This is a genomic window from Arthrobacter sp. Y3221160, assembly GCF_059092585.1.
Map to the genome: position 1 here is coordinate 857,146 of NZ_JBNHHU010000001.1, position 230,686 is coordinate 1,087,831.

Consider the following 230,686-nt stretch of genomic DNA (forward strand, 5'->3'; position numbering starts at 1 on the left):
GGACGGGTCAAGGCTTGGTCAGGGGGTGGCCCGGCGGAGGGTCAGGTAGGATCCGGCCGCCAGGGCCGCGCAGAACAGCGCCGTCCAGCCGGAGGTGCTCAGCGGGGTCTGGGTTACCAGCCACCCGCCGACGGCCGGCCACCAGCCCTGCCAGGCGATCAGGCCCAGCAGCCCGATCAGGACCACGGCGATCGCGATCCATGTGACCAACATCCCGGTCGCCTGCCAGCGTTTGTAGATGGTGGCGAACCAGAAACCGATCATGAACAACGCCACCATGGCGATGAAGTAGAACAGGATCTGCACCATCGGGCTGCTGTCGGCGATCCAGCCCAGGGCATACATCCTGCCGTTGAAGCCCCAGCCGCCGGTGGCAACTTCCAGCAGGCCCAGCAGGTAGTAAAGGACACTGACGGCAAGAGCAACGACGGCGAACAGTCCGACGGTGCCGAGGTAAAGGTACGGCGGCTCACGCTCATCGCCTGCGAGAACGGGAACGTCAGTGTCAGCGACTGGATGCCCAGCGCCAGGAAGTACCACATCACCGCCTGCGCGGTTCCGGAATACAGCGTCCCGCCGTCGGCAGGAATCATCGCCCAGATGGCCAGGGTCACCAGAAAGGAGGCCAGCAGGATTACGGCGGGGATGCCCAGGAAGGTCCACTTATTGATCAACTGCATGCGCGCTACGTTGACGACGCGGTTCATTTCAGGACCTCCAGCTCGGAGTCGGCATCGGCGACGGCATCGGTTGCAGCAGTGGTCTTCCGCACGACCAGTAGTTGGAGCGACACCGGCGCCAACTCCACACCGAGTTCCGCAGCCTCGTCGCGTTCGCTATCCGACAGCCTGCCGTCGATGGTCCACGAGGCCAGTGAGCCCAGCGATTCGCGGTGCAACACTTCCCGCCCCGCCGCGAAGGACCTGACCGCTGCGGCGCCGCCGGCCACGGTGAAGGCCGTCCCGCGGATCGCTTCGGCGTCGTCGTCCATGATGATCCGGCCGCGGTCGATCAGCACGACGTGCTCCAGCAGGTTCGCCACCTCGTCGATCAAGTGCGAGGAAAGGATGATGGTGCGCTGATGGTGGGCGAAGTCCTCGACCAGCCGGTCATAGAAGATCTGGCGGGCCACGGCGTCGAGCCCCAGATAAGGTTCGTCGAAGAATGTTATCTCCGCGCGGGATGCCAGCCCGATGATCACGCCGACGGCGGAGAGCTGGCCGCGGGAAAGCTTCTTGATCCGCCGTTTGGGCGGGAGCTGAAAATCCTCGACCAACCGGTCTGCGTAGGCCTGGTCCCAATTCCGGAAGAACAGGGCGGCGGACTTGAACGCCTGCCGGGGAGTGAAATCGTCCGGGTACTTCTGTGATTCCCGGATGAAGCAGATCCGGGACAGCACGGCGTCGTTTTCATACGGGTGCTGCCCGAAGACCAAGGCTTCACCGCTGCTCTGGAAGCCTTGGCCAGTGAGCACCGACATCAGGGTGGTCTTGCCGGCGCCGTTTCGACCCAGCAGACCGTAGATCCGGTTGCCCTCCAGACGCAGGCTGACGTTGTCCAGTGCCTTGGCATCGCGGTAGGACTTGCTCACCTGCCTCAGTTCGATGGCGGGTGTGTTCTGGTAGCTCATGGGGACACGCTTCCCTCTGTCATGTCGCTGGTGGACTCGGTGCGGTGGAGCATTGCGGTCAGCTGTTCGGTGCTGATACCCAGTTTTCGTGCTTCCCGGGCCATCGGCTGAACGTACTCGCGGTAGAAGTCGTCACGCCGGCGGGCCAGTAAGCGGGAGCGGGCTCCGGCGGCTACGAACATGCCGATCCCCCGCTTCTTGTAGAGAATCCCGTCATCGACCAAGCGGTTGACGCCTTTGGCCGCGGTGGCGGGATTGATCCGGTAGAAGGCGGCGAACTCATTGGTGGACGGCACCTGGCCTTCCTCGGCCAGCGCCCCGTCCACGATGTCGTTCTCAACTCGTTCGGCGATCTGGAGGAAGATCGGCTTTGAGTCATCGATCACTGCCGCCTCCCTTTCCCGGCCCATTGCACCCCTTTCGGTGCAGGGGTTCATTACTTGTGTAGCTAACCATACAACAGGTGGAGCTGTTGTCAACTGGAGGAGGATGGGGCGACTGAACGCCTAGGCCGAGCCGGCCCGGAGCTCGTACGCGGGCTCCGGGGTGCGGACGCCAGGCAGTTCCCGTCAATACGGCGGCGGCGCACTTGGGCCAGCGGGCATCACGGTGGCGGCGCAGGCCCCGTCAAGGATGTGAGGGATCACGGTGGCGGCGGACTGCCGTCAAGGGGTGTGAGGGCGATGCCTGGCGGCCGGCGGCCCGTCAACGGCGTGAGGGCAGCACGGTGGCGGCCGGGGGCCCGTCAAGGTGTAAAGGCAGCGGGGTGTCAGCGGCGTGGCGTCCGTCGCCGTAAGGGCCGGTGGGGGCTAGAGCAGGATTCGGGGTGCGGAGGAACTGGCGGCGGAACGGAAGGTCTACAGGGCCGGCGGCAAAGCTGACCGATGGGAGGATCAGCCCTTAGCAGCTACCTACGCCCGCCGGTTCCTGATCTTGCGGATCCTGGTGGTCAACCAGTACAGACCCGCAACAACGACAACGACAATGACGATCTTCTGGAAGACGCCGGCGTACTCCTCCACGATGTGCCAGTTCTCCCCCAAGTAGAAGCCGGCCAGCACAAAGATGCTGTTCCAGATCAGGCTCCCGGCTGCGGTCAGCGAGAGGAACTTGCCCATCGGCATGCGCTCGATGCCGGCGGGGATGGAAATCAGGCTGCGGAAGATCGGGATCATGCGGCCAAAGAAGACTGCCTTGTAGCCGTGGCGGTTGAACCAGGCTTCCACCCTGTCCACATCTTCCAGGTCGATCAGCGGAAGCTTGTCGGCAATGGCGCGCATGCGCCGTCGGCCCAGCCAAGCGCCCAACCCGTAAAGCGCCCACGCGCCGATAATCGAGCCCAGCGTGGTCCATACCAGTGCCTCGATAAGGCTGAAGCTGCCGCGGCTGGCCGTGAAGCCTGCCAGCGGGAGCACCACTTCACTGGGCAGCGGCGGGAAAAGATTCTCCAGCGCGATCGCCAGACCCGCGCCTGGTGCCCCGATGCCTTCCATCAGCCCTACGGCCCACTCGGCCACCCCGGTGAGGGCAGAGGTATCATCTGCGGACTGGGCAGGGCGGGGACCGGACATCAGGTAAGGGATCAGCATGCTCATCGTGTACAAGTCTGCCTTACCGCCCCCGTCATGACCGAACCGGGCGTCGGGTCTAGACGGTGCGGACAGCCGAAGAGGTGCAGTTCGCTCGCAATCCGCGCAGCTATAACTTAATTGCCCTCATTGCTGGATGTGGGGAACTGCGCCTACACATCAGTCGAAAGCGCCAGCGACGCCGTGTTCGCCCTGTCGACTCCCCTAGAGCCGCTTGGACGGCGAACGCGGACCTGAAGGCGCCACCTGCAGCGAGAGTGCCTGGTAGTGGTGGCGGGGTGGAGGTGTAGGTGTGTCCGGTGGGGGTGATGGTTTCCACCGTGTGGTGGGGTCCGTCAAGGGTGCGGCTGGACCAGCCTTCGGCTTCCTTTGACTGGTTGCATTGTTCGCACAGTCCCTGGCCGTTGGCCATGGTCGTTTCACCGCCTTGCGTCCAGGGCACGATGTGGTCGATGTGCCGGATCGGGGCGTCGCACCAGGGCCTTGCGCAGACGGCGTCGCGGGCGTGGATCATCCGGCGCATCCCGGCGGGGAATTTTCGTGCGGCCGAGTCCATCCCCAGCAGCTGCCCGGTTGCAGGGGCGGTGTAGAGGCGGCGGACCCAGATGTCTTCCACGGTGGCCTGTTTCAACACCTTGTTGCGTTGGGCCTGCTCGCGGGCGGTCTTCCACCCCGGTTCGGTCCCGGCCGGCGGCGCCTGCTGCCCCGCCCCGCCCGGCGGGCTGCCATCGGCTGCCGGCGGTTGCGGCGGGCGGGTGAGGTTGCGGGCGTAACCGGCAGCGACGATGCCGTGCCCGGTCAGCCAGGCAGGTTCGGCCTCGCCCCGGAGCAGGGCACGGTCGGTCATCACCAGCTGGATTTCCAGCCGGGCCGGGTCGGCGGTGCTGCGGCCGGTGACGCGTTCGAACACGGTATCGGCCATCATCTGGCCCCGCGACCGGGCGTCCCCGCTGCTGCGCAGCCGGTCCGCTTCCTTGTGCAGGGCGGCCATCACCGCCACCCCCTGGACGACCGGCAGCAGGGTCCGGACCGAGACCATCGTGTCCGGTTCGGGCCGGGAGGACACATGCCGGTCCGCTTCGGCCTTCGCCGCCCGGCCCACCACCGAGCGGGGATCGAGCCGGTAGGCCAGGCGCTTGGCTTCGGCCCGCAGCGCCCGGTTCCCGAGCCCGTGCAACCGCTCCCGGTTCCCGGCAAGTTCCCGGTCCACCCGGGCCCGGTGCTCCGGGGACAGGCAGCCGGTTTCCTGGGCCAGGATCTCGGCCCGGTATTCGTTCAGGCTCCCCGCCGCGAGGGCGGCCAGGGTGTGCGGCATCTGTGTGACCAGAGTCCGGGACAGGTTCAGCAGGACCGCGGCACGGTGCGGGGACTCGCGCCGGGCCAACCCGATCTGGCCGGCCACCCCGGCGCCCTGCCGGTCTTTCGGGACCCCGGCGCAGGCACGGCGGGCACGCACCGATTCCTCCAACGCGACCTGCACCCTGGCCTGCGCGGCCGCCGCGGCAGCCTTCAGGTCCTCCAACGCCGTAAGCTCTTCCACCAACTCCCGCTCCGACGCACCCACGTCGATGCCCTCAAGGGCAACGGCCGCAGCGCGAACAGCGGCAGAATCCAGCGGAGCCGCCACCGGCCCGGCGCCCCGCAACAAACCTTCGCCGGCAGGTGATACCGGGGCGGCCAGGTCTGTGACCGACGGGGCTGCGGCAGGCGGTCCTGCAACAGGCGATGCTGCGGCGTCCGCGGCTGCGGCAGACGACGTTACGGCAGACCGGGCTGGGGCAGACGGGTCTCCGACAGGTCCTGCAGCAGGCGATGCTGCGGCGGGAGGATCGGGTACGGCCGGATCAAACATCTCAGCGTCTCAATCTTCAGCATGCGTACTGCATGGCCTCGACTACGAGCGGTCACGAACCCTGCACGGATCCGCAGACGCCGCCGGCAAACCCACAACCCGGCGGTCAACGATGGTGCTGAACTGCTACTGAAAACAGGCTATTCGCCGCCACTGACAGTTTCGGAGGATGCAGAAATCCTCCGCAGAAAGCGGTCAGTCCGCAGGTGTGGGGGCGCCGCAAGCCGCCGACAGTGGCCCCTCCGCTGCGGCGGGTCCACCGCTGCGGCGGGTCCCCGGCTGCGCTGCGGCACGGCCTCTCCGATTCCTAGCCGAGTGCCGCCACTATGTGAGGCAGCAGCGCGCGGAACGCCTGGCCGCGGTGGCTGATGGCGTTCTTTTCCTCCGGCCGCAGTTCGGCACAGCTGCGGTCCATCCCCGCTGGCTGCAGGATGGGGTCGTAGCCAAATCCGCCGGAGCCACGCGGCTCTGTCAGCAGGGTGCCCGCCAGCCGACCCTCCTCGACGGCTTCGAGACGCGGCGATACAACGCTTGCTGCGCAGACGAACGCGGCCCCGCGGTGCTCGGGCGCGATATCGGACAATTGGTTCAAGAGCAGGCGCAGGTTCGCTTCGTCGTCGCCGTGTTTCCCGGCCCAGCGGGCCGAGAAGATGCCGGGCGCCCCGCCGAGTACGTCAACGGCCAGGCCCGAGTCGTCGGCCACCGCCACCAGTCCGGTGGCTTCGGCCACGGCGCGTGCCTTCAACAGGGAGTTCTCTGCGAAGGTGAGACCGGTTTCGACAACGTCCGGGACCCCTGCCGTGGCAGCGTCGATCACCTGGGTGTCCACGTCCAGCCCCGGTATCTGGCCGCGCAGCAGGTCACGCAATTCACGCAGCTTTCCCTGGTTGCGGGTGGCCAAGACCAGCCGGGGCTTGATTTCCTGCCCGGCGTCCGGCGCTCCGCCGGGCCCGGCGCCTGCGGCCGCGGTGTCAGCCACGGATGACTTCACCCAGCGTCTCCGCCAGCGTGTCCCGCTGGATCTGGGCCAACTGGGCGGTGCCGGCAAGAGCCAGGTCCAGCAGCGCGTCGAGTTCCGCACGGTCGAACGGCGCGCCCTCAGCGGTGCCCTGGACTTCCACGAACTGGCCGGATCCGGTGACCACCACGTTCATGTCCGTTTCGGCGCGCACGTCTTCGACGTAGGGCAGGTCCAGCATCGGCACGCCGTCGATAATGCCGACGCTCACGGCCGCGACGGTATCGGTGAGCGGGCGGGCCGAACGGGCGATCAGCTTCTGTTCTTTAGCCCAGTGCAAGGCGTCGGCAAGGGCCACGAAAGCGCCGGTGATGGCCGCCGTGCGCGTGCCGCCGTCGGCCTGGAGCACGTCGCAGTCCAAGACGATGGTGTTCTCCCCCAGCGCCTTGGTGTCGATGACCGAGCGGAGCGAGCGACCGATCAGCCGGGAAATTTCGTGCGTGCGGCCGCCGATCTTGCCTTTGACGGATTCGCGGTCGGAACGGGTGTTGGTGGCACGGGGAAGCATCGCGTATTCGGCCGTCACCCAGCCGCGTCCTTCGCCCTTCAGCCAGCGGGGCACGCCCGCAGTCACCGATGCGGTGCAGAGCACGCGGGTGTTGCCGAACTCGATCAGCGCCGATCCTTCGGCCTGGTTGGACCAGCCGCGCGTGATGCTGATCGGACGCAACTGCTCGGGCGTCCGGCCGTCGGCGCGGGCGGCGGCAGCGGGCATGGCGGAACCTGGATCAACATCAATCATGAGTCCACCCTATCGGCTCGCAGCGGCCGCGGTCGCTCGGGGGCCGGAGCTCGCAGCCGCCGCAGCCCGGAAGACGTAGCCGCCACCGGGCCGTGGCCGCCTAGACGCCGGCGCCCGACTCGTCCAAGGGTCGCGCCGAAGACGTCGCCGCCACCGCCCCGCTGCCGCTTAAACGACGTAGCTGACGCCGGCTACCGCGACCGCGAGATCGCCGACGTAGGTTTCGCGGGCCTCCTCGACGGTACGCACGGAGTCGTTCCAGACGGGCAGGTGGGTCAGCAGCAGCCGCCGGACCTGCGCCTCGGTGGCAGCGGCACCGGCCCGCTTTCCGGTGAGGTGCACGCCGTCGACGGCGTCGTCGCGTCCCTCGTGGAAGGCCGCCTCGCACAGGAACATGTCCGCGCCGAACGCCGCTTCGACCAGTGCGGGACAGCTGTCGGTGTCACCGGAGTAGGCCAGCACCCGCGTGACCGGCCCCTCGGACGTGGGCTCCGTAGCCTCGACCCGGATCGCGTAGGCCTCATCGACGGGGTGGCGCACCGGATACGGCGTGATGGTGAACGGGCCCAGCTTCACCGGTTCCCGTTCCGCCCAAACGTGGAAGTCGAACTCCTCTTTCATGCCCGGATCCAATTCCAGCCCGTAGGCGGTGGCCATGCGGTCCGCCGTGGCGGCCGGCCCCCACACGGGGATGCGGCCCTTGGTCCAGCCGTCGGGATTCCAGCGCACCGCCACATGCAGGCCGCACAGGTCCATGCAATGGTCCGGGTGCAGGTGGCTCAGGAAGACGGCGTCGATATCCTCCAACGCCATGTAGCGCTGGGCGGTGCCCAGGGCGCCGTTGCCCAGGTCGAGCAGGATGCGCCAGGTTCGCTCGCCGTCGTGGGCGCTGACCAGATAGCACGACGCCGGGGACTGCGGTCCGGGAAACGAGCCGCTGCAGCCGATGATGGTCAGGTTCATGCCCGCTCCCCCGGGTTGTACTGCCCCGATGCACCGGCAAACGGCGAAACCTTCGGGCCCGCCTGCGCCCCGGCGCGCGCGGCGGCAACCATCTCCGGGGTGATCCTGGCCATGCTCCCGGTGGGATACTGCGCCGCCACGTGCTCCACATGCTCCACGGCGATCACTTCCGGCCCCAGGAACCGGCGCGCCAGCACCTCGAAGGATGCGGCGTCGCCCGTGGCAATGAAGTGGTGCCGGCCCGGCGTCCCTTCCGGACGCAGCAGATCGTGGGACACCAAAGACCGGTAAACATCCTTGGCGGTCTCTTCCGCGCTGGAAACCAGCGTCACGCCGTCGCCCATGACGTAGGAGATCACGCCGGTCAGCAGCGGATAGTGCGTGCAGCCGAGCACCAGCGTGTCCACGTCGGCACGCTTGAGCGGCTCCAGGTACTCCTCGGCGGTGGACAGCAGCTCCTGGCCGGCCGTCACGCCGGCCTCAACGTATTCCACGAACCGGGGGCAGGCCACGGAGGTCACGTCGAGGTGCGGCGCGGCGGCGAAGGTGTCCTCGTAGGCGCGGGAACCGACCGTGGCCGAGGTGCCGATCACGCCGATCCTGCCGCTCCGCGTGGAGGCGACCGCGCGGCGGACGGCCGGCTGGATCACCTCGATCACCGGGATGCCGTAGCGGGCAGTGTAGCGCTCCCGGGCGTCGCGCAGGACGGCGGCCGAGGCGGAGTTGCAGGCGATCACGAGGAGCTTCACGCCGGCGTCCACGAGTTCATCCATCACGCCCAGCGCGTTCGCGCGCACCTCGGCGATCGGCAGCGGCCCGTAGGGACCGTTTGCGGTGTCGCCAACATACAAGATGGATTCGTTGGGCAGCTGGTCTATCACTGCGCGGGCCACGGTCAGCCCACCCACCCCGGAATCAAAGATGCCGATCGGAGCTGCAGGTTGGATCAACATCTTCAGTTTCACTGCCTTTCCGGGCTCATGTTCACTAGAGGATAAGACGTTGGCAGCCGGTTGAGCGAACTTCTGCGCGGCTTCTGTTAGCCATCTCACAGTGTTTCCCCGCCGACGGCGGCCTCCCGACCGGGGCGCAGCAGGGCGTGGGTTCGGGAAGGGTGTGGCCCGTCCCCGCGGTCCGCGGCCCGGCCGCCGCAGGGCTTGGCCCCGCGATCTCGGGGCCTCGGGTTCACGTGTCTACGGACGCGCCGGGGCATGGCTCAGCGGTGCCGACCCGACGCGGCGCTGGCTCAGCGTGGCTCAGCGGTGCCGGCCCGACGGGTGGTCCAGCCCGTCCAGCAACGCCTGCATCAGGGTCTCCTGAAGCCACGTCATGAAGTTGTAGACCAGCGCCAGATAGGTCTCGAGGTCCTCGGCCTGGGACCAGTCGTCGATCTCGTGCAGGGCCTGGGCGTCCTCGTCGGTGCGGAGCTCCAGCCGCTCGGCCAGCACCAGACGGACGTCGTTCACGGCCCGGGCGAACAGCCGGGCCTGCTCGTCGGTCAGGTGCAGCGGCGTCTGTTCGAGCAGCAGCGCACTGGCGCGCAACGCTCCGAGCTTGTCCTCCCGCAGCGAGCGTTCGGTGAGCTTGCGGAACTCCAGGGCCTCGCCGTCGTCGTGCTCCACAGCATCCGGCAGCAACCGGAGCAGCGCGGGGTCCCGGGGCTTGGCGGCATCCATGTCCAGGCCGACGATCGCCGCGAGCGGATCCTCGTCCTGCCGGTCGACTTCCAGCATGGCGACGACGTCCGCGAACAGCTTTCGGATCAGGTCCCGCTCGGCGGGTTCCAGGAACCCGGTGATTCCCTTGCGCGTGTGCTTGAATGCCTTGGCCATCTACGCCTGGTCCGCCTTCTGGTACGTGGCCCACAGGCCGAACGAATGCATCGCCACGGTGTCCCGCTCGGCCTGCTCGCGGCTGCCCGTGGCCACCACCGACTTCCCCTGCTGGTGGACCTCGAGCATCAGCTTGCGGGCCTTGGTTTCCGAATAGCCGAAGTAGCTTTGGAAGACATAGCTGACGTAGCTCATCAGGTTGACCGGATCGTTCCACACGATCACGACCCACGGGGTGTCCTTGGCCGTAAGTTCGGCGGATTCCGCGCGGCGGGACGTCTCGATATCCGAGTCCAGCACGGTTGTGCAGGAGGGAAGGATGCTCACGGTCATGGCTTCCATTGTAGGCAGGGCGCGCCCTTCCGGCCCGACGGCGGCGCGGAACTGCCTTCCGGCCCGACGGCGGCAGGGAACTGCGCGGACGGCGACGGCGGCGCGGAACTGCCCGGAGGGCGAAACAGGATTAGAGTCGGGGATGTGAACATCGCAGCCGGCTGGGCGCACCCCAGCACCTCCCTGTACACCGACCATTACGAGCTGACCATGCTCCAGGCCGCCCTGCACTCCGGCGCGGCGCACCGGCGTTCGGTCTTCGAGGCGTTCGCCCGGCGGCTGCCGGAAGGCCGCCGGTACGGCGTGGTGGCCGGAACCGGCCGGATCCTCGAAGGCCTGGAACACTTCACGTTCTCCGAGCACCAGCTGGACTTCCTGGCCCGCACCGGCGTGGTCGACGCGCGCACCATCGACTGGCTGGCCGATTTCCGGTTCTCCGGCGACATCTACGGCTATGCCGAGGGCGAGGCCTACTTCCCGTATTCGCCGATCCTGGTGGTGGAGTCGAGCTTCGCCGAGGCCTGCGTGCTGGAGACCTTCGTCCTGTCCGTGCTGAACCACGACAGCGCCATCGCCTCGGCCGCCTCGCGGATGACCGGGGCCGCCGGCAGCCGGCCCTGCATCGAGATGGGGTCCCGCCGCACGCACGAGGAGTCGGCGGTGGCTGCAGCCCGGGCCGCGGTGATCGGCGGCTTCTCCAGCACCTCCAACCTGGAAGCCGGCTACCGGTACGGCGTCAAGACGGTGGGCACCGCCGCCCATTCCTTCACCCTGCTGCACGACACCGAGCAGCAGGCCTTCGAGGCGCAGCTGGCCTCGCTGGGCGTGGGTACCACCCTGCTGGCGGACACGTACGACGTCGAAACCGCCGTCCGTACGGCGGTGGACCTGGCGGGTCCGGAGCTGGGCGGCGTGCGGCTGGATTCCGGCGACCTGATCGCCCAAGCCCAGTGGGTGCGCCAGCTGCTGGACGACCTGGGCAACCACCACACCCGCATCACCGTCACCTCGGACCTGGACGAATACGCGATCGCGGCGCTCGCCTCGGCTCCGGTGGATTCCTACGGCGTCGGCACTGCACTGGTCACCGGATCCGGCGCCCCGACCGCGAGCATGGTCTACAAACTGGTCAGCCGCGAGGGCAGCAACGGCGAGCAGGTGTCGGTGGCGAAGGCGTCGAAGAACAAGATTTCCGTCGGCGGACGCAAATACGCGCTGCGCCGGCTGGACGAGCACGGGTCGGCCACGGCCGAGGTGGTCGGCATCGGCCATCCGCCCTTCGACGACGGCAACGACCGCCCGCTGCTGCAGCAGTTCGTCACGAACGGCAAGCTGGCGGACGGCTGGACCGGCGCCGAGGGCGTCCGCCGCGCCGCCGAACGCCACACCGCTTCCATGGCCGAGCTGCCCGGCGCCGTGAACCGGCTGCAGCGCGGCGAGGCCGCCATTCCCACCGAATTCGAGGAGCAGCCATGACACGCGCACTGATCATCGTCGACGTCCAGAACGACTTCTGCGAGGGAGGCGCCCTGGCCGTCGACGGCGGAGCGAAAACTGCCGCCGACATCAGCGAACATTTGGAGACCCGGCCGGACGAATACGACGTCGTGGTCGCGACCCAGGACTGGCACGTGGATCCGGGCAGCCACTTCTCCGACGAGCCGGACTTCGTGGACAGCTGGCCGCGGCACTGCGTCGCCGGTACCCGCGGGTCTGACCTGCATCCCGACCTGGACACCGACCGGATCGACGCCTACTTCCGCAAGGGCCAGTACGACGCCGGCTACTCCGGCTTCGACGGACTGCTGGCACCGGCGGACGAGGTGGCCACCGGGGAGCGCGAGGGCGACGAGGAGGAAGAGCTGGTCGAGATGCCCAGCCTGGACGACTGGCTGCAGGAGCACGGGGTGGACGAGGTGGTGGTGGCCGGGCTGGCGACCGACTACTGCGTCCGCCAGACCGCCCTCGATGCCGCCCAGGCCGGCTATGCCACCGCCGTGAACCTGGCGCTGTCGGCGGGAATCAACGCCGGGCGCGTCGAGAAGACGTTGGCCGAATTCAGCGACTACGGCATCGACGTCATCGAGTAGCCGGCCGGCCGCCGGCTACTTCCGGCCGATGAACCAGTCCTGGAGCTTCTTCAGGCGCCGGTTCAGCTGCTCCTCGTTGGCCTGGGCCACCGGCGGACCGCCGCAGACCCGGCGCAGCTCGGAGTGGACCACGCCGTGCGGCATGCCGGAGCGCGCCGACCAGGCGGACACGTTCTTGGCCAGCTGGTTGCGGAGTTCGGTCAGCTGCCGGTGGTCAACCACGGCCGGGGCCGGCTCGGGATCCGCGGCCCCGCCCGAACGCTTGCGTTTGCGCGACTGCTGTTCCTGCTGACGCTGGCGCAGCAGCATGCCCACCTGCTCCGCGTCCAGCAGCCCCGGAATGCCCAGGAAGTCCAGTTCCTCTTCGCTGCCGAGCTCTCCCCCGGTGCCGAACTCGGCGCCGTCGAACAGCACGCGGTCGAAGGACGCCTGGGAGTCCAGCGCTTCGAACTTCTGCTTGGTCAGCGCATCCGAGGCCGACTCTTCCCGGTTGGCCTGCTCCATCAGGGCCTCTTCGGGAATGAAGCCCTCGTCGTTGTCCTTGTCCGGCCGGTCCAGCGCGTGGTCGCGCTCCAGCTCCATCTGGTTGGCCAGTTCCATTAGGTTCGGCACCGACGGAAGGAACACCGACGCCGTTTCGCCGCGCTTCCGGGCGCGCACGAAGCGGCCCACGGCCTGCGCGAAGAACAGCGGGGTGGCCGTCGAGGTGGCGTAGACCCCGACCGAGAGGCGGGGCACGTCCACGCCTTCGGAGACCATGCGGACGGCGACCATCCAGCGGCTGTCGCCGGCGGAAAAGGCCTCGATCTTTTCGGAGGCGCCGGCGTCGTCGGAAAGGATGACGGTGGCGGATTCCCCGGTGATCTTCTTCAGCTGGCCGGCGTACGCCCGCGCGTCCTCGTGGTCGGTGGCGATCACCAGGCCGCCGGCGTCGGGCACCGCCCGGCGGACCTCGGTCAGCCGCTTGTCGGCGGCCGCCAGCACCGACGGGATCCATTGCCCCTGCGGGTTCAGCGCCGTGCGCCAGGCCTGCGCGGTGATGTCCTTGGTGACCGCGGCCTCGCCGAGCGACGCGGCGTACTCCTCCCCCGCACTGGTGCGCCAGCGCATCTGCCCTGAGTACGCCATGAACATGACCGGGCGCACCACGTGGTCGCGCAGGGCGCTGCCGTAGCCGTAGGTGTAGTCGGCCCGCGAGCGGCGGATGCCGTCCTTGTCCTCGGCATACTCCACGAACGGGATCGCCGCCGTATCCGAGCGGAACGGGGTGCCGGTCAGCGCCAGGCGCCGGGCGGCGGGTTCAAACGCCTCTCGGATGCCGTCGCCCCAGCTGAGGGCGTCGCCGCCGTGGTGGATCTCGTCGAGGATCACCAGCGTCTTGGCGGCCTCGGTCTTGGCCCGGTGCAACAGCGGCTTCATGGCCACCTGCGCGTAGGTAACGGCGACGCCGATGAAATCGCGGCCGTGCGAACCGTCCGAGTTCTTGAAGTTCGGATCGATCGCCAGCCCAACGCGCGCCGCGGCGTCCGCCCACTGGCGCTTGAGGTGGTCGGTCGGGGCGACGACGGTGATCCGGTTGACGATCCCCCGGTCCACCAGTTCGGTAGCCACGCGCAGCGCGAAGGTGGTCTTGCCCGCGCCGGGGGTAGCCACGGCCAGGAAATCCTGCGGGGCCATCTCGAAGTACTTCTGCAGGGCCTCGGCCTGCCATTGGCGCAGTTTGGGGGCGGTGCCCCAGGCGGCCCGTTCCGGGTAAGCCGGCGGCAGCACCGGTCCGGCGCCGAATAGTGTGTCGTTGCTCATGTGCTGGCCTCCTCCCGTTGTTCCTGTCCGTTTCCAATCCGTTCCGCGCTGCGCCAGCCGGTGGCGATCCCGCCCGCCGCCACCACGGCCAGCACCAGCCAAATGACCACGTAGACGCCCACCGAGCCCGGGTTGTCCGGATCCCGCAGCAGCGCGAACAATCCGCCAGCCCCGGCGGTACCCACCACGCCGCCCAGCTGGTCGGCCAGCTGCAGCGACGCGGAGTTCCGTCCGCGCTCCTGGGGGGCGGACAGCTTCAGCACCATCACGGACGTGGTGGACAAGGCCATGCCCATCGAGAACCCGGCCAGCGCCCAGACGACGATGAGCGCCGCGAGCGGCACCGACGGCGCGGACACCAGCGCCATCAGCCCCATGCAGGCGGTCAGGATGCCGGATCCAATCACCAGCATCCGGTGCCGGGCGGTCTCGACGCGTGCCTGCAGCCACGAGCCGATGCTCCAGCCGACCGCGCCGGCCGTCAGGGCCAGGCCCGCGGTGGCCGGCGAGATGCCGTGCGCCGCCACCAGCATCAGCGGGATGAACGCCTCGGCGCCGAAGAATGCCAGGTTGATCAGTCCGCGGGTGGCAATCACGCTGGGCAGCCCGCGACGCAGCCGCAAGGTGCCCGGCGGCATCAGCTTGGGCAGCGCCGCCAGCGCCAGCACCACGCCGCCGGCCGCCAGCGCGTACATCAGCACCAGCTTCCCGGCGGACCCGCCGGCGACCGCCTCGAACAGGGCCCACTGGGCCAGGAACACGCCGCCGGCCAGCAGCAGACCCCGCATCGCCTGCAGACGCCCGCCGCGCTTGTCCGTGGTCGGGTTCTCCGGGGCTCCCACGCTGCCGGTCTGCGGCCAGATGACCAGCACGGCCAGCAGGAAGATCGGCGCCACGCCGTAGAACACCAGGCGCCAGGAAAGGTACTGGGCGACGACGCCGGCGGCCAGCGGCCCCACCAGCGACGGCACCACCCAGGCCGCCGCCAGCCAGCCAAAGACCACCGGCTGCAGCCGCTGCGGATAGACCTGTCCGATGATCACGTAGACGGCCACGATTGCGAACCCGCCGCCCAGCCCGGCCACGGCGCGGCCCGCGGTGAAGATCCAGAACTCCCCGGCCACCCCGGACAGGACCAGCCCGGCGACCATCAGCACCAGCCCCGCGGCGAGGGCCGGGCGCGGGCCCTTCGCGTCGCACCAGACTCCGGCCACCACGCTGGCCAGCAGCGAAGCGGTCAGGAACATGGAGAACGCCAGCCCGTAGGCGGACTTGCCCTCCAGGTCGGCCGCCACCACCGGCATCGCCGTCGCCACCGCCACGGCCTCGAACGCCGCCAGCGTGATCACCGTCAGCAGGCCGATGGTCAGCGGCCGGTAGGCAGCAGACATGGCGCCGGGCGCGCGGATGGCGGTGGATTCGGGCATCAAAAAACCAGGGCTGACTTTCTTGGCAGGCAGGGGGAAGCGCGGCGGGCACCGGACGCGCCCGCGCTCGTGGGGTGGGGAAGGTTACTACTTCTTCTTGCCGGAATCGTCGCCGCCGGGGCGCAGGCCCTCGTAGATGGCCTTGCAGTCCGGGCATACCGGGAACTTGTTCGGGTCGCGGCCGGGCACCCACACCTTGCCGCACAGGGCGATCACCGGTTCGCCGGACAGCGCCGACTCCATGATCTTTTCCTTGCGGACGTAGTGCGCAAAGCGTTCGCGGTCGCCGGGCTCAAGCTCTTCGCGGAGTTCTTCACGCTCGATCGTCGCGGTGGACCCGCCCGGGGTCTGCGGCGCGCGGGGGTCGTTTTCGAAAGGATCCGGGGGAAGACTCATGCCACCCATCTTAACCCCTGAAACGGGAACGACGACGGCGGAGCCCGGCTCCCCCGTCGTCGTCGCCCGCCGCCGCGGCTGGGTTTGTGTGCTATTTGTTTTTGGCCACGGCCTGGAGGAGTTCCGGCGTCCGGCGGTCATACCAGCGGCCGCCCAGCTCGATGCCGACCACTAGCAGGACCGCACCGAGCACGAGGCCGACCGCCAGCGCCAGCCATCCCCACAGCGCGTCGCCGGTGAAGACACCGATCAGCGCCAGCACCAGTTCCGGCAGCGAGAGCAGCACCAGCACGCCGAGCCCGCCGAGCTGGACCAGCATCATCCGGGCTGTCGAGCCGGGCGGGGTCTTGAACGGGCTCTCCCCCGGCAGCGGCACGTTGTAGGTGTAACGGGCCGAGACCACGCTGGACAGGCCCAGGCCGGTCAGCAGCACGCCGAGGGCCACCCCGGCAACGGGCGGGAGCAGGTGCCACCCGCCGATGAACACGAACGGCAGGACGGTCAGCACGACGGTGGCCGGCAGCGCGATCACCGCGCAGGCCGCGGCCCGGCCGATCCGGTCGGCGCGTCCGCTCACGCCGGTGGTGACGTGCAGCGCGAACGCCGTGTTGTCGTAGGCGATGTCCGCGGAAATGCCGAAGGACAGCAGGAAGGCGATCATCGGGCCCATCCACAGCATGAAGGTGAAGTCGCCGGTCTGCGAGAGGCCGAAGAAGACCGCCACCGGTATGAGCGGAATGGAAACCAGGGACGCCCCGTAGCGGGGATCCTTGAACCAGTAGATGAGCGCGCGCGCCGCCACGGCTCCGGCAGGGGTTCCGGGCATCCGGGAGAACCAGCCCAGCCTGCCGCCGGCCTTCCGGGACACGGCGTTGTACGGCGGGGTGACCAGCGCACGGGCCAGGCTGAGCTTCCAGAGCCAGGCCAGCACGGCCAGGAAGGCCACCGCGATGAGCAGCCGGGCGCCAGCCGGGCCCCAGTTGCCAAGGGCCAGGTCGCCGGGGACGGCCCAGACCGCTCCCAGCGGCGACCAGGCCAGGCCCTCGGCCAGGGCCGGCAGGAAGTCCTGCGAGCTGCGGAACCCCTCGACGATGCCGACCATGATCGGTCCCAGCAGCACCAGCGGGATGATGCCGATGACGCCGCTGAGGTCCTTGAACCGGCGCGAGCTGGCCAGCGTCGTGGACGCCGACGTCGTCACGCGGGAGAGCACCACGCACGTCAGCGTTGCGATCAGGGCGCACAGGACGGCGGCCACGAGCGCGGCCGGGTGCTGCCACCAGGCGGCCGCATGCCCGAGCGCGGCGACCAGCGTCACCACGCCCGGGATGCCGACCAGCCCGCCGATGGCGAGCCCGAGCAGCAGCTGGCGCATGGGCACGGCGTAGGTCACGAACCGGGCCGGGTCCAGCGTCATGTCCACGCCGGTGGCCATCATGGGGATCAGCGCCCAGCCCAGGAAGGCCGCGGAGCCGCCCAGCACCACCACCATGCGGGCCATGTCCGGCTCGGTGTAGCTGAGGAAGAACAGTCCGGAAATCAGCAGGGCCAGCATGCCGATCGCGTACAGGCCCCCGAGGATCACCCCCACCAGCTGCCACGGGCTGCGTTTGAAGCCGTTGCGCAGCAGCGCCAGCTTCAGCCTTACGAGGTGCGCAACCACTCGAGCCCCTCCGCCTGGGTCCGTCCGCCGACCAGCTGGACGAAGCGCTCTTCCAGGCTCGCGCCGGCGCGGACCTCGTCCACGGTGCCGGCGGCCAGCACGTTGCCGCCGGCGATCACCGCCACGTGGTCGCACATGCGCTGGACCAGGTCCATGACGTGGCTGGAGACGATCACCGTGCCCCCGGAGTCCACGTAGTCGTGGAGGATGTCGCGGATGTTCGCCGCGGAGACCGGGTCTACCGCCTCGAACGGTTCATCCAGCACCAACAGCTTCGGCGCATGGATCAGTGCGGTGGCCAGGGCGATCTTCTTGGTCATGCCGGCGGAATAGTCCACCACCAGGGTGCCGGCGTCGTTGGTCAGGTCCATGGCCCGCAGCAGGTCCGGGACGCGGGCGGCCACGGTCTCCCGGTCCATGCCCCGCAGCAGCCCGGCATAGGTGACCAGCTGTTCGCCGGTCAGCCGGTCGAACAGCCGGACGCCGTCGGGCAGCACGCCCATCAGGCGCTTGGCCGTCAGCGGCTCGGCCCAGACGTCCACGCCGTGCACCCACACCTGGCCGTAATCCGGCCGCAGCAGCCCGGTGGCCATGGAGAGCGAGGTGGTCTTGCCCGCCCCGTTCGGCCCGACCAGCCCGTAGAAGGACCCGGCGGGCACGTCCAGGTTGATGCCGTTGACGGCGATCTTGTCGCCGAACCGCTTGGCCATGCCGCGCACCGCGAGGGCGGGAACGGGAGCCTGGGCGGGAACGGGGGCCTGGGTGGGAACGGGTGCCTGGGCGGGAACGGGGGCCTGGGCGGGCGCGGCAGCCGGCGCAGCGTCCGAAGGGCCGGGCGCCGGGTACCCCTGCGGGGCGGCGCCGCCCGGCACCGGTACCGCGCTGCTGTTCTGCTCGTCCGGCTGCTGGACCGGAGGTTGTGATGGGTGCGAAGTCATGTGTCCACGCTAACAACCGGGGGTTCACCGGGACGTCATCCGCAAGGACTAATATTTCTCCGCCACCGCGGCACGCTCGTATTGCGGCGCCCACGCCAGTTCGTGGCCCAGTTCGACGGCGGCGCGCTGCCACCAGTGCGGGTCCCGCAGCGCCGCCCGGGCGAGCAGTACCGCGTCCGCCGAGCCTTCCCTAATGATCGAGTCGGCCTGCGCGGCCGTGGTGATGAGTCCGACGGCGCCGGTCGGGATGCCCGCCTGGCGCCGGATGGCGGCCGCGAAGGGCACCTGGTATCCCGGCCGCAACGGGATGTTCGCCCCGTGCACCGCGCCGCCGCTCGAGACGTCCACCAGGTCCACGCCGCGGGCGGCGGCCTGTTCCACCACGTCGGCCACGGCCTCCGGTTCCAGCCCGCCGTCCGACCAGTCGGAGGCGGAGACGCGGAGCAGCAGCGGCATGGCGTCCGGGATGACGCCGCGGACCGCCTCCACCACCTCCAGCAGCAGCCGGGCACGCCCGGCCGCGGTACCGCCCCAGCCGTCGGTGCGGGTATTGACCAGCGGCGAGAGGAACTGGTGCAGCAGGTAGCCGTGGGCGCCGTGGATCTCCACGGTGTCGAAGCCGGCCCAGACGGCACGGGCCGCCGCGTCGCGGAAGTCCGCGATGGCCCGCCGGATGCCGGCCTCGTCCAGGGCGTCCGGCGCCGCGTAGCGGCCAAAGGCGGCAGCCGTCGGGCCCACGGTCCGCCAGCCCCCCTCGGCGGGCGGCACCGAGCCGGACTTCGGGGCGAAGGGCGCGTAGGTCGACGCCTTGCGCCCGGCGTGGGCCAACTGGATCCCGATCTTGGTGTCCGCCGAGCCATAGCGGTGCACGAACTCCGTGATCCTGCCCCACGCCTGGGCCTGGTCGTCGGTCCAGATGCCGGTGTCCTCGGGACTGATCCGGCCGGCCGCGTCAACCGCTGTCGCCTCGGTGAGGATCAGCGCAGCCCCGCCGGCGGCGAACTGGCCCAGATGCATCAGGTGCCAGTCGTTCGGCGTCCCGGGCGCGTCCTCCCGCCGCACCGAGTACTGGCACATCGGCGCCACCCAGCCGCGGTGCAGGAGCTGCAGACCGCGCAGTTTCAGCGTCTCGAACAGGCCGCCGGCCACAGCCTGCGCCATTTAGAAGAGCGCCCTGGCCAAAGCCTGGCGTGCCTTGGACACCCGCGGGTCGGTGCTGCCCACCACGTCGAACAGTTCCACGAGGCGGGCCCGGGCGGCCTCCCGTTCATCCCCGGCGTGGCGGCTGATGAAACCCACCAAGCGGGCGAAGGCGTCCTCGACATGGCCGCCCGAGACGTCCAGGTCGGCAACGGCCAGCTGGGCCTGCAGGTCGTCGGGCCGGTCGGCGGCAGCGGCCCGCAGCCCGGCCGCGTCGGCCCCCTGCAGCCGCTGCAGCAGCTGGACCTGGTACAGGCCGGTGCGCGCCTCGTCGTCCGCCGGCTGCTCGGCCAGCGCCTTCCGGTATGCCGCGGCGGCGCGATCAAAGTCGCCGGCCTCGATGGCCTCGAACGCTTCCTGGTGCAGCGGCGGCAGCGGCTTCTCTTCCTCGGCCGGGGTCTCCCCCGCACCGGGCGCGGTGCCGGTGACGCCGTTGGCCTGTGCCACCTTGAGCAGCTCGTTGACGAATTGCCGCAGCTCGTCGGCCGTCGCCGCCCCCTGGAACAGCGGGATCGGCTGCCCCTTCAGGAGCGCCACGGCGGCCGGCACGCTCTGCAGCTGGAAGGCCTGGGCGATGCCGGGACTGGCATCGACGTCAACCCGGGCCAGCACAAAGCGGCCGGCGAACTCGTTCGCCACCTCCGCCATGGCGGAGGCCAGCTGCTGCGCCAGGTCGCTCCATGACGCGGTCAGTTCCACGATCACGGGGACCTGTGCGGACAGCTGGACGAGCGGCTGGAAGCTCTGCTCGTTGACCTCGACGATGTAGCCCGGAGCTTCGCCTTCACCCGCTGCCGGCGCGCCGGCGGCCGGCATGCCTCCCGCCGGCGGCTGCGGCTTTTTCAGCGCGGACAGGTCGACGGCGCCGCGGAGGCTGACGGAAGACGGCGCGGGGCCCTGTCCTGGAGTTGGAGTGGTCATGACATCACACTAATACGTCTCGGTCGGCGCCCGGAATTTTGCCCGACCGGGCCGGCGTCGCGGCCCGGCCGGCCGGGGCTACTTCAGTTCGGCGTCCACCAGGCCCTGGGCGACGCCCACCAGGGTGAGCCGGTCGTCGGAACCGGCCGGCGGCACGTACAGGAAGACGGACTCGCCGTAGGTCACGTCCACGCCTTCCGTGGTGGAGTCATCGCCTGCCAGCGCCGCGAACTCGGGCGAGAGTTCCACGGTGGCGCCGGCCTCGGCCGGCACGCTGCTCATCACCGACTCCATGTGGCCGAACACCACGGCGCCGCCGTCGGCGGTGCGCAGCGCCCGCAGCGAGCCGTCGTCGACGCTGCGGCTGAAGGAGATGTCGGCGTTTTTGTTGGATTTAACCTGGTCTTTTTGGAACGCCCGGATCTGCTCGGAAAAGGTGTTCTTACCGATCGCGTCCTTGTGCTTGCCGTCGTCGAGGTTCTCCGCGACCATTTTCACCGCCGCCTGCGGCGCGTGCAGCAGGCCTTCCCCGTCGTCCGGCCCCACGGCCGGCGTCCCGCCGCTCTCGGTGGAGACCTGCGGGAAGGTGGTGCCCGGCAGCATCTGGAGCGCGCCCACCATCCGGTAGTTCGAGCGCGGATCCTGCTGCACCAGCACGATCACCTGCGGCACCGGATTGTCCTCGCCCTCCGTGACCGTCACGACCGTCCGCGGCCACTCCGCACTCGTGCTGACCATCGAGGTCAGGATCGGCCCGGCAGCCACCGGGACGGGAGCCGCAGCCTCGCCGTTTTCGGCCCGAACCTTGTAGTTGGCCTCGCGGACGGTCAGGGCGGCACCGGCGACCCGCGGCTTCAGCTTGCCGGAATCCCGCGCCGAGTCTGCGTCGGAGACCGCCTTCGCCACCGAGTCCATGATTCGGGTCAGTTGGCCGTCCAGCACCACCGGGTGGCCGGCGGCTACCCCTGCGTCCTCGGACGGGGCGGCCGGAGAGGCGGCGTGGGCGGGAAGCACCGCGCCGGAGGCCAGGACCACGGCCGCTCCCGCAGCGGCGGCGGCGCGCAGGCCCAGCTTCGGGCGTTCCATCAACGAACGGCGGCCCGGTGACCGCTCGCCCTGTTCGGGCTTTTCCAGGCCCGCGCCTCCGGGCACGGCCTGGCCGGGACGGCCGGCCGGAACACTGCCGCCCCGCTCAGCCAGCGGCGCCGTTTCCGGGCCGCCCGCGTTCGGCCGGCCGCCGCCGCCCCGGGGGTCGGAGTCGCCGCCGGGGACCGGCCGGTTCGGACGGCGGGACACCACGGCCATCGCAACGCCGAGCACCAGCAGCAGGGCTCCGATGATCATCAGGGCCAGCGACCACGGCACCGAGGTGTCGTTCGGCCAGGTGACGGTCACCGTCGTCGGCGCCGGCTCGGTGCCGTCCGCGGCCAGCAGGATGGACCACTCGCCGTCGGCCGGGGCCAGCCACCGGTGCTCAAGGCTGCCCTCGGCCTGCTGCTGGCTCACCCACAGGTCGGAGCCCGCAGGGTTCGGCACCTTGGCCTCGCCCTCGGTTACGGTCCCCTGCAGTTGCCCGTCCTCGATGCCTGTCAGGGAGGTGTGCGCCGCCTCTCCGACCCAGGCCTCGACGTCGCCCGCTCGGCCGATGGCCAGCAGGAACTCGCCGTCGGCCTCCACCGAAACGTCCACTTCTTCTTCGTGGACACCGAAGACTTCCGGTTCGATGACGGTCACGGGTGCGGTTGCATCGGCTGCCGTGTAGGTGGCCGAGGCACGCTCGGGCGGCGCCCACACGGTCCGCTGGGCGATGCCCAGCGCGATGGCCAGCAGGCCGATCACCATCAGGGCCACTGAAATCTTAAAACGCACAAAAATACCAATCGTCGATCGCTGCAGGAGGGAAGGCCGCAGGGACGCCCAAGCCTCCAGGGCCGGCCGGGGTGCCCGCCATCGGTCATGCTTTATAACCCTATGGTAACGAACCCTCTCGGCCGTCCGTGCGCGGCCGGACCGCGTGGTCCGCCGCGGACCGCCTTTTGCCCTTTTTGCCGTCGGCATCCGCTGCCACACCATACCGGACTGGTAGTCTTTCGCTCAGAATTGCCCCTATCCTGCGCCGTTGTTGCTTAGCGCGTGACAAGTGCGCCCGCCCGCTGCTTCAGCGGCTGCAGGCGGAAGAGAGGATGCTGCGTGAGCGAACCCCGGGATGCTCCCACGCCCGCCGCCGGCAACGGATCGCCGGCCGAGGGCCAGCCCGCCGACCTCGCGGCACCGGCCCCGGATCCCGCCGCGCCGGCCACGGATCCCGCCGCGACGGCCGGCTCTCCGGCCTCGACGCCGGTCATGGCGGCTCGCCGGCACGCCGTGCTCGGCGCCCTCGGGCGCCTCGGCGCCTCGATGCCCCGCGCCCGGCCGCGCGTCCGCTTCCAGATGCCGCCCGAGGACGATTCCCCCGCCGCCGCCCGCGACGGCGCCGCAGGCACCGAGTTCTCCCCCGCCCGGCACCCGATCCACTTCGGATTCATGGCCACGGTCGGCGTCGGTTTCGCGCTGCTGCTCTACTTTGTGCTGACCAACGTCGGCGAGCTGCTGGCGTGGATCGCGGCGGCGCTCTTCATTGCCCTGGGGCTCGATCCGATCGTCCGCTGGCTGGAAAGCAAGGGGCTGCCGCGTCCGGCCGGGGTCATCATTGTGGTGCTGATCCTGGCCGGGCTGATCGCGGCGTTCATCTCCACGCTCATCCCGACCATCGTCAACCAGACCACGCAGATCGTGGCCAACGCTCCGCGCTATGTCGAGGACATCCTGAACTCGGCCTTCTTCCAGACGATCGATGCGCAGTTCCAGGTCCGGGAACGCATCGACATCGAACTGGAGCGGTTCTTTGCCAGTTCCGAGAACGTCACGGGCATCTTCGGCGGCGTTCTCGGCGTCGGCAGTGCCGTGCTCCAGGGTGCGTTCGGGGCGCTGATCGTGCTGGTGCTCACGCTGTACTTCCTCGCGTCGCTCCCGGCGCTGAAGGTGTGGGCCTACCGGCTCGCTCCGCGGTCCAAGCGGCGACAGGTGCAGCGCCTGTCCGAAGAAATCACCGGCAGCGTGGGCAGCTATGTGATCGGCCAGGCCTGCGTGGCCCTGATCAACGCGGCGGTGGCGTTTATCGCCATGACCATTGCGCAGGTGCCGTTCACGGCCTTGCTGACCTTCGTCGTCGGCCTGCTGGCCTTCATCCCGCTGATCGGGGCCGTGATCGCCGGCGGGTTCGTCTCCCTGGTTGCCCTGACCGTGGGCTGGCAGCCGGCGCTGCTGTTCGCCGTCATCTACTTTGCCTACCTGCAGATCGAGGCCTACTTCGTCTCGCCGCGCATCATGCAGCGCGCGGTGGCCGTCCCCGGCGCCGTTGCCGTGATCGCCGTGATTGCCGGCGGTTCGCTGATGGGTGTGCTGGGGGCCTTGATGGCGATTCCGGCCGCGGCGTCGGTGATGCTGCTGCTGAAGGACGTCTTCATCGTCCGGCAGGACCGGAACTGAGGCCGGGTCAGCGGTAGCGGAAACTGCGGGTCTGCCAGCAGCGCGGATGCCAGTGCCGCCGCTCGGCCAGCGCCGTCTCGCCGCCGAACAGCGAGTCGGCCTGCCAGGCGACGAGGTGCTCGATCCCCGGGCCGATCGTCCGGTTGCAGCCCGGGCAGGTGTAAACCTTGGCGGCGTTCGACGGGGTGATGCGCCGCACGTTCCATTCGCCGTCGGGCGCGTTCTGGCGCTCCGGAATGCCGGCGCGAGCGCGGTCCAGGTCCAGCTCGTTGGCCCGCGTCCACTTGCTGCTGCCCGCCCCTGAGCGGCGGCGCGGGCGGTTGGAACGGGGCATGCCACCATTCTGCCCCACCGGCGCGGCCCGGACCGAACGCCCGCTCCCCGCGGCACCGGACCGACCACGCAGCGGGCACCGGTAAAGTGGCCTACTGTGCGTCTTGTCATTGCCCGTTGCTCCGTCGACTACATCGGCCGCCTTCGCGCCCACCTGCCGCTGGCCACGCGCCTGCTGATGGTGAAGGCGGACGGCTCCGTCCTGATCCATTCCGACGGCGGTTCCTACAAGCCGCTCAACTGGATGAGCCCGCCGGCGAACCTCCGGGTGGCGGAGCCGGAGGCCGACGACGCCTCGTCGGGCGTCCGCGAAGTCTGGCACGTCCAGCATGCCAAGAGCGACGACCGCCTGGTGATCAGCATCCACGAGCACCTGCACGAATACAGCCACGACCTCGGCGTGGACCCTGGGCTGGTCAAGGACGGCGTGGAGGCCGACCTGCAGCGCCTGCTGGCCGAACAGATCCACCGCCTCGGCCCCGGCCACACTTTGGTGCGGCGCGAATACATGACGGCGATCGGGCCGGTGGACATCCTGGCCCGCAACGCCGATGGCGGGACCGTGGCCGTGGAGCTCAAGCGCCGCGGCGACATCGACGGCGTGGAACAGCTGACCCGCTATCTGGAGCTGCTCAACCGCGATCCCCTGCTGGCTCCCGTCAAGGGCATTTTCGCGGCCCAGCAGATCAAGCCGCAGGCGCGCGTGCTTGCCGCCGACCGGGGCATTGAATGCCTGACCCTCGATTACGACGAGATGCGCGGCGTGGACGACGCCGACTCCCGCCTGTTCTGACGCTCCGGCGGGCGTGCAACAGCGCCCGCTCTCCTGCCGCTGGTGCCGCGCTCGTCGCTCGCCTGGCGGTAATTAACCCCGCGCCGAACTCTCGCTTAATAAAAGATTGAATTGTTCTTTGTACCGTTGACCGCCCATGGGGCTTATGTGATGCTTAACTCAGTCTTTGTGTAGGTGTGGTTTTCATGCTCGCAAGACGTGTTGCGAGTGTGAAGCTCCACGGCGTCCGGCCCGCAGGCCGTGTCGTTTGGATCTTCCACGGAGTAACCGGGTTGGTACGAGGTGTGCCGGCTTGTTTTTGTTTCACGATGAGGAGATTTAAATGGCACAGGGGACCGTTAAGTGGTTTAACGCGGAAAAGGGCTTCGGCTTCATCACACCGGATGAGGCCGACGGCGACGTCTTCGTTCACTACTCTGAAATCCAGTCGGGCGGATTCAAGACCCTCGACGAAAACCAGCGCGTGAGCTTCGAGATCGGCCAGGGCGCCAAGGGCCCCCAGGCCACCGGCGTCACTGTCATCTAGCTTCGGCTTGGCAGGGCGGGCCGCCCACGGCACCGCAACGCACACAGAACCCCTCCGATGCCTTCGGAGGGGTTCTGTGTTTTCCGGCGTCGGACGTTGCGGCGTCAGGCGGGAAGCTTCGGCGGTCCCAGCCGGACCACGTCTCCGCCCAGTGCGCGCAGGCGTTCGTCGAACCGCTCGTATCCCCGGTCAATGTGCTCGACGCCGTGGATCTCGGTGGTGCCGTCGGCCACCAGCCCCGCGATCACCAGCGCGGCGCCGGCCCGGATGTCGTTGGCCTCGACCGGTGCGCCGGAGAGTTGCGGCACGCCCTTGATCAGCGCGTGGTGCCCGTCCAGCCGCACCACCGCTCCCAGCCGGGCCAGTTCGGAGGTGAAACCCCAGCGCGCTTCGAAGACGTTTTCCGTCACCATGCCGTGCCCGTCCGCCACGGCATTCAGCGCGACGACGAACGGCTGCAGGTCCGTGGGAAAGCCGGGGTACGGCAGCGTGGAGACGTTGATCGGCCGCGGGCGCTCCGGTCCTTCCACCGTGAATCCGTCGTCCCTGCTGGTGATCCGGCAGCCGGCCTGTTCCAGCTTGTCCAAAACCACGGCCAGGTGGCCGGGGTTGGACCTGGCCACGTCCACGGTTCCACCGGTGACGGCAGCGGCGAAGGCCCAGGTCCCGGCGACGATCCGGTCCGGCACGGTGCTGTGGCGCACGGGCTGCAGGCTCTCCACGCCGGTGATGACCAGCGTGGGCGAGCCGATCCCTTCGATCCGGGCACCCATCGAGACCAGCAGGTCCGCGATATCGGTAATCTCCGGTTCCCGCGCCGCGTTGTCGATCACCGTCACTCCCCGGGCCAGGGTCGCGGCCATCATCAGGTTTTCGGTGGCGCCGACCGACGGATACGGCAGGCGGTGGTGGGTCCCGTGCAGCCCCTGCGGCGCCTTGGCCACCAGGTAGCCGTGGTCGATGCTGATGCTGGCGCCCATCTGTTCCAGCCCGGCCCGGTGCATGTCCAGGCCGCGGCTGCCGATGGCGTCGCCCCCGGGCAGTGCCACTTCCGCCTGCCGGCAGCGTGCCACGAGCGGGCCGAGCACGGAAATGGAGGCCCGCATGGCGCGGACCAGGTCGTAGTCGGCCTGGTGGGCCGGCGCCTCCGGTACGTCGATGTGGACGCTGGCGGCGTCCACATCGTAATCCACCGCGCAGCCGAGCCGGCGCAGCAGTTCCGACATGATCCAGACGTCCTGGATATCCGGCACATTCGTGATCGTGGAACGGCCCTGGGCCAACAGCACCGCGGCCATCAGCTTCAGGACGCTGTTCTTGGCGCCGGGAACCTCCACCCGCCCGTTCAGCGAACTGGGGCCATGTACCACGATCACGTTCTCCATGGAAACCATCCTACGGTTGGGGCGGGACTGTGCCGGTTACGAACGGCTGGGCCGGTTAAAGGCGGACGGCGCGGCTCCTGGAAGAGCCGCGCCGCAGAGGGATCTCAGCGCCAGGTGCCGATGCCGATCACCGGCCCGGCTTCCAGCCAGGACGAGAGACCCGCATAGACGTCGAAGGTCATGGCCATCGACAGATCCTGTTTTTCGTGCGTGAGCATCACGACGATCGCACCGGGCTGGATCTTGGCCCGCTCGGTTTCGGTCGGCTGCCGCCATCCCTGCAGTTCCAGGGAACTGCGCCGGAACCGGTAGCGCGGTTTGGGACTCAACGACAACAGGCGCAGCCATTCCAGATGCGTGTCCGTATAACGACAAACCCCCATCTGCCAGCTGCCGGGCAGCATGGCGATGGAGGCGTCGAAGGTGCCAAGGGCGCGCCGCAGCTGGTAGCGGCGCACCCCGAAGGCGACCAGTGCCAACACCAGCAGCAGGAAGACTGCGGCCAGTATGGCGAACGTGACGTCGAGACCGTTCACCGGCGGCTAGCGGGTTCCCGCCGTAGCCTCGTCGCCCACCGTCGCATTGTCTGCGACGATGACGACCCGGTTGCTGTCGACCGAGAAGAACCCGCCGTCGACATTCACGTTGATGCGCTCACCGGAGACCGGCTCGATGGCCAGCACGCCGGCGGCCAGGACCGCCAGCACCGGGCTGTGCCCGGGCAGGATCCCGATCTCGCCGTCGCTGGTCCGCGCCCTGACCATTGTTGCCGGCCCCGACCACACGAAGTGGTCCGCGGCAACAATCTCAACTTCCAGTTCAGCAGAAATATTAGCCACAGGCCTTACTTCCCGGTCTGTTCCTGGATCTTGGCCCACTGGCGCTCCACGTCGTCCAGGCCGCCCACGTTGAAGAAGGCCTGCTCGGCGATGTGGTCGAGCTCGCCGTCGCAGATGGCCCGGAAGCCTTCCACGGTGTCCTTGATGGAGACCGTGGAACCCTCGACGCCGGTGAACTGCTTGGCGGTGTAGGTGTTCTGCGACAGGAACTGCTGGATGCGGCGGGCACGGGCGACGACGATCTTGTCCTCTTCGCCCAGTTCGTCAATGCCGAGGATGGCGATAATGTCCTGCAGTTCCTTGTTCTTCTGCAGGATCTGCTTCACGCGCACCGCGGTGTTGTAGTGGTCGTGCCCGATGTACTGCGGATCCAGAATGCGCGACGTCGAGGTCAGCGGATCCACGGCCGGGTACAGGCCACGCGAGGCGATTTCACGGGACAGTTCCGTGGTCGCGTCCAGGTGGGCGAAGGTCGTCGCCGGAGCCGGGTCGGTGTAGTCATCCGCGGGGACGTAGATCGCCTGCATCGAGGTGATCGAGTGGCCCTTGGTGGAGGTGATGCGTTCCTGCAGCACGCCCATCTCGTCGGCCAGGTTCGGCTGGTAGCCCACGGCCGAGGGCATGCGGCCCAGCAGCGTGGAAACCTCGGAACCGGCCTGCGTGAAGCGGAAGATGTTGTCGATGAACAACAGCACGTCCTGCTTCTGCACATCGCGGAAGTACTCCGCCATGGTCAGGGCGGACAGGGCCACGCGCAGACGCGTTCCCGGCGGCTCGTCCATCTGCCCGAACACCAGGGCGGTGTCCTTGAGCACGCCGGCTTCTTCCATTTCCACCCAGAGGTCGTTGCCCTCACGGGTACGCTCGCCAACACCGGCGAACACGGAAGTACCGCCGAAGTTGCGGGCCACACGGGTGATCATTTCCTGGATCAGCACGGTCTTGCCCACGCCGGCGCCGCCGAACAGGCCGATCTTGCCGCCCTTGATGTACGGGGTGAGCAGGTCGATCACCTTGATGCCGGTCTCCAGCATCTCGGTGGAGCCTTCCAGCTCGGCGAAGTTCGGAGCCTTGCGGTGGATCGGCCAGCGCTCGGTGATCTCCAGCTGGGACGCCTCGACGTCCAGCGGCTCGCCCAGGACGTTGAAGATGTGGCCCTTGACGCCGTCGCCCACGGGCACGGTGATCGGGGACCCGAGGTCCTGGACCGTGGTGCCGCGGACCAGGCCGTCGGTGGCCTGCAGCGAGATGGCGCGGACCATGTTGTCGCCCAGGTGCTGCGCGGTCTCGAAGGTAATGGTGCGGGTCTCGCCGTTGAGGGTGACCTCAGCGGTGAGGGCGTTGTACATTGCGGGGATTGCGTCCGCCGGGAATTCGACGTCGACAACCGGGCCGATGACACGGGCGATACGGCCGGTAGCGCCCGTAGCGACGGAACCGGCTCCGTGCTCGATGGTTTGGGCAGTCATCTTTCTCACTTCTCAGTTTCGATGGCGTGGTTTATGTGTGCTGTTGCTGCAGGGACTTATCAGGACGCTGCCAGGGCGTCCGCGCCACCGACAATCTCGGTGAGTTCCTGCGTAATCTCTGCCTGCCGCGCGTTGTTGCGCAGACGGGTGTACTTCTCGATCAGGTCGGTGGCATTGTCGCTGGCCGACTTCATCGCGCGCTGTCGTGCTGCCAGCTCGCTGGCAGAAGCCTGGAGCAACGCGGCAAAGATGCGCGACTCGATGTAGCGCGGCAGCAGTGCATCCAAAACCTGCTCGGGCTCCGGCTCGTACTCGTACAGCGGCAGCAGATCGGTCTCTGCGGTGGCCTCTTCTTCCACGACTTCCAGCGGCAGCAGTCGGATGACCGCGGGCTCCTGGGTAACCATGGACTTGAAGCGGGTGTAGACGATGTGGAGCTCGTCTACGCCACCGTCCTCATACGGCGTGTTGAAGTCGGAGAGCAGCGCATCGCCGATCTCGCGGGCGGTCGCGAACTCTGGAGCGTCCGTTCCGCCCGTCCAGACCTGCTGGTACGCAATGTTCCGGAAGTCGAAGTAGGCCTGCGCCTTGCGGCCGACCAGGTAGTGGCGGACTTCCTTGCCTTCTCCATGAAGCAGCTCGGTCAGGGCCTGGGCCTGCTTCAGCACGGACGCGGAGTACGATCCCGCCAGACCGCGGTCGGAGGTCAGCACGAGCACGGCGGCCCTGCGGATCTGCTCCGGCTCGGTGGTCAGCGGATGGTCGATCTCGGACTGCGAGGCCACGGCAGAAACGGCACGGGTGATCGCATTGGCGTACGGCAACGAGGCCGCGACGCGGCTGCGGGCCTTGCCAATGCGTGAGGCGGCGATCAGCTCCATCGCCTTGAAGATCTTCCGCAGCGACGAAGTCGATGCGATCTTCTGGCGGTAGACCCGAATCTGGGCTCCCATACTCTTCCTTTCCTCGTCCTCGGCGGCCGGACGGAACCCTCAAGTGGTTCCGCCCGGCCAACGAAGATGAATTAGCGCTTCTGCTTGACGATCTGTTCCTGGGCGACTTCGTCTTCGGCCAGGGGGTCGTACTCTTCGTGGCCGGCGCCGACCAGACGGCTGTCGCCCTCCCCGAAGAAGCCCTGCTTGAAGTCCACGATCTGCGACTTCAACTCGTCCACGGTCGAATCCTCGAGCAGATTCGTCTGGGCGATCGTCGTCAGCACCGAGCTGCGGTGCCGCAGGTGCGAGAGGAACTCGGTCTCGAACCGGGTGACGTCCTCGACCGGAACATCGTCCAGGTAGCCGTTGGTGCCGGCCCAGATGGACACGACCTGGTTTTCCACCGGGTACGGCGTGTACTGGCCCTGCTTCAGCAGTTCCATGAGGCGCGCACCGCGGGTCAGCTGCTGGCGCGACGCCGCATCGAGGTCCGAGGCGAACATGGCGAACGCCTGCATGTCCCGGTACTGGGCCAGGTCCAGCTTCAGCGTGCCGGAGACCTTCTTCATGGCCTTGACCTGTGCCGCACCGCCCACGCGGGAGACGGACACGCCGACGTCCACGGCGGGACGCTGGTTGGCGTTGAACAGGTCGGACTGCAGGAAGATCTGGCCGTCCGTGATGGAGATGACGTTGGTCGGGATGTAGGCCGAAACGTCGTTCGCCTTGGTCTCGATGATCGGCAGGCCGGTCATCGAACCCGCGCCCAGCTCGTCGGAGAGCTTGGCGCAACGCTCCAGCAGGCGGGAGTGCAGGTAGAACACGTCGCCCGGGTAGGCTTCGCGTCCCGGCGGGCGGCGCAGCAGCAGCGACACGGCGCGGTAGGCTTCGGCCTGCTTGGAGAGATCATCAAAGATGATCAGGACGTGCTTGCCGGAGTACATCCAGTGCTGGCCGATGGCCGAACCGGCGTAGGGCGCCAGGTACTTGAAGCCGGCGGGATCGGAGGCCGGGGACGCCACGATGGTGGTGTACTCCAGCGCACCCTTGTCCTCCAGGGTCTGGCGGACGGCGGCGATGGTCGACGCCTTCTGGCCGATCGCCACGTAGATGCAGCGGACCTGCCGGTTGACGTCGCCGGACTCCCAGTTGGCCTTCTGGTTCAAGATGGCGTCGACGGCGATGGCGGTCTTGCCGGTCTGGCGGTCGCCGATGATCAGCTGGCGCTGTCCGCGGCCGATCGGGATCATCGCGTCGATGGCCTTCATGCCGGTCTGCAGCGGCTCGTGCACGGACTTGCGCTGGGTAACGCCGGGAGCCTGCAGCTCCAGTGCGCGGCGCTCGTGCGATTCGATCGGGCCCTTGTCGTCGATGGGCAGGCCCAGCGGGTCCACGACGCGGCCGAGGAAGGCGTCGCCGACCGGTACGGACAGGATCTCACCGGTGCGGTGAACTTCCATGCCTTCTTCGATGCCAGTGAATTCACCGAGGATCACCACGCCGATTTCGCGGGTGTCGAGGTTCTGGGCCAGGCCCAGGACGCCGTTCTCGAAACGCAGCAGTTCGTTCGCCATGGCCGAGGGAAGACCCTCGACACGGGCGATGCCATCGCTGGCGGTGGTCACGTGGCCGACTTCGACCCGCTCGGCGCTTCCGGGTTCATAGGACGCCGCGAACTCGTTCAGCGCATTGCGGACGTCGTCGGCGTTGATGGTCAATTCGGCCATCTGCAGTCCCTGCTCTCCTGTGTTTATGATCATCGCGTGGTGCGCGACGACCGGTGTGTTTTTCAGTCTGTGTGAGGCTTCCGGCCCAGTCTCCGCGAGGAGGCTAAACCGCGAGACTCCGGCGGAGCTCGGCCAGGCGGGAGATCACGGACGCATCCACGACCTCATCCCCGACCATGACCCGCACGCCGCCAACCAGCCGTGGATCCACGTTGAAGTGGATCCGCAGCTCCCGGCCGTACAACCGGTTGAGCCCGGCCTGCAGGCGGCTCATCTGTTCGCTGGTCAGCGGACGGGTAACGCTGACCTCCGCGATCCAACGCTGCTGGCGCTTGGCCACCAACTGGATGAACCGCTCTACCAGGGCCGTGGGCTTGATGCCGCGCGGGGCGGTTACCGCCTGCCGGATCAGCAGCTGTGCCACGGGGCCCGCGGCCGGCACCAGCTTCAGCGCCAGCGCCGATTTGGCTTCGTCTGAAGCCTGGGGTTCCAGCAGGGCACGCTGCAGGCCGTGGTCCGACCCGACAATGCGGTTGAACGCGAACAGGTCCCTCTCCAGACCTTCGAGTCCGTCAACACCCTGGCCCTCTGCGACTGCGACAGCCGTCGTGGCCGCCAAGGTCTCCAAGGCGTCCCCGATGTCGCGCGCAGAGGCCCAACGCGCGGCAGCCAACGAGGTGGCGATGGCCCGGGCATCCGCCGAGACCCTCCCCTCGAGGAGGCGGCCGAACATGTCGGCCTTCTCGCTGCTGTCGCGCGCCGGATCGGTCAGGGCACGGCGCAGACCGGCATTGCTGTCCAGCAGGCCCAGGATCCCAAAGAGTTCCTCTGCCAGGGACAGCGAAGCGGTGGGAAGCTTAGCCTCCAGTTCCTGCTGTGCCGCTTTCAGTGACTCGCTCGATACACCGGCCATTATTTAGCAGCACCTGCACTCTGAGACTCAAGGTCGGCGAGGAAGCGGTCCACGACGCGGGCAGCGCGCGCGTCGTCGTTCAGCGACTCGCCGACAATCCTGCCGGCCAGTTCGGTGGCCAGGGTGCCGACTTCGCTGCGCAGCGATGTCACGGCTGCCTGACGCTCTGCATCAATCTGGACCTGGGCCTGCTCGCTGATGCGTGCAGCCTCTGCCTGGGCCTTTTCCTTCAGCTCCGCCAGGATCTGGGCGCCTTCGGCGCGGGCGTCCTCGCGGATGCGGTTGGCTTCCGCGCGGGCGTCCATCAGCTGCTGCTTGTACTCGTCCAACGCAGCGCTGGCTTCGGCCTGGGCGGCCTCCGCCTTGGCGATCCCGCCCTCGATGGCTTCGGTGCGCTCCGCATACGTCTTCTCGAACGCCGGAACGACGAACTTGGCGACGATGTACATGAGAACCGCGAAGCCGATCAGCGTGACGACGATTTCCCAGACGTTAGGGATCAGAGGGTTTGCACCCTCCGCGGCGGCGAGGATCATTGCCTGATTCATATCTCACCCGTCCTATCTACTCGGTGTGGATGGTCCGCGTTGCCCTGTTAGAGGACGAACGCGAACACCAGACCAAGAATGGCCAAAGCTTCAGTCAGCGCGAGACCCAGGAATGCGATCGGCTGCAGCACGCGCTGTGCCTCCGGCTGGCGGGCAACGCCGTTGATGTAAGCAGCGAACACGAGGCCCACACCGATGGCACCGCCGATAGCGGAGAGACCGTAACCGACGAGGTTGATATTGCCTTCCATTATTTTCCTTTCAAGATGCCCCAATGGGCAGGTTGTTGGTTCAGGTTCTTCCCCAGCGGGGAAATCTAGTGTTCCTCGGCCAAGGAGCCTTGGATGTAGATCGCGGTCAGCAGGACGAACACGTACGCCTGCAGGACCTGGATCAGGATTTCGAAGAAGTACATGCCCACGCCGCCGGCCAGCGTCAGGATGCCAAGCGGCTTCAACCAGAAGTCGGCATCCATGATCAGGAATTCGGATCCGGCGGCAGCCAGCATGATGATCAGGTGGCCGGCCAGCATGGTGGCGAAGAGACGCAGGCTGTGCGTGACCGGGCGGACCAGGAAGGTGGAGATGATTTCGATGAGGACGACCAGCGGGAGGATCGCCTTCGGCACGCCGGACGGAACGACGGCGAGCTTGAAGTAGGCGATGCCGTGCTTCTTGATGCCCAGGACGATCCACGTAATGTAGACGACGCCGGCCAGGGCGTAGGCCGTGCCCACGTGCGACGGGGTTGGCAGCTGCAGCAGCGGAATGGAGCCGAAGAGGTTGTTCACCAGGATGAAGAAGAACAGTGCCATCAGCAGCGGGACGAACGGCCTGAAGTCGCGCTCACCGATGATGTCCTTGCCCACCGAGTTGCGGACGAAGTTGTAGCTCATTTCGCCCAGGTGCTGCAGCTTGCCGGGAACAAGCTGGCGGCGGCGGGAGGCCGCCACGAAGAACCAGGAAATCAGTGCGACGGACAGCAGGACCAGCAGCATCTGCTTGCCGAAGCCCTCACCGTACGGGGCCATCCACGGGAGAACCTCCGGTAGATGCATATCTTCGAGGCTCGGTGGGACGAAGCCACCTTCATCAGCGGCCGCCGGAAGCGCAAGCGCGATCAACGCGTTTCCTCTCTGCAGTGTCCATCTTTGGGCGTTTCAGGGTGGGTCGCCATCGAGGCAGGCCACCATATAAAGTTTTCTGACATTTAGGTGTGGTCCCCCGCGCCATCCTCATGGCGGCGCCGGGCGCCGCGCGTGAGGTTGTGTTTGCGGGCCAGATAATATCCGCCTCCAGCGCCCAGAACGGCGCCGACGAAAATCAGCCAGCGGGTATCCAACAGATAGTCCAAACCCCAGCCTACCAAACCCCAGGCGATGATCCCGCCAAGGATATAGGTGAGGACGGTGTTGCCGCCCTGGTAGGTGGAATCGTCCCCGGAACCGCTCCGCGCGGGGCCGGATGTGCCTTTAGAGGCCATGTCCGATTTCCCCTTCCGAATGCTGCCGACGGTCCGCCGGCTCCGGTTCGGGGTCGGCGTACAACTGGTGCCGGGTGCGCGAGAAGGCGAACACTTCGGCCGCCTGCCAGACCACCACGGTGGCCACCGCCGCAACAAAGAACCAGGTCCGCTCGAGCCACATCGGGGTGCCGATGAGGAAGAGAGCCGCCCCAAAGCCCACTACTTTGATGATGTAGGTGGCGATGAAGGCACCGATGGCGCCGGAAGGATTGGACCGCCCCACGTAGTGGCCCACCAGCAGGCTGATCGCGAAGAACAGCACCACCAGCGTCGCGCCGAGCAGGGCACTCAGGGCACCGGCCGCACCCGCCGCCACCGTTGACATCACGATGACCAGCCCGGCGGTTGCACCGCCGGCGACCAGGGCGGACCGCAGGATCTTCAGCCACGGCGACCGGGTGGGACCGGATGCAGCGACAGTTGCGCCAGCGGCGGAGTGGCCGTCGTGGCGTGAAGCGCGCATTGGTAGTCCGTTTTCGATCGCGGTGCGGGGCGGGCCGGAACGGCCGGGTTTATTCTACATGAGATAGAACTTGCCGACGAGTCGGGCCCCGCCGTTACGCCGCCCGGTTGGCGGCGTTGGATGAGCGGCGGCTGAAGAGCACCGGCGCCCGCAGGTAAAAAACAACGACGGCGGCGCACGCGGCGATGGCTGCCGCCTTGCCCGCGAGGCCCGATTCGGCCGCCAGGTAGCCGCAGAAACCGGTCAGCAGCGAACAGCCGGTGACCAGCAGCGCCGACTGCACGTGGCTGAAGCCCACGTCCGTCAGCCGCTGGTAAGCGTGCTGCCGGTGCGGCGTGTACCACCGCTCCCCCGCGCTGATCCGGCGCAGCAGCGTGGCGAGCGTGTCGGCCAGGTAGATGGCCACCGGACCCAGCAGGTACTCCGCCTGCACGCCGTCCAGAAAGGCGGTGATGCCCAGCATGGCCAGGCCCGCCCCCAGCAGGTAGCTGCCGACGTCGCCCAGGAAGACGTTCCCGCGGCCCAGGTTCCAGGGCAGGAACGCCACAAAGGCGGCCGCCACCACGGTCCCGCCGACCACCAGCCAGCCGTGGCCGGTGATGGCGCCGGTAGCGGCGAACATCAGTCCGACGGCCGTGCCGTGCAACCCGGAAATCCCGTTGATGCCGTCCATGAAGTTGGCGATGTTGATGTAGGCCGCCAGGGCGAGGGCGCCCAGCGGCAGCCACCACCACGTCTGGCCGGTGAGTCCGATGGCCAGTGCGGTGCCGCCGAGTCCGATGCCCAACTGCAGCGCGGCCCGGCCGCGGATGGACAGTCCCCGGAAGTCTTCGATCCAGCCCAACAGCGCGGCGGCGGCGGCCACCCCGGCGACCGCGAGCAGCAGTTGCGGCGCCTCGACGGCGCCTCCGAGCGCGGCGATCAGCAGCCCCGCCAGCAGCCCGGCCGCCACGGTGATGCCCACGCCGCGGACGACGACGCGGGTGTGCGAGGACCGCTCGTTCGGCACGTCGAGCACGCCCAGCCGCTTGAGCATGGGGATCAGCGCGAAGGGCAGCACCAGGCTGAGCAGGAGGGCCGCGGCAACGGCCACCACGGCTGCCGTCACGACGCCCGCTCCCGCCCGTCGTCCTTGAGCTCGGCCTCCAGTTCGTCGTCGGCCGCCGCTGCCGGCGGGATGACGTCGTCGGCCGCCGATGCGGGCGGGACCACGTTTATCGCCCCGGTTGAGGCCGAGATCAGGTCCTGCCGGCTCTTCCACTCGGCCAGGCTCATCAGGTTCGGGTCCAGGCCCTCGATGGAGGCGTGCGAGATTTTGGGGTGCAGCGGACGGGAATCGCTTTCGCCCTCTCCGATCAGGTCCTCGTGCAGCTTTTCGCCGGGGCGCAGGCCGGTGAAGACAATTTCCACGTCCTTGCCCGACATCGCGATCATCCGCTCGGCGACGTCCAGGATCTTCACCGGTTCGCCCATGTCGAGGATCAGCACTTCCCCGCCGCTGCCGATCGCGCCGGCCTGGATCACCAGCTGGCAGGCTTCCGGAATCGTCATGAAGAACCGGGTGGCCGCGGCGTCGGTGACCGTGACCGGACCGCCCTTGCGGATCTGCTCGCTGAACAGCGGCAGCACCGAGCCGCGGCTGCCCAGCACGTTGCCGAACCGGACGGAGACGTACTTCTGCCCGGTCTGCTGCGCCACCCAGGCCGTCAGCTTTTCCGCCACGCGCTTGGAATGGCCCAGCACGGTGGTGGGGTTGGCGGCCTTGTCGGTGGAGATGTTGACGAAGGTCGCCACGTGCGCGGCGCGGGCCGCGCGCAGCACGTTCAGCGAACCGAGCACGTTGGTCTTCCAGGCCTCCTCCGGGTACTGCTCCAGCAGCGACACGTGCTTGAGCGCCGCGGCGTGGAACACCACTTCCGGCTTCCGGTCGAGGAAGATGGCCTCGAGGGCGGCGGGGTCGCGGATGTCGGCCAGCACGGTGTCCCTGCCCGTGAGCAGGCCCTTGCCGGTGATCGAGATCTGCGTGCCCTGCAGCCCGGTCTCGTCGCGGTCCAGCATGATCAGCTCGGCCGGCTGGAACGCGTGGATCTGGCGGCACAGCTCGGAACCGATGGACCCGCCGGCGCCGGTGACGAGCACGCGCTTGCCGGTGACGTAGTGGGCAATCTCTTCGACGTGGATATCCACGGGCTGCCGCCCGATGAGGTCCTCGATGTCCACCTCGCGGAAGGAGAAGTCCTGGCGGCCGGTGAGCATTTCCTTCAGCGGCGGTACCACCAGCACCCGCATGTTCCGGCCCGCGATGCTGTCGGAGATCTGCCGCATCCGTGCGGAGTCGATGTCCGCGATCGCCACCAGCAGCACGGTCGCCCCGGTGCGGTGCGCGATCTCCGGCAGGTCCTCCATCCGGCCCAGCACCGGGACGGAGGCGATGCGCAGGTGCTTTTTGGCCGGATCGTCGTCGATCAGCCCCACCGGCAGCCAGGGCGAGGCCGGGTCGTTGCTCATCCGCGTCACAATGTTGTTGCCGACGAACCCGGCGCCGTAGATCAGCGTCCGCTCGGCCTCGTCCCCGGGTTTGGCCTTGCTTTCCACATACATCCGCTTCAGGTAGCGGACGGCGGCCATGAACAGGCAGGCGAACGGGAAGGCGATCAGGCCGGTGCCGCGCGCGATGCCCAGCGAGATGCCGAACAACAGCAGTCCGACGCTGAGGATCAACGACACCGAGATGGTCACCATGACCAGCAGTTTGGCCTCGTGGAAGCTGCCGAAACTGTAGCGGCCCTTATAGAGGGCGAACGCAGACCCGACGGCCATCTGGGCCGCGATGGCCACCGCGCAGAGCAGGATAATGCCGGGAATCTTGGTCAGGCTCAGCGTCATCTCGTAGCGCAGGAAGACGGCCAGCACGATGGCCAGGACCCAGGCCAGGGAGTCCAGCAGGATCTGCGACCAGAGCCACAGGGCCCGGTCGCTGCTGGCGGTCTTGCCGCGGGGAAGAGCGGAATCGTGGCTCATGCCTCTACGGTCTCCCCCAGGCCCAGGATGCCCGGCACGACGGTGCGCAGGGCCTCCAGGCTGATCGTGCCCTCGCGGACCACCCGCAGTGTGGCGGAGGTGCAGTCGACGATGGTGGAGGGAACCGCCGTCGTGCCGTCCACGGGCCGGAAGCCGTCTTCCAGGTAGACCTCCACCGACTCGGCCAACTGTTCCTTGGCCTGCGCGGCCGTCTGCGCCGACGGCTGCCCGGTGCGGTTCGCGGAGGACACGGCCAGCGGCCCGGTGGCCGCCAGCAGTTCCAGCGCCAGTTCGTCGTCGGGCATGCGCAGGGCGACGGTGCCCTTGGTCTCGCCCAGGTCCCAGGTCAGCGACGGCTGCGCGCGGAAAATCAGGGTCAGACCGCCGGGCCAGAAGGTGTCGGCGAGGGCCCGGGCTTCGTCGCCCACGTCGGTGGCCAGCCCGTCCATGGTCTGCGGCCGCGGCACCAGCACCGGCGGGGGCATTTTGCGCCCGCGTCCCTTGGCGGCCAGCAGGGTGGCCACGGCCTGCGGCGAGAACGCGTCGGCGGCGATCCCGTAGACGGTATCGGTCGGCAGGACAACGCACTGCCGGTCGGCGATGGCGGCTTGGGCTGCCGCCAGTCCCTCGCTGCGGGCGGCGGCGTCGTCGCAGTTATACGTAGTGCTCACAGACTCATTGTTCCATTCTCATAACCGTCGGGCCGACGTGGCCCGCTCGCGCCCGGTCAGATCGTAACGGGTGGCTACCTGGTCCCAGCATCCGGCCGAGCGCAGGAGGGAGTGCACGGCAGCGGCCTGGACTTCGGCGTGCTCCATGATGAAATGGCCGCCCGGCTTCAGCAGCTGCGCGGCCGTCGCCGCCGTCGCCGCCGGCAGTTCCATGCCGTCCGCTCCCCCGCCGTAGAGCGCCATCTGCGGGTCGTGCTCGGCCACTTCGGGCTCGCGCGGGACCGCTTCGGCGGGGATGTACGGCGGATTGGAAACGACGACGTCGAACGTTCCGTCGTGCGCGGACAGCGCGGTGCGCAGGTCCCCCCGCAGGAGGGTGACGCCCAGCGGCGCCAGGTTCCGTTCGGCCCAGGCGTGGGCGAGGGCGCTCAGTTCCACCGCGTAGACGGTGGCCGTGGGAACTTCGCTGGCCACGGCGGCGGCGATCGCGCCGGAGCCGGTGCCCAGGTCCACCACTTTGGCCGCGGGCAGGGCGCGGGCGCGGTCGATCGCGTGCTGGGCAACGGTTTCGGTTTCCGGCCGCGGGACGAACACGCCCGGTCCCACTTGCAGTTCGAGATGCCGGAAATAGGCGCGGCCGGTGATGTGCTGCAGCGGGATGCGGGTGGCCCGCTCGGCCACCAGGTCCTCGAGCCCGGGCGGAGCTTCCGCTCCCAGCAGGGCCAGCGCGCGGACTCGCCCCGGGGAGACGTTCAGCAGGTGGGCGGCGAGCAGTTCGGCGTCCACCCGCGGCGAGGGGACGCCGGCCTCGGCCAGCCGCGCGGCGGCGGCGGACAGGGCGTGGGCCAGGTTCGTGGCGGGCACTGCCGGCTAGTTTTCCTCGCCCAGGGCGGCCAGCCGGTGTTCCTCGTCCGCCTGGATGGCGGACTGGATCACCGGTTCCAGTTCACCGTTCATCACCGCGTCCAGGTTGTAGGCCTTGTAGCCGGTGCGGTGGTCGGCAATCCGGTTTTCCGGGAAGTTGTACGTACGGATGCGCTCGGACCGGTCCATGGTGCGGATCTGCGACTTGCGCGTCTCGGAGTTCGCGGCGTCGATCTGCTCCTGCTGGTGGGCCAGCAGCCGCGCCCGGAGCACGCGCATGCCGGCCTCGCGGTTCTGCAGCTGGGACTTTTCGTTCTGCATCGCGACCACGATGCCGGTGGGCAGGTGGGTAATGCGCACCGCCGAGTCGGTGGTGTTCACCGACTGGCCGCCCGGACCCGAGGAACGGTAAACATCGATCTTCAGGTCGTTCTGATGGATATCCACTTCTTCCGGCTCGTCCACTTCCGGAAGCACCAGTACGCCTGCGGCGGAGGTGTGGATGCGGCCCTGCGATTCGGTCACCGGGACGCGCTGGACGCGGTGCACGCCGCCCTCGAACTTGAGCCTGGCCCAGACGCCTTCGGACGGGTCGTTGGAGTTGCCCTTGATGGCCATCTGGACGTCCTTGTAGCCGCCCAGGTCGGACTCCGTCGCGGAGATGATCTCGGTCTTCCAGCCGCGGGATTCGGCGTAGCGCATGTACATCCGGAGCAGGTCGCCGGCGAACAGGGCCGCCTCGTCGCCGCCTTCGCCGCCCTTGACCTCGATGATCACGTTGCGCGCGTCGTCCGGATCGCGCGGGATCAGCAGGCGGCGGAGCCGTTCCTGGGCGATTTCGAGTTCGGCTTCGAGTCCGGGCACCTCGGCCGCCAGTTCGGGATCCTCGTCGGCGAGCTCGCGTGTCGCTTCGAGATCGTCCGCCAGGTGCGACCAGCGCTTGTACGCCTCGACGATGCCGTTCAGCTCCGCCGACCGCCGCCCCAGCTTCCGGGCCCGGGCCTGGTCGGAATAGACGGCAGGGTCGCTCAATTCCTTCTGGAGCTCGGCGTGCTCGTCAAGAAGCCCCTGAACGGACTCAAACATCTTCAAACCTCTTTCGACTCACAACAAGTCTAAATAGCAACGAAAGGAACGGCAGGTAAAGGTGACTTAACAGCAACAGCCGCTGAGTTTTTTGCCGGCCAGGGAGTGGCATCGGGCCTACCGGAGCCGGGCGGCTCAGGATCGCAGATCCTGGGCCGCCCGGCGTAGGGGCGGGGCCGGCAAAAAATCAGCGGCTGTAAAGCAGCTACTTGTCGTTTTCGGCCTTCGAGCCGAGCGTCGTCTTCTGGACCTGCATCAGGAACTCGACGTTGGACTGCGTCTCCCGGATCTTGCCGGTGAGCAGTTCCAGCGCCTGCTGGGTGTCCAGACCGGAGAGGACGCGGCGCAGGCGCCACATGATCTTGACCTCTTCGGGCGAGAGCAGGTTCTCCTCGCGGCGGGTGCCCGAGGCGTTGACGTCGACGGCCGGGAAGATGCGCTTGTCCGCCAGCGAGCGGGACAGTCGCAGTTCCATGTTGCCGGTGCCCTTGAACTCCTCGAAGATGACCTCGTCCATCTTGGACCCGGTCTCCACCAGTGCGGTGGCGAGGATGGTCAGGGAGCCGCCGTTTTCGATGTTCCGGGCTGCGCCGAAGAAACGCTTCGGCGGGTACAGCGCCGAGGAGTCCACGCCGCCGGAGAGGATGCGGCCCGAGGCCGGGGCGGCCAGGTTGTAGGCGCGGCCCAGGCGGGTCATCGAGTCCAGCAGGACGACCACGTCCATGCCCATCTCCACCAGCCGCTTGGCGCGCTCGATGGCCAGTTCGGCCACGGTGGTGTGGTCGTCGGCGGGACGGTCGAAGGTCGAGGCGATGACCTCACCCTTGACCGTGCGCTGCATGTCCGTGACCTCTTCGGGCCGCTCATCGACCAGCACCATCATGAGGTGGACCTCGGGATTGTTGGTGGTGATCGCGTTGGCGATGGACTGCAGGATCAACGTCTTGCCGGCCTTGGGCGGGGAGACGATCAGGCCGCGCTGGCCCTTGCCGATCGGAGCCACCAGGTCGATGACGCGGGGGCCGATCTTCTTCGGCTCGGTCTCCAGGCGCAGCCGCTCGGACGGGTACAGCGGGACCAGCTTGGTGAAGTCCACGCGGTCCTTGTTCTCCTCCACCGGCTTGCCGTTGACGGAGGTGAGCTTGACCAGTGCGTTGAACTTCTGCCGGTTGCCCTGACCGCCGGAATCGCCGTCACGCGGGGCGCGGATGGCGCCGACGACGGCGTCGCCCTTGCGCAGGTTGTGCTTCTTGACCTGGGCCAGCGAGACGTAGACGTCGTTCGGTCCCGGCAGGTAGCCGGAGGTGCGCACGAAGGCGTAGTTCTCCAGCACGTCCAGGATGCCGGCAACGGGCAGCAGCACGTCGTCGTCGGAAATCTCGGTGTCGTCGACCTCGGGTCCGCGGTCGCGGCCGCGGCGACGCTCGTTGCGGTCGCGGTAGCGGGTGTTGTTGCTGTCGTTGTCGCGGCGGTTGCGGCGGTTGCGGTTGCGGCCGCGGCCGCCTTCGTCGCCGTCATCCTGGCGGGTATCGCGGGTGTCGCGCTCCCGGGTGTCGCGGGAATCGCGGTTGTCCCGGTTGTCCCGGGTGTCGCGGTCGGCGTCGCTGCGGTTGCGGTTGCGGCTGCGGCGGTCGGACTGGCCGTCTCCGCGGCCGGACTGCTGCTGCTGGCCGGCGGCGTCCTCGCCGTCCCTCTTCTCTTCCTGCTGAGCCTCGGCCGGCTTGCCGTCCGCAGCTTCCTGCGGTGCGTCGGCCTTGGTCTCGGCCGCGTCCTGCTGCCCGGATTCGGAGCGGCGGTTGCGTCCGCGGCTGCGGCGCTCCTGGCGTCCGTCGCCGTCGCCCGGTGCGTTGTCCGCCGCGGGGGCCTGGGCCGGCGCGGTGTCGGCCGGGGCCTCGGTGGTGGCGGCGGCTGCTTCCCCGTCGGCGGCAGCCACGGTGCCGTCGCTGCTGGCGCGGCGGTTGCGGTTGCGGGTGCGGCTGACCCGCTCCGCCGCCTTGGTCAGGTCGCCGCCGGCGGTGCCGCCGGTCGCGCCGCCGCTTGCCGCGCCGGTGGTCTCTTCCTTGGCCGCCGGAGTTTCGGTGCGCACCGGCTGCTCGGCCTTCTTGGCCGTGCGGTCTGCCACGGAGGAGCCACGCTGGTGGTCGGAGATCGCGGCGACCAGGTCGCCCTTGCGCATCCGCGAGCCGCCGGTGATGCCGAGCTGCCCGGCCAGCACCTGCAGTTGGGCCAGCTTCAGGCCGGCAAGGCCTGCACTCTTCGGTGCAGGAGAGTCTATTGTTTCCACACCTGCGGTCAGGTCAGTGGTTTCGGTCACGAAGGATCCTTCCCCCTCGTCGGGCGGTGTGCATATGAAGCGCACCGCGTTGTTTGCTACCCGGCCGTTGCATGAGAAGCCCGGCTGGGTCCGGTATTGCCTGCGGCGTCGTGCCGAAACAAGTCCGGGTGATCAGAGATGAAAAACCTTGAAACAAGCCGTCCGGATGGAACGAGTGAGGTCCTGTCCGGCCGATGGCCGGCAGCAACGCCGTTGAGTGCCGCGGAAGGCTCCTGAAAGGCTGCACCTGGAACGGGGATCCTGCCCAAACGGCTACTCGGCTTGCTTGATCCGGAGCATCCGGCAGGTGTCCTCGCCGGTTAATCCCGGGGGTGCACTTCCACTTTAGCACCATCTGTGTCCACTGCCAGTTTCAGCACCCGCCAGTTTCCCGGCGAGTCGCGGCGTTCCAGATGCGCGGCGATGGCCCGCTGGACCTGCTCCGCTTCGGCCTCGTCCGCGGCGAGTGTCAGCACGGTGGGTCCGGCACCGGAGACGACGGCGGCGTGGCCCTGGCTGCGCAGCGCCGCGATCAGCGCGGCGCTGGGTTCCATGGCCGGTGCCCGGTGCCGCTGGTGCAGCCAGTCTTCGGTTCCGACCCGCAGCAGGGACGGATCGCGGGTCAGCGCGTGGACCAGCAGGGCGGCGCGGCCGGAATTGGCGGCGGCCACGTGGTGCGGCACGGACGCGGGCAGGAGGTTGCGCGCGGCTTCCGTGGACAGCTCGTAGGCCGGGATGGCCAGCACGGGCACGATGTCCGGGCAGATCGGCACGCAGGTGCTGGCGAACACGCCGTCCTCTTCCCAGGAGATGGCCAGCTGTCCGCCCAGGGCCGGAGCCACGTTGTCGGGGTGCCCCTCCAGCGCCGAGCAAACCTGCAGGATGTCTGCCGCCCCCAGCCGTTCCCGCTCCGGCAGCAGCGCGTTGGCCAGCAGCACGGCGGAGACTACGGCGGCGGCCGAGGATCCCATGCCGCGGCCGTGCGGAATGAGGTTCCGGGCCCGCAGGCGCAGCCCGCCGGCGTCGTACCCGGCCTCACGCAGCGTGCCGCGCAGGGTGCGGATGATCAGGTGGCTTTCATCGGCGGGCAGCCCCGCCGCGCCCTCGCCGCTCACGGAGGCGTGGAAGACGCCGTCGTCGGTCGATTCCACCGTGACGGTGTCGTAGTAGGCCAGGGCCAGGCCCAGGCTGTCGAAGCCCGGGCCCAGATTGGCGCTGGTGGCCGGAACCCGCACGGTGACGCGCTGGCCGGGCGCGATGCGGCCGGCCACGGCGGTGCCCTCCCCCGGCAAGGTGCTGCTACTCAAGACCCAGGGCGCTGGCCACGCTGACCACGTCGAAGTCCACCTTGACCGGCGCCGCCTCGCTGCCGTCCTCGGTCTGCAGGGCCCACTGCGGGTCCTTCAGCCCGTGGCCGGTGACCGTGATGACGATGGTCTTGCCCGCGGGCACCTCGCCGGCCGCGTGCTTCTTGAGCACGCCGGCGACGCCTGCCGCGGAGCCGGGCTCCACGAAGACGCCCTCGCGGGAGGAGAGCCAGCGGTGCGCGGCCAGGATCTCGTCGTCGGTCACCGAGTCGATCAGGCCTCCGGACTCGTCGCGTGCGGCGATGGCGGTGTCCCAGGAGGCCGGATTGCCGATCCGGATGGCGGTGGCGATGGTTTCCGGTTCGGTCACCGGGTGTCCCAGCACCAGCGGCGCCGCGCCGGCGGCCTGGAAGCCCCACAGCACGGGGGTCTTGGTGGCGACCGGCGGGAGCATGCCGGCAATGGCCGATTCGTACGGCGCGGCGTACTCCTGGTACCCCTTCCAGTACGCGGTGATGTTGCCCGCGTTGCCCACCGGCATCACGTGGATGTCCGGGGCGTCGCCCAGGTAGTCGACGGTCTCGAAGGCCGCCGTCTTCTGGCCCTGGATGCGTGCCGGGTTCACCGAGTTGACCAGGAACACCGGGTAGGCCTCGGAGAGCTTGCGGGCCACTTCCAGGCAGTTGTCGAAGTTGCCGTTGATCTGGATGATCTCGGCGCCGTGCGCGATCGCCTGGCTCATCTTGCCCATGGCGATCTTGCCGGCCGGCACGAGCACCGCGCACTTCAGCCCGGCCTGGGTGGCATATGCGGCAGCGGAGGCGGAGGTGTTGCCGGTGGACGCGCAGACCACCGCCTTGGCGCCGGCCTCCACGGCGGCCGTGATGGCCATGGTCATGCCGCGGTCCTTGAAGGAGCCGGTGGGGTTCATCCCCTCCACCTTGAGGTAGACCTCGGATCCGGTCAGTTCGGAGAGTGCCTTGGCATGCACCAGCGGGGTGCCGCCTTCGCCGAGGGTGATGATCTCGGTCTGCTCCGATACCGGCAGCCGGTCCGCGTATTCGCGGATGACGCCGCGCCATTGGTGGGCCACTTAGATTCCTTCTACTCGCAGGACAGAGGTAACAGCGTTGACGATGTCGAGCCCGCGCACGGCCTCGACCGTTGCGGCCAGCGACGCCTCGGAGGCCCGGTGGGTGACGAAGCGCAGTTCGGCGGTCACCTCGGCGCCGTCGTGGGCGGGATCCAGCGGGCCCTCGGTGTGGATGGTCTGGCGCATGGTCTCGATGGAGACCCCGTGCTCGGCGAAAACGCCGGCAATCTGGGCCAGCACGCCGGGCCGGTCGGCCACGTCCAGGCCGATGTAGTAGCTGGTGCGCACCGAGTCCAGCCCGACGGCGGGCAGGTCCACGGTCGCCGTTTCGGTCCGGCCCGGGCCGCCGCCGACCATGCGCCGGGCGGCGCTGACCACGTCGCCGACCACGGCCGAGGCGGTCGGCGCGCCGCCGGCACCCTGGCCGTAGAACATCAGTTCGCCGGCGTTTTCCGCTTCCACGAAGACGGCGTTGAACGCCCCGTGCACGGCGGCCAGCGGGTGCTGGCGCGGCAGCAGGGTCGGGTGGACGCGCACGGACACGCCCTCGCGGCCGTCGGCGCCGCTCAGCCGCTCGGCGATCGCCAGCAGCTTGATCACGTAGCCGGCGTCCCGGGCCGCGGCGATGTCGTCGGCGGAGACGGAGCTGATGCCCTGGCACTGGACGTCGGCCAGGTCGACCGCGGTGTGGAAGGCCAGCCCGGCCAGGATCGCGCCCTTGGCGGCGGCGTCATGCCCTTCGATGTCGGCGGTCGGATCGGCTTCGGCGTAGCCGAGCTCCTGCGCGGCGGCCAGCGCCTCGCCAAACTGGGCGCCGGTGGAGTCCATCTGGTCCAGGATGTAGTTGGTGGTTCCGTTGACGATGCCCATCACCTTGGTGACGCGGTCCCCCGCCAGCGACTCGCGGATCGGCCGCAGGATGGGGATGGCCCCGGCCACGGCCGCCTCGAAGGAGAGTTCGACGCCGGCGTCGTCGGCCTGGGCGTACAGCTCCTGGCCGTCGGCGGCCAGCAGGGCCTTGTTACCGGTGACGACGGCGGCGCCGTTGTCGATTGCGGTGCGGATCAGCGTCCGGGCCGGTTCCAGGCCGCCCAGCAGTTCGATCACGATGTCGGCGTCTTTGACCAGCGTCGCGGCGTCGGTGGTGAACAGCTCTGCGGGCAGTTCCACGGCCCGTTTGGCGCCGGCATTGCGCACCGCGATGCCGGTCAGTTCCAGCCGCGCGCCGGTCCGTGCGGCCAGCACGTCGGCGTCGTCAAGCAGGATGCGGGCCACCTGGGCGCCGACATTTCCGCATCCCAACAGTGCTACCTTCAGCGTTTTCATGCTGCCCAAACTCTCAGTCTTAGTCTTACTCGCAATAACTGCTGCCCGGCCGGCGGTCAGCCCAGGTCACGGGCCAGCAGGTCGGCTTCGGTCTCGCCTCGAATGATCAACCGTGCCTCGCCGCCGCGCACGGCAACCACAGGTGGCCGGGCAACGTAGTTGTAGTTGCTGGAGAGCGCCCAGCAATAGGCCCCGGTCGCCGGCACCGCCAGCAGGTCCCCTGCCTCGATGTCCTCGGGCAGGTAAACGTTCCTGACTACAATGTCACCGCTCTCGCAGTGTTTACCAACCACGCGGGAAATAATCGGGGCCGCGTCCGTCACACGGGAGGCCAGCGCCGCCGAGTAGTCGGCGTCGTAGAGCACCGGCCGGGCGTTGTCGCTCATGCCTCCGTCCACGGACACGTAGCGCCGCGGGCTGCTGCCGCCGCCCTCCGTGTCCACCTGGACGGTCTTGCGGGTACCGGCCGAGTAGAGCGTGAACGTGCTGGGCCCGGCGATGGCCCGGCCCGGTTCGATCGAGATCCGCGGCACCGGGATGCCCAGCCGCTCCGTGACGGAACGCACGACGGCGGCCATCGCCTGGGCGAGTTCCGCCGGCGGGCGGGGGCTGTCGGCCTCGGTGTAGGCAATGCCGTAACCGCCGCCCAGATCCAGTTCGTGCAGGTCCACGCCGTGGACCCGCTGCACCTCGGCCACGAACGTGAGCAGCCGCTCGGCCGCCAGCGCGAACCCCTCGGGCTCGAAGATCTGCGATCCGATGTGGCAGTGCAGGCCCAGCAGGTTGATGGACTCGTGCTCCAGCGCCGCCGCCACGGCCTGCGCGGCCGGCGAGCCGGCCGGGCGGGGCTGCGCGCCGTCGTGCCCCGCGCCGTCGTCGGCGCCGGCCATCGAGAGCCCGAACTTCTGGTCTTCGTGCGCCGTGGCAATGAACTCGTGGGTGTGCGCGTGCACGCCGGGGGTCAGCCGCAGCATCACGTTGGCCATCTCGCCGCGGGCGGCGGCGATGGCTCCCAGGCGCGCCAGTTCGTCGAGGCTGTCCACCACGATGCGGCCCAGCCCCATGTCCAGCGCGCGGTGGAGTTCGGCGTCGGACTTGTTGTTGCCGTGCAGGCCCAGGTCCTCCCCCGGGATGCCTGCGCGGGCGGCCACGGCCAGCTCCCCGCCGCTGCAGGTGTCCAGCCGCAGCCCCTCTTGCGCCACCCAGCGGGCGATTTCCACGCTGAGGAACGCCTTGCCGGCGTAGTACACGTCCACACCGCCGCAGAGCGTGCTGAAGGCCTCGTCGAAGGCCTGCTTGAACTCGCGCGCGCGGGCCCGGAAGTCGTCCTCGGACACCACGAACAGCGGCGTGCCGAACTGCTCCTTGAGCCGGGCGACGCCGAGGCCGGAAATTTCCAGTTCGCCCGCCGCGCCGCGGGACACGTCCCGGGCCCAGAGCTTGGCGTCCAGCCGGTTGACGTCCTGCGGGCAGGAGAGCCAGTCCGGAGCCAGGTCGGACGCGGCGGCGGTTTCGTGTGCTGCGGGCATTACATCCTCTCCGGCGCGCTGACGCCCAGCAGGCCAAGGCCGTTGGCCAGGACTTGGGTGACGGCGGCATTCAACCACAGGCGGGTACGGTGCGTGTCGGTGACTTCGCCGTCGCCGATCGGCGTCACGCGGCAGGCGTCGTACCAGCGGTGGTACGCGCCGGCGATGACTTCCAGGTGCCGGGCGACGCGGTGCGGTTCGCGCAGCTTCGCGGCGGTGGCGACCACCGACGGGTAGGCGCCGAGCACGGCCAGCAGCTCGTTCTCCGTGGCGTGGTCCAGCAGCGAGGCATTGAAGGCGCTGCGGTCCACGCCGGAAGAGGCCGCGTTGCGCGCGACGGCGCAGGTGCGCGCATGGGCGTACTGCACGTAGAAGACCGGGTTGTCGTTGCTGTGCTTGACCAGCAGGTCCAGGTCGATGTCGATGTTGGAATCGGCGTGCGAGCGGGTGAGGGCATAGCGGGCGGCATCCACGCCCACGGCGTCGACCAGGTCCTCCATGGTCACCACCGTGCCGGCCCGCTTCGACATGCGCAGGGGCTTGCCGTCCTTGACCAGGTTGACCATCTGCCCGATCAGCACTTCCACCCGGTCGGCGTCGTCGCCGATGGCGGCCGCGGCGGCTTTCAGCCGGGCGACGTAACCGTGGTGGTCTGCGCCGAGCATGTAAATGCACAGGTCAAAGCCGCGGTCCCGCTTGTTCTTGAAGTAGGCGATGTCGCCGGCAATATAGGCGGCATTGCCGTCGGACTTGATGACGACGCGGTCCTTGTCGTCGCCGAAGTCGGTGGACTTCAGCCACCAGGCACCGTCCTGGAAGTAGAGGCTGCCGGAGGTTTTGAGCTGCTCCAGCAGCTTTTCGACCGCGCCGTCCTCGAACAGGGAGTTTTCGTGGAAGTAGACGTCGAAGTCCACCCCGAACTCATGCAGCGATTCCTTGATGGCGCCAAACATCAGTTCGACGCCGCGGCTGCGGAACTCTTCCTGCGGGTCGGCCGCCGACAGCGCATCCGGATTCTGCCGCAGCACCGCCTGGGCGATGTCCGCGATGTAGTCTCCGCCGTAGCCGTCCTCGGGGGCGGGTTCGCCCTTTGCCTTCGCCAGCAGCGAGCGGGCGAAGCGGTCGATCTGCGACCCGTGGTCGTTGAAGTAGTACTCGCGCGTGACGTCGGCACCCTGGGCGGCCAGGATGCGGGCCAGGGCGTCGCCGAGTGCCGCCCAGCGGGTCCCGCCCAGGTGGATCGGACCGGTCGGGTTGGCGGAGACGAATTCGAGGTTGATCCGCTGGCCCGCCAGGTCGCCGGCGGTGCCGAAGGCGCTGCCGGCCTCCACGATGCTGCGGGCCAGCGTTCCGGCTGCGGCGGCGTCCACGGTGATGTTCAGGAATCCGGGTCCGGCGATGTCCACCCGGCTGACGCCGTCGATCTTCTCCAGCCGCGCGCTGAGGATTTCGGCGAACTGGCGCGGGCTCATGCCGGCCTTCTTGCCCAGCTGCATGGCGATGTTGGTGGCCCAGTCCCCGTGCTCGCGGTTCTTGGGGCGCTCCACCCGGACCTCGCTGGGCATTTCGACGGCGAAGTCGCCGGCGTCGACGGCGACCTGCAGGCAGGCGGCAATGGCAGCGGAAAGTTCTTCAGGAGTCACCCCACAAGCATAGGGCAATCCCTTGATCCGACCGGCTTTCGGCGGGCTGGCTGTGACCGGGCTCGCAGGCGCACTGTGCCGGCCGGACCGGCCACCTTGCATGCGGCCGCCGTCGGGGCCGGTCCGGGCGCATTTCTTCTGGCGGCGCAGATACTGATAAGCTCAATAGGTCCCGCAGGGCACCGGGTTTCCAGCCGGTGCCGCGCCCTCGTAGCTCAGGGGATAGAGCGTCTGCCTCCGGAGCAGAAGGCCGTAGGTTCGAATCCTATCGAGGGCACTGAAGCGCAGGACAAGGGAGAATCCCCGGCTCAAGAGCCGGGGATTCTCCCGTTAACGGCAGCCGGCCTGCGCCGGAGTCACCTCACTCGCCGTCTCCCGGCCCGTCGAAGCGGCGGTCGACGCCCACCTGGTCCACCTTGCGGTGGAAATGCATGCCGGACCTGCCACCAAGAATGGCACCGGCGAGCGAGACCAGCGCGGAGACCAGGAATACGATGCCGCCGGTCGTCAGCTCCCCTTCGCCTAGGGGCACGCGGGGGAAACTGTTCAAGCTGCTCAGCACATTGAACTGGCTGCCGGCGATCAGCCCCAGGATGGCGAGCACAATGGCAACCACGATCGCCCACAGCCACACGGCCAGCCCCTGCTTGACGCCGTCGAAGCGGGCCATCCGGCCGGCCACGTACCCGCCGCAGAAATACGAAATGAACAAGATGACGGCCAGGATGATCCCGCCCACTATGCCGACCGTCCCCAGGTTCCGGGACGCCTGCTCGGCGACCTGCGCGGGATCGGCGCTCTCGGCGATCCCCACGGCGGCGCCGATGGCGGCCATCAGCGCCGTCAGGATGACTCCGATCCCGGTGGCCGCGAGCCAGCCGAAGAACGCGGAGCCCCACTTGATGCCGCCGAATTGGCGCCTCTCCGCCGCTACCACGTCATTGCGTCGTTGTTTCGGGCTTCTGGCCCCTTCTGCAGCTGAACTCATCACCGGTTCTCCTTTATTCGCTTGGGGTGCGCGCACCCGGCAGGCGCATGCACCCTGCTCATCCGCCGCGCATCGCCCGCCGGACTACTAAGCACACTTATGAGTGTGCCTGCACGCGGGCCGCGGTACAAGGACAACCCCCGGCGTGCCGCGGAGGGAAACGGCCCCCTAGCGGGCCGCGCTGCCTGCCGGCTGCCGCGCGCCGGCGGCGGCGCCACCGCCGCGGAAGGTGCGGCGGTAGGACGCCGGGCTCACGCCAACGGACCTGGCGAAATGGTGGCGCAGCAGCACCGCCTGGCCGAACCCGGTGATCCGGGCGATCTCCTCGATGTTCAGGTCCGATTCCTCAAGCAGTTCCTGCGCACGCAGCACCCGCTGGGCGTTGATCCATGCCGCCGGCGTCGCGCCGGTCTCGGCCCGGAACCGGCGGGCGAAGGTGCGCTCGGACATGTGGACCCGCGCGGCCAGCTGGGCAACGCTGACGTCCTGGGCCAGGTTCTCGGACAGCCAGGCCAGCAGGTCCTTGAGGGTGTGGCAGCCGGCCAGCGACATGGGCCGGTCAATATATTGCGACTGGCCCCCGGCCCGATGCGGCGGCACCACCATGTCCCGGGCGATGGCCGACGCCACGGATGCCCCGAGTTCGGTCCGGACCAGGTGCAGGCAGGCGTCGATTCCGGCGGCGGTGCCGGCGCTGGTGATGATGCGCTCGTCCTCCACGTACAGCACGTTTTCGTCGACGTCGACCTGCGGATATTCGGCGGCCAGCTGGTGCGAGTACTGCCAGTGGGTGGTGGCGCGCCGGCCGTCCAACAGCCCAGCTTCAGCCAGCACGAAGGCCGCCGAGCACACGGACAAGACCCAGGCGCCGCGGGCGTGGGCCGCCCGCAGGGCCTGCAGAAGTGCTTCGGGGGCCTGGTCCATGCGCTGGTACGGCGCCACCACCACGAGGTCCGCGTCGTCGGCGGCCTCCAGCCCGACGGCGACATTGAGGGAGAATCCCAGCTTGCTGCTGACGACCCCGGGCTCGGGAGTGCAGATCCGGAAGTCGAACGCCGGAACGCCGGTCCCCCGGTCGGAACGGTCGATGCCGAAGACTTCGCAGACCACCCCGAATTCGAACGGCGCAGCTCCCGGAAGCACCACCACGGCCACCTTTTTCAGCATGCGACCAGTATGGCAGTTTTTTATGCTTTATGGTCGTTTCTGCCACTCTTTTTTTGCCGGCTGCAGGACCACCATGGAGGCATGGAACTCCTCCTGATCACCGCACTGGCACTCCTCGTCATCATCGAAACCCTCCGGCTGATCCTGCGTGACGGACGGGGCAACACCCCGCCGGAACGCTCACAGGCCGACTGGACGGCCGGCTCCACCCCGAGCCGCCCCTACACCGACCTCGCCCGGCTGGCCTGACCCGGCCACCCCTCCGCGGGTTCCTGACGAAGGGACACGCGGGCCGAACCCTCTGAAGCACCCCGCGGGACCCGGCCCTCTGATGGGACCCGCGGGCCGAACCCTCTGAAGCACCCCGCGGGATCCGGCCCTCTGATGGGACCCGCGGGCCGGACCCTCTTTACGGCTCCCTACTGGCGGTGGGCGAACAGGTCGCGCAACAGCGCGATCTCGGCCAGGTGATGAATCATTTCCCGGTTGATGTGCAGCACCAGCGTCCCCATGGAGCGATCGGCATAGGGGCCTTCGGCCGGCCCGCAGGGCGCCGCCAGCCCCTCGACGCCGAGTCCCCGGACCCCCGCGGTCCAGTGCGCATAGTATTCGTCCAGCAGTTCCAACGCGCCCGACGCCGTGCCCGGATAGTCGAACGATTCGTAGCTGACCGGCGGCCCGCCGAAGTGCGAGGCGTTACGGCTGCCCAGCACGCCCACCAGAATGTGGCCCAGCCGCCAGGCGACGGTGGTCACCGGCGGCGGCACCGGCTCCGGAAGTCCGAAGTCGATCGTGAAAATGCCGGCGCCCACCGCCATCGGTGCGGTACTGGTCCCGCGGTGCCGCACGTTCCAGCAGCCCTCGGCGGGCTCCCAGAAGTACTCTTCGTCGGTGAGGCCCTCCAGCCGCGGCCGGGCCTGGGCGTCCCAATGCCAGGTCAGCTGCTCGAGCAACTCCTCGGCTGCATTGAAAGACATGCCGGCTCCTCCCAACGGCGGCTCCCCGCCTGGGGAGCCCGGGAGTCCATCATGCCGGGCGGCCGGCTGTTTGCCCATAGCCGGGACACACCCCCCCTTCGACGGGTCAGGTTGCCGACGCCGGTCCCCTGCATCGCGGACCGATCCTGTCCTGAATCGGGACTAGAGTGGCCCTGTTGCCGGAACGACCGGCACCCGTGCGTGCTGGACGATTCGGCACGCTCCGGCTGCTGAAGTCAGGTGGGCCATGCTCGAAACATCCGCGCGGCTGCTGCAGCTGCTCTCCCTGCTTCAGATGCGCCGGGAGTGGACCGGGTCCGCCCTGGCCGGGCGGATGGGTGTCACCGAACGGACGGTGCGCCGCGACATCGGCAAACTCCGCAGCCTCGGGTATCCCATCAATGCGTCCCCCGGCGTGGCCGGCGGCTACCAGCTGGGCGCGGGCGCGCAGCTTCCGCCGCTGCTGCTCGACGACGACGAAGCCCTCGCCGTCGCGCTGGGTCTTGGGGCGGTGACCGCCAGCCCGGTGGCCGGCGTCGGCGAGGCGTCGCTCCGGGCGCTGACCAAGCTGGAGCAGGTGCTGCCGGCGCGGCTACGGCCCAAGTTCTCCACGCTGAAGAACGCCGTGGTCACCCTGGCCGGCCCCACCGCGGCCGTTGACCCCGAGGTGCTGACCGGGATCTCCACCGCCATCGCCGAACGGCGCGTGGTCGGCTTCCGCTACGCCAAGGCGGACGGCGAGTCCGGCCGCCGCCTGGCCGAACCGTACCGGCTGGTGGACACCGGCCGGCGCTGGTACCTGGTGGCCTACGATACCGGCCGGCAGGACTGGCGCACCTTCCGGGTGGACCGGTTCGAGTCGGTTCCCACGGCGCGTGAACGCTTTGCCCCGCGGAAGTTGCCGCAGCCGGACCTGGCCGCCTACGTCCAGCAGTCGATCACCAGGTCCCCGTACCGGTTCGACGTGGTGGTCCGGATCGACGCTCCCCTGCAGGCCGTCGCCGAGCGGATCCCGCCGAACATCGCCGTCCTGTCCGACGACGGCGGGGCCACCGTGCTGCGCGCCGGTTACGATTCGCTGGACTACCCCCTGGTCGAGCTGGCCGCCACCGGCTTTGCGTTCGAGATCCTGGAGCCGGCGGAATTCCGTCAGCGCGCCGCGGAGCTCGCGGGCCGGCTGGCTGCCGCGGCCGGCACGGGAACGGCGGCCGCCCCTACCGCCTAGGTGGGACAGCCGCCGTCGTACGTCGACCCGGTCCGATGCCGGTGGCTCCTGCAGCGCGGACGCTACTGGAGCATGGTGCGGTCGTCGACCACACCCTTGATCTTCTCGAACTCATGCAGCAGGTCCGGCACGGTGGCCTTCTGCTTCTGTTCCTGGTTTAGGTCCAGGATGATCCGGCCCTCGTGCATCATGATCAGCCGGGTGCCCAGCCGGAGCGCCTGCTCCATATTGTGGGTCACCATCAGCGTGGTCAGGCGGTGCCGGTCCACCACCTCGGCGGTCAGGCGGCTGACCAGCTCCGCACGCTGCGGGTCGAGGGCGGCGGTATGCTCGTCCAGCAGCAGGATTTTCGGGCTGCTGAACGTGGCCATCAGCAGCGACAGCGCCTGCCGCTGGCCGCCCGAGAGCAGGCCGACCTTGGCCTTGAGCCGGTTCTCCAGCCCGAGCTCCAACGAACGCAGCTCTTCCTTGAAGAATTCGCGCTTCCTGCGGGTCACGCCGGGGCGCAATCCGCGGCGCTTACCGCGTTCGTAGGCGATGGCCAGGTTCTGTTCGATGGTCATCTCCGGTGACGTTCCCGCCATCGGGTCCTGGAAGACGCGGCCGACGAAGCGGGCACGCTGGTGGTCGGCGAGCCTGGTGACGTCCTTGCCGTCGATGCTCACCGTGCCGACGTCCGGGCGCAGCTTGCCGGAGGTGATGTTCAGGATGGTCGATTTGCCGGCACCGTTGCTGCCGATCACCGTGACGAATTCGCCGGCGGCCAGGGACAGGTTGATCTCCTGCAGGGCGACGCGCTCGTTGACGGTGCCCGCGAAGAAGGTCTTGTGAACGTTCTTGATATCCAGCATGTCAGCCCTTCGCTCCCGTCAGGGACTTCTTCATCTTTCCGAGCCCGCCGACGCGGCGAAAGACCTTCCACTGCGGCAGCACCAGCGCGATGACCACCAGCACGGCCGAGACCAGCTTCATGTCGTTCGGCTGCAGGCCGGCCTGGAGGGCCAGCTGGATGACCACGCGGTACAGTACGGAACCGAGCACCACGGCCAGGGTGGCGATCCAGATCAGGCGGGTTCCGAAGATCGCCTGGCCGATGATCACCGAGGCCAGGCCGGCCAGGATCAGGCCGATGCCCATGCCGATGTCGGCGAACCCCTGGTACTGGGCGATGAACGCGCCGCAGACGGCCACGAGCCCGTTGGACAGGGCGAGGCCCAGGATCTTCTGGTTGTCCGTGCTGACGCCGAAACTGCGGATCATCTGTTCGTTGTCGCCGGTCGCCTGCATGGCCAGTCCGATGTCGGTGTGCAGGAACCAGTCCATGATCACCTTCACCACCAGCGCGACCAGCAGGAAGATGGCGATGGCGCCGATGCCGCCGAGCATCCCCGACTCGCGCAGCGGGGTGATCAGGGTTTCTTCGCGCAACAGCGGCAGGTTGGCCCGGCCCATGATGCGCAGGTTGATGGAATAGAGGGCGATCATTGTCAGGATGCCGGCCAGCAGGCCGTTGATCTTGCCCTTGGTGTGCAGCAGGCCGGTGACGGTGCCGGCAGCCATGCCGGCGATGAAGGCCAGGATGGTGGCCATGACCGGCGGCATGCCGTTGATGATGCTGATGGCGGCGACTCCGGCGCCGGTGGTGAAACTGCCGTCGACCGTCAGGTCGGGAAAATCGAGGATGCGGAAGGTCAGGTAGACCCCCAGGGCCATGATCGCGTAGATCAGCCCAAGCTCAACCGCGGTAATCATAGGTAGTAGACCTTGGTTCTCTCGTGGCGTCGATCCGGCGGCCGGGCTGGCCGGCCGCCGGAGGGACTGCGGACTTCTTCGGCTCGAGCTGGAAGGTCGGGCTTACTCGAAGACGTGGTCGGCCGTGTCGGCGTAGCCGTCCGGCAGGGTCACACCCATGCGCTTGGCGGCGGCCGGGTTGACGTAGAGTTCCAGCTCGGTCTGGGTCTCCACCGGCATGGAGGCCGGTTCAGCCTCGCCCTTGAGGATCTTCACGGCCATCTCGCCGGTCTGGTAGCCCAGCTTTTCGTAGTTGATGCCGTAGGTGGCCACCGTGCCGCGCTTCACCGAGTCGCCCTCGGCGGCAATCGTCAGGATCTTCTTGGATTCGGCCACCTGGATCAGGGACTCGAGGGCGGACACCACGTTGTTGTCGGTCGGCACGTAGAACGCGTCGACGTCGAGCGACTCGGCGGCCTGCTGGACTTCACCGGAGTTGGAGATTGCTGCTTCCTTGATCTCCAGGCCCAGTTCCTTGGCCGCTTCCTTGGCCCATTCGACCTGGACGGTGGAGTTGACCTCGCCCGAGGAGTAGACGATGCCCACGGACTTCGCGTCCGGGTTCAGCTCCTTGACCAGGGCCAGCTGCTCCTCGACCGGGTTGCGGTCCGAGGTACCGCTGACGTTCGATCCCGGAGCGTCCATGCTTTCCACCAGCGAGGCGGACTCCGGGTCGGTGACCGCGGTGAACAGGATCGGGGTGTCGGCGATGGCCTGCACGGCCGCCTGTGCGGTGGGCGTCGCGATGGCCAGGATGAGGTCCTTCTGGTCGCTGGCGAACTTGCCGGCGATGGAGGTCGCGGTGCCCTGGTCGCCCTGCGCGTTCTGCTCGTCGTAGGTCACGGTCTCGCCCTCGACGTAGCCGTTGTCGGCCAGCGCCTTCTTGAACCCTTCGCGGGCCGCGTCCAGGGACGGATGCGAGACGATCTGGCTGATGCCGATCTCCACCGATTCGGTGCTGCCTTCAGCGGCATTGCCCTCGGAGGATCCCGCGTTGCCGCACGCGGAAACAAGCAGGGCGGTGGCCAGCAGGCCTGACCCCAGGCCGAACATGGTCGAACGTTTCTTCACGATGTTCCTTTCAAATGTCCGTCACGTGCCGGATAGCCCGGCACTTTTCCGCCTTGCCGCCCCTCCCCGGCGCGGCTGAAGCGGTCCGCCACACGCGGCGTCGTCATCGGCGCCGGCGGTTATGGCAGGCAACCCTGCGGAAGCGTCCTGAAGATCTTACCTGTGAACCGAGTCACATTGTCTAATCAGAACCGCGGGGTCAGGACAACCATATGAGATACGTCTCCCCCGCCGGACAAATTGCATCTGTTTGTCGCCGGATAGTTATTTATGTCCACGGACGCACGCCGGGCCGTGCGCGCTGTGCGGACGGCCCGGGTCAGCGGGCCCAGCGACTAGACTGTGGTCAATCATGGCTGTGAACATCACGTATCCCGCGGCCCTGCCGGTTTCGGAGCGGCGCGAGGACATCATGGCGGCCATCGCCGCGAACCAGGTGACCGTCATCGCCGGCGAAACCGGCTCCGGCAAGACAACGCAAATCCCGAAGATGTGCCTGGAGCTGGGCCTGGGCGAGAAGGGGCTGATCGGCCACACCCAGCCCCGGCGGCTGGCCGCCCGGACCGTGGCCGAACGCATCGCCGAGGAACTGGACGTGAAGATCGGCCAGGAGGTCGGCTTCCAGGTCCGCTTCACCGGCGAGGTCGGCCGGGATACCCGGATCAAGCTGATGACGGACGGCATCCTGTTGGCCGAAATCCAGCACGACAAACTCCTGAAAAAGTACAGCACAATCATCATCGACGAGGCCCACGAACGCAGCCTCAACATCGATTTCATCCTGGGCTATCTCAAGCAGATCCTGCCCAAGCGTCCGGACCTGAAGGTCATCATCACCTCCGCGACGATCGACCCGGACCGCTTTGCCCGGCACTTCGGCAGCGACGACGCGCCGGCGCCGGTGATCGAGGTTTCCGGCCGGACCTACCCGGTGGAAATCCGCTACCGCCCGCTGAACCAGCCGGCGGCCACCGATCCCGACAACCCGGACGTGGACGAGCTGGAGGAAGACCGCGACCCGCTCGACGCCGTCTGTGACGCGGTGGACGAGCTGTCCCTGGAGGCTCCCGGCGACATCCTGGTCTTCTTCTCCGGCGAGCGCGAGATCCGCGATGCCGCCGACGCCCTCACGGCCAGGATCAAGACCAACCGCCGGCTGGCCGGCACCCAGATCCTGCCGCTGTACGCCCGGCTGTCGTTGGCGGAACAGCACCGGGTCTTCTCCCCCGGCGGCCAGCGCAGGATCGTGCTGGCCACCAACGTGGCCGAGACGTCGCTGACGGTTCCGGGCATCAAGTACGTCATCGACACCGGCACCGCGCGCATCTCCCGCTACTCGCACCGGACCAAGGTCCAGCGGCTGCCGATCGAGCGCATCTCGCAGGCCTCGGCCAACCAGCGCTCGGGCCGCTGCGGCCGCGTGAGCGACGGCATCGCCATCCGGCTCTACTCCGAAGAGGACTACGAGTCCCGGCCCGAGTTCACCGACCCCGAGATCCTGCGCACCAATCTGGCCGCGGTCATCCTGCAGATGACCGCGATGGGCGTGGCCCGCGGTCCGAAGGACATCGAAGCCTTCCCGTTCGTGGAGCCGCCCGAGTCCCGTGCCATCAACGACGGCGTCACCCTCCTGCGCGAACTCGGCGCCCTGCCCGAGCCCGGCGCCAAGGGAGGGCCCGCGCCGAAGTCCGGCCTCACCGCCGTCGGGCGCAAACTGGCGCAACTGCCGGTGGACCCGCGCCTGGGCCGCATGATCGTGGAAGCCGGCCAGCGCGGCTGCGTGCGCGAGGTGATGGTGCTGGCGGCGGCGCTGACCATCCAGGACCCCCGGGAACGGTCCCACGGGGACAATGCGGCCAAGCAGCAGCAGGCCAACGAGAAGCACAAGCGCTTCGTGGACGAGAAGTCCGACTTCACCGGCATCCTGAATTTATGGCGCTATCTGCAGGAGCGGCAGCAGGAGCTCTCCTCCACCCAGTTCCGCAAACTGTGCCGCACGGAATTCATCAACTACCTGCGGGTCCGGGAGTGGCAGGACCTGTTCGCGCAGCTGCGCCAGTTGGCCAAGCCGCTGGGCATCTCGCTGGAGTCGGGACACGAGGTCGACCCCGTGGGCAGGCACGATGACATCCACAAGTCCCTGCTCGCCGGCCTGCTGAGCCACATCGGCGTGTACGAGGAGCGCAAGCGCGAATATGCCGGCGCGCGAGGCACCCGGTTCGCCATCTTCCCCGGATCAGCGCTGTTCAAGAAGTCGCCGGACTGGGTGATGGCCGCCGAGCTCGTGGAAACCTCACGGCTGTGGGCCAGGGTGGCGGCGAAATTCGATCCCGCCTGGGCCGAAGAGATTGCCCCGCAGCTGTGCAAACGCACGTATTCGGAGCCGCACTGGTCCAAGAAGATGGGCTCCGTGATGGCCTACGAGAAGGTCACCCTCTACGGGGTGCCGATCGTCCCGCAGCGCCGCATCCAATACGGCAGGATCGACCGGGAACTCAGCCGCGAGCTGTTCATCCGCCATGCCCTGGTGGAGGGCGACTGGCGCACGCACCACAAGTTCTTCCACCGCAACCGCAAGCTGCTGGCCGAGGTCGAGGAACTGGAGACGCGGATGCGCCGCCGCGACCTGCGCGTGGACGACGAAACGCTGTTCGAGTTTTACGACGAACGGATCGGCCCCGAGGTGGTCTCCGAACGGCACTTCGACAAGTGGTGGAAGGATGCGCGGGCGGAGAATCCCACGCTGCTGGATTTCGATCCGGATGCCGTGCTGGCCGCCGACGCCGAGGAACTCGACACCTCGGCGTTCCCGAAGACCTGGCGGCAGGGGACCTTCGAGCTCCCGCTGAGTTATGAATTCTCGCCCGTGGCACCGGGGGCAACCCCGGATCCGTCGGACGGCGTAACGGTGCACGTGCCGGTGCTGTTCCTCAACCAGCTGGACGCGGCTCCTTTCCGCTGGCAGATCCCGGGCCTGCGGGTGGAGCTGGTGACCGCGCTGATCAAGTCGTTGCCCAAGCAGATCCGGAAGAACTTCGTTCCCGCCCCGGAGGTTGCCCGGAGCGCGGCGGCGGCCCTGGCTGCGGACTTCGATCCGGCCGAAGATGACCTGGAGCCGTCGCTGGAGCTGGTCCTGCGCCGGCTGAAGGGACACATCATCCCGCCCGGCTCATGGAACTGGGAGACCGTTCCGCCGCACCTGCGCATGACATTCCGCGTGCTCGACGGCACCGGCAAGGTGCTGGGCGAGGACAAGGACCTGGACCGGCTGCAGCAGGAACTCGCGCCGGCGAACCGCCGGGCCATCGCCGAGTCGCTCGGGGCGACCCCGAAGACCGCGCAGCCGTCGCCGGCGGGTCAGCGCCGCGGCGCCACCGGCAAGAAGCGCGGCGGCGGCCAGGGCGACGCTCCGGGCACAGCCCCCGTTGCCGGGACACCGGCGTCGGGGACTGCTGCACAGGCCGCCGCGGGCCTGCAGGAACGCAGCGGCCTGACCTCCTGGCCGGACGGTGACCTCCCCCGCGAGGTCAGGCGCGAGGTGGCCGGGCACACCGTGACCGGTTATCCGGCCCTGGTGGACGAAGGCGCCACCGTCGGTGTGCGCGTCTACCAGACACCCTCCGGCCAGCAGGCGGCGATGCGCTCGGGCATCATCCGGCTGCTGGTGCTGCGGGTACCCTCGCCGCAGCGGTACGTGCTGGACCACCTGAACAACACGGAGAAGCTGACGTTCACGCAGAACCCGCACGGTTCGGTGGCGTCGCTGATCGACGACTGCACGCAGGCCGCGGTGGACAAGCTGGTGCCGGCCGAGCTGCCCTTCACCCTGGCCGGCTTCGACGCGCTGTACGAGCAGGTCCGCGCGGAACTGATCGATACCGTCTTCACCGTGACCGCCATCGTGGAGAAGATCCTCTCCAGCACCCGGCGGATCCAGAAGGAACTGAAGTCCAACGCCAGCCTGGCCCTGATCAGTCCGCTCTCCGACATCAAGAGCCAGCTGGAGCAGCTGGTCTATCCCGGGTTCGTGGCGGCCACGGGTTATGCGCAGCTCAGCCAGCTGCCGCGCTACCTCGAGGGGATTGAGCGCCGGCTGCAAAAACTGCCGACCGCCGTGGGCCGGGACGTGCAGCACATGGCAGTGGTGCAGCGGCTCGAAGACGAGTACGACGACGCGAGGGCGGCGCTGAAGCCCGGCAACCTGGACGGCTCGGGGCTGGACAGGGTTCGCTGGATGCTGGAAGAACTGCGGATCAGCTTCTTCGCGCAGGAACTCGGCACCGCGTATTCGGTGTCCGAAAAGCGCGTCCGAACGGCCCTGAACGAGGCCCTCGCCGGCTGAGGCATGCGCGTCAGTCGGCGGGGACGACGTCCCCGTGTCCGGCCTCGCGCAGCGCCGCCCGGAGGCGCTTGGCTGACTCATCCATCACGGCCGGGTCCGGGTCCTGCTGCGCCCTCTTGAAGTCGAACTCGGCCTCCGAGTTGGAGGGCCAGACGTGCAGGTGCAGGTGGTTCACCTCGAAGCCGGCGATGATCAGGCCGGCGCGGGCGGCGCCAAAGGCTTCCACCTGGGCCTTGCCGATGGTCTGGGCGACCGCCGTGAGTTTCTGCAGCAGGTCGGCCGGGGCGTCGGTCCAGCGATCCACTTCCTGCCGCGGCACGACCAAGGTGTGCCCGTCCGCGAGCGGGCCGATGCTCAGGAACGCCACCACGTCGTCGTCCTTCCAGACGAAGCGGCCGGGGATCTCGCCGTCGATGATTTTGGTGAAGAGGGTGCTCATGTACGCAGTCCTTGTCGGTTGGGGTCACTCGGGGGGGTCGGTAAGAGTCGGGCAGGTTCCAGTCGGGCTGATGGGGGTCCGGTCGGGTGACAGCGAAGGTTCGGCCGGCCCGGCTTCGGTGCAAGCAGGTCCACACCGGTCGGTCACCAGGGTTTCGGCCCTTGCTTAACGGTTCAGCGATGCGATGTCCAGGACAAACCGGTAGGCAACATCGCCGGCCACCATGCGGTCATAGGCTTGGTCGAGGTCCGGTGCGCCCACCAGTTCGATGTCGGCCGTAATCCCGTGTTCGGCGCAAAAGTCCAGCATCTCCTGGGTCTCGGCTATGCCGCCGATCTTCGAGGCGCCGTAGGCGACGCGCTCGCGCATCAGCAGGTTGACCGGCACCGGAGGCATCGGCTCGGGCGGCACGCCCAGTTGGATCAGCGCACCGTCGCGGCGGATGGCCCGCAGGTACGGGGCCAGGTCGTGGGCCGCGGCCACCGTGTCGATGACCAAATCAACACTGCGGCGGGCGGCCGCGAGCGCCTCGGCGTCTCCGGTCACCACCACGTGGTCGGCGCCGAGCGCGCGGGCCGAATCGGCCTTGTCCGCAGAGCTCGTGAAGACGGTTACCGACGCTCCCATGGCCTTGGCCAGTTTGACCGCCATATGCCCCAACCCGCCCAGGCCCACCACGCCGACGGAGTCGCCGGCTTCGACGCCGAAGTAGCGCATGGGCGAGTAAGTGGTAATGCCGGCGCAGAGCAGGGGGGCCGCGGCGGCGGGGTCCAGTTCCGGCGGTACGCGCAGCACGAAGTTTTCATCGACGACGACGGACGTTGCGTACCCGCCCTGCGTCATCTCCCCGCCGTGGCGGCGGTCGCGGGCGCCGTAGGTGCCCACTGCACCCTTGTCGCAGTACTGTTCAAGTCCTTCCCCGCAGGCGGAGCAGTCGCCGCAGGAATCCACCATGCAGCCCACCCCCACCAGGTCGCCGACGGCATGCAGGGTGACGTCCTGGCCGATGGCCGTGACCCGCCCAACGATCTCGTGGCCGGGCACCAGCGGATACTCGATCTCGCGCCACTCGCCGCGAACCGTGTGGACATCCGAGTGGCAGAGGCCGCAGAAGGCAATGGCGATCTCCACGTCGTGCGGCCCGGCGGCCCGGCGTTCGATCTGCAGCGCAACCATTCCGGATCCGGGCCCCGTCACTCCGTAGGCCGCGGCCGTCCTCATACTGCTCCTCGGTGTCGGCAGGTCGGCTGCCGCGAGGGCCTGCTGCTCCTGGTCAGGTGTGAGCGGTTTCCCCAGCGGCGGCGGTGCCGGACGGCCAAGTGTCATGGGCCTGACGCTACCGTTTGCTGCTTCGCCATGCCACCACGGCACACCCTCTGTGACGCTTTCGGTGCCGTGCTGCAGGGCGCGGGCACGGGGCTGACCAGGCGGCTGATTACGGCGCGCTCCCCGTGGCTGCCGGCAGCTCCGGATGTCCGCACCACTGCGACCAGGAGCCGGGGAAGAGCGCCGCATCCATGCCGGCCTCGGCCATCGCCGCGACCTGGTGGGCGGCCGTAATGCCCGAGCCGCAATAGACGGCCACTTTGCGTCCTTCCGCCCCCAGTTCCTTGAATCGTGCCGCGAGTTCCGCGGAGGGCAGGAAGCGTCCGTCCGGGGCCAGGTTGGCCGTGGTCGGTGCGCTGACGGCGCCGGGGATGTGTCCGGCGCGGGGGTCCACCGGCTCGAACTCGCCGCGGTAACGCTCGACGGCGCGGGCATCCAGCAACAGCGAGGTACCCGCGAAATCCAGCACGTCCTCCAGCTCAAGCCTGGGCATCCTGCCGCTGCCCAGTTCGACGTTGCCCAGGCACGCCAGCTCGTCGCCGCTGTCCAGTTCAAACCCCTCGTCCCGCCAGGCGGCGAGCCCGCCGTCGAGCAGGTAGACGGAGTCGAATCCGCCGTCTTTCAGCAGCCACCACACCCGGGCCGCGGCCATGCCGCCGTTGTCGTCATAGGCCACCACGACGTCGTCGTTGTTGATGCCCCAATCGCGTGCGGCCTCGCGGAAGGCCTCCGGCTCCGGCAGCGGATGGCGTCCGCCGGCTGGCGTCGGCGCCGACGCCAGCTGCGACGGCAGGTCAACGTAGACGGCGCCGGGAATGTGGGCCTGGCGGTAGTGGCTGTGGCCGGCGTCGTCGCCCAGTTTCCAGCGAACATCGAGCAGTACGGTGCGCTGTCCGGAGATCATCCGTTCACGCAGTGTCTGCACGTCCATCAGAGTCCTCATGAGATCTCCTCCTGACTGCTGGCGGGCGTCGTTGCCCGCCGGTGTCTCGACAGTCCATCACAGCAGCACGTATTGGGCCAAGCAGCCCCGCCCGTGCCGTCCCCGATGGTCAGGCCAGCTCCACGCTCTCCCCCGGCGACAGGTGCCGGTAGCTGGTGCCGTAGTGGCCGCCAAAGAAGGTCACGTGCTTCTCCACCAACGACAGGCCGCGGTCGCTGAGCCCGGCGTCGTGGATCGGGTAGGCGTTCTCGGCGCGCATGGCGGTGACGAAGTCGATCACCTCGGCCGTCTTCGACCATGGCGCGTGGATGGGCACCAAAACGGTCCTGACGTCCAGTCCGTGCGGAACGATGAAGGAATCGCCCGGGTGGTACAGGCTGTCATTGATGACGTAGCCGATGTTGGCGACCACCGGGATGTGCGGATGAATCAGGGCGTGCTGGCCGCCGAAGGTGCGGATGCGGAACCCGGGCACCTCGAACTCCGTCTCCGGTTCGGCAGTATGGATCCGTCCCGCTGCCGCCGGGACCAGCGCCCGGAGGTCGGCGGCCACGGAGGCCGGGGCATACAACTGCATGTCGTCCGCCGCCACGAGCAGGCCGGGAACCCGGTCCTGGTCGATGTGGTCCGCATGCTCGTGGGTGACCAGGACGGCGGTAGCCCCATCGAGGGCCTGTTCCACTTCCGAGAAGTTACCGGGGTCGATCACCAGGACATGTCCGTCCTGCTCAAGCCTTACGCACGCGTGGGTGTATTTTGTCAGCTTCATGGATCACACCCTAGCGGCGGGGGCCGGCCGGTGTGCCGGCGGTTCGGCCTGTGAGCGGGCCGGCGTCCCGGCGCTGCAGGCGTGCCGGCGGTCTCCGCGTTTAAGCAGGCCGGCGTCTGAGCGGGCCGGCGTGCCCCGGTATTCAGGCCTGCTGGTAGGCTGGGAGGCACCCTACGGGTGCCAGTATCAACAGCGAGGAGCCGAAGCGGACATGTCCGTTCCTTCAGCGAAACCGCAGGCGCAGCGCCGCGGTTCGGAACAGCGGGTGACCCGCCAGCGGGTGGCCGTGGCTGCCGCCTTGGACAGCCTGGAGGACTTCGTCAGCACGCAGGAACTGCACCGCTTGCTGCAGGACCGCGGCGACTCGGTCTCGCTGGCCACCACGTACCGGATCCTGCAGGCCATGGCCGATGACGGCCAAGTGGACGTGATGCGCAGCGGCGAGGGCGAGGCCGTGTACCGGCGCTGCGCCGTCGAACATCACCACCACCACTTGCTCTGCCGCACCTGCGGCAAGACCGTGGAGATTGAGGCTCCGGCTGTGGAGCAATGGGCCGCCCGGATGGCGGCGGAGCACGGCTTCACACAGGTTGCACACACCGTGGAAATGTACGGGCTGTGCCCGGACTGCAGCGCCGCCCCCGCCAGCGCTTAACCGGCGGTCACCCGTACCGCGGCGACGTCACGGCCCCCGCTCGGGATTAACCCGCGGTCACCCGTACCGCGGCGACGTCACGCCGCCCCACTTTGCCGCGCCGTTGCCGCCGTGCCCCGGCCAACCGGCAGACCACGTAGATCAGGAACGAAATCGTCGTCACGTAGGGGCTGATCGGCAGGCTGCCGCCCAGGGCCAGCAGGATGCCGCCCACCACGGCGGTCACCGCGAATACCACGCTCAGCAGCACGACCACGCGCGGCGAACTGCTTACCCGGAGCGCCGCGGCCGCCGGGGTAATGACCAGGGACAGCACCAGCAAGGCGCCGACCACCTGGATGGACAGCGCCACGGCCAGTCCCAGCAGGAACATGAACACGATCGCGAGGGCACCCACCGGCACGCCGCGGGCCTCGGCCAGGTCCGGATCGGCGCTGGCGAAGGCCAGCGGACGCCAGATGGCCACAAGCCCGAGCACCACCACGGCCGAACCCGCGGTCAGAAGGTTCAGCTGCACGGTGTCCACGGACACGATCTGCCCGGTCAGCAGGCCGAACTTGTTCGCCGAGCGGCCCTCGTAGAGCGAGAGGAACAGGATCCCCAGGCCCAGCCCGAAGGACATGATCACGCCCGTGATCGAGTTCCGGTCCCGGGCCCGCATCCCCAGCATGCCCAGGACGACGGCGGCGATCACCGAGCCCACCAGCGAGCCGAACACCACGTTCGCGCCGATCAGCAGTGCGAATGCCGCCCCGGCGAAGGACAGCTCGGCGATGCCGTGCACGGCAAAGGCGAGGTCCCGCATCATCACGAACACGCCGATCAGGCCGCCGACCAGGCCCAGGACGGCGCCGGCAATCAGCGAGTTGCGCACCAGCGGGAGCAGGTCGCCGTAGTCGTTGAAGTTGAAGACCGCATTCAGCAGTTCCGATGCATCCATGCCTACACCACCTCGCTGTGGTGGTGGGTGGTCGCGTCGGGAAGCCCCACCACGATGATCCGTCCCTGGTTGTGGATGACCTCGACGTGACTGTTGTACATGTGCGACAGCACCTCGGTGGTCATCACTTCTTTCGGCGTGCCAACGCGGAACTGGCCGCCCGCCAGGTAGAGCACCCGGTCCACATAGTCGATGATCGGGTTGATTTCGTGCGTGACGAAGACGACCGCGCTGTTCTTTTCATGGCATTGCCTGTTGATCATGGAGCTCACGGCCTGCTGGTGGTGCAGGTCCAGCGAGAGCAAAGGCTCGTCGCAGAGCAGCACCTGGGGGTTGGAGGCCAGCGCTTGGGCCGCCCGCAGACGCTGTTGCTCGCCGCCGGACAGCTGCCCGACCGGGGCCTCCGCGTAACCGGAGGCGCCCACCATCTCAAGCAGTTCGTCCACCCGCCGGCGATGCCTGCGGCCGTTCAGCCGAATGCCCCACCGGTGCCCGTCCAGACCCAGGCCCACCAGGTCGCGCGCACGCAGCGGGGTCTCCGGAGCGAAGGACTTTTGTTGGGGAATATAGCCGATGTCCCGGCTGCCGCGTTCCAGCGGCCGCCCGTTGACCTCGGCCGTCCCACTGCTCAGCGGCTGCAGGCCAAGCAATACGCGCAGGAAGCTCGTCTTGCCGGAGCCGTTGGGACCCAGCACCGCGAAGAACTCGCCCGGGTTGATGGTCAGGTCGAGGTCATGCCACAGCACGCGCTGGCCGAAGGACAGCGAGGCGCCCTGCAAGCGGACGGCGGGGGTCATGGCAGTGTTCCTTGAAGCTTCCGTGACGCGCGGGGCGTGAAGGGGATGCGCGGGCTATTGCGGCTTCCGGCTTGGACAGCCTCAGTTAACCACGGCCCGGCGTTCTGACCGGTCACGCGCCGAGCGCCTGGTCCACGGATTCCAGGTTCTCCGCCATCCAGGTCAGGTAGTCCTGGTCAGGCGGCAGGGTCTCGGTGAAGTTGAGGACCTCGATGCCCGCTTTTTCCGCCAATTTGCGCAGGCCCTGGGTCTGCGGGCCTTCGGTCTGTTCGTTATAGGCGACAAACCGTACCGATCCCTCGGTGATCAACTCCTCGGCCTCCCTCAGGGCTGCCGGCGCGGCGTCGCTGCCTTCCTCGGCCGCCTCCATGAAGCCTGCCGGGGTCTTGTTCTCGAGTCCCAGTGCATCGAAGAAGTGCAACGGCACCGGATCGGTGGCCGCGACGGCTTCCCCGCTCGCCGTGGCGGCGAGTTCGTCCATGTCGCTCTGGAGGCCGTCAATTCCGGCGCGGAACTGCTCGGCGTTGGCCCGGAACGTTTCGGCCTGCTCCGGGTCAAGGGCCGAGAGCTTCTCCGCGATGGCATCTGCAATCGCGGCCATGGTGGGCAGGTCGTACCAAACGTGTTCATTGAGGCCGCCGTGGCTGTGGTCCGCGTGGCCGCCGTCCTCCGTGTGCCCCGCGTCGGCGCCCTCGGTGTGCCCCGCGTCGGCGCCTTCTGCACCGGACAGCGGCGACAGCTCCACCGCAGTGATGAGGTACTCGTGGTCGACGCCGGTCTCGTCCGCCAGCGTGTGCATGAAGGTGTCATAGCCCCCACCGTTTTCCAGCAGCAGGTCGGCCTGGGAGATCGCAAGTTTGTCCCGCGCCGTTGCCTCATAGGAGTGTGGATCCTGGGCCATCCGGTCGATGATCGAGGTGACCTCGACGTGCTCGCCGCCGATGGTTTGGGCCACATCACCGTAGACATTGGTGGAAGCGACCACGCTCAGCTTGCCGTCACCCTCGGTCTCTCCCCCTGCAGCGGCGCAGCCGGACAGCAGCAGGGCGGCGGCGGCCAGCCCGGCCAGTGCAGGAACGGTTCGTGAGTGCCTCACGGGCAAACCTCGGTTCTACTCATAATGAGAATCAGTAACAATAAGAGTTTTCAGCTTAGCGCAGTTGCGAATCGTTCGCATTCGCCCTGGCGGGCGCGGCCAGTGGGAGGCGCACTGTCCGGGGCGCACAGGCAAGCGCGGCAGGCCGGGCAGCCCCGGGCAGACTCGCCCGGCCAGGAGAAGGCCTCCGGCGCGCGCGGCGGACGCGCCCCGGCGCGGGACTGGCGGTGCGGCACGGAGCGGCCGCGCCCGGCGCCGGACTTGGGGGTGCGCACGGGGCGGCCGCGCCCGCCCCGGGACTGGCGCGCGGCGCGTGGGCTGACCCGGCCCGGGACCGGCGCGTGGCGCGGGGCGGTCCTGCCGCCCCGCGCCACGCGAGGGCTATTCGCCGGTCCGGCGCAGTCCCTGGGCTTGCGTTTCGTCGCGGATCTCGCCCACCAGCACTTCCAGCACGTCCTCGAGGAACAGCACGCCGTGCGTGGTGCCGTCGGACCCCAGCACGCGGGCAAGGTGCGATCCGGTGCGCTGCATGACGGCGAGCGCGTCCTCGATTTCGTCATCAAGCGCCAGGTTGGCCAGGGTGCGGACCTTGGTGACCGGAATCGTCTTGTTGAGCCGGTCCTCCGGGATGGTCATCACGTCTTTGAGGTGCAGGTACCCGGTGAGGTTGTCGTTGGCATCGGCCACGGCAAACCGGGAGAACCCGGTCCGCCCCACCGCGCGCTCGAACTGCTCCGGCGTGGTGTCGACGCCGATGGTCACCAGTTCATCAAGCGGCACCATCACGGCGGCGGCGGTCACGGCCGAGAACTCCAGCGAACTGGAAATCAGTCCGGCGTCGTCGTCGACCAGCCCGTGCCTGGTGGATTCCTGCACAATGGACTGGACTTCCTCCAGCGTAAAGGTGGAAGAGACCTCGTCCTTCGGCTCGATCCGCACGGCCCGCAGCAAGTGGTTCGCGGTCCAGTTCAGGGTGGAGATCACCGGCCGCACCACCTTGGAGACCGCCACCAGCGGCGGCGCCAGCAGCAGCGCAGCCTTGTCTGCCATGGACACGGACATGTTCTTCGGCACCATTTCGCCGAAGGTCACGTGCAGGAACGTCACCAGCAGCAGCGCCACGGCGAACGAAATGCCGTAGGAGATCTCGTGCGGAATGCCCAGCCAGCCCTCCAGCGGCAGCAACAGCAGTTCCTTGATCGCCGGCTCGGCCACGTTCAGGATCAGCAGCGAACACACGGTGATGCCGAGCTGCGCGCAGGCCAGCATCAGGGAGACGTGCTCCATGGCCCAGAGCGTGGTCTTGGCGCGCTTGGAGCCGCTGTCGGCCAGCGGCTCGATCTGGCTGCGGCGGGCGGACATGACGGCGAATTCGGCGCCGACGAAGAACGCGTTGGCGAGCAGCAGCACTACCAGCCAGAAAATTCCCATGGCGGCCATCAGAGCGCACCGCCCGCGGTGCCGGCCTCAGGCAGCACCGCACCGGTTGCCGGACTCGGGATGAAACGGACGCGGTCCACCCGCCGTCCGTCCAGCCGCTCGACTTCCAGCGTGCCGCCCTCCACGGCCACGGTGTCCCCCACCACCGCAATCCTGCCCAGCTGCGCCATGATGAAGCCGCCGACCGTTTCGTAGCTGGCCCCGTCGGGCACGGTCAGCTGCGGGATTTGCTCGCTGACCTCGTCCGGACGCATCAGGCCGGGGAAATACCAGTTTCCGGCGGCGCTCTGCAGCACGCCGGGCTTCACCCGGTCGTGCTCGTCGGCGACTTCGCCCACGATCTCTTCCACCAGGTCCTCCAGCGTGACCACGCCGGCGGTGCCGCCGTACTCGTCGAGCACCACGGCGAACTGTAGGTTTGCAGCCCTCAGCTCCGACAGCAGCGAATCCAGGTGCACCGTCTCGGGCACCCGCAGCACGTCGGCCATGATGGCGCCCACGGGCAGGTGCGGACGCTTCTTGCGCGGCACCCCGATCGCCTTCTTGATGTGCGCGACGCCGCGGACGTCGTCCGGGGAATCGCCGAGCACCGGGAACCGGGAGTAGCCGGTGCGGCGGGCCGCGGCGATGAGGTCGGCAACGGTCTGGTCTGCGTCGATGAACTCCACCCGGATGCGCGGCGTCATCACGTCGGCCGCGGTCCTGCCGGAGAAAGACAAGGTCTTGGCGAGGAAGTTCGCGGTCCCGGCATCCAGGGTGCCCATTTCCGCGGAGCGGCGTACCAGCGATGCCAGCTCGGAGGGCGTGCGGGCGCCGGACAGCTCTTCTTTGGCCTCCAGCCCGAACAGGTGCAGCACCTTGTTGGCGAAGCCGTTGAGCAGCAGCACGAACGGCTTGAACACCGCGGTGAAGATCAGTTGCGGCCGGGCCACCAACTTGCCGACCGCCATGGGCAAGGCGATGGACGCGTTCTTCGGCACGAGTTCGCCCAGCAGCATGGACAGGAGGGTGGCGATCACCATGGCGATCACCGCGCCCACCGGCTGGATGACGGCCTCGGCCAGGCCCAGCGCGGTCAGCGGCGGACGCAGCAGCGAACTGATGGCCGGTTCCATCAGGAAACCGGTCAGCAGCGTGGTGAGGGTGATGCCGAGCTGGCAGCTGGAGAGTTGGGTGGAGAGGGACTTCAGGCATTTCATCAGCGGCACTGCACCGCGGTCGCCGTTGTCGATGGCGCGCTGCACGGTGGGCTGGTCAAGGGCCACCAGGGCGAATTCCACGGCGACAAAAAAGCCGGTGCCGAGGATCAGCAGCATGCCGGCGGTGATTTGGATCCATTCCATTTAGTGCGCCACCGCCCCAAACTTCAGGCGGTCGGAGGGAATCGGAGGGGGGTCGTCCGAGCCCGGACTAGGAGGCTCCTGACCGGCCGCGCGGGCGGCAAGTGTGTGACGGGCGCGTGCACGGGATTTGCCGGTGCTGGGTGACGCCTCGCACGCGGTGCCCTGTTGGGCTGCCTGTGCTCCCGCGGTCCGGCATGCTGCCTGCCCTGCGGGGTGCGTCACGGACCGGCTCCTAGAATAGCTGTCCATTATGGGCAATAGCGTAGCAGGCGGGGTTACGCCGGGGGCAGTCCCAGGCGGCCGTTCTGCCGCCGGCGTACCGGCGGCAGTCCTACCAGCTCTCCGGCAGCGGACGGCCTTCCTCGTAACCGGCGGCCGACTGCACGCCCACGATGGCGCGTTCGCGGAACTGCACCAGGTTCTGTGCGCCGGCGTAGGTCAGCGAGCTGCGCAGGCCGGCGGTGATCCCGTCCAGCAGGTCCTCGACGCCGGGGCGCAGCGGGTCCAGGTACATCTTGGAGGACGAAATGCCTTCTTCGAAGAGCGCCTTGCGGGCCCGCTCAAAGGCGTCCTCCCGCCGGGTCCGGTTTTGGACGGCGCGGGCCGACGCCATGCCAAAGCTTTCCTTGTACTTGCGGCCGTTGCTGTCCGTGAGCAGGTCTCCCGGGCTTTCGTGCGTTCCGGCGAACCAGGAACCGATCATCACCTGGCTGGCCCCGGCCGCCAGCGCCAGGGCGACATCCCGCGGATAGCGGACCCCGCCGTCGGCCCACACGTGGGCGCCGAGCTCCCGGGCCGCCTCCGCGCATTCCTGCACGGCGGAGAACTGCGGCCGGCCCACGGCCGTCATCATGCGGGTGGTGCACATGGCGCCGGGTCCCACGCCGACCTTGACGATGTCCGCGCCGGCTTCGACCAGGTCGCGCACGCCGTCGGCGCTGACCACGTTGCCGGCGACCACCGGAACCTGCGGGTCCAGGCTGCGGACCGCTTCGAGGGCGTCGAACATCTTGCGCTGGTGCCCGTGGGCTGTATCAACCACCAGGACGTCCACCCCGGCCTGCAGCAGCGCCTCGGCCTTGGCGCGGACGTCGCCATTGATCCCGACGGCGGCGGCTACCTTCAGGCGGCCCTGCGGATCCAGCGTGGGGGTGTAGATGGTCGAGCGGAGCGCGCCGGCACGGGTGAGCGCGCCGACCAGCACGCCGTCGTCGTCCACGACCGGCGCAAAGGACGCCGAGGCCGAGTCGAACAGGTCGAAGGCCTGCCGCAGCGCGGTGTCCGCCCCGGCGTCGAACATGGAGGCATCCAGCAGCAGCGGGTGGGCCGCCATCACCGACTCCAGCGACGAGTAGCGGTCCACGCCCTCACAGTCCTCGGCGCGCACCACGCCCACGCACTTGCCGGCGTCGTCCACCACCGCAACCGCGCCGTGCGCGCGTTTGTCCATCAGGTGCACGGCATCGATCACGGTGTTGCCCGCGGTCAGCTCCAACGGCGTTTCGAAAACGATGTGGCGGTCCTTGATCCACCCGGTGACCTCTGACAGCACGTTCAGCGGGACGTCCTGCGGCAGCACGGCCAGCCCGCCGCGCCTCGCCATCGTCTCCGCCATGCGGCGGCCGCTGACGGCGGTCATGTTCGCCACGACCAGGGGAATGGTGCTCCCGGTGCCGTCGCCGGCTGACAGGTCCACATCCAGCCTTGACGTGATATCCGAGCGCGAGGGCACCAGGAAAACGTCCGAGTAGGTCAGGTCGGTCATCGGCTCGTTGATCAGGCGCATGGCTGCTCTCTTTCCTCGTCGCCGTGCAGGCCGGGGCGGCCAGGTGGCGCGGTGGCCGGTCGGGTAGGTGGGGCTGCGGGCCAGGGGTCCGGATCCGTTGTGTCCGTGCGCTGCCGGGGCTGCGCACGGAGGGCGGTCCGGCCGCCTGCATATTTCCCGGCTCCCCTGAAAGTCTAGGGCCGCCCGGCCGCGGGACGAATCGGCACGAAGTTCCCCCGCTTAAACGCTAAAGATTAGCCTGCGTTGGGAAAGTGTCATTAGACTGGCAACTGGTCCAGATCTAGTGCGCGGCAGATGCGCACTCGCAATTCCGCTGCTGGCCGGCAGGTTCGGAAGGCAGCCAAGGGAAGCGCGTGATCTGCAGGGCAAGCGGCAATTCACGGAAGAGGCGTATCACAAGTGCCAGAGCATCCCAACCTTCGTCTACCCGAGGAATTCGGCGGTAACGAATGGCTCGTTGACGAGATCTACGAGCAGTACCTCCAAGACAAGAATTCCGTGGACAAGAAATGGTGGAGCATCTTCGAGGCGGCCAACGGCGGCGACGGCAGCCCGAAAGACACTGCAGCTTCCCCGGCGGGCGCCACCGCGCCTTCCCGCCCCGCCGCGGCTAATACCGCGCCCCAGGCCTCGGGCGAGAGCACGGCCACGGAGCAGGCCGGAACCAAGCCGATTCCCGCCGACAATGAGCCGGCCCCCAACACCTCCACCAACAGCTCCGCCGCCCCCGCCAAGCCGGCGGCGAAGGCCGAGCCGGCCGAGAAGGCCGAGGCGAAGCCTGCCCCGATCCCCGCCCAGTTGCCCAAATCCGCGCCCAGCGCACTGGCCGAAGAAGACACCGTCTCCGTGCTGCGCGGCCCGGCCAAGGCCATTGCCACCAACATGGACGCCAGCCTGAGCGTGCCAACCGCGACGACGGTGCGCGCGGTTCCCGCCAAGCTGCTGATCGACAACCGCCTGGTGATCAATTCCAACCTGGCCCGCGCCCGCGGCGGCAAGGTCTCCTTCACCCACCTCATCGGCTACGCCGTGGTCAAGGCGCTGGGCCAGTTCCCCAGCCAGAACGTCCACTACGCCGAAATCGACGGCAAGCCCGCCGCTGTCCAGCCGGCCCACGTCAACTTCGGCATCGCGATCGACATGCCCAAGCCGGACGGAACCCGCCTGCTGGTGGTGCCGAACATCAAGCGCGCCGAAACCATGAACTTCTCCGAGTTCTGGCACACCTACGAGGACCTGATCAAGCGGGCCCGCGCCGGGAAGCTCACCGCCGACGACTACGCCGGCACCACGGTTTCGCTGACCAACCCGGGCGGCATCGGCACGGTGCACTCCGTCCCCCGGCTGTCCAAGGGCCAGGCCACCATCGTGGGCGTCGGTGCCCTCGAGTACCCCGCCGAGTTCCGCGGCGCCAGCGAACGGACGATCGCCGCGCAGGGCGTCGGCAAGATCATCACGCTCACCTCTACCTACGACCACCGGGTCATCCAGGGCGCCGGCTCGGGCGAGTTCCTGCGCCTGATCGAATCGCTGTTGCTGGGCGAACAGGGCTTCTACGACGAGATCTTCGAAGCGCTGCGCATCCCGTACGAGCCGGTCCGCTGGCGCCCGGACAACCAGGTGGACGTCGACCTGCAGGTCAACAAGGTGGCCCGCATCCAGCAACTGGTGCACGCCTACCGCGTCCGCGGCCACCTGATGGCGGACACCAACCCGCTGGAGTACGTCCAGCGCAAGCACCCGGACCTGGACATCAACACGTACGGGCTGACCCTCTGGGACCTGGACCGCGAATGGGTCACCGGCGGATTCGGCGGCAAGGACCGCCTGAAGCTGCGCGACATCCTGGGAGTGCTGCGTGATGCCTACTGCCGCACCACCGGCATCGAATACATGCACATCCAGAACCCGGCCGAGCGGGAGTGGTTCCAGAACGAACTGGAACGCGAGTACGCCAAGCCCAGCCGCGAGGAGCAGTTGCGCATCCTGGGCAAGCTCAACGCCGCCGAGGCGTTCGAGACCTTCCTGCAGACCAAGTTCGTGGGCCAGAAACGCTTCTCGCTGGAAGGCGGGGAATCCCTGATCCCGCTGCTTGATGCCGTGATCTCCGACGCCGCCGACGACGGCCTGGACGAAGTGGCCATCGGCATGGCCCACCGCGGCCGGCTGAACGTGCTCACCAACATCGCCGGCAAGACCTACGCACAGGTCTTCCGCGAGTTCGAGGGCACCCAGGACCCCCGCAGCGTCCAAGGCTCCGGCGACGTGAAGTACCACCTGGGCACGGAAGGGAAGTTCACCTCCGACAACGGCAACGAGACCAAGGTCTACCTGGCCGCCAACCCTTCCCACCTGGAGGCCGTCGACCCGGTGCTCGAGGGCATCGCCCGCGCCAAGCAGGACCGGCTGGACAAGGGCGACGAGTTCCCGGTGCTGCCGATCATCATCCACGGCGACGCGGCCTTCGCCGGCCAGGGCGTAGTGGCCGAGACCCTGAACCTGTCGCAGCTGCGCGGCTACCGCACCGGCGGCACCGTGCACATCGTGGTCAACAACCAGGTCGGTTTCACCACGTCGCCGCACGCCTCGCGGTCCTCGGTGTACTCCACCGACGTGGCAAAGATGATCCAGGCCCCGGTCTTCCACGTGAACGGCGACGACCCCGAGGCCGTGGTCCGCGTGGGGCAGCTGGCCTACGAGTACCGCCAGCGCTTCCACAAGGACGTCGTCATCGACATGGTCTGCTACCGCCGTCGCGGACACAACGAGGGCGACGATCCCTCGATGACGCAGCCGATGATGTACAACCTCATCGAAGCCAAGCGCTCCACCCGCAAGCTGTACACGGAGGCCTTGGTGGGCCGCGGCGACATCACCCAGGACGAAGCCGACCAGGCCCTGCGCGACTACCAGGAACGGCTGGAGCGCGTCTTCGCCGAGACGCATGCGGCGCAGACCTCGCCGATCCCGGTCATCACCAAGGACTCCGCCGCCGTGTCCGACCTGGAGCGCCCGCTCTCCCAGCAGACCGAGGACAGGGCCGATGTGCCCGCCGGCACCGCCGTGTCCGCCGAGATGATGGCCCGGATCGGCAAGGCCCACGTGGAAGTACCGGAGGGCTTCTCCGTCCACCCGAAACTGAAGGCGCTGCTGGAGCGCCGCGAGCAGATGTCCCGCGAGGGCAACATCGACTGGGGCTTCGGCGAACTCGCGGCCTTCGGCTCGCTGCTGATGGAAGGGGTGCCGGTACGCCTTGCCGGCCAGGACTCCCGCCGCGGCACCTTCGTGCAGCGTCACGCGGTCTTCCACGACCGCGTCACCGGCGAAGAGTGGGCGCCGCTGAGCCACCTGTCCGACGACCAGGCCAAGCTGTGGATCTACGATTCGCTGCTGTCCGAGTACGCGGCCATGGGCTTCGAATACGGCTACTCGGTCGAGCGCCCGGACGCACTGGTGCTGTGGGAGGCCCAGTTCGGCGACTTCGTCAACGGTGCCCAGACGGTGATCGACGAGTTCCTCTCCTCGGCCGAGCAGAAGTGGGGCCAGCGGTCGTCGCTGGTGCTGCTGCTGCCGCACGGCTATGAAGGCCAGGGCCCGGACCACTCGTCGGCCCGGATCGAGCGTTTCCTGCAGATGTGCGCCGAGGACAACATGATTGTAGCCAACCCGACCACCCCGGCCTCGCACTTCCACCTGCTGCGCCGCCAGGCCTACAACCGTCCGCGCAAGCCGCTGATCATCTTCACCCCGAAGCAGCTGTTGCGGCTGAAGGCTGCCGCGGCCAAGGTGGAGGACTTCACCAGCGGCACGTTCCAGCCGGTCATCGGCGACGTTCAGGACCTCAACGGCCAGGACGTCGACCGTGTGGTGCTGGTCTCCGGCCGGCTCTACTACGACCTGCTGGCCGCGCGCCAGAAGAACTCCGACACCAAGACGGCGCTCGTCCGGGTGGAACAGCTCTACCCGCTGCCGGTTGACGAGATCAAGGCGGAACTGGCCAAGTACCCGAACGCGGAAATCGTCTGGGCACAGGACGAACCGGCCAACCAGGGCCCGTGGCCCTTCATGGGCCTGTACCTGCCCGACGCCCTGGACCGTCAGCTCCGCCTGGTTTCCCGCCCGGCCTCCGCTGCCACCTCCACCGGCTCGGCCAAGCGCCACGCCGCGGAGCAGGATGTCCTGGTCAAGAAGGCCTTTGAACGCCGCTAAGTAAGATGGCGGGCGGGGTGCCGCAGGGCGCCCCGCCCACTTTCGTTTAAGCCCGCTTCCCATCCGTCGAACCAGAAAGCTACCCGTGGAGCAACGCAGAATCAGGATCGCCGCCGTGGGTGATCAACTGCTGGCCGGAGTGGGCGACCCGCGCGCCCTCGGCTGGCTCGGCCGCACCTTGGCCCGGACCAACCCGGACCCAGCCACCCTGGAATCCTTCGTACTGGCCTCACCCAACGAAGGAACGGAGGAACTGGCCGGCCGCTGGCTGCAGGAAGCCGGACGGCGTTTCGATGACGGCTTCGAAAACCGGCTCGTCATCGGGCTGTCCGGCCGCGATCTCGAGCTCGGACTGTCCACGGCGCGCAGCCGGCTCAACCTGGCGAACATCCTCGACGGAGCGGCGCAGCTGAGCGTCAAGGTCTTCGTCGTCGGCCCGCCGCCGGGACTGGACCCGGACCGCAACATCCAACTGGCCGAGCTGTCCACCGCCTTCGGCGATGTCACCACCCGGCGCAAGCACGTCTTCGTCGACACGTTCACGCCGCTGTTGAACCACGAGCAGTGGCGCACCGACCTGGCCAGCAACGGAGGGGGCCCCGGCCAAGCGGGCTACGGGCTGCTGGCCTGGCTGGTGCTGCACCGCGGGTGGTACCCGTGGCTGGACCTCCCCGAGCCTTTCTGAGCGGGCGCGCAGGACAAGGGCCTGCCGCGCAGGCCCTCAACACCGCCTCGGCGGGACCGGAAAACGCTCCGGTCCCGCCGTTCCGCTTTAAGGACGCGGTTCCAGCCCTTGCGGTCGCGGCAGTCGCGATATATCGTGTCCTGCATCACAAGATATATCGCGTTAAGAGCGGTTTATCGCCAGAGGCAGGACAGGCCATGAACGATACGTGGAGCATCGACGGCCCCCGGACGATCGACGTCGACGATGTCCGTTCGCTGCGGGCATCCATCGTGAAGGGGCGGCTGGACATCATCGTCCATGAGGAGCCGACGGTCCGCGTGGAGGTCTCCGAGGTCTCCGGATCACCCCTGGAGATGACCCTGCGCAACGGCACGCTGGAGATCAGCCACGGCAAGGCCGGCGACGGCCCGCTGGGTTTCCTCGCCCGCCGCGTCAACCTGGTGCTTCCCGGAGCCCGGGACGAAGCGGTGATCAGTATTGGCGTTCCCCGGGATCTGCCCGTCAAGGCCGCCACCGTCAGTGGCGACGGCCTGGTGTGTGGCACCGCGGCCGGGGCGGATGTCAGCACGGTCACCGGATCCATGATGGCGGACGACACCGCCGGCATGCTCACCGTCAATACGGTCAGCGGCGAAATCATCGTCCGCGAGCACAGCGGGAATCTGGTGGCCAAGAGCGTCTCCGGCGAAATCACCGCCTCGGGCTTCCTGGGCCATATCCGCGCCAGCACGGTCAGCGGCGACCTGGGTTTCGATTTGCACGGCGCCCCGGAGGACTTGGCCGTCAATTCCGTCTCCGGCGACGTTACCGTGCGCGTACCGGAGGAATGCGGGGTGGAGGTGGCTGCTTCGTCGGCCACCGGCAGCATCACGGTGAACGACCAGAAGTTTTTCGGCCTCTCCGAGAAGGTGAAAACCCGGATCGGGCCCGAAGGACCCGGGCTCACTATCCGCTCCACCACCGTTTCGGGCACCTTGGCTGTCTTCCACCGGGACATCGCCGGAAGCCAGGTCGGCTGATGACTCCGGTCTTCGCGCACGGCGCCTTGCGGCTCTACCTGCTCGCGCTGGTGGCGGAGGGCGACAAGCATGGTTATGACATCATCCGTGCCCTCAGCGACCGGTTCGGCGGCACCTACTCCCCCAGCGCGGGCACCGTCTACCCCAGGCTGGCCAAACTTGAGGAGGAAGGGCTGGTGATCACCTCCTCCGATGGCCGGCGCACGGTGTACAGCATCACCGACGCCGGGCGGGCGGAGCTGGCTGCCCGCCGGGAAGAGCTGGCCGGAGTCGAAGCCGACATCTCGGCCTCGGTGCGGCGGCTCGCGGACGAACTGCGGGAGGAACTGCGCAGTTCGATGAAGGGGCTGCGGGCCGACCTTGCCGCCTCGGCCGAGGCCGCCCGCACCAACGCCCGGAACTCGCCGCGGGCGGCCGAGGCCGCCGGGCAGCGCACGGTGAAGGAACTGGAACACCTGCTCAACGATTTCCGCGACGACGTGAGGGTGCACTTGCGCCGGCGGACCGCGGCCGGCACCGTGGACGAAGTCGCCGTGCAAACCATCAGGACCGTGCTGGAGCAGGCCAAGGCCTCCATCACGGCGGCCCTGCGCTGACCGCTCCGGACCCTCCGCCGGTTAGGAGGTGGGGCAGGCATATGACAGACTGGTGCGCAGTTCTTTTTCGTCCAGCAAAGGAGGCAGCCCATGAGCAAGCGAGCACGCAAGCGCCGCGACCGTAAGCGCGGCGGCGCAAACCACGGCAAGCGCCCCAACACCTAAGCAGTCGCCAACAGCCCGCGCGGCTGAGGCTGCTGAGACAAGAACCCCCGCACCCGGTTTGGGCGGCGGGGGTTCTTTCGTTGTTCCCTGCGCGTTCCCTGCAGCCAGGACGCGGCAGGCCCGTTACACGGTGTCGGTTTCCCTGATGTGGCTGATCCTGTCCAGAATCCGTTCCTTCAGCGTCTGAGGTGCGTGCTCCTGGCAGGAGCGCTTCACCACCGAGCGGATCAGGCACTCCAGGTTGTGTTCTTCGGCGCATTCGGGACAGCTGTCCAGATGCGCCTTGATCTCCGCTAGGTCATCGCGGGAGAGTGCGCCGTCGACGTACTCGTAGATCCGCTGCATCCGGTCGTCTTCGCAGTCGCCCAGTCCGTGGCAGTCGCTCATGTGCCGTTCTCCTGTTGTGTCCCCACCGCCGCCGCGGCGTTTTTCTTGTCCTTGGTGCCTGACATGCCACGTTCGTGCGCATAATCTGCGAGCAGTTCGCGCAGCAATTTGCGTCCCCGGTGCAGGCGGGACATCACGGTGCCGATGGGGGTGTTCATGATTTCCGATATTTCCTTGTACGCGAAGCCCTCCACGTCCGAAAAGTAGACGGCCAGCCGGAATTCCTCCGGGATCGCCTGAAGGGCGTTCTTCACGTCCGAGTCCGGCAGGTGGTCCAGCGCCTCCGCTTCCGCCGAGCGGAGCCCGGAGGAGGTGTGCGCGGCAGCCTGGAACATCTGCCAGTCCTCGACCTGGTCCGTGTTGGACTGCTGCGGCTCGCGCTGCCGCTTCCGGTAGAGGTTGATGTACGTATTGGTCAGGATCCGGTAGAGCCAGGCCTTGAGATTGGTGCCCGGCTTGTACTGGTGGAAGGCCGAAAACGCCTTGGTGTAGGCCTCCTGCACCAGGTCCTCGGCGTCGCTGGGATTGCGTGCCATCCGCATCGCCGCCGAATAGAGCTGGTCCACATACTGCATGGCGTCGCGTTCGAACCGGGCACGGCGCTGGTCGGCGGTTTCCGTCTGGACGTCGACCTGATCCGGCTCCCCCGCCGTGGCGGGGATGGCGCGGTCCTGGGTGGCGTCCGAATTCTCAGTCGTCATTGGCTCCCAGTCTACGCTGGGCTGCCCTGACGCCGGGGCGGACGCAGCGCCGGCAACCGGGCCTGCGCGGCCCCGTTCGGCAAGCGCTGTAGGCACAGGATCTCCCTCCGTTTCGACACCTTGCCGGCCGGAGACAACGCACCGGCCTTCCTCTCATGGCTAACCGCCGACGAGCCGCAACTATTCCCCGCCGGCCGCGGTAAACGGCCCCGCAAGGTGTGCGGTGCCAACAAAAGTGCCAGACTAGTGTCCAGTGCCACCTTCCCGGGGCCTGGCTCCGGGAAAGGCGCAGATCCTTCGACGCACGCTGACAGCCAGGAGGCTTCCATGTCAATCGTCCGCCTTGCCGCCCGCCCGCTGCTGGCCACAAGCTTTGTAGCTACCGGAATAGACCGTCTGCGCCACACCGACGAAACCGCGGTGTCCCTGCGGCCGCTGGTCCAGCAGACAGAATCCGTCCTTCCCGCGGCTGGCGCCCTGGCCGGGCAGGAGAAGCTGATGGCCCGCGCTATCGGCGCGGCCCAGGTGGGAGCAGGTGTGCTCTTGGGCATGGGCAAGTTCTCGCGGCTCGCGGCTGCCGTACTGGCCGGCACCACAGCCCTCAATACCGTGGTGGATTACCGCGCCGCCGATTCCGCAACTCCGGAAGCCAGGCGCACCCGCCGCAACCACCTCTTGAAGAATCTGTCCTTGATCGGTGCGGTCCTGCTCGCCGCTGTGGATACCAATGGCCGGCCCGGCCTGGTGTGGCGGGCCGAGCACCTTGCCGCTGACGCCCGGCGCAACGTCCGCTCCATCGGCAAAGACGCCCGCCGCAATGCCGGTTCGATCGGCCATGACGCCCGGAAGCAGCTGAAGAAGGCCGAGCGCGCGGTGCGCGAAGCCACGGCGGACGTGGTGGCATCCTGAACGCAATGCCCCACGCTGCCAACCACTGGCCCGCCCCCTTCGCGGAGCGGCCGATCGATGCAACAGTAGAAGTCCCCGCCTCCAAGTCCCTCACCAACCGTTACCTGGTGCTCGCCGCGCTGGCCGACGGCCCCTCCCGGCTGCGCTCCCCGCTGCACTCGCGGGACACCGTTCTGATGGTGGAGGCGCTGCGGTCCCTGGGAGCCGGCATCACCGAGACCGAGGGCGACGGCCGGTTCGGCCCGGACCTTTTGGTGGAACCGATCGACCCGGCGCGCCCGCTGGGCGCTGCCCGCATCGACTGCGGACTGGCAGGCACGGTCATGCGGTTCGTGCCGCCGCTGGCGGCGCTGTGCAGCGGCGCCGTGGAGTTCGACGGCGACCCGGCGGCGCGGCGCCGGCCCATGTCCCCCACCATCGACGCACTGCGCCGGCTGGGCGTGGACGTGGACGACCGCGGGCTCGGCAGCCTGCCGTTCCGCGTCACCGGCGCGGGTGAAGTGGCCGGAGGCCACCTGGCGATCGATGCCAGCGCCTCCTCGCAGTTCGTTTCCGCCCTCCTGCTGGTCGGTCCCCGTTTCCGCGACGGACTGCACCTCGAGCACACCGGCGACCGCGTGCCGAGCCTGGATCACATCTCCATGACGGTGCGGCTGCTGCGGGACCTGGGCGTGCGCGTCGACGACTCCACCCCCAACCACTGGGTCGTCTCCCCGGGCCCGATCCGTGCCTTCGACACCCGGATCGAGCAGGATCTTTCCAACGCCGGCCCGTTCCTGGCCGCCGCCCTGGCCACCCGCGGCCGAGTCAGGATCCCCAACTGGCCCACTGCCACCACCCAGGTGGGCGACGCCTGGCGGGACATCCTGCCGCGGCTGGGCGCCACGGTCACGCTGGAGGGCAGCACCCTGACCGTCACCGGCGGCGCCTCGATCACCGGTGCCGACCTCGCCGACACCAGCGAGCTGGCGCCGACCGCGGCGGCGCTGTGCGCGTTGGCCGACGGCGAGTCCCGCCTGAGCGGCATTGCCCACCTGCGCGGCCATGAGACGGACCGCTTGGCGGCCCTGGTGGCGGAAATCAACCGGCTGGGCGGCGACGCCGAGGAAACGGAAGACGGTTTGCTCATCCGGCCCAAGCCGCTGCACGGCGGCCTGTTCCATTCCTACGAGGACCACCGCATGGCGACCGCCGGCGCCATCCTCGGATTGGCCGTGCGCGGCGTGGAGGTCGAGGACATCGGCACCACGGCGAAGACGATGCCCGAGTTCCCGCAGCTGTGGCAGGACATGTTCACCGTTGCCCCGGCCGCCTCGGCCAGCGAGGGCTGACGGTGTCGCGCAGCACCGGCAGCTGGGACGAATCGGATGTGCGCATCCGCCCGAACAAGCGCGGTTCCCGTCCGCGCACCAAGGACCGCCCGGCCCACGAGGATGCGGAGCTCGGGCGGATCGTCACCGTCGACCGCGGCCGCTACACCGCCGTCGTCGATGAAGACACTCCCCGCGAACGCACCGTCGTCGCAGCCCGGGCCCGCGAACTCCGCCGCACCCCCGTGGTCACGGGAGACTTCGTGGCACTGGTCGGTGATGTCTCCGGCGAACCCGACAGCCTCGCCCGGCTGGTCCGGGTGGAGGAACGGCGCACCCTGCTGCGCCGCAGCGCGGACGACACCGACCCGGTTGAACGCGCGGTGGTGGCCAATGCCGACCAGCTGGTCATCGTGGTGGCGGCGGCGAACCCCGAACCCCGCACCGGCTTCATCGACCGGGCGCTGGTGGCCGCGTACGACGCCGGGATCCGCCCGCTGCTGTGCGTCACCAAGGCCGACCTGAAGGACCCCGCCGAGCTGCTGTCCAATTACGAGCACCTGGAACTGCCGGTGATCGTCAGCCGCACCGCCGCCGCCGACGCCCTCGGTGTGGACACCCGCTCCGACGAGGGCCTGTCCGCGCGGCTCGATACCGAGGCCGTGGCCGCGCTGCGCGGTTATCTCGACGGCAAGGTCACCGTCACCCTCGGCCACTCGGGCGTCGGCAAGTCCACCATGGTCAATGCGCTCACCGGGGCCCAGCGCGCCACCGGCGGAGTCAACGCCGTCACCGGGCGCGGCCGGCACACGTCGTCGTCTGCCCTGGCGCTGAAGGTCCAGGACTCGCCCGCCGGCACCTGGATCATCGACACCCCGGGCATCCGTTCCTTCGGTCTGGCCTATGTGGACCCCGACCGGATCTTGTCCGCCTTCCCCGACCTGGAGCCCGGCACCGCCGACTGTCCGCGCGGCTGCAAGCACGACGCCGCCGCCGTGGGCTGCGGGCTGGACCCCTACGTCGCTGACGGCGGGGCCGGCGACGCCGGGGCGGCGAGGCTTGCGTCGCTGCGCCGCCTGCTGGGCGCCGAAGAGCGCCCCGAGGCCAAAGAACTCGGCACCGTCTAAGGGCCGCCGGCCGGGCTGCAGCTCCGCCTCCCGCGTCCGCACTTCACTTACCGATAGGTTGAAACCTATGACCCACGCTTCGCAAAGCTACAACGACGACCTGCGCCTGGCCCATGTGATGGCCGACTCCGTCGACGCGCAGACCATGGCCCGCTTCAAGGCACTCGACCTGAAGGTGGAGACCAAGCCGGACCTGACGCCGGTCACGGACGCCGACCGTGCCGCCGAAGAGGCAATCCGCGGGCAACTCTCCCGCTCCCGCCCGCGCGACGCCGTGCTCGGCGAAGAATTCGGCAGCAGCGGCCACGGCGCCCGCCGCTGGATCATCGACCCGATTGACGGCACCAAGAACTTTGTCCGGGGCGTACCGGTCTGGGCCACCCTGATCGCGTTGGTGGACGAGGGGCAGCCGGTGGTCGGGCTGGTCAGCGCGCCCGCACTGGGCAAGCGCTGGTGGGCCGCCAAGGGAACCGGCGCCTACACGGGACGTTCGCTGGCCACCGCGACCCGGCTCCAGGTCTCCGCCGTGGACCGGCTGGAGAACGCGTCGCTGTCCTACTCCAGCCTGGGCGGCTGGAAGGAACGCGGGAACCTGGACGACTTCCTTGGCCTGACCGAATCCGTCTGGCGCACGCGGGCCTTCGGCGATTTCTGGTCCTACTGCCTGGTGGCCGAGGGCGCCGTGGACATCGCCTGCGAACCGGAACTGAACCTCTACGACATGGCCGCCCTGGTGCCGATCGTGACCGAAGCCGGCGGGCGGTTCAGCTCGCTGGAGGGCGAAGACGGCCCGTTCGGCGGCAACGCGCTGGCCACCAACGGCCTGCTCCACGTCGAGGCCCTGCACCGCCTGAACCCCGAACTGCGCGGACAGCGCCCCGCCGGGTCAGCCGCGGCAGCGTACGACGACGAAGCGGCCGGCAGCATCGAGGCCGCCGGCGAGGGCCGGTAGCACGCCGCCGCACCAGGAGCACCACCGTGGCACACAGCGGCCCCCGGATGGACGATGAGCGGCGGCGCGCCTACGCCGACACCTTCCAGCAGGGCGGCGAACACTACGACCGCATCCGTCCCGGCTACCCCGACGACGCCGTCGACTGGCTGCTGCCGGCCGGCGCACGGGATGCCGCCGACGTGGGAGCCGGCACCGGAAAGTACACCGCCGCCCTGGCCGCACGCGGGCTGCGGGTGGTTGCGGTGGATCCCTCGGCCGACATGCTCGCGCAGCTGCAGCGGAATCTTCCGGGCGTGGCCGCCGTGGCGGGCACCGCCGAAGACACCGGCCTCCCCGACGCCGGCATGGACGTGGTCACCGTGGCGCAGGCCTGGCACTGGACCGATCCGCTGCGGGCGAGCACCGAAGCCGCCCGCATCCTCAAGCCCGGCGGGACCCTGGGCCTGGTGTGGAACCAGTTGGATACCGGCGTGCCGTGGGTGCACCGCCTCTCGCGCATCATGCATGCCGGCGACGTGCTCAAGCCCGGTTTCCGCCCCCGCGTCGGCCCGGAGTTCGGCCCGCCGGAAGGGCACGAGACCCGGTGGCGGGACCGGCTCAGCACCGGCGACGTGATGGAGCTGGTCAAAACCCGCAGCTACTACCTGCGCGCGACGGAGGCCACCCGGGCGAAAGTCCTGGGCAACCTCGACTGGTACCTGCACGACCATCTGGGCCACTCCCCCGGGGCCATGATCGACCTGCCCTACCTGACCCACAGCTGGCGGGCCAGGAAGATCTGACCCCGGTCCCCGGACATTTTCCTCCTCCGCTTGTTTTGAGGCTGGCCGTCCTGCAAAATTTAGGCATGCCGAAACTTTGCGCGAGGGGGTTCCTGCTGGCCGTTGCCATCGTGCTGGCGGCGACCGGCTGTGCGGCGCCGCCGCAGTCCGCCGCCGCGTCGGAGCGGCCGCTGGTGCTGACCACGTTCACCGTGCTGGCCGACATGGCCGACACGATCGGCGGCGGCCACGTGGAGGTCGCGTCCATCACCAAGGTCGGCGCGGAGATCCACGGCTACCAGCCCACGCCGTCGGACCTGGTGCGGGCGCAGGACGCGGACCTCATCCTGGACAACGGGCTGGGCCTCGAACGCTGGTTCGCACGCTTCCTGAATGCCGTCCCGGCCCCGCACGTGGTCCTCAGCGACGGCGTGGAGCCGGTGGGCATCACCGCCGGGAATTATGCCGGGAAGCCGAACCCGCACGCGTGGATGTCCCCGAAGGCGGCGAAGGTCTATGTGGACAACATCGTGGACGCCTTCAGCCGGCTGCTGCCCGCACACGCCGCCGACTTTCGCCGCAACGGCGCGGAATACCACCGGGAGCTGGACGTGCTGATGGCCGGCCTGGAGTCGGCCTTCGCCGATCCGTCGGCCGTTCCGGCTTTGGTCAGCTGTGAAGGCGCCTTCTCCTACCTGGCCCGCGACGCCGGGTTGCGTGAGGCCTATCTCTGGCCGGTGAACTCCGATGCCGAGGGCACACCCCGGCAAATCAGGGACGTGATCGGCCAGGTCTCCGAGCACCGGATCCCGGCGGTGTTCTGCGAATCGACCGTCAACCCGGAATCGATGCAGCAGGTCGCCGCCGCCACCGGCGCCCGCCTCATCACGCCGCTGTACGTGGACTCCCTCTCGGGACCGGACGGCCCGGTGCCCACCCACCTGGAGCTGATCCGGCACGACATCTCCCTGATCAAGGAAGGACTGGCCCCGTGAGCACCCCCGACCTCCCGCCCGGCGCCGCCGCCATCTCCGTGCTCGGCCTCACCGTGGCCTACAACGACGTCGTCGCCCTGGACCGCGTTTCCGCCACGGTGGCACCGGGAACCATCTGCGGCCTGATCGGGGTCAACGGCTCCGGGAAGTCCACCCTGTTCAAGTCGCTGATGGGACTCGTCCACCCGGCGTCGGGCACGGTGGAACTGTTTGGGCTGTCGCCCCGGCAGTCGAGGAAGCTGAACCTGGCCAGTTACGTGCCGCAGTCCGAAGACGTCGACTGGACTTTTCCGGTCTCCGTGCGCGACGTCGTGATGATGGGCCGCTACGGTCGGCTCGGACCCATGCGCCGCCCCCGCCGCCGGGACCGCGAGGCGGTCGACGCAGCCCTGGAACGCACCGGCCTGAGCCACCTGCAGCACCGGCAGATCGGCGAACTCTCCGGCGGCCAGCGCAAGCGCGCCTTCGTGGCCCGCGGCATAGCCCAGCACGCCGGCCTGCTGCTGCTCGATGAGCCCTTCGCCGGGGTGGACAAGGCCTCCGAGGCGGTCCTGATCGCCCTGCTGAAGGAACTGCGCGACGAGGGCAGGACGATCCTGATCTCCACCCACGACCTGGCCGGCATCCCGCAGCTGTGCGACGAGGCCATCCTGCTGCACCAGAAAATACTCGCGCACGGCCGGCCCGCAGACGTGCTCACCAACGAAAACCTGGCCCTGGCCTTCGGCTCCGCGCTGGCCGGTCCGGGGGAAGGAACACGCAGTGGAGCTGTTTAACTGGCTGCTGGAACCCCTGCAGTACGGGTTCCTCACCCGCGCCCTGGTGGTAACGCTGGCCGCCTCCGTCGTGTCGGCTGTGCTGTCCTGCTGGCTGATCCTGATGGGTTGGTCTCTGATGGGCGACGCGGTCTCCCACGCCGTGCTCCCCGGCGTCGCGCTGGCATACATCGTCGGGGTGCCGTTCTCGCTGGGCGCCTTCATCTTCGGCGCCGCGGCGGTGGCGCTGATCGGCGGCGTGCGATCCTCCACCCGCCTGAAGGGCGACACCGTGATCGGCGTGGTGTTCACGGCGTTCTTCGCGGCCGGACTGGCCATCATTTCCAAGACGCCCAGCCAGACCGACCTGCAGCACATCCTCTTCGGCAACGTGCTGGGCGTCAGCGACGGCGAACTGCTGCAGGTGCTCATCCTCGGCGCCGTGGCGCTGTGCGTGCTGCTGTTCAAGCGCCGCGACCTGACGCTGTTCGCCTTCGACCGCATCCATGCCCACGCCATCGGGCTCAGCACCCGCTGGCTGTCGGTGCTGCTGCTCGGGCTGCTGGCGATCACCGTCGTCGTCGGGCTGCAGGCGGTCGGCATCGTGCTGGTGGTGGCCATGCTCATCACGCCGGGGGCGACCGCGTTCCTGCTGACCCGCAGGTTCGATGCCATGCTGGCGATCGCCGCCTCCGTCACCGCCGCCGCCGCGGTCGCCGGCATCTACGCCAGCTACTACCTGGACGTCGCCACCGGCGCGGCGGTGGTCCTGGCCCAGGCCCTGGTCTTCCTCGTGGTCTACCTGGGCGCGCCGCGGACCGGGGTAATCTGGCAGTTGGCCCGGCGCCGCACGGGGCGGGGCTCCCCCGCGCAGCCCGGCTCCGCCGCCGCCAACCTGCCGTCCTGACACGTTCGACGAGAGAGTGAGACGCATGCCCCCGGCCAGGAAAACCGCGCTGAGCAGCGGCTCATCCAGCGTGCAGGACTACGTCAAGGTCATCTACGCCTTCACCGAGTGGCAGGACAAGCCCATCACCTCCTCGCAGCTGGCCGGCCGGCTCGGGGTGGCCAATTCCTCGGTCTCCGAGATGGTGCGCAAGCTGGTGGAACTGCAGCTGGTGGACCACCGGCCGTACAGCGCCATCGAACTGACCGACGCCGGCCGCCGGCTGGCCCTGACCATGGTCCGCCGGCACCGGGTCCTGGAGACCTTCCTGGTGCAGGAACTCGGCTATGCCTGGGACGAAGTCCACGACGAAGCCGAGCTGCTCGAACACACCGTCTCCGACATGTTCATCGACCGGATGGCGGCCAAGCTGGGCCACCCGCAGCGCGATCCGCACGGCGACCCCATCCCGGCGGCGGACGGCACCGTCCACGTCCCCAGCGCGGTGCAGCTGGAAGAACTCGACGGCGGACACACCGGCCGGATCACCCGGATCAGCGACGCCGATGCCGACCTCCTGCGCTTCTTCAGCGCCGAGCGGATCGGACTCGACGACCGGGTGGAAGTGGTCGGCCGGCGCCCCTTCGGCGGTGCGCTGGTGGTCCGGTTCGGCCCGGACGGGGCGGGCCGGGAGCTGGACCTGGGCGACCAGGCGGCCGCCGCCCTGTGGGTGCACGGCGATCCGCACCCCGGCTGCCGGCTCGCTTCGTGAGCACGACGCCGCGCGGGCGGCTTCGCATCGCGGCGGCGCCGTCCGCGCTGCCGGGCCCGGGCGCCTGGGTCGCCGTCGCCGTCGGCGGCTTCGCGGGCGCCGAGGCGCGCTACCTGCTGGGCGTCGCCTTCCCCGAAGACGGCTCCATCCCGTGGACCACGCTGGCCATCAACGTGGCCGGCAGCCTGCTGCTGGGCGTCCTCACGGCGCTCTGGACCGAACGTCCCGGCACCGCGTTCTGGCTCCGCGCCGCGCTGGGCCCGGGGCTGCTCGCCTCGTTCACGACGTTCTCCGCCGTTGCGCTGGCCGTCGACCAGTTGGCGGCGCAGGGCCGCCACGCCGACTGGCTGCTGTATCTGGGCCTGTCCCTGGCCGCGGGCCTGGCCGCCGCCGTCGCCGGGCTGCACGCCGGCCGCACGCTGGGCCGCCGGATCACCCGGGCGGCCGCCTCGTGACGGCGCTGCTCGTCGGGCTGTTCGGCGCCGCCGGAGCCCTGCTGCGCTTCGCCGCCGACACCTGGCTCGCCCGCCGGCAGGCAGCCCGCCGGCGGCCGGAGCAGCACTGGCCCTGGGCCACCCTGCTGGTCAATGTCACCGGGTCGTTCATCCTCGGGCTCGTCGCCGGCGGCGTGGTGGGCCAGGAGCCGGACCTGGCGGAAACGTGGCGCCTGGCCGAGCCTTGGCGACTGGCGCTGGCCAGCGGCCTGGCCGGCGGACTGACCACTTTCAGTTCCTTCACCGTCGCCACGGTTAAGCTGTGGGCAGAGCGACGGGCGGGCGCCGCCGTCGTCAATCTCGCGGCGAACCTGCTGCTGGGCACCGCCGCCGCGGCGCTCGGGCTCGCGGCAACTGGCCTGACCGTGCCACTGTCCTGAGCAATCCGTGCCCCTCGCCAGACGGCTGTCCGGCAGGGTTCGGGCGGTCCCGGCCGTGAGCATGACCGCCCGCAGATCGGCTAGGCTCGGCTTGTCTGAGCGTCGGCAGAAGAAAGGTGCCCCATGGCAACTCTGGGAATTGAGGAAGAATACCTGCTGCTGGATCCGGCCACCGGCTTACCCGCCCCGGTGGCGGACAGGGTCGCCGAAAACCTGGAAGGCTCGGTACAAGTAGCCAGGGATGAGATCCAGCGGGAGTTGCTCACTTGCCAGATTGAAACTGCCACCGCGGTCTGCTCCACGCTCACCGAGGCCGAGGAGTCGCTGCTCAACTTCCGCCGCGAGCTCGATACCGCCGCCCGCAAGACCGGCGTGCGCGCGGCGGCCACCGGCACGGCCCCGCGGATCCAGGACGACTACCCCGAGGTCACGGACAAGGAGCGCTACCACCAGCTCAAGGCCAGCGCGAAGGGCATCGTGGCCGACCAGTTCGTCAACGGCCAGCACGTGCATGTGTCCGTCCCCGACAAGGAGGCCGGGGTGCAGGCCTTGAACCGGATCAGGCCGTGGCTGCCGGCGGTGGTGGCGCTGGGCGCCAACTCACCGTACTGGCTGGACCGGGACAGCGGGTTCGGCAGCTGGCGGATCGTCCACTACCGCCGCTGGCCCATCCAGGGCTGCGCGCCGGTCTTCCGCGACGCGGCGGACTACGAGCGCCGGATCCAGCGCCTGGTCGACTCCGGCGTGGTCATCGACCGGGGTGTCATTACGTGGCTGGCACGGCTGTCCGACCGCTACCCCACCCTTGAAGTCCGTGCCGCCGACGTGCAACTCGAGGCCCAGGACTCCGTGCTGATCGCGGCGGTTGTCCGGGGACTGATCTCCACGGTGCTGACCGATGAGGCTTCCTCCCGGTCCTTCCTGCAGCCCGAGCCGGAGCTTCTGGACGCCGCCGTCTGGCAGGCCGGACGGCAGGGCCTGTCCGACCGGCTGGTGGATCCTGAGTCCGGCGTGCTGCTGCCGGCACGGGATGTGGTGGGCATGCTGCTGCGCTACATCCGGCCCGCACTCGAGGAAGAGGGCGACTCGGCGTGGGTGGATGCCAGCATCGAGCGGCTCTTCGCCACGGGCACCGGCGCCGACCGGCAGCGCAGGGCCATGGAATCCGGCGGGCTGCCGGCGCTGATGGATCTGTACGCCTCGTCCCTGACCGCGGAGCCATAGCCCGCGGCGCACTGGTCCTTTTAGGCGGGCGGCCGGCTGCCCGGCCCCGATCTGCCGTCCGCCGCAGCCGGCGGCGCGAGCAGGGGTGCCATGAGGTTCATGATCTTGGCCGAAGGCTCCACCCCATAATCCTTCCGCAGCCGGGAGCTGAAGGCCTCGAAGGCCCGCAGCGCCTGGGCATAATTGCCCTCGGCGATCTGCGCCTGGAGCAACAGCCGCTGCGCGCTTTCGCGCAGCGGCTCAATGGCGACGGCGATTCCCGCTGCGTCCGTCGCCCGGTCGATCTCACCGCGCTCCAGATACTGGCCGGCGAGGCGTTCCAGGGCCTTCAGCCTCAGCTGCCTCCACCGCTCCTGCTCGGCCATGACCCAATCCTCATACCACCCGGGCAGCAGTTCGGCCGTGCGCAGCAGGTCGAGCAGGGCCGGCCGCTGGCCAACCCCGCGGTCCCCGTCGAGGGCGGCCAGCCGCCGGCGGACTTCGTGAACGTCCACTGTGACGTCCGGAGCGAGTGCCAGCGGATCCCTGCTCTCCTCCAGCAGTCCCGGCAGCTGGTGGGAAATCATCCAGATCGCCTCCCGCAGGCTACCCGCCGCCTGCCTCTCCGAACTGTCCGGCCACAGCAGGCCGGCCAGGAACGCGCGTGGCTCGCTGCCGTGAAGGGCCAGGGCGGCAATCAGGCGCTGCTGCCGGATGGTGACCCTCACGGGAAGTGTTCCCTGGCGAATCTGCCATCCCCCCAGGAGTTGGACCTCCCACGGGCGTTCTGTTGCATTCATTTCCGTGCCCTCCCCCAAGGGCATCAAGTAGCCCCCAAGCAACTGCCCCGCTTCTCCCCGATTACAGCTTCCCACCGTGTGCAACGTTGTCAATGCGGCCCTCGTCGGCGGCAGTCGGCCCGGTAACGCCGCCGTAACACCGGACGTCGTCCAATGTCGTCTAGGGGCCCGTCGTCGCACATGGCTAGACCGTCACACATGGCTCGACGCACTGCCCGGCACGTCGTCGACTCCCGAGGCTAGGAGGACTGCCATGGCGGCACATGCGCACTTCCCCACGCCCGCCCAGGAGACGCACGCCGCCTGCGGCTTCCTGGTACAGGCGGTCCGGCAACCGGGACAGCGGGGAGCGGCATGAGCGCTCCGGCAGGGCGCAGCGCCCGGCGCCGCCTGACCGAGACAAGCCACCGGCCGAAATCTTCCAGCCGTGCCGAGGCTGCCAGCACCATCCTCACCGGCGCCCCCGGCAACGGAAGGGTACGTTGGCACGATGGGGACAGGCTGGAACGGCTCTTCGAAGACCGCTGCGACGAACTGCGGCGCGACGGCGAGGGGGGACGGCTCGCCGTCGACGGCGTTGGGTCGTCGCTGACCTACGATCAGCTCGACGCCCGGGCGAACCAGCTTGCGCGGTACCTGATCTCGCGCGGCACGCGGGCGGGCGACCGGATCGCGCTGCTCTTTGACCAGCCAACCCGGTCCTACACGGCCATCCTGGCGGTCTTGAAGGCCGGTGCCGCATATGTCCCGCTGGACGCCGGATACCCCTCCGACCGTCTGGCCTACATTGTCGAGGATGCCGGCGTGGGGCTTGTCCTGTCGCTGTCCCACCTTCGGGACCGGATGCCCCAAACGAATGCGACCATCCTCTGCCTCGACGAGGAGGACCCGCTGGTGGCCGCGCAGGATTCCTCGCGCCTGCCCCGGGGAGAACAGGCGGGGCCGCCGGGCGACCTGGCCTACATCATCTACACCTCCGGCTCGACGGGCCGCCCCAAGGGTGTGGCCATCGACCATCCCAGCATCTGCAACTTCGTGCTCGTGGCAGCCGAAGTCTACGGTTATCAGCCGACGGACCGCGTCTACCAAGGGATGACGATCGCCTTCGACTTTTCGGTGGAGGAGATCTGGGTCCCGTGGATGGTCGGTGCAACCCTGGTGCCCAAACCCGGCGGCGTCAGCCTGCTTGGCATGGAACTGGGCCAGTTCCTGCGGGACCAGCGGGTGAGCGCCATGTGCTGTGTTCCAACGCTGCTGGCCACCCTCGACGAGGACCTGCCCGACCTGCGGTTCCTACTGGTCTCCGGCGAGGCCTGCCCGCGTGACCTCATTACCCGATGGCACCGGCCGGGCCGCAGGTTCCTGAACGTCTACGGCCCAACGGAGGCAACCGTCACTGCGACCTGGGACGCGGTCCATCCGGACAAACCGGTGACCCTGGGAATTCCCCTGCCGACGTACTCGGTGGTGGTCCTCGATCCGGATGAACCGCGAGCGCTGCCACCGGGGGAACTGGGCGAAATCGGGATCGCCGGGATCGGGCTGGCCCGCGGATACATCAACCGTGACGATCTGACCGAGCGGGCCTTTATCCACGACTTCCTTGGCATCGATAACAATCCCTCGGGCCGGATCTACCGCTCGGGCGACCTGGGGCGGTTCACCGAGAGTGGAACCATCGAGTACCACGGCCGGATTGATACGCAGGTCAAAGTCCGTGGTTACCGCATCGAACTCACTGAAATCGAGTCCGTCCTGCTGCAGGTGCCCGGCATCGCCCAGGCGGTAGTGAGCACCTACGAGCCATCCCCCGGACTCGTGGAGCTGGTCGCCTACTACACACTGCGCCAGGACACCGCGGCGGTCGACGAGGCCGGCATCGCCGAAAAACTGAGCGAGACCCTGCCCGGCTACATGGTTCCGGCCTACCTCGAGCGCTGCACCGAAATCCCCGTCATGCCCAGCGGCAAGGCCGACCGGAAAAAGCTGCCGCAGCCCGGCAAACCCCGGCTCACCGGCGGCACTCACGAGTACAGCGCACCGGTAACGGAGGCGGAGGAGATACTGGCCGGTTGCCTCGCGGGGGTCCTGGGCGTGGAGAAAGTCTCCGCCACGGCACACTTTTTCAACGATCTCGGCGCCAATTCGCTGCTCATGGCCGGTTTTTCGGCCGCCGTCCGGCGCCGGGCTGCGCTGCCGCCGGTGGCCATGCAGGATATCTACCAGCATCCGACTGTCCGCCGGCTCGCCGTCGTCCTCTCGGCTGCCCAGGCCGCGGCCGAGCCGTCGGGAACCCCTGCGGGCCAGACGGAGCCGGCCCTGCGGCCTGCGCCCAGCGCGCTCCGGCACGTCTTGTGCGGCGTCGCGCAGTTGATGTTCTTCCTGGGCTACACCACCTACGCTGCCTCTTTGCTCGTCATGTCGTTCGTATGGGTTTCCGATGGAACCGGCTTGATCGACATGTGGCTGCGATCCGTCGGATTCGGCGCCGCGATGTTCCTGATACTGTCCGTCACCCCTATTGTCCTGAAATGGGTTCTGGTCGGCCGCTGGAAGCGTCAGGACATCCCCCTGTGGAGCTGGGCCTACATCCGGTTCTGGGTCGTCAAGACGCTCAACCGGAGCAATCCCCTCGTTCTGTTCGTCGGCTCGCCCCTTTACGTTCTCTACCTCCGGGCGCTTGGGGCAAAAATCGGCAAGGGCGTTGCCATTTTCTCGCGCATGGTGCCGGTGTGCACCGACTTGGTCAGCATCGGCGACGGCACGGTCATTCACAAAAATTCATTCTTCCTCGCCTACCGCGCCCGCAGCGGCGTCATCGAAACGGGCACGGTGACGCTGGGCCGCGATGTCCTGGTGTCGCAAAAGACGACGCTGGACATCGACACGGCCATGGGCGACGGCGCTCAGCTCGGCCATGCGTCTTCGCTGCAGACGGGCCAGGCGGTACCGGACGGTCAGCGCTGGCACGGCTCCCCCGCGGTCCCTACGGCAACGAACTACCTCAGGGTTCCACCGGTACGCTGCAGCACCCGCCGCAGGGTCATTTTCACCCTGCTGCAGCTTTTCAACCGGCTGGTCCTGGTCGCGCCGGTCGGACTCATCGCCCTGTCAGCGATGCTGCCGCCCTATCTCGACAGCGAACACCTGAAAATGGACAATCCGTTCTTCTACCTCGACACCCTGCTCATCACCCTGACCCTGTTCCTTGCCTCCTTCTTCGGCGGCCTCATCGCGGTCCTGACCATCCCCCGGCTCCTGAACCTCGCTCTCAAGCCGGACAAGGTCTACCCGCTGTACGGCGTGCATTTCACGCTCCAGCGGATGGTTGCCGGGCTGACGAACGTCAAGCTGTACAAGGATGTTTTCGGCGACAGCTCGTACATCGTGCATTACCTGAAGGCACTGGGCTACAACCTCGGCAAGAAGGTGGAGCAGACAGGGTCGAATTTCGGTCCCGAGGTGTCACACGATTCGCCCTACCTGAATACCGTCGGATACGGGACCATGGTCTCCGACGGCCTGAACATGATGAACGCCGATTACTCGAGCACCTCGTTCCGGCTGTCCCGTGTCAGGATCGCGGGCCGCAACTTTCTGGGAAACGACCTCACCTTCCCGCTCGAGGCACGGGTTGGCGAGAACGTCTTGCTGGCAACCAAGGTCATGATCCCGATCGACGGCCCGGTCCGGGAAAATACCGGCTTGCTGGGATCCCCTCCGTTCGAGATTCCGCGCTCCGTTCAGCGGGACGGCCGGTTCGATGAGCTAAAGATCGAAGAGGCGAAGAACAGGCGGCTGCCGGCCAAAAACCGCCACAATATCGCGTCCATGGGAATCTTCCTCGGTGTGCGCTGGTTCCTGTTTTTCTCCGGGACGCTCATCGCCGCAGCCTCCGTAACAATCTACGATGAATTCGGCGCGTTGGCGGTTGCCGTAGGAACGTTGGGCTTCGTCATTTACCTTGTGCTGCTGACCGTCCTCGTCGAGCGCCTGGTGATGGGCTTCCGCAGGTTGAAGCCGCAGTACTGCTCGATCTACGACCCGTACTTCTGGCACCACGAACGTCTGTGGAAGATGCTCGCCACTCCACCCTTCAACGGCACGCCCTTCAAATCACTCGTCTGGAGGATGCTCGGCGTCAAGGTGGGCAAGCGTCTCTACGACGCCGGCTGCAACATCCCCGAGAAAACACTTGTCTCAATCGGCGACGACTGCGCCCTGAACGAAGGCACGGCCCTTCAAGGCCACTCGATGGAAGACGGTACATTTAAGTCGGACTACATCGCGGTGGGAAACCGGTGTTCCTTTGGCGTCGAGTCCTTCGTCAATTACGGCGCCGTGGTGGGCGACGGCGTCTCACTCGAGGCCGACTCGTTGCTCATGAAGGGAGAAGACGTGCCGGAGAACGCCATCTATGCCGGCAACCCGGCCCACGACACGACGGACACCGCCAGACCCAGGCGGTTGACCGGCGCGGCGCAAGGTTGATGAAGTAAACGGGCGCGGAGCAGTGCGCCCGGCGCGGGCGCACTGCACGAAGTTGCTGCAGCTGGACTCCCGGTCCATGGTGGTAGGTGATGATTACCAGACGCGAAGCAGCCCAGTTCCTCGATATCCCACCGGAGATGGCGAAACGCCACGGGATCCCCTCCCGCATCTCCGAGGAGGAACTCGCCGCGATGGACGCGGACCCACCGGCCTGGCTGGCCCAGTCGCGTGCCAATCGCACGGGCAAGAGGCCTGTCTGGACACCGCTGCAGTGCTTCATTTGCGGCTTTACCGAGACTGCCCGGCCCAAGAAATGGTGGCCCGAATTCACCTATGTTTACTGTCGGCACCATGATCCCGCGGAGCTGCCCGAGCTGCCCGCGGGATGGGTCCGCAGCGAGTATGACGGCATCGGCACCAGGTTCACCGGAATCGTCGACGTGGCGCTTCCCGGAGACTGACCCCTGGCGGCGGGCGCTGCTGGGCTAGAGGTTTAGAAGAAAGCCGAATCGCAAGGCGAGTCCCCGCCGGTCCCTGCGCCGGACTCGGCCGGCTCCCGCCTGCACGCAGAGGGGCGGCCTCCCCGCAGGGAGGCCGCCCCCGATGGCGGAGCCGGCTGGATTACTCGTCCTCGCCGACGCCCTTCTCGGCGGCCTTGGCCGCCTTCCACACGGCCTTTCCTTCGGCCTTGGCTGTCTTCCAGTCCGCCATTCCTTCAGCCTTGACGGCCTTCCAGTCTGCGCTTCCCTCCGCCTTCGCGGACTTCCACGCGGCATCAGCCTCGGCCTTCGCCGATTTCCACGCGGCGTCCGTTTCGGCCTTCACGGCCTGCCAGGCGTGGGTCGGCTCCTCAACCGGAGCCGGCTCTTCCACGACCGGCTCCTCAATGGGGGCCGGTGCAGGCTCTTCCTCCACCGGAGCCGGTTCCTCGACCGGATCCTCCTCTACCGGCCCTTCCCCGGGGACGGGCTCGACGGGCTCTTCACCCTCGTCCTGGGTCGGGGCTTCGTCCTCGACCGGTGCCGGGGCAGCCGGCTCCTCAGCGGGGGTTTCCTCCGCGGGACCGTCCTCGACGACCGGTTCAGCTTCCTCGACCGGGGCCGGCACGATGGTTACGTCCTCAGCCGTGATGGCCACGAACGAATCCTGTGTTTCGTGAGCAGAAGCGGCTCCTGCGCCTCCGGCAGTCACCACGCCTGCGACGAAGACTCCAGCGGCCAGCTGCCGTGCCTTGGTTTTAGCAAACGATGACATGTGTTGCTCCAATCGTTGGGAATGTTGCAACTTAATCGTTACATCCGGCGGCGAGGGGCTTGCAAGCGGAAGCGGTGAATAGCCACCGATTGGCCTTAAGACCAGCGTGAGGTCTTTACAGGCCGGCGGGAGTCCGTCACACTCCGCCGCGGCCGGGTGGTGACCGGTTCGAGCTTTGTCAGGGGCTGTACCACCGGGGGATAATCGTTACACTAAACCGCGTGGGCGCAACGTCGCATCCCGTCCGTCCTGCACCAACATCCCGGGACCCCGCCCGTAAGGATGACACCCATGCCTTCGCCCCTGCCCCGCCGCTTCCTCGCCGGACTGGCCTCGTTCACCGCCGCCGCTGTCCTCGGCGGAACGCTCGCCGTCGTTCCGGCTTCGGCCACCGCTGAGTCCGACCCACCCCGCGCGCCGAGCAAGTACCTCAGCCCCCGGGACGTGCCCACCGACCGATTTATCGTGAAGTTCACGGACAAGGCCGGAGGCAGCTCCGCAGGTAGGGGGAAAGCCTACGGGCGTACAGCCAAAAAGCTGGGCGTCAGCGTGAAGGAACTGCGCGGCACCGCCACCGGGGCCCGGGTGATCAGCACCGGCAAGGCACTTACCGACTCCGAGGCCAAGGACCTGGTGGCCCTGCTTGAGGCGGATCCGGCCGTCGAATTCGCAGAACCTGATCAGCGCATGCAACCGTCGACGACGCCAAACGACGAGCACTACGGCCTGCAGTGGGACCTTTTCGAGGAGACGGCCGGGATGCGCCTGCCGGGAGCCTGGGACGCCAGCCGCGGCGACGGCGTCACTGTCGCCGTCGTCGACACGGGCATCACCGATCACAGCGACCTCAACGCAAACGTGCTGCCCGGCTACGACATGATCACTCATCCGCTCATTGCCCGCGACGGCGACGGCCGGGACGCCGACCCCCGGGATGAGGGCGACTGGTACGACGTCGGCGATTGCGGGTCCGACGACTCCTCCGACTCCTCCTGGCACGGCACCCACGTTGCCGGCACCATCGCCGCCGTCACCGGCAATGGGCAAGGAGTCGCAGGTGTCGCCCCCGGCGCGAAGATCCTGCCCGTCCGCGCCCTTGGAGCGTGCTGGGGCTACATGTCCGACATCGCCGACGCCGTCATCTGGTCGGCCGGAGGCAACGTCCCAGACGCCCCGCTCAATGCCAACCCGGCCCGTGTCATCAACCTGTCGCTCGGCGGCTCCGGGCAGTGCTCCGCCACCTTCCAGTCGGCGGTGAACCATGCCGTGAACGCCGGCTCCGCGGTCCTGGTGGCGGCCGGCAACGAGAACCGGGATGCCTCCCTGTCCACCCCGGCGAACTGCGGGAACGTCATCACCGTGGCGGCCAGCGGGCGCGAGGGCAACCGCGCCCCCTATTCGAACTTCGGGACCACGATCGACGTAACCGCCCCCGGCGGCGACGGGAGCACCGGAGCGGGCAACGGCATCGCCTCCACCTACAACCAGGGCACGACCACCCCGGGCGCGGAGGGCTACACCTACCTCCAGGGCACGTCAATGGCCGCACCGCACGTCGCCGGCCTAGCCGCCCTCATCCTTGCCGTACGTCCGAATTGGACGCCGGCTCAGATCGAAGACCAGCTCAAAAGAAAGTCCCGCCCACTTCCCGGTACCTGTGCCGAAGGATGCGGAGCCGGGCTGGTCGACGCCGCAGCGTCCCTCGACTTCCGCCCCGCCCCCTACGGTCCCCCGAAAATCTCAGGAGTCATGCGCGTCGGCAGCGTCCTGTACGGCACCCAGGGCGATTGGGGACCGGAACCGGTTAGCGTCGCCTACCAGTGGTACCGCAGCGGAAACCCTGTCCCCGGAGGCACCGACCGCACCTACACCCTGACCGGCGCCGACGCGGGACACACTTTTACCCTGAAGGTCCACGCGACCAAGGACGACTACGCTGCCAGCAATACCTCCGCCACGACGCCCCGTATCGCCGAAGGCGTCTTGGCCGGATCCGCACCGGCGATCAGCGGAACCCGCAAGGTCGGCCACGCACTGACCGCGGTCCCGGGCAGTTGGACCACGGGCACAACCTTTACATACCAGTGGTACCGGTCCGGGACGGCCATCGACACGGCCACCGGAAGCCGTCACGTCCTGACCGCGGCCGACGCCGGGAAACACCTGAGCGTCCGCGTCACCGGCACCGCCCCGGGCTACACAACAGCTGCCGTAACATCCGGTTCCAGCGGGCCCATCGCCTACGGCACCCTCACCGGGGCGGTTCCCACGGTCACCGGCACGAAGAAGGTCGGCCACACGCTGACCGCCAGCGCCGGGACCTGGACCTCGGGCACCACGCTGAAGTACCAGTGGTACCGCGGCACGTCGGCGATCTCACGGGCGACGGGCCGCACCTACGTGCTCACCGGCTCCGACGCCGGCAAGCAGATCTCTGTCCGGGTGACCGGATCCAAGAGCGGCTACACCAGCCTGAACCGGTACTCGGCCAAGACGTCTGCGATTGCCAAGGGCACCCTGCGCACGTCCGCACCGGTCATCAAGGGCACGCTGCGGCCGGGCTACACGCTGACCGCGTATCCGGGAACCTGGACGGCGGGCACCACCCTGAAGTACCAGTGGTACCGCTCCGGCACGGCCATCCGCGGCGCCACCGGCAAGACCTACCGGTTGACCGCCACGGACCGCTTCGACACGATCAAGGTGCGGGTCACCGGGTCCAAGACCGGGTACAACACGGCGAACAGATACTCGCTCTCCACCGCGCGCCTTCGATAGCGCCGGCCGGCCCAGACCAGGAAGCATGTCCGGCCACCTGGGTGCGGCGGGCGGGGCGGAAGATCCCCCGCCGGACCGGCTCATACCATGTTAAGCTCACGTAGGCTGCACTCAGGCTGGCTTCGCCTCAGCTTGCTTTTGGCGGGGCCTGAGCGGCGACGATCTCGGCGATCGCGTACTCGCAAACACCCGCCGCTTCCCCCACCTCCTCTTCGGACAAGCCTGAGGAGAGGGCAGCGATGATCTGCTCGTCGCTGGCCGCCTTTGCCTGGTCCAAAGCCCATTCGGCTGCTTCCACTTCGCCGGATCTGCACAGGACGGCGGCCAGCATGCTCCTCTGCGCGGGCGACTTGCCGGTGGGCAGGCCGGGTACCTCAAGGCCTTCAAGATGCGGGTGCGTGCCTTGCCCCAAGTACACGGCCGAATCAAGGCTCGCGATGGAAAGGGCATGGGGGTGGGTTTTGATGTGCGACTCCATGAGAGCCACCTTTCAGAGAATGAAACCAGGCTCCCGGTGGCTCGAAAGAGGGCTTCACAATGGGCAAAACCAGTTGGCCGCCTGTTTCGACCGTACGCGTGGCTGCCCTCGATGACAACAGGCGGGCTGTCGGCGAACCCCTCGCTAGCAAGGCCTCTTGAACATCGTCTTGTCAGTTTGGTGTCTTCCTCGGAGGTTGCGCCCCTTATCTCCTCCGCGAAGCTCTTTTCGGCCTGACTTGGCGGTAGGTTCGGCGAATGTTGCGTAGGGTTTGGGCTGATAGTTGGTCGCCTTGGCCCGCGGCCTGCTTGAGAAGCGCCCTACCCTCCTTAGCCTGCCCCGATTCCCAGAGCGCCAAGCCCAGGTTATGCAGTGCGTTCGGTTCGCCTTCAGAGACGCTGCGCCGCAGAAGTTCGATTTCTTTGTCGCTCCTGCCTGCCTTGGAATAGAGATCCGCGAGAGGGATCAGGACATCAACCTCACCGGTGTCGAGGTGTCTTTCGAGGAGCTGAATCGATGTGTCGAGGTCCAACTGATCCGTCGTGGTGACCAGTTCTACGGCCGCCTCTGCGCTGAGTACGCTGCCTTTTCGCAGGATTTCAACTGCGGAGCCTTCATCCCCTACGGCTCGGTATGCTCTGGCCAGCCGGAGTGGGACTAAAGGGTTCTCACCGGCGTCGCTTAGCCATCTGATCGCCTCGGCCGGTTTTCCAAGGTTCAGGTAGGCCTGCCCCAGGGCTAACGCCGCCTGCGGGTCTCCTGCCCTATGTGCCGTCTCGTATTGCTCCAAGGCTTGCATGGTCCGATGCTGCCCTTCGAGAAAGGTCCCGTAGTTGAGGTGTGCTTCCTTAACGCCGTGCTCAATCGCTAGTCGATACAGGGCTTCGACCGCTTCAGACGCGGGTATCTGCTGCAGATCATTTGCGGCGTTGAAGAGACCGTCGGCGTCGCCTGAAAGGATCAGTTCGGCCGATGCGCGAAAGTCGACCGGCTCGCTCTGCTCATTCAGAATCACTCGTCTTGTTCCTGCCGCTCGAAGGCCTCGAATTCATCACGATCCTAAAGCCGTCCGGGCGACCAGGGGTGACCAAAGCTGCGTGGCGCGCCGTCATAGTTCCAGTGATCGTTTCCCAATGAGCCGGGACACCGTTTACCTGCTCCGGGTGCCAGCATGAGCCATGTCGAAGACCCGGACCGGAACTACCAACCCAGACAAAAGAAAACACCCCGGTTCGAAGACCGGGGTGTAAGCGATGACCCGACTCACCCGTAAAGGATGTCCCGACTCATCACATAGTGGAGATGGGGGGAATTGAACCCCCGTCCGATGTTGTGTTGCCAGGACTTCTCCGGGCGCAGTTTGCTTCGGGTTTTCTTGGCCCCAACCATCCCGCAAACAGGTGGTTGACCCGGGCCCAGCCGTCTAAATGTCCCGAATACCCCAACGGCGAAGGTATTCAGCAGTGGCTCTCTTAATGACGCCAGCATCCGGGGCGAGAGCGACCCCGGGCTGACGGACTTGCACCGCTACTTAGGCAGCGAGTGCGAAGTCAGTGCGCTTAGATTCGGCACTTATTGGTTTGCAGAGAGCGTTTCCGAGATAACTCTGCATCCTCGGCCCGCTTCCCCTGGCGCGACTAACATCGTCGAAACCTGTCATCCCCGTATGTAGTTATCAAAATAACCATTGCTGCCGGGCAGTTACCTGTCCCGGACCATCCAGTGTAACCCATGTTTGCGCCGGGCTATTCCCGCCGCCCCGGCATAGCCAGCGTGCGGTCGCGGGACTTACGCTCAAACCATGGTTGTGGGCCGGCCCCCAGGCACGCCGCCGCCGGCGTCCACCCCGGCAACGTTCGGCATCGAAGAAGAATTCCTGTTGATGGACCCGCGCACTGGCTTGCCGGTGACGACCGGCCCGGCGGTGCGGGCCGCCCTGCGCCTGGGAACCACCCCGGAATGGGTGAGCTACGAGTTGCTCGACTGCCAGGTGGAAACCTCAACCCCGGTGTGCCGCCAGCTCTCCGAAGCTGCGGACGCCCTGCTGGACTTCCGTCACGAGCTGGCCCTCAGCGCCGCCGCAACGGGCGCGGCCGCGGCCGGCATCGGCGTGATTTTCGACGCCGACCTGCGCCCGGCGTCCGTGACCGACAACCCCAGGTACCGCAGCATCGCCGAGCGTGCGCCCGCCCTGATCGCCGACCAGTACGTGACGGGCATGCACATCCACGTTGAAGTGGCAGATCCGGAGGTGCGGCTGCAGGTCCTTAACCGGCTGCGCCCCTGGCTCCCGCTGCTCACGGCGGTGGCAGCCAACTCACCGTATTGGCGGCACGCGGACAGTGGCTTCGCCAGCTGGCGCACAATCATGTACCGCCGCTGGCAGGTCCAGGGCTGCCCGCCGTTCTTCGCGGACCTGCACGACTACGGCGTCCGCGTGCGGCAGTTGTACGCCTCCGGGGTGGTCCCGGATCCCGGGCACCTCTCCTGGCTGGCCAGGCTGGCCGACCACTACCCCACTATCGAGGTCCGGGCCGCCGACAGCCAGCTCACCGCGGCCGACAGCGTGCTGCTGGCCGGGCTGGTCCGCGCGCTGGTCGCCACCGAGCAGGCCGCCGTCCTCGCGGGGCGCCCGGTCACCAACTTCCATCCGGAACACCTGGACGTGGCGCTCTGGCAGGCGGCCCGGTTCGGGTTGTCGGAGAAACTGGTGCATCTGGACTCGGCCACCCTCTGGCCCGCGCACGATGTCCTCGAACTCTTGCTGCGACATATCGATGAGGCGTTGGAGCAGCACGGGGACGGCGGCTGGGTCCGCGAGCAGGCCGCACGGCTGCGGCTGGAGGGCAACGGTGCGCAGCGCCAGCGGAAGGCGCTGGCCCGCGGCGGCCTGCCCGGGTGGCTGGACTTGGTGCGCCGGTCCCTGACGGCGGGCTGATGCCACACAGGGCTCTCCGGCCGGCGGCATGGCGGGGCGGCAGCGGAAGGAACAGGGCGTCTCCCGCCCGCGGCATGGCGGGGCGGCAGCGGTAAAGCAGCTGCTCAGGCCCCGCGGTTCTTTTCCCGCATCGCGCGCAGGGCCTCGCGGTTGTCCTGCTTCTCGCGCAGCGTCTGGCGCTTGTCGTAGTCCTTTTTGCCGCGGCCCACGCCGATCTCCACCTTGGCCAGGCCGTCGTTGAAGTACAGCTGCAGCGGAACAATCGTGTAGCCCGACTCCCTCGTCTGGCGGGAAATCTTTTCCAGCTCGGCTCGGTGCAGCAAGAGCTTCCGCCGGCGCCGGGCGGCATGGTTGGTCCAACTGCCGTTGAGGTATTCCGGAATGTAGACGGATTCCAGGTACAGCTCATCGTTGTAGAAGATGGCGAAGCCGTCCACCAGCGAAGCACGGCCCTCGCGCAGAGACTTCACCTCGGTCCCCATCAAGACCATGCCGGCCTCGTAGGTGTCCATGATGTGGTAGTCGTGCCGGGCCTTTCGATTGGTGGCCACTACCTTTCGGCCACTTTCTCTGGGCACGGGGTACTCCTTCGTCGTCGGAACGTTCCATTATAGCGGCGCCACGGCAGGAGCGCCGCCGCGGTGTTACCGCCGCATAAGCCGCCGCGGCGTCACGGCCGGATAAGCCGCAGCACGCCGGGTGCCGCCGCCGAAACCTAGAGCAGGTTCATCGGATTGACGAAGCTGCCGTTGACGATGGTTTCGAAGTGCAGGTGGCAGCCGGTGGAGTTGCCGGTGCTGCCCACATAGCCGATCAGCTGACCGCGGCCGACGCTCTGGCCGGCGTACACCACGTAGCGGGTCATGTGGTAGAAGTTGGTGTCCAGCGCGTTGCCGCCGACCACGCCGTGGCTCATCGTCACGCTGTTGCCGCCGCCCCAGACCGTGCTGTCCGCGCGCGCAACGGTGCCCGCCGCCGGCGCGTAGATCGGCGTGCCGCAGGCGGAACCGTAGTCGATCCCGCTGTGCATGTAGCCGCCGGTGCCGTAGAAGTCCATCGTGCCCGCCGGAGTGGGCCGCCAGCCGTAGCCGGACGTGATGGGCCCGTTCACCGGGTTGATCAGGCCGAAGGACGACGGCGCCTGGCTGGCCGGAGGGGGCGGCGGCACCCTCGGGACCAGCTGCGGCACCGGCTGGCCGCTGTTGCGCGCCGCCTGCTGTGCCGCCTTGATCCGGGCCTGTTCCCGCTCCCAGGCCTCCTGGGCCTTGCGCCGCTCCTCGGCCTCGCGCCGGGCCTTCTCCGCCGCCTCGCGGCGGAGCCGTTCCTGCCGCTCCTTGATCTGCGAGAGCACCTGGTTCTGGGCCTGCTCGGTCTTGGCCAGCTCCTGCTCGATCTGCGGCTTCTTGGCCTGCAGGCTGTCCGACAGCGCCGAGGTCTCGGCGATCAGCTGGTCGACCTTCTGCTTTTCGGCGGCCGCCTCGTCGCGGGCGACCTGTTCGGCCGCCAGCGCCTCCTCGGCCTGCGCCTTCAGGTCCCGGATCTCCTCCTCCACGGCCTCCAGCCGCGCCCGGGAGTTCACATTCGTGGCGTTCTGCTGGGCCAGCTTGTCCAGTGCCGCGTTCTGGCTGCGCAGCGCTTGGTCCGCCAGGTCGATGGTGCTGGCTAGGTTGGCGTCGCCGTCGGAACCGAAAAACAGCGAGAGGTTGGACGGCACCCCGCCCTGCTTGTAGGCCTGGGTGGCAATCTGGCCGATGACCTTCTTGGTTTCCTCCAGCTCCTCGGCATCGCTGGCCAGTTGCTGGTTGATCTTGTCCTTGGTCTGCAGCGCCAGGTCCACGCGCTGCGCCAGTGCGGCCACCTTGTTGGCGGCGGCGTCCACCCTGCCCTCGGCCTCGGAGAGCTTTTGCTGCGCCGCCGGCAGCCGGCTCTGGTGCTGCTTCAGCTCCTTGACCGCCTCGACGATGTCGGCGTTGAGGAACTCCAGCGACGATTCGATCTGCTGGATTTCCTGGTCGAGGGCGGCCTTGCGGTCGTCGAGGTCGTCTGCCTGGGCGGGGCCGGCGGAGCCCAGCGAGAACGCGAGCAGGGCGGCCATGGCGGCACTCAAAATCCCTTGCGGAAGGCATTTCTTCCGCGGCTTAGTACGGCTCACAGCCTGGCTCCCCAATGTCAAGTTCTGTGCACGTTTCATGAGTCTAGACCTTAAGGTAGCGGCGCAGGGTCAAAAGGGACGATATTCCGGCCAGGACGGCGCCCAGCAGCACCAGCGCGGGACCTATCACCAGCATGGTGCTGGAGGAAATGAAGGCCGTGTCGGGGTATTGGCTGGCCAGCCAGCCGCCGATGAAGAAGTGCGCCACGGCCCACAGGGTGACCGAGGCCAGCAGCGCCCCGAGCACGGCGGCGATCACCCCTTCCAGCACGAACGGCAGCTGGATCACGGCCTTGGAGGCACCGACCAGGCGCATGATGCCGGTTTCCCGGCGCCGGCTGAAGGCGGAAAGCCTGATGGTAGTGGCGATCAGCAGGATGGCGCAGACAATCATGACGACGGCGATGCCCACCGCCACGAGCGAGGCGATGTTCATGACGCTGAAGACCTTTTCCAGGATCTCGCGCTGGTCCACGACTACTTCGACGCCGGGCAGCGAGGAGAAGATCTCGTTGATGACCTCGTACTTCTGCGGATCCACCAGCGAGACGCGGAAGGACTCCGGCAGCTGGTCGGCCGTCACCGAGTCCACGATCGGCGAGTTCGCGAACTGGTCGCGGAAGTGGCCCAGGGCATCGTCCTGCGACTCGTACAGGTAGGTGTCCACGTACTGTTCCACGGCCGGACTGGTCAGCGTGGCCTCGATTTCCGCACGCTGCTCGTCCGTCACGGGGCCGGCCGCGCAGCTTGCCGTCGTCGAGGTGTCGACGCACAGGAAGATGGCCACCTGGACCTTGTCGTACCAGTAGCCCTTCATCTGGTTGATCTGCATCTGCAGCATGCCGGCCGCGCCCACGAAGCTGAGCGAAATGAAGGTCACCAGCACCACGGAGACCACCATGGACAGGTTCCGGCGCAGGCCGGAACCGATTTCACCGAGGATAAAAGCCAGCCTCATTTGGCCTCCTCCGGTTCGCCCAGGTAGATGCCTTCGGACTGGTCGCGCACCAGCACGCCGTCGCGCAGCTCGATCACACGCTTGCGCATTTCGTTCACGATCACGTTGTCGTGGGTGGCCATCACCACGGTGGTGCCGTTCTGGTTGATCCGGTCCAGCACCTTCATGATCCCCAGCGAGGTGGTCGGATCCAGGTTGCCGGTGGGTTCGTCGGCCAGCAGGATCCCGGGCTTGTTCACGACGGCGCGGGCGATGGCGACGCGCTGCTGCTCGCCGCCGGAGAGCTCGTGCGGCATGCGGTGGTCTTTGCCCTCCAGGCCCACGGTCTTGAGCACTTCGGGCACCGTCTCGCGGATCACCGCCCGGCTGCGCCCGATCACCTGCATGGCGAACGCCACGTTGGCGAAGACCGTCTTGTTGGGCAGCAGCCGGAAATCCTGGAACACCACGCCGATGCCGCGGCGCAGTTTGGGCACGCGCCAGCTGGGAATGTTGGCCACGTTCTGGCCGGCGACGTAGACCGAGCCGCGGGTGGCGCGGTCTTCTTTCAGAACCAGGCGGATGAACGTGGATTTCCCGGACCCGGACGAGCCGACCAGGAACGCGAAGTCGCCGCGGTCGATCTCCAGACTGATCTTGTCCAGGGCCGGACGAGAGTTCTGGTCGTAGATCTTCGTGACGTTATCGAATCGAATCATGACTACTTTGTGCCTCAGGCCGAGGACGAGGGCTTGTGCTTGGGGGAAGAAACCTCAGCCTCTCGACTATAGGCACGCAGTCTTGAGTTTATCCTGCAGCTTGTTCGGTGTGTCGTTTCACCCGACCGGCCCCTGGCCCGCGGCCCATCCCGCCGCCCGGCCGGCCATGGCGTCGCGCACCGCATTGGCCACCGCCGCCGCGCCCGGGCGGTCCATGACGATGGTGTAGTGGTTGGTTCCGGCGACCTCGCGCACCCGCAGCGCCGGCAGCCGGCGCGCCCAGCCGTCCACGTATCCGGGCGTGTACAGGCCCGCGTCTTCGTTCAGCAGGCCGCGCGGGGCCCGCAGCAGCACCGCCGGGACAGCGAGTGATTCCAGCGCGTCCATCAGGACGGCGCCGCTGTTCAGGTCGGCGGTGTCGCGGGCCATCGCCTCGTAATTCGTCGCCGGCCGCAACAGCGGCGGCTCACCGGCGAGGTCGTAGTCCACGTAGTCCTCCACCAGCGCGTTCCAATGCTCGGCGAACGCCGGGTGCACCCGCCAGAAGTCACGGTACGCCTCCCGGGTGGGGAACGTCGCGGCCAGCCGTTCGGCGGCCGGGCCGAGCACCGACTGGATGACCTCCTCGTCGCTGAGCCCGGCCGGCACCTGCAGCGGCAGGCCGCCGTCGACGAGCACCAGGGACTCCACCAGCCGCGGGTGGCGCCGGGCCAGCACCACGGAGGCGAACGCCCCCATGGAATGGCCGACGACGACGGCCCGGCCCACGCCGTGCGCCGCGAGCACCTCCGCGAGGTCGTCGGCGTGCGCGGCCATGCCGAACGGGCCGGGCAGCGCGTTGCTGCGCCCGCGCCCGCGCAGATCCGGGGCGATCACCCGCACGCCGTCGAGCTCCTGCGCCAGCAGGCCCCAGGTGCGGTGGGAGGCGGTCACGCCGTGCACGGCCAGGATGGCCGGCGCCTCGGCGTCCCGGGGTCCCCACACGCCGGTGCGCAGGGTACCGCCGCGGACCGGCACGTCCCGGGCGGCATAGGGCAGGGCTGCGGGTTCGGCGCTCATCGGCTGGACCATCCGCCGTCCATCGTGTAGGACGCGCCGGTGACCATGCCGGCGTCGGGCCCCGCGAGCCAGCACACCAGCGAGGCCACTTCGTGCGGCTCGACCAGGCGCTTGACGGCGCTTTCGGTGAGCATCACCTTCGCGACCACTTCTTTCGGCGGCAGCTGGTGCATCCGGGCCTGGTCGGCAATCTGCTTCTCGACCAGCGGCGTCTTCACGTACCCGGGATTGATGCAGTTGCTGGTCACCCCGTGCGCGCCGCCCTCCAGCGCGGTGACCTTCGAGAGGCCCTCCAGCCCGTGCTTGGCGGAAACGTACGCGGATTTGTAGGCCGACGCCCGCAGCCCGTGCACGGAGGAGACGTTGATGATCCGGCCGAAACCGCGCTGGTACATGCCCGGCAGCGCCGCGCGGATCAGCAGGAACGGGGATTCGAGCATCAGGCGAAGCATCAGCCTGAAGGCCTCCGGGTCGAACTCCTCGATGGGGTTGATCCGCTGGATCCCGGCATTGTTGACCAGGATGTCGGTGTCCACCGCCGCCGTTTCCAGCGCCCGGGTGTCGCTGAGGTCCACCTGCCACGGGACCCCGCCGATCTCCTGCGCCACCCGTTCGGCGGCCGCGCCGTCCAGGTCGGCCACGGTGACCTTCGCGCCGCGGTCGGCCAGGGCCCGCGCGCAGGCCTCGCCGATGCCGCTGGCCCCGCCGGTCACCATGGCGCTGCGGCCCGTCAGAGTCTTCTCAGCCATGGGTGGGTCCTTCCGTCGTCTGCTGTCCGGGCGCCAGCGCCCGCTCAATGAACTGCATCATCTCTTCGAATACGTGGTCGGGCACTTCCCGGGGGACGGGCTGCGCACCGTCGTCGTCCTCCCAGAGCACCCAGCGCATGCCGATCAGTTCGCCGATGCCCATCAGCGCCCACGCCGCGACGTTGGGGTCCATCGGACGGACCTCGCCCGTGGCCTGCGCCGCCTTCAGTCCCTCAATGTAGCCGTTGACGATGCGCGTGTAGTGCATCCGCAGGGCACCGGGCGATACGAACTCCGCCTGCCGGATGATCCGGTAGAGCGCGGGGTGTTCGGCGGTGAAGCGGAAGAACGCCTTAAACCCGGCCCGCTCGGCCTCCAGCCGGTTCTCCGCCGACTTGGCCGCCTCGGTCATCGCGTGGCGCACCCGCCGGTTGAGGTCCTCGACGACCTCGTCGAAGACGGCCTGCTTGCCCTCGAAGTAGAGGTAGAAGGTGCCCAGCCCGACGTCGGCCTGCTCGGTGATCTTGACGATCGAGGCCTCGTGGTAGCCCACGGACGCAAACACCGCTTCGGCCGCCTCCAGCAGCTTGGCCCGCGTCCGGGTGCCCCGGGCGGTGCGTGGTGCAGCGCTCATGATTCCTGCTCCGATCCTGCGGTCAGCGGGTGGCGGCCGGGGCGGACGGCGGCCTCCCGCAGCCTCCCCCGGACCACCTTGTTCAGTGCGGTGCGCGGCAGCGCCGGCACGAAGGCGAAGCGGCCGGGGACCTTGAAGGCGGCCAGCTGTGCCCGGCAGTGCTCCGCCAGTTCCTCGGCGTCGGTGATCCGGCCCGGCCGGACCACCACGTAGGCCAGCCCGGTCTCGCCCCAGCGTTCGTCGGGAACCCCGACGACGGCGGCCTCGGCCACCGCGGGGTGCGAGAGCAGGACCTGCTCCACCTGGGCCGGGGCCACGTTTTCGCCGCCGGAGATGTAGAGGTCCTTGATCCGGTCCACGATCCGGAAGAAGCCGTCCGCGGTGCGTTCGACCAGGTCGCCGGTGCGCAGCCAGCCGCCGGCGAGCGCCGCCGCGGTGGCCTCCGGGTTCCGGAAGTAGCCGGCGAACACGCCCGGTCCCGAGACCAGCAGCTCACCGGTGGCCGCCCCGTCGAGGATCCCGCCGGTGGCCGGGTCCGCCACCGCCACGCTGACGTGCGGGTAGGGCTTGCCCGCGTAGCCGATCATGGAGGCCGCGTCTTCGTTGGGCAGGCAGAGCACGTTGGGCGAGGCCTCGGTCAGGCCGTAGCCCTGGCTCAGGGCCACGCCCCGCTTGTGCCAGATCCGCAGCAGCGGCGCGGGCATGGAGGCGCCGCCGACGATCGCGTGCTGCAGGCTGGACAGGTCGGCGGACGCGAAGCCGGGGTGCTCGGCCAGCAGGGCGTACTGGGTGGGGACGCCCATCATGGTGGTGACCCTGCGCTCGGCGATCAGCTGCAGCATCCGGCCCGGGTCGAACGTGCGCTCCAGCACCACCGTGGCGCCGGTCCACCAGGCCAGCAGCGGCTGGATGTTCCAGCCGCCCACATGGAACTGCGGCAGCGCGGCCAGCACCACGTCGGAGCTGGAGAGCTCCATGGTCCGCGACAGCGAGAGGTTGGTCCAGAAGCAGTTGGCGTGGGTGAGGATGGCGGCCTTGCTCGGCCCCTCGGTCCCGGAGGTGAAGATCATCAGGAGGGCGTCGTCGTCGCGCACGTCCCGCTGCACGGGCCCCGCGCTGCTGTCCAGCCGGCGGGTGGGGCAGGGTACGTGCCGCTCCACCCCCGAGGGCCCCAGCGCGGCCGTGCGCGGCGGCAGCGGGAGCATCGTGGCGGCAGCGGCGGCCAGCGCGTCGAATTCATCCTCCACCAGCAGCAGCGCGGGGTCCGCCAGCTGCAGCTGCTCGGCGATCTCCCCGGGAGACAGCCGCCAGGACAGCGGGACCAGCACGAGGCCGGCCTTGGCGCAGGCGAAGAACAGCACCACGTGGTCGGCGGAGTTGCCGGTCAGGGTGGCGATCCGGTCCCCCACCCCGTAGCCGGCGGCGCGAAGGCCCGCGGCCAGGGCGACGGCCCGGGCATCGAGGTCGCGGTAGCGCAGGCTGACCCCGCGGTCGTCGATCGCCACCCGGTCGGGGGTGGACACGGCGCGGTCGGCGGTCCAGCGGCCGAGGGTGTGGAGGCCGCCGGCGGGCGGATGGGGCTGCAGGTTCACTCGGCTTTCTCCAGGATGTCGCGCTGCCGGGCGGCTGCCTGGCGGCGCTGGCCGCGGCTGAGGGTGGCCCGCTGCACCGCGCCGGTGATGCCGCCGGGCAGGAACAGGACCACCAGGATGAACAGTGTACCGAGGATGAACAGCGGCTCCGAGAGCGGGATCCGCAGGATGTCCGGCAGGTTGGCGATGGCCTCCGACTGCGCCAGCGCCGTCAGCCGCTGGTCTAGCAGCGTGTAGAAGACGCCGCCGATGACCGCTCCCCAGCGCGAGCCCACGCCGCCGAGCACCACCATGACCAGCAGGGTGATGGTGAAGTCGGCCGAGAGGCTGCGCGGGACGGCACCGGACTGCAGCAGCAGGTAGACCATCCCCACCGCCGAGGCCAGCACGCCGCCGACCACGAACACCAGCAGCTTGACCAGATAGGGCTGCAGCCCGATGACCCGCACGCGCAGCTCGTTCTCGCGCACGGCCGCGGCCACGTGGCCGGCGCGGCTGAACTGCACCCAGCTGACGACGGCGAAGACCACCAGCAGCACGATCAGCGCCAGCCAGTACAGGTTGCGGGTGTTGGCCACGCCCAGCAGGGCCTCGGGCAGGTTCTCCGTGGCCAGGGTCAGGCCCTCTTCGCCGCCGGTGGCCTGGCCGGGGTTGCGGCCCACCAGCACGTGGCCGGCCTCCGCGAAGGCCAGGGTGACCATGGCGAACGGGATGCCGGTCACGCGCAGGCCGACCGCGCCGACCACGTGGGCCAGCACGATGACCAGCAGCAGCGTCAGGCCCATGGCCGGCAGCAGCGGGATGTCGAACGTGTCCAGGATGACGCCGAGGCCGTAGACTCCGGCGCCGAAGTACAGCGCATGGCCGAAGGAGAGCAGGCCGGTGACGCCGAGCAGCAGGTGGTAGCTGAGCGCCGCGGCGGCCATCAGCATGCACATGGCGATCAGCTGCAGCGAACCCGGGGTGTAGGTGGGCCCGGGCAGCACGCCCGGCAGGGACAGGTTCAGCAGCGGCAGCAGGGCCAGCAGCACCACGGCCGCTCCCCCGGCGGCCCACTTGAGCAGCCCGCGGACCCCGCCGGCGGCAGCCCCGCCGTCGTTCCTGCCCTTCCGTCCGCGCCGCGGCGTCCTGTCTCCGGTGCCCGGGGCCTCGGTGTGCCCGGCGGTTGCGGCGGCAGGATTCGGCTGCGCGTCCGATTGCGGGTCGGTCTTGCTGGTGGTCATGATTTCCTCCCGAGCAGGCCGGAGGGCCGGAAGAGCAGGACAAGGGCCAGGGCCACGACGACGACGAAGTCACCGGTGCCGTTGAGGTAGAAGTTCGCGAACTGCTGCAGCAGCGCCACCACCACCGAGGCGATGGCCGCGCCGGTGAGCGAGCCCAGGCCGCCGATCACGGTGACGATGAAGGCGAAGATCAGCAGCGATCCGCCCAGCAGCGGTGAGACGTAGCCGAAGTAGTGGCTGGCCAGCACCCCGCCCAGGCCGGCCGCGGCGCCGCCGATGGCGAAGACCAGCGTGAACGCTTTGCGGACGTCGATGCCCAGCGCGGTGACCATGGAGCGGCTTTCCACGCCGGCGCGGATGATCATGCCGTAGCGGGTGCGCTTGAGGAAGAACACCAGGCCCAGCAGCACGAACACCGCCGCGATGATGGCCACGAAGCGGTCGTTTGCGATGTCGGCGCCGAGGATTCTGGTGGTCTGGCTGAACCATTCGGGTCCGGAGATATAGACCGGGTCGGTGCCCCAGATCCCGTCGAACAGCGCGACCGATGCCAGCGAGAGGCCGACGGTGACCAGGACCTGTTCGATGTGTCGCTCGTACAGCTTGCGGATGAGCACGAACTCGGTGAAGGCTGCGAACAGGGCCCCCACGACGGCGCCCACCAGGAGGGAGCCGAGGAAGGTCCACCAGTTGTCGGCGCCGGCGCGGCGGGCCACTTCCCAGCCGGCGAATGCGCCGAGGGTCAGGAAGGAGCCGTGCGCGAAGTTCAGCACGCCCATCAGCCCGTAGATCAGGCTCAGCCCGGAGGCCACCAGGAAGTAGAGCGCGCCCAGGCCCAGGCCGGTGACGGTCAGCAGGACGATGGTACTCACTTGTGCACCCCGTTCGGGTCGGTGCCGGTCTCGGAAGGGGATACGGCGGCGGGGGCCGTGTCCCGGCCGTGTGCGCCGGCGGCGGGGGCGGCCTCGTCGTCGTGCCCGCCTTCGGCGTGGACGCCCAGCAGCCGCTGGGTCAGGTCTTCGTTGTCCAGGAAATCCAGCGCGCTGTCGGTGGTGTGGACCACCCGCCCGCCGGACAGCACTACCGCGCCGGCGGCCAGTTGGCGGACCACCTGGAGGTTCTGCTCCACCAGCAGGATCGGCACCGTTGCGGCGGCCCGCTCCAGCGTCTCGGAGACTTCCTGCACGATCTTGGGCGCCAGGCCCTTGGTCGGCTCGTCGATCAGCAGCAGCTTGTTCTCATTCAGGAGCGCACGCGCCAGCGAGACCATCTGCTGCTGCCCGCCGGAGAGCGTCCCGGCCATCTGCGAGGCGCGCTTGAGCAGGTCGGGAAAGAGTTCCTCCACCAGCTGCCGGCGCGGGGAGGCGTCCCGTTCGGCCAGCCGCAGGTTCTCCGCCACGGTCAGCTTGGAGAAGACCTCGCGGTCCTCGGGTACGTAGCCCACGCCGCGGCGGATGATCTTGTAGGTCGCTTCCTTGTCGATCCGCGTGCCGTCCAGCGTCACGCTGCCGCTGCGGGAGATCAGGCCGATGATGGCCTTGATGGTGCTGGTCTTGCCGACGCCGTTGCGGCCCAGCAGGGCGGTGATGCCGGTGGCCGGCACGGAGAAGCTGACGTTTTCCACCACCTGCTGGCCGGCGATGTGCGCGCTGAGCCCCGCTACCTCCAGCACCGGGCGGGCGTGGTGCTCCGGCGGTGCCGCGGCCGGCGACGTGGCCGTCGCGGTGGTGGTCGTCGCGGTGGGCGTAGCAGCGTCCTGCGGCGCGGCCGCGCGGCTTTCCGAGTGCTGGCTCATACGGGTTCTCCCAGGTAGGCGCTCTGGACGGTGGGATTGGCCATCACCGCGTCCGGGGTGTCGATGGCCAGCAGCTTGCCGTGGTGCATGACCGCCACGCGGTCGACCAGTCCGAGGACCACGTCCATGTGGTGCTCGACCATCATCACGGTGCAGCCGCGGTCGCGGTGCATCCGGCGGATGATCGCGCTCAGCCCCGGCACGTCGCCGGAGGCCACGCCGGCCATCGGCTCGTCGAGCAGGATGACCGAGGGGTTGCCGGCCAGGAGCATGGCGATCTCCACCTTGCGCTTGTCGCCGTGGGCGAGGTCTCCGGCCGCGGTGTGCAGTTTGTCCTCCAGCCCGACCTCGGCCACGTTCTGCTTCGCGGCGGCGGTCGCGGAATCCGTCCGCGAGGGAAACCGGAAGACCGTGACGCTTCCGCCGAGGCCTGCCTGGGCCGCGAGCCGGACGTTTTCCAGCACGCTGAGCCGCGGGAACAGGCTGGAGGTCTGGAATGTCCGGCCCAGGCCGGCGCGGGCGCGGCTGTGGATCGAGGCCGACGTGACGTCCTTGCCGTCGAGCGTGATTGAACCGGCCGTCGGCTTCAGGACCCCGGAGATGAGGTTGAACAGGGTGGTCTTGCCGGCACCGTTCGGTCCGATCACGCCGACCATTTCTCCGGTCGCGACGGAGAATCCGACATCCTCGAGGATGCGGGCGCCGCCGATCTGCAGGCCGAGGCCCTGCACGGTGAGCGCGGGCTGATCTGGGGAGGTCATCATGTCACTTTCTGTCCGGTCGAGGACCCTGTCCGCGGGCCGGGGCGCCGCCGCCGGTTAGGTCGGCGGCGCCCCGGTACTGCAACAGTGCGGGCCTGCCTGTGGTTGTGCTGCGGTTACTTGGCTTCCGGCGGAGCCACCGTGTCGGCCGGAATAGCCTTGATCAGCTCAGGCACCCACTCGCCGTCCTTCTCCACCAGCTTGGCCTGGTACATCTCCTGCAGCAGCGCGTGGTCGGAGGCTCGGATGGTCGTCTCGCCCTTGGGCCCTTCGAAGCTGTAGCCCTCCAGCGCCTCGACCATGGCGTCGACGTCGTTGCCGCCTTCCTTGACCGCCTGCACGATCATCTGGCCGGCGACGAAGCCGTCCGGGGTGAAGAGGTCGGCCTTCTTGCCTTCGGCCTCAACGCTTTCGATCATGGCCTTCTCCACGTCGTTGCCGGCTGCTCCCGGGAAGTAGTGGTTCAGGAAGCTGATCTTGTCCGAGGCCTTGCCGTAGGCGCCGAAGGTCGCGGCGTCGCCCAGGCCGGTCACGATCGGGGCGGCGTCGAACGCGCCCTGCTGGCTCAGTGCCTGCCACATGGAACCCGACGTGGCGCCGGCCCAGGCAACGAAGACCAGATCCGGCTTGGCGTCGATCAGCTGGCGGGCGAACGGCGTGAACTCGGTGGCGTCTTCGGGTACCAGCACGTCATCGACTTCGGCGCCCTGCTCGCCGAGGACGGCTTCGACGGCGGCGAGATTGCCCTGGCCGAACGCGTTGTCTTGGCCGAACACCACAACCTTTTTGCCCTTGAGGTCGTCCACGAAGGTGCCGGCCGTCGCGACGTCCTGCAGGCTCTGGCGGCCGGAGCGGAAGGTGTAGTCGTTGATGCCCTGCAGCGCGTCGGTGGCGGCGGGGCCGGAGATGTAGAGCACCTTGTTCTGCGCGGCCTGCTCCGCGAGCTTCAGCGCAATGCCGGACACCACGGTGCCGGCCAGGATCTTGTAGTCCTTGCCGATCAGGTCCTTGGCGACGTTGACCGCCTTGTCGGGGTCACCGCCGTCGTCGTGGTAGGTCAGGTTGAGCTTGGTGCCGTTGACCTCGCCGGTGCCCTCGGTGGCGTAGTCGATGCCTGCCTGGAGGCCCTGGTAGTAGGCCGCACCGTAGGCGGCCAGCGGGCCGGATTCGGAATAGACGATGCCCACGTTGATGCTCTCGGGGGCGTTGCCTTCCCCGCCGGCCGCTCCGGCGGTGTCGCCGCCGGCGGTCGGCGCGCACGCGCTCACGGTCAGTCCGGTAACCAGCGCCGCGGCCATCAGGAACTTCTTCGTTGCCTTCACTCCGATGCCTTTCGTTGAAAAATTTCTTGAGGAGTAACTCTGGAACTGTCTGAACCTGATGGTCAGGTCCCCCAACCTGAAAGGTGATTCAGATTACGGCAAATCTATGGTGTGGCTCACAGAGGTGTCAACAGTCGCGCCGGGCCGCAAAGGTCACGATTTGGTTGCAGGCCGCTGAGGCTCAAGTACAGGCACACGCCTAGACGACAAAAGCCCGGCCGCTCCTGGTGGAGGGGCCGGGCTTCGCGCGACAGGCGGCTGCTGGCTAGTTTTCCGCGTTGCGGTTGTTGGCGCGCCAGCGGATGCCGGCGTCGATGAAGTCGTCGATGTCGCCGTCGAGCACCGCGCCCGTGTTGCCGACCTCGTGTTCGGTGCGCAGATCCTTGACCATCTGGTACGGATTCAGCACGTAGGAGCGCATCTGGTCGCCCCAGGACGCCTTGACGTCGCCGGCGAGCGCCTTCTTCTCGGCGTCCTGCTGCTCCTTCTGCAGCAGCAGCAGCCGGGACTGCAGCACGCGCAGCGCGGCCGCACGGTTCTGGATCTGGGACTTCTCGTTCTGCATCGAGACCACGATCCCGGTGGGGATGTGGGTCAGCCGCACCGCGGAGTCGGTGGTGTTCACCGACTGCCCGCCCGGACCGGACGAGCGGAACACGTCCACCTTGATTTCGTTGTCCGGGATGTCGATCGAGTCGGTCTGCTCAATCAGCGGGATGACCTCGACGGCGGCGAACGAGGTCTGCCGCCGCCCCTGGTTGTCAAAGGGGCTGATCCGCACCAGGCGGTGCGTGCCGGCCTCCACGGACAGAGTGCCAAAGGCATAGGGTGCCTTGACCTCGAATGTGGCCGACTTCAGCCCGGCCTCTTCGGCGTAGGAGGTATCCAGCACCTGGGTCGGGTAGCCATGGCGTTCGGCCCAGCGCAGGTACATGCGCATCAGCATCTCGGCGAAGTCGGCGGCATCCACTCCCCCGGCGCCGGAGCGGATAGTCACCACGGCCTCGCGCTCGTCGTACTCGCCGGAGAGCAGCGTGACGACTTCGAGTTCGGAGAGCGCCTTTTTGAGCGAGGTCAGTTCGCTGGCCGCCTCGGCCATGGAGTCCGCGTCGCCGGCGTCTTCCTGGCCCAGTTCCACCAGGACTTCCAGATCGTCGATCCGTGCCGCCAGTTTCTCCAGCCGTTCCAGTTCGCTCTGGCGGTGCGAGAGCCTGGAGGTGATTTTTTGCGCGGCGGCCGGGTCGTCCCACAGATCCGGCACGCCCGCCTGCTCGCTCAGCTCGGCAATATCTTTGCGGATCGCCTCCGCGTCGGAGACGGCTTCAATGGAGTCGTACGTGGCGCGCAGAGCGCGGATTTCAGCGGGAAAGTCGATCTCAGCCATGGTCCTCCCAGCCTACGCCATGGCGGGGAATCCTCTGTCCCGCCAAGACGGCGCCTGACAGCCCCTAGCTCAAGCGCGGGCGCGTGCAATAACCTTTGGAGAGTGCGGGATGCAGGTGCCGCGTATGGGGTTGGGGCCTGATCTAAATCCACTTATTGGGGGAGGCTGCAATGCCCAGTCAAAGTCACGGATCTGTTCAGGGCCTGCGGAAGAGGCAGAAGCCCGAAAGCCGGCAGGACGGCCCGCGGTCAACCACGGCGCGAAGAATATTGGGGGTTTTCGGCGCGCTCGTGCTGGCCGCAGCAACCGCCGTCGCCGCTTCCGGACCCGCCGCCGCCGGACCCTCCACCGCAGGGGCGGCCGCTACGGGGGGCGCCGCCGCGGGAGAAGAACACGGCTACACGGTCGTCCTCAAGGACAGCATCGGGAATGTCGATTCCACCGCCACGGCCCACGGGGAGAAGTACGGGTTTACGCGGTCCAACACCTACGAACACGCGCTGAAGGGATACTCCGGCACCATGACGGCATCGGAAGCGCAGCAGCTCGCCGCCGACCCGGCCGTTGAATTCGTTGCGCCCGAGCGGCAGTTCGCGTTGCCGGAAAACGTGACCGGCGAGAATAACGGAACCAGCGGCGCCGAATTCCTCCCGCCCGGGTGGTTGCGGGTCGGCGGAACGGCAGAGGAGGCGGCCGAGGACGGCCGGCAGATTACGGTCAACGCCGCCGTGATCGACACCGGTATCGACAGCACCCATCCGGACTTGAACGTGCGCGGCGGGGTGGACTGCTCGTCCGGGACTCCGGTCGAGGTAGCTCCCGTCGACCTGTTCGGGCACGGAACCATGGTCGCCGGGATCCTTGGCGCGAAGAACAACAACGCCGGGATCATCGGCACCGCGAGCGGCGCCCCGCTGTGGTCCGTCCGGGTTATCGCAGACGACGGCACCATAACAGAAAGTGCCCTACTCTGCGGCGCCGACTGGGTGGTCTCCACTCACACGGACGAGGACCCGGGCAACGACATCAGGGTGGCGAACATCAGCATCGGCAGCCCCGGCCAAGAGCAGGGAACCTGCGGCAACGGGGTCGATCCCCTGCACCAGATGATTTGCCAAGGCGCCGAGCAGGGGGTGGTCTGGACGGTCGCCGCCGGCAACGAGACCGCGGACTTCTCGAACACTGTTCCGGCCGCGTATGACGAGGTGCTCACCGCCACCGCCATGGCTGACTTCGACGGCCGCCCCGGTGGGATGGCAACAGCGAACTGCAGCGGATACCCTTTTCCCACCCCCGACGACGAGTTCGCCCTCTTCTCCAACTTCGCCACCCAGCCTGCCGACCAGGAGCACACCGTTGCGGCCCCCGGCGTGTGCATGACCTCTACGGTGCCGGGCGACCGGTACGCGAACTCACACGGCACCAGCTTCTCCAGTCCGATCGTCGCCGGCTCGGTGGCCCGATGCCTGGAGAGCGGGGTCTGCCAGGGCGACGGGACGGCCGTGATAGAGCAATTCCGCGCAGTGGTCGCGGAGTACAACCAAGAGAATCCCCAGTTCGGATTCGTCGGTGACCCCCTGCGACCGGTTCCGGGCCGCTACTACGGATACCTGAGCACGGTCATGCCCTTCTAGATATCAAGCGGCCGGATGTGTCGGTTCCCCCCGCCGGGACTGGCATTCAACGGGCAAAAACGGGAGCCCGCCCCGTCCAAAGCAGGCCCGCGTGCTCGCGGCTAATGGTAGCCCGTTAAATCTCTTTGTCACTTCTGCTTAGCGTTGGACTCAGCGCCTGAGTTCCGAGCGCGCATCACTGAAAACGGTAAGCGGTATATTCGCCGGAACGAGGAAATTGACCGCCGGCGCCGGACGACCGCGCTCAGCACCACGTGCACTGTGCGCTGTTCCGGTGAGCCGGTGTCGCTTCCTTTGTTCAGCCCGTCAAACCATCTGAACGCACCCGTTATGGCGGAGCGAAGCGGCTCCGATTGGCGTTGCAACCCGTACGCTCAAGAACGTAAATGGCGATTAGCGGATTTCCAAGGAAGGCCACCCACTCGTCTCATGCCGGGGGTCCCAACGATCCCGTCCGGGTGGTGTCAGGAACATCACCGGGGACAAGCCATTACCTGATTTCTTTGGAGGTCGGTTCCAAGCCTTCAAAACAATATGACGGCTGTTCGTCGACTCGCCCGAATCGGCGCGTCAGTGTCCTAGTTACTGACAAGCATGAACTCACGATCGGGGGTACGGCTGCTGTCCAACAGATTGCTTACACGCCCTCAGCGTCGCCTCGTCGATCGGGGAAGCGGGGCCCTCCAGGGTTGCCTAAATCGCGCTCTCCACCAGAGTGGCACCATCACGAACTGCTACTTTCGCTAGCAGTTGCCTCATGTAAGCCGCATACTGCTCGGCGCCAAGAGCCGAGAGGAGGATCGCCTGGTATTGTTCGACTGTCACGCTGGGCAATCGCGGCTCAAGAGTACGGGTTTCGCCAACGACATTCGCAATCGCCTCTGCCCCACCTGGACACTGGCCGGGCTTTGGTCGCTAACCTCGCCCGTTAGTGCCAGCCTACTGGTGACTTATTTTCCAGGCTCTAGGGGAATGTATTGACACGGAAGGGTTTTCGAACCCTAGCCGCACAAGTTGAAAGCTCAGCGCGGCCAATGACACGCGTGGTGGCGTGTGGCAGATGTAATAGGCCAGCTCCTGCGGATCGGCGAGCGATCTGCGGGCCAGCAGTTAGTGTCCATCCTGCCCGTCGTAGACGGCGTTGACCCTGGGCCCGGGCACAGGCGTAGCGGCGCGACTCTTGGCGCAGACCCCGGCCGAGCGGGTCCGCCAGGCGCGCCCTGACAAGGAGGCGATGAGCTTGTCGGCGCGGTATTCGATATTGAGAAGCCCGGTTTCGGCGATGATCCGCTGGCTAACCGGCACGGCCAGCACGTAGTGCAGCCCGGCCCCCCCCAGATCCGGAGCGAACCGGGGTGCTGGCCGTAGGCCGCGTCGCCGGCCGTCCACTTGGCGGATGCACCGGGATCGAGCGCGGCCGGTCATGGTTCCAGTTTGGTGACGAATTTCGGGGCCGTGGGAATGCCGGCGGCGCACAGCGGTCCGCGTCGGTGGTCGATCCCTTGGGTAGGTAGAGTTCCCGGTCCAGGAACGTCCTCCCGGTCTTGGTGGCACGGGTCGCCGAGTGACACGACAGCAAAGAGCAACCCGGTTAAAGCACCAACCCAAGAGGAAATGCACGCGACGGTAGTAATTCCCGAGGAATGTCCCCTCCCCGACAAGGAGGGTCAGGCCGACAATGGGTTACCGGGTGGAGGAGATCTTCGGAGCAACGTCGTGGCCCCTGTCTTCAACAACCTGTACTCTTCGCGTGCCCTTGCCGGGGCCGTCGCACTTTGGCGGCTTGTATCACCACAGCCTCCCTCTATACGTACCGCCGTGTGCACCGTCAGGCACAGGTCCGGGCTTGGGACCCGCAAATGATTGCCTGCCAGACGGCATCGGCGACCGCCGGATGCGTGATGTCGTTGTGGGCGCCAGACGGCCCCGAACCATGCGAGATAACGGACGTTGCATCGAGGTTGATGACGTCACCCTCGTCGAGCCGCAGGTCGGAGCCGCCCTCCTGGAGGGCTTCGGCGCGAGCGCGAGGCTCGATTCCTTGGATGCCCCACATGCCGAGGCCGCCGTACTTGGGCAGCTCGAGGCTGCCCGCTGGGAACTCCACCTGCTTGGCCATCGTTGCGGCGATCGCATAGAAGGTGCGCACCGCGCGGTCGTGATACGACGTGGAGGCAAGGATAGGCCCCGACACGAGCCGGTCCTCAACCACCCGATGAAAGTAGCCAGCCCGGCCAAGATCCGTTGGGATGTCCGAGCAGAACGACCAGAGAGACATCGCGCCTTGCATCAACGTCAGAGAGGCTACGGGTTTGCTCCTGGGTCGCTCGCGCGGCCCGGCCACCGCGGACGCCGCGACGATGCAGCCGAAGCTGTGGCCCATTAGGTGGACCACCAGTTCTGGGTGCTGTTGCTGGATGGCGTCGAGGAGGGACCCGACACCTTTTTCGCCGAACCGGTTCGCACGTTTCTTCATGTGCCAGAACGTCAACGTTCGCAAGGGCGCCAGCAGGCCGCCCAACGACTGGAGCCCGAACGAAGACACCTGGGCCAACCGACAGGCTTGGTACATGGCTTCGGCATCGAACGGCTCCCGGTCGTCGCCGGGCGCAGATCCGTTGCCCTCAGCGGCGCCGCCCAGCAGCCGATCGAGCTCCTCGTAGGCTTCGACCGCTTCCGCTGGCAGTCGCCGGGGAGCGGGCTCGATCAGGGCAATCTCAAGGAGTGCACGCACCTTGTCGCGGACCTCAGCCGTGTCCTCGAGATTCTCCGCGAATGCTGCCACGATGTCTTCCTTGACCGAGACGACCGCGCCCGCAGGAAGTTCACCCGACGAGGTGGTCATCGACGATGCCGCGAAGCCGCGGTCACCGAGGTCCTCGTCGCTCCAAGCCTTGCTCGGCCAGTGCATCCCAATGACCTTGATCCGCAAACCGTTCTTGCGCGCACGTGGCGTTATGAGCCGGTTGTCCCGATCAAGCATCGCAGCGATCCACTGCCCGTATTGCCTCCTGGCGGCCGGAACGTCTCCCTGCCAACCGTGGCTGAGCAGGATGACGTCCGTGCATCCCGCGAGGTCGCGTACGGCCTCCTCAGAGACAAGTGCGCCGTCCTCGGCTCTCTCGTCGCCTCTAGCGTCGTAGCTGATCAGCCGGTAGATCACGTCGTCGTGCCCCGGTACCCGCTCGTTCCCCATGCTAATCTCCTTCAATCTGTGCGCACCGCGCGCACGGCCGGGTCTCCGATGATCACGTAGTTCCGTGCGTCGTAGTACGCCATCCAGAGCCACACGAGGGTCTGCGCATCGATCGTTCTTCCGAACCTGCGCAGGCTGCCAAGGCGGTCGGAGAGGCTTGCCCCCACGGAGGCGTGCTTGGATGTTAGCGACTCCATCGCGAAGCCGAGGCGTTTGCCCTCCAGCAGAGCGCACATGGTGCTGGACATGGCTCCCACCTGTGGATCGGTGCCGGTCCACATGAAGGAGTAGCCGTATGCGCGGTCGACGTGGCCCACGAACGCTAGCGCTCCACCGGCTGGATTGGCTAACAGCTTCTGCGGCAACCAGCCGACAAACCCAGTGGGGGAAAGCTGTTGGTCTGCGAAGTCGGATAAGGCGGGCGTTCCTGCGCTGTAGCACGCGAACGCGAATAGCACCTGAACCCTGACGGCCTTGTCCGTCGTGACGTGATTCCCAGCGAAGTAGGCGTCCTCTCCGATTCCTGTGCTCAGGATCGGCCCGGCCCACTCCTGGCACACCAGGGCCCCCTGCGTCTCGTGGTTAGCGGTGCCTCGCTCGCCAAGCCCGTGGCTCGCGGTGAACAGCACCGTGGGTCCGTCGGGGGCGATCAACAGGTGCTCCAAGCGGGAGCGAGTGGCGGCATCTCCCACGTCTTGTGTGACGGCGGTATTGGGGCTAAGGTCCTTCAAATCCAGTGCTAGCGGCTTCACGAGTAGTTCCGAACTCAGTGCGGTTGCCTCGTCGCCAGGGTTGGCCGGGCCGAAAAGGTGCACCCGAGCGGGGCTGGGCCGTCCCTCGGAATTGCGCACATTCTGTGCGTACTGCTCGTAGTCGCCGAGTTCGTCGAAGTACACCCGGCCGACAGCGTGGTCGACACCGAGCGAGTATTGGAACTCATAGGGGATGCTTTCCGGACCCCCGACGAGCAGCAGGTAGTACGGCAGCTTGCGCGGATCGACGTAGCCCGGTGCCGAGAAGTGACGGTCCAACCAGGTCAGGGAGTGCTCGCCGTTCCGGTACGTGAGCCGCTTGAAGCGCTCACCGGCCTGAGACTGCCTCAGCGACAGCAACGGCTCCAGCCGGGGCATGACGTCATCGCTGACGTCGGGCCCAACGACCACACCCCACCCGGCGGAGGAGAGGTTCTCCGGGTCGAACCCGAACATAAGGCCGAGATTGTCCTTGTCCAACTGGTGCCGGATATCTAGCCCACTCTGGAGTGGACCAGACGGTTCCCTTCCCTGCAGTCTCACCGCGACGGCCGCCAGGTCCTGGGGCTCGAAGAGGTAACCGCCGCTGATTCTGTCGACGCCGTTGAAGGTTGCGAGCATGCTTCCTCCTCCGCTCACCTGAAGAACAAGAGGTAGATGATGAAGAAAAACTCCACGAAGGCAATCACCATGAGTGATCCTGACAGCCACTGCCAATGCAGCAGCCTGAAGCGCGACCCATGGTGTTCCAGGCAAGCCCGCCGGAACTCGTCCTCGATGGGCGAGTCTTTGCCCAGCTTGTATGGCAACTGACGAGGAGGCAGCAGCATGCTACGGGGACGATTCTGCTGTTTCCAATCCATAGCCTGAACCTGCCACGGCTCAAGCTTTCGGTAGCGCCAGGACCGGTTGGCGATCCGAACTGGGCCGACTAACCGGTCGTGCGCCAGCTCGTACCAAGCCGTGCCTCCGCGGGTGGTGCAATTGAGCAGGAACATCTCCTGGAGCCGGGTCAGCACTTCCTGCTCGTGCGGCTCTCCCACTGGTCCGCGCGTCGTCTGACTACGTTCCCCCTGGTCAGTGATCAGAGCCGTCTCAAACCAGTCCCGGATGGCCTGCTCGTTGACCTTAAAGGCCCTGACGAGGTCTTGGACGCAGTCGGAGTAGTAGCCGCTCAGAGCTCGCTCGACGTAGTCGTCAGGCAGTCTTTGGATGTCTTCTAAGTCGATCCGGTCGAAGGCCTTCTTTTGCTTTAGCAAGTCTCTCCAGAGCCGCCTGCAAACCACCTGAAGCAGAAGCGGCTCGACCCCGATGGCCGAGGGGAAAGTGGCGGCGCCGTGCGTGGGCGTGCGGACCCGGGCTTGCGACAGCCGGCGGATCAGCTCGTCCACCGCCTCGTCGGTAAAATTCACCTGTTGGTCGGCACAAGGCTTTTGCATAGCTGCTTTCGCCTCTGCGGTCGAGAGTAACGACAGCCGGTATTTGGCACGCAGGTAGCCCGGTAGGTAGTGCGCGTAGGGCTCGAGCCCGCCCACCGACTCGTCTTTGATGCCGAGCAGCAGCCAGATGCCATCTCGGTCACCACCGAGGCTCTCGACCACGTCTCCGAGTTCCTCAAAGAATTGGTGCTTATCGCCGAGGTCTGTCGGATCGATGGTGAGCACCTCCTCGAATTGGTCAATGATGAGGAGTGGGATCCCGTCTTCCGGTTTCAGTGCTTCCCGCAGAACCTCGGCCAGAGTCAGGTCGTACAGGGACTCGGGACTCTGGCTGTCTCCGAGGAGGTAGAGAGCAATGCTGAAGACGTACCGGTTGTGCACCTTGACGGCCTGTCCGGCCTCGTTGGTGGGCAAGGGCTTGTCCACCCGTACCGGTCCGGCCACGGCGAACCCGTCGAGGCGATGCAGCACCTCGGCTTGGATCATGGAAGTCTTGCCGGCTCCAGAGGGGGCATGCAGCACTAGGACTCGCTCGGAGACGAGGATATCGGTGACGTCCTGGGATTCGACCTGTCGGTTAGGCAGCCTCTGTCCAGTGTGGAATGGCACAGGGCCGACAAAGGGATTGTTCCTCTTGGCGCCCGTCCGGGTATCGCTCCCGCTCGCGATGCTCATGGCTGCAGGTCCAATCGCTTGCGCATCTCCTCAACGAAAGTGGCCGTGCTCGTCCAAAAGATGTCGATCTGGTCGGCGCCAAAGTAGCTTTCGAGATACCGCTGCGCCGCTTCGCGCTCCACAATGTGGCCCCTGGGCCGCATCTGCACGCCGATGTGGCCGGCAGTCGGGGGCTGTAGGACATACGCTCTGATGCTTTGAAAAACGATCCGGAAGTCCCAGTCGTCGAGGAAGTAGCCGAGGAAGAGCAGAGAACTGAAGGAAAAGGCATTCTTGACCCTCGGCGGAATCAGCCTGGGCACCTCCTGGGCCTGAGTCCAGGCGGTTAGCCAGTCGAAATAGTCGTCTTGTGTGAGCACGAGCGATGCCGGCTCCTCGAGCCTTCCGAAGAGGTGGTAGACCAGCGGCGCCTCTACGGTCGGCTCCTGATTAATGTAGGTCCGGGCCCAGGAACGATACGATGCGTCCTTGCTCCATGCCTTGAATCCAGGCGACCACGGAAAGGTCAGCGTGAACGGCTCCTTGCCAGCGTCCTTCAAGGCGGCTTGGAGCAACCCGGTCCATCCCGTGGTGACGAAGACCTTGACCTTGAGTGAGGCGACCACGCGGTAGGGATCGTTGGGGTCTTGCCGGGCGTGTCGGCCGGCCTCCATGATCGCCAGTTCCGGCTTATCGCTCGCAATGAGGTCGTCCGCGACGTCGAAGAAGGGGTCGCCTATGTGCGCGTTCTGCTTGCGCTCAGCCAACTGCGTCTTAAGGTAATTTACGATCTCGACCGGCACTCGGCCTGGCTTCGTGTGGACCTTAAGGAATTGAGACACCTGCGCGAGATCGTCGGCAGCGGCGGGGGGCAGGGGCATTTGCCAGCGGCGTGCCCAGTTCGCGGCGATTTCGCTCCGCGACCCAACGATACCGTCGGCCAGGCCCGGACCCAGAACTGGCGTCAGCTTGCCCGCAGATGCCATGGAGGTCAGGTGATCCAATGCTTCGTTCGCGCCGCTCGGGAACCCCGACGGGTAGCGGATCCGGCCGCTGCGCAGCCGCGAGAAGAGCACCGGCACCCACCAGTCCGTCTGCTCGCGGATGTGGCCGCGTGCCATTGCCATCGCGGCATCCACGACGCCATCCTCAGCGAACTTGTCGAAAAATTTCTCGGCGAAGTCGCGGGCCGTTTGTATGGTTACGTTGTCCTGCATGGCCACGACCGCCGGCACCCCGGCCCGAGCTAAGCGTGGCCCGAGAGCCGCCAGCAGGCCGGCGTCGTCGCTCCGCCCGGATCCTGCCGAGCGGCAACTGTTGAGGTACACAAGTGCGGGTGGCCGCCGCAGGTCCCGGAACACCTCCTCGAGGCGCCGCGCGTCCACGCACTCGACCCTCCCGTCCTCGGCCTCCAACAGCAGGAAGGGCACATCGCCGACCTTCTGCCCGCCGTGCGCTAGTAGGTAGAAAACGTCGACGCCCTTCTCCAATTCCTGCACGATGCGGCCGATGGTGGCTGTCCCCGGATCACTCAGGAAGCGAGGCGCGTACTTCTTCAAGGCCGTGGCAGCTATCGAAATCTCCTCTTCGCGATTGATCGCGGCGATAGCGCGGCCGGGCAGGTCGAAGCCGTGTAGATCGCTCGGAGCAGCGATAACGGCCAGGGCCTTGAGGTCCGCGTCACGGACCTCGTTGATCCTCCGCCAGTCGTTGGTAAAGAGATACCGCGATAACAGCACCCGCGGGCTGGTGGCCAGGTTGAACTCCGGGTTCTGGGGGTCGCGCAGCAGCTCCCACCGTATGGAGTGGTAGACATCGGGCGCGTCCAGGTGTAGGCGCAGGTGCACCGGCACGCTGCCATGGGCCCTTGCCATGGCCTCTCCGTAGAACTTTCTTAGTTCATCGGGGGCGAAGAGAGCGTTGCTGAGTTCGTCGGCGTAGCCCGCCGTGTTGTGACGTAGCGCGTTGAGCCGGTCCAGATCAATGTGCACCGACCCGCGAGGAGCACGGCTGAGATCCTCCTGCATGCCTAAGGAAAAGCGCAGAAACAGGTCGAAAGACTCCTGGCGCTCGTCCCAGATCAGGCCGAGCTCGAAATTCGCCTCTTCCTGAGAACCGAAGTTGCCATTAGCACTCACGCCATCTCCTACGCCTCCAGGACATACGCATCAATCCGTGTTGTCGACTTGATGGGCCAGTAGAGGTGGACACCTCCCGCAGCAGACACAACGTCTGTGATTAGCTTCCAAGGAATAACTCTGTCGTGACATATAGTCTGCAGGCTCGACGTTACTGTAGCGTTATCAAAGTCAGGACGCTTGGCCAAGCTCAGGGTGAGGACTCCGCCACCAGCACGAAGTCCACGCTCGCGGAGCCTCAGTCGGCACGTTCCCTGCCCCGGTTGGAACCGCTGTCGAGGCGGGAAGCGGTGGAGGGGTCGTACCCCGCGGGCCCTGTCCCTGATCCTATGTCAGGGCTGCGGCACGCAGCCAATGGCGTCGTTGAACAGTCCCTTCCAAAGCCGGTTTGGCTGCGTCAAGATGCCTGCCACAGCCCGGCCGACATCTGACAGGGTTTTCAAGTATTGGGTGTCGATCGCTCAAAGCGTCACATTCGCATCATATGCCAAGACGACACGGAGCTCATCGAGGAAATCGATCACGCTCATCCAGTTCTCAATTCAGAGATCGAAGTCAGCATTTTTGATTGGGAGAAATTGCGGGTTATCAGTCAAATAAAGCGAGGACATGCACTAGTCTTTGAGGCGTTCAGCCCCAATACGGCGGTCCCACTACACGGCCGTCCGACTTTCTACCTCGACCAAAACCATTGGAGCACGATCGCTCAAGCTATATACGATCCAACCAGCATCAAAGGGATGAGTGAGAATGCCGCCGGGTTTGAGATGATCCGCCTCGCAGGCGATGCTGGCATTGTGCTCTGTCGTCCGCGAATATCAGGGAGACAGCAAACTTATATGGTGACCGGCGGTATGCGGTTGGCGCTACCATTGCTCCATTGGCTGGAGGATGGCAGATGCGCACGCGCCCAAGCCAAACTTCCCGGTTGCTGACTGCCTCTAAAACGGATACCCGTCGACGTTCCAGTTCCCGTGATGGGCACAGCCGCGTCGAATCGCTTCCTCCCATACTGCCTCATCAGCCCATTCCGGTCTTACGGGTTCCTGCCACGGGTGCCTCATAGCTTCGTCGGGGCGCATATGCTGCGGAAATTGATCGCGCCTCAGGACCATACCTTGGTCACGCACTTCTAGGCCTTCACTCGTAATCACCCAGCCGTCAGCGACCATCTCCCAAAGAGGGTTAGCCGAATACCACGCGGAATCGTCCGCCCGCATGGCACCTATTGCTGAGACAAGCGCCCTGTGCAGATTATTGATTGCAGTTGTCGCCTTGAATTCATGTACTTGCGCCCCATAGCCTCTTTTCACCATCTGAGAGGTCAGGTCATCAAATACCTGAACGGGATCTTGTCCCTCCTGCCACCAAGCCACGACCGAATCGAACACTGATCGCTGGTCTCGTTCCTCTCCTGGTATGTGTTCCAGCAAGAGTGACTCATCATTTTCTATGTTGCCCCACCGATCCTCGCTGGCAGGGGCGTACTTGAAAGCCAGGCGTGGTGAAACCGCGCCTTCACCAGCAGGAACCACGATTCCTTTAACGGTGATCGCACCAGCATCGAGCGCAGTCTTTAAGGCTCCACTGACTGCCTCGTACGAGGCATCCTGCCCCAAAACAGCTACTGCCTCGTCCTGGGCCTTCGTTGCCTCGGCCCTGTGGTTGTTCAACCTGTCTTCGAGGTCCGCAAGTCGTGCATGTAGTTGCTCATCTTGCTTGTCTCGTGCGGCAGCGGTTTTAGTCGCTGCCTGTTCCGCTGCTGTGACGGCTACGTTAGCAGTCTCTTTGACGAAGCGGCGTTCAAGCCAGAACAGCACAACTGCCAGCAATAGCGTCGTACCCACGTTTATGAGAACCGTAGACCAGAAAGCCGGAAGATTGGCTTCGTCGGATCTAATGAACAGCCACGCACCAAAAACCGCAGCACTACCCAAAACACCGCTTAGGAACATCCACGTGGGGTTAAGTTTCTGTTTAGAGACCAGCGCTGCACCTTCGGATTCAGACGTCACCACCACAGCTTACTGGCACGTTTAAGCATGTTACATTCGCTGCTAAAGCGGGGAGTTCCAAATTGACCAATTGAGTCTGCATCTGAAGCGATCAGTTTCAGCTAGCTTGCAGCATCGGCAACCTCTTGTCCGCGCCGCTTGGCGTTGCCGTAAAGTCCAGCCTAAAGCAGCACCTCGATGAGTTTCCGCGGTCCGGATTCGAGCAAGACGCTGATGGCTCTCCGGTGTCCTTCGCCGGCAGCACAAGCTACCTCGTCGACGACGTCGGGCAGGGTGGTGAAGTGGCAAAATCGGCTTCTGCGTTGGCGCCGGCTTCGCGTTGGATCTGCGGGTTGCCAACCGCGTGTCGGTAAATCGAGTCGAGAGCGTTGAGCTGGTCCTCGTCACTGATGCCCGAGCCTGCGAAGATCCTGTTGACGTGTTCAAGAATTTCCTCGAAGTGGCTCTTCTTCTTCTTCTCCCGGGCGGTGCCGGATCCTGTCTCGGTCGGCGGTTTGAGCTGACCAGGCTGGCCGGACTGCTGCTTCAGGTCCGCGGCCTCCTGACGGCGCAGAGCGTAGTGGGTGAACACGACATCGTTGAGGTCAAGGGGAGCAGTGCTGGAGTCCGGGGTCCTGATAAACGGGTGAGCAGCTTCAGGTAAATGGAGAGCTTCTCGACGCGAGTGTCTCCGTAGTCGACGATCTGTGAGTTAAAGTCGTAGGCGCGCACCACGGCCCCGGCCGTGGAGCGGACTCCTCCAGCCGGGAAGTTTCCAGGCTGTCGCCGTCCAAGACCACCTTCTTCCAGCGGTCGGCGAAGATGTCCCGGGCGGGCTTGATGTGCGAGTACAGGTTGTTGTGGTTACGCTGGGCGACCCAGGCCCCGGGCCACGGCGTCGACGTCGACGTCGCGGTGATCATAGATGCCCACCGCGTCAAGCTTGGCGATCATGTCGTGGACGACGTCGGGGTCGGCCTCGCCCTGGATTTCGGCGTCCTCGTAGTATGCCTGGGGGCCGGGCGTCGTTCCCCCTGCTAACTCATACACGCCCTACCAAGCCGAGCCCGCTGCGCAAGACATACGGGCTGGAGCCTGTTGTTGATTCTATGTGGCAAAGTCGGAGATGCCCGGAGACGACGTGACCTGTACGACTGCCGCTATCCTGCTTGAATGCCGTGAGGACCAGTGGCGATGCCGGGCAGAGGAGGGCAAAGTGGTTAATCTTTCTCAACGGATTACATCTGATGCCATGAATGCGGCACTGGTGGAAGCCGTCAGTCTGGGCCGCGCAACATTTCGACGTAAGTATAGGTTCGGCCGGTCTCTGAGTTACGTCGCTCTCCATCAAGGACATCATTTCGACAGTAAGGCGCTTGTTGCCGCTGCGGCCGCTCACATGGACCCGTCAATCGATCTAACCTCTGAGAACTCATGGGGCGGGGAGAGTACAACAGCGGTGCTTGATGCCTGTGGCGTCAAGTGGATCAACGTCGACCAGCTCGATGAGGTAGTCGGGCCGCTAACTCAAATCGACTCTGAGCAGGGCGGATCGCGGTGGCCACGTTATTGGTGGGCTAACCAAGGGGACAACTTCAATGTTGCATTTGAGCAGGGATCCCTGTGGGCCTCTGACTTTCGTGCCGACGGGCAGCCAGCCCACGAGGACTGGACCGCGTTGCAGGACATGCTGCCCGGAGACGTGGTGTTCCACTACGCCAAGAAGAAGCTCCTGGGCATCAGTCAGGTCGTCCAGCCCGCTACACCTGCCTTCCGTCCCGAAGGATACGGACAGACAACGGGCTACGACGATGGATGGCTCGTTCTTGTCGCGCCGCTGGTAGTTGACATGGAAATCGGGCTTGCAAGCCTTCAGAGGGTACTCGCCCCCGGAATCGGTCCCATGAATCGGTTGGGGACGCCCGGGCGGGCCTACATCTCTCCCCTACCGACTGGGCTGGGGGGCAAGCTCGCTCAGCACCTTGGAATGAAGCCTTTGCAGCGGCCAGACGACACCTTCTGGCCATCAGCCTCAGAATGCCAAGGTGATGTCCCCAATCTACTGCAGACGGACGTGCTCGTAACCGCCACCAGACGCGCGGAGCAGAGATACCTTCGCGCATCCCTCCTTGCCGACGGCGATGCCCGATGCGCGTTGTGCGGGCGCCAGCTTCCCCCCGAGCTGCTCATCGCAGCACACATCAAACCCCGGGCGCAGTGCACGGACGCCGAACGGCTGGACTTCAGAGCCGCCGCAATGCTCGCCTGCGTCCTGGGCTGCGATGCCCTGTTCGAAAACGGTTTTCTTGGGGTGGACGCAGATGGAGTGATCCGCGCAATCGACTCTGACCACCCTGACATGAAAGACGTTTTGAACCGGCTAAGAGGAACCGTTTGCATTGCCCATACGGTCGCCACCGCTGCTAACTTCCAAACCCACTGGAAATTCCATTTTAGGGGGTGCTAGTTCAGAACTTCATATCCGCGTACACTCTGTCACACGCGAGACCTGCGTATTCCATTGTGACAAAAGTCTAGGACGGTCACTTTTGACTCACATGCTTTGCGCACTCGGACACAGGACCCTGCCCTGAGTCGATTCCGATTTCTTGCCCTCCGCACGTGCAAGCACACGAGACGGAAAATACCCGGGGAGCGAGGCGAGACGTTCGATACAGTGCGCTGCCCTGAGGGTCGGTCAGAAATCCTTCGGCTCGAATGGCTTAAACCCTTCCGGAACGCCTTGGCCTAAGGGCCCAGTCGGCATCGGCGTACCGACCTCGGCCATGAACGTCTCGGCCTTATGCCGGTACTCGGGGTTTTTCACCACCACCTCGTCAATGAGAACGTCTGCCGGCAGCCACAAAAATCCCTCGTGCTGGAGCTGGCGGATAAAGTTTAGCGTCATCACGGTGTACATAACTGCGCGGGCCACCATTAGGACAGCAGCCCGGTAGCGTTCCCGGATCCCGAAGTGAGTGGTTTTCCTCTGCTCCTTCGCGTCTGCGTGCACGACGTCCCCGTAGAACCAGCCCACGCTCAGGTCACTGTCCGAGAGCGCTGGAGTACCCTGCGGGATGCGAGGACCGGCCACCTGAACCATGTACCCGACCGCCGAACCGTCCCGCGGCATCACCGTCTTCCAGCCCTCCCGCAGGTTTGACAGAGTTGCGGCATGGTCGCCGTCAGCGTCGCTTACATAGAACTCCAAGGTCTCCAGCGCCTTAAACCAGTGCACCGGGTCTTGCTTCAGTAGGATCGGCCAAATCCTGGCAGCCGCCGACTCAACGACCTCCTCCTCGGGCAATTGCTGGATCAGCCACTGTTCGCCGGTTTCAGTGTTGACCTGCAACTCCATCGTCCCGCTCGCCAGGGCTGCCAAGGCCGGCTGGTCTCGGTTCAATGAATGAGCCTCCACACGTCTGGCACGCAGCACGAACGCGGCCAAATTTTCAAGTTGCTTCGGAGTGGGTTCAGACATGTTTCCAGCATAGGGAAGGGAACGTCAACAGCAACGAGGCAGCGAAGTGGCCGCGGCTGCCGGCGCTGACCACGACGTACAGGGACGGATTGCTCCTGCCCGAGCGGGCCTGGACTCCCGGATCTTCACCAAGCCGGAATTCAACATCCCTAAGCCCTTCGAGGCACAAAGATGGCTCGCCTCCAAGCGGACATATTGCACCTAACTCATGCTGAGGCTGGAGGCGCTTGCCGGATGTTCCTCGTAGGAAAAGGGCGGGGTGAGCTCGAAGCGGTGACCCTCGGCGGGTAGATAAGGCTTGAAACGACCTCAGCCAGAGCAACACGGAGATGTGGTGGCCTGCGTGACCGTATCTAAGCAGAATCTCCGGTAGTAGCCTAGCCGCGGGCGATACTGCGCATGGTTTTCGATGACGCCGTTGATTGCTACTTGGCGCCGGGGGAGAACCTTTGACTTCTCTTTCCCCGCATCACGCTGCTGTGTCAGCAACACCCTGCAACAACCACGCTCATCAGGCAAGGGCCGCTAACCCGGCATCTGCTGGGGTCCAGCCCTCAAAGGAATCGGCCTTTCCGCGAGCTACATCCTTCTCATAGCTGGCTATGATCGACGCTCCGAGTTTGAGGCATGCGCTGGGACTCTTGAGTTCCGACTTGTAGTCGAAGTCCACGCTTGCTGTTTCGTAGTTGAGATCGACAACCACGGTCTTCAGAATCTCGGAGCATCTGCTCACAAATGCCGCCCGTGCCGAATCCGTCAGCTTAGAGGGGTCCGCAACGTATGGTTCCGAAGTTTGGTCTGCACGGAGAATCCGAGCCAGCACATAGAGAAGGAAGTAACGCGTCAGCGTATACGACGCCATGGGGCGGTTCTTGACTTGAACCAAGGCCGCTTCCACAGCTTTTTCTAGCTCGTAAAGAAATACGATCCGGTCAGCGTTAACCTCTGGGCGGCCAAATATCTCAGCATATTTCTCATCGAATACCTTATAAATCTGATGCGCTGACCAAGGCTCCTGGACGTCAAAAGCCAAAAGGATCCGGCCCGTCAGATCATTTGTTATGACGGTTTTTCCATGGGGGGCAATCTCGCCTCGTTTGATTTCGAAGAAATACGAGGTCGTCTTAGTCGCGATTTCTTTCTGCAGGCGGAGCATGATGACATGATTGGATCGCAGGTCTCGGGGTTTGATCGCGTTCTGATTGTTACTGTTCTCTGTGATTGTACGAGCTAGGGCATCATCTTCGACCACAACAACCCGCACGAGAACTCTCAGATCATCAGTCAATTTGTTCTTGGCATCGTAGAAACTGGTCAGACTCTGAGCACCGTTCACGACCGAGTAGCCGTTGATCGTGAGTGCTCCTGGGACGGTATCGTCGATTGAGTCGCAGAGAATTATGATCCCGTTGTGGAAAAGGACAAAATTGGAGTGCCCCGATTTAGCCTCAATCGATCTCCGAATCGACCGATTAACCGGCGTAGTGCCAAGATTGTATCGAACGTTCTCGCGAAAGAGAGAGCCATCCGAGATGCCATCCATATGGACCAGTTGGAGCGCCCGGGCTGGAAAGATATACATTGCGGTCGAGGACCCGACTCCCGACGACATCTTCATCGGTTCTACGTACGTCGTATCGAAGACGAAACTTTTCTTCTTTGCACGAGGATCAGTCTCAATGAAGTGAGCAGCTATCGTCTTGCGATCATAGATGCGAATATCGGAAATATCCGAGTATGCCTGAGAGTCCTTGTCCTGACCTTCGTTTGTTATGTAGACGGGGATGAGGTCATATCCCCGAGCAACGAGGTCCGGCAATTGCACTCGTTTGATCAACTGTTTGAGTCGCTCGTCCGCGTTGCCCGAAAGAATTCTTTCTATCTTGGCTTGAGTACTGAACTGTTGCACGGAGGCCACCAGGTTCTTGGGGCCAACATCGCCAATCGTGCAATTGTCCGTCTGTCGCACTTTGCTCTGCAGGAAGTGGATCTTCTCTTCGTTGTGATCCACATAGATGCCATCGATGCCTTTGTCGTTTTGGTGATCGCAAAGTGCGTCGCGCGCGTCGGTCTCCTCCAGCCGGTAAATGTTCTGGAGGAACCAGAACAGGAAGGATGCCGATTCCGTTAGCCCAGTCTCCTTCTGGACACGAGCGAGGAGAGTTTTGAGCCTCGAGTACTTGATGTCCTGCTCTTCCATGGAAATCCTCCCGCGGGGTCGACGTCCCTCAAAGCTTAGTCGCTCTTGGTGTCCAAGACTGGCTTTGAACCGCCTTCTGGCCACGGCAATCTTCGTGTGGCATCCGCCCGGGTAACCGTTTGAAGTGACCGCTAACTGCCACTCGTGGCCCGCAGAATATTTCCGGCAGGCCAGACAGCGTAGGTTCAGCCAGCGAGACGTCCGGAAACATTGTCCCAGCCACTCGGTCAAGGAAAACGTCGTAGTCGGGTTTCTCTTCCGTCATTGCTCAGGCCTTGTCCAACCAAACTTCATCTACATCCTCGAATAGGCCCCAGACCCGCACTTATACGCTGCTTATGGGATAGGGCGACTCGTTGGCGACCCGGAAGCAGACGCACGAATTTCCAGTTCCAGCACTGGCCCACCATGAGCTAATAGCTATCGAATGAGCCATCGCGGTGCGATGATCTTCGTCCTGCTGGCGGCGAGCCTGTTCCTGATCTTTGCAATGCTGTGTCTGTTCCCTGACGGAATCTGCCGCCGACTTAGCCGATATTCCAGCAAATACTAGACCTCCGCCTGTGAACACAGCAGCCACCCACTTACCCAGGTCGCCTCAATCAGTAGCTAGCGGAACAACCTTAAGCTTCCACGCCAAGAAGAAAAGGACAGCTAACAGAAATAGTGTCCCCGCCGTGGCGGGGTGTCTGATCATGGTGCCTAGAAATTGCCCCGACTATCGGAAGACCCTGCGGCGGAAGTACAACGAGGCCGTGCGCGAGCCGCCTTGACTCGCTGGCCTGCGGACTGCTCATTTCACAGACTATTTAATCCTTGCTCTTCTTCGCTATGCGCGCGGCGCGCGCACGCGCCGTCCGTGCTGGGCCTTGGAACAGTTCAGAAAGGAGGTCGTCCATCAGCACCAAGACTTCCTCCGCCTCTTCTGCGGTGACGGCTGCTGCTATCTCACTCGCATCTTGCTCGCCTGTCTCGCGCCCTTCGCCATTGGCGGGTAAGTTGAAGTCGCCGTGCGCGGCATCGTTGCCCCAATGACGGACTTCATGCGCGGCTTCCTTGATCCCGTCACGGATAAGACGCATCTCCGCTAGGGCTTCAATCCTTGCGTGGAGGTCCCGTCCCTTCGCACCCTTGAACTTCGCAGACGCCTCAACAACGGCCCGTGCCAATGCTAGAGCTCCTCGATAGGCTCCGATTGAATAGCAGCGCCAAGCTTCCGTCGCTGCGGAGTCGATCGGAGAAGGAACATCCGGAAAGTCCCGCACGTCCCCCGGTGCCGGTGACCACCGCTGGTCGCTATATTCCTCAGGCTCGTCTGGATAGCCCGGGTCGCCGGGGCGGTAGCCGGACGTCCACGTGACGACACTGAGCCGATGGCAGTTGTCGCAAAGGTAAGCGGCATCGGACACATAGTCTCTGCCGAATCCTTCTGAAATGGGATGGGAGACGGGACCGCTCAGGAGCGTCATGTGGGAAATCTTTTTGCACTAACCGCAGGTAATTGTCGCCATCGATCTAATCTAATGGACCGTCTAACCAAATCAGACGATTGAGGTCCCTCGCGCGCGCGACCCCCCTACCGATCGCCAGGGGGGAGATGACCACTGCCGGCTAACTCGGTCGCGCAGATTATCCGGAGCCCTTGAGACCCCCCTACGCCCTACGACCGACTGGATGCGTTGGCTTTGTGCGGGGTCGTCTCGAGAGCTAGGGATTCTCTCATGGCGTCCTTCATGGTCAAGTTGAACTTTTTTGCTTCCGTAGAAGCATCATCAATCGCAGGGTCAACATTTTTTATGAAGCTGAAGTATTCGAACGCTGAATCGTATACTTCCGGGTCACCGATAAGATCCACGACCCCGAGGAGGGACCCGATATTCCCGGCCAACATGACCATCTTTTCCGACAGATTCTCCTGTCTCGCCATGAGCCCCTCCAAGCCAGGCGTGTCGTGGCTTAGGTCTGCCAGCGAGTCAATCTCCGGCTTGGCGTGCTTGTATCGATACACCGTCAGCAGATATTCATCTAGCATGCGTATGAGGTCCGCATAAACAAGCTTTCGTTCTTCTCGCATGCGTATCGAATCCTCGCGGCTATTCTGGCTCCTGAGCCGCTCCGCTTCCTTGCCCGCTGAAATGAGCTGGGTGACTACCGATCCGGAGATGCCCGCAACGGCACCGATAATAGCCGTCCACAAGGGCAACCAGTCTGTTCCGCCGGTTCCAGTACCCTCCTTAGCGGCAGCGGTTATCTGCGTCTCAGAAAGAAGCGCCACGATGATAGCGGGAAGTTCCATAAGCCTGAGAGTACCGCCAGGCACCCTGATTCTCCTGAATGCGCGGAAAGGGAAGAACGATGGCTGCGGCACCCAGGAACTGGGAGGCTTCCGGTGTTAGCGAGCCCAGTTCGACCAGGTGCTCCAACCGCGAAGCACGGGCGATAAACTTCCTGATGATGACCGCCCAGTGCCGGGGGGTGATGTCCGGAATGACAACATGCAGCCTCGATCCTTCGCTTATCTAGCCCCCGATCTGCGAAAAGCTTGCAATGTATACAGTTTCGGGCCTCACATCTGTCAGTTGTTGTCAGTTGCAAAGCTCGCACACAACTTTGGGTGGCGAACGCCGCCAACTGCGAAGCGAGCATCCGTCGACTCCGTTTCAACAAGTCCTACCTGATGCTTCGGATGCTTGCCCACCGTCCTGACGACACTGATGAAATGCCACGGAGTTGGCTGCCAACCGGCACCGTGCTTGAATCGCTAAGGTCCTGAGCCAAGAGGACGTGGCCCATGGATCGCGCCTCACTCGCTACACCTAGCAGAAGTACGAGAGTTGCGAGTCCGTTTCGGGACGACGGGCTAACCCCACACTGCGGCCCCCGCTTGCACTCGCACAGACTCTCGAGGTCTCCCTTATCGATGTTCTCCCCGATTGCTGCTCCAACCCTACGTCTGTGCTAGAGCTAGGGCGCTGGAGGCGACGGGCACCGCCGATCGCAGAGACGGCTTCGACTACGGCTGCTGGATTGACCCAGAATCGCTTCGATTCGCTTGATAACTTTTATCAGCGGGCGCGATCGTTGATAAAGTTATCAAGCGATCTGTTGCTGCCACATCGGTGGAACCACCGTAACGGACCCCGAGGTTGTCTCCATGCTGAACATGCTCATTCATCTTGACAGGGCAGCTACGGAAAAGATTGGTCCGGGTATTAGTCACTGGGTGGTGTACAGCAACCGAGACATCAAGCGAAATAGTACGGGCTACCGCATCATGCGGGTGGATGGACCCGGGCCGATCACTTTCGGCTACACGGACGTACTGCGTCAGCCTACGGTGAAAACTTATCTATAGCGCGCCTTCAAAGACGAGGCGGCGGACCTAATGGTTGAATTCCGGAAGAATATACGAGTGCTTCGGCGGTGATGAGTTAGTCTTTGCCCATGCCCCGTTCCCGTCTCACTTCTGTCGATAGGCTCGCCGCCGCCGCGGCTCTTGCATTGACTCTTATGATGGCCGCGTGCAGCTCTGGTGCATACTCCAACGACGAACCCGAGCGCTCTGAGCCGCTAGCTGACGTCTCGACGACTGTTGAGCCTTCCACCGCGTGCCCCGGGCTCGTCGCAGCACCGGCAGGTTTGGCCCAGCAAAAGGCAAAGGAGATTGGTTGCATCGAGGACGGCAATGGAAACTGGGTTCCCCAGGGGCAGCCCGCTCCAGCTGATGCAGCCGCTCTTCCAACTGCCGCGGCTCAACCTGACGGAGGGATTCCGTGGAATCAGGCCGTGGAGTACGCCTGGACAACACAGCGCGTCTGCGGCCCCCTCGCCGGTGGTGGCAACTCGGACGACGATGTCTTCCTCAATCTCGGCCGCGACTACCCTGACCCGCAACGTTTCCAGATCGTGGTGTGGGACGTCGGCGGCCTTGAGCCGATCGACGGCGGTGTCACTTTGTGCACCTCAGGCCAGATCACCCTGTACAAAGGCGTGGCGCAGATCGAGCTCACCGACCCGGGACTCATTGAGGTCTACAGGTAGCTCCAGCAGCCTGGAAGAGCATGCCGCTTGGGATAACTGGTCACTCCGTGGTCGCGTCTGGTTCATGGGTCCTACGTGAGAACGCCGAATCCGAATCAATTTGCGCGGCGTAAAGCGAGAAAAGCAGTCCGGGCTGGATCCAAGGTAACGGGCACGATGTGCCGCCGAGACCTAGCCAAGCGTGCAATCAGTTCTCTTGTGAGTGTTGGTGGGTTTACTGCTGAGCACGGGGCAATGGCTTGGGATCGCGATTCCGTTTCCAGGTGATGTCTACGAGACATCTTGGCAGTGACGCGACCGCGCCATAAGGATGTGTCGTTGCACCGGGAGAGTCCCGGATAAGATCACGGGGAGGTATTGCGCGCTCCTGCGCAGCCGACGAGGAGTATGAGCGTGTGCGAACCGAGGTCGTCTGCCGACGGCATGCCAGCCAGCCCCGGATGCAAGCGTTTAATCATCGAGGGCCAGGCCCTCGGTAGGATCACATTCGCGGAGGAAAATCGTCGATGGTGAAGCTTAACTTGAGATCTGTCGAGGAACGCGTTGCCCCACTCGGCGGCCGTGAATCCTACGATCGCGAGTTCATATTCAGCCTGTTACTGGCGTACGGGAAACCCCAGGGCAATGTGACCCGACTACGCAACGGCTCGCTCAACGTTGGTAGGTGAGCGAGAGCTCGTCGTACCGGGTGGCGATGCCGCGCCATTGCTTGAAGAGGTTGAAGGACTGCTCGACGGCGGCCCGCCCCTTGTAGGCCCCGGCGTCGAAGTTCACCGGGCGGCCGCCCTTCTCCAGCCTCACGACGTCGCCGAGGCCAGACGGCTCCGAGCAGGAAAACCGCTCACTGGAATGGATCGCCAAGAAATTCAAGGTGAGCCGGTCAACAATCATCCGCGCGCTTCGCGCAGACGGTCTTGTAAGCACTGTGTACGGTGGGAGCACAAATTCTGCCGGCATCAGGGAGACGTTCAATGGCGAAAGCTCACAAGCGGAACCAAATTGATGGGCAAGCCAGCCTACACGCGAACCTACCCTGGACACCGCACTAACGGCACTGAAGCTCTCGATGCGGGCTAGCTTCCCCTCTAACGCTACCGTCCCAGCTTCCCTCCCGCCCGGCGTCCAGAACAAGCGGTCGACAGCAAACTACTGGAACGACTCACGACACGAACGCTGGGACTGTCTTAACAATCCATGAAAGTTACCCGGGTAGTGGAAAATCAATCTCAGAAACGCTGAGTTGAAAGGGCAACTGGGGATGGACGAAAAAAGGAAATTCAAAGTCGGGAATCTAGTAGATGCAAAGGAATTGGACCATGGCGTCCTCAGACCCTGAATCGCCACAGCGTCCGATCGTCAGCGGGTTTAGGGGTGTTCTGATGTGGATTGCGGCCATACCGGTGGCAACCCTCACTGCCGAATCCCTAGCCCCCGGAGCAGGCCAAGTTGTATCGCTGATACTCGTAATTAGCTCACTTGGAGTCGTGCCATGGATTGCCCAGCGGCTGAACCCCTGAAGAGTCCAGCCGCTTACGCTGTGCTTGCGGCCGCACTCCTCCGGTTTCATCGAGGCCTAGCTTCTTCGGCTCCTCTTCGCTCCAACCGTCCCGGAGTGCATGGGCATAGGCGCGCTTGTTCTCCCGTTCGGCTTCTTTGACCTGTTCCGAGAGTTTGTCCCTGCGCTGCCGGGCCTTGACGAGTTCGGTCACTGAGGCGATCCGGGAGTCCAATAGGTTCCGCGCCTGGTTCTGCGTTGTTTCGAGGTCAATGGCTGGACCAGCTCACCGGGGCGTTCGCGCTCCTAGCGGACTGCGGTGGCCTTGGACGCCCTGATCACCTTCCTGGTCATCGAGTCCAGGGCCGCCAGGTGCGGGACGCCGTTGCGGGCCAGGACCCGGGAGACGGTACGGGCCGGCACGCCCAGCTCGGCGCCGATCCATGCCGGGCCGCGCCTGCGAAGAATGGTGCACAGCCCATCCCCATTGCCCTGCGCCACGACGACTCAATGAAGTGCGGGACGGCCCTGCGAACTTCGACGGGGATGGGTACTCATCTTAGGGGGCAATACCCACCAGAGGTGCGTCATCAACTTCAGTCAGCCTCTATGCGCTGGTGGCGCCCGAATGCGACCACGTTCTCGGCGCCGGCACTCAAGCGCTGAACATCCTCGGCATGGGCCTGTCGTGATGCTGCCAGATCGCTTTCCAGAACCTGGACGAGGCGTCGCGACTCAGCCAGTTGGCGGGCCGTGTTGTGTGCGTCTGCTACAACGCGTTCATGGGTAATGCGAAGTTCCGCATACACTTCAGGGTTCACGGTGGACTGTTCGTCGAGCTGCGAGCCGAGCCACCGCTTTCTTTGGGCTTGGAGATCGGCGATGGTCGCCTTTAAATCGACGATCACCTTTTTATCGCGCTCGATGCGGGATAGAAGTGTCGCCCTGTCAGCGCGAAGACCAGCATCAGAGCCGTTTCGTCCGCGTGTTGAGTCCGGTGGCCTCGGTGCTCGATCGGCGGCAGCAGCGGCGGTGATGGCTCCGTGCAATGCAGGGTGACTGTGTATGAATTCCCGGGACACTTTCGCGGCCCGAGCGATGCCTGCGATTGTCACTCGGCCGCCATTCCTTTTCACCTCGTCAAGAGCGCTAAGCACGGCAATCTTCTTGTCTTCAGACTCTTTTGCTCTGTGCTGGCGGAGTGCTTCTATTGCGGCTTCACTCGCCATCCTGAGCACCTCGCAGTATCTGTCGAAGGTCGATTCTCCGGGGCGACGTCGCCCGCCGTCTAACATCCGCCATCTGATCAAGCGCCGCTTTGATAACCGCCCTCTCTTCGACGTCGAGCCCATCGATGTAAGCGTCGATTCCGTCGATTACGGTCGTGCAGTCGGCGATTCTGGCGGCGTAGTGGTCGAGCATGTGGGTTGCGGTTCGGATTATCCGAGCTCGCTCTAATTGGACTTTCAGATGTTGACGTTTGGCGGCCATCCCATCGCGCTCCAGTGGGTCGACTAGGAAGAAGGGACACGATTCGCAGGCGTGACTTAGCGCGCAGGAGTGCCCGTTTGACGTCACGTTTTGAGGTTCAGTGCACGTACCTAATGTGACTGCGATTTTCCCGAAGGAGTCGCGTTCGCGGTCTATGGTGACTGGTTTACCGAGGAGATTCAAGCGCCGCGGTGGGATGGCTGAAAGCGCTTTCTTGCGCCTCTTGGCGGTGACGGTAAAGTACGCCATCGTGGTGTTGAAGTTCTTGTGACCCATGTAGTCCTGCAGGACATCCGGAGTGGTTGTTGGCCGCCCTTCGTCATCCGTCGCATCAGCGAGACGCTGAGCGAATGCATGACGGAAAGAGTAGGGATCAATGGTAGACAAATCGAATTGGACGAGGTTGCCTTCTGCCCCTTCGACCGGACCGACGAACGGAGCCTTCTCCAAGATTACCTCGAGCAGGCTGGCGATTCGGCGGCCGAGATAGCTGCTTTCGTAATGCATGTCTTTGACGATTCTTCGCGATGGGAAGAGCCATTTGGACTCGATGCCAGCATCCCGCTTGATCTTCTGCCAATCCCTGATTACGTCGTGGGTTTCCTGGTGGATCGGCAGTCGTTTACCTTTGCCGTACGGCGGCTTTCCCTGCTGCCACTCGAGGTATGGAGAGCCTTGGTTGTCATACGACAAGCAGTCGTCTTCGAGGCGAACGGTTTCTCCCGTTCGCCGTCCGCATCGCTCGTGAACGAAGATCATAGCTCGCACTTCGGCAGTTCGATATGGATCACGTCGGACGAGAAGCTCAAGATGGTCCATCACCCAGTCGACGATCGGTTGCGGCACGAATCTGAAGGGTTCATCAGGATTAGCAGACGAGGCCTTGCGCCCCAGCACTGTATGTCGCGTCGGATCCACGGTGAATCGTGGCGATACTTCGTTCCAAACCGAAGCTTGCGCGTCGTCACCTCGCGCGTACTGAACCACTTTGGCTATACCAGCAATGCGCCGCCCCTGAGCCTTTGGGTCGCTCCACCTCGCCCGAATCTCGTTCACGATCGCAGTCATGTCCGCCCGCCCGAGCAATCGAACTGGGGTCATGCGCTGGCGCAGAATTTCGTCGGCGAGTACCCATGCACTCCGGATTTCGAGGAGCTCCACATACCCGCGTGCACAGGATCCAGCCGGGCAACGCCCCGAACATCGCGCTGTTGGACCGCATATAGCAGCTCCCAGCGAAGTGGCTCCTTCAATAGGCCGAACGGGGTTGCAGCAGTCTGCGCGAAGGTCGTGCGGGCAATCGGGTCCAGGAGCGGTTCGACCTCCAGCTTGAACCAATGCTCGATAGTCGCCGCGGCGGTCGCGTTCTGGCGACGAGCCCATGCACTGAATCTACGGTGGTGCACCCCGCACATGTCGTCGCTGTGGACTCGGTCTGATTGACAGCCATGGAAGACGCACTTGCGCAGAGCCGGCAGAGGTTTGGGCTGGCGTGCAGTTATCCAATCATCGACGGAGTAGACCTCGTCGCCTGCTAGCGCGAGATGTGTTCTGTAGTTGAGGCGATGCGCCACACAGAGCCCCAAACTTCGGTGGCTGCGCGGGCAGCCGACGACGCGGCAGCCGACGACGCTGTCGTCTCGAATCCGGGGTGACGCAATCCATTCTTCGAGAGTTATGAGTCCTGCTTTACGCAATGCCTGCCACCGGCCGCGACAAGTCGGGCATAGTGATCCGCCTTGAATGATCACGTCGCAGTCCGCGCGTTTGCAGACCGTCAGGACCACACTGGACTTTGTCCCGTCAGGCATGTAGATCAGCGACTCAGCGTCGAATTCGCCTGGCCTCCAATCCTGAAGAATCAGGGACTGTAGATGTTCAGTCCACGTAGCCGCCTTCTGAGGCACCGGCGAGATAATTGCGTTTGAGAGTCTCATTAATGAGTTGTTCCAAGGTCGATTCGACGTGGGGCAAGTGCGCTCAAAGCGACCCTTTTCGCGTTCTCCAAGTCGTGGGCGTAAATCCGTGTGGAAGTGATGCTTCGGTGACCGAGCAGTTCTTGGACGACGTCAATCGGCTGTGGATCACAATCGATGCCACGCACGAGGCGAGTCGCGAAAGTGTGCCGGAGCATGTGAGGTCCCGAGAGTTTGAAGTTGATCCGCTTTGAGCACCGAGCGATGAGATCGGTGACTCCGGAGGAGCTCATCGCGGTTCCTCTGGCATCGCCGAAGGTGTAAATGTTGACGAACACATGGGGTGACGGATCTTCTTCGCCGAGCTTCTCGTGGCGTTCAATTGCATACTCGATGTACTTGTCGACGAGGTCCTCGCTCGCATAGAGAAGCCGGGCTTGGCCCTTCGCCCGCTGCCCGTTCTCCACTGGATTGTCGGTCCGAACGTGAAAGTGCGGATCGGTGGCCCGGCAATCGAGTTCGGCCGAACCGCCTGCAAAATGTAGGTCTTTAATGAATAGCGAGAGAGCTTCTCCGACCCTGATGCCTGTGTAGTACATCAGATCCACTAAAAATCGATCGCGGGCGTTGAGCTGGATGGTTTCCAAAGCGAGACGTGTTGATGAATCGCTGATCCACTCTGGTTCTCCCAGTTCAGAAGTATTGGCAGTCCTGAGTTCGTCGGCGAGAACTCGCCTTCGCGCGCCATGCTCGCCGCCGGCCGCCGTGCCTGCGGCGAAGTACTTGACCTGCGTGAGCCGGCTGGCAACGTCCGTCTTCAGCAAGTCTTCGCTGTCAGCCCAGTCGTAGAATGATCGAACCGGCGTCATCCAAAGAGCGACGGTTTTCGCACTTCGAAGAAACTCTCTTCCGTTTGGCTGCGCCACCGGAGTTTTAGCCACTACATGCCGCCAGAGAGCAACGTGGTGAAGCGAGATCTCCCGCCAGTCGCTCGTCAGCGCAGTCCAGGACAGGTACCAGGCGAGGCGCGCGCCATAGTGCTTCACCGTGTACGGTGAGCAGCCCGTATTCGTAAGAAACTGCAACCAAGCCGAGGCGACGTGAAGCCGATCGTCCTCGTCGACGATGACGAACCGGTCGCCCGACTCGGTCGTTGCAATCGTGAGCATGTACGCCGGCTTGGTAAGCATTCCACCAAGCTACTATTCCCGCTAGCCACTGACACAGCCAGATATAAGGGTCAGAAACTCGCTCGTTTATGAGGTGGCTGTCTTTGCCTGACAGGATCGAACGGGGCTAGATAACGTCCGGAAGGGCCGCATCGACGAAGGGCGATGACAAGTCCAGGCGGCGCCCGGACGACTTCAACATCCGCTCCACCAAATCCGCCACCTGCTGCTGGGTGAGCGAGACGGACGTCAGTTCGGATTCGCGCCTCGGGCTACATAGACCTCGGACGGAGAGTTGATCCAGATTTCTTCGATCGAGCGGTCGTCCAGCAGCGGTTGCAACGGACCGAACCCGGCCACGGCGTCAAAAACGTACTTGCGTGCAGCATCCAAGGGTCCGAGCGGCGGAAGAGATCCCAGCAAGGACCGTTCGTCATAGTCGGTCACCGCGGCTTCGCCCAGCCGTCGGACCTCCGGACCTTGGCGGACAGGGTCCAGGCCTCGTTGGCGGATCAGCTCACGGACCTCCCCCTCGACGATCCGGATGCCCTCCATCCCTTCTCCCCCCTCAGAGTTCGGGCGCAACCCCGGCCACGCGAAGCTGAAACTTGCGGCCGGGTGTGTCCACCGACCCTAGCGGCCGGTCTTCGCACCGGCCAGCCCCCGCATCCCGATTGTGGAAAAACCGACCCATCTTCGATCCGTCGCTGGCCAGTAGTCGTCACGGGTGATAAGGGCGCGATGGAATAGGCTGAGGGGCAGTATGAAAAGCATCCTCGACGTTCTTGTGCCGCTGCTGCGTACCCTGCCCGAGGGCAGCCGGCGTTTCCTGACCGGCTACGGCGCGGCGTCGGCCGCACTGGCCCTGCTGGACGTCGTCGCCCTGGGGCTGATCGCCGCGCTCCTGCCGGCCCTCGTGGGCAGCTCCGACGCGGAGCTGCCCCTCGTGGGCAACGTCGCCGAAAACGGCCTTGCCCTGCCGCTGCTGGCGTTCATCTGCCTGCTGATCGTGCTCAAGGGAGTGCTGGCCGTCCTGCTGCTGCGCTTCGCCACCAAGCGCTTCGCCCGGCACGAGGTGGCCATCGGCGACCGCCTCTTCGCCGCCTACCTGGCCTCCCCTTGGGAGAAGCGGCTCGGCCGCAACTCGGCCGAGATCGTCCGCTCTGTGGACGTGGGGGTGGGGATCACCGTCTCGGGTGTCCTGATGCCGGCGATGAGCCTGTTCGGCGAGCTGGGCACCCTGGTGGCCGTCGTCGTCGTGCTGTTCGTGGCCCAGCCGCTGATCGCGGTGGTGACCATGATCTACCTGGGCCTGGTGGCGCTGCTGCTGGCCAAGGTGATCTCCCCGCGCGCCGTGGCCATCGGCCGAGAGAACCGGGAATGGTCCAACCGCACCGCCAAGACCCTCTACGAGGCGCTGGGCGCGCTCAAGGAAATCACCCTCGCCGGCCGCGGGCCCGAGGTGCAGGAACAGGTGCACGGCACCAGGACGAAGTCCTCGATAGCGCGCGCCGGCGCCATACAGATCTCGCAGATCCCGCGCTACGTGCTGGAGACCGCCCTGGTCCTGGGGTTCGCGCTGCTGGGCGGCGTGGGCTACCTGACCGGCGGACCGGCCGGGGCGGTCAGCGCCGTCGGCCTGTTCGCCGTCGCGGGCTTCCGGCTGATCCCCTCGCTGACGCGCATGCAGGCCGTGCAGTCTTCCGTCAATACCAGCGCGTCCTTCGCCCGGCAGATCGTCGAGGACATCCATGAGGGCGAGGCAGAGATGTCCCGGCTGCGCGACGAGCGCCCGCAACACGAGCTGCCGGACAACGCCGCGGACATCGAGCTGCGGGACGTCGCCTTCAGCTATCCGGATACCGCGGCACCGGCCCTGCATGACGTGAACATCCGGATTCCGGCCGGCAGCCACGTGGCCTTCGTCGGGGCGTCCGGCGCCGGGAAGTCGACGATGGTGGACCTGCTCCTGGGCCTGCTCGAACCGAGCCGCGGGCGCATCCTGGTGGGCGGCGAACCGATGGATTTCGTGCTGGATTCCTGGCGGCGGCGCATCGGCTACGTGCCCCAGGAGGTCTCGCTCTTTGATGCCTCGATCGCACAGAACGTCGCCTTGGCCTGGGACCAGTCTCGCGTGGACCGCGAGCGCGTGACCGTTGCGCTGCGGCGCGCGCAGCTGCTGGACACCGTGATGGGGCGCGACGGCGGCCTGGACGCCCTGGTCGGCGAGCGCGGCATGGCGCTCTCCGGCGGGCAGCGGCAGCGGCTCGGCATCGCCCGCGCCCTCTACGACAACCCCCGGGTGCTCGTCATGGACGAGGCCACCTCGGCGCTCGACACCGCCACCGAGGCGGCGGTGACGACGGCGATCCGGCAGCTTCACGGTGACGTCACCGTCATCACCGTGGCGCACCGCCTGGCGACGATCCGGGACGCCGACATCGTGTTCTTCATGCGCGGCGGAACGGTGGCCGCTGCCGGAACCTTCGACGAGGTGGTGGCCACCGTGCCGGACTTCGCCGAACAGGCTGCCCTCGCCGGCCTCGGAAAGACCGGGAAGCCGGTGGAAGAACACCGCTGAGCCCGCGTCCGCCGCCGAGGCGAGAACCGGCCGCTCCGGTCCCCTCGGGTCGGAACCGTCAGGCCCTAGCCCGCCGCCGCCTCGGCGTAGAGTCCTGCCAGCCGGTGCACCAGGCGTGCCGGGTCGTGGTGTTCCCCGAGCCAGGCGCGGCCACCCAGGGCCGCGGAGGTGCGGGACGGGTTCTCCAGCGCCGCCGCGGCCGCAGCCGCGAGCGCGTCGGCCGACTCCCCCTGCAGCACGGGAGGCAACCGGTAGTACCCCTCCCCCAACTGCATCACCACGGGAACCCCGATGCCGATGGCCTGCAGTTCGCTCATGGCCAGGATGCCGGCACTCTGGCCGATCACCACGTGTGCCGACGCGAGCCAGCGCAAGTACGCGGGCTTGGGCATCTTCGGCACCATCACGACGCCGAGTTCCGCCGCCCGGGATGCGCCGTCGCCCCACTCCAGCCCCTGCAGTTCCACCTGGCTGCCGGCGGCAGCCTGCAGGGCACGCACCAGCTCCAGCTGCCGCCGGCCGCCCTTGGAGTCATCCCAGCGGGAGGCGAAAACGATCCGCGGCCGCTCGGCGGGCCGCCACTCGGGCAGTTCCTCCAGGTCGAGCGGGTTCGGCAGGTACACGGCGTCGGGGCGGGCCGTTTCCGCGTGTTCGCGCAGGTCGGGGGTGGAGTACAGCACCTTCACGGCGTGGTCGGCGCCCCACTGCAGCGCGGGGCGGCGGACGGGATCGTAGTACTGGGTGCGGATGTCCGTGCCGTGGAAATGCAGCACGAAGGGCTTGACCGGGCGGGACCGCACGACCCCGATCCGCGACCCCGAGTGCACATGCAGGAGGTCCGACCGCAGGATGGCGGCCGCCCGCCGGGCCTGCCACGCGGCACCGGCGGCGAGCTTCCCCGCCCGGCCCACGGCCGACGACGCCGCGCCTTCCGGCGGGATGACGTTGAAGTGCCGCCACGGGCGCCCCGCCCGCCGGCCGTACTTGACCAGGGTGGCCCCGACGTCGGCGGCGTCGTAGATGTGCAGGACGCGCGGTTCTGCCGCCACCGCTCAGGCCTCCTGCCGGGCGAACAGACTGTCGACGGCCTGCTCCCAGCCCTTGATCTGGTGCTCGGAGGACAGCTCGCGGGCGGCGGCGTGCGCGTTGGCCTTCCACTCGTCCACCAGCTGCGGCGTCAGGGTCTTGAGCACCTCCACCAGGGCCGCGGGCGTGAAGTCGGCGGTGACGGCGCCCAGCCCGTGCCGGCGCAGCAGCGTCTCCATGGCGGGCGAGGGCCCGATGATCAGCCCGGTGCGGGCCTGGACCGCCTCGAAGAACTTGTTCGGCAGGGCGTGGGCCAGGTTGAAGTTGGTGGGCGGGATGATGGAGATGGCGACGTCGTATTCGGCCACGGTGTCCACCAGTTGGTTATACGGGACGGGCTCGCGGAACCGCACCCGCGGCAGTTCCTCGCCGAGGGCCTTGAGCTCGGCGACGTAGGCCGGCTCGTTGGGCATCACGATCAGGTCCAGCTCCAGATGCTCCGGCGCGCCCCGCATGGCCTCCATGATGTCTTCGATCTTGCGGTAGCGCTGTCCGGCGGAGCTGTAGATCATCCGGATCTTCGCGCCGGTGGGCCGCGGCTTCCGGTCCGCGTAGGGCGCTGCGTTGGTCACCACGGAGGCGGCGACGCCGAAGTCCTTGGTGTACTGCGCGGCGATGCCCTCCGCCACCGTGGTCACCGAGCGCACGGCCGGCAGGTAGGTGCGGCAGAGCCAGCGCACGTAGGGAGCGACCAGCGCCCGCCAGGCCGGTTTGTTGAAGTGCTCTTTCGGCGCGAACTCGTGCAGGTCGGCGTGGACGCCGTGGTCGGGTCGCAGGCTCAGCGCCAGCGGGACGGTGTTGGTGTCATTGGCCAGCACCGCGTCGAAGCGCTGGCCTCCCAGCAGCTTCCGGGCCTGCGCGACGGCAGCGATGTTCCAATAAACGTCCACGTAGCGGCGCAGGGCGAGCCGCCGGGGATCGCGCGGCCAGCTGGCCAGCGCGGTGTCCAGCTCGAAGTGCCCGGCGACGCCGTCCGGCGCGGGGCCGTAGCCGCAGGTGAAGACCCGGTACTTGTCCTTGAACAGGGTGATCTGCTTGAGCACCCGCGGGTCGCTGCGCAGCGGCGAGAGCGAGAGGACCAGCAGGGATCGGGCATCAGTCACGGGGCTGCCTAACGTCGGGGCTGGCTGATTCCGGGGCGGCGGAGGAGCCGCCGGCCCCGGCAGGGCGTCCCGCCGCGGCGGCCGGGCTTGCCTGCAGCCGGGCATCGCGCAGCCGGCAGGCGGCGGTGAACGCGAGCGAGTTCAGGTTGGTCCGCAGCGGGGCTTCGCGCCGGGCGTTGTCCGGCCAGCGCCGGGTGAAGGTGCGCCGCAGCGCGCCGGCGGCCTCCCGCCGTCGTATCTCCGAGGCAAGGTCCGCGGCGGAGGCCGCATCCCGCAGGGCCAGCAGCAGCCGTTCGTCCGGGGCGCCCAGCAGGCGCGGCGCCCCGGGCGCGGCGTTGATCAGGGAGCGGACGACGGCGGACATCGCCTCCCGGTCCTCGGCTCCCCAGGCGAAGCCCGCACCGCGGCGCAGCGCGGCGCTGATGACGTGGCCGCGCAGCAGCTTCACCGCGATGGCCTCGCGCCGGGCACCCGGCAGCGACTGGAACCAGTCCCCGGACACCAGCGACTCGACGTCCTGGAACTGGGCGCGCAGCGGCAGCACCGCGGCGGTGACGCGTTCGTCCGCGTCCTGTCCCACCAGGTACGCCGGGGCGTGGGCCGGGTAGGCGATCTTTTCGCCGGAGAACCACAGGCGCAGGCCGAATTCCAGGTCCTCCCCGGTGCGCAGCCCGTCGGTCAGCCGCAGGCCCAACCGGCCGACCGCCTCGCGCCGGATCAGTCCCAGCGGTGCCGTCCGGTAGGCCAGGCGGTCGCGCAGCGGATCCACCAGCGGGCCCCGGAACACGCGGGCGCGGGGCGTGAGGATGCGTGCGCCGGCGCGGTAGCGGAGGGGTGCGACGACGGCGACCGCGCCGGTGGCGTGCGCGGCGTCCAGCCAGGCGGACACCGAGCCGGGCTCCAGCGTGTCGTCGGATCCCATGATGCCGACGAATTCTGCCCGGGCCTGGTCCAGCCCGTGGTTGAACGGCCCGGCCGGGGACGGTATCCCGTCGGCCAGTTCCAGCACCCGGACGGTCTCGGGCAGTCCGGCCAGCTGCCCGCGCACGGGATTCGGGTCCATGTTGTGGCAGACCACCGTGGCGCCGACGCGGCCGGGCGCTGCGGCCAGGACCGAGTCCACGGCGCGGCGGACGGGACGGTCAGCGGTATGGACGGCGATCACGATCTCGGCTTCCGGACCGCTGTCGTGGCGGCCAAGGTTCTCCGGCACGCTCATGTCCCGCTTCCGGGGGGTGCCGCGTCGCTCGGTCCGGCCACGTCATCCGGCTTGGGCACCTCGTCCAGCGCGATGCGCCGGGCCAGCTTGGTGATCCGCTCCTCGAGTTGCCGGGTGCGCTGGAATGAGCTCGCCATGTAGATCAGGAAGCACACGATCAGCCCGTACAGCACCAGGTCGGTGCCGCGGCCGATGCCCAGCGCATTCGCCACGGCTGTGAGGATGCCCGGGAAGAAGACGGACAGCGCGGCCAGGACCGCGAAGAGCATCAGCAGGATGCGGCGCACGGCCTGGTGCCGGGCGTTCTGGCCGCCGCGCATCAGCGCCAGCGCGCCGAGGGCGACGGCCAGGACCAGGACGATTTGGACGACTATGAGCATGGGTTCACCGGAAGAAGAGGTCAGCGAGGATGTTGATGCCGTTGAGCAGGGACTGCCCCTTGGACTTGGAATATTCCGTGTAGACGATGTGTACCGGTTGTTCCACCACCCGGGCATCGAGGGCGGCGAACTGGTGGACCAGTTCGGAGGCGTGTGCCATCCGGTTTTGGGTCAGGTGGATCTTCCGGGCCACGTCGGCGGAGATGGCACGGAGCCCGTTGTGGGCATCGGTCAGGCGGTAGCCGGTGGAAATCCGGGACTGGATGGCCGCCGTGCGCAGGACCAGGCGCTTGAGCGCCGAGACCTCGCCCCGCCCATCGAGGAAGCGGGAACCGAGCACCACGTCCGCTTCGCCGGCCCTGATCCGCGCCAGCATCGCCGCGGCGTCCTGGACCCGGTGCTGGCCGTCCGCGTCGAAGGTGATGACCGCGTCCAGCTGCGGATCCTGCACGGCATATTCGATTCCGGTCTGCAGGGCGGCGCCTTGGCCCAGGTTCACCGGGTGGGCAACGACGACGGCGCCGGCCTTGCGGGCCAGGGCGGCGGAATCGTCGGTGCTGCCATCGTCCACGCAGACCACGTGGGGAAAGGTTTCGAGCAGCTCCTGAATGACCGAGCCGACGACGGTGGCCTCGTTGTACATCGGCACGACGACCCAGCAGCGACTCACCCGCCTAGTATTCCACACAGGGAATGGTCACGGCTGTTCCGGCGGCGGCGGGCCCTGCCGTCCGGCGGCCGGCGGATGGGCTGCCACGTCGCGATAGTGGCCGTCCAGCTCCCGCACGCTGCCCGCCAGGCTCCGCTGATCCACCACGAACTTGCGCGCGTCGCGGCGCATGGCCAGGTACTCCGCGCTGCCCAGCTGCAGCAGTTGCTGCAACCCGTCCTGCAACTGGTTGTACTCGGCTTCCGGTGCCAGCAGGCCGGTGACGCCGTCGTCCATCATTTCGGGAATGCCCCCGCTGCGGTACGCCAGCACGGGAGTGCCGCACGCCTGGGCTTCCAGCAGCACCAGTCCGGCGGCCTCCCGGGCGCCGCCGGCCTCCTGGCTGGGTGCCACCAGGACATGCGCCCGCTGCAGCCAGGAGCGGATCGCGCTCCTGTCCTGGCGGCCCAGATAGTCGATGTGCGGATGGCTGGCGGCCTGCTCGGCGACGGTGTCCCGCAAGGGCCCGTCCCCGATCACCACCAGCCGGTGCCGGGCCTTGCGCCAGACGGCCAGGGAGGCGTCCAACAGATCCCGGATGCCCTTTTGCGTGTTCAGCCGGCCGACGAAGAGCACCACCGGCACTTCATCGGCCTCGTAGCGGACCGGCTCGAAATAGTCGGTATCGACGCCCTGGTAATGCACCCGGATTTTTGCGGTGTCCAGGTCCAGCTCCGCGGCGCGGCCGGCCATGTAGTTGCTGACCACCAGGATGCGGGTGCTGTGCGCCGCCGCGGCCAGGACGTTCCGGTGGTGCCACCGGGCCATCATCGTGTCCGCGGGATTCCCCAGCGAGACCATGTCGGAGCCGTGCATGGTGGTGATGAGCGGCGTCCCGGACACGATGGATGCCTTGACGGCGGGCGTCGACCAGGTGGCGAAGTGCTGATGGATGATGTCCGGTTCAAACCGTCCCACTGCCACGGTCATGGCCGGCATGAAAGCGGGCATCATGAGCTCGCGGCGCCGGAAGCCCAGCCGCGGCACCGGAACGAAGTCCGTCACCGGGATCGTGACGGATGTATCCTCGATCTCGGCCACCAGCGTGAAGACACGGAAGTCGTGCCTGTCCTTCAACCGCTCGGCGTGCGCCGTGGCGAAGTACGTTGGCGGAATCCGCAACGTGCTCTTGGTGATGGCGATCTTCACGGGGCTCCCGGACCTTGGTGGGCTGCAGCCGGCTCGGTCCGGCTTATCGCCATCCTAGCCCGGCGTCCTGAACGCCACCCCGGGCTGCGCGCCCCGCCCGGTCCCCTGCCGCGGCCCGGGGTCCGCAGGGCTGCCATGCGCCCGGCTGTCTTGGGCCGGAGGCCTGCAGCCCGGTCCCGCATCCTCCCCTGGCGCCGCGGTCCGGCGCGCCCGGTGCACCGTCGCGCCGCGGCGGACCGATTCCCGGACGGTAATCTTTCAGTGTCCGGCATTCGCCCGGCGTCAGCGACAAGGAGCAGTGGTGGCCCAGCAGATCCTGTGTATCTCGTTCTCGGATATCCAGGCCGATTCCCGGGTGCTGCGGCAAGTCAAGCTGTTGGCCGAAGCCGGTGAGGTCACCACGCTCAGCTACGGCAAGCGTCCCCCCGGAGCCACCCACCACCTCGAAATCGACGCGTCGCTGCCCTCGCTGCCGCAGACGCCGCTGGGTGTGCTGCTGTTGGCGCTGCGCCTGTATTCTGCGGTGGAGCTGGCTGCCCCCGCCATCAAGCAGGCCCGCGAACTGGTGGCGGGACGCCGCTTCGACCTGGTGGTGGCGAATGAGGCGCGCGCCCTGCCCCTGGCCCACGCCGTGGCGCAGGGGGCCCCGGTGTGGGGAGACATGCACGAGTGGGCGCCGGAGGAACGCTCCCATGTACTGCCCTGGCGGCTGCTGGTCGCGCCGTATATGCACAGGCTCTGCGCCAAGTACCTGCCGATCAGCGCCGCGGTCACCGCCGTTAACGGATCGATCGCCCGGATGTATGCGGATCAGTTCGGCTGCACGGTGGAGGTGGTCCGCAACGCGGGGCCGTTCCGATATCTGGACCCGTCGGCCCCCGTGCCGGGGAAGATCCGGCTGGTCCACAGCGGCGCCGCGGTACCCGGACGCAACCTGGAAGGCACCATCAACGCCGTAAAGCTGCTCGATGACCGCTTCACCCTGGATCTGTACCTGGTCAAGGCGCGCGACGGCGGGCGCTACTGGCAGCAGCTCAAGGACCTGGCCGATGGCGACGAACGCATCACCTTCCACGACGCGGTGCCGCCGGAAGAGCTGCCCGCCACGCTCAATGCCTACGACGTCGGGGTCTTTTCCCTTCCGCCGCAGACGATGAACCACCGGTTCATGTTGCCGAACAAGTTCTTCGATTTCGTCCAGGCGCGCCTGGCGCTGGTATTCAGCCCGTCCCCGGAGACCGCGGCTCTGATGAAGGCCTACGACCTGGGCTTGGTGACCGAGGATTTCAGCACCGAGTCGCTGGCCCGGGCGCTGGCGTCGCTGACCACGGAACAGGTGGACAAGTACAAGGCCAACGCGCACGGAGCCGCCGCGGCGCTCAGCTCGGCCGAGGACGAGGCCGTCACCAGGGGCATCCTCGCGGCCCTGCTGACGCCCTGATCGAGGCCGTCGCCGAAGGAATCCTTTCGGGGCTGCGGACCCCCTGAGCGCGCCACCACCGGAGGCACTCCCGCGACCCTGCCGACGCGCTGCCGGAGCCGGCGTCAGCGCGGTCGGAAGTCTTTCGCGGCACCCGCGATGGCCTCGGCGGCGCGGGCCCCCACGCTGCGCAGCGAGTAGTTCCGCTCGACCCAGTCGGACAGCCGGCGGCGCTCGGCGTCGTCCGGGGTCCGTTCCAGCGCCGCGGCCAGGGCCTCGGCCACCTGGCCGGCGTCCCAGTCCACGCTCTGGCCCAGCCCGTGGTCGGCCACCAGCTGCCGCAGCGGGCCGACGCCGGCGTAGACCACGGGCGTGCCGCAGCTCAGCGAGACGAAGGCCTTGGTGGCAAAGGCGAAGTCATAGCCGCGGGCCGGCCGCACGGAGGCCAGCCCCGCGGTAGCGGAGCGCAGCGCGCCGGCGATCGTGCCGCCGTCGGCCGTTCCCATGAAGCGGATGCGCTCCCCCGCCGGTGCCGCCCGCCGGCGCAGCTCCTCCAGCTCCACGCCGCCGCCGTACATCAGCAGCCGCGCGTGAGGGTACCGGTCCATGATCTTGTGGAACCCGTCCACGAACACGCCGGCGCCCTGGATTTCGGACATGGTTCCGGCGTAGACGAAGGTGGGGCCGGGGTGCTCGTCCCGGGGCCCGTGCAGGCTGAAGGTGCCGGTGTCGATGCCGGTGCCCACCTCGGCCACCCTGGCGCGTCCGGAGGTCAGCCGCACCAGCGCCTGGGTCACGCCGGTCGAAATGCTCAGGACGCCGGCTGCGCCGGTCACCACCCAGCGTTCCACTGCCCGCAGCACCTTGACCACCTGCGGGTGCACTCCGATTCCGGCCGCCGCATCGGAGCTGACGTCGGCGGAAAAGTACACGTAGGGACGGCGCCGCAGCGCGGCCGCGGCCCGGACCACCACGCCGGTGGTCGGCGGCGGCTCGACGAGCAGCACGTCGAAGGGTTTCTGCGCCAGCAGGCGGAAGAACAGCGGGATGTCGAAGCTGGCGTACTGCAGATAGCCCCGCACGGCGCCGCTGGCGTCCCGCAGCACGGGCCAGCGGAGGATCTTGGCGTCGTCGCCGCTGGTCCCCGTCGCGGCACGGAGTCCCTTGGGGGGCCGGGTGGTGAGCACGGTGACCTGGTGGCCAGCCTCGGTCAGGGCCCGCACGGTGGCGGCCAGCCGGTAGGCGGCGGCGCCGGCCTCCGGCGCGTAGATCCGGGTGGCCAGCACGATCCGCAGGCCCATCAGGCGTGCAGCCCGATGGTGCGGGATTCCTTCGCGCTGGCGATCATGGCTTCGGCCACGCGCAGCGTGTTCAGCCCTTCCCGCATGGTGACGATGCTGGCCGCCAGGCGGCCGGGGCGGGCACCGCCGTCGTGCCGGGCAGCCGGGGAACCCGGCGGCAGGCCGCGGGTGGCGAGCACGGCGTCGCGGAAGGCCTCGTGTTCGACCTTCAGCGGCTCGCGCTTGGGGATGGCCAGGCGGGTGATGTTGCCTTCGGAGACGCCGCGGAAATTGGCCACGGACTCCCACTCGGTGTTGATGGTGCCGTTTTCGTGGAAGGTCAGGTCGGCGGTCAGCGTGTCGGCCACGAAGGCGCCGCGTTCTCCGGTGACCACCGTGACGCGTTCCTTCGTCGGCGACAGCCAGTTCACCAGATGGCTGGTGATCACGCCGTTGTCCAGCAGGCCGGTGGCCGCCACCATGTCCTCGTGCTCTCGGCCGGTGCGGATGGTGGTGTTGGCGCTGACGGATGCGTAGCCGGCCTGTGCCAGCCAGGCGGTGAGGTCGATGTCGTGCGTGCCCAGGTCCTTGATCACGCCGACGTCCGCGATCCGCGCCGGGAAGGGGCCCTGCCGGCGGGTGGCGATCTGGAAGATCCGGCCGAGTTCGCCGGCTTCCAGCCGCGCGCGCAGCGACTGCAGCGCCGGGTTGTAGCGTTCGATGTGCCCGACGGCGCCGACCAGCCCGCGGGATTCGAACGCGTCCGCCAGCTTCTCGCCGCCCGCGACGGTGTCCGCGATCGGCTTTTCCACCATGGTGTGGATGCCGGCCTCGGCCAGGGCCATTCCGACTTCCACGTGCAGGCCGGTGGGCACCGCGCACATGGCGATGTCGATCCCGGCCCCGATCAGCTCCTCGACGCCGCCGAAGACGGGCAGGCCGGGCGCCGCGCCGTGCGGGTCGCCGTACGCGTCGGCCACGGCCACCAGTTCCACGCCCTCGGTTTCGCGGAGCACCCGGGCGTGGTGGCGGCCCATCATGCCCAGGCCGATCAGCCCGGCGCGCAGCACGTTCTTACCCGCCATGCTCACGCCCCTGCCTTCGCGAGGGCGTTGACCGCCGTGGCGATCCGGTCCAGGTCCTCGGCGTCGAGGGAGGGATGCACCGGCAGCGAGAGCACCTCAGCGGCCGCGGCTTCGGTCGCCGGCAGGTCCGCGGCAACGTTGAAGGAGGGCAGCCTGTGGTTCGGGATCGGGTAGTAGACCCCGGACCCGATGTTGTATTCGTCCTTCAGCGCCGCGGCGAACCGGTCGCGCTCCCCCGCGCCGATCCGCACGGTGTACTGGTGGTACACGTGGACCGCCCCGGCTGCCACCTTCGGCGTGCCCACACCGTCCAGGTTCGCGTCCAGGAACGCGGCGTTGGCCCGGCGCCGTTCGGTCCAGCCGAGGACCTTGCCCAGCTGCACGCGGCCGATCGCGGCGTGCAGGTTGGTCATCCGGGCGTTGAAGCCGACCAGTTCGTTTTCGTATTGGCGTTCCATGCCCTGGTTGCGCAGCAGCTGCAGCCGGCGCGCCACGTCGTCGCTGCCGGTGGACACCATGCCGCCCTCGCCGGAGGTCATGTTCTTGGTCGGGTACAGGCTGAACATCGCGAACTCGCCGAACGTGCCCACCGGCCGGCCGCCCAGCGACGCCCCGTGGGCCTGCGCGGCGTCCTCGAAGAGCAGCAGCGACTTTTCCGCGGCGAGCCTGCCCAGCCCGTCCATGTCGGCCGGGTGGCCGTACAGGTGCACCGGCATGACGGCCTTGGTCCGCGGCGTAATGGCGGCGGCGACCGCGTCCGGGTCCAGGCAGTAGTGCTCCGGCTCGATGTCGGCGAACACCGGAGTGGCGCCGGTCAGGGCCACCGAGTTCGCGGTGGCCGCGAACGTGAAGGACGGGACGATGACCTCGTCACCCGGGCCGATACCGGCGGCCAGCAGGCCCAGGTGCAGGCCCGACGTCCCGGAATTGACCGCCACCGCGTGCCGGCCGTCCAGCAGCACCTGCGAGAACTCCCGCTCGAAGGCGGCGACCTCCGACCCCTGGGCGAGCATCCCGGAGGCCAGCACGGCGTCCACCGCGGCCCGTTCCTCGTCTCCGATGATCGGCTTGGCCGCCGGTATGAAGTCCTTGCTCACAGCTGCTCTCCTCCGGTTTCGTCCGAAACTTCGTGCAACATGCCCTCGTCCTCCCGGTACCGGGCGCCGGTCGCCGGGCACACCCAGCCCGACGGGTCCGCCGGGTCCTGGACCAGCCGCTGTCCGGCCCGGCCCACCCAGCCGATCCGCCTGGCCGGAACACCGGCCACGAGGGCGAAGTCGGGCACGTCGCGGGTGACCACGGAGCCTGCCGCCACGGTGGCCCAGGCGCCGATGGTCACCGGGGCCACGCAGACCGCCCGCGCGCCGATCGACGCGCCGTCGCGGATGTCCACGCCCACCGGCGTCCAGTCGTCGGCGCTCTTCAGCGACCCGTCCGGGGCGACCGCCCGCGGGTAGGTGTCGTTGGTCAGCACGACCGCCGGTCCGATGAACACGCCGCGGCCGAGCCGCGCCGGCTCGTACACCAGCGCATAGTTCTGGATCTTGCAGTTGTCCCCGGCCTGCACCCCGGTGCCGATGTAGGCGCCCCGGCCCACGATGCAGTTCTCTCCCAGCACGGCGCCCTCGCGGACCTGCGCCAAGTGCCAGATCTTCGTGCCCTTGCCCAGCCGGGCGGCGTCGGCGACGTCCGCCGAATCGGCGATGAACGCCATGGGTTCCCTCTTTCCGCTCGCGACCGCTGCTCCACCATCCATTGCCTCTACGCTCCGGCCCTCATGCCTTGCCGATCACCCGGTACGCCACGCCCGGCCACCGTTCGGCCGAGCTGACCCGCCGGCCGTCGACGAACACCTTCACGCCGGGAAGGTCGTCCGGTCCCAGCTGCGCATATTCGGCGTGGTCGGCCTGCACCACCGCGGCGTCGGCCGGCTCGCCCAGCCGGTAGGGCGTGAAGCCCAAGGCGGCGAGCTCGGCGTCGCTGAACATCGGATCATGCACGACGGCGGTGCCGCCCCGCGCGTTGATCGCCTCCACGGCGCCGAACACCCCGGAGAACGCCGTCTCCTTCACGCCGCCGCGGTAGGCAGCGCCCAGCACGGCCACGCGCGCGCCGGCCAGGTCGCCGTACGCGCCCTCCAGCAGGCCGATCGTGTAGTCCGGCATGCCCGCGTTCGCGGCCCGGGCCGCAGCCACCACCGTGGCCGACGGATCGTTCCAGAGGTACAGCCGCGGGTAGACCGGGATGCAGTGCCCGCCGACGGCGATGCCGGGCTGGTGGATATGGCTGTAGGGCTGGGAGTTGGACGCCTCGATCACCTGGTAGATGTCGATCCCGGCGGTCGCGGCATAGCGGGCGAACTGGTTCGCCAACCCGATGTTCACGTCCCGGTAGGTGGTCTCGGCGAGCTTGGCCAGCTCGGAGGCCTCGGCCGAGCCCAGGTCCCAGACGCCGTTGCCGCGCGGCAGGTCCGGGCGGTCGTCGAAGTCCAGCACCGCCTCGTAAAACTCCTGCGCCGCCACGGCACCGGCCCCGGAGAGCCCGCCGATGAGCTTGGGATACTTCCGCAGGTCCTCGAACACCCGCCCGGTCAGCACCCGCTCCGGGGAAAAGACCACGTGAAAGTCCTCGCCCTCGACCAGGCCGGAGCCGGCCTCGAGCATCGGCTTCCACCGGGTCCGGGTGGTGCCCACCGGCAGCGTGGTCTCGTAGGAGACCAGCGTGCCCGGCGTCAGGTGCCTGGCCAGCTCCTGCGTGGCGGCATCCATCCAGCCGAAGTCGGGCTTGGCCTCCGCGTCCACGAACAGGGGCACCACCAGCACCACGGCGTCTGCTCCCGGCACCGCGTCCGCATAGTCGGTGGTCGCCCGCAGCCTGCCCGCCGGCACCAGCTCGGCCAACCTGTCCTGGAGCCCCGCCTCTCCCGGGAACGGCTCGCTGCCCGCGTTGACCAGATCGACCACGGCGGGGTTGACGTCCACGCCGACGACCTCGTGCCCCTTCGAGGCGAACTGGGCGGCCAGCGGCAACCCGATCTTTCCCAGAGCAATGACAGCGATCTTCAAGAGCAAAGGCCTTTTCTCGTTGTGTCGGTGTGTCGGCCCTTCGGCCCAGAGTCAAGGGTATCGCTTGTTCGCGTCAGCCTCCGGTACCGCAGGTTATCCACATACCGGAAGCCGAACAGGAAAATAGCGCGCCCTTCTGCCTAGGTTCCTTGTCATGGTCCTTCATCTGACGCTGGTGGCGGCCCCCGGCCTTCCGGCCACCGCGGCGGCCTGGGTCGCGGCGCATGCCGATGCCGTCGCGGGGCTGGAGTCGGGAAGCAGCGCCGCGCCGTTGGCTGCCTGGCTGGGCGGGCGCCTGCCCGGGGCGGCCTTCACGGTGGCCGGACGGAGGCTGTCCTCCCTCGCCGCCGGCGTGTCCCCGCTGGTCGATGGCGCCGTCGTCGTCTGCGCCCCGGACGCGGTGGCGGTGCCGTGCCGGGAACCGCCCGCGCTGCCGCCGCTGCTGCTGGCCGTCACCGCCGGCCCCGACGCCGGCCGGTTGTTCACCCTCGGGCGCGGCAGCTTCAGCGTCGGCCGCCATGCCTGCACGCTGACCATCGCGGATCCGGCGCTCTCGAGGCTGCACGCCACCGTGGACGTCACCGACCGCCAGGTGATGCTGCGCGACGCCGGGTCGTCCAACGGCATTTTCTGGCGGGGCAGGCTCACCCGGCAGGTCGTGCTGCAGGCGGGCCGCAGCGTGCGGATCGGTGCCACCCGGCTGCAACTGGTCGTGGGCAGCGAACCGGACGATCCGTTCCGGCCGGACACGGACCTGGCCGATCCGGTGCCCGTGGCTGAAAAGCCTCCGGAGCAACGGGCCAAAACGGCGTTGCTGCTGGCCGGGCTTCCGTTGCTCGCCGGGCTCGCGCTGGCCCTGCTGACGGGCCTGTGGTTCTTCCTGGTCTTCAGCGCCATGTCCCTGCTGGCCGCCGCCGTGCCCTACGCCGCCGGGCGCCGGCAGCGCCGCCGCTACCGGGCCGCGGTGCACGCGGCGGCGGAAACCGATGCGCGGCGGCGGCGTCTGGCGGCCCCGGGTGCCGCGGATCTGGCCGTGTCCCTGCTGCGGGCCGGGACGGGGGCCCGGCGTCCTGCCGGGGACCCCGGCCCTCCGGACCGCCCGGCGCACGTGTGGCTGCGGCTGGGGACGGCCGGCCTGCCGGCACACATCGGTTCGGCGTCGGCGCCGGTGGTCCCGCCCCCGCCGCCGAGGGATGCTCCGCTGTGCGTGGACCTGCTCGCCGGGCCCCCGCTGCGGATCCAGGGAACACCTTTCGGGCTGGACGGTCTGCTGCGTTCGGCCCTGCTGCAGTTGGCCGCACGGGCGGCGGGAACCGCCCTGCGCGTTGTCTGCTACGCGTTGCCGGAGTCCGTTCGCGCGTCGGCGCGGTTCCTTCCCGGCGTGGAGCTGGCGGACCGGCCCGGACAACTGGCGGAGCGGCTCGCCACCGGCGGCGGCACCCTCGTGCTCCTGGTCGCCGGACGCGGCGGCGAGGCGGCCCGGGTCCTGGCGAATTCCGGACGGCCGGCCGCGCAGCTCTGGTTCGGCGGTCCGGCCGACGCCGGGACCCGGATCATCGTGGCCGGACAGGCCTCCCGCCTGAGCGCAGACGGCGGAGACGTCGTGTTCTCGGCGGATCTGGTGCAGGCCCCCACGTTGGACCGCCTTGCCCGGCTGGCCGCCGCGGCCATGCCCTCCGAGACGCTGCCGGCCACCGGTTCGGTGCCGCCGCGCTGCCGCCTGCAGTCGATGCTGCCGCGGGAGCCGCTGGCCGAACGCTGGTCCCGCGGGGACCGCCATCCCGGCCTCACCGCCCTGCCGGGTGCCGGCGCCGCCGGGCCGCTGGCGCTCGACCTGGCCGTCCACGGGCCGCACCTGCTGGTCGCCGGCACCACCGGCTCCGGCAAGTCCGAACTGCTGCGGAGCCTTGTCCTCTCGCTGGCCCTGACCAGGTCCCCCAACACGGTGAATTTCCTGCTGATCGACTTCAAGGGCGGTTCCGGGCTCGGCCCGCTCGCACGGCTGCCGCACTGCGCCGGCCTGCTCACGGACCTGACGCTGGAGGCAGTCGGCCGATCGCTGGCCTGGCTGCAGGCGGAGGTACGCCGCCGCGAAGCCCTGCTGGCAGCCCGCGGCATCGGGGACATCGCGGCCTGCACGCCCGGCACGCTGCCGCGGCTCGTCGTCGTCGTCGACGAATTCCGGATGCTGGGCGAGGACGCGCCGCAGGCGCTTCCCGAGCTGATGCGCGTGGCCACCGTGGGCCGCGCCTTGGGCATCCACCTGGTGCTGGCCACGCAACGGCCGCAGGGTGCCGTCTCCTCGGACATCCGCGCGAATATCACCACCATGATCGTGCTGCGGACGCAGAACACGGTCGAGTCCCGCGACCTGCTGGATTCGCCCGTGGCCGCCGACATTCCGGTGACCGCGAGGGGCAGGGCCTACCTGCGCGTCGGCACGCAGGATGCGGTGCCCTTCCAGTCCGCCTGCAGCACCCTGCCGGCCGCCGGACACTTCCCGCTCTTCCGGACCGTGGACGAATGGCTGGCGGCAGAACCACCGGCAGCGGCAGCGCCGGAGGGCACCGGAGTGGTGGAGCGGCTGGTGGCCGAGGCAGCGGCAGCCTCCCGTGACCTCGGCCTGCCGGAGGCCCGGCGGTTGCCGCCCGCCCTGCCGCTGAGCCTGGCCGCCGCCGACCTCGCGGGGCCCGGGCCGTCCGCTCCCGCCCGCTCTCCCGGCGGCGACGACGGCGGCGGGAGCCCGGTCCCCGCCGCCGCGCCCCAGGACGGGGGCAGCATCCCGATCGGCCTGCTGGACATGCCGTCGCGGCAACGGCAGGTGCCGCTGCGCTGGCAACCGGAGCACGACGGCCACCTGGCAGTTCTCGGGGTAGGGGGCGGAGGACACCGGGAGTTTTTGCGGGTCCTGGCGACGCAGCTCCTGGGCGGACCGGTGGAACGCCACTGCTACGTGCTGGACGGTGACGGTTCGCTCGGCTTCGCCGCGGACGCCGGCCGGACCGGCGCCTACGTCGGCCCCCAGGACAGCGAACGGGCGGCAAGGGTGCTGCGGCGCCTGGCCAACGAGGTTTCCGCCCGGCTCGGCAGCCTGGCCTCGGCCGGGGGTCCGCCCGATCCGGCAGCCGTCGTTCCGCTGGCCCTGCTGGTCAGCGGGTGGGGCCGCTGGCTCGGTGGCTTCCGGGCCGGCCGGCTCGGCTGGGCAGAAGACTGCCTGCAGGATCTGGCCCGCGACGGCCAGGCCACGGGGGTCGTCCTGGTTGTGTCCGGAGACCGAGAGCTGTCCGGCAGCCGCTTCCTGCCGCTCATGGCCAACCGGCTTTACCTTCCGACCGGTGCCGGTCCCGAAACCTTGTTGGGCTGGCCCCGCCTTCCTCCCATGAACGCGGTGTCCGGCAGGGCTTTTGTGCAGGGCCGTTTCGGCGGCGACGGCGGGGCCTGCCAGCTGGTCACCGATCCAACCGGCTGCCCGCCGCCGGCCGCGGCCCGCGCCCGTCCCTTTCGGGTCGAAGCGCTGCCGCTGACCGTTCCCGCGGCCACGCTGCCCCGCGCGGCCCGCGGGCTACCGGTGATCGGCGTCGAGGGCGACGAGCTGGGGCCCTCCACGCTGCCGCTGGCCGCCGGCGAGGTGTACCTGGTGCTGGGGCCCGATGGCAGCGGGAAGACCAACCTGATGGTCGTGCTGCAGCGGGCGCTGGAGGGACTGAGGACCTGTTGCGCACCGCCGCACGGCAGAGACGCCGACGACTTCTGGGCCGGCCGCGCGGCCGTCGGGCGCGGCGCCGTCCTGCTGGTCGACGACGCCGAGGACCTGGGCACGCGTGCCCACGGTGCCATCGCGGCCCTGATCGCCGCCGGTGCATCGGCCGTGGTGGCCGCGCGCCCCGGGCCGTTGCTGCCGCAGCAGGTTCCGCTGGTCCTGCAGGCCAGGGCACGCGGGCGCGGCATGGTCCTGGCGCCGCGGGCGGGCGCGGATGCGGACTTCTTCGGTGTGCGGCTCAACGACGGGTGGAGACCGCCGGGACGCGGCTACCGGATCGAGGCCGGCCGGGCCGTCCCGCTGCAGGTGGCGCTGGCTACAGGGCGCGGGGTGCGGCGCCCTTGACCAGGAAATCCGTCACGGGCTTGGTCAGCAGCAGGACGAAGGAGGCTGCGGCCGCCACCAACAGGACCGGGCCCAGCAGCAGTTGGCCGCCTTGGATCATAGAGATGGCCACAACAACCACGAAGATCTGCCACACCAGGGCAGCAGCGCGGGTCCAGCGGTACCCGCGGAACAGGTAATGCCCGACGACGAGCAGCCAGAGGCCGAAGACCAACATCAGGACCAGCAGGAAGACGCTGCTGGTCAGCGATATCGGGGTTTGGGTGGCCAGCCCGTACGCGAACAGGGCCGCTCCGCCCAAGAGCACCAGTGCTTCCAGCACCACTGCCGCCGCTACGATTTTGATGGCGATCGGACGGGCGGCAGGGAAGGATGAGGGTGCAGGCATTGACACACTCGCACCCTACCTTAGATAGTCGGAATAACGGCTCCAGATCGCCGGGCACCGGCTCCCGCTTGGAGCCGAACCATATCACCCTGTGACGAATGACTCAGGTATTACGGCCGGTTAAGTCCGCACGACCTCTTGTTTACGCGGATTTAACATGAAACGCTTGATGGCGAAGCGCAGAGGGGGCCGGTCGGGCTCCCTTTTCTATGAGTCTGTTCGTGAATGTTTTCACAAAAACCACCGGACACCATTTAAAGGAGTATGTGATCAGCATGGATTGGCGTAGCCGCGCGGCATGCCTGGACAAGGACCCGGAACTGTTTTTCCCCGTGGGGAACACCGGGCCGGCACTCCTGCAGATCGAAGAGGCCAAGAGCGTCTGCCGGCGCTGCCCGGTGATTGATACCTGCCTGCAGTGGGCCATCGAATCCGGCCAGGACGCCGGCGTGTGGGGAGGCATGAGCGAGGACGAGCGCCGGGCGCTGAAGCGCCGTGCCGCCCGGGCCCGCCGGGCCTCCTGACCCGGTACCCCCAGTGTGGCGAGAGGCCGCTGCCGGATTCGGCAGCGGCCTCTCGCGTCGGCTGATCCGCCCGCGCTCAGCGGGCCCCTTTGGTGTTGAGCACCAGGTCAATCCGCACACACGTTCCCCCGCCGTCGCGCGGGGTCCATTCGATCCGGCCGCCTAATTCGCTGGTGACGAGGGTGCGGACAATCTGCAGGCCCAGGCCCTCCCGCCGCGGTTCCTCGGGCAGGCCCACGCCGTCGTCCTCGACCGAGACGGTTAGCAATTCGTCTTCGCCCCGCCGGCTCCGCCGGGCAGTCAACCGGACGGTGCCGTGCCGCCCGGCCAGCCCGTGCTCGACGGCGTTCGTGACCAGTTCATTGATCACCAGGGCCAGCGGGGTGGCGAACTCGCTGGGCAGTTCCCCGAACTCGCCGCTGCGCTCCGTGCGGACGGCCTGCGTGGGCGAGGCTACTTCCGCCGAGAGCCGGAACTGACGCCCGATCAGTTCGTCGAAGTCCACGTTCTGCGCCAAGCCCTGGGACAGCGTTTCGTGGACCAGCGCGATCGAGGCGACGCGGCGCATGGCCTGTTCCAGCCCCTGCTTTGCTTCGTCGCTGACCATCCGGCGCGACTGCATGCGCAGCAGCGCCGCGACCGTCTGGAGGTTGTTCTTCACGCGGTGGTGGATCTCCCGAATGGTGGCGTCCTTCGACACCAGCTCCATCTCCCGCCGGCGCAGCTCGGAGACGTCCCGGCACAGCACCAGGGCGCCGAAACGCTCCTGTTCGTTCCTCAGCGGTATGGCCCGGAGCGAGAGCGAGACGCCGCGGGATTCAATCTCCGTGCGCCAGGGCATCCGGCCGGTGACCACCAGCGGCAGGGTTTCGTCGACCATCCGCCGGTCCTTGAGCAGCGCCGTCGTCACCTCGGCCAGTGAGCGGCCCTCCAGGGACTCGACGTCGCCGAGGCGCCGGAATGCAGAAACCCCGTTGGGGCTGGCGTATTCCACCACCCCGTCGGCGTCCAGCCTGATCAGGCCGTCGCCGACCCGGGGCGCGCCGCGGCGCGACCCGGTCGGCGAGGCGAAGTCCGGCCACAGTCCCAGCGTTCCCATCTTCAAGAGATCGTAGGCGCACTGCCGGTAGGTCAGCTCCAGCCGCGACGGCATTCTGGAGCTGGACAGGTCCATGTGCGACGTCACGACGGCGAGCGTCCGGCCGTTGCGGACCATGGGCACCGCCTCGACCCGCATGGCCATCTCCGTGGTCCAGTCCGCCTCCGACGACCGTTCGATCGCCTGCGACCGGCGTGCCTGGTCCACCAGCGGCTTGAGGTCCTCACGGATCCGCTCCCCCACGAAGTCCCGGTGGAACACCGTGTGGGTGGTTGACGGGCGCACATGCGCCAGCGCCACGTAGCTCCCGTCCGGCGTCGGGAACCACAGGACCAGGTCGGCGAACGCCAGGTCGGCGATCAGCTGCCAGTCGCCCACCAGCAGGTGGAGCCACTCCGCGTCACCCGGACGAAAGTCCGCGTAGTCGCGGATGGGATCGGTGAAGATCGCCAAGCTATCGCCGCACTGTCGAACGCATCAGTCGCAGTGCCACGGACAGCGACGCCATGTCGTCCTGCTCGAGCCTGTTCACTTCCTCGAACATGTCCCGGGTGCGCTTGATGTTCTCCGCGTTGGCCCGTTCCCACTCGTCGAGCCTGGCCTCGGCCTGCTCCCCTGCCGGGGTGCTTTGCATGACCGCCACGGTGATGTCCGTGACCGTCGTGTACAGGTCGTCGCGCATGGCGGCACGGGCGAGCGACTGCCAGCGGTCCTCCCGCGGCAGCGCCGTGATCCGCTCGAGCAGGTTGTCGACGTCGAACCGGTCGTAGACCGCGTAGTAGACGCGTGCGACGGACTCGACCGGTTCGTCGATCTGCCCGGCGATGCGGGCGACGTCGAGCAAACCGAAGCTCTCGAACTGCTCGGCCCACTGCCGGGCGATCCCTGCGGGCAGCCCGCGTTCTTCGGCCGTTTCCAGCCATTCGTGCACGCGGACCAGGTCGTCGCCGCGCAGGTACTGAGCCAGGTTGTTGCGCAACGGGTCCATTTGGGGCTTGAACATCGCGACGCCTTCTGCCACCGGGGTTCCGCTGTCGACATGGTTGATATACCAACGCACTGCCCGGTCCAGCAGGCGGCGCATGTCCAGATGCACCATGCACCACAAATCCGTGGGGAAGCTGGCCGGCAACGCGTTCAACGCTTCCACGAGCTTGTCGAATTCGTAGATCTCGCGCAGCGCCACGAACGCCCGCGCCACGTCCGCCTCGGAGACGGACGTTTCCTCCATGACACGGAAGGCGAAGGTGATGCCGCCCATGTTGATCATGTCGTTGGCAACGACGGTAGCGATGATTTCCCGGCGCAGCGGGTGGCCCGCCATATCGTCGCCGAACCGCTCGACCAGCTGGTGCGGGAAATAACCGCGCAGCACGCCGTCGAAGTACGGGTCGTCGGCCAGGTTGCTCTCGGTCAGCGCATGGGTCAGCTCGATCTTCGAGTACGCCGCCAGCACGGACAGCTCCGGAGAGGTCAGGCCCTGGCCGGCCGCGATCCGTTCGTGCAGCTCCTCGGTGGTAGGCAGCGCTTCGAGTTGCCGGTCCAGTTCGGCGTGGCTTTCCAGCCAGTCCATCAGGCGTTCGAAGCTCGGGCTCCACTCGATGATCCGCTGGCGGTCGTTGAGCAGCAGGACGTTCTGGTCGATGTTGTCCTGAATGACCAGGCGTCCGACTTCCTCGGTCATCGAATGCAGCAGGTCGGCCCGCTCCGCTACCGGCAGTTTCCCGGCGGCGACCATCTGGTCCACGAGGATCTTGATGTTGACCTCGTAGTCCGAGCAGTCCACGCCGGCGGAGTTGTCGATGGCATCGGTGTTGAGGATGATCCCCTTCCCGGCGGCTTCGATCCGGCCGCGCTGAGTCATGCCCAGGTTGCCGCCTTCGCCGATCACCTTGACCCGCAGGTCCGCGCCGTTGACGCGGATGGCGTCGTTGGCCTTGTCGCCGACTTCGGCATTCGACTCGGTCGACGCCTTCACATAGGTGCCGATGCCGCCGTTGTACAGCAGGTCCACCGGCGCCTTCAGGATGGCCTGCAGCAGTTCGGGCGGACTCATGCTCGTGACCTGCGGATCGAGGCCGAGAACTTCCCGCACCTGCGCGGACAACGGGATCGACTTCACCGACCGCGGGTAGACCCCGCCGCCGGCGCTGATCAGCTTCTCGTCATAGTCCGCCCAGGAGGAACGGGGCAGCTCGAACAGGCGCCGGCGCTCCTGGAAGGAGGCCGCGGCGTCGGGATCCGGGTCCAGGAAGATATGCCGGTGGTCGAAGGCCGCGACCAGCCGGATGTGCTCGGAAAGCAGCATCCCGTTCCCGAAGACGTCGCCGCTCATGTCCCCGACGCCGACGACGGTGAAGTCCTCGGTCTGGGTGTCGACGCCGAGTTCGCTGAAGTGCCGCTTGACCGACTCCCACGCGCCGCGGGCGGTAATGCCCATCGCCTTGTGGTCGTAGCCGACCGAGCCTCCGGACGCGAAGGCGTCGCCGAGCCAGTGGCCGTATTCCAGCGAGATGTCGTTGGCGATGTCGGAGAAGCTTGCGGTCCCCTTGTCCGCGGCGACGACCAGGTAGGTGTCGTCGCCGTCCAGCCGGACCACCCGCTCGGGCGGCACCACGTCCTGGCCGGTTGCGGACCGGACCAGGTTGTCGGTGATGTCCAGCAGGCCGCGGATGAAGGTGCGGTAGCTTTCCTGCCCCTCCGCCATCCAGGCCGCGCGGTCCACGGCGGGGTCGGGCAGCCGTTTGGCGAAGAAGCCGCCCTTGGCGCCGGTAGGCACGATGACCGCGTTCTTGACGGTCTGCGCCTTGACCAGTCCCAGGATTTCGGTGCGGAAGTCCTCCCGCCGGTCCGACCAGCGCAGTCCGCCGCGGGCCACGTCGCCGAAGCGAAGGTGGACGCCTTCCACCCGCGGCGAGTAGACCCAGATTTCGTATTTTGGCCGCGGGAACGGTGCACCCTCGATCCGCGACGGGCTGAGTTTGAAGCTGAAGTAGGGCTTGTCCTGGAAGTAGTTGGTGCGAAGCGTCGCGTCGATCAGGTTGGCCAGCGAGCGCAGCACCCGGTCCGCGTCAAGGGTGGGCACGGCTTCGAGTCCCGCCGCGAGCTCGGAGCGGGCGGCCTCGACCGCCGCCTCGCGGTCGCCTTCCAGGTCCGGATCGAAGCTGGCGTTGAACACCGCCAGCAGGGCGCGGGCCACTGCCGGGTTGGCCAGCAGCGTGTCGGAGACGAAGGCGTAGGAGACCAGGTTGCCCAGCTGCCGCAGGTAGCGGGTGTACGCGCGCAGCACCGCAACCTGGCGCCAGCCGATGCCCTCGGCCAGGACCAGCCGGTCAAAGCCGTCCGACTCGCTGCGTCCGGTGACGGCAGCGCCGAAGGCTTCCTCGAGCAGGTCGCCGGTGGCGATCGGGTCGACGCCCGCCGGATACCGGAGGCCGAAGTCGTACAGGAAGTAGTCTTCGCCGTCCGCCGTGTTGATCTCGAACGGGCGCTCGTCCAGTACCTCCAGCCCGGTGTTCTGCAGCACGGGCATGATGTTGCTCAGCGACCGGGCCTCCGGCAGGTACAGCTTCAGCCGGGCGTCGGCGGCGAGGACGTCGGCGCTGTCCTCGGGAACGTAGACGTGCAGCACCGGGGCCGCGCCGGGGTCGCCTCCCTCGTAGTTGCGGAAACGGGCGATGTCCTCGAGCGCGTCTTCCACCTCGTAGTCCACCCGGTAGCTGGGCGGGAACGCGTCCTTCCAGTTCGCCGAGAGGCGGGCAGCCTCCTCGCCGTCGAAATTGGCGCGCAGCACCTCTTCGATGCCCTCCGACCAGGACCGGGACGCCTGGGCAAGCCGGCGCTCAAGGTCGGCCGTGTCGACCTTCGGCACCGTGGAGGCACGCTTGAGGCGGATGCGGAAGAACAGCCTGGCCAGGGCGGATTCGGACATCCGCGCCTCGTAGTCGATGCTCTGCGGGTCGAAGGTGTTGCGCAGCTCCTGCTCGATCCGCAGCCGGACGGCGGTCGTGTAGCGGTCGCGCGGCAGGAACACCAGGGCCGACACGAACCTGCCGTAGGCGTCGGTGCGCAGGAACAGCCGGGTCCGGCGCCGCTCCTGCAGCCGCAGGATGCCCATCGCGGTCGCGGCCAGCTCCTCGACGTCCATCTGGAACAACTCGTCCCGCGGGTACGTTTCGAGGATCGACAGCAGGTCCTTGCCGGAGTGCGAATCGGCCGGGAAGCCGCTGTGCTGCAGCACTGCCGCGACCTTTTCCCGGGCAATCGGGACGCTCTTCACCGAACGGTTGTAGGCGCTGGTGGCGAAGAGGCCGATAAAGCGGCGCTCGCCGTCGACGTTGCCCTGCGCATCGAAGCTCTTCACGCCGATGTAGTCCAGGTATGCCGCGCGGTGCACCGTGGACCGCGAGTTCGCCTTGGTAATCACCAGCGCGCGTTTTTCCCGGGCGCGGGCACGGCCCTCTTCGGTGAGGTGCTGGACCCGCTTCGTGTCGCCGATGTGGCGCATCATGCCCAGGCCGCTGTCCTCGCGGACCAGGAGCACGTCTTCCCCGTCCTGGGTGACGAGATCGTATTCGCGGTAGCCCAGGAAGGTGAAATTCCCGTCGTCGAGCCACTCAAGCAGCTCCTTGGCCTCCTGCAGGTCGGGAATCTCCTCCGCTCCCACGACCGCATCCAGCGACGCCGCAACCTGCCGCACCTGCCGGCGCATGGCCGGCCAGTCCTCGACCGATGCCCGGACATCCGCCAGGACGCTCTTGAGGCCGGACATCAGCTCGGCGGCCTTGTCCGGCTCGATCCGCCCGGTCTCCACGGCCATCCAGGATTCGATCCGCAGGACCTGGTCGCCGCCGGTCTCAAAGGATCCCAGCTGCGGCAGTGCCGCCGTGTCGCCGCTGGAGACTCCGGCGGCGGCCGGCACCTGTTCCACGCCGGTGAGGTCGTGGCTGTCCCGGGCCCGGGTGGCTACAAAGGTGGGGTGCGTGATCATCCGGATGGCAATGCCGTGGCGCAGCAGCTCCGCGGTCACCGAATCGACCAGGAACGGCATGTCATCGGTGACGATCATGACGACGCTGGCCTCGGGTTCGTCCCGGATGGCGGTCACGGGCTGCGCCGGCGGCCGGTGAACCGCCAGCTCCCGGTGCGCCAGCGCGCGGGCGCGGAGCACATCCGGACTGTAGCTCGCGGCATCCTCCGCGGCCAGGTGCTCATAGTATTTAGCGATGAATTCCTCATCGCCGGTAGCTGAGCTGGACAGATCCGCCATGCTGGATCCAGTCGACATGTAAAACGCCTCCGATAGGTGGGTCCCAACCGCGCCGTTGCGGTCCTTCGGCAAGCCTAACGCGGCGCGTTCAAAACTTCACTTTGAGCGGGCACGACGGCAGATTCCCCGCCTGGGCGGCGCCGGCCGGCTTCCGGCCAGCCCGGCGATGGCGTGCCGCAGCGCAGAGCCCGGCGCGGATTCCAACAGGACCGAGCCGCCCAGCAGGGCGGCATCGGCTGCGGCGGTATCGGACGGCAGCAGGGCGGGGACGCCGGCGGCCGGCACGAACCGTTCCCAGGCCTCCCGCAACTGTGCTTCCGGCCGGGCTCCCACGGCTGCCGCCCGAACCTTGTTGAGCACCACTTCGGCCGAGGCGGAGGGGACGGCATGCGCCAGTTCGTCCAGCGCGCGGACCAGCCGCGGCAGCCCCACCGAATCCGCGCTGCCCACGGCCAGCACCCGGTCCGCCGCCTCCAGCACCCGCAACGTGGCACCATTGCGCCGCGGCGCCATCGAGTCAAAGCTCAGCTCCTCGTCGTGTTCCAGCGAGAAACCGCAATCCACGACGACGGTCTCCGCCACCGCCCGCGCCACGTCCAGCACCGCCCCGAGCGCCGACGGCCTCAGCTCGGTCCACCGGTCCACCCTCGTAATCCCGGTCAGCACCAGCATCGAGGTTCCGGCCACGGCTACCTTCAGGCAGACCCGTTCCAGGGCCGGGCTGTCCAGCACGCCCTGGTCCGCCAGCCGGCAGGCGTGGGCAAGCGCGGCAGATTCATCGAGCAGGCCAAGGAACGCGGCGACGCTGGCCCCGTAGGTATCCGCATCCATCAGCAGGGTCCGCCGGCCGGCGGCGGCGTATTCGGCGGCGAGGTTGACCGCCACGGTGGTGCGTCCCGGCGCCCCGGCCGGACCCCACACCGCGACGAGTTCACCCTTGGCCCCTGCAGGTGCCGGCGGTTTAACTGCAGCGTCGTGCGGCCGCAGGGCCCGGGCGGGGTCGGCCAGCGCCGCCCCTCCCGGCGCAGCGGCTCCTGCTGCCGCTTTGGCCGCCGTCAGCGAGCGCAGCTGCGCGACGGACTCGGCCACCAGTGCTGCCAGGGCCACGGGCTCAACGGTTGCGGCACCCGTGCGGATGCCGAGCGCTTCGAGCCGGAGGCGTTCCCCGCCGTCGTCGGTCAACGCCACCACGGACACCTCGGCGCCGTGCAGCCGCTCCAGCACACTGCCGTCGAGCTCCCTCGTCCGGCCCGCCACGATGGCCGCCCGGGCCAGCCCGGACTGCGCCGCCGCCAGCAACTCCGCGAGGTCGGTGCAGCGCCGGACCACGGTGACAGGCCCATGGAGCCGTTCCAGGCCGGTCACGAAGTCGGCGGCCGCCGTTCCCAGCGTGACGACCGGCAGACTCATGGAGTACCGGCCGGGTTGAGTACCACGTTGATGCGTGCCCCGTTGGCGAGGGCATGCAGCAGCGCCGGCAGGGTGTCATCCCCCACCAGGACGTGCAGCCGTTCCGCCCCGGACGAGCCGAAAGCGGTGGTGGCGCGCGTCAACTGCGACACCTCGGCCGCCTCGAGCAGCCTCTCCGGCTCCTTGAAACCGTTGCGTCCGTCGGGCAGCGACACCCATACATCGACCCGGGAACCGGGACCGGCCTCCTCGGGCAACGGGCTCTCGATACTCAGGCCGATCGGTTTCCGGTCCAAGTCGTCGCCGGCGCCCAGCACGGAAGCCGGCAGCAGTTCACCGCCCCGGACCAGCGCGGTGGCGACGGCATCTGCCGGCAACCCCGTTGCTGCCGGCAGATAAAGGCTGCCCGCCTCGCCCAGCCGAACGTCGACGACGACCACGTCGGCGGCGGAGATCGGTTGTCCCACCGCGATGTCCGTCCTGGCCGCCAGGACACCGGTGGTCTTATCCGCGCTGTTGACCAGCGCTGCGACTCCGGCCACCGAAGCCGCCACGAGCAGCAGCCCCACCAGCAACCGGGGATCTTTCCACGACGGGCGTTTCAACCGCTGTGCGACGGTTTTTTCTGCGATGGCAGCGCTCACGAATTTTCCCCCCTTATTCCCGCGCCCCAGGGGACAGCCAGCCTGCGCTCCGAGAGTCGGCCCCGAGGCCGCGGGTGGCACCATTCTGGTCGTGGCCCAGGGGAAAGGGAACCGCCGCGGCCACCCGGGCCGGATCTGGGGAAAACTTTTCAGAAGCAACGGGTCCAGTTGGATCAAACGACGTCAAACGGTGCCATAATGGCTGAAACCGTCCCCGCTCCGAAGGATCAGCCCATGCCGCGGTTCCTCACCCTGTCCGATGTGGCGGAGGAGTTGCAGATCTCCTCGTCGCAGACGTACGCCCTGGTTCGCAGCGGCGAACTTCCCGCCATCCAGATCGGCGGCCGGGGCCAATGGCGCGTCGAGCAGGTCATGCTCGACCAGTACATCCAGGACAAGTATGCCCAGACGCGGCGGCTGATCGAAGAGGCCAAGTCCACCACGGAATGAGCATTCAGTCCGGGCTGCGCGACACGAGGGCCGCAATGGCCGCGAAGGGCACCGTGTAGACCGACCGGACATTTGCCGCGCGCCTGTCCTCGCCCGACGGCACCGCCGCGAGGTCGAAGGAGTCCGCCCCGACCCTGTCGACCACCCCCTCGGCCGCCGGGATGCCGGGGCCGCCCGACAGGTAGACCGCGACCGGTGCGCGGTCGCGGCCAAGGGCGCGCAGTGCGGATCCGAGCCCGAGCCGACGCGCCCCGGTCGAGTCGGCAACCGCATGCCGGCCCATTCCTTCGAGCAGTTGGACAGCGGCCAACGGCAGGAGCACGCTCCGCACTCCCTCGTACAGCACCAACCAGGTTGATCCGACATGGGCCAGCGTCCCCTCGAACCTGAGGTCTGTGCCTGCACGGACGCGCAACCTGCTGCCCAGCTGCCCCCGAAGCCGGTCGGCCAGACCCACCGCGGCCAACTCGATCCGGGCGCGCTCGTTTACCTCCGCTTCCAACTCCAGCCGGTCTGCGGCGTGTAGCTGGGTCTCCAAATCGGCAAACAGGGCGTCCCAACGCATGGCGCCAGCCTAGGAACCTGCACCACATACCGTCAACGGAAAACCGACTGCTTTACAACAAGTGTTTGAAGCTGCCACTATTGGAAAACAAATAGCACTAAACATAACCAAACTACATCAAACGGCAGTAACACGTTTCTCTCTGGAGGCGCTTCCCATGCTCAGAACCACCGCCGATCTGGCAACCACAGGGCTGGTGACGGCTTGTGCCGCCGTGCTGGTGCTCGCGGGGAGGGAGCTGGCCACCGGCGCCACGTGGCCTTCGCAGAACTATCAGGACCTGCTGGCGCTCCTGTCGATCGGAGCCGGCGCGGCCGTGCTCTGTTGGTTGCTCCTGGGCATGGCGGCAGCGGCGGCCTGCGCGGTGCTGGCCAGGACCGGCCACAGTCGCCTGGCGGCCCGGTGGGCCGTGTGGAGTCCCGCGTTCCTGCGGCGCTTGGCGGGCGCCGTCGTCGGCCTCAATCTGGTGGTGGTCGCGGGCGCCCATGCGGCGGCCGCAACGCGTCCGGCCGAAGCCGCGGCCGGGACCGGCGCGTCCAGCGCTGCCGTTGTGGATCCCCGGTGGCAGCCGGACGGCCTGGCCGGTCGGATAAACCCTCCGGTGGACCCCTCATGGAAGCCCGCTCCGCCGGCCGCGGCCCCGGGCGCCGTCGTCAAGCCGCCAACCCGGGAAGCCTCTGACGCACCCCGGCTGGTTACCGTCACCGCCGGGGATTCCCTCTGGCAGCTCGCGGCCGCCGAGCTGGGCCCGCTGGCGACCGACGTGGAAATCGCCGAGCGGTGGCCGGAGTGGTATGCCGCCAACCAAACCCTCATCGGTCACGACCCCTCCCTAATCAAACCCGGGCAAACGCTCGTCGTACCTCCGCCCGGATAGTGAAGCTTTCCGGAAGCGGCCGAGAGACGCACACGGGAGCCGTGCTGTGTGGCGCGGCTGGAAGCCAAGGCAGTACCAGTGGAAGGAAGGGCAGGACATGGACAACGTGCGACACCTCCCGGCCGTGCAGACGCCGGAGAAGGAAGCCGCGGCGGGCGCGCGCCTGGACACGCTGGCACCGGCGAGCGGGGCGCCCCGGCCCCTGACGGTACGGCGGGTCAAACCGGCCGGGCCGGACGGCTACTTTGCGCCCGTCATCCGGTTGCAGCCCAGGCGACCGGATGACACCCGCGGGACGGCCGGACCCGCCGCAGTGCCCCGTCCCGTTCCGCTGCCGGTGGGCGGGGACCCCGAGGCGGAGGCCGAACTGCTCCACGTCACGGCGATGGCCCGGTCCGTGGCGCAGGCCTGCCTGGAGGCCGTCTCCGGCACACGGCCGGTCCAACAGCTGGCCCGCTGGCTTGACCCCGCCAGCTACGAAAAGCTGGTGCACCGGGCGGACATCGCCAGGGCCCACCAGGCGCAGCTGCGTTCCGATGGCCGGGCACCGCTGCGGCTGCACCGCAGCCCCGTGGTCCGCTCCGCCCGGGTGTGCCGTGCCGCCGACAGCGCCTATGAAGCGTCGTTGGTGGTGGCCGAGACCCGCCGGATACGCGCGGTGGCGCTGCGGCTGGAGTGGATCCGCGGACTGTGGAAGGTCACGGCCCTGGAGATCGGCTGAAGCCCCAAACTACTTCCGGCGCTTGCCGCTCTTGGCGGGGCGCTTGTCCCTGGCAGGCGCTGCCGCCTTGGCCGGGGCCTGGCGTTCGACCCGTGTCTCGGCTTCCCCGGATGCACTGGGCGCCGTGAACTGCAGGGCCGCCGGCCGCTGCGGAGCTTCCAGGCCGGCCGCGGTGATCTGCGGCGCCGCCGCCGCCCGGGCGTCAGCGACCCCGGGGACCGTCGCCTCGGCCGGCTGCTGAACCTGGACCTCGAGGTTGAAGAGATAGCCGATGCTCTCTTCACGGATGGACTCCATCATGGCCTGGAACATCACGAATCCCTCGCGCTGGTATTCGACCAGCGGATCGCGTTGGGCCATGGCCCGCAGTCCGATGCCCTCCTTGAGGTAATCCATCTCGTAGAGGTGTTCCTGCCACTTCCTGCCGATCACCGAGAGCACCACGCGCCGCTCCAGTTCGCGCATAGTCTCGGAGCCGAGCGTCTGCTCGCGCTGGGCGTAGGCGACCTTGGCATCGGAGACAATTTCGGCGCGCAGGAAATCCGCCGTGACCCTCGAGCGCCCGCCGGCTTCCTCCAGCACCTCGTCGATCGTCAGTTCGATCGGGTAGAGCTGCTTGAGGTTGGTCCACAGCTGCTCGTAGTCCCAGTCGTCGCCATGGCCCTCAGCGGTGGCTTCGTTGACCATCGCCGTCACCACGTCCTCAAGGAAGAACGCGACCTTCTCGTGCAGGTCGTCGCCTTCCAGGATGCGCCGCCGGTCGTTGTAGATTGCCTCACGCTGCCGGTTGAGCACGTCGTCGTACTTCAGCACGTTCTTGCGCTGCTCGGCGTTCCGGCCTTCGACCTGTGCCTGGGCGTTCTGGATGGCCTTGGAAACCATCTTGGACTCCAACGCCACGTCGTCGGGCATGCGGGAGGAGTTCATGATGCGTTCGGCCGCGCCCGAGTTGAACAGCCGCATCAGGTCATCGGTCAGGGAGAGGTAGAAGCGGGATTCACCCGGGTCGCCCTGGCGCCCCGAGCGGCCGCGGAGCTGGTTGTCGATGCGCCGCGACTCATGCCGTTCGGTGCCCAGCACGTAGAGACCGCCGAGCTCCTTGACCTCGTCGTGCTCGGCCTGCACGGCTTTCTGCGCCGCTGCCAGGGCGGCGGGCCAGGCGGCCTCGTAGTCTTCCGGGTTCGCGGCGGGGTCCAGGCCGCGGCGTTCCAATTCGGCCACCGCGTTGAACTCGGCGTTGCCGCCGAGCATGATGTCCGTACCGCGGCCGGCCATGTTGGTGGCCACCGTGACGGCACCCTTGCGGCCGGCCTGCGCGACGATCGCCGCTTCCCGGGCGTGGTTCTTGGCGTTGAGCACTTCGTGCCGGATACCCTGTTTCGCCAACTGCTTGGACAGGTACTCGCTCTTCTCCACGCTGGTGGTGCCCACCAGGACCGGCTGGCCCTTTTCGTGGCGCTCGGCGATGTCCTTCACGACGGCGTCGAACTTGGCGACTTCGTTCTTGTAGATCAGGTCCGACTGGTCGATGCGGGCCATCGGCTTGTTCGTCGGGATCGGAACCACGCCGAGCTTGTAGGTGCTCATGAACTCGGCCGCTTCGGTTTCGGCGGTGCCGGTCATGCCCGAGAGCTTGCCGTAGAGGCGGAAGTAGTTCTGCAGGGTCACCGTGGCCAGCGTCTGGTTCTCGGCCTTGATCTCGACGCCCTCTTTGGCCTCGATCGCCTGGTGCATGCCTTCGTTGTAGCGCCGGCCGGCCAGGATGCGGCCGGTGTGCTCGTCGACGATGAGCACCTCGCCCTTGAGCACCACGTAGTCCTTGTCCCGCTTGAACAACTCCTTGGCCTTGATGGCGTTGTTCAGGAACCCGATCAGCGGCGTATTCGCCGATTCATACAGGTTGTCGATGCCGAGGTAGTCCTCGACCTTTTCGATGCCGGATTCCAGCACGCCGACGGTACGCTTCTTCTCGTCGACTTCGTAGTCTTCGGTGTCCTTCAGCCGCATCACGACGCGCGCAAATTCGGTGTACCAACGGTTCACGTCGCCGGAGGCCTGGCCGGAAATGATCAGCGGGGTGCGGGCCTCGTCGATCAGGATCGAGTCGACTTCGTCCACGATCGCGAAGTGGTGTCCGCGCTGGACCAGTTCGTCACGGCTCCAGGCCATGTTGTCGCGCAGGTAGTCGAAGCCAAACTCGTTGTTCGTGCCGTAGGTGATGTCCGCCGCGTACTGTTCGCGGCGCGTCGCCGGGTTCTGGTTCGACAGGATGCAGCCGCTGGTCAGGCCCAGGAAGCGGTAAACACGGCCCATCAGGTCGGACTGGTATTCGGCCAGGTAGTCGTTGACCGTCACCACGTGGACGCCCTTGCCGGTGAGCGCGTTCAGGTAGGCGGGCGCGGTGGCCACCAGCGTCTTGCCTTCGCCGGTCTTCATCTCCGCGATGTTGCCCATGTGCAGGGCTGCGCCGCCCATCAGCTGGACGTCGAAGTGGCGCAGGCCGAGCGTGCGGCTGGCGGCTTCGCGGACGGCCGCGAATGCCTCCGGGAGCAGGTCGTCGAGCAGCTCGCCGTCCTGGTAGCGCTGCTTCAACGTGTCGGTTTCCCCGCGCAACTCGGCATCCGTGAGGGACTTGAAGTCCTCTTCCAGGACGTTGATCGCATCGGCGTAGCCGCGCAGCCTCTTCAGCGTCTTCTTGTCGCCGGTACGAAGCACACGCTCGAGAATCGTTGGCACTACATAGCTCCCAGTCAGTTGCGCAGAAATCTGGCTCGTTCAGTCTACGTGAGAGACGAGTCCCGCAGCGTTTTGGTTCCCGGCGGCCGTTTCGCGCTCTCACGGGCCAGGGCCGGGGCCAAACCGCCGCTCTCCTGAACCACGACGGCGTCCAGCGCCAGCCACTCGGCCATGCCGGCCAGCTCGGCTGCCAGCTCCGCGGCGGTTCCGGGCGGGGCGTCGTCTTCGGCGTGCGCAGCCCGGACCACGAGCCTGCCCGAGGCCCGGTCCGCTTTCAAGTCCACGCGGGCACACAGCCGGTCCCCCAGCAGGAACGGCAGGACGTAGTAGCCGTAGGTCCGCTTCGGCGCCGGCGTGTAGATTTCGATCCGGTAGCGAAAGCCGAACAGCCGCTCCACCCGCTGGCGTTCGAACACCAAGGAATCGAAGGGGCTCAGGAGTGCCCTGCCGGTGGCGCGGCGCGGCCGGGCCGCCTCGGCGTGCAGGTACACGTCGCCCCTCCAGCCATCCACCTGCACCGCTTCCAGCTTTCCGGCCGCCTCCAGGGTCCGCACCGCGTCGGCGGCCGCCCGCACCGGCACCCGGAAGTAGTCGGCGAAGCACTTGACGGTCCCGATGCCGTGAGCCAGCGCGGCGGCCTCGATCAGCCTCAGCATCGCCTGTTCAGGATCGGGCCGGTACTGTGCGTCGTGCGGGGCTGGCAGCACCCGCTCGGTCAGGGTGTAGAGCCGTTCGAACTGGGGAGTCCGCGCGGCGGCGCTGACCAGCCCCTGTTCGAAGAGGTCCTCCAGCACCCGCTTGACCGCGTTCCAGTTCCAGCCCCAGTCGGTCTTCGGCTGGTGCGCGTCATGGCCGATCCGGTCGGCGACCGCCCGGGCGGTCAGGCCGCGCGAGGAGGAAAGCGTGTCCAGGATCTTGGCGGTCAGGTCCTGGACGAGGACCGGGTCCATGCCGGCGGCGCCAACCCACCGGCGACGCTGCCACTGGCGGAGATCGGCGAAATCCTGCGGCTTGATATAGCTGGCTTCGTGCGCCCAGTACTCCATCATGCGGCGCGGCGCTTTTCCCGCAAACCGGTGGAGGATGTCGACGTCGTAGCCGCCGAGCCTGGAGAAGAACGGCAGGTAATGCGAGCGCACCAGCACGTTCACGGAGTCAATCTGCAGCAGCCGCAGCCGGTCAAAGGTCCGGCCCACCTGCCTTGCCGTGACAAGGCCGGTGGGCCGTTCCTGAACCAAGCCCTGCGCCGCCAGCGCGATGCGGCGGGCCTGGGCCGGAGTGATGCGGGCTGTCATGCCTTCATACTAGGCAGCCGCGGCGCTGTCAGGCCTTGGCGCCCGCCGACGCGCGGTAGGCCAGCACCTCTTCGCGCGCCTTGGCTTCTTCGGCGCTGCAATCGGCGTCGAGGGTGATCACGCCGTACGTCCAGCCACGACGGCGGTAGACGACGCTGGGTGCGTTCGTCGCCTTGTCGATGAACAGGTAGAAGTCGTGTCCCACCAGTTCCATGTTGTCCACGGCATCGTCGAGAGTCATGGACGCGGCCGGGAAGACCTTGCGGCGGATCAGCACCGGTGAGTCTCCGGCGGGAACATCGTTGTCGATGTCGTAGCCGGTCCGGTCCTCGGCCTGGTCCTGGGCAGTTGCCGCAGCCAGCGCCGCTTCGTGCAGCGGCATGTCCGAGCTGGCCGGTTCCAGCGTGGCGGTGGCCTGATGGACGGCGGTCGGGGTGTGACGGCCGTGGTGGACCTTGCGGCGGTCCCGAGCGCGGCGCAGGCGCTCCAAAAGCTTGTTATAGGCAATGTCGAAAGCTGCAAACTTGTCCGCGGCCTTGGCCTCGGCGCGGACCACGCTGCCCCGTCCGAGCACGGTGAGCTCGACGGTCATCGAGCTTTCGGCATTGCGGGCATTAGCCTCTTTGGTGACTTTGGCATCAAGCCGCTGGACCTTGTCGCCCAACTGCTCGATCTTGGAGATCTTCTCCTCAGCGTACTCGCGGAACCGATCCGAAACGGACAGGTTGCGGCCGTTGATGTTGAATTCCATGGTGCCCTCCATAATTGCCTAGATGACACAACAGCGACCGAAAAGAGAAACTCCTTTCAGCCGCTGAAGACGGGTTGCCTCCCTCGCGGGAGCCCATACTTCACGTTAGATCACGGACACCTTTTATTCACCCTTTACCCACGAATATCTACAACATTTGCCGACGATGTCCGAGGGCACTCCGAGGGCCGGTGCAGCCGGCACTGCATAATCGTTACACCCCGCGTCATTCCGCGGTGCTCACGAGGGCCGGCTCGCGGCCTCCCGGCCCGCATCCCGGCCGGCGGGCCCGGCCGGGGCCGAGGCGGCTGCCAGCACCGCTCCGCCCAGGGGATGTCCGCCGGCGGCACGCAGGGCCCGGGCCAGCTCACCCATCGTGGCACCGGTGGTGAGCACGTCGTCCACCAGGAGGCAGCACCTCCCGGCGATCAGGGGTGCGTACCCCGGCGGCACGGCCATGCTGCCGGCAACGTTCCGTTGCCGCGCCGACCGGCCCAGCGACTTCTGCCCGCCCGGGGAACCCGGCCGCTGCAGGCGCCGCGCCGGGTCCACCTGGCGGACGGCGGGCAGCAACTGCAGGCCGGCCGGCAGCAGGCCTTGCCGGGCCAGGCGGGACAGCAGCAGTTGAAGCGGATCGTAGCCGCGGCGCCGGCGGGAGCTGCCGCGCGAGGGAACCGGGACCAGCACCGCCGCGGCGGGCCGGCCCGCACGTGCCGCGGCCGCGTCCAGGGCTCCGGCCAGCACGACGGCCAGCACCGGCGCCAACTCGGTCCGGCCGTGGTTCTTAAAGGCCAGCACGGCCTGGGACAGTTCACGCCGGTAGGGCCCCCCGGCGGTCACCGGCAGCGGTCGGCCGGCCTCGTCCAGCGGCAAGCAATCGGCGTCCTGCTCCACGGCGATCGGTCGCACCGTCGAGCGCCGCAGGCGCCGCCTGCAGGCAGCGCACAGGACGTAATCCGTCGCACCGCAGGCCACGCAGTCGGTCGGCAGCAGCAGCCGGCCGAACTGCCCGGACCAGATCCGCAGCGCCTGCGCGGCCCGGCTGAAATACAGCCTGTCCAGCCGGGTGCCCACGTCCGCCGTCACCTTCATCACCGTGTCCCCGCCATCCCTTCAGCCTGGCCGCGCCCCCGCCCGCCCGGGGCGGCCCGGGCGCCGGCTGTGGAGTGTTCCGGTGCTGCGGCCGCTGTGGAGGCGGGGCTATCCGGGGAAGGACGGATCGATGACCAGCGGGGAATTTCGCTGCGGAGCCCAGCTGTTGCCGACGCGGATGTAGAGCATCTCGTTGGTCTGGGCGTACACGTCCTGGTCGCCGTTGCCCGCGCTGATCTCCACCATCCCCTGCAGGGGCGCGGTCCGCAGGGTGCTGCCGTCCAGGTTCAGCACCTCCGCAGTCACCGCTTGGTCGGGCGAGGCCTGCATGACGACGACGGTATCCTCGTCCGCCCAGACGCCCGAGTCCACCGGCACCGAGGGGTTCAGCCGCTTGGGGGTGGTGATGCCCCGGGGCCGGCCGTCCTGGTCGCGGACGACGCCGGCAACGTAGACCGAGGTGCTCTCGCCTTCACGGGTGGTGATGAGCGCCCTGGAACCTTCACGTGAAATCTGCAGCTCGGTCACGGTCCGCTCCGTCAGCCATTGGGCGCTGACCGCCACCGATTCGTCCGGCGCCTCGACGGAAACCGCGGAGACTTTCCCGCTGCCGTCGCCGGCCGCCGCCCAGGCCCAGCCGAAGGGATCGACGCTGGGTCCGGTGAGGTTGCTTCCGGTTGCCGCCTCCACCGCGCGGCGGTCCTCGCCGATCACGAACATCCGGTTGCGCTCGGCGGTCAGGAAGGCAAAGCGTTCCTGGTCCAGCGACATCGCCGGTTCGCGCGGGCGCAGCCGGCTGACGGACGGCAGGTCTTCCGGCTTGACCGGCCGCGATCCTTCGTAAAACACCAGTTCCTCGTCCAAAACCCCGATCTGCACGTTGCCGACCGCGGGGTCCGTCACCGCGGCTTGGAACTGGGGATCGGGGGAATTGCCCAGGTCCACTTCCCGCTGGTCCACGGTCATCTGGACGGTGGAGACGGTATTGAGCTCTCCCAGCGTCAGTTCCAGCTGCTGTTGCATCTGCTGCCGGCGCAGGAACGTGGTGCCCGTGAGGACTTCGGCCGACAGGTCCACGCTGGCAGCCCCCGATTCGATCGGTACGGCCCGCCGAACCAGCTGCGAGCCTTCCGGGAAGGCACTGATCACGGCGCCGGCCAGGTACGGCGCGGGCCCCTCCAGCATGGCAGCCACGATGGCCGCCGAGATGCCCTGCCGGTTGGCGAACCAGCGCACGTCCGGCACGGCATACGTGTACGTCGGGTCGTAGTAGTACAGGTTGAACGGGGAGAACAAGGTGCGGAAGTCCACCGTGGAGACCATGGTCCCGTCCGGAACGCTGGAGATCCGCCATTCGCCGTCCACCTGCGCCAGTTCCACCGGCAGCGATTCGGTGGCCCCTTCCTCCGCCTGGGTGCGGACGCCCGACTCGTTGATCGTGGCATCGACCTCCACCTGGAGCACGAATTCGGTTTCGGACGGCGATCCGACAATCCGCACGACGTTCCGGTACACCAGCGTCCGCTGCACCGGCTGCCATTCGCCGGCGAGGTCCGGGGCGAGGAATTCGCGCGCAATCCGGTAATCGTCCTGCGTGGCCGTGCCCGCCTGGATGAAGCCGGCGACGATCTGCTGCGGGGAGTCCCCCGGCGACGGCCCCGGCGGGTTGAAGGTGTAGCCGGTCCCCCCGGTTTCGCCCGAATCGGCCTGGACCGTGCCCACCGGCCCCGACATCGGGATGGAGGAACAGGAGACCAGCGCCAGCATGGCACAGAGCATGACGACGACGGCGCGCAGCCGGGAGGGGCGGGCAGGCTCAGCTGGGATCCGGAACACCGTTTTCCTCCTGCTGTTCGAGGAGCACATTCTCGGCCACCAGTTGGCCGTGCCACGCGGAGGCGCCGGCCGGTGGCAGCGGCAGCGGCGAATGGGTAAGCGTGCCGCCGCTGTGCCGCGGCAGCGTGAGCCGGAAGCAGGCACCGTTGCCCGGCTCGCCCCACGCCTGCAGCCAGCCGCCGTGGAGGCGGGCATCCTCGGTGGAAATCGACAGCCCCAGACCGCTGCCGCCGGTGGTCCGAGCCCGGGCCGGGTCGGCGCGCCAGAAGCGGTCGAACACCCTGGAGGCTTCCATGGGCGTCATCCCGATGCCGTAGTCCCGCACCGAGACGGCCACGGCGTCCTCGGTTGCCCCGACCGTGACCTCCACCGGTTTGCCTTCGCCGTGTTCCAGTGCGTTGACAATCAGGTTGCGCAGGATGCGTTCGATCCTGCGACGGTCCATGTCGGCGATGCAGCGCGGCTCGTGGGCAATCAGCCGCAGCTCCGACCCGCTGTTCTCCGCAAGCGGCTGGGCGGCGTCGAGCGCGGTGCGGGCGATCTCCACCAAATCGGTCGGCTCCGCGTCCAGTGCGGCAGCACCGGCGTCGAAACGGGAGATTTCCAAGAGGTCGGCGAGCAGCGCCTGGAAACGCTCCACCTGGTTGTACAGCAGTTCCGTGGAGCGGGCGTTGATGGGATCGAAGTCCCCGCGCGATTCGTACAGCACCTCCGCGGCCATGCGGACCGTGGTCAGCGGCGTCCGCAGTTCGTGCGACACATCGGACACGAACCGCTGCTGCATTTCCGACAGCGCCGCCAGCTGCGTGATCTGCTCCTGCAGGCTGTTGGCCATGTGGTTGAAGGAGGCCCCCAGCCGGGCGAGTTCGTCCTCGCCCCGGACTTCCAGCCGCTCCTGCAGTTGTCCTGCCGCCAGCTTCTCCGAGGCGATCGCCGCCTGGCTGACCGGGTGCACGACGGCGCGGGTCAGCAGCCAGACGATGCCGCCGACCAGGATCAGCAGCAGCCCGCCGCCGATCCAAAGCACCCGGTGAATGAAGTCCAGGGTCTGCTGGACCGAGGAGAGGTCGTAGATCAGGTACAGCGCATACGAATTGCCCGGCGGCAACGACACCTTGGTGCCGAATCCGATCGCGGGGACATCGCTGTCGCCCACGGGCAGCGCGAGCGCCTGGCGGTACTGCCCGGTGCCGGTGGCGACTTCCCGGGCCAGCCCCTCCGGAATGATGTTGGCGGTGATGGAGGTGTTCGACTGGCTGAACACGTAGAGGTTCTGGCCGCCCGGCAGCGGCGTCAGCAGGTAGTAGCGCGGCGCTTCGGCGCCGGTGCCTTCCAGCAGTTTCAGCGTGTCCGCCACCATGCTGGAGACGGTCGCCCGGTCGCTGGCCGAGGAACTCTCGAAGATTGTCTTGACCTGGGACAGCCCGCGCCGGGACTCGGCTTCCGCCTGGTTTACCCGCTCCTGGTAGAGCCCGGAGGCGATCTGGCTGGAGAGGAACGCGCCCACGCCCATGAAGGCGAAGGCGGTGAGCAGGACGGCGGCGGTCACCGTACGGAACTGCAGCGACCGCCGCCATTTCCGGTTCAGGAACTCGCGGGCCCGCAGCGTGGCATGCCAAGCGGCCTCAGCTGCCGCCTTCAGCTTGGCTGTCCACCGGCTGAGAACCGGCTCCACTTACCCTTGGCCGGCCTTGTAACCGACGCCGCGCACCGTGAGCACCACTTCGGGGGCCTCCGGGTCGCGTTCGATCTTGGAGCGCAACCGCTGGACGTGAACGTTGACCAGGCGGGTGTCTGCGGCGTGGCGGTAGCCCCAGACCTGCTCCAGCAGCAATTCGCGGGTGAAGACCTGCCAAGGTTTCCGGGCCAGGGCCACCAGCAAGTCGAATTCCAGCGGGGTGAGCGAGATCTTCTCGTCCCCGCGGTGGACCACATGCCCGGCAACATCGATCACCACGTCGGCGATCCGCAGGGTCTCGGGCGCCCGCTGGTCGCCCGGGCGCAGGCGCGCGCGCACCCGGGCTACGAGTTCTGCCGGCTTGAACGGCTTGGGCACGTAGTCGTCGGCACCGGATTCCAGGCCCCGGACCACGTCGGAGGTGTCCGATTTGGCCGTCAGCATGACAATGGGAACGTCCGATTCGCCACGGATCTGGCGGCAGACCTCAATGCCGTCCAGCCCCGGGAGCATCAGGTCGAGCAGCACCAGGTCCGGCTTGCTGCTGCGGAAGACCTCGAGGGCCTGCGCGCCGTCCGCGCAGAACACGGGATCGAATCCGTCGTTGCGCAGCACGATGCCGATCATCTCGGCCAGGGCCTCGTCGTCGTCTACGACCAGAATGCGTGCCTTCATATCTCCCTATTGTTCCCTATTCCCCTCATCCCTGACGTAACGACGCACAGGGCACACCGACACTGCGCCCACGGCGGGCCCGCGCCGGGATGGTAGGAACTGGCGGACCGAAACTATAGGCTGATGAGAGGCTAACACTTCGCCGGAGGCCTCCCGCAGCCGGCGACACGAGATGAGGAAGACGGGACGCGATGAGCCACGGGGCCAATGACGCCGGGCACGACAGCAGGGATCCGCAAGGCCAGGGCCCCGACGGCACGGGCCCCGGCAACGGCGCCGGGTCCGGGGCCGACAGCCAAGCGCCGGGCCAGCCTGCGTGGGGGCAGCAGCCGGTGTGGGGCCAGCCGCCGGCCTGGGGACAGCCCGGGCCGGGCGCGCACCACCCGACGTGGGCGCCGCCGGGCCAGCAGCCTCCGCCCGCCCAGCCCGGGTGGAACCCGCAGCCGGTGTGGGGACAGCCCGCGCCCGGCGCACAGCAGCAGGGAGGCTGGCCGGCGCCCGCCGGTCCGGGCCCGTACCGCGGCTATGTGGCTCCGCCGAAACCGGGCGTCATCCCGCTGCGTCCGCTCGGCGTCGGCGAGATCCTCGACGGCGCCTTCCAGGCGGCCCGCAAGAACGCCGCGGCGGTCTTCGGCACCGCGGTGCTGCTCCAGGTGGTCGTCAGCGCGCTGGCCTGGCTGGTCGGCGGGCTGATCATTTCGGCCTTCGGCGGCCTGCAGGTCATGGCCAACGAGGAACTCACGGATGCATCCGCGGTGGCCTTCGGCCTGTCCATCATCATCTCCTCGCTCGTGCTCGGCCTGCTGTCCGGGGTGGGGATCCTGGTCCTGCAGGGCGTCCTCGCCATTCCCACCGCCCGGGCCGCGGTCAACCAGAAAACCGGCTTCGGCCTGATGTTCGCGCTTGCGAAGGGCCGGATCGGTGCGCTGGTCGGGCTGGCCCTGCTCTATCTCGCCCTCACCGCTGCCGCACTGGTCGCGATCATCGCCGGCTCCTTCTTCCTGGCCGACCAGCTCGGCGTGTCCTCGGCCTGGATCATCGTGCTGATCATTGTGGGCCTGACGGCGGTATCCGTCTGGATCGGCATCAAGCTGATGCTGGCACCTGCGGTGATCATCATGGAACGCGCCTCGGTCTTCCGGGCGCTCGCCCGGTCGTGGCAGCTGACCGACCGCAGCTGGTGGCGGACCTTTGGCATCATCCTCTTGTGCACCATCATCGTCACGGTGATCACCTCCGTGGTCAGCATGCCCATCTCGTTCATCGTGGGACTCGCCGGTCCGCTGCTGGGCGACCCCACATCGCCCGAGAGCATGCTGGCGACCATGGGGCCGCTCACGCTGGTCTCGATGCTGCTGTCTTCCATCTTCTCGGCCATCGGCTACGCCTTCCAAGCGGCCGTGATCGCCCTGGTCTACATCGACCTGAGGATCCGCCGCGAAGGGTTCGACGTCGTGCTGTTGCGCGAACATGAAGCCTCCGGCGGCCGGGAGACCCGGACCATTCCGGGACTCGGCGCGGGCGCGGCACCCGGCCCCGCGGTTCCCGGGCCGGCCGGCCCCTGGCCGACGTGACCGTGCACGCCCCGGGCATCGCGGCAGCGGCACCGGGTTCCGCAGCTGTCCCCTTCGAGGTCCCGGTGGAGCCGGGGCCGGAAGAGGCGCGCGAACTGCTCGTCCGCGAACTGGCCAAGGAGGAGTACCAGGATGCCCGGCCCGGGGTCTTGGAATCGGTGCTGCAGGCCATCCTCGACTGGCTGGCCGGGCTGGTCGCCCAACTCAATGGCTTCAGCCCCAATCTCGGCACGCTGGTCCTGGTCCTGGCCGCCCTGCTGCTGATCGGCGCGGCCGTGTGGCTGATCAAGCCCCGGCGCAACGCCCGCAGCCGCGCGGCGGCGGAGATGTTCGACGGCGCCGTCCCGCTCACAGCCGACGAACACCGCCGCAAGTCCCGGGCGGCCGCGGACCGGGGCGACTGGGATGCGGCGCTGACGGAGCGGTTCCGCGCGCTGGTGCGCTCGATGGAAGAGCGGGTGGTCCTGGATGCCCGGCCGGGCCGCACCGCCGACGAAGCGGCCGCAGGCATCGCCGCCGCGTTCGGCGCCGAGGCCGGGCGGCTGCGGGTTGCGGCCAACCGGTTCGACGCCGTGCGGTACGGCAACGTTCCCGCCACGCGTGCGGACCTTGACCAGCTGGCGGCCCTGGACGATTCCCTGGCCGCGGCCTCCCCGCAGCCGGGCGGCAGCGGCCCGGCGCCGCTGGCGGTTCCGCGATGAGCCACGCACGCGCCGCGGACCGGACTGCTGCGGCAGCCAACAGCTTCGCCGGAGGCACCACCGGAACCGGCGGCGCACCCGGAGACCTGCCGGAAACCGTCGGCGACGGCGGCTCGGTGCTGTCCACGCTGCGCGACCGGCTGCGCCGGTGGAGCTTCTGGCTCCTGCTGCTGGTGCTGCTGTGCGGCGTCGTGGCGCTGGAACTGCTCCGCGGCCCGGCCGCCGACCGCGCCGACCTCTCCCCCGGCAACGCCGCGCCCAACGGGGCCCAGGCCGTGGCCGAAGTGCTTCGCCAGCAGGGGGTGCAGGTGACCGCCACGAATTCGCTGCAGGAGACCCGGGACCAGCTGACGGCAGGCGACGCCGCCCTGCTGATCCACGACCCGGACGGCTACCTGACCGCCGGGCAGCTGAAACCGCTGAAGGAGCAGGCCGCGCGGATCGTGCTGCTCGAGCCCGGCTTCGAGGCGCTGCGGGCCCTTGCCCCCGGCGTCCGGGCCGCCGGCGTCGTCCCTGCCGACGGGGGCAACCTCGCGGCCGCCTGCGGCCTGCCCGGCCCCGCCGCGGCCGGCGAAATCACCCGCGGCGGCTTGGCCTACCGCGGCGGCGGCGAGCTGTGCTTCGCCTTCGAGACACCGGCCGATGACGCGGCGCCCTTCGTCGTGTCCGACGACGGAGCCACCATCGTGCTCGGCGCCGGCCATGTGCTCAGCAACGAAGGCGTCGTCCGCGCCGGCAACGCCGCGCTGGCCCTGCGCACGCTGGGAGCCACCGAGCGGCTGGTGTGGTACCGGGCGGGACTGGAGGACCTTCCGGTGTCCGGCGAAGCGGTCAACCCCATGAGCCTGCTGCCCGCCTGGGTGCTTCCGGTGTCCCTGTGGCTCATGGCCGTCGGCGTCGCCGCGATGTTCTGGCGCGGACGCCGGCTCGGGCCCCTGGTGTCCGAGCCGTTGCCGGTGGTGGTCCGCTCGGCCGAGACGATCGAGGGCCGTGCCCGGCTGTACCGGAGCGCCAAGGCCGTGAACCACGCCGCCGACAACCTGCGCGCCGCCACCCTGACCCGGCTCGCCGCCCACCTGCGGCTGCCCGCAGGCGCCGCGAGCGCCGACGTCGTCGATGCGGTAGCCCGGGACAGCAGCCGCCCGCGTGCCGAACTGGAGCGCCTCCTGCGCCACGAGGCACCCGGCACCGAAGCCCGGCTGGCGGCCTGGGCACAAGAACTGCAGCAGCTAGAGAAAGAGGTAACGCACCGATGAGCGATCAGCCAGGACAGCGGCAGGCATCCCAGTACGGCGGAGGGCCGGCCGTCGCCACGCCGCCCGCCGACGACGACCGCCTGCGCCAGACCCTGCATGACGTCCGCACCGAAGTGGCGAAGGCAGTGGTGGGCCAGGATGCCACCGTCACCGGGCTGCTGATCGCCCTGCTGTCGCACGGGCATGTGCTGCTGGAGGGAGTGCCCGGCGTCGCCAAGACGCTGCTGGTCCGCTCGCTCTCCGCCGCCTTGAGCCTGGACACCAAGCGGATCCAGTTCACGCCCGACCTGATGCCGGGCGACGTCACCGGCTCCATGATTTACGACACCCACACGGCCGAATTCCGCTTCCGGGAGGGCCCGGTCTTCACGAACATCCTCCTGGCCGACGAAATCAACCGGACGCCGCCGAAGACGCAGGCCTCGCTGCTGGAAGCGATGGAAGAACGCCAGGTGTCGGTGGACGGCACCTCACGGAAGCTGCCCGAACCGTTCATCGTGGCGGCCACGCAGAACCCGGTGGAATACGAGGGCACCTACCCGCTGCCGGAAGCGCAGCTGGACCGCTTCCTGCTGAAGCTCACCATGCACCTGCCCGACCGGGACGCGGAAATCGAAATCATCCGCCGCCACAGCCAGGGCTTCGACCCGCGCGACCTGCAGGCCGCCGGGGTGCGGGCCGCCGCCTCCGCCGAGGACCTGGTGCGGGCCCGGGCCGCCGTGGCCCGGGTGGCGATCGCGCCGGAGGTGGTCGGCTACATCGTGGACCTGGTCCGGGCCACGCGGTCCGCGCCGTCGTTCCAGCTGGGCGTTTCGCCGCGCGGCGCCACCGCCCTGCTCAACACCTCCCGGGCCTGGGCGTGGCTGAACGGCCGCGGTTTTGTCACGCCGGACGACGTCAAGGCGATGGCCCTGCCGGCGCTGCGGCACCGGGTGGGACTGCGGCCGGAGGCGCAAATGGACGGCGTGCAGGCCGACGACGTGCTGCAGAGCATCCTGGCCACCGTGCCGGTCCCCCGCTGAGTGACGCCGTGGCGATCACCGGACGTTTCGTCCTGCTGGCCCTGGCGGGCGTCATCCCGCTGATGCTCTTCCCGCGCCCCGTCACGGCTCTGGTGTGCTGCCTGCTGCTGGCCGCGGCGGTCGGCGTGGACCTGTCGCTGGCGCTGTCGCCGCGCCGCGTCGGGCTGCAGCGGAGGCTGCCGTCGAATGTCCGGCTGGGGGAATCCGTGACGGCCCGGCTGCTGCTGGCCAACCATGGCCGCCGCCGGCTGCGGGCCGTGGTGCGCGACGGCTGGCAGCCCTCGGCCGGCGCCGCCAACCCGGAGCAGCGCGTGCGACTGGCGCCGGGGGAACGGCGGCTGGTCGAGGTGCAGCTGACGCCGCAGCGCCGCGGCGACCTGCAGGCGCACCACGTCACCGTCCGGTCGCTGGGGCCGCTGGGGGTGGCCGCGCGCCAGATCACCATCGCCCTGCCCGGCCGGCTGCGGGTGCTGCCGCCGTTCCATTCCAAACGTCACCTGCCCTCCAAGCTGCGCAAGCTGCGTGAACTGGACGGCCGCGTGGCGGTGCAAATCCGCGGGGCCGGCACCGAATTCGATTCGCTGCGCGACTACGTGCGCGGCGACGACGTGCGCTCCATCGACTGGCGCGCCACCGCCCGGCGGCAGGCCGTCGTCGTCCGCACCTGGCGTCCCGAACGCGACCGCCGGGTAGTGATCGTGCTGGACACCTCCCGCACCTCGGCCGCACGGATCGAGGACGAGCCGCGGCTGGACACCGGAATCGAGGCCTCGCTGCTGCTGGCCGTGCTCGCCGAGCGCGGCGGCGACCGCGTGGATTTTTTGGCCTTCGACCGGCGGCCGCGGGCCAGGGTCGCCTCCTCGGCCAAGGGCAACCTGCTCAACCAGCTGGTCAACGCCATGGCCCCGCTGGAACCGGAACTGATCGAAGCGGACTGGTCGCAGATACCCGCGGAGATCCACGCCCTGTCCTCGCACCGGTCGCTGGTGGTGCTGCTGACCTCGCTGGACTCCGGGGCGGCGGAGGAGGGGCTGCTGCCGGTGCTGGCCCAGTTGACAGCCAAGCACACCGTGGTGGTCGCCTCCGTCAGCGATCCGCACGTGGACCGGCTGCGCGCCGTCCGCGGGACCGCCGACGACACGTACCGGGCCGCCGCCGCCGAGCGTGCCGTGCTGGAACGGGCGGCAGTCGCCGCGCAGATCCGCCAGTTCGGCGCGGAAGTGGTGGACGCTCCCCCGCACGAACTGCCGCCTCAACTGGCCGACCTGTACATCCGGCTCAAAGCCGCCGGACGGCTGTAACCGCCATGGACCCCGCTGCCGGCCTGCCTGGCCGGCCCGCCTCCCGACCCGGATGGTGATGCAATGGTTTCCGTCTACCAGATGGCCCTGGGGCCGGACTTTCCCCGTCTGGCGCCCGAACTGCAGGAATACTTCTCGCTCGCCCCGCCGGCAGCGGACGACGGCCGACACGAAGCCCGGGGCATCGGGTCCGGCCTGTTCGACGTCGCCGGCTGCCCGGTTCCGGCGATGCGGCCGTTCCTCGGCCTGACCAGCGGCGACAACGCTCTGTTCCCCGAGTACCAGCAGAATGTGCCCTTCAGCATCGAGAACCGGGCTTCCCTGAACGCCAGCGGCCAGCCGGAGCTCACCGCCGTCAGGACGCTCAGCTTCGACGACCGGACCCGGATCGTGGAGGACCGGACCAGCTGGGACGACGATCTGCGCCGGCCCGTCGGTGCGCTGGGCCGCAGCGGTCGGCTGCTGACGGACGTGGCGTGCTCGGTCGGTGCCGACGGCCGGATGCGCCTCGCGTCGCGGCGATGCCGGATATCAGCCGGCCCGCTCACCATCGGGCTTCCGCTGCTGCTGGATGCCGCGGCCTTCACGGAACAGTGGTGGGACGGATCCGAGGGCCGTTTCCGGATCCGGACAAAGGTCATCCAGCGCCAACTCGGCACCGTGCTGGAATACTCCGGATCCTTTACGTACGCGGTGCACGCCTAATCGAAGTCCAACACAGCGCGCAATCCGGGATTCTTTGCCGGCCGCCCGCCGCCGGCTCTTGTCGGAGCCGCTCCGGGCGGAGCCGCTCCGGGCTCATGCCTCGGCGACGACCTGGTTCAGGGCGTCGGCCGTCTGGGTGAGCCGCTTGACCACCGCGCGCGCCGTCTCCGGCGAACGTCCGGCCAGGCCGGCGGAGGGCGTGATCCTCACCCGGGGCAGCCGCGTCAACGGCAGGCCCAGCTGCCGCCAGGGACGGACGACCGCATCGACGAGCGCGCTGACCTGCGGAACGGCGCCCGCGGCCGGGTCAATGATGCCTGCCCACACGGTCCGGTCCGCTTCCACCGCGGCGGCGATGGTCTCCCACTGCCGGGTGGTCAGGGCACCGGTAGGGAGGGCGAGCCCGTCCAGTGCGCTGCCCGCCACGGCGTCGAGGGACGCATCGGCGGCGGGGACCAGGGCCACCACCTCCACGGCTCCGGCATCGCGCAGTGCGGCGGCCACCAAATCCCAGCCGGCGGAGGCCTCCGTGGCCGCGACCGCGCGCAGCGTGCGGTATCCGCTGGCCGTGGGGATGGTCCCGGCCAGCACGGCATCGAGCTCCGGCTCCTCGAGCTGGACCACCAGTTCCGTGCCGGCCGGCAGCGCGGCCCTGACGTTGGCCAGGTGTCCGGCCGCGCCTGCCGCGAGCGACTGGGCGAGGTCCCGCCGGGCGCCGGCGTCGATCAGGGCGCGTTCGCCGTTGTGCAGGTGGAGGTTGGCGGCCAGGGACATCGGTCCGCGCATTTGGATTTTGAGTTGGCTGCCGGGGCGGTCTTCGGCGCCGACCACATCGGCCAGCACGTTCAGGTCGGTCCGCAGCGCGGACACGGTCCTGCGGTGATCCTGCCCCGGACGGTCCACCAAGCGCCAGCCGTGCGGCTGCAGATCGATGAACAGCCCCTCCAGCATGCCCGCGGTTCGTGCGGTCGGATCCGACCCGGCGCCTCGGTCCGGCAGCTCGACCAGATGCGGCAGGTTCGGCTCGCCCAGTTCACCGCGGACGATGCGCGCGGCCTCGGCTGGTTCCGTGCCGGGCCAGCTGCCCAGCCCGGTGGCGCTCACGTGGGCGGGCCGCCCGGCGGTGGGCACGTCGGCGGCAGGCCCGTGGGAACCGGCGGCCACGTCAGTTGCAGCCGTTGTGCTCGTCGGAGATGGCCTGATGGTGCCTGATGACCTCCGAAATGATGAAGTTCAGAAACTTCTCGGCGAAGGCCGGATCCAAATGCGCTTCTTCGGCCAGCCGCCGCAACCGGTTGATCTGGGCGGTCTCGCGATCGGGGTCCGCCGGCGGCAGTTTGTGCGCGGCCTTCAGGTACCCCACCCGCTGGGTCGCCTTGAACCGCTCGGCGAGCAGATAGACCAGCGTCGCGTCGATGTTGTCGATGCTTCCCCGCACCGCCAACAGCTCCTCCATCACCTCGGGCGCTACCTGGTCGGAGAGGGAGCTGGCGGTCGGGTCGTAGTCATCGGCAAGGTGGGGGTCGGTCATGCCACCAGTTTATGGTTCGGCCCGCGCGGGAGGTGCACCGGTTACCGCTCTGTGAAGCACCGCCCGTCCCGGCCCGCGTCCCCGGGCCGAAAGGACGATGGCCGCCGGCGCGGCCCGGACGAAGGGGTTCCGCGCCGGGCGGGCCGCTTCATCTAGGAAACGTTGGCCGGGTCCCAGCTCAGCGAACGCGCCGAGTCGATTGTTGCCTGGCCCAGCACCCTGGTTCCTTGGTAGAGCACCATGGTCTGGCCCGGGGCCACGCCGCGCATCGGCTCGAGGAGGGTCACGACCAACTGCTGCCGGCCATCCTCGCCAACCTCCGCCTGCGCCCGCGCCGCCACCGGGTCGCCGTGCGCGCGGACCTGCACCATGCAGTCGAACTCGGTGTGCGCCTCGACCTCGGGCAACGGCAGGCCCGCCCAGGAGACCTTGATGCCGCGCATCTGGTCGACGGCCAGCAGGTCCTCGGGGCCCACCACCACCTTGTTCTCCTTGGGCCGGATCTCCAGCACGAACCGCGGCTTGCCGTCCGGGGCGGGCCGGCCCAGCTTCAGTCCGCGGCGCTGGCCGACGGTGAACGCATTGGCGCCCTCGTGTTCGCCGACCACCTGGCCGTCCTGGTCAACGATGGATCCCGATTCCATCTCGATCTTTTCGGCCAGCCAGCCGCGGGTGTCGCCGTCGGAAATGAAGCAGATGTCATGGCTGTCCGGCTTGTTCGCCACGGAGAGCCCGCGCGCCGCCGCCTCGGCGCGGACCTCGGCCTTGGACGGCGTTTCGGCCAGCGGGAACATGGAATGTTTCAGCTGCTCGTGGGTCAGCACGCCCAGCACGTAGGACTGGTCCTTGGCCCAGTCGGCGGCGCGGTGCAGTTCGCGGTTGCCGTGCTCGTCCTCGATGACCTTGGCGTAGTGGCCGGTGCACACCGCGTCGAACCCCAGCGCCAGAGCCTTCTCCAGCAGCGCGGCGAACTTGATCCGCTCGTTGCAGCGCATGCAGGGGTTCGGCGTCCGGCCGGCGGCGTATTCGGCGATGAAATCGTCCACCACGTCTTCCTTGAACCGCTCGGAGAAGTCCCAGACGTAGTACGGGATGCCCAGGATGTCGCAGGCGCGCCAGGCGTCGCGCGAATCCTCGATGGTGCAGCAGCCCCGGCTGCCGGTGCGCAGGGTGCCGGGCATCCGGCTCAGGGCCAGGTGCACGCCCACCACGTCGTGGCCGGCCTCCACCGCCCGTGCCGCCGCCACGGCGGAGTCCACGCCGCCGCTCATCGCTGCCAGTACCTTCATGAATTCGTTTCCCTACTGATTCGTTGTCGTGTCCGCCGCGGCCGCCACGTTCCGTGCACCCCACCGCACCTGCCCGGTCCGCCGAGGCCTCAGCCGGACTGCGTGCCCGCGGTCTGGATGCTGGAGACGTGGCCGGCCATCCCGGCCTTCCTGGCCCGCGCGTATGCCTCCGGCAGCGCCGCCACCAGTGAGTCAACGTCTGACTCGGTAGTTGTATGCCCGAGCGTGAAGCGCTGGGCCCCGCGGGCTTCTTCTTCGGTCAGCCCCATGGCCAGCAGGACGTGCGACGGCCGGGGCACTCCCGCGGTGCAGGCCGAGCCGGTGGAGGACTCGACGCCGGCCAGGTCCAGCAGGAACAACAGCGAATCGCCCTCGCAGCCCGGGAAGGTGAAATGCGCGTTGCCGGGCAGCCGCAGGCCCTCGTGCTGCGGATCCGGAGTGCCCCGCAACACCGCCTCCGGCACGCCGCGCGCGACGCCGGCGATGAGCCGGTCGCGCAATTCCGCCAGCCGTGCGGCTTCTTCCGGCAACTGCCCGACGGCGGCCTCCGCGGCCGCGGCGAAGGCCGCGATCGCCGGGGTGTCCAGGGTGCCCGACCGGATGTCGCGTTCCTGGCCGCCGCCGTGCTGGACGGGCGTCAGCTTCACGTCCCGGCCGACCAGCAGCGCACCGACCCCCACCGGGCCGCCGATCTTGTGCCCGCTGATGGCGAGGGTGTCCAGCCCGGAGGCCTTGAAATCCACCCGCAGGTGGCCGAACGCCTGGACGGCGTCCGAGTGGACCGGGATGCCGTGCGGCTTCGCGGCGGCGGCTATTTCTGCCATCGGCTGGACGCTGCCGACCTCGTTGTTGGCCCACATGACGGTGACCAACGCCACGGCCGCGGGGTCGGCTTCGATTTCCCGCCGCAGGGCCTCGACGGAGACCACGCCGTGGGCGTCGACCGGCAGCCAGACCGCCTCGGCGCCCTCATGCTTCGCCAGCCATTCCACCGTGTCGAGCACGGCGTGGTGCTCCACCGGCGAACACAGGATCCGCCGCCGCCGGGGGTCTGCATCGCGCCGGGACCAGTACAGGCCCTTGACGGCAAGATTATCGGCTTCGGTACCGCCGGACGTGAAAATCACCTCGGACGGATGCGCCCCGGCCGCGGCGGCGATGGTCTCGCGGGCGTCCTCGACCACCCTGCGGGCACGCCGGCCGGAACCGTGCAGCGAGGAGGGGTTTCCGCTGCGGCTGAGTTCACGGGTGAGTGCGGCCAGGGCCTGCGCCACAAGGGGCGTGGTCGCCGCGTGGTCAAGGTACACGGGCACGCCAATATTTTACATGCCCCGGTGCGCTTGGTTTCAGCCCGTCGCCCGGCCCCGGGAGGCCCGGAGCCCGCGGGCGTTTCAGCGCCGGTTGATCCTGGCGCAGCAGAACGGCCCGTCCGGATCTGCGGCGACGCCGTGGGACTGGTCCGCGCAGCCGGCCAGCATCCCTTGCAGCAGGGCGAGGTTCAGGCCGCATACCGTTTCCGTGTGGCTGCGGGCCAGCAAGTGGAACGGGCAGTTCCCCAGCGCGAAACCGGCCGCATCCGGCAGCGGCCGGTAGCCCGCCGCGGCGAGGGCTTCCGCCAGGCCGCCGGCGCCGGCCCCCAGTTCGCGGCCCTTGGCGTGGGCGGCCTCGGCCACCAGTTCATGCGCCGGGCGGGCGGTCTTGGCCGATTCCTCGACCGCCGTGGCCAGCAACTCGCCGGCCAGGCCGTAGGCACGTTCCGGCACGGAGGCCGATACTTCGGGCACCGCTGCCGCGTAGACCTTGGCCGGCCGGCCGGAGCCCGGCCCGGATTTACCGCTGAGTTTCCGGAACTCGATGCTCAGCAGTCCGTGCCCGGCGAGCGCGTCCAGTTGGAGGGACACGGTGCTGCGCGGCAAATCCAGGGCGGCGGCTGCCTGGTCCCGGGTCACCGGTTCGGCGCTGTAGCGGACGAATTCGAAGAGGCGGCGGCGGACGTCGTCGCCCAGGGCCGAGACGGCGGGGAGTCCGGGTGGCGGCTGGTCGGCCATGGGGTCCTTTCCGGTGGGGGGTGCATTGACTTATCCGGAACCGGTTTCTAAAGTCGGATGTACCCATTTTAGAACATCTGGCCCTGCCCCGACAGGCAGCTGCCGGTGCTTCCATCAGATCGGCGGCCAGGGGGCGGACCCGCCGCGTGCCCGCCGGCACATGAAGGAGCGCTGCCATGGCTGGGAAACCGATCGTCATCGCCGGGGCCGGCCTGGCCGGTGCGACAGCGGCCAGGGAGCTGCGCAGAGGCGGCTTCGGCGGCGAGATCGTGCTGGCCGGCGCCGAGGACCAGCACCCTTATCTTCGTCCGCCGCTGTCCAAGGGCTTTCTGGCGGGCCGGGAGGATGAACAGTCGGGGCTCGTGCAGCAACCCGACTGGTATGCGGAGCACGGCGTCCAACTGTTGCGCGGCACCACGGTGGAATCCTTCGACCCCGCTGCGCGTACCGTCTCGCTCGCCGATGCGGGCACCCTGGAGTACTCGCAGCTGTTGCTGGCCACCGGGGCATCGCCGCGCAGGCTGGAGCTGCCCGGCGCCGGGCTGGGCGGCGTGCACTACCTGCGCACGCTGGCGGACAGCCGGGCCCTGCACGCCGTGCTGGCTTCCGGGGACCAGCGGCTGGTCGTGATCGGCATGGGCTGGGTCGGCATGGAGGTTGCGGCCACGGCGCGCCAGCTCGGCAACGAGGTCACGGTCCTGGGCCGCGGCGACATCCCGCTCGCCCCCGCCCTGGGCGACGCCATCGGCAGCATCTTCGCCGATACCCACCGCCGCGAGGGCGTCCTGCTGCGCACCCGTCGCTGGCCGGTGGAAATTTTCGGCGAGGACGGCAACGACGGGGAGGGCAGGGTCGCCGGCATTGTCCTGGACAACGGCGAGCGCCTGCCCGCCGACCTGGTCCTGGTGGCCATCGGCGCCGTCCCGAACACCGCCTTGGCCGAAGCTGCGGGGCTGGCCGTGTCCAGCGGCATTGACACCGACCAGACCCTGCGCACCTCCGCCGAGCATGTCTACGCTGCCGGCGACGTTGCCCATGCCTACCATCCCGGTTACGGCGGCCCGCTGCGCAGCGAGCACTGGGCGAACGCCCTGGCCCAAGGGAAGACCGCCGCTGCCGCCATGCTGGGCCAGGACGCGTCCAACGACGACATCCCGTACTTCTACACCGACCAGTTCGGGATCGGCATGGAGTACTCCGGCTATTTCCCCTGGTCGGCGCGGGGCGAGCCGGTGTTCCGGGGCAACTACCAGGACCTGGACTCATTGGAGTTCATCGCGTTCTGGCTGCGTGAGGGCAAGGTGGTGGCTGGTATGAATGTAAATATCTGGGACGTCCAGGAGCCCATCCAGGACCTGATCCGTTCCGGCCGCAGCGTCGATGCCGCGGACCTGTCCAATCCCGACAAGGAGCTGACCAGCCTGTGAGCCAGCCACTGACGACGCGGTCGCCGTCCAGCGCCTTCCTGCCCGAGCTGTACCACCCGGTGCATGACTTCGGTGTCCGACGGATCGACTTCCGCCGCCAGGTGGCGCTGATGGCCATCGTCAACCGCACCCCCGACTCTTTCTACGACACCGGCCGCACCTTCACCCGGCGGGCCGCCATCGACGCCGCCCTGGCGGCGGTGGCCGCGGGCGCGGACTGGGTGGACATCGGCGGCGTGCCGTTCGCCCCGGGCCCGGCATTGTCAGCGCGCGAGGAAGCCGAGCGGGTTGTCCCGGTCATCGCGGCCGTGCGGGCCGGTTCGGACGCCATCATCTCCGCCGACACCTTCCTGCCCGAGGTGGCCGAAGCGAGCATCCGCGCCGGAGCCAACGTCATCAACGACACCACCGGATTGCACCACCCGGAGCTGGCGGCGGTCGTGGCGGAAGGCGGGGCGCATCTGGTCATCACGCACTCGCTCGCCGCCCCGCGCACCGTCTATCCCCGCCCCCGTTACGACGACGTGGTCGACGACGTCGCCGCGTTCCTGCGACGAAAGGTGCAGCTGGCCCTCGACCTGGGCATCCCGGCCGGGAAAATCATCGTCGACCCGGGCCACGACCTGAACAAGAACACGCTGCATTCGTTGGAAATCACCCGGCGCTTTGCCGAAATCGCGTCCCTCGGCTACCCGGCGCTGGCGGCTGTGTCCAACAAGGACTTCATCGGCGAGACGCTGGCGCAGCGCAAGCAGGAACGGCTCTCCGGCTCGCTGGCCGCCGCGGTAATGTGCATCATGAACGGGGCGCGGATCCTGCGCATGCACAACGTCGCGGAAGCCAGCTCGGCCATCCGCATGACCGAGGCCGTGATGGCCTGGCGGGAACCGTCCTGCCTGAGGCACAACATGGGCGACGTCAACGAACCGGCGGCGCCGTGACGCGCCCGATCCGGCGCCTCCTGCCGCCTGGGCCGGAGCAGGCTACCGACCAGCAGCTGCTGGCCTGGTACGGCGATCTCCCCCGCTCCGGCCCGTGGGTCCGCTTCAATTTCGTGGCCAGCCTGGACGGCGCCTCGACCTATGCCGGCCGCTCCGGAACCCTGGGCGACGAGGTGGACCAGCGGGTCTTCCTGCTGTTGCGCAGGCTGGCCGATGTCCTGCTGGTCGGTGCCGGAACGATCCGGGCCGAAGGCTACGGCGGCGAGCTGCTCTCGGCGGAGTCCCAGGCGTGGCGCCTGGCCCGCGGCATGAGTGCGCATCCGCCTGTCGCCGTGGTCTCGGCGTCGCTGGACCTGGATCCGGGCAGCGCATTCTTCACCGCCGCGCCCGTGCGGCCGATCGTGCTGACCAGCGCCGCGTCGCCCGCGACCCGGCGCCGGGCGCTGGAACCGGTGGCCGACGTGCTCGACGCCGGCACCACCAGGGTGGAACCGGCGCGGGTGGTGAAGGCGCTGGCCGCCCGCGGCTACGAGCAGATCCACAGCGAGGGCGGGCCGCTTCTCTTCGGCAGCTTCCAGGCGGCGGGGCTGGTGGACGAGCTGTGCCTGACGATCAGCCCGGTGTTAACCGGCGGGGCCGCCAAGCGGATATCGGACCATGTTCCCGGCGCGCGCGAGTCGCTGCAGCGGCTTCAACTGCGGCAGGTGCTTGAGTCCGGGTCGATGCTGCTGTTGCGTTACACCGCCGCGGACAGCGCACCGGGGACCACGTCCACGGACACCGGCAGCCTCCCCATACGCTCGCCGTCGGCGTAAGCGGTGACGCCGGCGGCCTCCAACCGGACCGTCCTGACCCGCTCAATGCGGACGGCCGGATGGCCGAGGTGCCGGCCGGCGTAGACGCGCGGAAAGATGCCGACGAAGGCCGGACGGGACAGTGGCGAGACGATGAACAGATCCAGCAAACCGTCGTCGTACGCCGCCCCCGGCACAATGCGCATCCCGCCGCCAAAGGAGCGGCCGTTGGCCACGGCGACGAGCATCGCGTCGACCTCCCGCGGCACGCCGTCCACGACGAGGCTGTAGCGGATGGGCCGGAAGGAAGCGAGTTCGCGCAGCATGGCCAGCGGATAGCGCAGCCGGCCGCGGGGGAACCTCCAGCGGTTGGCACGGTCGTTGACGGCCGCATCGAAGCCGGCCGAGAGCACCCCGGCGAACCAGGCCGTGGACCCGTCCGGATGCGTCACCCGGCCAAGGTCCACCCTGCGCGGCTGCTCCAAGGCGTGCAGGAAGTGCCCGACGGCTGCGGCCGGCCCGGCGGGCAGGCCGAACAGCCGGCCAAAGTCGTTTCCGGTGCCCGCCGGCACGATGCCCAGCGGAACCTGTGTGCCCGCCAGCGCGTTGACTGCTAAGTGAACCATTCCGTCACCGCCCACCACCAGGAGGGCGGAGACCCCGCGGCGCAGCGCGCCGGCGACCAGGTCGGCGAGCACGGCCCCCGTTTCCGCCCGCAGCTCGACGGCGGGGCGGCCACGCCGGGCGAGCTCGGCCATGACCTCCGCTCCGGCACCGGCGGCCGTTCCAAAGGACGCACGGGGGTTGACGGCGACGGCGATCGGCGCGGAGGACGGCAGCGAGGTCACAGCAGATCATTGTGGCATCGCGGCGGCCCGCGGTCGCGGTCCGACACAGGCGGCCGGCAGTTACACTTGGCTTCGCGCAGGACTCCCGAGACCCGACAGAGAGGCGGCCGGTGATTCCCCTATCCCACTACGACGTCCTGGGGTTGCCGGTTAATGCCACGGCGCACCAGATCAAGGCCGCGTACCGCCGGGCCGCCCGTGCCACGCACCCGGACCATGGCGGGGATGCCGCCGAGTTTCGCCGCGTCAGCCAGGCCTACGAAGTCCTCAGCAACCCGCAGGCCAGGTCCCGCTACGACCGTTCCTACGGTGCCGCCGGCCCGGGCGCCCCGACGGACAGCACCGGAACCTTCGCGGCCGGCTCCGGCCCCCGGCACTCTGCGCCCGGACAACGCGGCCCGTCGGCGTCGGACTCCCCCGTCTATGTTCCCGCCTACGGCTCCCCGGACGAATCCCCCGCATTGCCGGAGAACATCGCCCGCCAACACATCCATGGGGCGCCGCGGAAGCGTGGCATCTTCGGCGCCGGGGCCCGGCTGCGGCGCGAGGCGCTGACGGCGCAGCTGATCAGCCGGCAGATCCTGCCGGCCATCCCGTCCGCACGGCTGGTCAACGGCCTGCACTCGCCGGCGGACAACGGCTTCATCGACCACGCACTGTTGGCAGGCTACCGGCTGGCACTGATTGATTCGATGCTGCTGCCGCGGGGGAATTTCCGCTGGGACGGCCGCACCCTGCACAAGGACGGACGGCTCGTGGAACCGCCGAGGCTGGCACCGGCGGTGCGCAGGATGCAGGAACTGTTTCCGGAGCTCAATGTCACCGGTTGGACGGTGATCCACTCCGCCGACGGGAACCTCCACGAACCGGTGATCGATTACACGCGCGGCTACGACCCGGACGGGATCGTCCCGGTGCACGTGGTCAACGCGGCGCGGCTGGTGCGCGAGCTCAAACAGTTCCTGTCCTCCGGCCCGGCGCCAAACACCGTGCACGTCCCCTCGCTCGCGAAGTTGCTGGGCGGCATGCACGCCTGACGGCGTGCTTCTCCGCCCGCCCGGGCGCTGCTCCGCCCGCCAGCCGGATGCCGGGCCGCGGCTGAGGCGCGTTTAGGATGTAATCCGTGTTCCGCATCCTCTTCTACGCCCCCGAAATCCCCGGCAATACCGGCAACGCCATCCGGCTGGCCGCGGTCACCGGAGCCGAACTGCATCTGGTCGAGCCGCTGGGCTTCACCTTCGAAGACTCCAAGCTGCGCCGCGCCGGGCTGGACTACCACGATCTTGCCGTGGTCCGGGTCCACGCGGATCTGGAGGCTGCGTGGGACGCCCTGCAGCCGGAACGGGTCTTCGCTTTTGCGTCCGACGGGGAACGCTCCTACGCGGACGTCGCCTACGCTCGCGGCGACGTGCTGATGTTCGGGCCGGAGTCGGTCGGGCTGCCGGCATCGGTCAAACAGGATCCGCACGTCACGGCGCGGCTGCGCCTGCCCATGCTTCCGTCGCTGCGGTCGCTGAACCTGGCCAACGCGGCCTCCATCGCCGTCTATGAGGCGTGGCGGCAGCACGGTTTTGCCGGGGCCAAACTGTAGCGCCACGCTGTGCGGTGCGGCGGCGTGTCGGGCTGGACCCTGCCTTCGGCGGGGACGGATAGACTTGAATCCTATGGATACGCCCCAGCCATCTGATCGCCTGGCCAGCCCCGGTAACTCCCCCGGGGACAACGACTACGCACCGGATGACGATGCCTCCGTGCTGCACGCCGACCAGCTCACCGGCGGATCGGAAGACGCCGGGCGGCGGCCGATGCCGGCCGTCACGAAGTGGCTGCTGCTTGCCCTGGCCGCTGTCGTCGTGGTGGTGGGGGCCATCGCCGTAGCGAAAACCGTGGGCGGAACCTCGGACCAGGACGTCACGGCTGCCGCGGACGTCGTCGCCAGCCAGCAGGAACTGGAGGGAGGCGGCACCGTGGATGCCTCGGTGTCGCTCCGCGAGAACGCCGCCGTCCTGACGTTCCACGGCGTCCAGGCGTCCGAGGGGCGCACGTACCAGGTCTGGCGGCTTCCGGCGGACGGTTCGGCGCCGGTGTCGGCCGGCACCATCGACGCCGCCGACATCACCTCGGGCAAGCCGGTGGTTATCGACGGCATCTCCACCAGCCGCGAACTGGCCGTCTCCATCGAGGCACCCGGCGGAGCGGAATCCCCCAGCCTGCCGTTCGCCGTCGTCATTCCGCTCGCCACGCCGTAGCCGGCGCCGCCGGCCACCTGCCGAGGCACGGGCGCAGGCACACCGGCGCGGCCGGCCACCGTCACGCCGTGGGGGCGCAGGTCTCCCACCGTGCCGGCGTGAGCGGCAGATCGGCCGGCGGGCGGCCTGCGTCAGAATCCGGCGATGGTTTCCGGGGTATTGATCCCCACCACGTGGAAGGCTTCGGCGCTGCGTCCGGGCAGGCCGCCGCGCATGGCGTTCTCCGCCAGGTTCTGGCGTACGCGGGCGTCCATGGCGGCCAGGTCTGGATGTTGGCTCGCGTGGATCCTGATGGCGGCCAGCTTCGTGTCGACGTGGTCGGTGATGTCCACGTAGTGGTTCTCGCGTTCCCGCGGCCCGCCGTAGAACCACAGGAACGGCACCTTGTAGGCGGCCAGCCCTGCCTCGAGCAGTTCGGGATAGGCGTACGGGTTTTCCACGGCCGGGTAGATCGCGCGGGTGACGATTTCTCCGCAGGCCAGATGGTCCGGGTGGCTCTTTTGGATGCGGTCCCAGGCACGCTCCGGGTGCATGGACAGCACGATGTCGGGCCGGATGCGGCGCATCAGCTCCACCACCTGGCGGATCACCTCGTGGGTGGGCTCCAGGTAGCCGTCGGGCTGATGCAGGAAATGCAGGTCGGTGACGCCGGCCAGCGCCGCGGCCTTGGCCTGCTCGGCCGCCCGCAGTTCGACGATGCCGGCGCGCTGGGCGTCGTCAAAGCCGCCCGCGTCGCCGTCGGTCATGATGCAGTAGCTGACTTCCACGCCCGCCGCGGTCCAGCGGGCAATGGTGCCGGCAGCCCCGAAGTCCAGGTCGTCGGGGTGCGCGGCAAAGACCAGGACGCGTGCCGGCTGGAATTCCTCAACCGTCACCGCCGCTAGCCCTTCCGCCGGCGGATCTCGGCGGCGGCCTGCGGCAAGACGGTGGCCAGGTCGCCCACGATGCCGAAGTCGGCGATCTCGAAGACCGGCGAGTCGGCGTCGTTGTTGACCGCAACAATCACCTTGGCGGTCTGCATGCCGGCCTTCTGCTGGATGGCCCCGGAGATGCCCGCGGAAATGTAGAGCTGGGGCGAGACGGTCTTGCCGGTCTGGCCGACCTGCGCCGAGTGCTCGATCCAGCCGGCATCGGTGGCGGCCCGGGAGGCACCCACCGCCCCGCCGAGCGCGTCGGCCAGGTCTTCGATCGGCGCGAAATCGCCGCCGGTGCCGCGGCCCCCGGCCACGACGACGCGTGCCTCGGTCAGGTCAGGACGGCCGGTGGCGGTCTTCTCGGTGCGTTCGGTGATGCGGGCGGCGGGGCCGAAGTCCCCCGCGTCGACCGTCACGACCTGCGGCGCCGCGGCCTGGGCCGCCGGCGCCTCGGCCACAACATTGGCCTTCACGGTGATGACCGGCGTGCCTTCGGTGACGTTGGCCTGCACGGTATAGGCGCCGGCCAGCACGCTCTTGGTGACCGTCAGGTCCGCCGAAACGTCGATGGCGTCGGTGATGACCCCGGATGACAGCTTGATGCCGGCCCGTGCGGCGATCTCCTTGCCTTCGAACGTGTTGTCGAGCAGCACCGCGGCCGGAGGGGCCTGGCGCACGGCCGCCGCCAGGAAGGCGGCCTTCGGGGCCACCAGGGCGCCGTCCACGTCCGCGGCCGGCAGGTAGACGGTGCCCACGCCGTACTCCCCGAGCTCGGTCCGCAGGGCGTCGGTGAGATCGCCGTTGAATGCTGCCACCGGTTCTCCGATGCTGCGGGCGAGCGTGAGCAGTTCCCGGTGGATCTTGTGCAGGGCGTGACCGGGACGGTCGATGAAGACAAGAACAGTAGTCATGGTGCCGATATCCTTCGCGGTTTCCGTGGCGGACTAGAGCAGGTTCTGGGCGGCCAGGAAGTCCACCAGGCGGATCCCGGCGTCGCCCTCATCGGTGATGATGGTGCCCTGCGACCGCGGCGGCCGCGCTTCTGCCTTGGCGACGGCGGTCCAGGCACCCGCCGTGCCGACCGCGCCGGATTCGATGCCCAAATCCGCCAGCGACACGGTGGCCACGGGCTTTTTCTTGGCGGCGATGATGCCCTTGAAGTTCGGGTAACGCGGTTCGTTAATCTGGTCGGTGACCGATACCACCGCGGGGAGTTCCGCTTCCAGGCTGTCGGCGTGGGTATCGCCGTCCCGACGGGCGCGCACGGTGGTCCCGTCGACCTCCAGGCTGGCGGCGAAGGTCAGCTGCGGCAGGCCCAGGCGCTCGGCCAGCTGCGCCGGAACCAGCGAGGTTTCGCCGTCGGTGGATGCCATCCCGGTGAGCACCAGGTCGATGTCGCCGAGGCTGCGGACGGCGGCCGCCAGCACCAGCGACGTCCCGGCGGCGTCCGAGCCGGCCAGGGCATCATCGTTTACGTGCATGCCTTCGGTGGCGCCGATCTGGAGCGCCTTCTTCACGGCGGTGGCCGCTGCTGCCGGGCCCATGCTCAGTGCGATGACCCGGTTGCCGGCCTTCGGGCCGCCGCGCTCCTCCGCCAGCTGCAGGGCGGCTTCGATGGCGTATTCGTCCAGTTCGGACAGGATGCTCTCCGAGCGGTCCACCGTTGCCGGATCGCCGGTCAGGTGCCGGTCGAACTGTGCGTCCGGTACGTGCTTGACCAGCACCACGATGTTCAAGGCTGTGCCTGCTGCTTTTTGCATCCTCGCTGAACTTCCTTCCGCCGTCCACGGCCCGCGCGGGTGTTGCGGGCCGCTGCAAACACCCTAACCTTACCGGCATCGCCGCGGCGGTAAACACCTGCGGGGCCGCCGCCTGCGCCACGGCAAACCCCGCGGCGGTAAACACCTGCGGGGCTGCCGTTGTGCGCCGCCCCGGTGAGGGCTGGTGCCTCACCGGGGACGTGCGGTCAGGCCTGGCCTTCGCCCAGGGTCACGTCGACGGTGCGTTCTTCGCCGCCACGCAGGTAGGTGACCTGCACGGTGCTGCCGGCGGCGTGTTCGCGGATGGCCGCGGTCAAGGACTGGCTGTCGTCAATGACGCGGTTTTCCACCCGGGTGATGACGTCGCCCTTTTGCAGGCCGGCCTCCTTGGCGGGCGATCCCTCAACCACCTCCACGACGGCCGCCCCCACCGAGAACTGGGTGTTGCCGGAGGAGTTGCCGGAGGGCTTGGCCGTCACCGTCACACCGAGTTGGCCGTGGCTCGCCGTCCCGTCTTCGATCAGGTCCTGGGCGATCCGCTGCGCGTAGTTGCTGGGGATGGAAAAGCCCACGCCGATGCTGCCGCTGTCTTCGCCCGAGGAAGCGATGGCCACGTTGACGCCGATGACCTCTCCGTTGGTGTTCACGAGCGGACCGCCCGAGTTGCCATGGTTGATCGCCGCGTCGGTCTGGATGACATTCAGGAAAATGCTGCCCTGGTTCGAGGACCGTTCCTCGCCGGGGAACTGGAAGTTCCACTGGTCGCCCGGGCCCGGCTGGGCACTGTCGCCTGAATTCTCCGGCACGGCGGAGGACGAGACGCTGATGGTGCGGCTCAAGGTGGACACGATGCCGTCGGTGACGGTGCCCGCCAGGCCCAGCGGCGCTCCGATGGCAATGGTGGTGTCGCCGACGTTGAGCTTGTCGGAGTCGGCAAACGTCGCGGGCGTGAGGCCCTTGGCATTGATCTTGATCACGGCCAGGTCCGACAAGGGATCGGTGCCGACCACCTTGGCCTTGTGCACGCCGCCGTCGCTGGTGCGCACCTCGACGTCGGGATTAGCCGTCTGGCCGCCCAGCGTCACCACGTGCGCGTTGGTGAGGATATGCCCCTCCGTGTCCAGGATGATGCCCGATCCTGATCCCCCGGTGTTGCCGCTGGCCACCGAGATCGTCACCACGCTCGGCGAGGCCTTGGCCGCCGCGGCGGTGATCTCGTTGACCGAGTCCGTGTTGTTCACGATCAGCTGCTCCGGACCGCTGCCGGTGATGGAGGTGCCCGCCGAGCCGTCCGCCAGCGCCTGCGAACCCACGGCGACTCCACCGCCGGCCAGGCCTGCCAGCAACATGCCGGCGATCAGCGTCCCGGTGCCAAAGCGTTTCCTGGCGCCCGCCCCGGCACGCTGCCCGCCTGCCGGGTTTCCGTAGCCGTTCCCCTGCCCGTGGCTGCCGCTCCCGTATCCGGGGGTGTGGCCCTGTCCCCCGTAGCCGCCTGGACTGCCCGCGTTCTCCGGGCCGTAGGACGGCACGGCATACTGGCCAAACGTGCCCGGGGCGTGCTGGCCGTACTGAGGCTGCTGCGGGGTGTGGTGTTGGGGCTCCTGCCGGGCCTGGTCTTGCGCCGAAACCTGCCGCGCAGCTTCCGGTGCCGGGCGACGGAACCGCTGGGTCTCGTCGGTTGCCGCCGGCTGCTCCCCGGCACGGAAGGCCGGCGGATTCTGCGGCAACGGTGGCATCGGCCGGGCGGGCCGCTGCTGCGGCTCCTGGTTGTTCTCGCTCATGGCAGGTCCTTTCTTGGTCTGCATTCCACTATGCACGGCTTCGCTGGGATAACGTCGCACGTTTCCTGTAAGGAATCTGGAAACCAGCCGTATGCCGGCGACGGGGCGCGGCCCCGCCGGACGCCTCCGCACGCCCGCCCATAGGGTCAAACGATGTATCGCAGTCCGCCACATGCGGCGGAGGAGCTGCTCGGGTGTTCGCCGCGGGCGGAGGGCTGTGGTGGACGGTGCCAAACGCAGGACCATAGAATCACGAGTGGGTGGATCCGCCCCGGCCGGGGCCAGGACCACGCCGATGAGCCGGGGCGCCACGGCCCCAGCTGCTGCTGAAGGGACCTTTATGCGCTCACCGTTCAGGCGTCTGGCGGCCGTAGCCGGCCTGACGGCAGTCTTTCTCGCGCCCGCAGCGCTGGCGCACGCGGTGCCGCCGGTCGACATTCCGCCGGGCGAGTTCGTAGTGGACCAGGCCGGTGTGCTCGGTGCCCGGACGGCCGAGGTCGAGGACGCGGTACGCGAGCTGCAGCAGTCCGAAGGCCTGAACGTCTACATCGTCTTCGTGGATGAATTCACCGAACCGGCCGACCGCAAGCAGTGGGTGCTGGAGATGGCCGAGCTCAACTCGCTGGGCTCCGTCGACAGCTTGCTGGCCGTTGCGGTCGACGGCCGCGAATACCTGTTCCAGTCGGCCGAGGGCAACCCCGTCGTCTCCCAGGACCAGAACATCGCGCAATCGATCCGGCCTGCCCTCGGCGAAGCGGACTGGGCAGGGGCCGCGCTGACCGCCGTGGCGGCGGTCGAGGACGCCGCCACCGGCGGTGACGGTTCCGTCGGATCCGGTGGCGGCTCGCTGGGCCCGGTGCTGCTCATTGGCGGCGTCGTGGTGGTGGGCGGCGGCGCGGCACTGCTGTATGCCCGATCCAAGCGGAACAAGAACCAGCGCCCGCAGCCTCAGCTGCAGACCGGCCCCGACGGGCGGCCGCTGGATCCGCATGACGCCATGTCCGTGGAGGACCTTCGCAAGAAGGCCGGCAGCCTGCTGGTGGCCGCCGACGACGCGATCAAATCGAGCGAGCAGGAACTGGGCTTCGCCATGGCCCAGTACGGGGACGAAGCCGTGCAGCCGTTCCGCCAGGACATCACCGCGGCCAAGTCCCACATGATGGAGTCTTTCAAACTGCAGCAGCAGCTCGATGACCATATTCCGGACACCGAAGAAGAGCAGCGCGCCTGGCTGGGCGACATCATCCGCCGCTGTGAGGCAGTCAACGATTCCCTCCAGGCACACAAAGAGGACTTCGACGCGCTGCGGGAGCTGGAAAAAACCGCACCGCAGGCGCTTGAGCAGGCTCGGGCCGCCGCCCGGGAAACCCGCGGCAGGCTGGACGACGGCACGGCCCGGCTGGAACAGCTTCGCGCCCGCTTCGCCGACAGCGCGCTGCAACAGGTCGCCGACAACATCGGCCAGGCCGGGGAACGACTGGATTTCGTCGAGAACGCGGCCGACACCGCGCAGGACAAGCTCGACGAAGGAGACCGCAGCGCCGCCGTGATCGCCGTGCGCGCGGCCGAGGAGAGCCTGCACCAGGCCAACATCCTGTTGGAGGCCATCGCCAGGACGGCCAAGGACCTCGAGGACGCCCGGCAGAGCATGGAACGCAGCATCGCCGACGCGACCCAGGACATCGCCCAAGCCAGGGCCATCATCGCCTCCGGGCAGCACCCCGAGCTTGCCGGCCCCTTGGCCGGGCTGGAGGCGGCCGTGTCCGCCGTCCGGCAGGAGGTCGCCGGGGGACGCATCGATCCGATCATGATGGTGCAGCGGCTGGAGGCAGCCATGGAGCCCTTGGATGCCTCGCTCTCCGGGATCCGGGACGCCCAGGACCGCAACCGGCGTGCCCGCGAGGCCCTGCAGCACGCCATCATGTCCGCGCAGGCCCAGATCTCCGGCACCTCGGATTACATCCAGGCGCGGCGCGGCGGCGTTCGCAGCGAGGCACGCACCCGGCTGGCGGAGGCGGAACGAAATCTCGACCATGCGCTGGCCATCGCCGACTCGGATCCGGAGCAGGCGCTCCACTACGCCCGCCAAGCCAATGCCCTGGCGCAGCAGGCCAGCCAGATGGCCCAGGAGGATGTGGACGGTTTCGGCGGCGGCATGGGCGGCTTCGGCGGCGGCGGAATGTTCGGCGGTCGGGGCGGCGGCCTGGGCGGGGCAATCCTCGGCGGCATCCTCATCGATTCCATCCTGCACGGCGGACACGGCTCGCACGGCGGCGGCGGGATCTTCGGTGGCGGCGGCGGCGGTGACGTTTTCGGCGGCGGCGGCTTCGGCGGTTTCGGCGGTGGCGGCGGCGGCTTCGGTGGCTTCGGCGACGGCGGCGGAGCCGGCGGCGGTTTCTAGACCAGACAGACCGGGCAGCCATCCTGGCTGCTTGGAAGGCAAAGTTCGAGTAATCCCGATCGAAAGGCATCACCGTGGTAAAGCACTCAATTTTCGGCCGCATGGCACAGTTGGCCAAGGCAAACATTAACGCGCTGCTCGACCAGGCGGAGGATCCGCAGAAGATGCTGGACCAGATGGTCCGCGACTACACGAACAACATTGCCGAAGCCGAAAGCGCCGTCGCGCAGACCATCGGCAACCTGCGCATGCTGCAGGACGACTACAACGAAGACCTCGAGAACGCCCGCAGCTGGGGTGCCAAGGCCTTGGCCGCCAGCCGAAAGGCCGATGAGTACCGCACCTCGGGCCACGCCGCCGACGCCGAGAAGTTCGACAACCTCGCGAAGGTGGCAATCCAGCGCCAGATCTCCTCGGAGAACGAAGCAAAGGGCGCCGAGCCCACGATCTCCTCGCAGACCGAAATCGTGGAAAAGCTCAAGCAGGGACTCAACCAGATGAAGTCCAAGCTCAATGAGCTGCAGAACAAGCGTGACGAGCTGATCGCGCGCGCCAAGACCGCGCAGGCCCAGTCGCAGGTCCACGACGCCATCAAGAGCATCGACATTCTCGACCCGACCAGCGAAGTCGGCCGCTTTGAGGAGAAGATCCGCCGCGAGGAAGCAAAGGTACGCGGCCAGGCCGAGCTGGCCGCTTCCAGCCTGGATGCCCAGTTCGAGAGCCTGGAAGACCTCGGCGAGCAGACGGAGGTTGAGGCGCGGTTGGCAGCCCTGAAGTCCGGGACCGGCCCGGCCCCGTCGTCGCTGGAGGCCGGCAAGGAAGCTACCTCAGAGAGCTACTGAGCACCAGCCCTCCGGCCGCCCTGGCATGAATGGCTCCGTGCCGCACCTTCCGGTGTGGCCCGGAGCCTTTCCTGTCGGCCCGGGTCCTTCCTTTCCGGGGGCGGTGCGATCGCGTTAACGGCGCGGCTTCACGGCCCGGAGAAGGCTGCGGCCGGTGAAACGGCCGGGTCCGGAGGCGCGGATCCGCGCGCGGCGCAGGGCCTTGGGGTTGTAGTGCCGGGGACGGTGCTCGACTGCGTCCGGCACGCCGGCGCCCCGCCCCCGCGGCGCCGAAGCCACTCCCCCGTCCTGCTCTGGCGACGGACGACGGCGGGAGCCCGCCCGGGACGCCGCCGGAGCCGGCTGTGCGGCGGGCGCCGCGGCCGGCGCAGGGGTGGCGGGCGCCGCGGCCGGAGCAGGGGTGGCGGGCGCCGCGGCCGGAGCAGGGGTGGCGGCCCGGTCGTGCCCGGACTCAGGTTCCGGGGGCCCGGGACGCCGCCTGCGCAGCAGTAGCCAGCCGATCAATGCAAGGTAGGCAGTTGGAACCAACCAGGCGGGGACGGCGTACAGCACATCGGTAAGCAACCCGTGGGCCCCGTGCGCGGCATCGATCAGCCGGTCCTCGACCTGGTGTCCCGCGGCATTCCGGACAGCAAAGAAGGCGTAGTAGGCGGTGCCCAGCCCGGCGAGCAGCAGCAGGTAGCCCTGGGCTCTTTCCAGCACCGGCCAGGCTTCGGGCCATCGCCGGCCGGCGGCGGCCCCGACCGAGGACGCTGCGGCGCACAGCAGGCCGAAACCGGCGAGCAGGCCCAGGACGTAGGCGGCCATGCCGGCGACAGGGGCTTCCGCGCCGCCCTGCTCCCCGGCCGCGGCCAGCAATTCCGGCAGCTGTGGCGCGAGCGAGGCCAGCCCGAGCACCGCACCAGCAACAGCCATCGCGCCGAGCCGGACGAACGCTCCGCCTCCCGCCGCCGCTGCCTGCAACAGCCGGACCCGCCCGCCGGCCACCAGGAAGGACGCGAGCAGGACCAACAACATCCCGGTCCCGGCCGAAATGTAGGCCAGGGCCCCGGCATGGGTCGCCGGATTACCTGCCGCCAGGAGCGCCAACGAGAACGACGTCGTGTAGCCGCCGGTCAAGACAAGAGCCGTCACGGCGGACCGGCGCACGGCGTCAGCGGCCGTGCTGTGCCAGCTGCTGCCGGCGGCCATCAGGAGCCACGCCGGCAACAGGAGCAGGCTGCAGGGGTTGAACAGGGCTGCCGCTCCGGCGGCCAGGGCGTAGCTGCTCACTGATTCCAGCATGAAACAACAACGATCTTTCCGAGGGAAAATCGGGGACGGGTGAAACCATACTACCGGTCGGGGTTGTGGCCTCGGGCACTAACCCGCCTGGCTCGCGGCCTTGCGGCCCAGGCACGCCGGTCCGGCTTGCGGCACCCCGGGCACAGCCGGTCCGGCTCGCGGCCCCCGGGCACGCCGGTCCGGCTTGCGGCCCCCCGGGCACAGCCGGTCCGGCTTGCGGCATCGGGGCATGCAAAAGCCCCGCCCGATATGACATCGGACGGGGCCCTTGCTCTTGGTTGCGGGGAGAGGATTTGAACCTCTGACCTCTGGGTTATGAGCCCAGCGAGCTACCGAACTGCTCCACCCCGCGGCGCAGTGAATACATTACCGGCCGCGGGGTAACGAAGCAAATCGGTCAGTTGCCCTCGGTCGCCTCCGGAGAAGGCTGCTCCGTTGCCCCGTCCGCTCCGCCTTCGGGGGCGGCGCCGGAGATCGCTGCCTCGGCGTCGATGGCGTCCTGCAGCGCCGCCTGGAGCCGCTCCTGGGCTTCGCCGTAGGCGGCGAAGTCGCCCTCCGCCAGCGCGGCCTGTCCCTCCTGGATCGCGGTGCGCGCGGCCTGCAGGGCCGCCTGCAGGTCCTCCTCGGCACTGGTCTCCGGTGCGTCCGGCGTCGCCGGTGTCTCCCCGACGTTTTCTTCGTCGCCGGTGGTGGCGCCCGAATCGCCTTGGAACACCTGGTCCAATGCTTCGGACAGCGTCGGGGCGAAGCCGACTTCCTCACCGAAGCTCACCAGCACGCGGCGCAGGATCGGGTAGGAGGAAGCGCCCGAGGACTGGACGTAGACCGGCTGCACGTACAGCATGCCCCCGCCGACCGGCAGGCTGAGCAGGTTGCCGTTCTTCACCTCGGAAGCGCCCTGGCGCAGCAGGTTCAGCGCCTGCGACACTTCGGTGTCCGAGTTGAACAGGTTCTGTGCCTGGCCCGGACCGGGCACGGTGATGTCGCGCGGCAGTTCGAGCAACCGCAGCGTGCCGTAGTCCTCGGACTTCACGCCGTCTTCGCCGGTGCCGGCGTCCGCGTTGGCGGAAAGGAACCCGTACAGCACGTTGCGTGCCTGCTCGCCGGGAACGGCGAACGGAATGAACGGGGTGGTGAGCGAGAAGGACGCCGCGTCCTGGTTGGGCATCTGCAGCGACAGGTAGTACGGCGGCTGCTTGACGGTCGATCCCTCGCCCAGCGTCGGATCCGTGGGAACACTCCAGGCGTCGGAGTTCTCGTAGAAGCGGTTGACGTTGGTCACGTGGTACCTGGTGAGCAACTCCCGCTGCACCTTGAACAGGTCCTCCGGGTAGCGCACGTGCGCCATCAGGTCGGCCGACATCTCGCTGTACGGCTTGATCGTCGTCGGGAACACGTTCGTCCAGGCCTTGAGCAGCGGATCCTGGTCGTCCCAGGCGTAGAGGTCCACGGACCCGTCGTAAGCGTCCACGGTTGCCTTGACGGCGTTGCGGATGTAGTTGACCTCCTCCGCCGGCAGTGCCACCGTGGCGCCCCCGGTGGTCCCGGAGTCAATGGTGGCCGACTCCAGTTGCTGCGGAGTCGAGTACGGGAAGTGCTCGCTGGTGGTGTAGGCGTCCACGATCCACTTCACGCGGCCGTCAACGATGGCGGGGTAGGCATTGCCGTCCACCGTCAAGTACGGAGCGACTTTTTCGATACGCTGGCGCGGATCGCGGTCGTAGAGGATCTGCGATTCGGAATTGACCGCGTCCGACAGCATCAGGTCCGTCGACTGGAATTTCAGCGCATAGACCAACCGGTTGAACCAGTTGCCGATGTTGGGACCGCCGTCGCCGTCGAACGTGTTCCGGGTATCGGTTTCGGCATTGGCACTCTGCGGCCGGTCGATCTCGATCGGGGTGCTGCCCTCGGGCGCACCGACGATCGAATAGTCCGGAGACGCTTCGCCGAAGTAGATCCTGGGCTCGTAGGTCGAGTCGTCGCCCAACACGCCCTGCGACGGGATCCCGGAGAGCATGAACGACGGTTTGCCGTCCGGCTCCACGCGGGAGCCGGCAGCCGCGACGACGCCGTAGCCGTGGGTGTAGAGCAGGTGCTCGTTGACCCAGCCGGCCGGCACGCCCGCGGTGTTCAGTTCGCGGACGGCGATGACGGTGTCCTGCACCTCGCCGTCGACCGTGTAGCGGTCCACGTTGAGGGTCTCGTCGAACTGGTAGTACTGGCGGAACTGTTCCAGCTGCGCGAACGCGTCCGACACCAGGTTCGGATCCAGCAGGCGGATATTGGCCGTGGTTTCGGCGTCCTCGCGCAGCGCGCCGGCTTCTGCCTCCACGACGGCTTCATAGTTCATGGTCTGGACGTCGTCCAGCCCGTAGGCCAGGCGGGTCAGGGCGATGTTGCGTTCGATGTACGGGGCCTCGACGTCCTGCTCATTCGGGATCACCTGGAAGCGCTGGACGATCCACGGGTAGACCCCGCCGGCGAGGATGGCGGTGACGACAAGCATGGCCGTGCCGACGATCGGCAGCCGCCAGCGGCCGATGAAGGCCGAGACGATGAAGAGGATGGCCACCAGCACGGCGGCGACGGCGAGGATGGCCTTGGTGGGAATCACGGCGTTGACGTCGGTGTACAGCGCACCGGTCCAGTTTCCGGCGTTGGACTGCACGGTGGCGTACCGGTCCAGCCAGTAGTTGACACCCTGCAGGATGAGGAACAGCGCGGCAAAGATTCCCACATGGATCTTCGCCGCGGTGGAGGCGAAGAACCCCTTGTCCTCCAGCCTGATCCCGCCGTAGAGGTAGTGGGTCAGCAGCCCGGCGATGCCGGCAATCAGCACCACGCTGATCAGGAAGCCGTTAATAAAACCGAGGAACGGCAGGGTGTTCATGTAGAAGCTGAAGTCAAGGCCGAACTGGGGATCGGTCTGGCCGAACGGCTGCTGGTTGAAGAACAGCAGGACGGTCTGCCACGCCGAGGCGGCGGCGGTGCCGGCGAAACCGGCGAGCACTACCGGGATGCCGATCATCAGCAGGCGCCGCACCGGCTCCAGCTGCTGCTGGTAACGGTTAAGGTTGTCCTGCAGCGAGCTGTCCGGCGCGTACACCGGGCGTGAACGGTATGCCAGCCGGAGGCTGAAGTAGACGGCAAGGCCCATGATCAGGAAGGCAATGAGGAAGATGGCGATCTTGGTGCCGGTTTCCTTAAGCATGACTTCCAGGTAGCCCAGCTGGTTGTACCAGAGGATGTCTGCGTAGATCTGGGAGAAGAAGACGAAGCCCACCACCAGGACGGCCACCACGATCAGGGTGGGCACCAATGCGGAACGTTTCTTGCCAGGACTGTTAAGCGGTGTTGGCCGGTCGCCGTAAGACCGGTCTTGTCCGAACGTCACTCGTTACCTCGTTGTCTGCATGCGTGGCATCACGGCGAAACCGCCGCTGCGGGGAGACTCCCCCTAGATGCCACGAACGGCGGTCTCGGAGGGTTCCGTTCCCATTCTGCCTTGTCAACACCGGCCCCGGCGAACCGCGGCGCGGGAACGGTCCGGCACCGTTGCCGGAATGTGACCGCGCCGCCGCTGAAACGAATCAGCTGCAGCCGGGCAGGGCGGCAGCGTCGCCGCCGCCGCCGATCGCGGTGACGGCCTTGACGGCGTCGTCCAGCGTCGCCACCGACACGACCTGAAGGCCCTCCGGAACGTGTCCGGCGACCTGCGCGCAGTTAGCCTCCGGCGCCAGGAAGACGGTGGCGCCGGCCTCCCGCGCGCCCAGCATTTTCTGCCGGATGCCGCCGATCGGCCCGACGGTGCCTTCGGCGTCAATCGTGCCGGTCCCCGCGAAGTGCTTGCCGCCGGTCATCTCGCCTGGCGTCAGGATGTCGATGATCCCCAGCGCGAACATCATGCCCGCGCTGGGGCCGCCCACGTTGTCCAGTTGGATCTTCACTTCGAACGGAAAGTCGAAGTCGGTGCCCAGCAGGACGCCCAACTGGTAGTCGCCGTCGCCGTTGGCCCGCGGTGCCACATCCACGGTTTCCTCGCGGCCGTCGCGCGCGATGCCCAGTTCGACCGGGGCGCCGGCACTGGCATTGAGCTCCTCACGCAGCACCTCGATGCCGGTGACCGGCCGGCCGTTGATGGTCCGGATCGCGTCCTGCAGCTCCAAGACTCCTGCCGCCGCCGCGTCCGGGGTGAAATCGGCCACCGAGAGGGTCTGCGAGTACTCCACGTCCAACTGGGTCAGGGCCGCCGCGATCGAGGACTCCTGCGACGAGGCCATCAGCGCCGCATTCTGCTGCTGGATGTCGTCCTGCGTGACGTCCGGGGGGTAGACCAGGTCGGCGGGTGCGACGCTGCGCTGGGGATGGAGCCAGGCGGCCAGGACCTGCAGCATGTTGACGTTCGAGTTGGGCCCGCCCTCCACGTACACCGTCGTCAGGTCCAGGGCGCCGGAAGTCTCGTAGGTGGGCCGGTCCGGAACCTCGATCAGCGGGGTGCCGGAAACCTCACCGATGGTGTTGATGGCAGGACCGGGCGTCTCGATGACGTAGCCCGCCGGCAGGGCCAGCCCTGCGGCACCGGCCACCACAGCGACGACGGCGGCGGCCGCCAGGACCGGTTGCCTGCGGTTTCGGGTCGGCGGCGCAGCCGGCTGCGGGCCGGGAACGTTGCCGGACCAGCCGTCCGTGCCGTGCTCCGTGCCGTTGTTGGTGGACTGTGTCACCTGGTGGTTCCCTCCCGCAGCTGTCCGGGCCGTGCACCCAACGCGCTGCCGCCCGGGGCGCTCGCGGCGCCTGCTCTAGCGTACGCCGTCGGCCCGGCATCGGTGGTGCTGCGCCTGCTCGGCCTTGAGCGAACTGCCGGTGCCCGGCGCGACAAGGAATCCCGGCTGCCGGTAACGTGGAACTCACGCAACACCCCGGGCACAGCCCCCGCCGCCTCCCCGGCAGCCGCTGCGGCCCGTGCCCGCTCCAACCCTCGAGGACCGGTGGTAGTGATGACCCCCAAGCAGCCCGACGACGACCCGCAGGATCCGCTGGCGGAGATGTTCGCCAAGCTCTTCGGTGGCCAGGCCGGGGCAATGGATCCCGCGGAAATAGCCAAGGCGGCAGGACTTCCCTCCGACCCCACTGCCTTGGCGCAGATGTTCCAGCAGGTCCAGGCGATGATGAGTGCCCCCGCCGAAGGTCCGGTCAACTGGAAACTGGCCCATGAAAGCGCCCGCAAGGTGGCCGCCTCGGACAGCGACCCGTCCGTCTCTACGGCACAGGGCCGCGCCGTCGACGAAGCGCTCCGGCTGGCCGAGATGTGGCTCGATCCGGTGACGAGCATGCCCGGCACCGGGCTCATCGGCAGGGCCTGGTCCCGCGCCGAGTGGGTTGAGGCAACCCTGCCGACTTGGAAGCGGTTGACGGAGCCGGTCGCCAACAGCATCGCCTTCGCGCTGACCAGCGCGCTGACCGAGCAGGTGCCGGAGGAGATGAAGCAGATGCTCGGCGGGGCACACTCCATGCTGCAGAACCTCGGCGGCGCGATGTTCGGCATGCAGCTGGGCCAGGCCGTGGGCGCCCTGGCCAAGGACGTGGTCAGTTCCAGCGACATCGGTGTCCCGCTGGTGGAAGGCAAGATGGCCCTGCTGCCGGCCAACGTCAAGTCGTTCGGCGAGGGCCTGGACATCCCGGGGCAGGACGTGCTGCTCTTCCTGGCGATCCGGGAAGCTGCGCACACCCGCCTGTTCACGCATGTCCCGTGGCTCTCCGGCTATTTGCTGGGCGCTATCGAAAGCTATGCGCGGGGCATCCATATCGACATGGGGCGGATCGAGGAAGTGGCCCGCGACCTCGATCCCACAAACCCCGAATCCATGCAGCAGGCACTCTCGCAGGGCGTGTTCATGCCGAAGCGCACGCCGGAACAGGAAGCCGCCCTGGCCAAGCTCGAAACTGCGCTCGCGCTGGTCGAGGGCTGGGTGGACGAGCTCACCGCCGGCGCAGCGGCCAACCTGCCCTCGGCACCGGCGCTGCGCGAAACGGTCCGACGGCGGCGGGCCACCGGCGGTCCGTCGGAACACGCCTTCGCGGCTCTGGTCGGACTGGAGCTGCGCCCCCGCCGGCTGCGGGATGCCGCCGCCCTGTGGTCCGCCCTGAAGGAGGAACGCGGGGTCGAAGGACGGGACGCGATCTGGAACCACCCCGACCTGCTGCCGACCGCGGAGGATCTGGACGATCCGGCCGGCTTCAGCGCCCGGCGGAAGCTGCTGGACGCCTCGGAGGCGGAAGTCGACGAGGCGCTGCAGAAACTCTTAAGCGGTGGCTTCGAAGGGCAGCAGCCCGGCGACGGCGATGCCCGGAAGCCGGACGGCACCGCCGACCGTGGAGACTCCGGCAGCGCCGGCGGAGGTCCGGACGGCTCCGCTGGCGGTGAGGATACCGGCACCGCCGACGGAGGCCCGGACGGTTCCGGAAGCGGAGACCGCGGCTAGCAGTCGCTCTCGCCGGCACCGTCCACGTCGTCCCCGTCCTGCAGGCCGCGGCCCATGGCAAAGGCGGCGCCGGAGAGGAAGGCCTTGGCCCGTTCGAGCTCCGGATAGGCCTGCAGCAAGCGCCAGAAGCGTGGGCCGTGGCCGGGCTCAAGCAGGTGTGCCAGCTCGTGCAGGATCACGTAGTCGACGACCCAGGCGGGCATGTCCTTGATCTTGTCCGAGATGCGGATGGTGCCCCGGGCCGGCGTTGCCGACCCCCAGCGGTCGTTCTGGTTGGAAACCCATCGGATGCTGGTCGGGACGGCGTTGCCGGCCAGGTAACGCTGCGACAGCTCCGCCGCGTGGCGGGCCAGGTCAGTGTCGCCCGCGGCGGTCCGTCCCTCCGGCCGGGAGCCGCGCGTCTCGAGCCTGGCCAGCATCCGCTGCACCCACTCCCGTTCCTGCGCCGGCGAAAAGTGGCCGGGAATGGAGATCACGGCGGCCCCGTCCCGCCACGCGGCGGAGACGGTCCGGCGCCGGCGTGCTGACCGTTTGACCACCACGGGGGCCCCTGTGGATGTGGTCAGCGCCACCCGCTCCCCCGTGTCGGCCACCAGCGGGACCGGCCGCGGAGGCGTTGCACTGGCACGGGATTCCTGCGTCTGATCTGCTCGGGACATGCGACGAGGTTACCGGGTCAATCCGACCGTCCGCATCCGCCCAGGCCCGGTGCCCGGTTTTCTGTGGATAACCCTCCGACGCCTGCTGCCGCCGTGCCAGCATGGAGGACCGGGCCGCGCCCGGACCACGGGCAGGCGGCGAGGAGGGTTGCGGTGGCACAGTTGAGAATCAATCCAGGCCTGCGCATGCTGGAGGGCGCCGCGGGCAGCGTCCAGTTCGGCCTGGGCGCCGGCGGACTGGTGGTCGAGGGGACCGGGGAAGCGGACCGGCACTTCCTGTCCCGGCTGTGCCGGGGCATCGAATCGGCCGACCTGGATGACGTGCGGGCAGCCTGTGGCCTGGACAGGGAGCGGGCCGCGTCGCTGTTGGCGGCACTGGCACCGGTCCTGCTGCCGGACTCCGGCGGGGAACGCCTGTCGGGGTTGCGCGCCGATCGGCTCGCGCCGGACGCGCGCCGTTGGTCGGCGGTGTACTCGGCCGACGGTGAAGGACCGCTGGCCGCCCGGGGCCGCTGCATCGTTCAGCTGATCGGGCTGGGACGCACCGGTGCAGCGTTGGGCACCGCCCTGGCTGCGGCCGGCGTCGGCACGCTTCTGCTCGAGGATTCGGCGGTCGCCGCCGCCTCAGATGTCGGTTCCGGCGCCATCCGGCTCGCCGACATCGGCCTGGGCCGCGGGCAGGCCGTGCGGCGGGCGGTGCACCAGGTGGATCCCACGGTAGCCTGCCACCTCTTGCCCGGCTCGACCGCGGAGCAGGGTGCCGCAGGCATCTTTCCGCGCGCGCTCAGCCTGGCCGTCTACGTCGACCGCGACGTGGCCGATCCCCGGGTCGCCGCGGCGCTCATGAGCCGGGGACACCCGCACCTGAGCGTCCTGGTGCGCGAGCAGGACACCCTGATCGGACCGTTGGTGGTCCCCGGCCAGACAAGCTGCCTTGGCTGCGTTGAACTGCACCGCGCCGACGCCGATCCGGGGTGGCCGGACGTCGTTGCCCGGTTGACCAGCCGGCCGGCGGAGCCGCAGGCAGACCGGGGCGCGGCCGACGAAGTGTCGCAGGCGGTGGCCGCGGCCGGCCTGGCGGCGGTGCAGGCCCTGCTGTTCCTGGATGGACGGAACCAGCCCGGCAGCTTCTCCGCCGTGCTCAAACTCGACAGCGGCGACGGCACCGTGTCGCGCCACGCCTACCCGCCGCACCCGGGCTGCGGCTGCGTGCTGGGCGCGGCGGCCTGAGCGCGCTCGCCTCCGGGCCCGCACAGTCTCAGTTCGCGGCCAGGACGCGCAGCACCTCCTCGCCGTAACGCTCCAGTTTGGACGGCCCCACGCCGGCCAGCCTGGACAGCTCCTGCAAGGACTGGGGCCGGGCTTCGGCGATGGCCACGAGGGTGGCATCCGTGAAGATCACAAAGGCGGGCATCGAGGCTTCACTGGCCGTCTCCTTGCGCCACTCGCGCAGCGCCTCGAACGTCGACTCCTCGTAGGTGGGCGGACAGTTGTGGCACCGGCCCACCTTGCGTTCCGCCCCGCTGCCGAGCAGGGTGCCGCAGACGCGGCACGCCGCCGGTGCGGCCTGCTTGCGCCGCGCCAGCCGCTGGCCCGGCGTGCTGCGGACGGAGGAGGAAGAGGCCGGCCGCAGCCCGTCCAGGAACCGGGACGGCTTGCGGTTGGCGCGGCCTCCCGGGGTCCGGGCCAGCGACCAGGACAGCGCCAGGTGCTGGCGGGCACGGGTGATGCCCACGTAGAGCAGCCGGCGTTCCTCATCCACGGCCTCGTCGGTGTCGGCGAAGGAGATCGGCATCAGCCCCTCGCTCAAACCGACCAGGAAGACTGCGTCCCATTCGAGGCCCTTCGCCGAGTGCAGCGAGGCGAGGGTGACACCCTGTACGGTGGGGGCATGCTGGGCGGCGGCGCGTTCGTCGAGCTCTGCCACGAAGTCGGACATGGTGAAAACACCGCCCGCCGCGGAACCGCGGGCCGCGTCCAGCTCGTCGGCCAGTCCCACCAGCGCGGCCAGGGATTCCCAGCGTTCGCGCACCGCGCCGCCGGTCTGCGGAGCTTCCCGCGTGTAGCCCAGGTTCGCCAGCACGTCCCGGACCAGTTGCGGCACGGGTTCGGTTCCGGCGGCCCGGGAGGAGGCCCGCAGCTGGAGGATCGCGTCGCGGACCTCCCGCCGCTGGAAAAACCGCTCCCCGCCGCGCAGCTGATAGCCGATGCCGGCATTGGCCAGCGCCTGTTCGTAGGCTTGGGACTGCCCGTTGGTGCGGAACAGCACGGCGATCTGGGCGGCGCCCACGCCGTCGTCGAGCAGTTTGCGGATGCGGGTGGCCACCTGGGCCGCCTCGGCCTCGTCGTCGGCGCATTCCGTGAACGAGGGCTCGGGCCCGGCCGGACGCTGGGCGATGAGCTCCAGCGGGGTCGGCCAGCTGTCGTTGTCCCGCGCCGGCTGCCGGGTGCGGGCGGCCAGCAGCGAGTTGGCCAGCTGCACCACCTGCGGCGAGGAGCGGTAGTCCCGGACCAGTTTGACGACGTCGGCTCCGGGGAAGCGTTTGGTGAACTCGAGCAGATGCCGGGAGGTCGCTCCCGTGAAGGAGTAGATGGTCTGGCTGGCGTCGCCGACGACACAGAGTTCTTCACGGTCACCCAGCCAGAGGTCCAGGAGCCGCTGCTGGAGCGGCGAGACGTCCTGGTATTCGTCCACCACGAAGTGCCGGTACTGGTCCCGTACGGCGGCCGCCACCTTCGGGTCTTCCTCGAGGATCCCCACGGTGATGAGCAGGACGTCCTCGAAGTCGATGATGTTCCGGTCCGTCTTCACGTCCTCATAGGCCTGGTACAGCCGCGCCACCGTCGTCAGGTCGTAGCCTGCCGGTGCGGCGCGCCCGGCCGCCCGGCGGACATAGCTCTCGGGCGTGAGCATGGACACCTTGGCCCACTCGATCTCGGCCGCCAGGTCGCGGATGGCGGCGCGGTCGGTGGTCAGCCGCAGGCGCCGGGCAGATTCGGCGATGACGCTGGCCTTGTGGTCCAGCAGGCCGGGCAACGGACCGCCGACCGCCTGCGGCCAGAAAAACTGCAGCTGGCGCAGCGCCGCGGCGTGGAACGTTCGCGCCTGCACCCCGCCAACACCGAGGTCGCGCAGCCGCGTCCGCATCTCGGCGGCCGCGCGCGCGGTGAACGTCACCGCCAGCACCCGCTGCGGCGTATACACCCCGGTGTGTACCCCGTAGGCGATCCGATGCGTGATCGCCCGGGTCTTGCCGGTGCCCGCTCCGGCGAGGACGCACAGCGGTCCGGCCAGGTTGGTGGCCACCTGCCGCTGCTCGTCGTCCAGTCCGGCCAGGATCCGGTCTTCGAGGCTGCTGTCCGGGAGGGGCCCGGCTGCCGCTGCGCTCATCGTCCGGCCTGCGGCAGTTCGCCGCCGTACCAGTGCTCGATCAGTGCCCGCGCAATTGAAATGCCGCTGGCCACCTGGACCTCGTCGGCCTTCAGTGCCGCGGCCAGTTCCTCCCGGCTGAACCACCGTGTGTCCAGGATCTCCACGCCGTCGGGCACCGACGCCGCGTCCGTCGCGACCGCCGTGAAACCAATCATCAGCGATGCCGGGAACGGCCACGGCTGGGACCCAAGGTAGCGCGGCGAGTGCACGACGACGCCGGACTCCTCCTCGATTTCCCGCACCACCGCGGCCTCGAGCGACTCCCCCGGCTCGACGAAGCCGGCAAGGGTCGAATACCGGCTGGCCGGCCATGCGCTGTTGCGGCCGAGCAGCAGGCGGTCGTCCTCGTCGATGACCGAAACGATGACGGCGGGATCGGTGCGCGGGAAATGCTGGCTTCCGTCGGCGGGACAGCGGCGAACCCAGCCGCCCTGCTCGATCTCCGTGCGGTGGCCGCAACGCGGGCAGTGGGTGTGGGTCAGGTGCCAGTTGGAAATCGCCGCGGCCTCCACAAACAGCCCGGCGTCCTGCGCAGAGAGCTCCCCCGCCACGTCCCGCAGGCCCAGCCACTCGCCGTCGTACCCGGCAGCTTCTGCGCGGTCCGCCAACACCGAGAGCACAATGTCGGTCCCGACGGGCACATCCGCACCCTCCACGGCCCGGCCGAGGTAGACGGAGAGGTCGGTTGCGGTCCGTTCCCTGCTCGGAAGCAACACGATCCTTCCGCCGCGGACCAGCGTCTTGCCGTCGGCGATCAGCATCACATGCGTGGTGTCGCTGCCCCAGATGCCGTCCACCAGGCCGGGGTGGCTGCGCCGCTCGCACCCGCGGTCCATGGTGGTGCGCGCCAGCATCAGCTGGCCCAGCGGCGGGAACCCTGCAGCGGCGGTGCTAAGACTCATGCTCTCTACCGTACTCACCCCGGCGCCCGGACCGTTATTCGCGCCGCCGGCGCTGTGGACTGCGCACCGGCGGTGCCCCGCCGGTGCGGCCTGCCTCACCCTTCCGGCGACTCGCCGCGGCCGTGGCCGGGTTGCCGGTACCGGTTGCACGTACGGTGGACTACGTGAGAAAGACACCTCTGGAGCTGGCGGCCATAGCCACCGCGGCCGTTCCCGGGTTGACGCCCACGGGCGTTGCCGGGCTGCCGGATGATGCGGCGGATTTCCAGTCCGCGGTACTCACCGATGCGTCCGGCAAGCGGTGGCGCGTGCGTTCTCCGAAGCACGCCGAGGCGAGCATGCGGCTCGAAACGGAACTGCTGGTGCTCCGGGCCTTCTCGCCCGCGATCCGCGCGGAGTTGCCTTTCCAGGTGCCCACGGTCGCCGGGACCGTCCAGCAGTCCGAGCTGCGCACCTTCGTTTACAACCACGTGCCGGGGAGCATGCTGGCGCTGGAAGCTCTGGTCGCCGCCGGCGCCGCCGTCCCGGTATCGATCGGACGGGCGACAGCCGGCATCCACGACCTGCCCCAGCGCATGGTCGACGCCGCGGATCTGCCCAGCTACACGGCCGACCAGTTCCGCCAGCGCAAGCTCAACGAACTCGACCAGGCTGCCACCACCGGCAAGATACCGCCGGCCCTGCTGCGCCGGTGGGAGCACGCCCTGGAGGACGTGGCCCTTTGGAAGTTCAATCCGTGCGTGGTGCACGGCGACCTGCACGAAGACAACCTCCTGGTCCAAGACGGCAGCGTCAGCTCGGTGACCGGTTGGACCGACCTGCGCATTGGCGATCCCGCCGATGACTTCGCGTGGCTGGTGGCCGTGCACGAACAGTCGTTCGCCGACGTCGTGCTGGAGTCCTACCGCAAGTACCGCAAGGACCCGGTCGATCCCCACCTGATGCGCCGGGCAGCGCTGTCCGCCGAATTCGCGCTGGCCCAATGGCTGATCCGCGGACTGGCCGCGGGCGACCAGACCATGGTTGACGAGGCGGTCGACATGCTGAACGAGCTCGAGGCCGACGTGGCCGTACACGGCGGCCAGCCCATCAGTGTCACCGCTCCCCCGCCGCCTGCCGTTCCGCCCACGGTTGCCGCTGTCCCTGCGGCTCCGGCCCGGGAACCGGCCGCCGGTTCCGAGGGCCGGAACCGTGCCGCTGAGCCGGCTGCTGCCGACCGGCCGACAGGGGACGAAGCGGCGGACGGCGAGCAGGACGGCGCCGGCAGGGCGGCTGCGGCGGGTGGGAACGGTTCGGCCGGGCAGGAGCACCGGCACGACGGACCGGCCCGCGTCCAGCTTGCCGGCCGATCCGGGAGTTCCAAGGTCACGCTGCTCCCGGTTGAGGGGCCTGACGTCGATCCAGCTCCTCCGGCACCGCCCGCGGCGGAACAGGACGCCGCGGAGCCTGCGCCGCCGGAGAACGGCGGCGCCGACGGCGCAGCGGCCGCCGGCAAGGAGGCCCGGCCGGATAAGGAAGCCGAGCCTGCGTCCGCGGACACCACGGCACTTCCGATCATCAACCAGCGGCGCTGACACTGCTGCGCGGCGCCGCTGACCGCTGACCGCTGCTGTGCGGGGCGCTGACCGCTGCCGCGCGGCGGCCCTACGCGTAGGCCCGCAGCACCGCCGCCTCCAGCTCCGCCTCGCCGGCCAGGCCGTGCGGGCGCACCAGTTTGTCCTGCCCGACGTAGTAAAAGGCGGCCTTGACGCGGTCCAATTCGATGCCGTGCAGGCGTGCCCACGCCAGCCGATAGACGGCCAGCTGCACCGACTTCACCGACAATTGCCGGCCCGTCGGCGCGGTTCCGGTCTTCCAGTCGATCAGGTCCCAGCTGCCGTCGGCGTCGCGGAACACGGCGTCGATGCGCCCGCGCACCACGACGCCGCCGACGCGGGTCTCGACGGGCACTTCGATGGCTGCCGGGACCCGGTTGGCCCATTCGGATGCCTTGAAGTTCTCGACCAGTCCGGCCAGCTCATAGGCCTCGTCGACGAAGGCGTCGGCCGCGTCCGGGTAGGCCTCGAGATCTAACATCCCCGTGGTGCCGAAGTATTCCTCGATCCAGCTGTGGAAGGCGGTACCCTTTCTGGCGGCCATGCCGGGCTTCCGGGGCACCGGGCGCCGCAGGCGCCGCGTGACTTCTTCCGGGTCGTCGGCCAGGTCCACCAGCAGCGACGCGGAGATGTGCGCCGGCAGCTCCACCTCGCCGGCGGTCGGTGCGGCATTGTGGCGTTCCAACAGCAGCCTGGCCTCATGGGCCCAGGTCGAGTCCGCGGCCGGCTGCCGGTGCTGTGCCAGCGACTCCAGCACGGCCTGCGCGGCCTGTTCCATGGCCGCCCGGCGGCCCGGACGCTGCCGCTGCGGGACACCGCTGCGGTAGACCCGCGGCCCTTCCAACGGGTCGAAGGGCCACATGGCTGTTTCCACTTCGGCCCGAAACGGATTCTCCGGCCCGAGTTCCTCGTCCCCTACCCATTGCCGCACTTGCACTGCCGTGGGTTCGTCCTGTGACATTGCGTGCAGTTCGGCCAGGAAGGCCGACACGGCCGTGGGCTTGACCTTGCTGCCGGTCCAGCCGGCGGAGCTGCAGACCAGCAGGTGCTTGGCCCGGGTGTAGGCGACGTAGGCCAGCCGGCGCTCTTCGTCTTCACCGTGTGCCTGGACTTCCGACTTGTAGTCCGCTTCCGCGTTCAGCCAGGACAACTGGTCCGGCTGGTCGGTATCCCACTGGGGAAGGTCGGACCGGTCTCCGCGCAGCGGCCAGGGCAGGGCGGCGTGGCCGCTGCTCCACCGGTTGTCCGAGGAGGAGGGGAAGGCGCCGTCGTTGAGTCCGGGGACGAAGACTGCGTCCCATTCGAGCCCCTTGGAAGCGTGCACGGTCAGCAGCTGCACGGCATCGTGCCGCACGTCCACCTGCGCCATGTCCAGGCCTCCCTCTTCGGCGGCAGCCGCTTCCAGCCACGCCAAAAAGGCCAGCAGGTCCACGCGCTGCGATGTCTGCATGAACGCTGCCGCCGCGTCGTGGAAAGCATCAAGGTTGCGCCGCGCCTGGTGGATGCTCTGCCCGGGTTTGGAGGCAACCTCGATGTCCAGCAGCATGGTGCGTTCCACCTCGCCCAGCAACAGCGTCAGGTCGTCGCCGACGAAGCTGCGCAGGTAGCGGACCTCTTCCGCGAGGCGCCCCAGACGCTCCAGCGCGACGGGTGTCAGCGACCGCCCGTGGCGCGAGGTCCAGCCCGGCTTGGGCAGCCGGTCCAGCGCCTCGACCAGGGACGCGGCCTCGGCCAGGTCCTGTTCGACGACGGCCTCCCCCGCGGCCTCGTCCCGGTCCAGCTCGGCGGCCTCGCCTGCCGTTGCCGCGCGGCGCCGGCTCTCCAGGAACCGGGACCAATCGGCCAGGGCCATCAGGTCCGCCGGTCCGATCCGCCAGCGTGCCCCCGCCAGCAGCCGCATCAGCGCGTCGGACCGTCCCGGATCAGCCAGGACGCGCAGGGTCGCCACGAGGTCCACGATCTCCGGCTGTGCCAGCAGCCCGGCCAGCCCGATGATTTCGTAGGGAATGCCCCGCTCTTCGAGTACCTTGGCGATGCCCGGGATCTGTGCCCGCCGCCGGCACAGCACGGCGGTGCTGACGGGTTCGGCACGGCCGGTTTCAGGCTCCCGGGCGAAAACCGTCTTCCGTGCCCGTTCGATCGCGTCGGCGAGGGCGAGGGTCTCCTCCGCCTCGGTCGCGTAGCGCCCCAGTGCCACCGTTCCTTCCGTGGCTCCCGGCCGTGGGCGCAGCGGCGGAACGCTGATCCGGCCGGGGCGCGGACGGTTCGGGTCTTCCCGGTTCAGCGGTGCCGAGATCCGGTTGGCCATCCGCAGGATGTTGATGCTGTTGCGCCAGGCCACCGTGAGGAAACCGGCGGGAGCCGGGGCCCGCCGGCCGTCGTCGCCCACCAGGGGAAAGTGCTCCCGGAAAGCGAAGAGCTGGCCGGCGGAGGCACCGCGGAAGCCGTAGATGGACTGGTTCGGGTCGCCCACTGCGGTGACGGCATGCCCGTCGCCGAACAGTTCGGAGAACAGCACCATTTGGGCGTGGGAGGTGTCCTGGAATTCGTCCAGCAACACGACTTTGTAGCGGCTGCGTTCCAGCTGGCGGGCCTGCGGCACTTCACGGGCGATGCGGGCCGCGAGGGAGACCAGGTCACCGAAATCCAGCACCCCCCGTTCCCGCTTTGCCCGGTTGTAGCCGGCCGCCAGGTTGGCCACGGTGATCCGGGTCCGCAGCCGGTCCAGCAATTTCTTCACCTCCGCCTTGGCCTGCTTGGTGCTGCCGTCGATGTAGGGAAGGGCGGCGATCCGCTCCACCTCCTCCGCGAGGTAGCCGGCAGCCTGGTCCGGGGTGACCAGATGCTCCGAGCATTCCCCGGCGAACTGCATCACGGCGTTGACCAGGGTCGATTTGCCGGCCACCAGGTGCTCGATGGGGCCGTCGTACGCCTCCACGCAGTGGCTGGCCAGCTGCCAGGACTGCGCGGTGCCCAGCAGCACCACGTCGCGTTCAATTCCCAGGCGCAGCCCGTAGTCGCTGACCAAACCATTGGCGTACGAGTGGTACGTCGAGACCTTCGGTTCCACCAGTCCGGCAGCATCGTCGACCTCCTGCGGCAGCAGGCCCTTGCGGTCCAGCTTGGCCAGCTGCGCGCGGATCCGGGCTGCCAGCTCGCCTGCGGCCTTGCGGGTGAAAGTGACGCCGAGGATTTCATCCGGGCGGACAAAGCCATTGGCCACGAGCCAGACAACGCGGTCGGCCATTGTCGCCGTCTTGCCGGAACCCGCGCCGGCGATGACCAGCATCGGCTGCAGCGGGGAGCTGATGATGGCCGACTGTTCGGCTGTCGGCAGGTGCTGGCCCAGCAGTCCGGCAAGCTCTTCCGGGCTGTAGGTTGTGGTGACCGTTCCTATGCTCATTCGGTGACCTGCCTTCCTTCTGCGCACAGGGGACAAATTTCC

193 protein-coding genes, 2 tRNA genes, 1 other RNA gene and 5 pseudogenes (1 of these 201 cut by a window edge) are annotated in these 230,686 nt (G+C 68.0%); 59 read left to right on the top strand and 142 right to left on the bottom strand.

The features are described 5' to 3' along the window. Positions 1-18: 18 nt before the first annotated feature. The 11 genes from AC5RWG_RS03915 to clpS form a co-directional block, all read right to left on the bottom strand. A complete protein-coding gene (locus tag AC5RWG_RS03915; protein ID WP_494166456.1) occupies positions 19-540 on the bottom strand; it encodes a hypothetical protein in 522 nt (173 codons plus the stop codon). Positions 541-703: 163 nt separating this feature from the next. Further along, on the bottom strand, positions 704-1,630 hold the full coding sequence (locus AC5RWG_RS03920; RefSeq protein ID WP_494166457.1) for an ABC transporter ATP-binding protein: 927 nt from the start codon (positions 1,628-1,630) through the stop codon (positions 704-706). Beyond that, positions 1,627-2,016: a GntR family transcriptional regulator gene (locus AC5RWG_RS03925; RefSeq protein ID WP_494022839.1), complete on the bottom strand. Its 390-nt coding sequence runs from the start codon at positions 2,014-2,016 to the stop codon at positions 1,627-1,629. Before AC5RWG_RS03925 ends, AC5RWG_RS03920 begins: the two co-directional genes overlap by 4 nt. A 525-nt stretch (positions 2,017-2,541) precedes the next feature. Continuing rightward, on the bottom strand, positions 2,542-3,219 hold the full coding sequence (locus AC5RWG_RS03930; RefSeq protein ID WP_494023295.1) for a DedA family protein: 678 nt from the start codon (positions 3,217-3,219) through the stop codon (positions 2,542-2,544). A gap of 109 nt (positions 3,220-3,328) precedes the next feature. Next, the gene (locus AC5RWG_RS03935; RefSeq protein WP_494166458.1) at positions 3,329-4,846 is read right to left on the bottom strand and encodes an HNH endonuclease; all 1,518 of its coding nucleotides are present in this window, start codon (positions 4,844-4,846) and stop codon (positions 3,329-3,331) included. A gap of 532 nt (positions 4,847-5,378) precedes the next feature. Further along, complete coding sequence (gene rdgB, locus AC5RWG_RS03940) at positions 5,379-5,990, bottom strand: RdgB/HAM1 family non-canonical purine NTP pyrophosphatase (protein ID WP_494025782.1); 612 nt, start codon at positions 5,988-5,990, stop codon at positions 5,379-5,381. A 52-nt stretch (positions 5,991-6,042) separates the two neighbouring features. After that, a complete protein-coding gene (gene rph / locus AC5RWG_RS03945; protein WP_493979743.1) occupies positions 6,043-6,831 on the bottom strand; it encodes a ribonuclease PH in 789 nt (262 codons plus the stop codon). Between the two features lie 168 nt (positions 6,832-6,999). Further along, positions 7,000-7,794 (bottom strand): MBL fold metallo-hydrolase, encoded by a 795-nt coding sequence (locus AC5RWG_RS03950; RefSeq protein WP_494000101.1) that lies wholly within the window; start codon positions 7,792-7,794, stop codon positions 7,000-7,002. Further along, positions 7,791-8,747 carry a glutamate racemase gene (gene murI / locus AC5RWG_RS03955; RefSeq protein ID WP_494001275.1) on the bottom strand — a complete coding sequence of 319 codons (957 nt, stop codon included), beginning with the start codon at positions 8,745-8,747 and terminating at the stop codon, positions 7,791-7,793. The genes AC5RWG_RS03950 and murI overlap by 4 nt, the downstream gene beginning before the upstream one ends. A gap of 303 nt (positions 8,748-9,050) precedes the next feature. Continuing rightward, complete coding sequence (locus AC5RWG_RS03960; protein ID WP_494025640.1) at positions 9,051-9,626, bottom strand: DUF2017 domain-containing protein; 576 nt, start codon at positions 9,624-9,626, stop codon at positions 9,051-9,053. Next, positions 9,627-9,959 (bottom strand): ATP-dependent Clp protease adapter ClpS, encoded by a 333-nt coding sequence (gene clpS, locus AC5RWG_RS03965; protein WP_493979739.1) that lies wholly within the window; start codon positions 9,957-9,959, stop codon positions 9,627-9,629. Between the two features lie 144 nt (positions 9,960-10,103). Between clpS and AC5RWG_RS03970 the strand changes: the two genes are divergently transcribed. Further along, entirely contained in the window at positions 10,104-11,435 is a 1,332-nt protein-coding gene (locus AC5RWG_RS03970; RefSeq protein WP_494139437.1) for a nicotinate phosphoribosyltransferase, read from the top strand. Then, positions 11,432-12,049 (top strand): isochorismatase family protein, encoded by a 618-nt coding sequence (locus AC5RWG_RS03975; RefSeq protein WP_494166459.1) that lies wholly within the window; start codon positions 11,432-11,434, stop codon positions 12,047-12,049. Before AC5RWG_RS03970 ends, AC5RWG_RS03975 begins: the two co-directional genes overlap by 4 nt. A 15-nt stretch (positions 12,050-12,064) precedes the next feature. Here the strand turns inward: AC5RWG_RS03975 and AC5RWG_RS03980 are convergent, their stop codons facing one another. The 8 genes from AC5RWG_RS03980 to AC5RWG_RS04015 all read right to left on the bottom strand — a co-directional run bounded on the left by AC5RWG_RS03980 (position 12,065) and on the right by AC5RWG_RS04015 (position 22,239). Then, positions 12,065-13,852 (bottom strand): DEAD/DEAH box helicase, encoded by a 1,788-nt coding sequence (locus tag AC5RWG_RS03980; protein ID WP_494012414.1) that lies wholly within the window; start codon positions 13,850-13,852, stop codon positions 12,065-12,067. Beyond that, positions 13,849-15,279, bottom strand: coding sequence for an MFS transporter (locus tag AC5RWG_RS03985; RefSeq protein ID WP_494022835.1), 1,431 nt, complete (start codon positions 15,277-15,279; stop codon positions 13,849-13,851). Before AC5RWG_RS03985 ends, AC5RWG_RS03980 begins: the two co-directional genes overlap by 4 nt. 87 nt (positions 15,280-15,366) lie before the next feature. Continuing rightward, entirely contained in the window at positions 15,367-15,675 is a 309-nt protein-coding gene (locus AC5RWG_RS03990) for a DUF3039 domain-containing protein (protein WP_493979734.1), read from the bottom strand. A 91-nt stretch (positions 15,676-15,766) separates the two neighbouring features. Then, on the bottom strand, positions 15,767-17,338 hold the full coding sequence (locus tag AC5RWG_RS03995; protein WP_494022834.1) for a transporter: 1,572 nt from the start codon (positions 17,336-17,338) through the stop codon (positions 15,767-15,769). Beyond that, positions 17,320-18,048 (bottom strand): ABC transporter ATP-binding protein, encoded by a 729-nt coding sequence (locus tag AC5RWG_RS04000; protein WP_494023293.1) that lies wholly within the window; start codon positions 18,046-18,048, stop codon positions 17,320-17,322. Before AC5RWG_RS04000 ends, AC5RWG_RS03995 begins: the two co-directional genes overlap by 19 nt. A 276-nt stretch (positions 18,049-18,324) precedes the next feature. Continuing rightward, positions 18,325-19,437, bottom strand: a complete 1,113-nt coding sequence (locus tag AC5RWG_RS04005; protein WP_494166460.1) for an NADH:flavin oxidoreductase/NADH oxidase — start codon at positions 19,435-19,437, stop codon at positions 18,325-18,327. Continuing rightward, a complete protein-coding gene (locus tag AC5RWG_RS04010) occupies positions 19,438-20,397 on the bottom strand; it encodes a tetratricopeptide repeat protein (protein ID WP_494022832.1) in 960 nt (319 codons plus the stop codon). It lies immediately after the preceding gene. A gap of 78 nt (positions 20,398-20,475) precedes the next feature. Further along, a complete protein-coding gene (locus AC5RWG_RS04015) occupies positions 20,476-22,239 on the bottom strand; it encodes a DUF8094 domain-containing protein (protein ID WP_494023292.1) in 1,764 nt (587 codons plus the stop codon). A 348-nt stretch (positions 22,240-22,587) separates the two neighbouring features. On the opposite strand from AC5RWG_RS04015, the gene AC5RWG_RS04020 reads away from it, so the two are divergent. Then, positions 22,588-23,925: an AI-2E family transporter gene (locus AC5RWG_RS04020; RefSeq protein WP_494012421.1), complete on the top strand. Its 1,338-nt coding sequence runs from the start codon at positions 22,588-22,590 to the stop codon at positions 23,923-23,925. Between the two features lie 7 nt (positions 23,926-23,932). Here the strand turns inward: AC5RWG_RS04020 and AC5RWG_RS04025 are convergent, their stop codons facing one another. After that, positions 23,933-24,259, bottom strand: coding sequence for an Rv1322 family protein (locus AC5RWG_RS04025; RefSeq protein ID WP_494022831.1), 327 nt, complete (start codon positions 24,257-24,259; stop codon positions 23,933-23,935). A 96-nt stretch (positions 24,260-24,355) separates the two neighbouring features. Between AC5RWG_RS04025 and nucS the strand changes: the two genes are divergently transcribed. Together nucS and AC5RWG_RS04035 are read left to right on the top strand one after the other, a co-directional pair. Continuing rightward, positions 24,356-25,051, top strand: a complete 696-nt coding sequence (gene nucS / locus AC5RWG_RS04030; RefSeq protein ID WP_494000115.1) for an endonuclease NucS — start codon at positions 24,356-24,358, stop codon at positions 25,049-25,051. 322 nt (positions 25,052-25,373) lie between these two features. After that, complete coding sequence (locus AC5RWG_RS04035) at positions 25,374-25,577, top strand: cold-shock protein (RefSeq protein ID WP_136787594.1); 204 nt, start codon at positions 25,374-25,376, stop codon at positions 25,575-25,577. Positions 25,578-25,681: 104 nt separating this feature from the next. Here the strand turns inward: AC5RWG_RS04035 and murA are convergent, their stop codons facing one another. From murA to argS, 23 genes and pseudogenes are all read right to left on the bottom strand, one after another. Next, a complete protein-coding gene (murA, locus tag AC5RWG_RS04040; protein WP_494022830.1) occupies positions 25,682-26,962 on the bottom strand; it encodes a UDP-N-acetylglucosamine 1-carboxyvinyltransferase in 1,281 nt (426 codons plus the stop codon). Between the two features lie 104 nt (positions 26,963-27,066). Further along, positions 27,067-27,498, bottom strand: coding sequence for a DUF2550 domain-containing protein (locus tag AC5RWG_RS04045; RefSeq protein ID WP_493989254.1), 432 nt, complete (start codon positions 27,496-27,498; stop codon positions 27,067-27,069). Positions 27,499-27,504: 6 nt separating this feature from the next. Next, entirely contained in the window at positions 27,505-27,801 is a 297-nt protein-coding gene (locus AC5RWG_RS04050) for a F0F1 ATP synthase subunit epsilon (RefSeq protein ID WP_494022829.1), read from the bottom strand. A 5-nt stretch (positions 27,802-27,806) separates the two neighbouring features. Beyond that, positions 27,807-29,270, bottom strand: a complete 1,464-nt coding sequence (gene atpD / locus AC5RWG_RS04055) for a F0F1 ATP synthase subunit beta (RefSeq protein WP_494000119.1) — start codon at positions 29,268-29,270, stop codon at positions 27,807-27,809. A gap of 59 nt (positions 29,271-29,329) precedes the next feature. After that, the gene (locus AC5RWG_RS04060) at positions 29,330-30,223 is read right to left on the bottom strand and encodes a F0F1 ATP synthase subunit gamma (protein WP_494000120.1); all 894 of its coding nucleotides are present in this window, start codon (positions 30,221-30,223) and stop codon (positions 29,330-29,332) included. A 71-nt stretch (positions 30,224-30,294) separates the two neighbouring features. Next, complete coding sequence (gene atpA / locus AC5RWG_RS04065; protein ID WP_494000121.1) at positions 30,295-31,932, bottom strand: F0F1 ATP synthase subunit alpha; 1,638 nt, start codon at positions 31,930-31,932, stop codon at positions 30,295-30,297. Between the two features lie 103 nt (positions 31,933-32,035). Further along, positions 32,036-32,845, bottom strand: coding sequence for a F0F1 ATP synthase subunit delta (locus tag AC5RWG_RS04070; RefSeq protein ID WP_494166461.1), 810 nt, complete (start codon positions 32,843-32,845; stop codon positions 32,036-32,038). Continuing rightward, entirely contained in the window at positions 32,845-33,393 is a 549-nt protein-coding gene (locus AC5RWG_RS04075) for a F0F1 ATP synthase subunit B (protein ID WP_494166462.1), read from the bottom strand. The genes AC5RWG_RS04070 and AC5RWG_RS04075 overlap by 1 nt, the downstream gene beginning before the upstream one ends. Before the next feature lie 47 nt (positions 33,394-33,440). Continuing rightward, positions 33,441-33,644 (bottom strand): ATP synthase F0 subunit C, encoded by a 204-nt coding sequence (atpE, locus tag AC5RWG_RS04080; RefSeq protein WP_074701684.1) that lies wholly within the window; start codon positions 33,642-33,644, stop codon positions 33,441-33,443. 65 nt (positions 33,645-33,709) lie between these two features. After that, positions 33,710-34,516, bottom strand: a complete 807-nt coding sequence (gene atpB, locus AC5RWG_RS04085; protein WP_494012426.1) for a F0F1 ATP synthase subunit A — start codon at positions 34,514-34,516, stop codon at positions 33,710-33,712. A gap of 86 nt (positions 34,517-34,602) precedes the next feature. Next, entirely contained in the window at positions 34,603-34,875 is a 273-nt protein-coding gene (locus tag AC5RWG_RS04090; protein WP_494012427.1) for a hypothetical protein, read from the bottom strand. Beyond that, a complete protein-coding gene (locus AC5RWG_RS04095; RefSeq protein WP_494166463.1) occupies positions 34,865-35,380 on the bottom strand; it encodes a Cg1360 family ATP-synthase-associated protein in 516 nt (171 codons plus the stop codon). Before AC5RWG_RS04095 ends, AC5RWG_RS04090 begins: the two co-directional genes overlap by 11 nt. 94 nt (positions 35,381-35,474) lie before the next feature. After that, positions 35,475-36,488 carry an MraY family glycosyltransferase gene (locus tag AC5RWG_RS04100; protein WP_494166464.1) on the bottom strand — a complete coding sequence of 338 codons (1,014 nt, stop codon included), beginning with the start codon at positions 36,486-36,488 and terminating at the stop codon, positions 35,475-35,477. After that, a complete protein-coding gene (locus AC5RWG_RS04105; protein ID WP_494166465.1) occupies positions 36,485-38,401 on the bottom strand; it encodes a polysaccharide biosynthesis protein in 1,917 nt (638 codons plus the stop codon). Before AC5RWG_RS04105 ends, AC5RWG_RS04100 begins: the two co-directional genes overlap by 4 nt. A gap of 11 nt (positions 38,402-38,412) precedes the next feature. Beyond that, positions 38,413-39,072: pseudogene (locus AC5RWG_RS04110) on the bottom strand (L-threonylcarbamoyladenylate synthase); the annotation flags it as partial. 18 nt (positions 39,073-39,090) lie between these two features. Continuing rightward, positions 39,091-39,936, bottom strand: coding sequence for a peptide chain release factor N(5)-glutamine methyltransferase (gene prmC / locus AC5RWG_RS04115; protein ID WP_494166466.1), 846 nt, complete (start codon positions 39,934-39,936; stop codon positions 39,091-39,093). Positions 39,937-39,942: 6 nt separating this feature from the next. Next, the gene (gene prfA / locus AC5RWG_RS04120; RefSeq protein WP_494000132.1) at positions 39,943-41,022 is read right to left on the bottom strand and encodes a peptide chain release factor 1; all 1,080 of its coding nucleotides are present in this window, start codon (positions 41,020-41,022) and stop codon (positions 39,943-39,945) included. A gap of 205 nt (positions 41,023-41,227) precedes the next feature. After that, positions 41,228-43,336 (bottom strand): transcription termination factor Rho, encoded by a 2,109-nt coding sequence (gene rho, locus AC5RWG_RS04125; RefSeq protein ID WP_494166467.1) that lies wholly within the window; start codon positions 43,334-43,336, stop codon positions 41,228-41,230. A 320-nt stretch (positions 43,337-43,656) separates the two neighbouring features. Then, the gene (thrB, locus tag AC5RWG_RS04130; RefSeq protein ID WP_494075452.1) at positions 43,657-44,643 is read right to left on the bottom strand and encodes a homoserine kinase; all 987 of its coding nucleotides are present in this window, start codon (positions 44,641-44,643) and stop codon (positions 43,657-43,659) included. Next, on the bottom strand, positions 44,636-45,736 hold the full coding sequence (thrC, locus tag AC5RWG_RS04135; RefSeq protein ID WP_494166468.1) for a threonine synthase: 1,101 nt from the start codon (positions 45,734-45,736) through the stop codon (positions 44,636-44,638). Before thrC ends, thrB begins: the two co-directional genes overlap by 8 nt. Continuing rightward, positions 45,737-47,062: a homoserine dehydrogenase gene (locus tag AC5RWG_RS04140; RefSeq protein WP_494167095.1), complete on the bottom strand. Its 1,326-nt coding sequence runs from the start codon at positions 47,060-47,062 to the stop codon at positions 45,737-45,739. A 56-nt stretch (positions 47,063-47,118) separates the two neighbouring features. Beyond that, entirely contained in the window at positions 47,119-48,591 is a 1,473-nt protein-coding gene (lysA, locus tag AC5RWG_RS04145; protein ID WP_494109373.1) for a diaminopimelate decarboxylase, read from the bottom strand. Next, a complete protein-coding gene (argS, locus tag AC5RWG_RS04150; protein WP_494166469.1) occupies positions 48,591-50,234 on the bottom strand; it encodes an arginine--tRNA ligase in 1,644 nt (547 codons plus the stop codon). The genes lysA and argS overlap by 1 nt, the downstream gene beginning before the upstream one ends. Before the next feature lie 204 nt (positions 50,235-50,438). Here argS and AC5RWG_RS04155 point away from each other — a divergent pair. After that, positions 50,439-50,511, top strand: a tRNA-Arg gene (locus AC5RWG_RS04155). 84 nt (positions 50,512-50,595) lie between these two features. Here the strand turns inward: AC5RWG_RS04155 and AC5RWG_RS04160 are convergent. Then, positions 50,596-51,222: a hypothetical protein gene (locus AC5RWG_RS04160; RefSeq protein WP_494109374.1), complete on the bottom strand. Its 627-nt coding sequence runs from the start codon at positions 51,220-51,222 to the stop codon at positions 50,596-50,598. A 168-nt stretch (positions 51,223-51,390) separates the two neighbouring features. After that, positions 51,391-52,389, bottom strand: a complete 999-nt coding sequence (locus tag AC5RWG_RS04165) for a GlxA family transcriptional regulator (RefSeq protein WP_494000139.1) — start codon at positions 52,387-52,389, stop codon at positions 51,391-51,393. An 81-nt stretch (positions 52,390-52,470) separates the two neighbouring features. Here AC5RWG_RS04165 and AC5RWG_RS04170 point away from each other — a divergent pair, with 81 nt between their 5' ends. After that, complete coding sequence (locus AC5RWG_RS04170) at positions 52,471-52,638, top strand: hypothetical protein (protein ID WP_494000140.1); 168 nt, start codon at positions 52,471-52,473, stop codon at positions 52,636-52,638. 170 nt (positions 52,639-52,808) lie between these two features. Here AC5RWG_RS04170 and AC5RWG_RS04175 read toward each other — a convergent pair whose 3' ends face one another. After that, complete coding sequence (locus AC5RWG_RS04175; protein WP_494000141.1) at positions 52,809-53,366, bottom strand: DinB family protein; 558 nt, start codon at positions 53,364-53,366, stop codon at positions 52,809-52,811. 247 nt (positions 53,367-53,613) lie between these two features. Between AC5RWG_RS04175 and AC5RWG_RS04180 the strand changes: the two genes are divergently transcribed. Next, the gene (locus AC5RWG_RS04180; RefSeq protein ID WP_494100847.1) at positions 53,614-54,591 is read left to right on the top strand and encodes a helix-turn-helix transcriptional regulator; all 978 of its coding nucleotides are present in this window, start codon (positions 53,614-53,616) and stop codon (positions 54,589-54,591) included. A gap of 62 nt (positions 54,592-54,653) precedes the next feature. On the opposite strand, the gene AC5RWG_RS04185 is transcribed toward AC5RWG_RS04180, so the two are convergent. The 3 genes from AC5RWG_RS04185 to AC5RWG_RS04195 form a co-directional block, all read right to left on the bottom strand. Continuing rightward, a complete protein-coding gene (locus AC5RWG_RS04185; protein WP_494109375.1) occupies positions 54,654-55,442 on the bottom strand; it encodes an ABC transporter ATP-binding protein in 789 nt (262 codons plus the stop codon). A gap of 1 nt (position 55,443) precedes the next feature. Beyond that, on the bottom strand, positions 55,444-56,343 hold the full coding sequence (locus AC5RWG_RS04190; RefSeq protein ID WP_493979031.1) for an ABC transporter permease: 900 nt from the start codon (positions 56,341-56,343) through the stop codon (positions 55,444-55,446). Positions 56,344-56,445: 102 nt separating this feature from the next. Further along, positions 56,446-57,435 (bottom strand): ABC transporter substrate-binding protein, encoded by a 990-nt coding sequence (locus AC5RWG_RS04195; RefSeq protein ID WP_494025781.1) that lies wholly within the window; start codon positions 57,433-57,435, stop codon positions 56,446-56,448. A 370-nt stretch (positions 57,436-57,805) separates the two neighbouring features. On the opposite strand from AC5RWG_RS04195, the gene hrpA reads away from it, so the two are divergent. Beyond that, positions 57,806-61,795, top strand: a complete 3,990-nt coding sequence (gene hrpA, locus AC5RWG_RS04200) for an ATP-dependent RNA helicase HrpA (RefSeq protein WP_494049744.1) — start codon at positions 57,806-57,808, stop codon at positions 61,793-61,795. 10 nt (positions 61,796-61,805) lie between these two features. On the opposite strand, the gene AC5RWG_RS04205 is transcribed toward hrpA, so the two are convergent. The 4 genes from AC5RWG_RS04205 to AC5RWG_RS04220 form a co-directional block, all read right to left on the bottom strand. After that, a complete protein-coding gene (locus AC5RWG_RS04205) occupies positions 61,806-62,234 on the bottom strand; it encodes an HIT family protein (protein ID WP_494012443.1) in 429 nt (142 codons plus the stop codon). A gap of 165 nt (positions 62,235-62,399) precedes the next feature. Continuing rightward, a complete protein-coding gene (locus AC5RWG_RS04210) occupies positions 62,400-63,560 on the bottom strand; it encodes an NAD(P)-dependent alcohol dehydrogenase (RefSeq protein ID WP_494049743.1) in 1,161 nt (386 codons plus the stop codon). 109 nt (positions 63,561-63,669) lie between these two features. Further along, positions 63,670-64,503 (bottom strand): sulfurtransferase, encoded by an 834-nt coding sequence (locus AC5RWG_RS04215; protein ID WP_494049742.1) that lies wholly within the window; start codon positions 64,501-64,503, stop codon positions 63,670-63,672. A 109-nt stretch (positions 64,504-64,612) separates the two neighbouring features. Continuing rightward, on the bottom strand, positions 64,613-65,272 hold the full coding sequence (locus AC5RWG_RS04220) for an MBL fold metallo-hydrolase (protein ID WP_494049741.1): 660 nt from the start codon (positions 65,270-65,272) through the stop codon (positions 64,613-64,615). Positions 65,273-65,483: 211 nt separating this feature from the next. Between AC5RWG_RS04220 and AC5RWG_RS04225 the strand changes: the two genes are divergently transcribed. Beyond that, positions 65,484-65,927, top strand: coding sequence for a Fur family transcriptional regulator (locus AC5RWG_RS04225; protein ID WP_494000149.1), 444 nt, complete (start codon positions 65,484-65,486; stop codon positions 65,925-65,927). A 46-nt stretch (positions 65,928-65,973) separates the two neighbouring features. On the opposite strand, the gene AC5RWG_RS04230 is transcribed toward AC5RWG_RS04225, so the two are convergent. The 6 genes from AC5RWG_RS04230 to guaB1 all read right to left on the bottom strand — a co-directional run bounded on the left by AC5RWG_RS04230 (position 65,974) and on the right by guaB1 (position 73,329). Further along, entirely contained in the window at positions 65,974-66,867 is an 894-nt protein-coding gene (locus AC5RWG_RS04230; protein WP_493979038.1) for a metal ABC transporter permease, read from the bottom strand. Positions 66,868-66,869: 2 nt separating this feature from the next. After that, entirely contained in the window at positions 66,870-67,664 is a 795-nt protein-coding gene (locus tag AC5RWG_RS04235) for a metal ABC transporter ATP-binding protein (protein ID WP_494049740.1), read from the bottom strand. Positions 67,665-67,776: 112 nt separating this feature from the next. Further along, complete coding sequence (locus AC5RWG_RS04240) at positions 67,777-68,760, bottom strand: metal ABC transporter solute-binding protein, Zn/Mn family (RefSeq protein WP_494166470.1); 984 nt, start codon at positions 68,758-68,760, stop codon at positions 67,777-67,779. A gap of 381 nt (positions 68,761-69,141) precedes the next feature. After that, the gene (locus AC5RWG_RS04245) at positions 69,142-70,191 is read right to left on the bottom strand and encodes a hemolysin family protein (RefSeq protein WP_494000152.1); all 1,050 of its coding nucleotides are present in this window, start codon (positions 70,189-70,191) and stop codon (positions 69,142-69,144) included. 8 nt (positions 70,192-70,199) lie between these two features. After that, positions 70,200-71,543 carry a hemolysin family protein gene (locus tag AC5RWG_RS04250; RefSeq protein ID WP_494000153.1) on the bottom strand — a complete coding sequence of 448 codons (1,344 nt, stop codon included), beginning with the start codon at positions 71,541-71,543 and terminating at the stop codon, positions 70,200-70,202. 331 nt (positions 71,544-71,874) lie between these two features. Then, entirely contained in the window at positions 71,875-73,329 is a 1,455-nt protein-coding gene (gene guaB1 / locus AC5RWG_RS04255; RefSeq protein WP_494000154.1) for a GMP reductase, read from the bottom strand. A 399-nt stretch (positions 73,330-73,728) separates the two neighbouring features. On the opposite strand from guaB1, the gene AC5RWG_RS04260 reads away from it, so the two are divergent. The 5 genes from AC5RWG_RS04260 (at position 73,729) to AC5RWG_RS04280 (ending at position 80,006) form a co-directional block, all read left to right on the top strand. Further along, positions 73,729-77,538 (top strand): multifunctional oxoglutarate decarboxylase/oxoglutarate dehydrogenase thiamine pyrophosphate-binding subunit/dihydrolipoyllysine-residue succinyltransferase subunit, encoded by a 3,810-nt coding sequence (locus AC5RWG_RS04260; protein WP_494049737.1) that lies wholly within the window; start codon positions 73,729-73,731, stop codon positions 77,536-77,538. Positions 77,539-77,623: 85 nt separating this feature from the next. Then, positions 77,624-78,223 (top strand): GDSL-type esterase/lipase family protein, encoded by a 600-nt coding sequence (locus AC5RWG_RS04265; protein ID WP_493989216.1) that lies wholly within the window; start codon positions 77,624-77,626, stop codon positions 78,221-78,223. A gap of 197 nt (positions 78,224-78,420) precedes the next feature. Next, positions 78,421-79,245 (top strand): DUF4097 family beta strand repeat-containing protein, encoded by an 825-nt coding sequence (locus tag AC5RWG_RS04270; protein WP_494022806.1) that lies wholly within the window; start codon positions 78,421-78,423, stop codon positions 79,243-79,245. After that, positions 79,245-79,841 (top strand): PadR family transcriptional regulator, encoded by a 597-nt coding sequence (locus AC5RWG_RS04275; protein ID WP_494049736.1) that lies wholly within the window; start codon positions 79,245-79,247, stop codon positions 79,839-79,841. Before AC5RWG_RS04270 ends, AC5RWG_RS04275 begins: the two co-directional genes overlap by 1 nt. Positions 79,842-79,931: 90 nt before the next feature. After that, complete coding sequence (locus AC5RWG_RS04280; protein ID WP_369299106.1) at positions 79,932-80,006, top strand: 50S ribosomal protein bL37; 75 nt, start codon at positions 79,932-79,934, stop codon at positions 80,004-80,006. A gap of 123 nt (positions 80,007-80,129) precedes the next feature. On the opposite strand, the gene rsrA is transcribed toward AC5RWG_RS04280, so the two are convergent. Together rsrA and AC5RWG_RS04290 are read right to left on the bottom strand one after the other, a co-directional pair. Further along, positions 80,130-80,393, bottom strand: a complete 264-nt coding sequence (gene rsrA, locus AC5RWG_RS04285; protein WP_493979048.1) for a mycothiol system anti-sigma-R factor — start codon at positions 80,391-80,393, stop codon at positions 80,130-80,132. Further along, positions 80,390-81,094 (bottom strand): sigma-70 family RNA polymerase sigma factor, encoded by a 705-nt coding sequence (locus tag AC5RWG_RS04290; protein ID WP_494000159.1) that lies wholly within the window; start codon positions 81,092-81,094, stop codon positions 80,390-80,392. Before AC5RWG_RS04290 ends, rsrA begins: the two co-directional genes overlap by 4 nt. Positions 81,095-81,421: 327 nt before the next feature. Between AC5RWG_RS04290 and AC5RWG_RS04295 the strand changes: the two genes are divergently transcribed. From AC5RWG_RS04295 to AC5RWG_RS04350, 12 genes are all read left to right on the top strand, one after another. Next, positions 81,422-82,003 carry a DoxX family protein gene (locus AC5RWG_RS04295; RefSeq protein WP_494000160.1) on the top strand — a complete coding sequence of 194 codons (582 nt, stop codon included), beginning with the start codon at positions 81,422-81,424 and terminating at the stop codon, positions 82,001-82,003. Between the two features lie 5 nt (positions 82,004-82,008). Then, positions 82,009-83,334, top strand: a complete 1,326-nt coding sequence (gene aroA, locus AC5RWG_RS04300) for a 3-phosphoshikimate 1-carboxyvinyltransferase (RefSeq protein ID WP_494049735.1) — start codon at positions 82,009-82,011, stop codon at positions 83,332-83,334. A gap of 2 nt (positions 83,335-83,336) precedes the next feature. After that, positions 83,337-84,440: a ribosome small subunit-dependent GTPase A gene (rsgA, locus tag AC5RWG_RS04305; protein WP_494012458.1), complete on the top strand. Its 1,104-nt coding sequence runs from the start codon at positions 83,337-83,339 to the stop codon at positions 84,438-84,440. A 67-nt stretch (positions 84,441-84,507) separates the two neighbouring features. After that, a complete protein-coding gene (gene hisN / locus AC5RWG_RS04310) occupies positions 84,508-85,392 on the top strand; it encodes a histidinol-phosphatase (RefSeq protein WP_494000163.1) in 885 nt (294 codons plus the stop codon). Positions 85,393-85,439: 47 nt separating this feature from the next. Continuing rightward, positions 85,440-86,177 (top strand): class I SAM-dependent methyltransferase, encoded by a 738-nt coding sequence (locus AC5RWG_RS04315; RefSeq protein ID WP_494167096.1) that lies wholly within the window; start codon positions 85,440-85,442, stop codon positions 86,175-86,177. A gap of 65 nt (positions 86,178-86,242) precedes the next feature. After that, positions 86,243-87,151, top strand: a complete 909-nt coding sequence (locus AC5RWG_RS04320; RefSeq protein WP_494166471.1) for a metal ABC transporter substrate-binding protein — start codon at positions 86,243-86,245, stop codon at positions 87,149-87,151. After that, the gene (locus tag AC5RWG_RS04325; RefSeq protein WP_494000166.1) at positions 87,148-87,927 is read left to right on the top strand and encodes a metal ABC transporter ATP-binding protein; all 780 of its coding nucleotides are present in this window, start codon (positions 87,148-87,150) and stop codon (positions 87,925-87,927) included. The genes AC5RWG_RS04320 and AC5RWG_RS04325 overlap by 4 nt, the downstream gene beginning before the upstream one ends. Next, complete coding sequence (locus AC5RWG_RS04330; RefSeq protein ID WP_494075468.1) at positions 87,914-88,813, top strand: metal ABC transporter permease; 900 nt, start codon at positions 87,914-87,916, stop codon at positions 88,811-88,813. Before AC5RWG_RS04325 ends, AC5RWG_RS04330 begins: the two co-directional genes overlap by 14 nt. A 25-nt stretch (positions 88,814-88,838) precedes the next feature. Continuing rightward, positions 88,839-89,564 carry a metal-dependent transcriptional regulator gene (locus AC5RWG_RS04335; protein WP_494000168.1) on the top strand — a complete coding sequence of 242 codons (726 nt, stop codon included), beginning with the start codon at positions 88,839-88,841 and terminating at the stop codon, positions 89,562-89,564. Further along, a complete protein-coding gene (locus tag AC5RWG_RS04340; RefSeq protein WP_494156758.1) occupies positions 89,561-90,019 on the top strand; it encodes a fluoride efflux transporter FluC in 459 nt (152 codons plus the stop codon). The genes AC5RWG_RS04335 and AC5RWG_RS04340 overlap by 4 nt, the downstream gene beginning before the upstream one ends. Continuing rightward, positions 90,016-90,438, top strand: coding sequence for a fluoride efflux transporter FluC (locus AC5RWG_RS04345; protein ID WP_494156759.1), 423 nt, complete (start codon positions 90,016-90,018; stop codon positions 90,436-90,438). The genes AC5RWG_RS04340 and AC5RWG_RS04345 overlap by 4 nt, the downstream gene beginning before the upstream one ends. 123 nt (positions 90,439-90,561) lie before the next feature. Next, positions 90,562-91,662 carry a carboxylate-amine ligase gene (locus tag AC5RWG_RS04350; RefSeq protein WP_494000171.1) on the top strand — a complete coding sequence of 367 codons (1,101 nt, stop codon included), beginning with the start codon at positions 90,562-90,564 and terminating at the stop codon, positions 91,660-91,662. Positions 91,663-91,682: 20 nt separating this feature from the next. On the opposite strand, the gene AC5RWG_RS04355 is transcribed toward AC5RWG_RS04350, so the two are convergent. Next, positions 91,683-92,369 (bottom strand): AfsR/SARP family transcriptional regulator, encoded by a 687-nt coding sequence (locus tag AC5RWG_RS04355; protein ID WP_494156760.1) that lies wholly within the window; start codon positions 92,367-92,369, stop codon positions 91,683-91,685. 426 nt (positions 92,370-92,795) lie between these two features. On the opposite strand from AC5RWG_RS04355, the gene AC5RWG_RS04360 reads away from it, so the two are divergent. Both AC5RWG_RS04360 and AC5RWG_RS04365 read left to right on the top strand, forming a co-directional pair. Beyond that, complete coding sequence (locus AC5RWG_RS04360; RefSeq protein ID WP_494166472.1) at positions 92,796-96,932, top strand: Pls/PosA family non-ribosomal peptide synthetase; 4,137 nt, start codon at positions 92,796-92,798, stop codon at positions 96,930-96,932. A gap of 89 nt (positions 96,933-97,021) precedes the next feature. After that, positions 97,022-97,393: a hypothetical protein gene (locus tag AC5RWG_RS04365; protein WP_494166473.1), complete on the top strand. Its 372-nt coding sequence runs from the start codon at positions 97,022-97,024 to the stop codon at positions 97,391-97,393. Positions 97,394-97,553: 160 nt separating this feature from the next. On the opposite strand, the gene AC5RWG_RS04370 is transcribed toward AC5RWG_RS04365, so the two are convergent. Next, positions 97,554-98,186, bottom strand: coding sequence for a hypothetical protein (locus AC5RWG_RS04370; RefSeq protein WP_494166474.1), 633 nt, complete (start codon positions 98,184-98,186; stop codon positions 97,554-97,556). A 291-nt stretch (positions 98,187-98,477) separates the two neighbouring features. On the opposite strand from AC5RWG_RS04370, the gene AC5RWG_RS04375 reads away from it, so the two are divergent. Further along, entirely contained in the window at positions 98,478-100,964 is a 2,487-nt protein-coding gene (locus AC5RWG_RS04375; RefSeq protein ID WP_494166475.1) for a S8 family serine peptidase, read from the top strand. 127 nt (positions 100,965-101,091) lie between these two features. Here the strand turns inward: AC5RWG_RS04375 and AC5RWG_RS04380 are convergent, their stop codons facing one another. The 3 genes from AC5RWG_RS04380 to ssrA all read right to left on the bottom strand — a co-directional run bounded on the left by AC5RWG_RS04380 (position 101,092) and on the right by ssrA (position 103,106). Then, positions 101,092-101,442, bottom strand: a complete 351-nt coding sequence (locus AC5RWG_RS04380; RefSeq protein ID WP_494075474.1) for a hypothetical protein — start codon at positions 101,440-101,442, stop codon at positions 101,092-101,094. Positions 101,443-101,647: 205 nt separating this feature from the next. Next, positions 101,648-102,457, bottom strand: a complete 810-nt coding sequence (locus tag AC5RWG_RS04385) for a tetratricopeptide repeat protein (protein WP_494166476.1) — start codon at positions 102,455-102,457, stop codon at positions 101,648-101,650. 279 nt (positions 102,458-102,736) lie between these two features. Then, positions 102,737-103,106, bottom strand: a transfer-messenger RNA (tmRNA) gene (gene ssrA / locus AC5RWG_RS04390). A gap of 137 nt (positions 103,107-103,243) precedes the next feature. Here ssrA and AC5RWG_RS04395 point away from each other — a divergent pair. Then, on the top strand, positions 103,244-104,380 hold the full coding sequence (locus AC5RWG_RS04395) for a carboxylate-amine ligase (protein ID WP_494156766.1): 1,137 nt from the start codon (positions 103,244-103,246) through the stop codon (positions 104,378-104,380). 104 nt (positions 104,381-104,484) lie between these two features. Here the strand turns inward: AC5RWG_RS04395 and smpB are convergent, their stop codons facing one another. From smpB to prfB, 14 genes are all read right to left on the bottom strand, one after another. Next, positions 104,485-104,958, bottom strand: a complete 474-nt coding sequence (smpB, locus tag AC5RWG_RS04400) for an SsrA-binding protein SmpB (RefSeq protein ID WP_494000180.1) — start codon at positions 104,956-104,958, stop codon at positions 104,485-104,487. A 137-nt stretch (positions 104,959-105,095) separates the two neighbouring features. After that, the gene (locus AC5RWG_RS04405) at positions 105,096-106,475 is read right to left on the bottom strand and encodes a peptidoglycan DD-metalloendopeptidase family protein (RefSeq protein WP_494000181.1); all 1,380 of its coding nucleotides are present in this window, start codon (positions 106,473-106,475) and stop codon (positions 105,096-105,098) included. 100 nt (positions 106,476-106,575) lie between these two features. After that, positions 106,576-107,490, bottom strand: coding sequence for a permease-like cell division protein FtsX (gene ftsX / locus AC5RWG_RS04410; protein ID WP_493979072.1), 915 nt, complete (start codon positions 107,488-107,490; stop codon positions 106,576-106,578). After that, positions 107,487-108,188: a cell division ATP-binding protein FtsE gene (gene ftsE, locus AC5RWG_RS04415; protein WP_493979073.1), complete on the bottom strand. Its 702-nt coding sequence runs from the start codon at positions 108,186-108,188 to the stop codon at positions 107,487-107,489. Before ftsE ends, ftsX begins: the two co-directional genes overlap by 4 nt. A 117-nt stretch (positions 108,189-108,305) precedes the next feature. Further along, a complete protein-coding gene (locus AC5RWG_RS04420) occupies positions 108,306-109,247 on the bottom strand; it encodes an alpha/beta fold hydrolase (RefSeq protein WP_494025607.1) in 942 nt (313 codons plus the stop codon). After that, positions 109,244-109,996, bottom strand: a complete 753-nt coding sequence (locus AC5RWG_RS04425; RefSeq protein WP_494166477.1) for a 3-hydroxybutyrate dehydrogenase — start codon at positions 109,994-109,996, stop codon at positions 109,244-109,246. The genes AC5RWG_RS04420 and AC5RWG_RS04425 overlap by 4 nt, the downstream gene beginning before the upstream one ends. Continuing rightward, positions 109,989-110,630: a TetR/AcrR family transcriptional regulator gene (locus AC5RWG_RS04430; RefSeq protein WP_493979076.1), complete on the bottom strand. Its 642-nt coding sequence runs from the start codon at positions 110,628-110,630 to the stop codon at positions 109,989-109,991. Before AC5RWG_RS04430 ends, AC5RWG_RS04425 begins: the two co-directional genes overlap by 8 nt. Further along, positions 110,627-112,222, bottom strand: coding sequence for a class I adenylate-forming enzyme family protein (locus tag AC5RWG_RS04435; protein WP_494166478.1), 1,596 nt, complete (start codon positions 112,220-112,222; stop codon positions 110,627-110,629). Before AC5RWG_RS04435 ends, AC5RWG_RS04430 begins: the two co-directional genes overlap by 4 nt. Further along, the gene (locus AC5RWG_RS04440) at positions 112,219-113,445 is read right to left on the bottom strand and encodes a branched-chain amino acid ABC transporter permease (RefSeq protein ID WP_494166479.1); all 1,227 of its coding nucleotides are present in this window, start codon (positions 113,443-113,445) and stop codon (positions 112,219-112,221) included. The genes AC5RWG_RS04435 and AC5RWG_RS04440 overlap by 4 nt, the downstream gene beginning before the upstream one ends. After that, on the bottom strand, positions 113,442-114,317 hold the full coding sequence (locus AC5RWG_RS04445) for a branched-chain amino acid ABC transporter permease (RefSeq protein ID WP_494000186.1): 876 nt from the start codon (positions 114,315-114,317) through the stop codon (positions 113,442-113,444). Before AC5RWG_RS04445 ends, AC5RWG_RS04440 begins: the two co-directional genes overlap by 4 nt. Further along, the gene (locus AC5RWG_RS04450) at positions 114,314-115,240 is read right to left on the bottom strand and encodes an ABC transporter ATP-binding protein (protein WP_494166480.1); all 927 of its coding nucleotides are present in this window, start codon (positions 115,238-115,240) and stop codon (positions 114,314-114,316) included. The genes AC5RWG_RS04445 and AC5RWG_RS04450 overlap by 4 nt, the downstream gene beginning before the upstream one ends. After that, complete coding sequence (locus tag AC5RWG_RS04455; protein WP_494049731.1) at positions 115,237-116,001, bottom strand: ABC transporter ATP-binding protein; 765 nt, start codon at positions 115,999-116,001, stop codon at positions 115,237-115,239. Before AC5RWG_RS04455 ends, AC5RWG_RS04450 begins: the two co-directional genes overlap by 4 nt. Positions 116,002-116,117: 116 nt before the next feature. Beyond that, positions 116,118-117,323 carry a substrate-binding domain-containing protein gene (locus AC5RWG_RS04460; protein WP_494049730.1) on the bottom strand — a complete coding sequence of 402 codons (1,206 nt, stop codon included), beginning with the start codon at positions 117,321-117,323 and terminating at the stop codon, positions 116,118-116,120. A gap of 265 nt (positions 117,324-117,588) precedes the next feature. Then, positions 117,589-118,707: a peptide chain release factor 2 gene (gene prfB, locus AC5RWG_RS04465; protein WP_494049729.1), complete on the bottom strand. Its 1,119-nt coding sequence runs from the start codon at positions 118,705-118,707 to the stop codon at positions 117,589-117,591. Between the two features lie 269 nt (positions 118,708-118,976). Between prfB and AC5RWG_RS04470 the strand changes: the two genes are divergently transcribed. Beyond that, positions 118,977-120,341, top strand: coding sequence for a S8 family peptidase (locus AC5RWG_RS04470; RefSeq protein ID WP_494049728.1), 1,365 nt, complete (start codon positions 118,977-118,979; stop codon positions 120,339-120,341). 1,828 nt (positions 120,342-122,169) lie between these two features. On the opposite strand, the gene AC5RWG_RS04475 is transcribed toward AC5RWG_RS04470, so the two are convergent. Genes AC5RWG_RS04475 through AC5RWG_RS04490 form a run of 4 tightly spaced genes read right to left on the bottom strand, consistent with a single transcriptional unit; the run spans position 122,170 to position 128,520 of the window. Next, on the bottom strand, positions 122,170-123,537 hold the full coding sequence (locus AC5RWG_RS04475; protein ID WP_494049726.1) for a hypothetical protein: 1,368 nt from the start codon (positions 123,535-123,537) through the stop codon (positions 122,170-122,172). 11 nt (positions 123,538-123,548) lie between these two features. Next, positions 123,549-124,910 (bottom strand): hypothetical protein, encoded by a 1,362-nt coding sequence (locus AC5RWG_RS04480; RefSeq protein ID WP_494049725.1) that lies wholly within the window; start codon positions 124,908-124,910, stop codon positions 123,549-123,551. Between the two features lie 14 nt (positions 124,911-124,924). Further along, positions 124,925-126,403 carry an nSTAND1 domain-containing NTPase gene (locus AC5RWG_RS04485; protein ID WP_494049724.1) on the bottom strand — a complete coding sequence of 493 codons (1,479 nt, stop codon included), beginning with the start codon at positions 126,401-126,403 and terminating at the stop codon, positions 124,925-124,927. Further along, a complete protein-coding gene (locus AC5RWG_RS04490; RefSeq protein ID WP_494049723.1) occupies positions 126,400-128,520 on the bottom strand; it encodes a CHAT domain-containing protein in 2,121 nt (706 codons plus the stop codon). Before AC5RWG_RS04490 ends, AC5RWG_RS04485 begins: the two co-directional genes overlap by 4 nt. Positions 128,521-128,966: 446 nt before the next feature. On the opposite strand from AC5RWG_RS04490, the gene AC5RWG_RS04495 reads away from it, so the two are divergent. Then, positions 128,967-129,455, top strand: a complete 489-nt coding sequence (locus AC5RWG_RS04495; RefSeq protein ID WP_494049722.1) for a hypothetical protein — start codon at positions 128,967-128,969, stop codon at positions 129,453-129,455. Positions 129,456-129,461: 6 nt separating this feature from the next. Here AC5RWG_RS04495 and AC5RWG_RS04500 read toward each other — a convergent pair whose 3' ends face one another. The 3 genes from AC5RWG_RS04500 to AC5RWG_RS04510 form a co-directional block, all read right to left on the bottom strand. Continuing rightward, positions 129,462-130,535 carry a hypothetical protein gene (locus AC5RWG_RS04500; RefSeq protein ID WP_494049721.1) on the bottom strand — a complete coding sequence of 358 codons (1,074 nt, stop codon included), beginning with the start codon at positions 130,533-130,535 and terminating at the stop codon, positions 129,462-129,464. Positions 130,536-130,782: 247 nt separating this feature from the next. Continuing rightward, complete coding sequence (locus AC5RWG_RS04505; protein WP_494049720.1) at positions 130,783-131,106, bottom strand: hypothetical protein; 324 nt, start codon at positions 131,104-131,106, stop codon at positions 130,783-130,785. A 272-nt stretch (positions 131,107-131,378) separates the two neighbouring features. Continuing rightward, positions 131,379-131,564, bottom strand: coding sequence for a hypothetical protein (locus tag AC5RWG_RS04510; RefSeq protein WP_494049719.1), 186 nt, complete (start codon positions 131,562-131,564; stop codon positions 131,379-131,381). Between the two features lie 166 nt (positions 131,565-131,730). On the opposite strand from AC5RWG_RS04510, the gene AC5RWG_RS04515 reads away from it, so the two are divergent. Beyond that, positions 131,731-132,981: a ScoMcrA-related endonuclease gene (locus tag AC5RWG_RS04515; RefSeq protein WP_494049718.1), complete on the top strand. Its 1,251-nt coding sequence runs from the start codon at positions 131,731-131,733 to the stop codon at positions 132,979-132,981. A 231-nt stretch (positions 132,982-133,212) separates the two neighbouring features. Here the strand turns inward: AC5RWG_RS04515 and AC5RWG_RS04520 are convergent, their stop codons facing one another. The 5 genes and pseudogenes from AC5RWG_RS04520 to AC5RWG_RS04540 form a co-directional block, all read right to left on the bottom strand. Next, positions 133,213-133,995 carry a hypothetical protein gene (locus AC5RWG_RS04520; RefSeq protein ID WP_494166481.1) on the bottom strand — a complete coding sequence of 261 codons (783 nt, stop codon included), beginning with the start codon at positions 133,993-133,995 and terminating at the stop codon, positions 133,213-133,215. 511 nt (positions 133,996-134,506) lie between these two features. After that, positions 134,507-136,195 (bottom strand): AIPR family protein, encoded by a 1,689-nt coding sequence (locus AC5RWG_RS04525; RefSeq protein WP_494049716.1) that lies wholly within the window; start codon positions 136,193-136,195, stop codon positions 134,507-134,509. Positions 136,196-137,004: 809 nt separating this feature from the next. Next, a complete protein-coding gene (locus tag AC5RWG_RS04530; protein WP_494049715.1) occupies positions 137,005-137,664 on the bottom strand; it encodes a DUF4145 domain-containing protein in 660 nt (219 codons plus the stop codon). 191 nt (positions 137,665-137,855) lie between these two features. Next, entirely contained in the window at positions 137,856-138,491 is a 636-nt protein-coding gene (locus AC5RWG_RS04535; RefSeq protein WP_494049714.1) for a hypothetical protein, read from the bottom strand. Between the two features lie 64 nt (positions 138,492-138,555). Continuing rightward, positions 138,556-138,714, bottom strand: a pseudogene (locus AC5RWG_RS04540) (CpaF family protein); the annotation flags it as partial. 1,267 nt (positions 138,715-139,981) lie between these two features. Between AC5RWG_RS04540 and AC5RWG_RS04545 the strand changes: the two are divergent. After that, positions 139,982-140,236 (top strand): hypothetical protein, encoded by a 255-nt coding sequence (locus AC5RWG_RS04545; protein WP_494166482.1) that lies wholly within the window; start codon positions 139,982-139,984, stop codon positions 140,234-140,236. Between the two features lie 660 nt (positions 140,237-140,896). On the opposite strand, the pseudogene AC5RWG_RS04550 reads toward AC5RWG_RS04545, so the two are convergent. From AC5RWG_RS04550 to AC5RWG_RS04580, 7 genes and pseudogenes are all read right to left on the bottom strand, one after another. Beyond that, a pseudogene (locus tag AC5RWG_RS04550) lies at positions 140,897-141,022 on the bottom strand (IS5/IS1182 family transposase); the annotation flags it as partial. A gap of 686 nt (positions 141,023-141,708) precedes the next feature. Then, positions 141,709-141,945: a hypothetical protein gene (locus tag AC5RWG_RS04555; RefSeq protein WP_494049712.1), complete on the bottom strand. Its 237-nt coding sequence runs from the start codon at positions 141,943-141,945 to the stop codon at positions 141,709-141,711. Between the two features lie 17 nt (positions 141,946-141,962). Continuing rightward, a pseudogene (locus AC5RWG_RS04560) lies at positions 141,963-142,190 on the bottom strand (IS481 family transposase); the annotation flags it as partial. A 137-nt stretch (positions 142,191-142,327) separates the two neighbouring features. Next, entirely contained in the window at positions 142,328-142,960 is a 633-nt protein-coding gene (locus tag AC5RWG_RS04565) for a hypothetical protein (protein ID WP_494166483.1), read from the bottom strand. Further along, complete coding sequence (locus AC5RWG_RS04570; RefSeq protein ID WP_494166484.1) at positions 142,950-144,383, bottom strand: tyrosine-type recombinase/integrase; 1,434 nt, start codon at positions 144,381-144,383, stop codon at positions 142,950-142,952. The genes AC5RWG_RS04565 and AC5RWG_RS04570 overlap by 11 nt, the downstream gene beginning before the upstream one ends. Before the next feature lie 775 nt (positions 144,384-145,158). Next, positions 145,159-146,328: a tyrosine-type recombinase/integrase gene (locus AC5RWG_RS04575; protein ID WP_494049709.1), complete on the bottom strand. Its 1,170-nt coding sequence runs from the start codon at positions 146,326-146,328 to the stop codon at positions 145,159-145,161. Between the two features lie 115 nt (positions 146,329-146,443). Further along, a pseudogene (locus tag AC5RWG_RS04580) lies at positions 146,444-146,862 on the bottom strand (CpaF family protein); the annotation flags it as partial. A gap of 208 nt (positions 146,863-147,070) precedes the next feature. Here AC5RWG_RS04580 and AC5RWG_RS04585 point away from each other — a divergent pair. Next, on the top strand, positions 147,071-148,888 hold the full coding sequence (locus tag AC5RWG_RS04585; protein WP_494166485.1) for an ABC transporter ATP-binding protein: 1,818 nt from the start codon (positions 147,071-147,073) through the stop codon (positions 148,886-148,888). A 65-nt stretch (positions 148,889-148,953) separates the two neighbouring features. Here the strand turns inward: AC5RWG_RS04585 and AC5RWG_RS04590 are convergent, their stop codons facing one another. Genes AC5RWG_RS04590 through AC5RWG_RS04615 form a run of 6 tightly spaced genes read right to left on the bottom strand, consistent with a single transcriptional unit; the run spans position 148,954 to position 154,534 of the window. Beyond that, positions 148,954-149,937 (bottom strand): glycosyltransferase, encoded by a 984-nt coding sequence (locus AC5RWG_RS04590; protein WP_494166486.1) that lies wholly within the window; start codon positions 149,935-149,937, stop codon positions 148,954-148,956. 3 nt (positions 149,938-149,940) lie between these two features. Then, positions 149,941-151,077, bottom strand: coding sequence for a glycosyltransferase family protein (locus AC5RWG_RS04595; protein WP_494166487.1), 1,137 nt, complete (start codon positions 151,075-151,077; stop codon positions 149,941-149,943). Next, the gene (locus AC5RWG_RS04600) at positions 151,070-152,296 is read right to left on the bottom strand and encodes a glycosyltransferase family 2 protein (protein WP_494166488.1); all 1,227 of its coding nucleotides are present in this window, start codon (positions 152,294-152,296) and stop codon (positions 151,070-151,072) included. Before AC5RWG_RS04600 ends, AC5RWG_RS04595 begins: the two co-directional genes overlap by 8 nt. Beyond that, entirely contained in the window at positions 152,293-152,676 is a 384-nt protein-coding gene (locus tag AC5RWG_RS04605) for a DUF2304 domain-containing protein (protein ID WP_493979108.1), read from the bottom strand. The genes AC5RWG_RS04600 and AC5RWG_RS04605 overlap by 4 nt, the downstream gene beginning before the upstream one ends. A gap of 4 nt (positions 152,677-152,680) precedes the next feature. Continuing rightward, positions 152,681-153,346 carry a glycosyltransferase family 2 protein gene (locus AC5RWG_RS04610; RefSeq protein WP_494025582.1) on the bottom strand — a complete coding sequence of 222 codons (666 nt, stop codon included), beginning with the start codon at positions 153,344-153,346 and terminating at the stop codon, positions 152,681-152,683. Between the two features lie 27 nt (positions 153,347-153,373). Beyond that, on the bottom strand, positions 153,374-154,534 hold the full coding sequence (locus tag AC5RWG_RS04615) for a glycosyltransferase (protein ID WP_494166489.1): 1,161 nt from the start codon (positions 154,532-154,534) through the stop codon (positions 153,374-153,376). Between the two features lie 301 nt (positions 154,535-154,835). Between AC5RWG_RS04615 and AC5RWG_RS04620 the strand changes: the two genes are divergently transcribed. Continuing rightward, positions 154,836-155,975, top strand: coding sequence for a glycosyltransferase (locus AC5RWG_RS04620; protein ID WP_494166490.1), 1,140 nt, complete (start codon positions 154,836-154,838; stop codon positions 155,973-155,975). A gap of 104 nt (positions 155,976-156,079) precedes the next feature. Here AC5RWG_RS04620 and AC5RWG_RS04625 read toward each other — a convergent pair whose 3' ends face one another. The 5 genes from AC5RWG_RS04625 to AC5RWG_RS04645 all read right to left on the bottom strand — a co-directional run bounded on the left by AC5RWG_RS04625 (position 156,080) and on the right by AC5RWG_RS04645 (position 161,384). After that, positions 156,080-157,255, bottom strand: a complete 1,176-nt coding sequence (locus tag AC5RWG_RS04625; RefSeq protein WP_494139379.1) for a glycosyltransferase — start codon at positions 157,253-157,255, stop codon at positions 156,080-156,082. Then, entirely contained in the window at positions 157,255-158,319 is a 1,065-nt protein-coding gene (locus AC5RWG_RS04630) for a Gfo/Idh/MocA family protein (protein ID WP_494139488.1), read from the bottom strand. Before AC5RWG_RS04630 ends, AC5RWG_RS04625 begins: the two co-directional genes overlap by 1 nt. A gap of 2 nt (positions 158,320-158,321) precedes the next feature. Beyond that, positions 158,322-159,416 carry a DegT/DnrJ/EryC1/StrS family aminotransferase gene (locus AC5RWG_RS04635; RefSeq protein WP_494139378.1) on the bottom strand — a complete coding sequence of 365 codons (1,095 nt, stop codon included), beginning with the start codon at positions 159,414-159,416 and terminating at the stop codon, positions 158,322-158,324. Then, entirely contained in the window at positions 159,413-160,033 is a 621-nt protein-coding gene (locus tag AC5RWG_RS04640) for an acyltransferase (protein WP_494139377.1), read from the bottom strand. The genes AC5RWG_RS04635 and AC5RWG_RS04640 overlap by 4 nt, the downstream gene beginning before the upstream one ends. Positions 160,034-160,094: 61 nt before the next feature. Beyond that, positions 160,095-161,384: a nucleotide sugar dehydrogenase gene (locus AC5RWG_RS04645; protein ID WP_494139376.1), complete on the bottom strand. Its 1,290-nt coding sequence runs from the start codon at positions 161,382-161,384 to the stop codon at positions 160,095-160,097. A gap of 154 nt (positions 161,385-161,538) precedes the next feature. On the opposite strand from AC5RWG_RS04645, the gene AC5RWG_RS04650 reads away from it, so the two are divergent. Then, complete coding sequence (locus tag AC5RWG_RS04650; RefSeq protein ID WP_494166491.1) at positions 161,539-165,489, top strand: FtsK/SpoIIIE domain-containing protein; 3,951 nt, start codon at positions 161,539-161,541, stop codon at positions 165,487-165,489. Here the strand turns inward: AC5RWG_RS04650 and AC5RWG_RS04655 are convergent. Beyond that, positions 165,461-165,877 carry a hypothetical protein gene (locus AC5RWG_RS04655; RefSeq protein WP_494000210.1) on the bottom strand — a complete coding sequence of 139 codons (417 nt, stop codon included), beginning with the start codon at positions 165,875-165,877 and terminating at the stop codon, positions 165,461-165,463. The genes AC5RWG_RS04650 and AC5RWG_RS04655 overlap by 29 nt on opposite strands. Before the next feature lie 275 nt (positions 165,878-166,152). Here AC5RWG_RS04655 and AC5RWG_RS04660 point away from each other — a divergent pair, with 275 nt between their 5' ends. Next, entirely contained in the window at positions 166,153-166,401 is a 249-nt protein-coding gene (locus AC5RWG_RS04660) for a WhiB family transcriptional regulator (RefSeq protein ID WP_086994524.1), read from the top strand. 76 nt (positions 166,402-166,477) lie between these two features. Here AC5RWG_RS04660 and AC5RWG_RS04665 read toward each other — a convergent pair whose 3' ends face one another. The 4 genes from AC5RWG_RS04665 to AC5RWG_RS04680 all read right to left on the bottom strand — a co-directional run bounded on the left by AC5RWG_RS04665 (position 166,478) and on the right by AC5RWG_RS04680 (position 174,823). After that, complete coding sequence (locus AC5RWG_RS04665; protein WP_494139374.1) at positions 166,478-167,953, bottom strand: sensor histidine kinase; 1,476 nt, start codon at positions 167,951-167,953, stop codon at positions 166,478-166,480. A gap of 1 nt (position 167,954) precedes the next feature. Continuing rightward, positions 167,955-172,787, bottom strand: coding sequence for an NAD-glutamate dehydrogenase (locus AC5RWG_RS04670; RefSeq protein ID WP_494049704.1), 4,833 nt, complete (start codon positions 172,785-172,787; stop codon positions 167,955-167,957). A 78-nt stretch (positions 172,788-172,865) separates the two neighbouring features. Then, on the bottom strand, positions 172,866-174,179 hold the full coding sequence (locus AC5RWG_RS04675) for a CpaE/TadZ family protein (RefSeq protein WP_494049703.1): 1,314 nt from the start codon (positions 174,177-174,179) through the stop codon (positions 172,866-172,868). Continuing rightward, positions 174,176-174,823 carry a hypothetical protein gene (locus tag AC5RWG_RS04680; RefSeq protein WP_494166492.1) on the bottom strand — a complete coding sequence of 216 codons (648 nt, stop codon included), beginning with the start codon at positions 174,821-174,823 and terminating at the stop codon, positions 174,176-174,178. Before AC5RWG_RS04680 ends, AC5RWG_RS04675 begins: the two co-directional genes overlap by 4 nt. A gap of 234 nt (positions 174,824-175,057) precedes the next feature. On the opposite strand from AC5RWG_RS04680, the gene AC5RWG_RS04685 reads away from it, so the two are divergent. Next, on the top strand, positions 175,058-175,273 hold the full coding sequence (locus AC5RWG_RS04685) for a helix-turn-helix domain-containing protein (RefSeq protein ID WP_493979122.1): 216 nt from the start codon (positions 175,058-175,060) through the stop codon (positions 175,271-175,273). 4 nt (positions 175,274-175,277) lie between these two features. Here AC5RWG_RS04685 and AC5RWG_RS04690 read toward each other — a convergent pair whose 3' ends face one another. Continuing rightward, entirely contained in the window at positions 175,278-175,838 is a 561-nt protein-coding gene (locus tag AC5RWG_RS04690) for a hypothetical protein (RefSeq protein WP_494025569.1), read from the bottom strand. A 157-nt stretch (positions 175,839-175,995) separates the two neighbouring features. Between AC5RWG_RS04690 and AC5RWG_RS04695 the strand changes: the two genes are divergently transcribed. Then, the gene (locus AC5RWG_RS04695) at positions 175,996-176,715 is read left to right on the top strand and encodes a LysM peptidoglycan-binding domain-containing protein (protein ID WP_494049702.1); all 720 of its coding nucleotides are present in this window, start codon (positions 175,996-175,998) and stop codon (positions 176,713-176,715) included. Between the two features lie 97 nt (positions 176,716-176,812). After that, a complete protein-coding gene (locus tag AC5RWG_RS04700) occupies positions 176,813-177,436 on the top strand; it encodes an Rv3235 family protein (protein ID WP_494049701.1) in 624 nt (207 codons plus the stop codon). Positions 177,437-177,445: 9 nt separating this feature from the next. On the opposite strand, the gene secA is transcribed toward AC5RWG_RS04700, so the two are convergent. The 7 genes from secA to mtrA all read right to left on the bottom strand — a co-directional run bounded on the left by secA (position 177,446) and on the right by mtrA (position 187,499). Continuing rightward, a complete protein-coding gene (gene secA / locus AC5RWG_RS04705; RefSeq protein ID WP_494012510.1) occupies positions 177,446-180,172 on the bottom strand; it encodes a preprotein translocase subunit SecA in 2,727 nt (908 codons plus the stop codon). Between the two features lie 44 nt (positions 180,173-180,216). Continuing rightward, positions 180,217-181,467 carry a winged helix-turn-helix domain-containing protein gene (locus AC5RWG_RS04710; RefSeq protein ID WP_494012511.1) on the bottom strand — a complete coding sequence of 417 codons (1,251 nt, stop codon included), beginning with the start codon at positions 181,465-181,467 and terminating at the stop codon, positions 180,217-180,219. 28 nt (positions 181,468-181,495) lie between these two features. Next, positions 181,496-182,218, bottom strand: coding sequence for a ribosome hibernation-promoting factor, HPF/YfiA family (gene hpf, locus AC5RWG_RS04715; protein WP_494000220.1), 723 nt, complete (start codon positions 182,216-182,218; stop codon positions 181,496-181,498). A gap of 240 nt (positions 182,219-182,458) precedes the next feature. Continuing rightward, positions 182,459-183,310, bottom strand: coding sequence for a ComF family protein (locus tag AC5RWG_RS04720; RefSeq protein ID WP_494166493.1), 852 nt, complete (start codon positions 183,308-183,310; stop codon positions 182,459-182,461). Between the two features lie 108 nt (positions 183,311-183,418). After that, the gene (locus AC5RWG_RS04725) at positions 183,419-185,146 is read right to left on the bottom strand and encodes an LpqB family beta-propeller domain-containing protein (RefSeq protein ID WP_494012513.1); all 1,728 of its coding nucleotides are present in this window, start codon (positions 185,144-185,146) and stop codon (positions 183,419-183,421) included. After that, on the bottom strand, positions 185,127-186,821 hold the full coding sequence (gene mtrB / locus AC5RWG_RS04730; protein ID WP_494012514.1) for an MtrAB system histidine kinase MtrB: 1,695 nt from the start codon (positions 186,819-186,821) through the stop codon (positions 185,127-185,129). The genes AC5RWG_RS04725 and mtrB overlap by 20 nt, the downstream gene beginning before the upstream one ends. Further along, positions 186,822-187,499, bottom strand: a complete 678-nt coding sequence (gene mtrA, locus AC5RWG_RS04735) for an MtrAB system response regulator MtrA (protein WP_493989146.1) — start codon at positions 187,497-187,499, stop codon at positions 186,822-186,824. Between the two features lie 191 nt (positions 187,500-187,690). On the opposite strand from mtrA, the gene AC5RWG_RS04740 reads away from it, so the two are divergent. The 6 genes from AC5RWG_RS04740 (at position 187,691) to AC5RWG_RS04765 (ending at position 194,058) form a co-directional block, all read left to right on the top strand. Beyond that, positions 187,691-189,073, top strand: coding sequence for a glycerophosphoryl diester phosphodiesterase membrane domain-containing protein (locus tag AC5RWG_RS04740; protein WP_494166494.1), 1,383 nt, complete (start codon positions 187,691-187,693; stop codon positions 189,071-189,073). Then, positions 189,070-189,774, top strand: coding sequence for a DUF4129 domain-containing protein (locus tag AC5RWG_RS04745; protein WP_494025561.1), 705 nt, complete (start codon positions 189,070-189,072; stop codon positions 189,772-189,774). The genes AC5RWG_RS04740 and AC5RWG_RS04745 overlap by 4 nt, the downstream gene beginning before the upstream one ends. Next, positions 189,771-191,030 carry a DUF4350 domain-containing protein gene (locus AC5RWG_RS04750; RefSeq protein WP_494025560.1) on the top strand — a complete coding sequence of 420 codons (1,260 nt, stop codon included), beginning with the start codon at positions 189,771-189,773 and terminating at the stop codon, positions 191,028-191,030. Before AC5RWG_RS04745 ends, AC5RWG_RS04750 begins: the two co-directional genes overlap by 4 nt. Then, entirely contained in the window at positions 191,027-192,052 is a 1,026-nt protein-coding gene (locus AC5RWG_RS04755; RefSeq protein ID WP_494012518.1) for an AAA family ATPase, read from the top strand. Before AC5RWG_RS04750 ends, AC5RWG_RS04755 begins: the two co-directional genes overlap by 4 nt. Positions 192,053-192,060: 8 nt before the next feature. Then, positions 192,061-193,353 (top strand): DUF58 domain-containing protein, encoded by a 1,293-nt coding sequence (locus AC5RWG_RS04760; RefSeq protein ID WP_494166495.1) that lies wholly within the window; start codon positions 192,061-192,063, stop codon positions 193,351-193,353. A 63-nt stretch (positions 193,354-193,416) separates the two neighbouring features. Continuing rightward, on the top strand, positions 193,417-194,058 hold the full coding sequence (locus AC5RWG_RS04765) for a DUF4166 domain-containing protein (protein ID WP_494025558.1): 642 nt from the start codon (positions 193,417-193,419) through the stop codon (positions 194,056-194,058). A gap of 93 nt (positions 194,059-194,151) precedes the next feature. Here the strand turns inward: AC5RWG_RS04765 and AC5RWG_RS04770 are convergent, their stop codons facing one another. The 5 genes from AC5RWG_RS04770 to AC5RWG_RS04790 form a co-directional block, all read right to left on the bottom strand. Beyond that, complete coding sequence (locus AC5RWG_RS04770) at positions 194,152-195,222, bottom strand: uroporphyrinogen decarboxylase/cobalamine-independent methonine synthase family protein (protein WP_494139370.1); 1,071 nt, start codon at positions 195,220-195,222, stop codon at positions 194,152-194,154. A gap of 1 nt (position 195,223) precedes the next feature. Continuing rightward, positions 195,224-195,589, bottom strand: coding sequence for a chorismate mutase (locus AC5RWG_RS04775; RefSeq protein WP_494166496.1), 366 nt, complete (start codon positions 195,587-195,589; stop codon positions 195,224-195,226). Positions 195,590-195,741: 152 nt separating this feature from the next. Continuing rightward, positions 195,742-196,878, bottom strand: a complete 1,137-nt coding sequence (mnmA, locus tag AC5RWG_RS04780; protein ID WP_494075524.1) for a tRNA 2-thiouridine(34) synthase MnmA — start codon at positions 196,876-196,878, stop codon at positions 195,742-195,744. Between the two features lie 89 nt (positions 196,879-196,967). Beyond that, complete coding sequence (locus AC5RWG_RS04785; protein WP_494166497.1) at positions 196,968-198,191, bottom strand: cysteine desulfurase family protein; 1,224 nt, start codon at positions 198,189-198,191, stop codon at positions 196,968-196,970. A 78-nt stretch (positions 198,192-198,269) separates the two neighbouring features. After that, positions 198,270-198,926 carry a helix-turn-helix transcriptional regulator gene (locus tag AC5RWG_RS04790; protein WP_494166498.1) on the bottom strand — a complete coding sequence of 219 codons (657 nt, stop codon included), beginning with the start codon at positions 198,924-198,926 and terminating at the stop codon, positions 198,270-198,272. Positions 198,927-199,102: 176 nt separating this feature from the next. Here AC5RWG_RS04790 and AC5RWG_RS04795 point away from each other — a divergent pair, with 176 nt between their 5' ends. Genes AC5RWG_RS04795 through AC5RWG_RS04805 form a run of 3 tightly spaced genes read left to right on the top strand, consistent with a single transcriptional unit; the run spans position 199,103 to position 202,109 of the window. Beyond that, positions 199,103-200,353: an NAD(P)/FAD-dependent oxidoreductase gene (locus tag AC5RWG_RS04795; RefSeq protein ID WP_494166499.1), complete on the top strand. Its 1,251-nt coding sequence runs from the start codon at positions 199,103-199,105 to the stop codon at positions 200,351-200,353. Next, positions 200,350-201,294 (top strand): dihydropteroate synthase, encoded by a 945-nt coding sequence (folP, locus tag AC5RWG_RS04800; protein ID WP_494166500.1) that lies wholly within the window; start codon positions 200,350-200,352, stop codon positions 201,292-201,294. The genes AC5RWG_RS04795 and folP overlap by 4 nt, the downstream gene beginning before the upstream one ends. After that, on the top strand, positions 201,291-202,109 hold the full coding sequence (locus AC5RWG_RS04805) for a pyrimidine reductase family protein (RefSeq protein ID WP_494166501.1): 819 nt from the start codon (positions 201,291-201,293) through the stop codon (positions 202,107-202,109). Before folP ends, AC5RWG_RS04805 begins: the two co-directional genes overlap by 4 nt. Here AC5RWG_RS04805 and AC5RWG_RS04810 read toward each other — a convergent pair. Beyond that, positions 202,031-202,936 (bottom strand): diacylglycerol kinase family protein, encoded by a 906-nt coding sequence (locus tag AC5RWG_RS04810; protein ID WP_494166502.1) that lies wholly within the window; start codon positions 202,934-202,936, stop codon positions 202,031-202,033. The two genes, AC5RWG_RS04805 and AC5RWG_RS04810, sit on opposite strands and share 79 nt — an antisense overlap. Before the next feature lie 110 nt (positions 202,937-203,046). On the opposite strand from AC5RWG_RS04810, the gene AC5RWG_RS04815 reads away from it, so the two are divergent. From AC5RWG_RS04815 to AC5RWG_RS04825, 3 genes are all read left to right on the top strand, one after another. Further along, positions 203,047-203,973 (top strand): J domain-containing protein, encoded by a 927-nt coding sequence (locus AC5RWG_RS04815; RefSeq protein WP_494166503.1) that lies wholly within the window; start codon positions 203,047-203,049, stop codon positions 203,971-203,973. An 86-nt stretch (positions 203,974-204,059) separates the two neighbouring features. Then, positions 204,060-204,527 carry a tRNA (cytidine(34)-2'-O)-methyltransferase gene (locus tag AC5RWG_RS04820; RefSeq protein WP_494166504.1) on the top strand — a complete coding sequence of 156 codons (468 nt, stop codon included), beginning with the start codon at positions 204,060-204,062 and terminating at the stop codon, positions 204,525-204,527. A 73-nt stretch (positions 204,528-204,600) separates the two neighbouring features. Further along, the gene (locus tag AC5RWG_RS04825; RefSeq protein WP_494166505.1) at positions 204,601-205,185 is read left to right on the top strand and encodes an anti-sigma factor; all 585 of its coding nucleotides are present in this window, start codon (positions 204,601-204,603) and stop codon (positions 205,183-205,185) included. A gap of 131 nt (positions 205,186-205,316) precedes the next feature. Here the strand turns inward: AC5RWG_RS04825 and AC5RWG_RS04830 are convergent, their stop codons facing one another. The 4 genes from AC5RWG_RS04830 to AC5RWG_RS04845 form a co-directional block, all read right to left on the bottom strand. Beyond that, positions 205,317-206,060, bottom strand: a complete 744-nt coding sequence (locus tag AC5RWG_RS04830; protein WP_494012533.1) for a PIG-L deacetylase family protein — start codon at positions 206,058-206,060, stop codon at positions 205,317-205,319. 5 nt (positions 206,061-206,065) lie between these two features. Continuing rightward, positions 206,066-207,010: an electron transfer flavoprotein subunit alpha/FixB family protein gene (locus AC5RWG_RS04835; protein WP_494012534.1), complete on the bottom strand. Its 945-nt coding sequence runs from the start codon at positions 207,008-207,010 to the stop codon at positions 206,066-206,068. A 33-nt stretch (positions 207,011-207,043) separates the two neighbouring features. Further along, positions 207,044-207,859, bottom strand: a complete 816-nt coding sequence (locus tag AC5RWG_RS04840; RefSeq protein ID WP_494166506.1) for an electron transfer flavoprotein subunit beta/FixA family protein — start codon at positions 207,857-207,859, stop codon at positions 207,044-207,046. A 206-nt stretch (positions 207,860-208,065) separates the two neighbouring features. After that, positions 208,066-209,640 (bottom strand): S1C family serine protease, encoded by a 1,575-nt coding sequence (locus tag AC5RWG_RS04845; protein WP_494166507.1) that lies wholly within the window; start codon positions 209,638-209,640, stop codon positions 208,066-208,068. Between the two features lie 340 nt (positions 209,641-209,980). Here AC5RWG_RS04845 and AC5RWG_RS04850 point away from each other — a divergent pair, with 340 nt between their 5' ends. Together AC5RWG_RS04850 and AC5RWG_RS04855 are read left to right on the top strand one after the other, a co-directional pair. After that, the gene (locus tag AC5RWG_RS04850) at positions 209,981-212,041 is read left to right on the top strand and encodes a TPM domain-containing protein (protein ID WP_494166508.1); all 2,061 of its coding nucleotides are present in this window, start codon (positions 209,981-209,983) and stop codon (positions 212,039-212,041) included. 74 nt (positions 212,042-212,115) lie between these two features. Continuing rightward, positions 212,116-212,883, top strand: coding sequence for a PspA/IM30 family protein (locus AC5RWG_RS04855; protein WP_494000247.1), 768 nt, complete (start codon positions 212,116-212,118; stop codon positions 212,881-212,883). Between the two features lie 114 nt (positions 212,884-212,997). Here the strand turns inward: AC5RWG_RS04855 and AC5RWG_RS04860 are convergent, their stop codons facing one another. The 4 genes from AC5RWG_RS04860 to AC5RWG_RS04875 all read right to left on the bottom strand — a co-directional run bounded on the left by AC5RWG_RS04860 (position 212,998) and on the right by AC5RWG_RS04875 (position 218,894). Then, positions 212,998-214,155 (bottom strand): hypothetical protein, encoded by a 1,158-nt coding sequence (locus AC5RWG_RS04860; protein WP_494166509.1) that lies wholly within the window; start codon positions 214,153-214,155, stop codon positions 212,998-213,000. Positions 214,156-214,442: 287 nt separating this feature from the next. After that, a tRNA-Met gene (locus AC5RWG_RS04865) sits at positions 214,443-214,519 on the bottom strand. Between the two features lie 45 nt (positions 214,520-214,564). Continuing rightward, on the bottom strand, positions 214,565-217,489 hold the full coding sequence (locus tag AC5RWG_RS04870; protein ID WP_494000249.1) for a UPF0182 family membrane protein: 2,925 nt from the start codon (positions 217,487-217,489) through the stop codon (positions 214,565-214,567). A 271-nt stretch (positions 217,490-217,760) separates the two neighbouring features. Further along, the gene (locus AC5RWG_RS04875) at positions 217,761-218,894 is read right to left on the bottom strand and encodes a YlbL family protein (RefSeq protein ID WP_494022659.1); all 1,134 of its coding nucleotides are present in this window, start codon (positions 218,892-218,894) and stop codon (positions 217,761-217,763) included. A 273-nt stretch (positions 218,895-219,167) separates the two neighbouring features. Between AC5RWG_RS04875 and AC5RWG_RS04880 the strand changes: the two genes are divergently transcribed. After that, positions 219,168-220,652, top strand: coding sequence for a zinc-dependent metalloprotease (locus AC5RWG_RS04880; protein WP_494075536.1), 1,485 nt, complete (start codon positions 219,168-219,170; stop codon positions 220,650-220,652). On the opposite strand, the gene AC5RWG_RS04885 is transcribed toward AC5RWG_RS04880, so the two are convergent. Then, positions 220,649-221,311, bottom strand: a complete 663-nt coding sequence (locus AC5RWG_RS04885) for a M48 family metallopeptidase (RefSeq protein ID WP_494012541.1) — start codon at positions 221,309-221,311, stop codon at positions 220,649-220,651. The two genes, AC5RWG_RS04880 and AC5RWG_RS04885, sit on opposite strands and share 4 nt — an antisense overlap. 153 nt (positions 221,312-221,464) lie before the next feature. Between AC5RWG_RS04885 and AC5RWG_RS04890 the strand changes: the two genes are divergently transcribed. Continuing rightward, positions 221,465-222,541: a TOMM precursor leader peptide-binding protein gene (locus AC5RWG_RS04890; RefSeq protein ID WP_494139361.1), complete on the top strand. Its 1,077-nt coding sequence runs from the start codon at positions 221,465-221,467 to the stop codon at positions 222,539-222,541. A gap of 28 nt (positions 222,542-222,569) precedes the next feature. Here AC5RWG_RS04890 and AC5RWG_RS04895 read toward each other — a convergent pair whose 3' ends face one another. Then, positions 222,570-224,702, bottom strand: coding sequence for an ATP-dependent DNA helicase UvrD2 (locus tag AC5RWG_RS04895; protein ID WP_494139360.1), 2,133 nt, complete (start codon positions 224,700-224,702; stop codon positions 222,570-222,572). Continuing rightward, positions 224,699-225,646 (bottom strand): NAD(+) diphosphatase, encoded by a 948-nt coding sequence (gene nudC, locus AC5RWG_RS04900; protein ID WP_494012544.1) that lies wholly within the window; start codon positions 225,644-225,646, stop codon positions 224,699-224,701. Before nudC ends, AC5RWG_RS04895 begins: the two co-directional genes overlap by 4 nt. A 164-nt stretch (positions 225,647-225,810) precedes the next feature. Between nudC and AC5RWG_RS04905 the strand changes: the two genes are divergently transcribed. Then, the gene (locus AC5RWG_RS04905; RefSeq protein ID WP_494166510.1) at positions 225,811-227,220 is read left to right on the top strand and encodes a macrolide 2'-phosphotransferase; all 1,410 of its coding nucleotides are present in this window, start codon (positions 225,811-225,813) and stop codon (positions 227,218-227,220) included. A gap of 70 nt (positions 227,221-227,290) precedes the next feature. On the opposite strand, the gene AC5RWG_RS04910 is transcribed toward AC5RWG_RS04905, so the two are convergent. Beyond that, on the bottom strand, positions 227,291-230,644 hold the full coding sequence (locus AC5RWG_RS04910; protein WP_494139359.1) for an ATP-dependent helicase: 3,354 nt from the start codon (positions 230,642-230,644) through the stop codon (positions 227,291-227,293). Further along, positions 230,641-230,686 carry the end of an ATP-dependent helicase gene (locus tag AC5RWG_RS04915; RefSeq protein WP_494110056.1) on the bottom strand. It continues 3,209 nt past the right edge of the window, so only the last 46 of its 3,255 coding nucleotides appear in the window; its start codon lies beyond the right edge, outside the window; it ends in the stop codon at positions 230,641-230,643. The genes AC5RWG_RS04910 and AC5RWG_RS04915 overlap by 4 nt, the downstream gene beginning before the upstream one ends.

What these genes read in the sequence shown, in the direction of transcription:
- AC5RWG_RS03920 (WP_494166457.1), bottom strand. Translation starts at nt 1,630, where the DNA reads ATGAGCTACCAGAACACACCCGCCATCGAACTGAGGCAGGTGAGCAAG.
- AC5RWG_RS03930 (WP_494023295.1), bottom strand. Translation starts at nt 3,219, where the DNA reads ATGCTGATCCCTTACCTGATGTCCGGTCCCCGCCCTGCCCAGTCCGCA.
- rph (WP_493979743.1), bottom strand. Translation starts at nt 6,831, where the DNA reads ATGATTGATGTTGATCCAGGTTCCGCCATGCCCGCTGCCGCCGCCCGC.
- AC5RWG_RS03950 (WP_494000101.1), bottom strand. Translation starts at nt 7,794, where the DNA reads ATGAACCTGACCATCATCGGCTGCAGCGGCTCGTTTCCCGGACCGCAG.
- murI (WP_494001275.1), bottom strand. Translation starts at nt 8,747, where the DNA reads ATGTTGATCCAACCTGCAGCTCCGATCGGCATCTTTGATTCCGGGGTG.
- AC5RWG_RS03960 (WP_494025640.1), bottom strand. Translation starts at nt 9,626, where the DNA reads ATGGCCAAGGCATTCAAGCACACGCGCAAGGGAATCACCGGGTTCCTG.
- clpS (WP_493979739.1), bottom strand. Translation starts at nt 9,959, where the DNA reads ATGACCGTGAGCATCCTTCCCTCCTGCACAACCGTGCTGGACTCGGAT.
- AC5RWG_RS03975 (WP_494166459.1), top strand. Translation starts at nt 11,432, where the DNA reads ATGACACGCGCACTGATCATCGTCGACGTCCAGAACGACTTCTGCGAG.
- AC5RWG_RS03980 (WP_494012414.1), bottom strand. Translation starts at nt 13,852, where the DNA reads ATGAGCAACGACACACTATTCGGCGCCGGACCGGTGCTGCCGCCGGCT.
- AC5RWG_RS03985 (WP_494022835.1), bottom strand. Translation starts at nt 15,279, where the DNA reads ATGCCCGAATCCACCGCCATCCGCGCGCCCGGCGCCATGTCTGCTGCC.
- AC5RWG_RS03990 (WP_493979734.1), bottom strand. Translation starts at nt 15,675, where the DNA reads ATGAGTCTTCCCCCGGATCCTTTCGAAAACGACCCCCGCGCGCCGCAG.
- AC5RWG_RS04000 (WP_494023293.1), bottom strand. Translation starts at nt 18,048, where the DNA reads ATGGCCAAGCGGTTCGGCGACAAGATCGCCGTCAACGGCATCAACCTG.
- AC5RWG_RS04005 (WP_494166460.1), bottom strand. Translation starts at nt 19,437, where the DNA reads ATGGCGCAGGCTGTGGCCGGCGGCCTGTTCGAGACGCTGAAACTGCGC.
- AC5RWG_RS04010 (WP_494022832.1), bottom strand. Translation starts at nt 20,397, where the DNA reads ATGACCACTCCAACTCCAGGACAGGGCCCCGCGCCGTCTTCCGTCAGC.
- AC5RWG_RS04015 (WP_494023292.1), bottom strand. Translation starts at nt 22,239, where the DNA reads ATGGTGATCGGCCTGCTGGCCATCGCGCTGGGCATCGCCCAGCGGACC.
- AC5RWG_RS04025 (WP_494022831.1), bottom strand. Translation starts at nt 24,259, where the DNA reads ATGCCCCGTTCCAACCGCCCGCGCCGCCGCTCAGGGGCGGGCAGCAGC.
- AC5RWG_RS04035 (WP_136787594.1), top strand. Translation starts at nt 25,374, where the DNA reads ATGGCACAGGGGACCGTTAAGTGGTTTAACGCGGAAAAGGGCTTCGGC.
- murA (WP_494022830.1), bottom strand. Translation starts at nt 26,962, where the DNA reads ATGGAGAACGTGATCGTGGTACATGGCCCCAGTTCGCTGAACGGGCGG.
- atpD (WP_494000119.1), bottom strand. Translation starts at nt 29,270, where the DNA reads ATGACTGCCCAAACCATCGAGCACGGAGCCGGTTCCGTCGCTACGGGC.
- AC5RWG_RS04060 (WP_494000120.1), bottom strand. Translation starts at nt 30,223, where the DNA reads ATGGGAGCCCAGATTCGGGTCTACCGCCAGAAGATCGCATCGACTTCG.
- atpA (WP_494000121.1), bottom strand. Translation starts at nt 31,932, where the DNA reads ATGGCCGAATTGACCATCAACGCCGACGACGTCCGCAATGCGCTGAAC.
- AC5RWG_RS04070 (WP_494166461.1), bottom strand. Translation starts at nt 32,845, where the DNA reads ATGGCCGGTGTATCGAGCGAGTCACTGAAAGCGGCACAGCAGGAACTG.
- AC5RWG_RS04075 (WP_494166462.1), bottom strand. Translation starts at nt 33,393, where the DNA reads ATGAATCAGGCAATGATCCTCGCCGCCGCGGAGGGTGCAAACCCTCTG.
- atpE (WP_074701684.1), bottom strand. Translation starts at nt 33,644, where the DNA reads ATGGAAGGCAATATCAACCTCGTCGGTTACGGTCTCTCCGCTATCGGC.
- AC5RWG_RS04090 (WP_494012427.1), bottom strand. Translation starts at nt 34,875, where the DNA reads ATGGCCTCTAAAGGCACATCCGGCCCCGCGCGGAGCGGTTCCGGGGAC.
- AC5RWG_RS04095 (WP_494166463.1), bottom strand. Translation starts at nt 35,380, where the DNA reads ATGCGCGCTTCACGCCACGACGGCCACTCCGCCGCTGGCGCAACTGTC.
- AC5RWG_RS04105 (WP_494166465.1), bottom strand. Translation starts at nt 38,401, where the DNA reads ATGAGCCACGATTCCGCTCTTCCCCGCGGCAAGACCGCCAGCAGCGAC.
- prfA (WP_494000132.1), bottom strand. Translation starts at nt 41,022, where the DNA reads ATGTTTGAGTCCGTTCAGGGGCTTCTTGACGAGCACGCCGAGCTCCAG.
- AC5RWG_RS04140 (WP_494167095.1), bottom strand. Translation starts at nt 47,062, where the DNA reads ATGAAAACGCTGAAGGTAGCACTGTTGGGATGCGGAAATGTCGGCGCC.
- lysA (WP_494109373.1), bottom strand. Translation starts at nt 48,591, where the DNA reads ATGCCCGCAGCACACGAAACCGCCGCCGCGTCCGACCTGGCTCCGGAC.
- AC5RWG_RS04160 (WP_494109374.1), bottom strand. Translation starts at nt 51,222, where the DNA reads ATGAGTTCAGCTGCAGAAGGGGCCAGAAGCCCGAAACAACGACGCAAT.
- AC5RWG_RS04165 (WP_494000139.1), bottom strand. Translation starts at nt 52,389, where the DNA reads ATGCTGAAAAAGGTGGCCGTGGTGGTGCTTCCGGGAGCTGCGCCGTTC.
- AC5RWG_RS04170 (WP_494000140.1), top strand. Translation starts at nt 52,471, where the DNA reads ATGGAACTCCTCCTGATCACCGCACTGGCACTCCTCGTCATCATCGAA.
- AC5RWG_RS04175 (WP_494000141.1), bottom strand. Translation starts at nt 53,366, where the DNA reads ATGTCTTTCAATGCAGCCGAGGAGTTGCTCGAGCAGCTGACCTGGCAT.
- AC5RWG_RS04180 (WP_494100847.1), top strand. Translation starts at nt 53,614, where the DNA reads ATGCTCGAAACATCCGCGCGGCTGCTGCAGCTGCTCTCCCTGCTTCAG.
- AC5RWG_RS04185 (WP_494109375.1), bottom strand. Translation starts at nt 55,442, where the DNA reads ATGCTGGATATCAAGAACGTTCACAAGACCTTCTTCGCGGGCACCGTC.
- AC5RWG_RS04190 (WP_493979031.1), bottom strand. Translation starts at nt 56,343, where the DNA reads ATGATTACCGCGGTTGAGCTTGGGCTGATCTACGCGATCATGGCCCTG.
- AC5RWG_RS04195 (WP_494025781.1), bottom strand. Translation starts at nt 57,435, where the DNA reads ATGTTCGGCCTGGGGTCAGGCCTGCTGGCCACCGCCCTGCTTGTTTCC.
- hrpA (WP_494049744.1), top strand. Translation starts at nt 57,806, where the DNA reads ATGGCTGTGAACATCACGTATCCCGCGGCCCTGCCGGTTTCGGAGCGG.
- AC5RWG_RS04205 (WP_494012443.1), bottom strand. Translation starts at nt 62,234, where the DNA reads ATGAGCACCCTCTTCACCAAAATCATCGACGGCGAGATCCCCGGCCGC.
- AC5RWG_RS04210 (WP_494049743.1), bottom strand. Translation starts at nt 63,560, where the DNA reads ATGACACTTGGCCGTCCGGCACCGCCGCCGCTGGGGAAACCGCTCACA.
- AC5RWG_RS04215 (WP_494049742.1), bottom strand. Translation starts at nt 64,503, where the DNA reads ATGAGGACTCTGATGGACGTGCAGACACTGCGTGAACGGATGATCTCC.
- AC5RWG_RS04220 (WP_494049741.1), bottom strand. Translation starts at nt 65,272, where the DNA reads ATGAAGCTGACAAAATACACCCACGCGTGCGTAAGGCTTGAGCAGGAC.
- AC5RWG_RS04225 (WP_494000149.1), top strand. Translation starts at nt 65,484, where the DNA reads ATGTCCGTTCCTTCAGCGAAACCGCAGGCGCAGCGCCGCGGTTCGGAA.
- AC5RWG_RS04230 (WP_493979038.1), bottom strand. Translation starts at nt 66,867, where the DNA reads ATGGATGCATCGGAACTGCTGAATGCGGTCTTCAACTTCAACGACTAC.
- AC5RWG_RS04235 (WP_494049740.1), bottom strand. Translation starts at nt 67,664, where the DNA reads ATGACCCCCGCCGTCCGCTTGCAGGGCGCCTCGCTGTCCTTCGGCCAG.
- AC5RWG_RS04245 (WP_494000152.1), bottom strand. Translation starts at nt 70,191, where the DNA reads ATGGGAATTTTCTGGCTGGTAGTGCTGCTGCTCGCCAACGCGTTCTTC.
- AC5RWG_RS04250 (WP_494000153.1), bottom strand. Translation starts at nt 71,543, where the DNA reads ATGGAATGGATCCAAATCACCGCCGGCATGCTGCTGATCCTCGGCACC.
- guaB1 (WP_494000154.1), bottom strand. Translation starts at nt 73,329, where the DNA reads ATGCGCCTGATCAACGAGCCGATGACCGACCTGACCTACTCGGACGTT.
- AC5RWG_RS04270 (WP_494022806.1), top strand. Translation starts at nt 78,421, where the DNA reads ATGAACGATACGTGGAGCATCGACGGCCCCCGGACGATCGACGTCGAC.
- AC5RWG_RS04275 (WP_494049736.1), top strand. Translation starts at nt 79,245, where the DNA reads ATGACTCCGGTCTTCGCGCACGGCGCCTTGCGGCTCTACCTGCTCGCG.
- rsrA (WP_493979048.1), bottom strand. Translation starts at nt 80,393, where the DNA reads ATGAGCGACTGCCACGGACTGGGCGACTGCGAAGACGACCGGATGCAG.
- AC5RWG_RS04290 (WP_494000159.1), bottom strand. Translation starts at nt 81,094, where the DNA reads ATGACGACTGAGAATTCGGACGCCACCCAGGACCGCGCCATCCCCGCC.
- AC5RWG_RS04295 (WP_494000160.1), top strand. Translation starts at nt 81,422, where the DNA reads ATGTCAATCGTCCGCCTTGCCGCCCGCCCGCTGCTGGCCACAAGCTTT.
- aroA (WP_494049735.1), top strand. Translation starts at nt 82,009, where the DNA reads ATGCCCCACGCTGCCAACCACTGGCCCGCCCCCTTCGCGGAGCGGCCG.
- hisN (WP_494000163.1), top strand. Translation starts at nt 84,508, where the DNA reads ATGACCCACGCTTCGCAAAGCTACAACGACGACCTGCGCCTGGCCCAT.
- AC5RWG_RS04315 (WP_494167096.1), top strand. Translation starts at nt 85,440, where the DNA reads ATGGACGATGAGCGGCGGCGCGCCTACGCCGACACCTTCCAGCAGGGC.
- AC5RWG_RS04320 (WP_494166471.1), top strand. Translation starts at nt 86,243, where the DNA reads ATGCCGAAACTTTGCGCGAGGGGGTTCCTGCTGGCCGTTGCCATCGTG.
- AC5RWG_RS04335 (WP_494000168.1), top strand. Translation starts at nt 88,839, where the DNA reads ATGCCCCCGGCCAGGAAAACCGCGCTGAGCAGCGGCTCATCCAGCGTG.
- AC5RWG_RS04350 (WP_494000171.1), top strand. Translation starts at nt 90,562, where the DNA reads ATGGCAACTCTGGGAATTGAGGAAGAATACCTGCTGCTGGATCCGGCC.
- AC5RWG_RS04360 (WP_494166472.1), top strand. Translation starts at nt 92,796, where the DNA reads ATGAGCGCTCCGGCAGGGCGCAGCGCCCGGCGCCGCCTGACCGAGACA.
- AC5RWG_RS04365 (WP_494166473.1), top strand. Translation starts at nt 97,022, where the DNA reads ATGATTACCAGACGCGAAGCAGCCCAGTTCCTCGATATCCCACCGGAG.
- AC5RWG_RS04370 (WP_494166474.1), bottom strand. Translation starts at nt 98,186, where the DNA reads ATGTCATCGTTTGCTAAAACCAAGGCACGGCAGCTGGCCGCTGGAGTC.
- AC5RWG_RS04375 (WP_494166475.1), top strand. Translation starts at nt 98,478, where the DNA reads ATGCCTTCGCCCCTGCCCCGCCGCTTCCTCGCCGGACTGGCCTCGTTC.
- AC5RWG_RS04380 (WP_494075474.1), bottom strand. Translation starts at nt 101,442, where the DNA reads ATGGAGTCGCACATCAAAACCCACCCCCATGCCCTTTCCATCGCGAGC.
- AC5RWG_RS04395 (WP_494156766.1), top strand. Translation starts at nt 103,244, where the DNA reads ATGGTTGTGGGCCGGCCCCCAGGCACGCCGCCGCCGGCGTCCACCCCG.
- AC5RWG_RS04405 (WP_494000181.1), bottom strand. Translation starts at nt 106,475, where the DNA reads ATGGCCGCCCTGCTCGCGTTCTCGCTGGGCTCCGCCGGCCCCGCCCAG.
- ftsX (WP_493979072.1), bottom strand. Translation starts at nt 107,490, where the DNA reads ATGAGGCTGGCTTTTATCCTCGGTGAAATCGGTTCCGGCCTGCGCCGG.
- ftsE (WP_493979073.1), bottom strand. Translation starts at nt 108,188, where the DNA reads ATGATTCGATTCGATAACGTCACGAAGATCTACGACCAGAACTCTCGT.
- AC5RWG_RS04420 (WP_494025607.1), bottom strand. Translation starts at nt 109,247, where the DNA reads ATGAGCGCCGAACCCGCAGCCCTGCCCTATGCCGCCCGGGACGTGCCG.
- AC5RWG_RS04425 (WP_494166477.1), bottom strand. Translation starts at nt 109,996, where the DNA reads ATGGCTGAGAAGACTCTGACGGGCCGCAGCGCCATGGTGACCGGCGGG.
- AC5RWG_RS04430 (WP_493979076.1), bottom strand. Translation starts at nt 110,630, where the DNA reads ATGAGCGCTGCACCACGCACCGCCCGGGGCACCCGGACGCGGGCCAAG.
- AC5RWG_RS04440 (WP_494166479.1), bottom strand. Translation starts at nt 113,445, where the DNA reads ATGACCACCAGCAAGACCGACCCGCAATCGGACGCGCAGCCGAATCCT.
- AC5RWG_RS04450 (WP_494166480.1), bottom strand. Translation starts at nt 115,240, where the DNA reads ATGAGCCAGCACTCGGAAAGCCGCGCGGCCGCGCCGCAGGACGCTGCT.
- AC5RWG_RS04455 (WP_494049731.1), bottom strand. Translation starts at nt 116,001, where the DNA reads ATGACCTCCCCAGATCAGCCCGCGCTCACCGTGCAGGGCCTCGGCCTG.
- prfB (WP_494049729.1), bottom strand. Translation starts at nt 118,707, where the DNA reads ATGGCTGAGATCGACTTTCCCGCTGAAATCCGCGCTCTGCGCGCCACG.
- AC5RWG_RS04475 (WP_494049726.1), bottom strand. Translation starts at nt 123,537, where the DNA reads ATGGGGAACGAGCGGGTACCGGGGCACGACGACGTGATCTACCGGCTG.
- AC5RWG_RS04480 (WP_494049725.1), bottom strand. Translation starts at nt 124,910, where the DNA reads ATGCTCGCAACCTTCAACGGCGTCGACAGAATCAGCGGCGGTTACCTC.
- AC5RWG_RS04485 (WP_494049724.1), bottom strand. Translation starts at nt 126,403, where the DNA reads ATGAGCATCGCGAGCGGGAGCGATACCCGGACGGGCGCCAAGAGGAAC.
- AC5RWG_RS04520 (WP_494166481.1), bottom strand. Translation starts at nt 133,995, where the DNA reads ATGTCTGAACCCACTCCGAAGCAACTTGAAAATTTGGCCGCGTTCGTG.
- AC5RWG_RS04525 (WP_494049716.1), bottom strand. Translation starts at nt 136,195, where the DNA reads ATGGAAGAGCAGGACATCAAGTACTCGAGGCTCAAAACTCTCCTCGCT.
- AC5RWG_RS04530 (WP_494049715.1), bottom strand. Translation starts at nt 137,664, where the DNA reads ATGACGCTCCTGAGCGGTCCCGTCTCCCATCCCATTTCAGAAGGATTC.
- AC5RWG_RS04535 (WP_494049714.1), bottom strand. Translation starts at nt 138,491, where the DNA reads ATGGAACTTCCCGCTATCATCGTGGCGCTTCTTTCTGAGACGCAGATA.
- AC5RWG_RS04565 (WP_494166483.1), bottom strand. Translation starts at nt 142,960, where the DNA reads ATGGCGAGTGAAGCCGCAATAGAAGCACTCCGCCAGCACAGAGCAAAA.
- AC5RWG_RS04575 (WP_494049709.1), bottom strand. Translation starts at nt 146,328, where the DNA reads ATGCTTACCAAGCCGGCGTACATGCTCACGATTGCAACGACCGAGTCG.
- AC5RWG_RS04585 (WP_494166485.1), top strand. Translation starts at nt 147,071, where the DNA reads ATGAAAAGCATCCTCGACGTTCTTGTGCCGCTGCTGCGTACCCTGCCC.
- AC5RWG_RS04600 (WP_494166488.1), bottom strand. Translation starts at nt 152,296, where the DNA reads ATGAGCGTGCCGGAGAACCTTGGCCGCCACGACAGCGGTCCGGAAGCC.
- AC5RWG_RS04605 (WP_493979108.1), bottom strand. Translation starts at nt 152,676, where the DNA reads ATGCTCATAGTCGTCCAAATCGTCCTGGTCCTGGCCGTCGCCCTCGGC.
- AC5RWG_RS04625 (WP_494139379.1), bottom strand. Translation starts at nt 157,255, where the DNA reads ATGGGCCTGCGGATCGTGCTGGCCACCCGGATCTACGCGCCGGAGGCC.
- AC5RWG_RS04630 (WP_494139488.1), bottom strand. Translation starts at nt 158,319, where the DNA reads ATGGCGGGTAAGAACGTGCTGCGCGCCGGGCTGATCGGCCTGGGCATG.
- AC5RWG_RS04640 (WP_494139377.1), bottom strand. Translation starts at nt 160,033, where the DNA reads ATGGCGTTCATCGCCGATTCGGCGGACGTCGCCGACGCCGCCCGGCTG.
- AC5RWG_RS04650 (WP_494166491.1), top strand. Translation starts at nt 161,539, where the DNA reads ATGGTCCTTCATCTGACGCTGGTGGCGGCCCCCGGCCTTCCGGCCACC.
- AC5RWG_RS04655 (WP_494000210.1), bottom strand. Translation starts at nt 165,877, where the DNA reads ATGCCTGCACCCTCATCCTTCCCTGCCGCCCGTCCGATCGCCATCAAA.
- AC5RWG_RS04660 (WP_086994524.1), top strand. Translation starts at nt 166,153, where the DNA reads ATGGATTGGCGTAGCCGCGCGGCATGCCTGGACAAGGACCCGGAACTG.
- AC5RWG_RS04670 (WP_494049704.1), bottom strand. Translation starts at nt 172,787, where the DNA reads ATGTCGACTGGATCCAGCATGGCGGATCTGTCCAGCTCAGCTACCGGC.
- AC5RWG_RS04675 (WP_494049703.1), bottom strand. Translation starts at nt 174,179, where the DNA reads ATGAGTCTGCCGGTCGTCACGCTGGGAACGGCGGCCGCCGACTTCGTG.
- AC5RWG_RS04685 (WP_493979122.1), top strand. Translation starts at nt 175,058, where the DNA reads ATGCCGCGGTTCCTCACCCTGTCCGATGTGGCGGAGGAGTTGCAGATC.
- AC5RWG_RS04690 (WP_494025569.1), bottom strand. Translation starts at nt 175,838, where the DNA reads ATGCGTTGGGACGCCCTGTTTGCCGATTTGGAGACCCAGCTACACGCC.
- AC5RWG_RS04695 (WP_494049702.1), top strand. Translation starts at nt 175,996, where the DNA reads ATGCTCAGAACCACCGCCGATCTGGCAACCACAGGGCTGGTGACGGCT.
- AC5RWG_RS04700 (WP_494049701.1), top strand. Translation starts at nt 176,813, where the DNA reads ATGGACAACGTGCGACACCTCCCGGCCGTGCAGACGCCGGAGAAGGAA.
- AC5RWG_RS04710 (WP_494012511.1), bottom strand. Translation starts at nt 181,467, where the DNA reads ATGACAGCCCGCATCACTCCGGCCCAGGCCCGCCGCATCGCGCTGGCG.
- hpf (WP_494000220.1), bottom strand. Translation starts at nt 182,218, where the DNA reads ATGGAATTCAACATCAACGGCCGCAACCTGTCCGTTTCGGATCGGTTC.
- AC5RWG_RS04720 (WP_494166493.1), bottom strand. Translation starts at nt 183,310, where the DNA reads ATGAAGGTGACGGCGGACGTGGGCACCCGGCTGGACAGGCTGTATTTC.
- mtrA (WP_493989146.1), bottom strand. Translation starts at nt 187,499, where the DNA reads ATGAAGGCACGCATTCTGGTCGTAGACGACGACGAGGCCCTGGCCGAG.
- AC5RWG_RS04740 (WP_494166494.1), top strand. Translation starts at nt 187,691, where the DNA reads ATGAGCCACGGGGCCAATGACGCCGGGCACGACAGCAGGGATCCGCAA.
- AC5RWG_RS04750 (WP_494025560.1), top strand. Translation starts at nt 189,771, where the DNA reads ATGAGCCACGCACGCGCCGCGGACCGGACTGCTGCGGCAGCCAACAGC.
- AC5RWG_RS04755 (WP_494012518.1), top strand. Translation starts at nt 191,027, where the DNA reads ATGAGCGATCAGCCAGGACAGCGGCAGGCATCCCAGTACGGCGGAGGG.
- AC5RWG_RS04765 (WP_494025558.1), top strand. Translation starts at nt 193,417, where the DNA reads ATGGTTTCCGTCTACCAGATGGCCCTGGGGCCGGACTTTCCCCGTCTG.
- AC5RWG_RS04775 (WP_494166496.1), bottom strand. Translation starts at nt 195,589, where the DNA reads ATGACCGACCCCCACCTTGCCGATGACTACGACCCGACCGCCAGCTCC.
- mnmA (WP_494075524.1), bottom strand. Translation starts at nt 196,878, where the DNA reads ATGAAGGTACTGGCAGCGATGAGCGGCGGCGTGGACTCCGCCGTGGCG.
- AC5RWG_RS04790 (WP_494166498.1), bottom strand. Translation starts at nt 198,926, where the DNA reads ATGGCCGACCAGCCGCCACCCGGACTCCCCGCCGTCTCGGCCCTGGGC.
- AC5RWG_RS04795 (WP_494166499.1), top strand. Translation starts at nt 199,103, where the DNA reads ATGGCTGGGAAACCGATCGTCATCGCCGGGGCCGGCCTGGCCGGTGCG.
- AC5RWG_RS04825 (WP_494166505.1), top strand. Translation starts at nt 204,601, where the DNA reads ATGGATACGCCCCAGCCATCTGATCGCCTGGCCAGCCCCGGTAACTCC.
- AC5RWG_RS04835 (WP_494012534.1), bottom strand. Translation starts at nt 207,010, where the DNA reads ATGACTACTGTTCTTGTCTTCATCGACCGTCCCGGTCACGCCCTGCAC.
- AC5RWG_RS04840 (WP_494166506.1), bottom strand. Translation starts at nt 207,859, where the DNA reads ATGCAAAAAGCAGCAGGCACAGCCTTGAACATCGTGGTGCTGGTCAAG.
- AC5RWG_RS04845 (WP_494166507.1), bottom strand. Translation starts at nt 209,640, where the DNA reads ATGAGCGAGAACAACCAGGAGCCGCAGCAGCGGCCCGCCCGGCCGATG.
- AC5RWG_RS04850 (WP_494166508.1), top strand. Translation starts at nt 209,981, where the DNA reads ATGCGCTCACCGTTCAGGCGTCTGGCGGCCGTAGCCGGCCTGACGGCA.
- AC5RWG_RS04880 (WP_494075536.1), top strand. Translation starts at nt 219,168, where the DNA reads ATGACCCCCAAGCAGCCCGACGACGACCCGCAGGATCCGCTGGCGGAG.
- AC5RWG_RS04885 (WP_494012541.1), bottom strand. Translation starts at nt 221,311, where the DNA reads ATGTCCCGAGCAGATCAGACGCAGGAATCCCGTGCCAGTGCAACGCCT.
- AC5RWG_RS04895 (WP_494139360.1), bottom strand. Translation starts at nt 224,702, where the DNA reads ATGAGCGCAGCGGCAGCCGGGCCCCTCCCGGACAGCAGCCTCGAAGAC.
- nudC (WP_494012544.1), bottom strand. Translation starts at nt 225,646, where the DNA reads ATGAGTCTTAGCACCGCCGCTGCAGGGTTCCCGCCGCTGGGCCAGCTG.
- AC5RWG_RS04910 (WP_494139359.1), bottom strand. Translation starts at nt 230,644, where the DNA reads ATGAGCATAGGAACGGTCACCACAACCTACAGCCCGGAAGAGCTTGCC.